219 protein-coding genes, 1 tRNA gene, 1 pseudogene and 1 riboswitch (1 of these 222 running past the window's edge) are annotated in these 225,809 nt (G+C 59.3%); of the genes and pseudogenes, 124 read left to right on the forward strand and 97 right to left on the reverse strand.

Annotation, left to right across the window (positions count from 1 at the left end; translation table 11 throughout):
* The 6 genes from LF252_RS06280 to LF252_RS06305 all read left to right on the forward strand — a co-directional run.
* On the forward strand, window positions 1-578 hold a 578-nt coding region (locus LF252_RS06280; protein ID WP_226268722.1), incomplete at its 5' end, for a MotA/TolQ/ExbB proton channel family protein.
* A gap of 86 nt (window positions 579-664) precedes the next feature.
* Window positions 665-1,075 (forward strand): ExbD/TolR family protein, encoded by a 411-nt coding sequence (locus tag LF252_RS06285; RefSeq protein ID WP_226268723.1) that lies wholly within the window; start codon window positions 665-667, stop codon window positions 1,073-1,075.
* 144 nt (window positions 1,076-1,219) lie between these two features.
* A complete protein-coding gene (locus LF252_RS06290; protein WP_226268724.1) occupies window positions 1,220-2,104 on the forward strand; it encodes a hypothetical protein in 885 nt (294 codons plus the stop codon).
* 120 nt (window positions 2,105-2,224) lie between these two features.
* Window positions 2,225-3,526 carry a bifunctional folylpolyglutamate synthase/dihydrofolate synthase gene (locus LF252_RS06295; RefSeq protein WP_226268725.1) on the forward strand — a complete coding sequence of 434 codons (1,302 nt, stop codon included), beginning with the start codon at window positions 2,225-2,227 and terminating at the stop codon, window positions 3,524-3,526.
* 116 nt (window positions 3,527-3,642) lie between these two features.
* Complete coding sequence (gene trmB, locus LF252_RS06300; protein WP_226268726.1) at window positions 3,643-4,305, forward strand: tRNA (guanosine(46)-N7)-methyltransferase TrmB; 663 nt, start codon at window positions 3,643-3,645, stop codon at window positions 4,303-4,305.
* A 92-nt stretch (window positions 4,306-4,397) separates the two neighbouring features.
* Window positions 4,398-5,231 (forward strand): maleylpyruvate isomerase N-terminal domain-containing protein, encoded by an 834-nt coding sequence (locus LF252_RS06305; protein WP_226268727.1) that lies wholly within the window; start codon window positions 4,398-4,400, stop codon window positions 5,229-5,231.
* Window positions 5,232-5,312: 81 nt separating this feature from the next.
* Here LF252_RS06305 and trpF read toward each other — a convergent pair whose 3' ends face one another.
* Entirely contained in the window at window positions 5,313-5,936 is a 624-nt protein-coding gene (trpF, locus tag LF252_RS06310; protein ID WP_226268728.1) for a phosphoribosylanthranilate isomerase, read from the reverse strand.
* Between the two features lie 264 nt (window positions 5,937-6,200).
* Between trpF and mnmA the strand changes: the two genes are divergently transcribed.
* From mnmA to LF252_RS06340, 6 genes are all read left to right on the forward strand, one after another.
* Complete coding sequence (gene mnmA, locus LF252_RS06315) at window positions 6,201-7,346, forward strand: tRNA 2-thiouridine(34) synthase MnmA (protein ID WP_226268729.1); 1,146 nt, start codon at window positions 6,201-6,203, stop codon at window positions 7,344-7,346.
* Between the two features lie 172 nt (window positions 7,347-7,518).
* Window positions 7,519-8,262, forward strand: coding sequence for a hypothetical protein (locus LF252_RS06320; RefSeq protein WP_226268730.1), 744 nt, complete (start codon window positions 7,519-7,521; stop codon window positions 8,260-8,262).
* Window positions 8,263-8,419: 157 nt separating this feature from the next.
* Window positions 8,420-10,144, forward strand: a complete 1,725-nt coding sequence (locus LF252_RS06325; protein WP_226268731.1) for a S8 family serine peptidase — start codon at window positions 8,420-8,422, stop codon at window positions 10,142-10,144.
* 173 nt (window positions 10,145-10,317) lie between these two features.
* The gene (locus tag LF252_RS06330; RefSeq protein WP_226268732.1) at window positions 10,318-10,647 is read left to right on the forward strand and encodes a hypothetical protein; all 330 of its coding nucleotides are present in this window, start codon (window positions 10,318-10,320) and stop codon (window positions 10,645-10,647) included.
* Between the two features lie 167 nt (window positions 10,648-10,814).
* Window positions 10,815-11,516, forward strand: a complete 702-nt coding sequence (gene rpe, locus LF252_RS06335) for a ribulose-phosphate 3-epimerase (RefSeq protein ID WP_394370398.1) — start codon at window positions 10,815-10,817, stop codon at window positions 11,514-11,516.
* 10 nt (window positions 11,517-11,526) lie between these two features.
* A complete protein-coding gene (locus LF252_RS06340; protein ID WP_226268733.1) occupies window positions 11,527-14,058 on the forward strand; it encodes a TonB-dependent receptor in 2,532 nt (843 codons plus the stop codon).
* 84 nt (window positions 14,059-14,142) lie between these two features.
* Here LF252_RS06340 and LF252_RS06345 read toward each other — a convergent pair whose 3' ends face one another.
* Complete coding sequence (locus tag LF252_RS06345; RefSeq protein ID WP_226268734.1) at window positions 14,143-14,709, reverse strand: Crp/Fnr family transcriptional regulator; 567 nt, start codon at window positions 14,707-14,709, stop codon at window positions 14,143-14,145.
* 85 nt (window positions 14,710-14,794) lie between these two features.
* Window positions 14,795-15,832: a DUF2911 domain-containing protein gene (locus LF252_RS06350; RefSeq protein ID WP_226268735.1), complete on the reverse strand. Its 1,038-nt coding sequence runs from the start codon at window positions 15,830-15,832 to the stop codon at window positions 14,795-14,797.
* A gap of 531 nt (window positions 15,833-16,363) precedes the next feature.
* Here LF252_RS06350 and hisG point away from each other — a divergent pair.
* The 14 genes from hisG (at window position 16,364) to LF252_RS22780 (ending at window position 28,022) form a co-directional block, all read left to right on the forward strand.
* The gene (gene hisG, locus LF252_RS06355) at window positions 16,364-17,215 is read left to right on the forward strand and encodes an ATP phosphoribosyltransferase (RefSeq protein ID WP_226268736.1); all 852 of its coding nucleotides are present in this window, start codon (window positions 16,364-16,366) and stop codon (window positions 17,213-17,215) included.
* A gap of 98 nt (window positions 17,216-17,313) precedes the next feature.
* A complete protein-coding gene (gene hisD / locus LF252_RS06360) occupies window positions 17,314-18,615 on the forward strand; it encodes a histidinol dehydrogenase (RefSeq protein WP_226268737.1) in 1,302 nt (433 codons plus the stop codon).
* 130 nt (window positions 18,616-18,745) lie between these two features.
* A complete protein-coding gene (hisC, locus tag LF252_RS06365) occupies window positions 18,746-19,798 on the forward strand; it encodes a histidinol-phosphate transaminase (RefSeq protein ID WP_226268738.1) in 1,053 nt (350 codons plus the stop codon).
* 29 nt (window positions 19,799-19,827) lie between these two features.
* Window positions 19,828-20,277 carry an AAA family ATPase gene (locus tag LF252_RS06370; RefSeq protein WP_226268739.1) on the forward strand — a complete coding sequence of 150 codons (450 nt, stop codon included), beginning with the start codon at window positions 19,828-19,830 and terminating at the stop codon, window positions 20,275-20,277.
* On the forward strand, window positions 20,267-21,031 hold the full coding sequence (locus tag LF252_RS06375) for a tRNA(His) guanylyltransferase Thg1 family protein (protein ID WP_226268740.1): 765 nt from the start codon (window positions 20,267-20,269) through the stop codon (window positions 21,029-21,031). The genes LF252_RS06370 and LF252_RS06375 overlap by 11 nt, the downstream gene beginning before the upstream one ends.
* 67 nt (window positions 21,032-21,098) lie before the next feature.
* Window positions 21,099-22,211: a bifunctional histidinol-phosphatase/imidazoleglycerol-phosphate dehydratase HisB gene (gene hisB / locus LF252_RS06380; RefSeq protein WP_226268741.1), complete on the forward strand. Its 1,113-nt coding sequence runs from the start codon at window positions 21,099-21,101 to the stop codon at window positions 22,209-22,211.
* A 223-nt stretch (window positions 22,212-22,434) separates the two neighbouring features.
* Complete coding sequence (gene hisH, locus LF252_RS06385; protein WP_226268742.1) at window positions 22,435-23,025, forward strand: imidazole glycerol phosphate synthase subunit HisH; 591 nt, start codon at window positions 22,435-22,437, stop codon at window positions 23,023-23,025.
* 107 nt (window positions 23,026-23,132) lie between these two features.
* Window positions 23,133-23,849 (forward strand): 1-(5-phosphoribosyl)-5-[(5-phosphoribosylamino)methylideneamino]imidazole-4-carboxamide isomerase, encoded by a 717-nt coding sequence (hisA, locus tag LF252_RS06390; RefSeq protein WP_226268743.1) that lies wholly within the window; start codon window positions 23,133-23,135, stop codon window positions 23,847-23,849.
* 119 nt (window positions 23,850-23,968) lie between these two features.
* Window positions 23,969-24,727 carry an imidazole glycerol phosphate synthase subunit HisF gene (gene hisF / locus LF252_RS06395; protein WP_226268744.1) on the forward strand — a complete coding sequence of 253 codons (759 nt, stop codon included), beginning with the start codon at window positions 23,969-23,971 and terminating at the stop codon, window positions 24,725-24,727.
* Between the two features lie 98 nt (window positions 24,728-24,825).
* Window positions 24,826-25,464 carry a bifunctional phosphoribosyl-AMP cyclohydrolase/phosphoribosyl-ATP diphosphatase HisIE gene (gene hisIE / locus LF252_RS06400; protein WP_226268745.1) on the forward strand — a complete coding sequence of 213 codons (639 nt, stop codon included), beginning with the start codon at window positions 24,826-24,828 and terminating at the stop codon, window positions 25,462-25,464.
* A gap of 99 nt (window positions 25,465-25,563) precedes the next feature.
* Window positions 25,564-26,091: a GNAT family N-acetyltransferase gene (locus LF252_RS06405; protein WP_226268746.1), complete on the forward strand. Its 528-nt coding sequence runs from the start codon at window positions 25,564-25,566 to the stop codon at window positions 26,089-26,091.
* A gap of 106 nt (window positions 26,092-26,197) precedes the next feature.
* Window positions 26,198-26,974, forward strand: a complete 777-nt coding sequence (locus LF252_RS06410) for a glycosyltransferase family 2 protein (protein WP_226268747.1) — start codon at window positions 26,198-26,200, stop codon at window positions 26,972-26,974.
* Window positions 26,975-26,986: 12 nt separating this feature from the next.
* Window positions 26,987-27,649 (forward strand): lipid-A-disaccharide synthase N-terminal domain-containing protein, encoded by a 663-nt coding sequence (locus LF252_RS06415; RefSeq protein ID WP_226268748.1) that lies wholly within the window; start codon window positions 26,987-26,989, stop codon window positions 27,647-27,649.
* 244 nt (window positions 27,650-27,893) lie between these two features.
* Window positions 27,894-28,022, forward strand: a complete 129-nt coding sequence (locus tag LF252_RS22780; protein WP_262904887.1) for a hypothetical protein — start codon at window positions 27,894-27,896, stop codon at window positions 28,020-28,022.
* A 132-nt stretch (window positions 28,023-28,154) separates the two neighbouring features.
* Here the strand turns inward: LF252_RS22780 and LF252_RS06420 are convergent, their stop codons facing one another.
* On the reverse strand, window positions 28,155-29,126 hold the full coding sequence (locus LF252_RS06420) for a GDP-mannose 4,6-dehydratase (protein WP_226268749.1): 972 nt from the start codon (window positions 29,124-29,126) through the stop codon (window positions 28,155-28,157).
* 169 nt (window positions 29,127-29,295) lie between these two features.
* On the opposite strand from LF252_RS06420, the gene LF252_RS06425 reads away from it, so the two are divergent.
* Both LF252_RS06425 and LF252_RS06430 read left to right on the forward strand, forming a co-directional pair.
* A complete protein-coding gene (locus tag LF252_RS06425) occupies window positions 29,296-30,195 on the forward strand; it encodes a glycerophosphodiester phosphodiesterase (RefSeq protein WP_226268750.1) in 900 nt (299 codons plus the stop codon).
* Window positions 30,196-30,278: 83 nt separating this feature from the next.
* Window positions 30,279-31,958, forward strand: coding sequence for an ArnT family glycosyltransferase (locus LF252_RS06430; RefSeq protein ID WP_226268751.1), 1,680 nt, complete (start codon window positions 30,279-30,281; stop codon window positions 31,956-31,958).
* Window positions 31,959-32,141: 183 nt separating this feature from the next.
* On the opposite strand, the gene LF252_RS06435 is transcribed toward LF252_RS06430, so the two are convergent.
* The 5 genes from LF252_RS06435 to LF252_RS06455 all read right to left on the reverse strand — a co-directional run bounded on the left by LF252_RS06435 (window position 32,142) and on the right by LF252_RS06455 (window position 39,124).
* Entirely contained in the window at window positions 32,142-33,167 is a 1,026-nt protein-coding gene (locus LF252_RS06435; RefSeq protein WP_226268752.1) for a hypothetical protein, read from the reverse strand.
* 1,073 nt (window positions 33,168-34,240) lie between these two features.
* The gene (locus tag LF252_RS06440; RefSeq protein ID WP_226268753.1) at window positions 34,241-35,380 is read right to left on the reverse strand and encodes a tetratricopeptide repeat protein; all 1,140 of its coding nucleotides are present in this window, start codon (window positions 35,378-35,380) and stop codon (window positions 34,241-34,243) included.
* An 86-nt stretch (window positions 35,381-35,466) separates the two neighbouring features.
* On the reverse strand, window positions 35,467-38,055 hold the full coding sequence (gene gyrA / locus LF252_RS06445) for a DNA gyrase subunit A (RefSeq protein ID WP_226268754.1): 2,589 nt from the start codon (window positions 38,053-38,055) through the stop codon (window positions 35,467-35,469).
* 128 nt (window positions 38,056-38,183) lie between these two features.
* Window positions 38,184-38,423, reverse strand: a complete 240-nt coding sequence (locus tag LF252_RS06450; RefSeq protein WP_226268755.1) for a hypothetical protein — start codon at window positions 38,421-38,423, stop codon at window positions 38,184-38,186.
* A gap of 17 nt (window positions 38,424-38,440) precedes the next feature.
* Window positions 38,441-39,124: an HD domain-containing protein gene (locus LF252_RS06455; protein ID WP_226268756.1), complete on the reverse strand. Its 684-nt coding sequence runs from the start codon at window positions 39,122-39,124 to the stop codon at window positions 38,441-38,443.
* Between the two features lie 341 nt (window positions 39,125-39,465).
* On the opposite strand from LF252_RS06455, the gene LF252_RS06460 reads away from it, so the two are divergent.
* The 3 genes from LF252_RS06460 to LF252_RS06470 all read left to right on the forward strand — a co-directional run bounded on the left by LF252_RS06460 (window position 39,466) and on the right by LF252_RS06470 (window position 42,440).
* Window positions 39,466-40,917, forward strand: a complete 1,452-nt coding sequence (locus LF252_RS06460) for a L,D-transpeptidase family protein (RefSeq protein WP_226268757.1) — start codon at window positions 39,466-39,468, stop codon at window positions 40,915-40,917.
* Window positions 40,918-41,084: 167 nt separating this feature from the next.
* Window positions 41,085-41,657 (forward strand): fasciclin domain-containing protein, encoded by a 573-nt coding sequence (locus LF252_RS06465; RefSeq protein ID WP_226268758.1) that lies wholly within the window; start codon window positions 41,085-41,087, stop codon window positions 41,655-41,657.
* Between the two features lie 138 nt (window positions 41,658-41,795).
* The gene (locus tag LF252_RS06470; protein ID WP_226268759.1) at window positions 41,796-42,440 is read left to right on the forward strand and encodes a flavin reductase family protein; all 645 of its coding nucleotides are present in this window, start codon (window positions 41,796-41,798) and stop codon (window positions 42,438-42,440) included.
* 424 nt (window positions 42,441-42,864) lie between these two features.
* Here LF252_RS06470 and LF252_RS06475 read toward each other — a convergent pair whose 3' ends face one another.
* The 3 genes from LF252_RS06475 to pdxH form a co-directional block, all read right to left on the reverse strand.
* Entirely contained in the window at window positions 42,865-43,470 is a 606-nt protein-coding gene (locus LF252_RS06475) for a Maf family nucleotide pyrophosphatase (protein WP_226268760.1), read from the reverse strand.
* Entirely contained in the window at window positions 43,463-44,785 is a 1,323-nt protein-coding gene (locus tag LF252_RS06480) for a DUF1015 domain-containing protein (protein ID WP_226268761.1), read from the reverse strand. The genes LF252_RS06475 and LF252_RS06480 overlap by 8 nt, the downstream gene beginning before the upstream one ends.
* Before the next feature lie 149 nt (window positions 44,786-44,934).
* A complete protein-coding gene (gene pdxH, locus LF252_RS06485) occupies window positions 44,935-45,585 on the reverse strand; it encodes a pyridoxamine 5'-phosphate oxidase (RefSeq protein ID WP_226268762.1) in 651 nt (216 codons plus the stop codon).
* A gap of 223 nt (window positions 45,586-45,808) precedes the next feature.
* Between pdxH and LF252_RS06490 the strand changes: the two genes are divergently transcribed.
* From LF252_RS06490 to LF252_RS06500, 3 genes are all read left to right on the forward strand, one after another.
* Window positions 45,809-46,375 carry a YqgE/AlgH family protein gene (locus LF252_RS06490; protein ID WP_226268763.1) on the forward strand — a complete coding sequence of 189 codons (567 nt, stop codon included), beginning with the start codon at window positions 45,809-45,811 and terminating at the stop codon, window positions 46,373-46,375.
* Window positions 46,376-46,423: 48 nt separating this feature from the next.
* Complete coding sequence (locus LF252_RS06495) at window positions 46,424-48,715, forward strand: DUF349 domain-containing protein (RefSeq protein WP_226268764.1); 2,292 nt, start codon at window positions 46,424-46,426, stop codon at window positions 48,713-48,715.
* Window positions 48,716-48,867: 152 nt separating this feature from the next.
* Window positions 48,868-48,940 (forward strand) — tRNA-Thr (locus tag LF252_RS06500).
* Window positions 48,941-49,043: 103 nt separating this feature from the next.
* Here LF252_RS06500 and LF252_RS06505 read toward each other — a convergent pair.
* Window positions 49,044-49,313 carry a hypothetical protein gene (locus tag LF252_RS06505; protein ID WP_226268765.1) on the reverse strand — a complete coding sequence of 90 codons (270 nt, stop codon included), beginning with the start codon at window positions 49,311-49,313 and terminating at the stop codon, window positions 49,044-49,046.
* A 127-nt stretch (window positions 49,314-49,440) separates the two neighbouring features.
* On the opposite strand from LF252_RS06505, the gene LF252_RS06510 reads away from it, so the two are divergent.
* Entirely contained in the window at window positions 49,441-50,328 is an 888-nt protein-coding gene (locus LF252_RS06510; RefSeq protein WP_226268766.1) for a hypothetical protein, read from the forward strand.
* A 95-nt stretch (window positions 50,329-50,423) separates the two neighbouring features.
* On the opposite strand, the gene LF252_RS06515 is transcribed toward LF252_RS06510, so the two are convergent.
* From LF252_RS06515 to LF252_RS06605, 19 genes are all read right to left on the reverse strand, one after another.
* The gene (locus LF252_RS06515; protein WP_226268767.1) at window positions 50,424-50,834 is read right to left on the reverse strand and encodes a hypothetical protein; all 411 of its coding nucleotides are present in this window, start codon (window positions 50,832-50,834) and stop codon (window positions 50,424-50,426) included.
* Entirely contained in the window at window positions 50,834-51,406 is a 573-nt protein-coding gene (locus LF252_RS06520) for a hypothetical protein (RefSeq protein WP_226268768.1), read from the reverse strand. Before LF252_RS06520 ends, LF252_RS06515 begins: the two co-directional genes overlap by 1 nt.
* Window positions 51,406-51,849, reverse strand: a complete 444-nt coding sequence (locus LF252_RS06525; protein ID WP_226268769.1) for a hypothetical protein — start codon at window positions 51,847-51,849, stop codon at window positions 51,406-51,408. The genes LF252_RS06520 and LF252_RS06525 overlap by 1 nt, the downstream gene beginning before the upstream one ends.
* Before the next feature lie 11 nt (window positions 51,850-51,860).
* Window positions 51,861-52,217 carry a hypothetical protein gene (locus LF252_RS06530; protein ID WP_226268770.1) on the reverse strand — a complete coding sequence of 119 codons (357 nt, stop codon included), beginning with the start codon at window positions 52,215-52,217 and terminating at the stop codon, window positions 51,861-51,863.
* Window positions 52,218-52,256: 39 nt separating this feature from the next.
* Window positions 52,257-52,778, reverse strand: a complete 522-nt coding sequence (locus LF252_RS06535; protein WP_226268771.1) for a DUF6712 family protein — start codon at window positions 52,776-52,778, stop codon at window positions 52,257-52,259.
* Window positions 52,753-54,045, reverse strand: coding sequence for a hypothetical protein (locus tag LF252_RS06540; protein ID WP_226268772.1), 1,293 nt, complete (start codon window positions 54,043-54,045; stop codon window positions 52,753-52,755). Before LF252_RS06540 ends, LF252_RS06535 begins: the two co-directional genes overlap by 26 nt.
* An 88-nt stretch (window positions 54,046-54,133) precedes the next feature.
* A complete protein-coding gene (locus tag LF252_RS06545) occupies window positions 54,134-54,754 on the reverse strand; it encodes a hypothetical protein (protein ID WP_226268773.1) in 621 nt (206 codons plus the stop codon).
* Between the two features lie 6 nt (window positions 54,755-54,760).
* Window positions 54,761-55,327 (reverse strand): hypothetical protein, encoded by a 567-nt coding sequence (locus tag LF252_RS06550; RefSeq protein ID WP_226268774.1) that lies wholly within the window; start codon window positions 55,325-55,327, stop codon window positions 54,761-54,763.
* A 78-nt stretch (window positions 55,328-55,405) separates the two neighbouring features.
* A complete protein-coding gene (locus LF252_RS06555; RefSeq protein ID WP_226268775.1) occupies window positions 55,406-56,512 on the reverse strand; it encodes a hypothetical protein in 1,107 nt (368 codons plus the stop codon).
* Window positions 56,513-56,557: 45 nt separating this feature from the next.
* Window positions 56,558-57,760: a Clp protease ClpP gene (locus LF252_RS06560; protein WP_226268776.1), complete on the reverse strand. Its 1,203-nt coding sequence runs from the start codon at window positions 57,758-57,760 to the stop codon at window positions 56,558-56,560.
* An 85-nt stretch (window positions 57,761-57,845) separates the two neighbouring features.
* Entirely contained in the window at window positions 57,846-58,094 is a 249-nt protein-coding gene (locus tag LF252_RS06565) for a 3'-5' exonuclease (RefSeq protein WP_226268777.1), read from the reverse strand.
* 10 nt (window positions 58,095-58,104) lie between these two features.
* Window positions 58,105-61,188: a coiled-coil domain-containing protein gene (locus LF252_RS06570; RefSeq protein ID WP_226268778.1), complete on the reverse strand. Its 3,084-nt coding sequence runs from the start codon at window positions 61,186-61,188 to the stop codon at window positions 58,105-58,107.
* 1 nt (window position 61,189) lies between these two features.
* Complete coding sequence (locus tag LF252_RS06575) at window positions 61,190-63,208, reverse strand: hypothetical protein (protein ID WP_226268779.1); 2,019 nt, start codon at window positions 63,206-63,208, stop codon at window positions 61,190-61,192.
* Window positions 63,208-63,630, reverse strand: coding sequence for a hypothetical protein (locus LF252_RS06580; protein ID WP_226268780.1), 423 nt, complete (start codon window positions 63,628-63,630; stop codon window positions 63,208-63,210). Before LF252_RS06580 ends, LF252_RS06575 begins: the two co-directional genes overlap by 1 nt.
* A gap of 156 nt (window positions 63,631-63,786) precedes the next feature.
* Window positions 63,787-64,221, reverse strand: coding sequence for a hypothetical protein (locus LF252_RS06585; RefSeq protein WP_226268781.1), 435 nt, complete (start codon window positions 64,219-64,221; stop codon window positions 63,787-63,789).
* Window positions 64,222-64,400: 179 nt separating this feature from the next.
* Window positions 64,401-66,824, reverse strand: a complete 2,424-nt coding sequence (locus LF252_RS06590) for a fibronectin type III domain-containing protein (RefSeq protein ID WP_226268782.1) — start codon at window positions 66,822-66,824, stop codon at window positions 64,401-64,403.
* A gap of 3 nt (window positions 66,825-66,827) precedes the next feature.
* Window positions 66,828-68,222, reverse strand: coding sequence for a hypothetical protein (locus LF252_RS06595; protein ID WP_226268783.1), 1,395 nt, complete (start codon window positions 68,220-68,222; stop codon window positions 66,828-66,830).
* Complete coding sequence (locus LF252_RS06600; RefSeq protein ID WP_226268784.1) at window positions 68,222-68,698, reverse strand: hypothetical protein; 477 nt, start codon at window positions 68,696-68,698, stop codon at window positions 68,222-68,224. The genes LF252_RS06595 and LF252_RS06600 overlap by 1 nt, the downstream gene beginning before the upstream one ends.
* Window positions 68,699-68,701: 3 nt before the next feature.
* Entirely contained in the window at window positions 68,702-69,142 is a 441-nt protein-coding gene (locus LF252_RS06605) for a hypothetical protein (RefSeq protein WP_226268785.1), read from the reverse strand.
* 20 nt (window positions 69,143-69,162) lie between these two features.
* Between LF252_RS06605 and LF252_RS06610 the strand changes: the two genes are divergently transcribed.
* Window positions 69,163-69,330 carry a hypothetical protein gene (locus LF252_RS06610; RefSeq protein ID WP_226268786.1) on the forward strand — a complete coding sequence of 56 codons (168 nt, stop codon included), beginning with the start codon at window positions 69,163-69,165 and terminating at the stop codon, window positions 69,328-69,330.
* Window positions 69,331-69,335: 5 nt separating this feature from the next.
* Here LF252_RS06610 and LF252_RS06615 read toward each other — a convergent pair whose 3' ends face one another.
* From LF252_RS06615 to LF252_RS06680, 14 genes are all read right to left on the reverse strand, one after another.
* On the reverse strand, window positions 69,336-69,485 hold the full coding sequence (locus LF252_RS06615; RefSeq protein WP_226268787.1) for a hypothetical protein: 150 nt from the start codon (window positions 69,483-69,485) through the stop codon (window positions 69,336-69,338).
* Entirely contained in the window at window positions 69,431-70,117 is a 687-nt protein-coding gene (locus tag LF252_RS06620) for a hypothetical protein (RefSeq protein WP_226268788.1), read from the reverse strand. The genes LF252_RS06615 and LF252_RS06620 overlap by 55 nt, the downstream gene beginning before the upstream one ends.
* A 3-nt stretch (window positions 70,118-70,120) precedes the next feature.
* Window positions 70,121-71,326, reverse strand: a complete 1,206-nt coding sequence (locus LF252_RS06625) for a PBSX family phage terminase large subunit (protein ID WP_226268789.1) — start codon at window positions 71,324-71,326, stop codon at window positions 70,121-70,123.
* Entirely contained in the window at window positions 71,323-71,619 is a 297-nt protein-coding gene (locus LF252_RS06630; RefSeq protein ID WP_226268790.1) for a hypothetical protein, read from the reverse strand. Before LF252_RS06630 ends, LF252_RS06625 begins: the two co-directional genes overlap by 4 nt.
* Before the next feature lie 117 nt (window positions 71,620-71,736).
* A complete protein-coding gene (locus tag LF252_RS06635) occupies window positions 71,737-72,072 on the reverse strand; it encodes a hypothetical protein (RefSeq protein WP_226268791.1) in 336 nt (111 codons plus the stop codon).
* Window positions 72,073-72,130: 58 nt separating this feature from the next.
* Entirely contained in the window at window positions 72,131-72,433 is a 303-nt protein-coding gene (locus LF252_RS06640; RefSeq protein WP_226268792.1) for a hypothetical protein, read from the reverse strand.
* A complete protein-coding gene (locus tag LF252_RS06645; protein ID WP_226268793.1) occupies window positions 72,434-73,069 on the reverse strand; it encodes a hypothetical protein in 636 nt (211 codons plus the stop codon).
* Window positions 73,070-73,081: 12 nt separating this feature from the next.
* Complete coding sequence (locus LF252_RS06650) at window positions 73,082-73,471, reverse strand: hypothetical protein (RefSeq protein ID WP_226268794.1); 390 nt, start codon at window positions 73,469-73,471, stop codon at window positions 73,082-73,084.
* Window positions 73,472-73,493: 22 nt separating this feature from the next.
* Window positions 73,494-75,515 (reverse strand): primase C-terminal domain-containing protein, encoded by a 2,022-nt coding sequence (locus LF252_RS06655; protein ID WP_226268795.1) that lies wholly within the window; start codon window positions 75,513-75,515, stop codon window positions 73,494-73,496.
* 32 nt (window positions 75,516-75,547) lie between these two features.
* Window positions 75,548-76,489, reverse strand: coding sequence for a DUF4373 domain-containing protein (locus LF252_RS06660; protein ID WP_226268796.1), 942 nt, complete (start codon window positions 76,487-76,489; stop codon window positions 75,548-75,550).
* A gap of 12 nt (window positions 76,490-76,501) precedes the next feature.
* Window positions 76,502-76,939, reverse strand: a complete 438-nt coding sequence (locus LF252_RS06665) for a hypothetical protein (protein ID WP_226268797.1) — start codon at window positions 76,937-76,939, stop codon at window positions 76,502-76,504.
* A 9-nt stretch (window positions 76,940-76,948) separates the two neighbouring features.
* On the reverse strand, window positions 76,949-77,815 hold the full coding sequence (locus tag LF252_RS06670; RefSeq protein ID WP_226268798.1) for a hypothetical protein: 867 nt from the start codon (window positions 77,813-77,815) through the stop codon (window positions 76,949-76,951).
* A gap of 87 nt (window positions 77,816-77,902) precedes the next feature.
* Window positions 77,903-78,235: a hypothetical protein gene (locus LF252_RS06675; protein WP_226268799.1), complete on the reverse strand. Its 333-nt coding sequence runs from the start codon at window positions 78,233-78,235 to the stop codon at window positions 77,903-77,905.
* Between the two features lie 2 nt (window positions 78,236-78,237).
* Window positions 78,238-78,615, reverse strand: coding sequence for a hypothetical protein (locus LF252_RS06680; RefSeq protein ID WP_226268800.1), 378 nt, complete (start codon window positions 78,613-78,615; stop codon window positions 78,238-78,240).
* A 375-nt stretch (window positions 78,616-78,990) separates the two neighbouring features.
* On the opposite strand from LF252_RS06680, the pseudogene LF252_RS23135 reads away from it, so the two are divergent.
* The 4 genes and pseudogenes from LF252_RS23135 to LF252_RS06700 all read left to right on the forward strand — a co-directional run.
* Window positions 78,991-79,170, forward strand: a pseudogene (locus LF252_RS23135) (helix-turn-helix domain-containing protein); the annotation flags it as partial.
* A 33-nt stretch (window positions 79,171-79,203) separates the two neighbouring features.
* Window positions 79,204-79,716 (forward strand): S24 family peptidase, encoded by a 513-nt coding sequence (locus LF252_RS06690; RefSeq protein ID WP_226269685.1) that lies wholly within the window; start codon window positions 79,204-79,206, stop codon window positions 79,714-79,716.
* Between the two features lie 37 nt (window positions 79,717-79,753).
* Complete coding sequence (locus LF252_RS06695; RefSeq protein WP_226268801.1) at window positions 79,754-80,890, forward strand: DUF262 domain-containing protein; 1,137 nt, start codon at window positions 79,754-79,756, stop codon at window positions 80,888-80,890.
* A 2-nt stretch (window positions 80,891-80,892) separates the two neighbouring features.
* Window positions 80,893-81,615 (forward strand): HEPN domain-containing protein, encoded by a 723-nt coding sequence (locus LF252_RS06700; protein ID WP_226268802.1) that lies wholly within the window; start codon window positions 80,893-80,895, stop codon window positions 81,613-81,615.
* Here LF252_RS06700 and LF252_RS06705 read toward each other — a convergent pair.
* Complete coding sequence (locus LF252_RS06705; RefSeq protein ID WP_226268803.1) at window positions 81,604-83,037, reverse strand: DNA methyltransferase family protein; 1,434 nt, start codon at window positions 83,035-83,037, stop codon at window positions 81,604-81,606. The two genes, LF252_RS06700 and LF252_RS06705, sit on opposite strands and share 12 nt — an antisense overlap.
* 378 nt (window positions 83,038-83,415) lie before the next feature.
* Here LF252_RS06705 and LF252_RS06710 point away from each other — a divergent pair, with 378 nt between their 5' ends.
* Window positions 83,416-84,357 (forward strand): hypothetical protein, encoded by a 942-nt coding sequence (locus LF252_RS06710; RefSeq protein ID WP_226268804.1) that lies wholly within the window; start codon window positions 83,416-83,418, stop codon window positions 84,355-84,357.
* Between the two features lie 49 nt (window positions 84,358-84,406).
* On the opposite strand, the gene LF252_RS06715 is transcribed toward LF252_RS06710, so the two are convergent.
* The 3 genes from LF252_RS06715 to LF252_RS06725 form a co-directional block, all read right to left on the reverse strand.
* Window positions 84,407-84,913 (reverse strand): hypothetical protein, encoded by a 507-nt coding sequence (locus LF252_RS06715; RefSeq protein ID WP_226268805.1) that lies wholly within the window; start codon window positions 84,911-84,913, stop codon window positions 84,407-84,409.
* Between the two features lie 34 nt (window positions 84,914-84,947).
* Window positions 84,948-85,490, reverse strand: coding sequence for an SH3 domain-containing protein (locus tag LF252_RS06720; RefSeq protein WP_226268806.1), 543 nt, complete (start codon window positions 85,488-85,490; stop codon window positions 84,948-84,950).
* A gap of 286 nt (window positions 85,491-85,776) precedes the next feature.
* Window positions 85,777-88,443: an eCIS core domain-containing protein gene (locus LF252_RS06725; RefSeq protein ID WP_226268807.1), complete on the reverse strand. Its 2,667-nt coding sequence runs from the start codon at window positions 88,441-88,443 to the stop codon at window positions 85,777-85,779.
* 273 nt (window positions 88,444-88,716) lie between these two features.
* Here LF252_RS06725 and LF252_RS06730 point away from each other — a divergent pair, with 273 nt between their 5' ends.
* Window positions 88,717-90,141, forward strand: a complete 1,425-nt coding sequence (locus LF252_RS06730) for a T9SS type A sorting domain-containing protein (RefSeq protein ID WP_226268808.1) — start codon at window positions 88,717-88,719, stop codon at window positions 90,139-90,141.
* 99 nt (window positions 90,142-90,240) lie between these two features.
* Here the strand turns inward: LF252_RS06730 and LF252_RS06735 are convergent, their stop codons facing one another.
* A complete protein-coding gene (locus LF252_RS06735; protein WP_226268809.1) occupies window positions 90,241-91,002 on the reverse strand; it encodes a hypothetical protein in 762 nt (253 codons plus the stop codon).
* A gap of 93 nt (window positions 91,003-91,095) precedes the next feature.
* Window positions 91,096-91,566 (reverse strand): hypothetical protein, encoded by a 471-nt coding sequence (locus LF252_RS06740; protein WP_226268810.1) that lies wholly within the window; start codon window positions 91,564-91,566, stop codon window positions 91,096-91,098.
* Between the two features lie 207 nt (window positions 91,567-91,773).
* On the opposite strand from LF252_RS06740, the gene LF252_RS06745 reads away from it, so the two are divergent.
* Together LF252_RS06745 and LF252_RS06750 are read left to right on the forward strand one after the other, a co-directional pair.
* On the forward strand, window positions 91,774-93,162 hold the full coding sequence (locus LF252_RS06745) for a tyrosine-type recombinase/integrase (RefSeq protein ID WP_226268811.1): 1,389 nt from the start codon (window positions 91,774-91,776) through the stop codon (window positions 93,160-93,162).
* Window positions 93,163-93,976: 814 nt separating this feature from the next.
* On the forward strand, window positions 93,977-94,297 hold the full coding sequence (locus tag LF252_RS06750; protein ID WP_226268812.1) for a hypothetical protein: 321 nt from the start codon (window positions 93,977-93,979) through the stop codon (window positions 94,295-94,297).
* 548 nt (window positions 94,298-94,845) lie between these two features.
* Here the strand turns inward: LF252_RS06750 and LF252_RS06755 are convergent.
* Window positions 94,846-95,460 carry a DUF6624 domain-containing protein gene (locus LF252_RS06755; RefSeq protein WP_226268813.1) on the reverse strand — a complete coding sequence of 205 codons (615 nt, stop codon included), beginning with the start codon at window positions 95,458-95,460 and terminating at the stop codon, window positions 94,846-94,848.
* 169 nt (window positions 95,461-95,629) lie between these two features.
* Window positions 95,630-95,962 (reverse strand): hypothetical protein, encoded by a 333-nt coding sequence (locus LF252_RS06760; RefSeq protein ID WP_226268814.1) that lies wholly within the window; start codon window positions 95,960-95,962, stop codon window positions 95,630-95,632.
* Window positions 95,963-96,223: 261 nt separating this feature from the next.
* Here LF252_RS06760 and LF252_RS06765 point away from each other — a divergent pair, with 261 nt between their 5' ends.
* From LF252_RS06765 to LF252_RS06785, 5 genes are all read left to right on the forward strand, one after another.
* Window positions 96,224-96,544, forward strand: coding sequence for a hypothetical protein (locus tag LF252_RS06765; RefSeq protein WP_226268815.1), 321 nt, complete (start codon window positions 96,224-96,226; stop codon window positions 96,542-96,544).
* Window positions 96,545-96,821: 277 nt separating this feature from the next.
* Window positions 96,822-97,208: a hypothetical protein gene (locus LF252_RS06770; protein WP_226268816.1), complete on the forward strand. Its 387-nt coding sequence runs from the start codon at window positions 96,822-96,824 to the stop codon at window positions 97,206-97,208.
* 116 nt (window positions 97,209-97,324) lie between these two features.
* Window positions 97,325-97,795: a BLUF domain-containing protein gene (locus LF252_RS06775; RefSeq protein WP_226268817.1), complete on the forward strand. Its 471-nt coding sequence runs from the start codon at window positions 97,325-97,327 to the stop codon at window positions 97,793-97,795.
* Between the two features lie 143 nt (window positions 97,796-97,938).
* On the forward strand, window positions 97,939-99,783 hold the full coding sequence (locus LF252_RS06780; protein WP_226268818.1) for a PAS domain-containing sensor histidine kinase: 1,845 nt from the start codon (window positions 97,939-97,941) through the stop codon (window positions 99,781-99,783).
* 129 nt (window positions 99,784-99,912) lie between these two features.
* Entirely contained in the window at window positions 99,913-100,332 is a 420-nt protein-coding gene (locus LF252_RS06785; protein WP_226268819.1) for a BLUF domain-containing protein, read from the forward strand.
* Window positions 100,333-100,435: 103 nt separating this feature from the next.
* Here LF252_RS06785 and LF252_RS06790 read toward each other — a convergent pair whose 3' ends face one another.
* Together LF252_RS06790 and LF252_RS06795 are read right to left on the reverse strand one after the other, a co-directional pair.
* The gene (locus tag LF252_RS06790; protein WP_226268820.1) at window positions 100,436-101,329 is read right to left on the reverse strand and encodes a DNA/RNA non-specific endonuclease; all 894 of its coding nucleotides are present in this window, start codon (window positions 101,327-101,329) and stop codon (window positions 100,436-100,438) included.
* 54 nt (window positions 101,330-101,383) lie between these two features.
* Window positions 101,384-101,794, reverse strand: a complete 411-nt coding sequence (locus LF252_RS06795) for a hypothetical protein (protein WP_226268821.1) — start codon at window positions 101,792-101,794, stop codon at window positions 101,384-101,386.
* Window positions 101,795-102,029: 235 nt separating this feature from the next.
* Here LF252_RS06795 and LF252_RS06800 point away from each other — a divergent pair, with 235 nt between their 5' ends.
* Complete coding sequence (locus LF252_RS06800; RefSeq protein WP_226268822.1) at window positions 102,030-104,096, forward strand: tetratricopeptide repeat protein; 2,067 nt, start codon at window positions 102,030-102,032, stop codon at window positions 104,094-104,096.
* Here LF252_RS06800 and LF252_RS06805 read toward each other — a convergent pair.
* Window positions 104,093-104,500: a hypothetical protein gene (locus LF252_RS06805; RefSeq protein WP_226268823.1), complete on the reverse strand. Its 408-nt coding sequence runs from the start codon at window positions 104,498-104,500 to the stop codon at window positions 104,093-104,095. The genes LF252_RS06800 and LF252_RS06805 overlap by 4 nt on opposite strands.
* Window positions 104,501-104,746: 246 nt before the next feature.
* Between LF252_RS06805 and LF252_RS06810 the strand changes: the two genes are divergently transcribed.
* From LF252_RS06810 to LF252_RS06830, 5 genes are all read left to right on the forward strand, one after another.
* Window positions 104,747-105,424: a hypothetical protein gene (locus tag LF252_RS06810; protein ID WP_226268824.1), complete on the forward strand. Its 678-nt coding sequence runs from the start codon at window positions 104,747-104,749 to the stop codon at window positions 105,422-105,424.
* Window positions 105,425-105,490: 66 nt separating this feature from the next.
* Window positions 105,491-106,480: a PspA/IM30 family protein gene (locus tag LF252_RS06815; protein ID WP_226268825.1), complete on the forward strand. Its 990-nt coding sequence runs from the start codon at window positions 105,491-105,493 to the stop codon at window positions 106,478-106,480.
* Between the two features lie 174 nt (window positions 106,481-106,654).
* The gene (locus LF252_RS06820; RefSeq protein WP_226268826.1) at window positions 106,655-108,433 is read left to right on the forward strand and encodes an OmpA family protein; all 1,779 of its coding nucleotides are present in this window, start codon (window positions 106,655-106,657) and stop codon (window positions 108,431-108,433) included.
* Between the two features lie 178 nt (window positions 108,434-108,611).
* On the forward strand, window positions 108,612-109,388 hold the full coding sequence (locus LF252_RS06825) for an ABC transporter permease (RefSeq protein ID WP_226268827.1): 777 nt from the start codon (window positions 108,612-108,614) through the stop codon (window positions 109,386-109,388).
* An 83-nt stretch (window positions 109,389-109,471) separates the two neighbouring features.
* A complete protein-coding gene (locus tag LF252_RS06830) occupies window positions 109,472-110,302 on the forward strand; it encodes an ATP-binding cassette domain-containing protein (RefSeq protein WP_226268828.1) in 831 nt (276 codons plus the stop codon).
* 13 nt (window positions 110,303-110,315) lie between these two features.
* On the opposite strand, the gene LF252_RS06835 is transcribed toward LF252_RS06830, so the two are convergent.
* Together LF252_RS06835 and LF252_RS23140 are read right to left on the reverse strand one after the other, a co-directional pair.
* The gene (locus tag LF252_RS06835; RefSeq protein WP_226268829.1) at window positions 110,316-110,732 is read right to left on the reverse strand and encodes a DUF3592 domain-containing protein; all 417 of its coding nucleotides are present in this window, start codon (window positions 110,730-110,732) and stop codon (window positions 110,316-110,318) included.
* Between the two features lie 9 nt (window positions 110,733-110,741).
* Entirely contained in the window at window positions 110,742-111,182 is a 441-nt protein-coding gene (locus LF252_RS23140; protein WP_394370400.1) for a YbbC/YhhH family protein, read from the reverse strand.
* A gap of 82 nt (window positions 111,183-111,264) precedes the next feature.
* Here LF252_RS23140 and LF252_RS06845 point away from each other — a divergent pair, with 82 nt between their 5' ends.
* Window positions 111,265-112,623 (forward strand): sigma-54-dependent transcriptional regulator, encoded by a 1,359-nt coding sequence (locus tag LF252_RS06845; RefSeq protein ID WP_226268830.1) that lies wholly within the window; start codon window positions 111,265-111,267, stop codon window positions 112,621-112,623.
* A gap of 254 nt (window positions 112,624-112,877) precedes the next feature.
* Entirely contained in the window at window positions 112,878-114,659 is a 1,782-nt protein-coding gene (locus LF252_RS06850; protein WP_226268831.1) for a sensor histidine kinase, read from the forward strand.
* 307 nt (window positions 114,660-114,966) lie between these two features.
* On the opposite strand, the gene LF252_RS06855 is transcribed toward LF252_RS06850, so the two are convergent.
* The gene (locus LF252_RS06855) at window positions 114,967-115,740 is read right to left on the reverse strand and encodes a molybdopterin-dependent oxidoreductase (RefSeq protein ID WP_226268832.1); all 774 of its coding nucleotides are present in this window, start codon (window positions 115,738-115,740) and stop codon (window positions 114,967-114,969) included.
* The gene (locus LF252_RS06860) at window positions 115,730-116,443 is read right to left on the reverse strand and encodes a cytochrome b/b6 domain-containing protein (protein WP_226268833.1); all 714 of its coding nucleotides are present in this window, start codon (window positions 116,441-116,443) and stop codon (window positions 115,730-115,732) included. Before LF252_RS06860 ends, LF252_RS06855 begins: the two co-directional genes overlap by 11 nt.
* Window positions 116,444-116,536: 93 nt before the next feature.
* Between LF252_RS06860 and LF252_RS06865 the strand changes: the two genes are divergently transcribed.
* Complete coding sequence (locus LF252_RS06865) at window positions 116,537-116,950, forward strand: EamA family transporter (RefSeq protein WP_226268834.1); 414 nt, start codon at window positions 116,537-116,539, stop codon at window positions 116,948-116,950.
* 71 nt (window positions 116,951-117,021) lie between these two features.
* Here the strand turns inward: LF252_RS06865 and LF252_RS06870 are convergent, their stop codons facing one another.
* The 7 genes from LF252_RS06870 to sdaAB form a co-directional block, all read right to left on the reverse strand.
* The gene (locus LF252_RS06870) at window positions 117,022-117,450 is read right to left on the reverse strand and encodes an EamA family transporter (protein ID WP_226268835.1); all 429 of its coding nucleotides are present in this window, start codon (window positions 117,448-117,450) and stop codon (window positions 117,022-117,024) included.
* A gap of 1 nt (window position 117,451) precedes the next feature.
* Window positions 117,452-117,877: a DUF4259 domain-containing protein gene (locus LF252_RS06875; RefSeq protein ID WP_226268836.1), complete on the reverse strand. Its 426-nt coding sequence runs from the start codon at window positions 117,875-117,877 to the stop codon at window positions 117,452-117,454.
* A complete protein-coding gene (locus LF252_RS06880; RefSeq protein ID WP_226268837.1) occupies window positions 117,870-118,316 on the reverse strand; it encodes a hypothetical protein in 447 nt (148 codons plus the stop codon). The genes LF252_RS06875 and LF252_RS06880 overlap by 8 nt, the downstream gene beginning before the upstream one ends.
* Before the next feature lie 13 nt (window positions 118,317-118,329).
* Window positions 118,330-119,319 carry an NAD(P)H-dependent glycerol-3-phosphate dehydrogenase gene (locus LF252_RS06885; protein ID WP_226268838.1) on the reverse strand — a complete coding sequence of 330 codons (990 nt, stop codon included), beginning with the start codon at window positions 119,317-119,319 and terminating at the stop codon, window positions 118,330-118,332.
* A gap of 145 nt (window positions 119,320-119,464) precedes the next feature.
* Complete coding sequence (locus LF252_RS06890; RefSeq protein WP_226268839.1) at window positions 119,465-120,877, reverse strand: efflux RND transporter periplasmic adaptor subunit; 1,413 nt, start codon at window positions 120,875-120,877, stop codon at window positions 119,465-119,467.
* A gap of 100 nt (window positions 120,878-120,977) precedes the next feature.
* A complete protein-coding gene (locus tag LF252_RS06895) occupies window positions 120,978-122,468 on the reverse strand; it encodes a TolC family protein (RefSeq protein ID WP_226268840.1) in 1,491 nt (496 codons plus the stop codon).
* 158 nt (window positions 122,469-122,626) lie between these two features.
* The gene (gene sdaAB, locus LF252_RS06900; protein WP_226268841.1) at window positions 122,627-123,307 is read right to left on the reverse strand and encodes an L-serine ammonia-lyase, iron-sulfur-dependent subunit beta; all 681 of its coding nucleotides are present in this window, start codon (window positions 123,305-123,307) and stop codon (window positions 122,627-122,629) included.
* A gap of 162 nt (window positions 123,308-123,469) precedes the next feature.
* Between sdaAB and LF252_RS06905 the strand changes: the two genes are divergently transcribed.
* Together LF252_RS06905 and LF252_RS22980 are read left to right on the forward strand one after the other, a co-directional pair.
* Window positions 123,470-124,447: a tryptophan 2,3-dioxygenase family protein gene (locus LF252_RS06905; protein ID WP_226268842.1), complete on the forward strand. Its 978-nt coding sequence runs from the start codon at window positions 123,470-123,472 to the stop codon at window positions 124,445-124,447.
* A 47-nt stretch (window positions 124,448-124,494) separates the two neighbouring features.
* Window positions 124,495-125,304, forward strand: a complete 810-nt coding sequence (locus tag LF252_RS22980) for a M23 family metallopeptidase (RefSeq protein ID WP_317197841.1) — start codon at window positions 124,495-124,497, stop codon at window positions 125,302-125,304.
* A 22-nt stretch (window positions 125,305-125,326) separates the two neighbouring features.
* Here the strand turns inward: LF252_RS22980 and LF252_RS06915 are convergent, their stop codons facing one another.
* The gene (locus LF252_RS06915; RefSeq protein ID WP_226268843.1) at window positions 125,327-125,875 is read right to left on the reverse strand and encodes a DUF2911 domain-containing protein; all 549 of its coding nucleotides are present in this window, start codon (window positions 125,873-125,875) and stop codon (window positions 125,327-125,329) included.
* A 178-nt stretch (window positions 125,876-126,053) separates the two neighbouring features.
* On the opposite strand from LF252_RS06915, the gene LF252_RS06920 reads away from it, so the two are divergent.
* The gene (locus LF252_RS06920; RefSeq protein WP_226268844.1) at window positions 126,054-126,464 is read left to right on the forward strand and encodes a hypothetical protein; all 411 of its coding nucleotides are present in this window, start codon (window positions 126,054-126,056) and stop codon (window positions 126,462-126,464) included.
* On the opposite strand, the gene LF252_RS06925 is transcribed toward LF252_RS06920, so the two are convergent.
* Window positions 126,451-127,773, reverse strand: coding sequence for an MFS transporter (locus tag LF252_RS06925; RefSeq protein WP_226268845.1), 1,323 nt, complete (start codon window positions 127,771-127,773; stop codon window positions 126,451-126,453). The two genes, LF252_RS06920 and LF252_RS06925, sit on opposite strands and share 14 nt — an antisense overlap.
* Before the next feature lie 30 nt (window positions 127,774-127,803).
* A complete protein-coding gene (locus tag LF252_RS06930) occupies window positions 127,804-129,078 on the reverse strand; it encodes an O-antigen ligase family protein (RefSeq protein ID WP_226268846.1) in 1,275 nt (424 codons plus the stop codon).
* A gap of 282 nt (window positions 129,079-129,360) precedes the next feature.
* Window positions 129,361-129,574: riboswitch (cobalamin riboswitch) on the forward strand.
* Between the two features lie 184 nt (window positions 129,575-129,758).
* Between LF252_RS06930 and LF252_RS06935 the strand changes: the two genes are divergently transcribed.
* The 4 genes from LF252_RS06935 (at window position 129,759) to LF252_RS06950 (ending at window position 132,804) form a co-directional block, all read left to right on the forward strand.
* Entirely contained in the window at window positions 129,759-130,172 is a 414-nt protein-coding gene (locus LF252_RS06935) for an acyl-CoA thioesterase (protein WP_226268847.1), read from the forward strand.
* A gap of 151 nt (window positions 130,173-130,323) precedes the next feature.
* Window positions 130,324-130,617: a hypothetical protein gene (locus LF252_RS06940; RefSeq protein ID WP_226268848.1), complete on the forward strand. Its 294-nt coding sequence runs from the start codon at window positions 130,324-130,326 to the stop codon at window positions 130,615-130,617.
* Between the two features lie 150 nt (window positions 130,618-130,767).
* A complete protein-coding gene (locus LF252_RS06945; protein WP_226268849.1) occupies window positions 130,768-132,348 on the forward strand; it encodes an NAD(P)/FAD-dependent oxidoreductase in 1,581 nt (526 codons plus the stop codon).
* A 96-nt stretch (window positions 132,349-132,444) separates the two neighbouring features.
* Complete coding sequence (locus tag LF252_RS06950; RefSeq protein ID WP_226268850.1) at window positions 132,445-132,804, forward strand: CoA-binding protein; 360 nt, start codon at window positions 132,445-132,447, stop codon at window positions 132,802-132,804.
* 74 nt (window positions 132,805-132,878) lie between these two features.
* Here the strand turns inward: LF252_RS06950 and LF252_RS06955 are convergent, their stop codons facing one another.
* Window positions 132,879-133,568: an SDR family oxidoreductase gene (locus LF252_RS06955; RefSeq protein ID WP_226268851.1), complete on the reverse strand. Its 690-nt coding sequence runs from the start codon at window positions 133,566-133,568 to the stop codon at window positions 132,879-132,881.
* 302 nt (window positions 133,569-133,870) lie between these two features.
* On the opposite strand from LF252_RS06955, the gene LF252_RS06960 reads away from it, so the two are divergent.
* The 3 genes from LF252_RS06960 to LF252_RS06970 are packed head-to-tail and all read left to right on the forward strand — an operon-like array spanning window position 133,871 to window position 136,419.
* A complete protein-coding gene (locus tag LF252_RS06960; protein WP_226268852.1) occupies window positions 133,871-134,434 on the forward strand; it encodes an RNA polymerase sigma factor in 564 nt (187 codons plus the stop codon).
* Between the two features lie 3 nt (window positions 134,435-134,437).
* Window positions 134,438-135,235: a flagellar biosynthesis protein FlhF gene (locus LF252_RS06965; protein WP_226268853.1), complete on the forward strand. Its 798-nt coding sequence runs from the start codon at window positions 134,438-134,440 to the stop codon at window positions 135,233-135,235.
* A gap of 26 nt (window positions 135,236-135,261) precedes the next feature.
* Window positions 135,262-136,419 (forward strand): outer membrane beta-barrel protein, encoded by a 1,158-nt coding sequence (locus LF252_RS06970; RefSeq protein WP_226268854.1) that lies wholly within the window; start codon window positions 135,262-135,264, stop codon window positions 136,417-136,419.
* 94 nt (window positions 136,420-136,513) lie between these two features.
* Here the strand turns inward: LF252_RS06970 and LF252_RS06975 are convergent, their stop codons facing one another.
* Window positions 136,514-137,263, reverse strand: a complete 750-nt coding sequence (locus LF252_RS06975) for an RNA methyltransferase (protein WP_226268855.1) — start codon at window positions 137,261-137,263, stop codon at window positions 136,514-136,516.
* A 38-nt stretch (window positions 137,264-137,301) separates the two neighbouring features.
* Between LF252_RS06975 and tamL the strand changes: the two genes are divergently transcribed.
* Window positions 137,302-139,878: a translocation and assembly module lipoprotein TamL gene (gene tamL, locus LF252_RS06980; RefSeq protein ID WP_226268856.1), complete on the forward strand. Its 2,577-nt coding sequence runs from the start codon at window positions 137,302-137,304 to the stop codon at window positions 139,876-139,878.
* 68 nt (window positions 139,879-139,946) lie between these two features.
* Here the strand turns inward: tamL and LF252_RS06985 are convergent, their stop codons facing one another.
* On the reverse strand, window positions 139,947-142,061 hold the full coding sequence (locus LF252_RS06985) for an alpha-ketoacid dehydrogenase subunit alpha/beta (RefSeq protein ID WP_226268857.1): 2,115 nt from the start codon (window positions 142,059-142,061) through the stop codon (window positions 139,947-139,949).
* Between the two features lie 114 nt (window positions 142,062-142,175).
* On the opposite strand from LF252_RS06985, the gene LF252_RS06990 reads away from it, so the two are divergent.
* Window positions 142,176-142,703: a GNAT family N-acetyltransferase gene (locus LF252_RS06990; protein ID WP_226268858.1), complete on the forward strand. Its 528-nt coding sequence runs from the start codon at window positions 142,176-142,178 to the stop codon at window positions 142,701-142,703.
* Between the two features lie 111 nt (window positions 142,704-142,814).
* Here the strand turns inward: LF252_RS06990 and LF252_RS06995 are convergent, their stop codons facing one another.
* Entirely contained in the window at window positions 142,815-143,846 is a 1,032-nt protein-coding gene (locus LF252_RS06995; protein WP_226268859.1) for an MBL fold metallo-hydrolase, read from the reverse strand.
* Between the two features lie 197 nt (window positions 143,847-144,043).
* Here LF252_RS06995 and hemF point away from each other — a divergent pair, with 197 nt between their 5' ends.
* Together hemF and LF252_RS07005 are read left to right on the forward strand one after the other, a co-directional pair.
* Window positions 144,044-145,006: an oxygen-dependent coproporphyrinogen oxidase gene (hemF, locus tag LF252_RS07000; RefSeq protein WP_226268860.1), complete on the forward strand. Its 963-nt coding sequence runs from the start codon at window positions 144,044-144,046 to the stop codon at window positions 145,004-145,006.
* Window positions 145,000-145,602 carry a phosphatase PAP2 family protein gene (locus LF252_RS07005; RefSeq protein WP_226268861.1) on the forward strand — a complete coding sequence of 201 codons (603 nt, stop codon included), beginning with the start codon at window positions 145,000-145,002 and terminating at the stop codon, window positions 145,600-145,602. The genes hemF and LF252_RS07005 overlap by 7 nt, the downstream gene beginning before the upstream one ends.
* Before the next feature lie 5 nt (window positions 145,603-145,607).
* Here LF252_RS07005 and LF252_RS07010 read toward each other — a convergent pair whose 3' ends face one another.
* The 4 genes from LF252_RS07010 to LF252_RS07025 form a co-directional block, all read right to left on the reverse strand.
* Complete coding sequence (locus LF252_RS07010; RefSeq protein ID WP_226268862.1) at window positions 145,608-145,856, reverse strand: hypothetical protein; 249 nt, start codon at window positions 145,854-145,856, stop codon at window positions 145,608-145,610.
* A gap of 52 nt (window positions 145,857-145,908) precedes the next feature.
* Window positions 145,909-146,112, reverse strand: a complete 204-nt coding sequence (locus tag LF252_RS07015; RefSeq protein ID WP_226268863.1) for a hypothetical protein — start codon at window positions 146,110-146,112, stop codon at window positions 145,909-145,911.
* A 774-nt stretch (window positions 146,113-146,886) separates the two neighbouring features.
* Entirely contained in the window at window positions 146,887-147,477 is a 591-nt protein-coding gene (locus LF252_RS07020; RefSeq protein ID WP_226268864.1) for a riboflavin synthase, read from the reverse strand.
* A gap of 105 nt (window positions 147,478-147,582) precedes the next feature.
* Window positions 147,583-148,998, reverse strand: a complete 1,416-nt coding sequence (locus LF252_RS07025) for a sugar transferase (protein WP_226268865.1) — start codon at window positions 148,996-148,998, stop codon at window positions 147,583-147,585.
* 198 nt (window positions 148,999-149,196) lie between these two features.
* Here LF252_RS07025 and LF252_RS07030 point away from each other — a divergent pair, with 198 nt between their 5' ends.
* The 4 genes from LF252_RS07030 to LF252_RS07045 all read left to right on the forward strand — a co-directional run bounded on the left by LF252_RS07030 (window position 149,197) and on the right by LF252_RS07045 (window position 152,521).
* Window positions 149,197-149,853 (forward strand): protein-L-isoaspartate(D-aspartate) O-methyltransferase, encoded by a 657-nt coding sequence (locus tag LF252_RS07030; protein ID WP_226268866.1) that lies wholly within the window; start codon window positions 149,197-149,199, stop codon window positions 149,851-149,853.
* Between the two features lie 142 nt (window positions 149,854-149,995).
* The gene (locus tag LF252_RS07035; RefSeq protein WP_226268867.1) at window positions 149,996-151,054 is read left to right on the forward strand and encodes a TlpA disulfide reductase family protein; all 1,059 of its coding nucleotides are present in this window, start codon (window positions 149,996-149,998) and stop codon (window positions 151,052-151,054) included.
* A 54-nt stretch (window positions 151,055-151,108) separates the two neighbouring features.
* Window positions 151,109-151,633: an acyl-CoA thioesterase gene (locus tag LF252_RS07040; protein WP_226268868.1), complete on the forward strand. Its 525-nt coding sequence runs from the start codon at window positions 151,109-151,111 to the stop codon at window positions 151,631-151,633.
* 51 nt (window positions 151,634-151,684) lie between these two features.
* Complete coding sequence (locus LF252_RS07045; protein WP_226268869.1) at window positions 151,685-152,521, forward strand: hypothetical protein; 837 nt, start codon at window positions 151,685-151,687, stop codon at window positions 152,519-152,521.
* A gap of 120 nt (window positions 152,522-152,641) precedes the next feature.
* Here LF252_RS07045 and LF252_RS07050 read toward each other — a convergent pair whose 3' ends face one another.
* From LF252_RS07050 to LF252_RS07075, 6 genes are all read right to left on the reverse strand, one after another.
* On the reverse strand, window positions 152,642-153,802 hold the full coding sequence (locus tag LF252_RS07050) for a TlpA disulfide reductase family protein (RefSeq protein ID WP_226268870.1): 1,161 nt from the start codon (window positions 153,800-153,802) through the stop codon (window positions 152,642-152,644).
* Between the two features lie 116 nt (window positions 153,803-153,918).
* Window positions 153,919-154,950 (reverse strand): AhpC/TSA family protein, encoded by a 1,032-nt coding sequence (locus LF252_RS07055; RefSeq protein ID WP_226268871.1) that lies wholly within the window; start codon window positions 154,948-154,950, stop codon window positions 153,919-153,921.
* 125 nt (window positions 154,951-155,075) lie between these two features.
* Complete coding sequence (locus tag LF252_RS07060) at window positions 155,076-155,585, reverse strand: peroxiredoxin family protein (protein ID WP_226268872.1); 510 nt, start codon at window positions 155,583-155,585, stop codon at window positions 155,076-155,078.
* Window positions 155,586-155,723: 138 nt separating this feature from the next.
* Window positions 155,724-157,181 (reverse strand): Asp-tRNA(Asn)/Glu-tRNA(Gln) amidotransferase subunit GatB, encoded by a 1,458-nt coding sequence (gene gatB / locus LF252_RS07065; RefSeq protein WP_226268873.1) that lies wholly within the window; start codon window positions 157,179-157,181, stop codon window positions 155,724-155,726.
* A 110-nt stretch (window positions 157,182-157,291) separates the two neighbouring features.
* A complete protein-coding gene (locus tag LF252_RS07070; RefSeq protein WP_226268874.1) occupies window positions 157,292-158,260 on the reverse strand; it encodes an LIC11966 family surface protein in 969 nt (322 codons plus the stop codon).
* Window positions 158,261-158,287: 27 nt separating this feature from the next.
* Entirely contained in the window at window positions 158,288-159,022 is a 735-nt protein-coding gene (locus tag LF252_RS07075; RefSeq protein ID WP_226268875.1) for an energy transducer TonB, read from the reverse strand.
* A 373-nt stretch (window positions 159,023-159,395) separates the two neighbouring features.
* Between LF252_RS07075 and LF252_RS07080 the strand changes: the two genes are divergently transcribed.
* On the forward strand, window positions 159,396-161,210 hold the full coding sequence (locus LF252_RS07080; RefSeq protein WP_226268876.1) for a DUF885 domain-containing protein: 1,815 nt from the start codon (window positions 159,396-159,398) through the stop codon (window positions 161,208-161,210).
* A gap of 240 nt (window positions 161,211-161,450) precedes the next feature.
* Here LF252_RS07080 and alaS read toward each other — a convergent pair whose 3' ends face one another.
* Entirely contained in the window at window positions 161,451-164,132 is a 2,682-nt protein-coding gene (gene alaS, locus LF252_RS07085; protein WP_226268877.1) for an alanine--tRNA ligase, read from the reverse strand.
* Window positions 164,133-164,344: 212 nt separating this feature from the next.
* Here alaS and LF252_RS07090 point away from each other — a divergent pair, with 212 nt between their 5' ends.
* The 4 genes from LF252_RS07090 (at window position 164,345) to LF252_RS07105 (ending at window position 167,398) form a co-directional block, all read left to right on the forward strand.
* Window positions 164,345-164,710, forward strand: coding sequence for a MerR family transcriptional regulator (locus LF252_RS07090; protein WP_226268878.1), 366 nt, complete (start codon window positions 164,345-164,347; stop codon window positions 164,708-164,710).
* Entirely contained in the window at window positions 164,710-165,132 is a 423-nt protein-coding gene (locus LF252_RS07095; protein WP_226268879.1) for a hypothetical protein, read from the forward strand. The genes LF252_RS07090 and LF252_RS07095 overlap by 1 nt, the downstream gene beginning before the upstream one ends.
* A 28-nt stretch (window positions 165,133-165,160) precedes the next feature.
* Entirely contained in the window at window positions 165,161-166,297 is a 1,137-nt protein-coding gene (dprA, locus tag LF252_RS07100; protein WP_226268880.1) for a DNA-processing protein DprA, read from the forward strand.
* A gap of 279 nt (window positions 166,298-166,576) precedes the next feature.
* The gene (locus tag LF252_RS07105) at window positions 166,577-167,398 is read left to right on the forward strand and encodes an aminotransferase class IV (RefSeq protein ID WP_226268881.1); all 822 of its coding nucleotides are present in this window, start codon (window positions 166,577-166,579) and stop codon (window positions 167,396-167,398) included.
* A gap of 350 nt (window positions 167,399-167,748) precedes the next feature.
* On the opposite strand, the gene LF252_RS07110 is transcribed toward LF252_RS07105, so the two are convergent.
* The 4 genes from LF252_RS07110 to LF252_RS07125 all read right to left on the reverse strand — a co-directional run bounded on the left by LF252_RS07110 (window position 167,749) and on the right by LF252_RS07125 (window position 169,894).
* On the reverse strand, window positions 167,749-167,943 hold the full coding sequence (locus LF252_RS07110; protein ID WP_226268882.1) for a hypothetical protein: 195 nt from the start codon (window positions 167,941-167,943) through the stop codon (window positions 167,749-167,751).
* 261 nt (window positions 167,944-168,204) lie between these two features.
* Window positions 168,205-168,999: a thymidylate synthase gene (locus tag LF252_RS07115; RefSeq protein ID WP_226268883.1), complete on the reverse strand. Its 795-nt coding sequence runs from the start codon at window positions 168,997-168,999 to the stop codon at window positions 168,205-168,207.
* A gap of 24 nt (window positions 169,000-169,023) precedes the next feature.
* Complete coding sequence (locus LF252_RS07120; protein WP_226268884.1) at window positions 169,024-169,548, reverse strand: SRPBCC family protein; 525 nt, start codon at window positions 169,546-169,548, stop codon at window positions 169,024-169,026.
* Window positions 169,549-169,669: 121 nt separating this feature from the next.
* Window positions 169,670-169,894 (reverse strand): hypothetical protein, encoded by a 225-nt coding sequence (locus tag LF252_RS07125; RefSeq protein ID WP_226268885.1) that lies wholly within the window; start codon window positions 169,892-169,894, stop codon window positions 169,670-169,672.
* A gap of 183 nt (window positions 169,895-170,077) precedes the next feature.
* Between LF252_RS07125 and LF252_RS07130 the strand changes: the two genes are divergently transcribed.
* From LF252_RS07130 to LF252_RS07260, 27 genes are all read left to right on the forward strand, one after another.
* Window positions 170,078-172,378, forward strand: a complete 2,301-nt coding sequence (locus LF252_RS07130; protein WP_226268886.1) for an efflux RND transporter permease subunit — start codon at window positions 170,078-170,080, stop codon at window positions 172,376-172,378.
* A 251-nt stretch (window positions 172,379-172,629) separates the two neighbouring features.
* Window positions 172,630-173,451, forward strand: coding sequence for a phosphatase PAP2 family protein (locus tag LF252_RS07135; protein ID WP_226268887.1), 822 nt, complete (start codon window positions 172,630-172,632; stop codon window positions 173,449-173,451).
* A 24-nt stretch (window positions 173,452-173,475) separates the two neighbouring features.
* Window positions 173,476-174,231: a COG4705 family protein gene (locus tag LF252_RS07140; protein ID WP_226268888.1), complete on the forward strand. Its 756-nt coding sequence runs from the start codon at window positions 173,476-173,478 to the stop codon at window positions 174,229-174,231.
* A gap of 79 nt (window positions 174,232-174,310) precedes the next feature.
* Window positions 174,311-175,024, forward strand: coding sequence for a phosphatase PAP2 family protein (locus LF252_RS07145; protein WP_226268889.1), 714 nt, complete (start codon window positions 174,311-174,313; stop codon window positions 175,022-175,024).
* 123 nt (window positions 175,025-175,147) lie between these two features.
* Window positions 175,148-175,831 carry a response regulator transcription factor gene (locus tag LF252_RS07150; RefSeq protein ID WP_226268890.1) on the forward strand — a complete coding sequence of 228 codons (684 nt, stop codon included), beginning with the start codon at window positions 175,148-175,150 and terminating at the stop codon, window positions 175,829-175,831.
* A 15-nt stretch (window positions 175,832-175,846) separates the two neighbouring features.
* On the forward strand, window positions 175,847-177,121 hold the full coding sequence (locus LF252_RS07155; RefSeq protein ID WP_226268891.1) for a sensor histidine kinase: 1,275 nt from the start codon (window positions 175,847-175,849) through the stop codon (window positions 177,119-177,121).
* 229 nt (window positions 177,122-177,350) lie between these two features.
* A complete protein-coding gene (locus tag LF252_RS07160; RefSeq protein WP_226268892.1) occupies window positions 177,351-177,953 on the forward strand; it encodes a hypothetical protein in 603 nt (200 codons plus the stop codon).
* Window positions 177,954-177,985: 32 nt separating this feature from the next.
* On the forward strand, window positions 177,986-178,336 hold the full coding sequence (locus LF252_RS07165) for a hypothetical protein (RefSeq protein ID WP_226268893.1): 351 nt from the start codon (window positions 177,986-177,988) through the stop codon (window positions 178,334-178,336).
* Window positions 178,337-178,393: 57 nt separating this feature from the next.
* On the forward strand, window positions 178,394-179,794 hold the full coding sequence (locus tag LF252_RS07170) for a hypothetical protein (protein WP_226268894.1): 1,401 nt from the start codon (window positions 178,394-178,396) through the stop codon (window positions 179,792-179,794).
* A gap of 3 nt (window positions 179,795-179,797) precedes the next feature.
* Window positions 179,798-181,387, forward strand: a complete 1,590-nt coding sequence (locus LF252_RS07175; protein ID WP_226268895.1) for a DUF5691 domain-containing protein — start codon at window positions 179,798-179,800, stop codon at window positions 181,385-181,387.
* A 278-nt stretch (window positions 181,388-181,665) separates the two neighbouring features.
* Window positions 181,666-182,766, forward strand: coding sequence for an ATP-binding protein (locus tag LF252_RS07180; protein WP_226268896.1), 1,101 nt, complete (start codon window positions 181,666-181,668; stop codon window positions 182,764-182,766).
* Window positions 182,767-182,838: 72 nt separating this feature from the next.
* Window positions 182,839-183,429, forward strand: a complete 591-nt coding sequence (locus LF252_RS07185) for a hypothetical protein (RefSeq protein ID WP_226268897.1) — start codon at window positions 182,839-182,841, stop codon at window positions 183,427-183,429.
* A gap of 6 nt (window positions 183,430-183,435) precedes the next feature.
* Window positions 183,436-183,918, forward strand: coding sequence for a hypothetical protein (locus LF252_RS07190; protein ID WP_226268898.1), 483 nt, complete (start codon window positions 183,436-183,438; stop codon window positions 183,916-183,918).
* A gap of 50 nt (window positions 183,919-183,968) precedes the next feature.
* Window positions 183,969-184,418 carry a hypothetical protein gene (locus LF252_RS07195; protein WP_226268899.1) on the forward strand — a complete coding sequence of 150 codons (450 nt, stop codon included), beginning with the start codon at window positions 183,969-183,971 and terminating at the stop codon, window positions 184,416-184,418.
* 4 nt (window positions 184,419-184,422) lie between these two features.
* Window positions 184,423-186,720: a DUF5682 family protein gene (locus tag LF252_RS07200; RefSeq protein ID WP_226268900.1), complete on the forward strand. Its 2,298-nt coding sequence runs from the start codon at window positions 184,423-184,425 to the stop codon at window positions 186,718-186,720.
* 193 nt (window positions 186,721-186,913) lie between these two features.
* Window positions 186,914-187,480 carry a hypothetical protein gene (locus LF252_RS07205; RefSeq protein ID WP_226268901.1) on the forward strand — a complete coding sequence of 189 codons (567 nt, stop codon included), beginning with the start codon at window positions 186,914-186,916 and terminating at the stop codon, window positions 187,478-187,480.
* A 102-nt stretch (window positions 187,481-187,582) separates the two neighbouring features.
* Entirely contained in the window at window positions 187,583-188,272 is a 690-nt protein-coding gene (locus LF252_RS07210; RefSeq protein ID WP_226268902.1) for a 2'-5' RNA ligase family protein, read from the forward strand.
* A 33-nt stretch (window positions 188,273-188,305) separates the two neighbouring features.
* Window positions 188,306-188,665, forward strand: a complete 360-nt coding sequence (locus tag LF252_RS07215; protein ID WP_226268903.1) for an Imm51 family immunity protein — start codon at window positions 188,306-188,308, stop codon at window positions 188,663-188,665.
* Between the two features lie 7 nt (window positions 188,666-188,672).
* Complete coding sequence (locus LF252_RS07220) at window positions 188,673-189,149, forward strand: hypothetical protein (RefSeq protein ID WP_226268904.1); 477 nt, start codon at window positions 188,673-188,675, stop codon at window positions 189,147-189,149.
* Window positions 189,150-189,159: 10 nt separating this feature from the next.
* Entirely contained in the window at window positions 189,160-190,272 is a 1,113-nt protein-coding gene (locus LF252_RS07225) for a VWA domain-containing protein (protein WP_226268905.1), read from the forward strand.
* 82 nt (window positions 190,273-190,354) lie between these two features.
* On the forward strand, window positions 190,355-191,032 hold the full coding sequence (locus tag LF252_RS07230; protein ID WP_226268906.1) for a response regulator: 678 nt from the start codon (window positions 190,355-190,357) through the stop codon (window positions 191,030-191,032).
* 151 nt (window positions 191,033-191,183) lie between these two features.
* Window positions 191,184-192,557: an ATP-binding protein gene (locus LF252_RS07235; RefSeq protein WP_226268907.1), complete on the forward strand. Its 1,374-nt coding sequence runs from the start codon at window positions 191,184-191,186 to the stop codon at window positions 192,555-192,557.
* A 183-nt stretch (window positions 192,558-192,740) separates the two neighbouring features.
* Window positions 192,741-193,016 carry a hypothetical protein gene (locus LF252_RS07240; protein WP_226268908.1) on the forward strand — a complete coding sequence of 92 codons (276 nt, stop codon included), beginning with the start codon at window positions 192,741-192,743 and terminating at the stop codon, window positions 193,014-193,016.
* A gap of 51 nt (window positions 193,017-193,067) precedes the next feature.
* The gene (locus LF252_RS07245) at window positions 193,068-193,397 is read left to right on the forward strand and encodes a four-helix bundle copper-binding protein (RefSeq protein WP_226268909.1); all 330 of its coding nucleotides are present in this window, start codon (window positions 193,068-193,070) and stop codon (window positions 193,395-193,397) included.
* A gap of 102 nt (window positions 193,398-193,499) precedes the next feature.
* On the forward strand, window positions 193,500-194,648 hold the full coding sequence (locus LF252_RS07250) for an efflux RND transporter periplasmic adaptor subunit (RefSeq protein WP_226268910.1): 1,149 nt from the start codon (window positions 193,500-193,502) through the stop codon (window positions 194,646-194,648).
* Between the two features lie 223 nt (window positions 194,649-194,871).
* Window positions 194,872-198,039, forward strand: a complete 3,168-nt coding sequence (locus LF252_RS07255; RefSeq protein WP_226268911.1) for an efflux RND transporter permease subunit — start codon at window positions 194,872-194,874, stop codon at window positions 198,037-198,039.
* Window positions 198,040-198,197: 158 nt separating this feature from the next.
* Window positions 198,198-199,685, forward strand: a complete 1,488-nt coding sequence (locus LF252_RS07260) for an efflux transporter outer membrane subunit (RefSeq protein WP_226268912.1) — start codon at window positions 198,198-198,200, stop codon at window positions 199,683-199,685.
* Window positions 199,686-199,812: 127 nt separating this feature from the next.
* Here the strand turns inward: LF252_RS07260 and LF252_RS07265 are convergent, their stop codons facing one another.
* Window positions 199,813-202,245, reverse strand: a complete 2,433-nt coding sequence (locus LF252_RS07265; protein ID WP_226268913.1) for a zinc-dependent metalloprotease — start codon at window positions 202,243-202,245, stop codon at window positions 199,813-199,815.
* Between the two features lie 403 nt (window positions 202,246-202,648).
* Between LF252_RS07265 and LF252_RS22985 the strand changes: the two genes are divergently transcribed.
* From LF252_RS22985 to LF252_RS07280, 3 genes are all read left to right on the forward strand, one after another.
* Window positions 202,649-204,436 (forward strand): S41 family peptidase, encoded by a 1,788-nt coding sequence (locus tag LF252_RS22985; protein ID WP_226268914.1) that lies wholly within the window; start codon window positions 202,649-202,651, stop codon window positions 204,434-204,436.
* Between the two features lie 126 nt (window positions 204,437-204,562).
* Entirely contained in the window at window positions 204,563-205,426 is an 864-nt protein-coding gene (locus tag LF252_RS07275; RefSeq protein WP_226268915.1) for an aldo/keto reductase, read from the forward strand.
* Window positions 205,427-205,585: 159 nt separating this feature from the next.
* A complete protein-coding gene (locus LF252_RS07280; protein ID WP_226268916.1) occupies window positions 205,586-206,017 on the forward strand; it encodes a DUF1810 domain-containing protein in 432 nt (143 codons plus the stop codon).
* Between the two features lie 104 nt (window positions 206,018-206,121).
* Here LF252_RS07280 and mgrA read toward each other — a convergent pair whose 3' ends face one another.
* Entirely contained in the window at window positions 206,122-207,114 is a 993-nt protein-coding gene (gene mgrA / locus LF252_RS07285) for an L-glyceraldehyde 3-phosphate reductase (protein ID WP_226268917.1), read from the reverse strand.
* A 152-nt stretch (window positions 207,115-207,266) separates the two neighbouring features.
* Here mgrA and LF252_RS07290 point away from each other — a divergent pair, with 152 nt between their 5' ends.
* The 7 genes from LF252_RS07290 to LF252_RS07320 all read left to right on the forward strand — a co-directional run bounded on the left by LF252_RS07290 (window position 207,267) and on the right by LF252_RS07320 (window position 211,648).
* On the forward strand, window positions 207,267-208,136 hold the full coding sequence (locus LF252_RS07290; RefSeq protein WP_226268918.1) for a helix-turn-helix domain-containing protein: 870 nt from the start codon (window positions 207,267-207,269) through the stop codon (window positions 208,134-208,136).
* Window positions 208,137-208,210: 74 nt separating this feature from the next.
* Window positions 208,211-208,573: a hypothetical protein gene (locus LF252_RS07295; protein WP_226268919.1), complete on the forward strand. Its 363-nt coding sequence runs from the start codon at window positions 208,211-208,213 to the stop codon at window positions 208,571-208,573.
* 234 nt (window positions 208,574-208,807) lie between these two features.
* Window positions 208,808-209,668, forward strand: a complete 861-nt coding sequence (locus tag LF252_RS07300) for an SDR family oxidoreductase (RefSeq protein ID WP_226268920.1) — start codon at window positions 208,808-208,810, stop codon at window positions 209,666-209,668.
* 141 nt (window positions 209,669-209,809) lie between these two features.
* A complete protein-coding gene (locus LF252_RS07305; RefSeq protein ID WP_226268921.1) occupies window positions 209,810-210,184 on the forward strand; it encodes a VOC family protein in 375 nt (124 codons plus the stop codon).
* Between the two features lie 152 nt (window positions 210,185-210,336).
* A complete protein-coding gene (locus LF252_RS07310) occupies window positions 210,337-210,825 on the forward strand; it encodes a cupin domain-containing protein (RefSeq protein ID WP_226268922.1) in 489 nt (162 codons plus the stop codon).
* Window positions 210,826-210,911: 86 nt separating this feature from the next.
* On the forward strand, window positions 210,912-211,184 hold the full coding sequence (locus tag LF252_RS07315; RefSeq protein ID WP_226268923.1) for a DUF7710 domain-containing protein: 273 nt from the start codon (window positions 210,912-210,914) through the stop codon (window positions 211,182-211,184).
* A gap of 185 nt (window positions 211,185-211,369) precedes the next feature.
* Entirely contained in the window at window positions 211,370-211,648 is a 279-nt protein-coding gene (locus LF252_RS07320; protein WP_226268924.1) for a hypothetical protein, read from the forward strand.
* A gap of 157 nt (window positions 211,649-211,805) precedes the next feature.
* Here the strand turns inward: LF252_RS07320 and LF252_RS07325 are convergent, their stop codons facing one another.
* The 3 genes from LF252_RS07325 to LF252_RS07335 are packed head-to-tail and all read right to left on the reverse strand — an operon-like array spanning window position 211,806 to window position 216,166.
* Window positions 211,806-214,163 (reverse strand): ABC transporter permease, encoded by a 2,358-nt coding sequence (locus LF252_RS07325; RefSeq protein ID WP_226268925.1) that lies wholly within the window; start codon window positions 214,161-214,163, stop codon window positions 211,806-211,808.
* Between the two features lie 20 nt (window positions 214,164-214,183).
* Window positions 214,184-214,867: an ABC transporter ATP-binding protein gene (locus LF252_RS07330; protein WP_226268926.1), complete on the reverse strand. Its 684-nt coding sequence runs from the start codon at window positions 214,865-214,867 to the stop codon at window positions 214,184-214,186.
* A 39-nt stretch (window positions 214,868-214,906) separates the two neighbouring features.
* A complete protein-coding gene (locus LF252_RS07335; RefSeq protein ID WP_226268927.1) occupies window positions 214,907-216,166 on the reverse strand; it encodes an efflux RND transporter periplasmic adaptor subunit in 1,260 nt (419 codons plus the stop codon).
* A gap of 303 nt (window positions 216,167-216,469) precedes the next feature.
* On the opposite strand from LF252_RS07335, the gene LF252_RS07340 reads away from it, so the two are divergent.
* From LF252_RS07340 to LF252_RS07365, 6 genes are all read left to right on the forward strand, one after another.
* The gene (locus LF252_RS07340; RefSeq protein ID WP_226268928.1) at window positions 216,470-217,843 is read left to right on the forward strand and encodes a sigma-54-dependent transcriptional regulator; all 1,374 of its coding nucleotides are present in this window, start codon (window positions 216,470-216,472) and stop codon (window positions 217,841-217,843) included.
* Window positions 217,833-219,188, forward strand: coding sequence for a sensor histidine kinase (locus tag LF252_RS07345; RefSeq protein WP_226268929.1), 1,356 nt, complete (start codon window positions 217,833-217,835; stop codon window positions 219,186-219,188). The genes LF252_RS07340 and LF252_RS07345 overlap by 11 nt, the downstream gene beginning before the upstream one ends.
* Before the next feature lie 110 nt (window positions 219,189-219,298).
* Window positions 219,299-219,961, forward strand: coding sequence for a hypothetical protein (locus LF252_RS07350; protein ID WP_226268930.1), 663 nt, complete (start codon window positions 219,299-219,301; stop codon window positions 219,959-219,961).
* Window positions 219,962-220,154: 193 nt separating this feature from the next.
* Entirely contained in the window at window positions 220,155-222,134 is a 1,980-nt protein-coding gene (locus tag LF252_RS07355) for an AAA domain-containing protein (RefSeq protein WP_226268931.1), read from the forward strand.
* 213 nt (window positions 222,135-222,347) lie between these two features.
* Window positions 222,348-223,268 carry an isoaspartyl peptidase/L-asparaginase family protein gene (locus LF252_RS07360; protein ID WP_226268932.1) on the forward strand — a complete coding sequence of 307 codons (921 nt, stop codon included), beginning with the start codon at window positions 222,348-222,350 and terminating at the stop codon, window positions 223,266-223,268.
* A gap of 179 nt (window positions 223,269-223,447) precedes the next feature.
* A complete protein-coding gene (locus LF252_RS07365) occupies window positions 223,448-223,963 on the forward strand; it encodes an FKBP-type peptidyl-prolyl cis-trans isomerase (RefSeq protein WP_226268933.1) in 516 nt (171 codons plus the stop codon).
* Between the two features lie 243 nt (window positions 223,964-224,206).
* Here the strand turns inward: LF252_RS07365 and LF252_RS07370 are convergent, their stop codons facing one another.
* Window positions 224,207-225,268 (reverse strand): aldo/keto reductase, encoded by a 1,062-nt coding sequence (locus LF252_RS07370; protein ID WP_226268934.1) that lies wholly within the window; start codon window positions 225,266-225,268, stop codon window positions 224,207-224,209.
* A 219-nt stretch (window positions 225,269-225,487) separates the two neighbouring features.
* Window positions 225,488-225,809, reverse strand: the final stretch of a protein-coding gene (locus LF252_RS07375) for a helix-turn-helix domain-containing protein (RefSeq protein ID WP_226268935.1). Its footprint extends 590 nt past the window's final position; 322 of the gene's 912 nt are visible here — the last part of the coding sequence; its start codon lies beyond the right edge, outside the window; the stop codon is at window positions 225,488-225,490.

Consider the following 225,809-nt stretch of genomic DNA (forward strand, 5'->3'; position numbering starts at 1 on the left):
GCTGGATTATGGTGCCGCTGTTCCTGCTCTCGTTTATCTCCATTTACATCATCATTGAGCGCTACATCACCATCCGCAAAGCCGGAGCGGTGCCGGAGTCGTTCATGCCCGGTATCCGGAACCTGATGGTGAAAGGCGACCTGCAGGGCGCTAAAATGCTGTGCGCGCAGAACTCTACGCCGCTGGCTCGCATGATTGAGAAAGGTATCCGCCGGATTGGCCTGCCGCTCAAGGAAATCGAAACCAGCGTGGAAAACGTGGGCAAAATTGAAATTGCCCGCCTCGAGAAGAACATCAACGTGCTGGGCATCGTGGCGGGTATTGCGCCCATGCTCGGTTTCGTGGGTACCATCATCGGGGTAATTAAAATTTTCTACGCCATCAGCTCCACCGGCGACTTTGGCATTGCCCAGATTTCGGGCGGTCTGTACACCAAAATGGTGACGTCGGCGGCTGGCCTGATTGTGGGTATTATTGCCCACATCGGCTACCACTGGCTCAGCATCATGGTGGAGCGCATGGTGTTCCGCATGGAAAACTCGGCCATCGAGTTCATGGACATTCTTCAGGATAATTAGCGAATGAGTATGTGAGTGAATGAGTGAGGTAACTTCTCGGACACTCTTTCAACATTCACTCATTCACTCATTTACTCATTCACGCAATGGATTTAAGCCGGCGTCGTAAGCTTTCTTCCCACGTCGAGACCAGCTCGATGAACGACATCATGTTCTTCCTGATGCTGTTCTTCCTGATTGTATCGACGATGGTGAACCCCAACGTTATCAAGCTCATGCTGCCCAACGCCCGCTCGGGCAAACAGGCCATGAAGCAGCCCATCACCGTTTCCGTGGATGCCTCCGGCAGCTACTTCATCGACCGGCAGCCCATTACCCCGGACCAGCTGGAGCCGGAGCTGCAGCGCCGGGTGCAGGGCCTGGAAAGCCCGACGGCTGTACTGCGGGTGGATGCCTCGCTGAACGTGCAGAAGCTGGTGGACATCCTCGAAATCGGCAATAGGCTAAAAATAAAGATGGTGATGGCCACGCAGGCGCAACAAGCGTCCGGCAAGTAGCCTGAAACTCACTGAACCAGGAGCGGCCATTTGGCCGTTTGAGAATAAGGACCGCGCCCCGTCTGCCGTTTTTCGGAGCGGGGCGCACTGTTTAACTGCATGGGCCTCGGCTATCCCAGCCGCCGCCTCCGAACTACTAGCATCATGGCAACTGACTATCGGGAAGAACATCGGCGGGAGGCGCTAATTGGTACCGTGGTAGTACACGCTGCCCTGGCCGCGCTGTTCATCTTCACCGTTTTCAAAGGCCCCGACCCGCCCTTGGAAACCCTTGGGGGCGACGGGGTAGAGCTGAACTACGGCGTGGATGAAGTCGGCTCCGGCGACATCCAGAGCCAGGCCCCGGCCAACGAGTCGCAGAACCGGGAAGACAGCCGTCCGCCGGCTTCCCAGCCCGACCCTACACCGCCCCAGCCCGCCGCCCAACCCGACCCCACGCCACCCAGCGAGGAGCGGGTAGTAACCAGTGAGGCCGAGGAAAGCCCCGTAACGGTGCCGCCGGTAGAGAAACCAGCCCCCGTAAAAGAGGTGGTGAAGGCCGAGCCGCCCAAGCCCAAGGTGGACCAGCGCGCCGTATTCACGCCCCGGGCTAACCGCGCCGATGGGGGCGGTAACGGGGTAAACGGCACCAGCAACGCACCCACCGGCAACAACAACGGCGACAACCCCGGCACCGTGGGCGACAAGGGCGACCCACGCGGCACCTACAACGGCACAGCCTACTCCGGTGAGCCGGGCAGCGGCGGCCGTGGCACCAGTCCCGGCAGCGGCGGCCTGGAAATGGCCGGTTGGGCATTTGCACGTAAGCCCAATGCGCCGCCGATTGACAACAACCCTGGCTTCGTCCGCTTTAAAATCAAAATCAATGCGGATGGAGAAATTGAGTCCATCAACAAAGTATCAGGCAATGTGTCGCCTGCTCAAGAAAAGCTGTTCCGGGACGCGTTAGAAAATGCGGAATTCCGTCGGACAAGCTCCGCAGAAGGGGGCGCTACAGGATTTATTACTTTCCGAGTAGCAGTACAGTAGTAGACACATAAAAAGCAAAAGCGCCACTTCAGCAATGGAGTGGCGCTTTTGCTTTTTACGTGGCGGTGGATGCAGTTTCGCAAGTCCGCTACCTTTGCGGTCCACCTGCCCAGCGCTTCTATGACTTACCAGCAAACCCTCGACTTTCTTTACCAGCAGCTGCCCATGTTTCAGCGGGTGGGGGAAGCGGGGTATAAGCCAGGACTGCAGCGCACGGAGGAACTGGCCGCGGCCATGGGCAACCCCGAGCGGCGGCTGCGCTGCGTGCACGTGGCCGGTACCAACGGGAAGGGCAGTTCTTCCAACCTGCTGGCTGCCGTGCTGCAGGCTGCTGGCTATAAAGTGGGCTTGTACACCTCGCCCCACCTCAAGGAGTTTACGGAGCGCATCAAAGTCAACGGCCAGGACCTGGACCCCGACTACCTGGTGCAGTGGGTAGAAAAGTGGCGCGGGTTGTTCGATGAGGTGCAGCCCTCGTTTTTTGAGATGTGCGTGGCCCTGGCCTTCGACTATTTTGCCGAGCTGCAGGTAGACGTGGCCGTGGTGGAAGTAGGCCTGGGGGGACGCTTGGACTCCACCAATATTATCCGGCCGATGGTGTCGCTCATCACCAACATCAGCCTCGACCACCAGAACCTGCTGGGGGATACACTGCCGCAGATTGCGGCCGAAAAAGCCGGCATTATCAAGCCCGGCGTACCGGCCATCATCAGCCAGACCCAGCCCGAAGTGGCCGAGGTATTCCGGCTGAAAGCCGAAGCCGAAGGTGCCCCGCTGCTCTTCGCCGATGCCCACTACCGCGCCGAGCTGCGGCGTGAGCCCGCCCCCGATGATGCCACCCAGCTACTATTGGCGTTACGCAATGAGGAGGCGTACCTCGATAACCTGGAGCTGGGCCTGGTAGGCGACTACCAGCGCCTGAACCTGCCCGGCGTGCTGGCTACCGTGGAAGAACTGCGCCGCCAGGGCTACCACATCAGCGAGGAGGCCCTGCGCCGCGGCTTGCGCGAGGTGAGCCAGCTCACCGGCTTCCGGGGCCGCTGGACGATACTGGGGCGCCGCCCGCTGGTAGTCTGCGACACGGGCCACAACGAGGCCGGTATCCGCTTCATTACCGGGCAGCTGGCGCGGCTGCCGTACCGCAGGCTGCATTTCGTGCTGGGCGTGGTGCAGGACAAGGACGTGAGCAAGATGCTCAGCCTGTTGCCCCAGGAGGCTACTTACTACTTCTGTCAGGCCAATATTCCAAGGGCCCTGCCGGCTGATGAACTGGCCGCCAAAGCTGCGGCGGCGGGCTTGTCCGGAGCAGTGCACGGCCCCGTGCCCCACGCCGTGGCCGCAGCCCGGGCCGCCGCCCAGCCCGATGATGTGGTCTTCATCGGGGGCAGTACCTTTGTGGTGGCGGAGATTGAAGAGCTGTAAAGCCGTTGTTCGTTTTTGGTGGTTCGTTTTTCGTTGGTGGCAGAACGCTGCCACAGCGGCTGGCTACTGAAATCGGGCAACGAACAACCAAAAACAACTAACGAAAAACCAACCCAGTGAGTCGCGTAAAACTGAAGCGCTTTGCCGAGAATGCCGAACGGCCCGATGTAGTAGAACCTGGCAAAGCCATGTATCAGCAGCTCGGCGGGCGCTGGCACGAGGAGTTCTTTCATAACCCCAATCCGATTACCCTGGAGGTAGGCTGCGGCAAAGGCGAGTACACCGTGGGCTTGGCCGAACGGTACCCGGAGCGCAACTTCCTGGGCTTGGATATCAAGGGCGAGAGAATCTGGCGGGGCAGCACTCGGGCCGAGGCGCTGGGTCTGAAAAACGTGGGGTTCATCCGCACCCGCGCCCACGACCTGCTCACCCATTTCGCCCCCGGCGAACTGCACGAAATCTGGATTACCTTCCCCGACCCGCGCCCCCGCGACCGGGACATCAAGCGCCGCCTCACGGCCCCGCGCTTCCTGGATCTGTACCAGCAGATTCTGCGGCCCGGCGGCCTTATCCACCTCAAAACGGATAACGAGGACCTGTTTGATTACTCGCTGGAAACCGTGCAGCAGCGCCCCGGTGCCACCGTAGTAGCCCACACCAAAGACCTGTACGCCACGCCCGAGCTACTGCCCCACGCCGAGGATATCCAGACCACCTTCGAGCGGAAATACCGCTCTGTAGGAGTGCCCATCAAGTACCTGCAGTTTCGGGTGAGCTAAGCCTCGGTCTAATAACTTTTACCAAACCAAAACGGCGCGGCCACTGCAGGTCGCGCCGTTTTGGCTATACTTGACGCCTAAGCCCGACTCTTATGCTACCAGTCCCTGTTCCGCAAACACTGCCGCTTTTCCCGGTGCTCGACGACCTGTTACTGAACGTACTGCGAGGCCTATCGGCGGCCGACTGGCAGCGGCCTACGCTGGTCCCAGGCTGGACGGTGCAGGACGTGGCGCTGCACCTCCTGGATGGCAGTTTGCGCAGTTTATCCATGTTGCGCGACGGTCATTTTGCCGATTCGGGCCCGGCCAGCGGTGGCTATGCTGATGTAGTGACGTACCTAAATCAGCTAAACAACAGCTGGGTGGCAGTAGGCCGCCGACTGAGCCCCGCGCTGTTGCTGGAGTTGTTGGCGCTGGCCGGGCGGGAGTATACTGCGTTTCTGCACACTCTGGACCCGGCTGCCCCGGCCACCTTTGCCGTGGCCTGGGCCGGGCAAGAGCACTCCACCAATCACTTCCACGTGGCCCGCGAGTACACCGAAAAGTGGCATCACCAGCAGCAGATCCGGCAGGCTGTGGGGCAGGAGCAACCGTTGTTGAACCCCGAGTTGTACCGGCCTTTCCTGGAAACCAGTTTGCAGGCCTGGCCTTTTCAGTATCGTGCCGTGGAGGCTCCGGCTGGGGCCGTAGTCCGCCTCACGGTACCCGGGCAGGGCCGCTGGGAATTGCTGCGCACTACGGCCGGTTGGCAGCTTGGGCACTCATCCGAAGTGCCGGCTACTGCCTCCGTTGCGTTGCCGCCCGCCGTGGCGTGGCGGTTGTTTACCAAGAGCCTTCCACCGGCGGAGGCCCGGCAAACGATAACGCTGGAAGGGCCCCAACATCTGACGGAGCCATTTTTGCAGCTGCTCACCGTAATGGCCTGAGTGAGCAGTGAAGTGTCATAAAGCGAAATGCCCGTTACTGCTGCAGTAACGGGCATTTCGCTTTGAACGATGAGAGTGAGCTTACTCGATTTCGAGCTGCTCAAATACGGCTTCCATTTCGTCGAAGTCGCGCAGGCCAGGCTTGATTTCGTCGCCGCCCTGCAGCACTAACCCGGCCGGGCGCACGGTTTCCGCCAATGCGCGCACCGAGTCAGCGGCAAAGCCAGCACCCAGCCAAATAGTGTACTGGCGGGTTTGCTCCGTGAGACGAAGCATGGCCGCCGCGTTGGGCAGGGGCGAAGGAGGCGTGGCCAGCACAAAACCCTGGTAGTGCGGGGCCTGCTCCCGGAAGCGCAATTCCACATCCTCGGGCATCATGTCCGGAATCCACGAGGTGAGCTTCAAGGCCGGCACCGTCAGTTGGGCCAGCTCATCGGCGGGGCGGCGGCGGTGCAGCAGCACGGCGTGCAACCCGCACTGCTGTACCAGCGCATTAATATCCTCGATGGGCAGCGTGTCGAATTCGCCAATCAGCTGCACGCCGGCCACCCAGCCGCTGAGTTCCTGTACGGCCTGGGGCGTCAGGTAATCGGCAAAGGCTGGGTCGAGGCGAAACGTGAGGGAGTCAGCGCCCATACCGGCGCAGTAGCGGGCATCCGAAAGGTTGTTGATGCCGCGCACCATCACGGGAAGAAGCAAAGCCATATACTAAACTGGGGGAGGAATAACGAAGTGAAAAGCAACCGGCCGGGTTGGGGCACGGTTGCGGCTGCAATATTCGGGACTTCTGCGGGAAATCGTTGAATGGGAGAATGGAGGAATGGCTGAATGGAGGAATGCGAGAATAAAAATCCCAGCCACCCTGAATATTCAGTCATTCTCCCATTCAACCATTGTCCCATTCACTCTTTCGTATCTTTGCCCATTCGGCCGGAACCTTTCACGCTTCGGGCGCAATTTGATTCACGTATGAATACAACGAAAGGACGGGTGCTCGTCGCTATGAGCGGCGGCATCGACAGCTCCGTGGCAGCCGTGCTGCTGCACGAGCAAGGGTATGAAGTGGTGGGCATGACTATGAAAACCTGGGATTACGCCTCGGCGGGCGGCAGCAAAAAGGAAACCGGCTGCTGCTCCCTCGACAGCATCAACGACGCCCGCCAGATTGCCGTGGAGCTGGGCTTCCCGCACTACATCATCGATATTCGGGACGAGTTTGGCGACTTTGTCATCAGCAACTTCACCGAGGAATATCTGGCGGGCCGCACGCCCAACCCCTGCGTGCTCTGCAATACCCACATTAAGTGGGATGCCCTGCTGCGCCGTGCTGACCAACTGGGCTGCGAGTTTATTGCCACTGGCCACTACGCCCAGGTGCGCCACGAAAATGGCCGCTATGTCATCAGCAAAGGCCTCGACGACAACAAAGACCAGAGCTATGCCCTGTGGGGCGTAACGCAGGAAAGCCTGGCCCGCACGCTGTTCCCGTTGGGGCAGCTGCGCAAAACGGCCATCTACGATTTTGCCCGGCAACGGGGCTTCACGGAATTGGTGAACAAGCCCGAGAGCTACGAAATCTGCTTTATCCCCGACAACGACTACCGCGGGTTCCTGCGCCGCCGGGTGCCGGGCCTGGAGGAGCGCGTGGCCGGGGGCGAGTTTGTGCTGCGCGACGGCACGGTGGTGGGCAAGCACGAGGGCTACCCGTTCTACACTATCGGCCAGCGCAAAGGGCTGGGCGTGGCGCTGGGCTTCCCCGCCTACGTCACGGCCATCGACCCTGACACCAACCGCGTGGTGCTGGGCAATTTTGAGGAGCTGGCCAGCACCCGCACGGTAGTAGGCAAGCTGAACATGGGCAAATATGCCTCCCTGGAAGGCCTCGGCCTGGTGCCCAGCATCACCAAAATCCGCTACAACCACGACGGCTCCCCGGCCTTTCTGGAACAGCGCGGCGACAAAGTGTACGTGTACTTCGAGGAGGCCGTGCACGCCGTAACGCCCGGGCAGGCGGCCGTATTCTACGAAGGGCAGGACGTGTTGGGCGGGGGCTGGATTGAGCGTCACACCATCGGCGAAATTCCCGAGCCCTCCGAAGCAGTGACGGTGGGCTAGCCAGTGGATAATAATGCAGGGAAGCCGGTTTTCTGACAGCAGAAAGCCGGCTTTTCTGCGTTCAGAAGAATGAAGAGTACCCTACGGAACTGAGCAGGGCCCGGCCCCGTTCAAACGGACGAAACCGGAAGTTGCCAAAGGAAGTGTACTTTCAGGCAGTGAATTCACCGATATGAAACAGATATATCCTTCCTTCTCACTACACCCGGTGCGGTGGGTACTGGCCGCCACACTACTCGGCGCTAGCGTAGCTGGCTGCCGCAACGAAACGGAAGTGCTGCCCAACCCCGGCCCAGAATATTATCCGCTGGAAGTGGGTGCCTACCGTATTTATGACGTGGCCGACACCACGTGGCGCAACAACGTGCCCACCGCTAGCCGCTTCCAGTTCCGGGAGCAGGTAGCCGCCGAACTTAGCCCCGACGCCACGGGCCAGCCGGTGTACCGCGTGGTGCGCTCCCGCCGCAGTACCCCCGCCGATGCCTGGGCCGTCGATTCGGTAGTGACGGTGACGGTGGGGCAGCAGTACCTGACGGAGCAACGCAACAACCGTCGCTCGGTGGAGCTGGTATTTCCGGTGCGGGAAGGCAAAGAGTGGAACATCAATGCCTATAATGCCCAGGACACGATTATCGCCCAAAACCGATTCTACCGCAACGTAGGGCAGCCGTTTAGCATCACCAGCAATGGTATAACCTATTCCTACGACAACACGGTAACTACCATCAACGACGTTGCGGCGGACGTTAATGCGGCGTATTACACCGTTCTGCGTACCACGTTTGCCCCGAACGTGGGTCCGGTTTACCGGGTGCGCCGGCGCCTGCTTAGCTATTGTGACGCGGTTGGGTGTAACCCAACCATTCGGCAACAAGGCCAGTCGCGGAGCGAGGTGCTCATCGAAAACGGTAAGTAGTGAGCCTTTTGAGGCTAGTGCCTTTACGCCCCGGTCCGGAATTGTTGTCCGGACTGGGGCGTTGCTTTTGGAGCAGGTTACCAATCCGGGTTTAAGGCCGGAAACTGTGAATTTTCCGGATAGCGTTGTATCTTCCGGCACGTCAATCCTGTTTCGAATGACCCTTACGCGCCCTTTGCTAACCGCCGGCTTCAGCGCCACCGCACTTCTCTTGGCCTTTACGGCCGGAGCTCAGCAGGTTACGCCTGCTTCTTCCGCCAAAACCACTGCCACCGTCCGCAAGCACCTGATATACTTCAAGGACAAGGCGGGTACTCCGTTCACTGTAGCTAACCCGCAGGCTTTCCTTTCGGCCCGGGCCATTCAGCGTCGGCAACGGCAGAATATTGCCGTACTGCCCCGGGATTTGCCGGTTTCGCCGGCGTACGTGCAGCAGGTAAAGGCTGTGCCTGGGGCGCAGTTGTGGTACACGTCCCGGTGGTTCAACGCCGCCATCATCGCCTGCGACTCGGCCACGTTGCAGAAGGTACAGGCGCTGCCCTGCGTGCGCTCCGCCCAAACCCTGAACCGGGGCCTGCCAGGCAAACGCAGAGCAAAAGGGGACGATGCTGAGGGCACGCAGGTGCTGGAGCGGGGCACCCGCAGCCAGTATGGCAAGGCCTACACCCAGGCCCAGATGGTGGGTGCGGTGCAAATGCACGACGCCGGCTATCGGGGAGAGGGAATGCAGATTGCCGTATTTGACGCCGGCTTTCCGGGCGTGAATACGGCCTCGCCCTTCGCTTCCATTTTTACGGAGCAGCGGCTGGCCAGCACGTTCAACGTGGTTGATAAGAACATGCAAGTGTTCACGCGTAACAACCACGGCACGCACTGCCTGTCTATCATCGGCGGCAATCAGGAAGGATCTTACATCGGTACGGCGCCTAAGGCAACCTTCCGGTTATACATTACCGAGGAAGCGGCGGATGCGCAGGGTTTTCCTACCGAACATCCTATTGAAGAGGCAAACTGGCTGATTGCCGCCGAAAAAGCCGATTCCGCCGGAGTAGATGTGATTAGCTCTTCGCTGGGGTACAGCACCTTTGATTACCCCTCGATTGACTACACCTACGCCAACATGAATGGCCGCACGGCCCTCTCCACGCGCGCGGCAACCGTGGCGGCCCGTGTGGGGATGGTGGTAGTAAGTGCGGCTGGCAACGAAGGCAGCGGCAGCTGGCGCTACATTACAGCCCCCGCCGACGCCGACTCCATTCTGACGGTGGGCGCTACCGATTCGCTGGCTGTGGTGGCGGGCTTCAGCTCCCGCGGGCCCACGGCCGATGGCCGCATCAAGCCCAACGTCAGCGCCATGGGGGTACAAACGGCCTATGTAACGTCATCCGGGGTGGTATCGCGTGGGAACGGCACTTCCTACGCCTGCCCCGTAACGGCGGGTATGGTAGCGGGCTTTTGGCAGGCCAACCCCACGCTCACGGCCCAGCAGGTCATCAGCTTCATGCAGCGCTCCGGCACTCGGGCGGCCGCCCCCAACGACGACATCGGCTACGGAATTCCCAACTTTGTGCGGGCTTACAACCTAGCCAATCCCAACGGACCACTGGCCGCGGCCCCGCCCGCGCCGCGGCAGGATTTGCTGATTTACCCAAACCCCACCAAAGACGACGAACTGTACCTGCACTTGGCCGTCAATTACCAATCGGTGCCGTTGCAGGTGCGGATTTATGACAGCCGCGGGGCGCTGGTTTCAGAACAACGCATTGCGCCCACCTCAGCCGCGGCCGTGCGCCTGCGCCCGGGAGTACTTACCAAGGGCGTGTATACCTGCCACATTGGTAACGGGCGCGAGCAGCGTGTCGTGCGGTTTGTGAAGCTCTAGACAACGTAACAACTCAGTAAAAAAAGCAGCCAGTCATGAGCTGCTTTTTTTATTGCTTTGCTAACAATGTTGGGTGTGTATTTGCGAAAAATATTAGTAAATTGTAGCAGATTTTAGCCGGGCAGAAACCGGCTTCTAATCCTGGTTTTGCATTCACTTAAATACGTTTGAATATGCTGCAAATGATGGTAACCAAGCGCCTGGGCAAGCGCCAGTTTCACTTCACCGTTCAGGGGAATAACTTTCACGAAGTAGTAGCCGAGTACGACCGGCTCAGCTTTCCGGACGTGGCCAAGTGTGGGATTTGCGGCTCCGACAATCTGGACCTGACCAGCCGCGTGGCGAAGGACAAGTTCAAATACACCAGCCTCAAATGCCTGGATTGCCGGGCTGACGTGACCTTCGGAAAGCGAGCGGATGATGATAACACCTATTTCCTGCGCAAAACCGAAGACGGCAAGCTGGACTGGCGGGCCTGGGAAAAAGAACCCGCGGTAAAGTAGCCCCGCAGATAGTTGTGCTTTACCAAACTGAAAACCCGGTGCCACGAAATGGTGCCGGGTTTTCGGTTTGCTGGCATACTACGTTAAACGGCCTTTTCGTTAGGTGCGGGCCGCTTTTCCCAGGCTTTCCGTGTTACTATCCTCGGCTATTCAGTTACTTTCGCGCTATGAATCCACAACGTCGAATGGCGCCGCTGCTGGCCCCCTCACTTCTCGCCGCTGATTTTGGCAATCTGCAATCTGAAATGGAGCGGCTGGCTGGCTCCGCCGCCGACTGGCTGCATTTTGACGTGATGGACGGGCGCTTCGTGCCCAATATTTCCTTCGGAATTCCCGTACTGCAGGCCGTGCACCGCCATTGCCAGCAGCCCATTGATGTGCACCTGATGATTGAGGAGCCCCAGCACTACCTCAGCGCCTTCCGCGACGCTGGGGCGGCCAACATCACAGTGCACTACGAAGCCTGCCCGCATTTGCACCGCGTGGTGCAGCAGATCAAGCAACTGGGCTGCCGGGCCGGCGTGGCCCTGAACCCGCACACGCCGGTGAGCGTGCTGGAGGATGTAGCCGCCGACCTGGACCTGGTACTGATTATGTCCGTAAACCCAGGGTTTGGGGGCCAGGCCTTCATCCCGAATACCCTGCGCAAAGTGGCTGCGCTAAAGGAACTGCTGATAGACTGCGGCTCGCAGGCCCTGATTGAAATTGATGGCGGCGTGACCCTGGACAACGCGGGAGCTTTGGTGGAAGCCGGCGCTGACGCTCTGGTAGCGGGCTCCTTCGTATTCAACTCGCCCGACCCCGTAGCCACGCTGGCCGAAATGCGCCGGCAGCTGGCCGTGGTAGTCGGCAATGAGGAGCTTTCTTAATCCGGCACGAATGGCAGGATGTTTCCGCGCCCACTCGGTGCTGTACCTGCGGCTGCTGTTGGTGGCTGCCGCGCCGGCTGTTGTGCCGGCCAGCGTGCAGGCGCAGCAGGCTGCCCGGGTGCTCATCACGGGCACCGTGCGCGATGCGGCCGGCCAGCCGCTGGAGCAGGTGGCGGTAGGGGTGGAAGGCATGCCTGGCGGCACCAGTACCGACGACAAAGGCCGGTTTGCCCTAAACGTAGTACGCCCATTAGGCAGCAAATTGCCCGTGCTGGTAATCCGGCGGCTGGGCTACCGCACCGAGCGCATCTCCCTGGACCTGGGCAGCCAGCGGGAGCTTACCCTAACGATGCAGGAAGATAGCCGGGCACTGGGCAACGTAACGGTGCGCGGCCGCTCCGACGCGGCCGATACCCGGGAGCAGGTGAGCATGCTGCAATTGGAACCCCGCACGGCCAAGGAAATTCCCTCGCCCTTCGGTGATTTTTCGGCCATCGTCAAAACCCTGCCTGGGGTGAGCACCACTAACGAGCTAACTAGTACGTACTCGGTGCGGGGCGGCAACTATGAGGAAAACCTCGTGTACGTGAACGGCTTTGAGGTGTACCGGCCGTTTCTGGTGACGGCTGCACAGCAGGAGGGCCTGAGCTTTGTGAACCCCGACCTAGTGAGCCGGATAGAGTTTTCGACCGGGGGCTGGCAGCCCAAATACGGGGATAAGCTCTCCTCCGTGCTGGATATCCAATACAAACAGCCGGGCAAATTCGGGGCTTCGGCCACGGCCAGCCTGGTAGGCGGCACAGCGCACGTGGAGGCGGCCTCTCCCAACCGGCGCGTGAGCTACCTGGCCGGGGTGCGTTACAAAAACGCTACCTACGTGTTCAACTCCCTGCAGCAGCAGCAGGGCCGCTACAACCCCACGTTCTACGACGGGCAGAGCCTGGTTACCCTGAATCTGGGCCCGAAAGAGAACATGGAGCGCACGGGGTTGAGCATTTTCAACACCTTTGCCCACAACGATTTTCGCTTCAATCCGGAAAGTGGGCAGAGCACGTTCAGCACCGGTACCAACCAACTCTCGCGCCTGTACATCGGCTACGACGGGCACGAGCGGATGCAGTACGATATGTACCAGGGCGGGCTGCGCCTGCACCACGATGTGGGCCGCAACCTGCGTCTGGAGCTGCTGGGCGGGCTGCTCTACTCCCGGGAGTTTGAGTACCGGGATGTGGAAGCCGCCTACAGCATTGCCGAAATTAACCGGGACCCAAGCTCGCCCGACTACGGAAACGACATTAACCGGCGCGGAATCGGTAGTAGGTTTCAGAACTCCCGCAATAACCTCACGGCCCGCATTGCCACCCTGGAAACCCGCGGCACCTGGACGCCCGGCGACCGGAATACGGTGCGCTGGGGGCTGAAAACGGGTCGGGAGCGAATTGAGGATGTGCTCAATGAGTACAGTTTCGTAGATTCCGCCGACTTTGTGCCGGAGGCCCGCCGTACCCGGTTGCTATCCAACCTGAACCTGGAAAGCTCCCGCACCCAAGGGTACGTGCAGCACACCATCCGCTTCGATTCGCTACGTACTCTCACGTACGGGGCGCGGGCCAGCTACTGGACGGTAAACCGGCAAACCACGTTCAGCCCCCGGGTGCAGTATGCTTTTACCAGCGCCCGTAATCCGCGTTTGTCGTGGAAAGCGGCGGTGGGCGTGTACCATCAGCCGCCATTTTACCGGGAATTGCGCTACCAGACCGGTGCCCCGCAAAGCCAGCAGGGGAACTTAAATCTTGAATTACGGGCGCAACGCTCCCTGCATTTTATTGTGGGCAATGAGCTGCGCTTCACCCAATGGGGCCGTCCGTTCCGCTTTACCGGCGAGGCGTATTACAAGTATCTCACCGATGTGGTGCCCTACGACATCGATAACGTGCGGCTGCGCTACTTCGCCAAAAACGAAGCCCGCGCGTACGCCGCTGGTGTGGATGCCCGCGTGAGCGGGGAGTTTATTCCCGGTACTGAGTCGTGGTTTAGCCTGGGTGTGCTGACCACCCGCGAAAACCTGGCCGGCGACTCCATCAACACGTTTGACAACGCTGGCAACCTCACCGGCCGAGTACCCAAGGGCTACATCCGCCGGCCAACCGACCAACGGCTGAACCTGGGCGTGTTCCTGCAGGATAACCTGCCCGGTAACCCCTCGGTGAAAGGCTACGTGAACCTGGTATTCGGCACGGGCCTGCCCTTTAGCCCACCCGATTTGCCCGACTTGCGCGGGACCAGCAAGCTTACCCGCAGCTACAAGCGCGCTGACCTGGGCTTCACCAAAGTGCTAAGCCTGCGCACGGCAACCGAGGAGCAGCAGGGGCGCACCGTGCAGCTGCGCAGCCTCTGGATGAGCCTGGAAGTGCTGAACGTGCTGGGGGCCGACAACCTGGCCGGCTACAATTACATTCAGGACCTGAACGGCGTAACCTACTCAGTACCCAACTTCCTCTCCCGCCGGCTGGTAAATCTGCGCGTCATTGCCCGGTTTTAATCACTACAGTATCTGAAATGTAGAACACCCGGTCATACATTTGGCCGGGTGTTTTGATTTGGTAACTGATCGGGAAGCTACTATTCAAGAACGACGGGCGCGCAGGCGGCTGAGCGTTTCCGGCGTCAAGCCCAGGTGGGAGGCTAAGAGTTTCAAAGGTACCCGTTGCGCTACCGTCGGAAACGCCTGTAGCAGCAACTCGTACCGCTCTGCCGCCGACAGCATGCGTAAGTGCAGGGCGCGCTGCTCGCTGAGCACATAATACTGCTCCGTAAGCACCCGGCCCACGTAATTAAATTCCGGAAACTGCTGGTAAAGCTCCTGAAGCTGCGCGTGCGTGATGGACCACAGCACGCAGTCCTCGAGTGCCTGCACGTATTCGTGGGAAGGCTGGCGGGCGAAGAAGCTCAGGATGGCCGCTACAAAATTGCCCTCAGGCATAAACCACGCCGTAATTTCCTTTCCGTCTTTCAGGTAGAAAGCCCGTATTAGGCCGCTTTCCAGAAAGTACAGCTTCTGAGCCGTTTGACCGGGCTGCAGCAAAAATGCGCGGGCGGGGGCGGTTTCACGGCTCACCCGCTGGCGCAGGGCCGCCTCCAAGGCAGCAGGCAGAGGAAAAATGGCGTGGCAGCGGGCTATGAATGCATCCATAGTCACAAAGAAAGCCAACGCGCTGCCGACATCTAAGTGAGTCGACAGCGCGTTGGCTATTTCTGGGTGCCTGGCTGGCGTATGCTCAATAGGCTTTGGCCTGCCACTCGGTGAGGGCAATACGCATGTTAGGGAGCTGCGACTTAAACGCGGCATCTTCCTTGTCGCCGAGCTTGATGGCCTTGCGGGCGTACACAATGGCCGTCCCGAAATCCTGCTGCTGGGCCAGTAACCGGGCCTTTATCCAGTTATTGCTGGCGGCATCCTGCAGTTTCAACGACTCATTAATATAAGCCAGGGCCCGCTCCGGCTGAATGTTGTTCTGCACCAGGTAGTCGGCGGCCTGGGCCAGCAGCTGCCAGTCGCTGGGCTGCTGCTGCAGCACTTGGTCGATTCCGGCCATTACTTGCTTATGTACCTCGGTTTCTACGGGAAGCATGAGGGTGCGCTTTTCCCAAGTAAGGTTCAGGTGCGCCCCCGTGGGCTTGATGTCGGAAAACCAGTAGGTGAGGTTTTCGTGGAAGGGCGCGGTTTCGGGCATCACGGGCACCCGGATAATATCGTCGCGCTGGTCGTAGCCCTCGTTGCCCCAGTGTGTCGTCACTTTGTTCAACACCAGTTCCCAGTCCCGGTCCTGGTGCGGCACCACATAGTAGGAGTAGCGCCCGGCGGGCAGCAGCTGCTGTTTCAGGAGCACCGGCGTGGAGAAGGTGATAATAGTATTCTCGTTAGCTCCGGCCCGCCATACTTGGTCGTACGGAACCAGCCCGCCCCACACGTTGCGGCCCCGCACCGCCGGCGAATGGTAGTCAACGGAAATTTCAGTAAGTCCCACGGTTTGCATTACCTGGGCATGGGGGCTGGCTTGGGGCACGGGCAACTGCACCGAGTTGGTAGGAGCCATGCTGGCGCCCGCTGCAGGAGTAGCGGTAGACGGAGCTGCCGCAGCGGGGGCGGTAGGAGCGGGCGTAGCCGCCGGAATAGGCGTGGCGGGTTCTGGTGTGCTGGTTGGAGCGGTAGTAGGAGCAGGCGTGGTAGCAGGAGTGGTTTGTGCCTGCGCCAACGAAGCCGCGCTGCACAGGCCAAGCCACACACAAATACCAACGCGTTTTATCGAATTCATAAGCAGTTGCACTAGGAAGAGGAAAGCGGAAAGTAGGGCACTAGGAACCTGACTACCGAAACAATGGTGCCAGAATGCTGGTTATGAGGGCAGCTAAACCACAAAGTTCTAGCTTTCGGCTAACTTTTTCCGCGGAAAATTTTCATCCTACGGATTGCCTCCTACCTTTGCCCTATCTTTTGAAGTCTCCGATGGTGTTCTCCGCGCTATTTCTGTGCCCCACAAGCCACCCGGCTGCCGCTCCGGCAGGTCGCCTGGCCGGGCTGCGCGCGTTTGAGACGAAGCACTACCATCACCACGGGCATCATTCCTCTTTCTAGAGGAATGCACGCATCATATTGACCCCGTTGGGCGAACCGCACTTGGTTCCCCGGCCCCCAAAACCAGGTGGCCCGGCCAACTTTTGGCCTTTTTCCAACGCAAGGGTCTGCTTCCCCGTTCTCCCCGAAACTCATCCGGAACTCCAGTAACGCCTCGGCTGCTCCAGCCAGCTCGCCACTGCTAGTCCCTCCTTATTAATCAAAACGACATATGCTCCGTCTGGCCATCCAGAAATCGGGCCGCCTCAGCGAAGACTCCCTGAACCTGATTCGGGAGTGCGGCATCAGCTTCCTCAGCTCTTCCTACAAGCTCAAAACCGAAGCCACCAATTTCCCTCTCGAAATTCTGTACCTGCGCGACGACGATATTCCCGGCTACGTGCAGGATGGTGTGGCCGACCTGGGTATTGTGGGCCAGAACGTGCTGGTGGAAGCCGGCCTGCCCCAGCTGGAAATTGAGGGCCTGGGCTTCAGCAAGTGCCGCCTGAGCCTGGCCGTGCCCCGCGCCGCCGCCTACGATTCGGTGCAGGATCTGCAGGGCAAGAACATTGCTACTTCGTACCCCGAAATTCTGGGCCAGTACCTGCGGGAGCGGGGCGTGAAAGCCAACTTGCATACCATCAGCGGCTCGGTGGAAATTGCCCCCAGTATTGGGCTGGCCGAGGCCATTTGTGACATCGTGAGCAGCGGCTCCACGCTGCTGGGCAACGGTCTGCGTGAAGTAGAAACCGTGTTTCGCTCGGAAGCCGTGCTGATTGCCAACCAGAGCCTGAGCGAAGAAAAACGCGAACTGCTGGAGCAGCTACAGTTCCGGATGCAGGCCGTACGCCGGGCCCGTCGCAACAAGTATATCGTGCTCAACGCCCCCGTAGCGGCCTTGGATGCGGTGAAGGCCCTGCTGCCCGGCATCAAGTCGCCGACGGTAACCAGGCTGGCTGAGGAGGGGTGGGTGTCGGTGCAGTCGGTGGTGAACGAGGACGACTTCTGGCACATCACCAGCCAACTCAAAGCCGTCGGCGCCGAAGGCATCTTGGTACTGCCAATTGAGAAAATGATCAGCTAATTCATGGCTGTTAGCTACTAGCTGTTGGCTGTTAGCGTCCGTTCAGGATGCGGCGCTGATAAGCTAACAGCTAACAGCCATCAGCTAACAGCTAAATAATGAACATCTTTCAATATCCGGTACAGGCTGAGTGGGCGGCACTACAGCAGCGGGCCTTGCAACAGGAGGCTCAGGACGTGGAGCAGCGCGTGCAGCAGATTTTCGACGACGTGCGCCAGCGCGGCGACGCGGCCCTGCTCGACTACGCCCGGCAGTTCGACGGGGCCGACCTCGCGGGCGGCCTGCGCGTGGGGCCCGAGGAGCTGGCTGCCGCCGCGGCCCAGGTGCCGGCCGAGCTGCAAACGGCCATCCGGCAGGCGCACGCCAATATTCTGCGGTTTCACCAGGCGCAAATTCCGCAGGAGGAGCGGGTGGAAACCATGCCGGGCGTGATGTGCTGGCGGCGGGCGGTGCCCGTGCAGCGCGTGGGCCTCTACATTCCGGGCGGCACCGCGCCGCTGTTTAGCACCCTGCTGATGCTGGGCGTACCCGCCCGCCTGGCCGGCTGCCCTGAAATCGTGCTGTGCACTCCGCCTCAGAAAGACGGCTCGGTGAACCCCATCATCCTGTTCACGGCTGAGCTGCTGGGCATTACCACCATCGTGAAAGCCGGTGGGGCCCAGGCCGTGGCCGCGCTGAGCGGCGGTACCGACTCGGTGCCGGCCGTGGACAAGATTTTCGGGCCCGGTAACCGCTACGTGACGGCCGCCAAGCAGCTGGCAACCCGCTACGGCGTGGCCATTGACATGCCGGCCGGCCCCTCCGAGGTGCTGGTTATTGCCGACGAATCGGCCACGCCGGCCTTCGTGGCCGCCGACCTGCTCAGCCAGGCCGAGCACGGCCCCGACTCCCAGGTGATTCTGCTGTCCGACTCCCTGTCGATGCTGGAGCAGACCAAAGCCGAGGTGGAACGCCAGCTGCGCGAGCTGCCCCGGGCCGAGGTGGCCGCCCAGGCCCTCACCGAAAGCCGCGCCATTCTGCTGCGCACGCCGGAGGAAATGCTGTACTTCTCGAACCAGTACGCGCCCGAGCACCTGATTCTGGCCGTACGCAACCCCGAGCAGCTAGCCGAAGGCGTCACCAACGCCGGCTCCGTGTTTCTGGGCCATCTCACCCCGGAAGCCGTGGGCGACTACGCCTCGGGTACTAACCACACGCTGCCCACCAACGGCTACGCCCGCAACTACAGCGGCGTGTCGCTGGATTCGTTCCTGAAGAAAATCACCTTCCAGCGCCTCACCCCCGAAGGGCTGCTTAACGTGGGCCCCGTAGTAGAAACCATGGCCGAAGCCGAAGGCCTCCGTGCCCACGCTCGCGCCGTGACCCTCCGCCTGGAAGCCCTGGCCGGTGGGGAGGAGTAGAAACAGATATAAATAACCTGTCATCCTGAGCGAAGCGAAGGACCTTATCACGTCAGAACCAGACGTTCGGTAGTAACCCAGACGTGATAAGGTCCTTCGCTTCGCTCAGGATGACAATAAGAACCAACCGATGTTCAACCTTGATAGCCTCGTACGCCCCAACATCCGGGGCATGAAGCCCTACTCGTCGGCCCGCGACGAATTCCAGGGCGAGGCCCAGGTCATGCTCGACGCCAACGAGAACAGCCTCGGCAGCGCCGGCCCCGACCATTTCAACCGCTACCCCGACCCGCTGCAGCGCGCTGTGAAGCAGGAGCTGGCCCAGCTCAAAGCCGTGCGCCCCGAGCAGATTTTCCTCGGTAACGGCTCCGATGAAGCCATCGACCTGCTGGTGCGCCTCACCTGCGTGCCCGGCCACGACAGCCTGCTCATCCTGCCGCCCACCTACGGCATGTACGAGGTGGCCGCCAACCTGAATGATGTGCGCGTGGAGCGCCAGCAGCTAACGCCCGACTTCCAGCTCTCGCCCGAAATCGTGGCCGGCGTGCTGGCGTCGGATGCCAAAATCGTGTGGCTCTGCTCGCCCAATAACCCCACCGGCAACCTGCTTCACGCCGAAGCCATCGAGGAAATTCTGCGCGGTTTCCGCGGGCTGGTGATAGTAGATGAGGCCTACGCCGATTTCGCCGCTGCCCCCAGCTGGACCACCCGCCTGGCCGAATTCCCCAACCTGGTGGTGCTGCAAACCTTCTCTAAAGCCTGGGGCCTGGCTGGCCTGCGCCTGGGTATGGCCTTCGCCTCGCCGGAAATCATCGGCTACCTCAACAAAATCAAGCCGCCCTACAACGTGTCGGAGGCCACGCAGCGCTTTGCATTACAGGCCCTGCGCGACGCCGACCGGTTTGAGGCGCTGCGCCAGCAGTTGCTGGTAGGCCGCGACTGGCTGGCCGAGCGCCTGCCCGCGCTGCCCATCGTGGCGGAGGTGTTCCCCTCAGATGCCAACTTCCTGCTGGTCCGTTTCCACCCCGACGCCACGGCCGTGTACGATTTCCTGGTAGCCCGGGGCATCATCGTGCGCAACCGCACTACCCAGCCCGGCTGCGCCGGTACGCTCCGCCTCACCGTGGGCACCCCCGCCGAGAACGAACTGCTGCTCCAGGCTCTGCAGGAGTTCGACGCATAATTTCTCAACGCCAAGTTAGTGGTGCTATCATGCAACTCGTGCTGTTCTGCGGAATTCAGGCCACCGGAAAATCGACGTTTTACCAACAGCGGTTTTTCCATACGCACGTGCGCATCAGCATGGACCTGCTGCGCACGCGCCACCGGGAACGGCGGTTGCTGGAGTTGTGCCTGGAAACCCAGCAACGCTGCGTGATAGATAACACCAACCCTACACAGGCTGAGCGGGCCGTATATCTGGCGGCGGCTCGGGCGGCGGGGTTTGAGGTAGTTGGCTATTTCTTTCAGTCGGTGGCGGCGGAGGCCCTGGTGCGCAACCAGCAGCGTCCGCCGGAGCGACAGATACCCGATAAGGGTATTCGGGCTACCCGTAACCGGTTGGAGTTGCCCACTCGCGCCGAAGGATTTGACCAGTTGTACTTTGTGCGGGCCCTCGGTAATCAGGAATTTGACGTGACCACTTGGCAAGATGAAATTTGACGACCTCGACGCGCGGATGCGCGTGTTTGAAACCGCCCACGACCACTGCGCGCTGCCCGGCCTCTACCTGGTGGCACGTTTGGATGGGCGGGGCTTCACCCGGCTAACCAAGGAAGTACATACGTTTGAAGCTCCCTTCGATGTGCGCATGCGCGACTACATGGCCGAAACCACCCGGCATTTGCTGGAATGCGGCTTCCGAATGGTGTACGGTTATACGCAGAGCGACGAAATTTCTCTCTTGCTGCATCCTACTGAAGATTCATTCGGGCGCAAGCTGCGCAAGTATACCTCGGTGCTGGCTGGCGAAGCTTCCGCAAAGTTTTCCTTGCTGCTAGGTGATGTTGGCGTTTTTGACTGCCGGATCTCCCAACTACCCCGGCGTGATGATGTAGTTGACTATTTCCGGTGGCGACAGGAAGACGCGGCCCGCAACTCGCTGAATGCCCATTGTTACTGGCTGCTGCGCAAACAGGGCCGCACCGTAGCGGAGGCCACGGCCCAAGTGAAAGGCCAACGCACCGCTACCAAGCACGACTTGCTGTTTGCAAACGGTATTAACTATAATGACTTGCCAGCCTGGCAAAAACGGGGGCTAGGTGTGTATTGGGAGGATTACCGGAAAGACGGATATAATCCATACACGCAAGAGCCAGTACAGACAATACGTCGCCGGCTCTCGCTAAATACAGAACTACCATTGGGCGACGCTTACGCGAGTTTCATTCGCAGCCTATTACCTGCGGCCGACTAAGGGCTGCACCTTTCTTTTTGTTTGTCAAGCCGCAGAGCACAGTGTACTCACGGCATGTTTTCTCTCCATGAAAAAAGTACTCTTCATTGACCGCGACGGGACCATTCTCATCGAGCCGCCGACGGATTTCCAGGTGGACGCGCTGACGCGGGAAAAATTTCAGTTTGTGCCCGGCGCCATCACCGGTCTGGCGCGCATTGCCCGCGAGCTGGACTACGAGCTGGTGCTGGTGAGCAACCAGGACGGTCTCGGCACCGAGAGCTTCCCGGAGGATACCTTCTGGCCGGCGCACAATATGATGCTCGACGTGCTGCGCTCGGAAGGAGTGGAGTTCGTGCGCGAGCACATCGACCGGAGCTTCCCCCACGAGAACCTGCCCACCCGCAAGCCTGGCACCGGCATGCTTACCCAGTACCTGAGCGAGGGAAGCGGCTATGACTTGGAAAATTCCTTCGTCATCGGTGACCGGCTGACCGACGTGGAGCTGGCCCAGAATCTGGGCTGCCAGTCCATCCTGCTAAAGCCGGAAGGGGAGGGCGACGAGCGCGCCGCGCTGACCACCATGAGCTGGGAAAAAATATACCAGTTTCTGCGGCTGCCCGCCCGCACCGCCGTGGTACAACGCGACACGAACGAAACTAAAATCCGCATCGAGCTGAACCTCGACGGCAACGGCCGCCCCGAGATGCACACCGGCCTGGGCTTTTTCGACCACATGCTCGACCAGCTTAGCAAGCACTCGGGCGTGGATATGAAAATCACCGTACAGGGCGACCTGCACATCGACGAGCACCACACTATTGAGGACACGGCCATTGCCCTGGGCGAAGCCTTCACTCAGGCCCTCGGCGACAAGCGCGGCCTGGCCCGTTACGGCTTTCTGCTGCCCATGGACGACGTGCTGGCTCAGGCCGCCATCGACTTCTCGGGCCGCCCCTGGATTGTGTGGGACGCCGAGTTCAAGCGCGAGAAAGTAGGGGATATGCCCTGCGAAATGTTTTACCATTTCTTCAAGAGCTTCTCCGACGCCGCCCGCTGCAACCTCAACATTAAAGCCGAGGGGCAGAACGAGCATCACAAGATCGAAGCCATTTTCAAGGCCGTAGCCAAGTCTATCAAAATGGCTCTGGTGCGCGACGCCGGCCGCATGGAAATCCCCAGCACGAAAGGCGTTTTGTAGTTTATTCATTTGTTTAAACATATGGATAAACGGTTGTTCGTGTGTACGTTGCGAGTATAATTGTCATTCTGGGTGGAGCGAAGTACCTTATGACATCGGAACTAACCGCACATACGTGGTAAGGTCTTTTGCTCCGCTCAGAATGAAATATTACCAGCCTAAACGACTTTATACATTTGTTTAAGCATAAGAATAAACACTTGCTGACTTCTGATATTTTCAAATGGAAATAGCCATCATTGATTACAAAGGCGGCAACGTGCAGTCGGTGCTGTTTGCGCTGGAACGGCTGGGCGTGCAGGCCACGCTCACGGCCGACCACGACGTGATTCGCCGCGCCGATAAGGTGCTGTTCCCGGGCGAGGGCGAGGCCGCCTCCGCCATGCGGGAGCTGCGCGCCCAGGGCCTGCACGAGCTGCTGCCCACGCTCACGCAGCCGTTCCTGGGCATCTGCCTGGGCATGCAGCTGCTGGGCCGCCACACCCAGGAAGGGGGCGGTACCGACCTGCTCGGTATTCTGCCTTTCGACGTGGTGCGGTTCCCGGCTACGCCGGAGTACAAAGTGCCGCACATGGGCTGGAACAACCTGCAGGCCTTGCGCGGTCCGCTATTCGAAGGCCTCAGCGCTGAGGACTACGTGTACTTCGTGCACAGCTACTACGCTCCGGTAGGTGAGTATACCATTGCCGAGGCCGCGTACCCCGCGCCGTTCAGCGCCGCCGTGCAGCACGAGAACTTCTACGCCGTGCAGTTCCACACCGAAAAGAGCGGCCCCGTCGGCACCCGCATCCTGGAAAACTTCTTGAAAATGTAGTGCGCAGTGCTTGGTGCCTAGTGCTTAGGCTGGCGAACAGTTTAGGCACCGATTGGCTGTTAGAACGGTATAAGCACCAAGCACTCGGCACTAAGCACTAAATCCACATGGAAATCATTCCCGCTATTGACCTCATAGGCGGCCAGTGCGTGCGCCTGACGGAGGGCGACTTTGCCCAGCAGACCACCTACGATGCCGACCCGCTGGCCGTGGCCCAACGCTTCGAGGCCGCCGGCGTGAAGCGCCTGCACCTGGTGGACCTCGACGGGGCCCGCGCCAAGCGCCCCGTGAACCTGCCCGTGCTGGAGCGCATTGCCCGCCACACTAGCCTGCACATCGACTTCGGGGGCGGGCTGCAAAGTGAAGAAGCCGTACGCCAGGCCTTCGACGCCGGGGCCCGGCAGATTACCGCTGGCAGCATTGCCGTGCGCGAGCCCGAAACCGTGAACGGCTGGCTCCGCGCCTTCGGGGCCGACCGCATCATCATCGGGGCCGACTACCGCGACAACCACATTTCCATCAACGCCTGGGCCGAGCAGAGCGAACGGACGCTACGGGAGTTTGTGGAGGGCTACCTGGCCAGCGGGGCCACCACCTTCATCTGCACCGACGTGAGCAAGGACGGTAAGCTCCAGGGCCCGTCGCTCGCTACGTACACCGAGCTCCGCGAGCAGCTGCCCGCCGCCCGCCTCATCGCCAGCGGCGGCGTCACCACCATTGCCGACGTGGAGGCCCTGGCCGCCGTGGGCATGCACGGGGCCATCATTGGCAAAGCCATCTACGAAGGCACCATCACGCTGGAGCAGCTGCAGCCCTGGCTGTAGATTCGTTTTTCGTTGTTAGTTGTTCGTTTTTCGCCCGGTTCATTTAAGAGGAAACGAGGTCTGCCGACGAACAATCAACAGCCGAAAAACGAACAACCACTAACGAAAAACGAGCAAGTATGCTAACCAAACGAATCATACCCTGCCTCGACGTGAAGGACGGGCGCACCGTAAAAGGTGTGCGCTTCGAGGGTCTGCGCGACGCCGGCGACCCGGTGGCGCTGGCCGCCCGCTACGCCCGCGAGGGGGCCGACGAACTGGTGTTCCTCGATATCACCGCCACCAACCAGAAGCGCGCCACGCTGGTGGCCCTGGTGCGCGACGTGGCCCGGGAGCTGGACATTCCGTTCACCGTGGGCGGCGGCATCGGCACCGTATCCGACGTGGAAGCCCTGCTGATGAACGGGGCCGACAAAGTGAGCATCAACTCGGCCGCGTTGGCGCGCCCCGAGCTGATTGACGAGCTGGCCGCCCGCTTCGGCTCCCAGTGCATCGTGGTGGCCGCCGATGCCCGCTACCATGACGCCGACGGCTGGCAGATCTACACCCGGGCCGGTACCCACAACACCGGCCGTGACGCGGTGCAGTGGTGCCGGGAAGCTGCCGAGCGGGGTGCGGGCGAAATCCTGTTAACCTCCATGAGCAACGACGGCACCAAGGACGGCTTTGCGCTGGACATTACCGGGGCCGTGAGCCGGGCCATCACCATTCCGGTGGTAGCCTCGGGTGGTGCTGGTTCCAAGCAGGACTTCACCAACGTGTTCCAGCAGGCCCACGCAGACGCTGGCCTCGCCGCCAGTATCTTCCACTTTGGCGAAATCGGTATCCGCGAGCTGAAAGAACACCTGCGTCAGGACGGCATTGCCGTGCGTCTGTAATGTAGTATTGAGTAGTTGGTATTGAGTAGTGAGAAACTACTTACTGTGCATCAAACCGATTACTCACTACTCAATACCAACTACTCAATACTAACCCAATGGATTTTGCCAAAATGCCCGATGGGCTGATTCCGGTGATTGTGCAGGATGCCCACACGGGGCAGGTGCTGATGCTGGGCTACCAGAACGAGGAGGCGCAGCGCGTGACCCGCCAGACCGGGCGTGTGACGTTCTTCTCCCGTTCCAAGCAGCGCCTCTGGACCAAGGGCGAAACCTCCGGCAACTACCTCACCGTGGTGAGTGAGCACGCGGATTGTGACCAGGACGCCCTGCTCATCCTGGCCCGCCCCGACGGCCCCACCTGCCACCGGGGTACCACCAGTTGCTTCGAGCAGCCCCAACAGACGCGCTACCCGGCCCCGGCCGTGAGCTTCGTGGCGGAGCTGGAGCGCCTGGTGCAGCGCCGCCACCAGCACCCCGACGAAGACCCCAAGTCGTACACCGCCTCCCTGTTCCGCAAGGGAATGCCCAAAATCGCCCAGAAAGTGGGAGAGGAGGCCGTGGAAACCGTCATCGACGCGGTGGGTGGCAACCTGGAGGGCCTGAAAGGCGAAGCCGCCGACCTGTTGTACCATTTGTTGGTCCTGCTGACGGCCTCCGGCCTTTCAATGGAAGACGTGGTGGACGTGCTCAAGCAGCGCCATACCACCATTTCCGGCGGGGTGAGGCGAGAGTAACGCCCTTTGCTTCCAAACAAACCTGAAAACGCTGCCGGTGCCTTCCGTAGGTTCGGGCAGCGTTTTTCCATTTCTTCAACTCTGCCAGTTCCGTTTCCAATGCCTTCTGCCGCTATCCAGTTATTACCCCTGCGAATTGACCAGGCTGCAACTTTCCACCGCTGGCTGCAGGACCCGGAGGTTATTCTTTACTCCTTGAATGCCTTCCAGCAAATGGATTCGCCGGTGAAAGTTGCGGATTGGCTGGAAGCCACGCTGGTGGATGCGCGCTGCCTGAACCTGGGTGTGTACCTATCGGAAACCCAGGAGCTGATTGGCCACGCGGGTATATCCGGCATTTCGACTGTTAATCAGGCCGGCGAATATTTCATTCTGCTAGGCGAAAAGCGGTACTGGGGCCAAGGTATTGCCACGGAAGTAACCCGGCAAGTGGTGGCGCGCGGTTTCGATGAACTGGGCTTGAACCGGATTATGCTCACGGTTTCGGAGCCGAACCAGGGTGGGGTGAAAGCCTACCAGCGGGCAGGATTTCAGCTGGAAGGCCGGTTGCGGCAAGCGTGCTACCGAAACGGTACCTTCCATGATAAGCTGGTGATGTCGGTGTTACGTGAAGAGCAGAGCGTGTAGTGTACGTAGGGTGCCAGAACCCACCTGTTCGGCCGCTTTTGCGTATGGGCAGGTACCGTGCTCAAAACCTTGCGTACCTTGCGCCCCGTTTTACCCCTTTGCTTCTATGTCTGCTGCTCCCGACCGCGCTGCTTATCTCGCCTCCCAAAGTCTCACGGTGCTGGTACCCGTGTATAATGAAGAAGAAAGCCTGGGGCAGTTTGTGGTGGAGATGGACAAGTTTCTGGCCGAAACGCCCGTGCCTACTACTGTGCTGTTCGTAAACGACGGCTCCACCGACGGTTCCCTGGCCATCCTGCGCGACGTATGCCGGCAGAAGACCCAATATGAGTTCATCAGCCTGAGCCAGAACCGGGGCCTGAGCACGGCCGTGAAAGCCGGCATCGACCACGCCCGCACTACGCTCATCGGCTACATTGACTCCGACATTCAGACGACCCCGCTCGACTTCCTGACGTTCTTTGAGTTCCTCCCGGAGTTCGATATGGTGAACGGCATCCGGGCTAAACGCCAGGACACGTTCGTCAAAAAGATGTCGTCCGTAATTGCCAACACGGTGCGCCGCACGCTCATCAACGACGGTATTCAGGATACGGGCTGCCCGCTGAAAATCATCAAAATAGAATATGCCCGCCGGATTCCGTTGTTCCACGGTATGCACCGCTTCCTGGGGGCGCTGGTGCAGCTGCAGGGCGGCCGGGTAAAGCAGCTGCCGGTGCGCCACTTCCCGCGGTTTGCGGGCACGGCCAAGTACAACCTCTGGAACCGGGCCTGGAAGCCTTTGGTGGACACCTTCGGGTTTCGCTGGATCCGAAGCCGCTGGAAGAACTACGAAATCGGGGAGGCCCACCGCCAGGAAGCTGGCGTGGCCGCCGCCAAGTAACCCCGAGGCGCTATGACGACGCAAACCGTTGCCCTGGGTATTGGGCTGGTGTCGCAGCTGCTGTTCTCGAGCCGCATTGTGCTGCAGTGGATTCAGAGCGAACGGGCCAAGCGGGTGCTGGTGCCCACCCTGTTCTGGCAGATCAGCCTGATTTCCTCTTTTCTGATGATTGTGTACGGCATCCTGCGTCATGACCCCGTGATTCTCGGGGCGCAGGTAATCAGCTACGCCATCTACATCCGGAACCTGCAACTCCTAAAGGAATGGGACAAGCTGAACCCCTGGTTTCGGGCCGGGGCCTACGTTTTTCCGGTGGTTATGTTAGGTTGGTTTGTGGCCGGTACTCAGCACTTCAGCCTGCGGGCCATGCTGGGCAGCCGTATTCCGGCTGGGTTACTGGCCCTGGGCGCCGTGGGGCAAACTATTTTCCTGCTCCGCTTCGTGTATCAGTGGATCTATTCCGAGCGGAAAGGGGAGTCCTCGTTGCCGCTGAGCTTCTGGGTTATCAGCTTCGTGGGCTCCGTACTGATTCTGGTGTATGCCTTCCTGCGCTGGGACGCTGTGCTCATTATCGGCAACGTATTCGGTACGGTAGTGTACGCCCGCAATATTGTGCTGCTCCGCCGCGAATTACGCCGCACGGGTCCCAATGAACTCAGAGCCCCGGTGCGGTAGATGAGCTTAGCGAAGCAAAAAAGCGGGAGTGGTGACTAGTCACCACTCCCGCTTTTTTGGTATTATATGCGTCCTTAATTCCTCCCATACTGTCCGTTGTTAGCACGAAATGCGTGCGTATCTTTGAACCAAGCGTACGGTAAACACCCCGCCAACACGGTAGCCTATAAACGGCGAAACCCCGACTGTTGGCGCAATCGGGGTTTCAAGAAGCGGGTGAATACACACCCTATCTTCTTACTCCATGAGAAAGGTGCGTACGAACCCGAAACAAACCGTACGGCGGTTTCTTCGGGAGAACAAGTCCCTGCTGCTGCAGGTGACGCTGTTTGTACTGAAAGAGTGGCTATTGCCGCTGTTCCACCACAAATAGCCGGTTCGGACAGGGGGCGGGGCCTGGCCCGGCTCCCTGTTTTAGCGGGGCCGTCTGCCACGCTTTGCAAACATACGCAGTTCCCCAGATTTTGGTGCGCGAAACTTCTAATTTTTCGGTCGGATAAGTAGACTAGTGCGGCTGCTGGTCAAGCCATTGCACAAATTGGGATAACCCATCCGATAGTGTAGTTTTAGGAGCGTAGCCAAGCAACTGCTGCGCTTTGCGGATATCGGCGTAGGTAATATCAACGTCGCCGGCCTGCATAGGCTGAAACTCCAATTGAGGCTCAACCCCCACGGCCTCGCCCACGGCGGCAATGAGTTCCAGTAGCGGCACAGGGCGGCTGTTGCCTAGGTTCACGGTTTCGTACACGTGCTCACGGCTGAGTAGGTACTGTACGCCGGCCACAATGCCCGCCACGGTATCCAACACAAATGTGTAGTCGCGGGCCGTGCTTCCATCTCCGAAAACAGAAATAGGGTGGTTTTCGCGTAGCAGCCGCACAAACTTATGGATGGCCAGGTCGGGGCGCTGCCGGGGGCCATACACGGTAAAAAACCGGGCATTCAGCACGTCCATCCCGTAGAGGTGGTGGTAGGTATAGGTGAGCTGCTCACCACTGAGCTTGGAGGCGGCGTAGGGCGAGATGCAGGCGGCCAGCAAGGGCATATCCTCCCGAAAAGGCTGCTCCGGGGTGTTGCCGTATACCGAGGAGGAGGACGCGAAGAACAGCTTCTGAATGTCGCGGTGGCGCATCCATTCCAGTAGGTGCGTGGTGCCCAGTACGTTTGCTTCCAGGTAGCCAACTGGATCTTTTACCGAGGGACCCACTCCGGCCTTGGCAGCCAGGTGAACCACTACATCCACGGGGTCGGCGGGCAGGGCATCTACCAAGGCATCCAGTCCGTGGCGCAAATCGGCCTCATGAAAGCTGAAACGGGGGTGGGTGAGGCAGGTAGCCAGATTCTGCTGCTTCAGGGCGCGGTCATAAAACGGGTCAAAATTATCGAGGCCGATGACACGATGTCCGTCGTGCAGCAGCCGTTCAGCGAGATGCGAGCCAATAAAGCCCGCGCAGCCCGTTACCAGAATGGATGCCATGCGTGGGGTGCAGGGAGAAAAGGAGGGAGAAAGATGCTTGCCCGGAGGCGGGGCGCAAAGGTAACCGGAATTACCCGCGGCCGGTTATGCTGCGTATACAGGGGGGTGCCGTTGCCGGTTGTCTGTTGCGGGCCGGGGCACGCTTCTGCTTCTTTCCACTGCTCCTGTCATGAACACATTGGTATCCGCGTTGCTTCGGCCTTTGGCCGTGAGCTGTACTCTGCTGGTGGCCGCTGCCCCGGGCCGGGCAACCGACGAACCAACTGCCCCAGCCCCGGCCGCGCGTTCGACGCTCGTTATTGGCCACGCAGGGTCCGGCTTTTTTCATTTTTTCAATCCATTACCTCCCAGCAGCCTCCGCAGTGTGGAGCGGGCGTTGCATCGGGGCGCCGATGGGGTAGAAGTGGATGTTCGCCTGAGTCAGGATAGCATCCCGGTGTTGTACCACGACAATACGCTGGCGTCGATGACCAATGGGATGGGCTGCGTGAGCCAAACTCCCGCGGCTGTTCTTACCCAACTACGCTACCGGGGTGGCTGGCCCTATGACTGGCTGCAGCACGAAAAGCTGCTCACTTTCGAAACCTTGCTCCAGCGGCTGAGTCAGGAGCCCGAATTTCCCTATCTGCACCTGGACCTGCACGAGGATGATGACTGCAACGGCAGCGACGTGGCCCGCAGCCAGGCCTTAGCCCGTCGGTTGCGGGATTTGATAACCAAGTATCAGGTTCCAGCCAGCCGGCTGCTTATCCTTACCAACCGGGCCAGTACCCTGGAGTATCTGCGGGTGCTGCTGCCTCAGGTGCCGTTGGGTTACGAAATGAACAACGAGTTTGCGCAGGATGTAGCCACGCTCCGGCAGCTTCCGCAGGTGCAGGTAGCCGTGTTGCACAAGGATGCCATCAACCCCACCCGCGCGGCTGAGCTCCATGCGTTAGGGCGGGAGGTAGTCGTTTTCGGTGGGCGCTCAGCCCGGGCCGTTAGCCGCGTGGTAGCCACCGGCCCCGATGCCTACGAGGTAGATAACGTTCGGCAGCTGCGTACGACGCTACGCCGCCAGCAGCCCTGATACTTGGTTAGCCGGATCAACCTATGCGCTAGCCCCGTAGTGTGTGCTACGGTGGCTATTCTTTGTCTGTATGTTTTGTCTGTATGCCCTCATTTCTACACCAAGTATCCTCTAGTCGATGGGGGCGAGTTGCCACGGTATTAGGAGTATGTGCCTGTAGCTTCTTCTGGCATGGGTCGGCTCCCGCCGTCAGCCTGATGGAAGCGCGCAACTTTGTAGCCGCCCGTGAGATGGTAGCTGGGGGTTCTTGGCTGATACCTACCATGAACGGGGAACTGCGCCTGGCCAAGCCGCCCCTACCTACCTGGGCTACCGCGGCCGTACAACTGGTTACGGGCCCCACCCACGATTTGGGTATCCTGCGGCTGCCCGCTGCCATTATGGCTACCTTGCTGGTGGTATTCTTCTGGGGATTGGCCCGGGAACTGACGCGAAATCAGCCGGCCGAAACCGCCGCACCCGGTCGCACGGCCTGGCTAGGGGGATTGATATTGGCCAGCAGTCTGTTGGTCATCACCACCGGCCGGGAGGGGCAGTGGGACATCTTTGCCAATAGCTGGATGGTGGGCTGCCTGTGGCTTCTGGTGCGGGGGTGGCAGCGCCCGGATGGTGGCTGGGCTAGTATAGTAGGTGGTGGGGTGTTAGCTGGTCTGGCTATTCTGAGCAAAGGTCCGGTTCCGCTCTATGGGTTGTTGTTACCATTTCTGGTGGCATACAGTGTGGGGCAACCTGATAACCGGGCTAGGGTACGGGAACACTGGAAATCCACGTTGGCCGCAGTGGTGGTGGCACTTGGTATCGGTTTGAGCTGGCCAGCGTATATCTGGTGGCACGTAGCCCCGGCGGCGCGAGCTGTGGCCCACACCGAAATATCATCGTGGGCCGAGCGGCACGTACAACCCATCTGGTACTACTGGTCGTTTTTCGCTTTCACCGGGTTGTGGGCCCTCACGGCGTTAGCCGGGCTAATTCCTTCTTATGCCCGACGGCGCGTTTCCCCCTACATCCCCTACATGTTGGCACTAGGGTGGGCAGTAATCGGGCTGATATTACTGAGTCTGGTGCCGGAGAAAAAGGAGCGGTATATGCTGCCGTTAATGCCTCCGTTAGCCCTGCTGGTGGCGGGGGTGCTGCGACACTGGGAGTCAGGTCTCCTGGCCCGTACCGATAAACTTCTGGTGCGAAGCTGGGGCGTGCTCCTGGCCAGTATAGCCCTGGCTTTACCCATTCTGATGGCCGTTACCAGCCTGCCGGGTTTCGGGCTATGGTCCACGCGCTGGATAATGGGCGTAGTGTTGTTTCTAGGAGTGGCCGGCTGGATAGGAGGGTGGGGACTGTGCCGGCCACGGGTCAAATTACTTACAGGAGCTACGTTTTTGCTGGCTGGCGGCATTCTAGGCCTATTGATGCCAGCGTATCCAGCCTGGGAAGCCCGCCGGGACACGCCGGGTCTGGTGCGTATCACCGATGTGCGTCGGTTACCAATGGCTCAGGGTATATCCCAGTGGCGGAGCCTCGATACCGTGCACGTTAAGCAGGTGTGGAACGTTGGACGTACCGTGCCGGTGTGGCATCCAACTATCGATTCATTGAAGCGTCTGTATCGACCAGTCATGTTACTGGCAGGCTCACCCATCCATCGTAAGCTGCCGGTAGGGTGGGATAAACATGTCCGACTACACGGTGTAGATAGCTTTTATCTGGGCCGTAATGCTTCTGCCGGATATTGGTTCGTCGCGAGGATAGATCCAATTTTAAAGTAGGAGTGCTTGGTTAATGTAGGCTGGTTATGAGTTACTTGTAAAAAAATCTATTTAACATAATTCATTAACATAAAGAATCTTTGGTACAGGTTTAGAAAAATCCCCCACCTGACTGCTACTGGTCTGTCAGTAGTCGAGTGGGGGATCCTGATAGGATAATGGCAGGACGAGGCCGCTTACGCTTTACGAAGCAGACAGGCGTCGGCGTATCTGCTTCAATAGTACCTCTACAATATCAAGGTCATCCGTTTCCTGCAGGGATAGTTGGGTATCAATGCCTGGTCCTTGAATGTGTATGGAGTAAATGCCCGGTTGTGTTTGGGTGGCTGGTTGATGGTTTCGCTGAGCCGTTGCAGCGGTGGATTCAACGGGTGGCTTTGGCGGAGCTGCTTCGGGCAATACACTGGTAGCTATAGCCTGGGTAGGTGCACTGTTGAACGAAACAGGTGGTTGTTCCTGGTGTAGCTCGGGATGTTCCAGGAAAGGAGTTTCATCCAAGTCATCCGTATCCAGCCCAAACAAGCTCGACACCGCATCAGCCGTACGGGAAGGAGCTGTAACGGGAGGCACAAAGCCCGCAAGCTGGCTAGGACTTGAATGTGTGTTAGTACTTACGTGAGTAGGAGGTGTACCAGCGGCTGCAGATGCTGACGTAGCAGAAGAAACCCCCCGAAAGAGATTCGTGGGCATTTCAGTACTCGCCAGCTCTTTACGCGGTGCTTGTTGAGCAGCTAACTGGTCGATGTCAGCTATGACATTGTGCTCATCGAGGATACCGGCCATCCGGGCACCATCGATAAATGCTTTGGCTACCCCCTGCGCATTAATTTCCTCAACCCCGAACTCCCGTACCAGCATTACATCAAACATGTGCACCGGTAGCTCGCGGTTGCGGAATTTCCGACAGATCTGATTGAACAGAGGAGGGTGCAAGAACGCCTCACGGTGGTAAATACGCTCCTCATTTTTATCGTAGGCATGTTTGATGCGACGAAAGAGGTTAGTAGTAGTCAGGAATTCACGCTTACTGGTAAGTAGCCCAAACTTTACAGCCGAGCCAATGATGGCTTTAAAGGAGCCGCTTACTTTACGATTGAGTTTCCGCGCTGCTGTATCAATGGCACACTTTCCACCAGTGTCATCGACAACCTCAGCTACTTCCCAAGCACTGATATAAGTGGTGCGTGGATAGTCTATGGTCTTAGGCATAAAAAAGAGTGAAAGTCAGAGTGAGTAATACAGGAGCAATAATACAGATATACGAGATATAAAAGTATATGTTAGCAGTATAAAGTATATAAAAGTTGAACTTTCTTATACTTTTTATACCAATTTATACTATTGTATATTTGCTGTGGATAATAACGGATGAAAACTTAAGTACATTAATATTTAATACCCTCTATTATAGGGGCGGGGAGGACGGGAGAGCACTAAAGGACCCTAAACATCACAATACTGCCTTACAGCACGCTTTGAGCCTGATTTGCAGGAGTTAACCCATATAATATTTGAGTCGCACAAATGCCATGATAAACGACTATAATGAGTGGCTGCTCAACTGCAGCAATGTTCTCGCCAGTGTGCTTCCTATGTAAGAGTTTGCCCGTAGGATATCCGGTGAAAACCGATATGAGTAATAGGAGAGAAGCTTCAAAGCGAGTTCTTATCCTAAGGACAAGCGCCTGGCCCCACACCCAGGATTATCACTCCGCATGCATCCCTGTCTACCTGTTCAATCCTGGATAAGCGCGTACATACCTGAAACGCTAGAAACGACCGTGGCTTCCGCAGCTGCAGTAATAACTGTCCAATAGGCAAAGTCGTAAATATTCTTAATGCATCCGTCACTGCAGTTTCGTTAAGCCGCTGCAGCATCAGTCTTCCTATGCATGACGTAAGTACTGATGCTGCAACAGCTGGCAGTTACTCAGCCAACCACTAGGATATTTTACAGATACCTGTCGGTGGAATTTTGCTAACCAGCCACAGCATAATACCGCTCCGCAGTACAACAGTAGAATCCGGACGCTACTTTCTCATTGGGCTATTCGAGCAGTATAAGTCCTGAACATTCTTTGCAAGCACACATGCTTAATAGAGAGCAGGACAAACTCTCGTCGACAGGCCGGTTAACGGCAGATAATACAGGGTAAATAGAAATATTCAACTGTCTTATAATTTATATTATGTTAAGTGTAAATTAAGAATAAAGGCCGAACCTCCCGATCCGGCCTTTTTATAACTCCCCCACTTATAATACAGTGAGGTTGTTCTGCACTTTATTTCTTGGCGTCCAGCTTAGCTGACATACGCTCTGAGTCCGCCGTGCGGCCCACTCGCAGGTAAGCTTTCTGCAACGACGAGATGGTAGAACGGTCATCGGGTTGGATTTGCAATGCCTTCTCGAAGTAAGGAATTGACTCCTGGAACCACTTCTTGCCATCGGCTTCGTATTTCTTACCGCTCTTCTGGTATTCGGCCAAGCTCATCTTGCTAGCCTTAGTGAACAACTCCGCGCCTTTGTTATAGTTGTATACACCAAGGTTAAAGTTGGCATCAAAGTTATTCGGCTCGACTTCCACTGCTTTCTTGTAAGCATCCATCGCTTGGGCTGGCTGCTTAGCAGCATCAAGCAGTCCGCCTTTTACAGCATACAGATTCGCATTTTTAGGATCGGCAGCAATAGCCGCGTCAATTTTTGCCAGGGCATCTTTACTACGGCCCGCGCTGATATCCATATTCAGCTCTTCCAGCATAAAGCCTTTGTTTGAAGGGTATGCGGCCCGGGCATCTTGAATGGCTTTCATTGCACCAGCCTCATCCTTATCTTGACGGGCTATTTGCAGCAGGCGGCCGTACATCTGCGGAGACTTATACCCAATGCCTTGCAGCTTGCCATACATTTCCTTAGCTCCGGCGAAGTCCTGATTGGCTTCAGCAGCATACGCAGCATATAGATACGCTGTGGAATCCTGCGGGCGAATCTGCTGAGCCATTTTATAGGATTCGATAGCCTTGGCGAAATCCTTGCCGTTGTAGCTCTCTACACCGGAGTTCAGGGCCAGACCATACAGACCGTCGAGTTTGGCGGTAGCCATCTTGCCGTACTCACTGTCTTTACCCTCCAAGCTTACTGCCTTGGAGTACGACTCGAAAGCCGTTTTGGTAGCTTCCGCGGCAGGCACTGATTTACCGTAAATGGGGCTGGCTACAATGCCTTCGTAGATTTCACCCCGCGTATACCAGGTTTTGGCTTTGCCCTGGGTTTTCTCGTTGGTGATGGCCTTATCGATTTCCGTGCGGGCTTTATCCAGCGTGCCTTGCTTCTGATAGAGAATGGCGTTGGTAACGGCAGAATTTTGAGCGGAGGCCGTGTGCAAAGCAGCGGCCGCCACGAGCGTCAAAACAAGCTTCTTCATGGGAGTTTTGCTGAAGAATTACAGGTAAAGTGAAAGGAATTGCAAGACAAACGGCAGAACCCGTTTCCGAGTTCTGCCGCTGCAAGTTAATTAGCGCTGATTAAATCAGGGTCCGTCAGGTCGCTGAGCCCGGCTCCCGGATTCCCGGTAAGCCCCTCCCCGTCCGGATTTGAGCCGTTCGACTCCCCTGACTGCGTGAGGTCTAGCTCAGCATCCGGCTCTTTCTCCTCAGTAGCTACTTTAGCAACCGAAGAAATTTCGTCGCCCTGGCTGATTTTGAGCAACCGCACACCCTGGGTAGCGCGGCCAATGCTTCGCAGCTCACTCATCCGCAGACGAATGGTGATACCCGATTTGTTGATGATCATCAGGTCATCGGCGTCGCTTACCGACTTGATAGTTACCAGCAAGCCCGTTTTATCGGTGAGCTTCATGGCCCGCACGCCTTTACCGCCACGGTTGGTGATGCGGTATTCCTCCAGCGGGCTGCGCTTCCCATAGCCGTTTTCGGAAACTACCAGCAGTTCATCCTGGCTGTCTTTGTCGATGCACACCATGCCTACTACCCGGTCGTCAGACATTTCCTCCGACAAGGTAATGCCACGCACACCGGCGGCCGTCCGGCCCATGGAGCGTACTTTTTCCTCGGGGAAGCGCACGGCCCGGCCGGAACGCAAGGCCAGTACTACCTCGGAATTACCGTTGAGCAGCTGCACGTCGAGCAGCCGGTCGCCTTCGTTGATGGTAATGGCGTTGATACCGGCGGTGCGGGGGCGCGAGTAAGCCTCCAGCGGGGTCTTCTTCACAGTGCCCTGCTCGGTGCAGAACATCAGGAAGGTATTATCGAGGTAGTCCGGGTCGCGCAGGCCGCGCACGTTCAGCACGGAACGCACATTGTCTTCGCGCGGAATTTCGATAAGGTTCTGGATAGGCCGGCCTTTGGTGTTCTTGCCACCTTCGGGCACTTCGTACACCTTCAACCAGAACACGCGGCCGGCTTCGGTGAAGAATAGCAAGTACTCGTGAGTGGTGGCCACAAACAGATGCTCCGTGAAGTCGTCCTGCTTGGAAGCCGCCCCGCGGGCCCCTACTCCTCCCCGGCCCTGCGCCCGGTACTCGTCCAGCGCCGTGCGCTTGATGTAGCCCTCGCGGGAGATGGTAATTACCATGCTCTCGTCGGCAATCATATCCTCCATCGAGAAGTCGCCGCCGGCGTACTCGATGCTGGTGCGACGGGCGTCGCCGTAGCGGTCCTTGATATCCACCAGCTCCTGACGGATAATGTCGCGCTGCATATCCTCGGAGGCCAGCACGGCCTTCAGGTGGTCGATGAGCTGCATCAGCTCATTGTACTCCTGCACCAGCTTGTCGCGCTCCAGACCCGTGAGGCGCTGCAGACGCATATCCAGGATGGCGCGGGCCTGCACCTCACTCAGCGAGAACCGCTCAATGAGCTGGGCCCGGGCCACGTCCCCGTCGCGGGAAGCCCGGATGAGGGCAATTACCTCGTCGAGGTGGTCGAGGGCAATCAGCAGACCTTCCAAAATGTGGGCCCGCTTCTGAGCTTCGGCCAGCTCATAGCGGGTCCGGCGCACCACCACGTCGGCCCGGTGCTCCACAAAGTGGTGAATCAGGTCCTTGAGGTTGAGCGTCATGGGGCGGCCTTTTACCAGCGCCACGTTGTTGACACCGAAAGACGACTGCAGCTGGGTGTACTTGAACAGGTTGTTCAAGACCACCGTGGGCATGGCGTCCCGCTTCAGGTCGTACACGATGCGCATACCGTCCCGGTCCGATTCGTCGCGCAGGTCGGCAATGCCCTCAATCTTCTTCTCGTTGATAAGAGCCGCCGTCTTCTCAATCATCGAGGCCTTGTTCACCATGTAGGGAATTTCGGTCACGATAATCTGTTCCTTGCCGGCGGGCGTGGTTTCGAAGTGGGCTTTAGCCCGCATCACCACCCGGCCGCGGCCGGTTTCGAAAGCCTGCTTTACCCCTTCGTAGCCGTAGATGATACCACCGGTGGGAAAGTCAGGAGCCGTTACGTGCTCCATCAGCTCGGCAATGGTAATGTCGGGGTTGGCCAGGTAGGCAATGATGCCGTCGACTACCTCCGTGAGGTTGTGGGGGGCCATGTTCGTGGCCATACCCACGGCAATACCGGTGGTACCGTTGACCAGCAGGTTCGGAAACTTGGCCGGCATCACCGACGGCTCCTCCAGGGAATCGTCGAAGTTGGGCTGAAAATCCACGGTTTCCTTGTCCAGGTCGCCCAGCATTTCATCGGCCAGGCGCTTGAGGCGGGCTTCGGTGTAACGCATAGCGGCCGGCGAGTCGCCGTCGATGCTGCCAAAGTTCCCCTGTCCATCCACCAGCGGGTAGCGCAGGCTCCAGTCCTGGGCCATGCGCACCATGGTGTCGTACACCGAGGAGTCGCCGTGGGGGTGGTACTTACCGAGCACCTCCCCCACGATACGGGCACTCTTTTTATAGGATTTGTTGTAGGATACGCCCAGTTCCGACATACCGTAGAGCACGCGCCGGTGCACGGGTTTGAGGCCGTCGCGCACATCGGGCAGGGCCCGGGAGATGATAACCGACATCGAGTAGTCGATGTAGGCCCCACGCATCTCATCTTCAATGTTTATCGGAATGATCTTTTCGCCTTCCGCCATAGGGAGAATGTAGTCGGCTGCGCGCCGCCAGCAAGTGGCGGCGCGCAGCCCGTGAGAAGTTACTTGGTTAAGTCTGCAAGATAGGTAAAAAACCCCGTTTTACCTAGCCAGAAGCCCGATTTACCCCGTTATTTAAGGGTGTTTTTTCGGTCGTTTTTGTGCTTGCCGTCCTGCTGCTTGTGCACCTTGATTTTTTCGCCGATGGCAGGATTTTGCTTCTTCCAGAGAGGCTGCCCACGAAACTTATTTCCGCCGTGCAAATGCACCTTGCGGGTATGGCAGGATTCAATGGGGCAAGTACGGCAGGAAGCCACCAGCAAGACCACTGCGGGCAGCAGCCAACGGGAAACAGAGGAAATAACACGCATGGGGTAAAGATATAGGATTAGGCGCGGGCCACATCCTGGCCCTCCCACTCGCGCAGAAACTGCGTGAGGAAATGCTCCATGAAGGCATGGCGCTGCTCCGCCACGCGGCGGGCGGCCTCTGTGTTAAGCCGCTCCCGCAGGTGCAGCAGCTTCTCATAAAAGTGGTTGACGGTGGGCGCCGTGTTCTGCTTGTAGCTCTCGAAGGTGGCGTGCGTGACGGGCGGCACGGCGGGGTCGTGCAGGGGACGGCCCTTGTGGCCCCCGTAGGCAAAGGCCCGAGCTACCCCAATGGCCCCAATGGCATCGAGCCGGTCGGCATCCTGCACCAGCGCCCCTTCCACCGAGCTCATGGGCGTGGCCACGCCGAGGCCCTTGAAGCTGATTTCACGGATAATGGTTTCGACGGCCTGAATAACCGGTTCGGGCGCCAGCTGGCTTTCCAGCCACTCCCGGGCCGCTTGGGGACCAGCTTCTTCGTCACCGCCGTGGAATTTCCAGTCTGCCACGTCGTGCAGTAGCGCACCTAGCTCTGTCACCAGCAAATCAGCGCCCGGTGTATCCTGGGCCAGGGCCCGCGCCACCTGCCACACCCGCCGGATATGCTCCCAGTCGTGGCCGGTGCCTTCGTGCAGAAATTTCTCGCGGATAAAGTCCGCCGTACGGGTTATTAAATCAGCCGAAGCAGCAGGTACCTGCGTCATATTGTGCGTTGTTAGTGTCAGCAAAGAGGAAGCAAAGGTACCTTCTTCCCTTCGTACGCAGGCCCACAAGTCAGCGCAATCATCACGAGTTGGGCAACCTGTCTATCCCAAGGGTTGAGCAATTCTCGGAGCAGCGGTTACAGTGGTGGTTATGGTTGAGGCGGTTGGTGGACCACATCCGTGCTCAAAGTAGAACAGTACCGCTCTAGGATTTACCCATTTTTATCTCGAAATTATCTGAACAAAGCACCGATTCCGCTCCTTCCCATTTCCTGCTCCCGGAGTCTATGCTCTGAGCTTTACCTACCTCGCTTTTCCGACACCTTCTTACCCCTGGCATCATGGATTGGCTAAGAAGTACCCTGCGGCTTGTTTTGGCGCTATGTACATTGCTTAGCTGCGGCAGCGCACTCCCCCTGCTGGCGGCTCCTCGGGTTGCGCTAGCGCCGGAAGCCGAATCAACGGCGGCCCAGCAGTCGGTGCGGGTGCTGTTGGCCAACCCGGCAACCGATGCGAAGCTGGGTCTGCAGGCGGGACAGGTGGTGCGGCTGTTTTACGCCCGGCACGAATACCGCACACATTGGGTTCAGCCAGCGGGCTGGAACGAACCGGCCCAATCGGCACTGGCCGTGCTGGAGCGAGCCGCCGATGTGGGGCTGGACCGTCGGCGGTACGCGTGGGCTGTACTGCGGGCGTTGCCCGATTCTTTGCTCCAGGTTCGGGGCGCGGCCCGTAGTGAGTTACTAGCCGTTTCGGAAGTGCGCCTCACCGACGCCCTGCTGCATTACCTGCAACATGTGCGCTATGGGCAATTGGAGCCGAACACGCTGCTACCAGCCGCAGCCCCCGATAGTAGCCGGGCCGAACTGCTGACCCGGCAGCTGCAAGAGATACTTACAACCTCCAATCTTCCCGCGGCCCTGCACGCTTACCAGCCCGGCAGCCGCACATACCTGCGGCTGCAAGCCGCCTGGCAACGGGCACTGCACGCCTCACCGGCCGATTCTAGCCGGCTGATGCAGGACACAACGGGTGGGTTTCGGCGGGTGGCGCTTAACCTGGAGCGCCTGCGCTGGCAGGTACCCGCCGATACGGAATACGCCGTCGTCAATATCCCCGCTTTCCATCTGCAGCTTGTGCGCAATGGGCAGGTGGTGCAAACGCATCGGGCTATTGTGGGTAAGCCCGAAACCCCAACCCCCGTGCTGAGCGGCCGGATAGTGGTGTTTGTCACGGCTCCCGAGTGGCGGGTGCCGTACAGTATTGCGGTACGGGAGTTCCTGCCGGAACTTCAGCGCGACCCAAGCTACCTCTACGATAACCATTACCGCCTGTACGACTGGCAGGGCAAGCTTAAAAACCCGTGGCGGGTGGACTGGCAGCGGGTAACGCCGCAGAAGTTCCCCTACACCATCCGCCAAAAAGCCGGCTCCTATAATGCGCTAGGAAACGTGGTGTTCTACTTTCCTAACCAGCAAACCGTATTCCTGCACGACACCCCTGCCCAATCCGCCTTCACCCGCACTGATCGGGCCCTCAGCCACGGGTGCATCCGCATTGAGAAACCACTGAAACTAGCCGATTATCTTCTGCGCCGTGAGGGGCGCGCTAAAGAGTTACCGACGTTTTACCAGAGTATCCGGACCCACGAGAAACACCGCTTCGACCTGCGCAGCGGCTTGCCCATCTATTTAGGCTATTATACCTGTGAGGTTGAGAATGGGAAAATCGTTTTCTTCCCCGATATCTATCAACAGGATTATCCATTGGCTCAGGCTCTGTTTGAAAAATAGATTATAGGGATTGGTGCGCTATTTTTTCATCCCATAATTCACTGACTTATTTATTTATACATGATTCTGTAAAATATTTTCACCAGGCAGTAAATCCAGCGAAAGGAGTGGTGGCGTACATGCCGGCAAATAGATTCACCTTACAATCATTTGCCACCTCTCTCCTCATGAAAAAGCACCTGCTTTCTTTCGCTCTGGTTGCCCTGATGGGCTCGGCCGCCGCTACAACAGCCACTGCACAAGCTAAACTCACCCCCGGCACTGTTTCGGTTGGCGGCGAGGCTATGTACCCCAACAAGAACATTGTCGAAAACGCCGTTAATTCCAAAGACCACACCACGCTGGTAGCCGCTGTAAAGGCCGCAGGCCTGGTGGAGACGCTGCAGGGCAAAGGCCCCTTCACCGTGTTTGCGCCCACCAACGCCGCCTTTAATGCGTTGCCCGCCGGCACGGTAGAAACTCTGGTGAAGCCCGAGAACAAAGCTACCCTGACTAAAATCCTGACCTACCACGTGGTAGCCGGCAACATGACGGCCGATAAGATTATGGCAGCCATTAAAGCAGGCAAAGGCACTGCTACCCTGAAAACGGTAAGCGGCGGCACACTGAAAGCCATGATGAATGGCCCCAAGAATATTGTTCTGCAAGATGAGAAGGGAAATATTTCCACCATCTCTACGTACGACGTTGTTCAAAGCAATGGCGTAATTCACGTAATTGACAAAGTGCTGATGCCCTAATTGCATAATTAATTAAAAAAATAATATCGGGGCAGCCGGGTAAATTATTTACCCGGCTGCCCCGATATTATTTTTTCTATAGTCTTGAGACAAATAGTCAACAAGTTGGTTACTAGCTGCACTCTTACACGCGCCAATATGCCCCACCTGACCGCCGCCGACATTGCCCACCTGGAAAAAGTATACCGCCTGAACTTGGTGAATGCCATAACAGGCTTTAAACCGGCGAACCTACTGGGCACGGTGAGCGAGCAGGGACAGGAAAACCTGGCCATCATCAGCTCAGTGGTGCACTTGGGGTCAAATCCGGCCTTGCTGGGGCTGGTGATGCGGCCGCCTTCTGCTGAAAGCCACTCCTACCACAATATCCGCGCAACCCGCTGTTACACGCTCAACCACGTGCACGAAGGCATTGCCCGGGCAGCCCACCATACTTCCGCCAAATTCCCACGGGAAGAATCAGAGTTTGCCGCCTGCGGGTTAACTCCTGCCTATCAGGATGACTTTCCGGCCCCTTACGTGCAGGAGAGCCGCCTGCGCATTGGCCTCAAACTAGTACAAGAGCTACCCATTGAAGCCAATGGCACAGTACTGCTGGTGGGCACCGTTGAGCACCTGTATTTACCTGAAAACGGCACGCTCCGCCCGGATGGCTCCCTGGATCTTACCGCCGCCGGCACCGTGGCCCTGAGCGGATTGGATACTTATTACCAAGCAACGCCCGTGGCCCGCTTCGGCTATGCTCACCCGCATCAGCCCCTACCAGAGCTGCCGCTGAAATAGGCTATCTTAATTGAGCCATTTTCCAACCTACAAAAAGCAACAACAGACCAATCCAAACCACAGCATAACGCTCATAACTGCTTGCCAGTGAGTAGGAATCAGTGGCTTTTCCGCAATAATACAAGTAGCAGGTTTAGCTGGGTGGTACAAAACCCGCAACTTATTGCCCGGGCCAAATCCCATAATGGCAGACGTGTTCTGATCGGTGAGTGTACACACTTCCTCGCCGCTGGTATCGGTAAATGCTACACGCGCTGAGCGTCGCCGGCTCCGACCATATCCTTCCGTATGCCATTCTAGAAAAATTGCAGGGGCAGGTAGCCAGGTTTGCCAAATAATGAGACTTCGCCGATAGGCGAGGATACTGGAACATATTTGCCACCCAGTAAACACAAGCACCAGTAAGGACCAAACGAACATTATACTACACTCTCGCAACGTCCAGCTTCACCAGTTCCTCCCACACCCGGTGTACGGGCAGGCCCATTACGTTGAAATAGGAACCTTCTAAACGGGTCACGGCTACCATGCCAATCCAATCCTGGGCACCGTAGGCCCCAGCCTTGTCCAGGGGGTGATACTGCTGCACGTAATGCTCAATTTCCGGGAGGCTAAGTGGGCGGAAATGCACGCGCGTCTGGTCAGAAAAAACTACCCGGCGACCGTCGCCGTGCAGCAGGCACACGCCGGTATATACATCGTGGGCGCGGCCCTGCAGGCGCTGCAGCATCTGCACCGCCTCGGCTTCATCGGCGGGCTTGTTGAGGACATCGTTATTCAGGCACACGATGGTATCGGCGGTAATTACCAACTCATCGGGGGCCAGATCTGCAGCGTAAGCTGCCGCCTTGTGAGCAGCTAAATACTCGGCTACTTCCGAGCGCACCAGATGCGACGGAAAAGACTCGTCCACCTCCCGCAGGCGGATTTCATAGGTCAGGCCTAGCTCGGTGAGTAACTGGCGGCGCCGGGGCGAGTTGGACGCCAGCACCAGCCGCACGGAGGATGGTGCGTGGGAAGAATCAGCCATGAAATGCGGCAAAAAAAGGCGACTGGGCTTCAACAGCACTGATGCTGCTGAACAGGAAGCCACCGATGGTTTTGGGGTAAAAGAACGTTGATTTGGGAGGCATCACCGCGCCCGAATGGCACACCCGCTCCACCTCCGCCATGGTTACCTCATTGGTGATGAAAGCCGCCCGCGCCTCTCCCCGGTCAACGCGGGTCAGGCATTCCGGGAAGTTGCGCACGTAGGCCACACCGGGCCACTGCCGCTGCGCCTCCGGGCCCACAATACCCAGCGCTTTTTCCAGCACAAAGTAATGCAGCACCGTCAGGTCCAGGGCCTTCACCTCCGGAGTTGTATCCCAATCAAGCAAACCGTGCACCTCGGGCCGCAGGCGAATCTTGTACACGTGTCCTTCACCCAGATACAGGCCAAAAGCCCACGGCTTGCCGGCAATTCGCTCGGGCAGGTCGTACGGGTCATCGAGGGGTAGCACCGTAAAATACGGGGCCAGCCGGGCCAGCAGCTCGGCCTCAGTGAGCCCGCCGGGCAACTCCAGTACCAGCCGGTGCGTGGGCAGAATACGCAGGTCGTCGGCCGCGGCGTTAGTTAGGTACATCAAGTGGTAGTTCCACGGCTCCCGGCCCGTGTAGGCTGCCCCGGCCGCCTGCTGCCGGGCCTGCCGGTACGCCAGGGAACCTTCGTAGCGGTGGTGGCCGTCGGCCAGGATTACCTGCCGCTCCGCCAGCACCTGCTGAAACAGCCGGATGGTCCGGGCATCCTGAATAACGGCCAGCACGTCGCGTGCGCCCTGGTAATCTTCCTCCGTCTGGTAGAGCGGGTTGCGCATAGCCTCATCCATGTAGTGCTCCAGAGAAAAGGCATCGTCGCGGTACAGGCCATGCGTGGCACTGGTCTGGAATTCGGTGCGGGCCAATAGCTCGGCCCGGTCGTTAACGGCGGCGGGCAGAGTGTTTTCGTGACGAAGCACCACCTTTTCCGCCCACTCATAGGCCCGAATGTGGCACATGAAACCCTTGCGGCAGTACTCCCGGGTGCTGCCCGGCAGGCGGAAATACTGGTAATACACGTAAATACCCGGCAACTCGTCCTGACGCAGAACCTCCTGCTGTATCCACTCCTGCAGACGGATGCGCGCCTCCCCAGCCGGATCAGTTCCCCGGGGCACCGACAGATGAATGCTGTTGAGCGGGTTGCGGTACAGCGCCTCCCGCTGCTTCACCGATACCACATCAAACAGCGGGGAAACGTATTCGTCAATCTGCTGGCTTAGCTCCGGGTTGTACCGCCAGCCGCGCACGGGTTGAATTTCAGCCAAGGAATCTGGTGTTGTTTACGGAGAAAACTAGGTTCATTAGAAGCGTACGTGCACATCGGCCTGTATGGCTCCATCTAATCTTCCCTCCTATTGCCCGATCCTTTTCGGGCACCTATGTACGTTTAAAGTATTCCGGTAACCGCCCCTGTTCAGGGAGCCAGGCGGCTGATGCGCCAGCCATCCGGGTGCCGCTCATACACCAGCCGGTCGTGCAGGCGCGAGGGGCGGCCCTGCCAGAACTCAATCCGGTGCGGGCGCAGCACATAGCCGCCCCAGTGCTCGGGCCGGGGCAAGGGCTCCTGGCCGGCAAAACGGGCCGCTACCTCTTGCTCCCGCTGTTCCAGTTCCTCGCGCGTGTGAATAGGCTGGCTTTGGGGTGAGGCCCAGGCCCCGATCTGACTGCCCCGGGGGCGGCTCTGAAAATAGGCCGTGGACGCATCGGGCGCGGCTTTCTCTACCCGGCCTTCTACCCGCACCTGCCGCTCTAGCGCCGGCCAGAAAAACGTGAGGGCCGCCAGTGGGCTGGTAGCCAGCTCCTGCCCCTTGCGCGACTCATAGTTAGTAAAAAACAGGAATCCGTCGTTGTTGGGCAGGCCTTTCAGCAGTACTATCCGGGCGGCGGGCTGGCCTGCTTCGTTCACCGTGGACAGCGTCATGGCTGAGGGCTCCTCCACGCGGGCGGCCAGGGCTTCATCAAGCCAGCGCTGAAACTGCACCACGGCATCGGCCTGTACATCAGTTTCGGTAAGGGTTTGGCGGGAATAGGTCTGGCGCAAGCCCGCCAGTTGCTGGTCGGTCATGGAATTGGGGTGGTAAGTAGCAGGTTATCACCAAGGGGCGCAGCCGGCAACCGGACGCACCCACTAAATACAACCGCAAGGTAGCACAAATGATGGGCCGCCGTGGAACCTCAGCCCCCTCGCTCCTCGTACCTGTAGAGAAGTTGCGGCCGGCACAGGGTATACTGCCCGCCTTGCAGGGTTCGTTGTTTCTCTACCGGTCCTCACCTGTTACCTACTTGTTATGGCTCGTCTGCATCCTGGTAGTCTGCTGATTTCACAACCTTTTCTGGGCGACCCAAACTTTGAGCGCACGGTCGTACTGCTGTGCAGCCACTCCGAGGAGGAAGGCTCTTTCGGGCTAGTGCTCAACCGCCCATCTACCCTGCAGTTGGGCGACGTGCTGGAGCTGCCCGGCGGGCAAGCGTTGCCCGCCGCCCAAATTCCGTTGGGAGTTGGTGGCCCCGTTCAGCCCGATACTCTCCATTTTCTGCACCGCGCAAGCCAGCTTCCCCAGGCTCAGCCCCTAGGTGATGGGGTCTTTTGGGGTGGAGAGTTTGGCGAGTTGTTGCAGAACCTCATAACGGCCGCCATTCCTCCCAACGACGTACGCTTGTACGTGGGCTATTCGGGCTGGACTGCGGGGCAACTGGCTGAGGAAATTCGGGAAAATGTCTGGATTGTGCACCCCGATGCTGCCGCGAAAGTATTTACTTTGACCACCGATGCCTTCTGGCAATCCATTTTGCGGGAAAAAGGCGGCCGCTACCGGATGCTGTCCAACTACCCCACCGACCCCCGCCTTAACTAACGCTCCTCCACTTACCCGGCCCCGAGCCGGGTGTTCTTGTCGTTGAATATGCTACCTGACCAAGATACCCCCACGCCCGCCGAAAATGGTGGCAACGCCGAGTCGCCACAGAGCATTTTAGAGCGCCGCCTCGCCGAAATTCGCTCCCGGCAGTCGGGCCCCGATGATATCACCGAGCGGCCGCCCCAGGGCACGCCCCCGTTGCCAGCGGAGCCCGCCGGGGCCGGAACGGCCGAGCCTGAGGCCGCTGAAAACGAACCGGCTCCCGGCACCCCTGAAGCTGCAGCCGCTACCGAATCGGCAGCGCACGTACCCGCCGAGGCACCCGTTGAAGCTCATTCTGCCGGTGAGGCCCGCGCCGTTGCGCATTACGGTACCACTACCCCCGCCGATGCCTCAGCCGATAACGCAGCGCAACCCACTGCTGCTACTGAGCCTTCCTCGGTTGAGAGTTCAGCCACTACTGCTCCCGAGCCAGAAGCTCCGCACGTAACGCCGGTAGTGGAGCTGCCAAACAATGCGTCGGTTGAAGCCGCATTGGAAACCAGCCCCGAAGTAGGCTCACTACCCACTTCTTCGGACGCGGCGGCAGTGGAGGACGACGAAGAATACATTTCTGAAACTCCGGCCGCGGATTTTGACTCCCTGGACCGCCCGGCGCAAACTCAGCATCTGCTCACGCTGCTGCAGCGCCCGGACGCCCGCCAGAACCGCCGTCAGATTATGGACCTGCACCGCCAGTACGAAACCGGCGTACAGGCTGACCGCACCGCCGCCCGCGAGCGGTACCAGGCCGAAGGCGGCGCCGCTGACGACTTCAACTACCCCGGCCCCGCTGGTTATCCTGAGCTTACCAAGGCCGTGCAGGGTTTCCGGGAAAGCCGGGCCCGCGACGCCAAGGCCGAGGACGAGCAGCGCGCTAAAAATCTGGCGCATAAACAGTACCTGCTATCACAGCTCCGTACGTTGGTAGAGTCGGCGGAAACGAAAGACAGCTCCGCCCGCATCAAGGCTTTGCAGAATGACTGGAAGGCCACCGGCCCGGTACCCCAAAAAGATGCCCAGGAACTGTGGAACAGCTACCACGCCCTGCTCGACATCTACTACAACAACCGGGGGCTTTTCTTCGAGATGAAGGAGCTGGACCGCCGCCGCAACCAAGAGGCGAAAGAGGGCCTTATCACCCGGGCGGAAGCTCTGCAGCAGCAGCCCAGCATTAATAAAGCACTGCAGGAGCTGCGGCAGTTGCACGAGGACTGGAAGCACATTGGCCCTGTGCCTAACGAGCAGCGCGAAACCCTGTGGCAGCGCTTTTTGCAGGCTTCGGAGCAAGTACACAACCGCAAGCAGGAGTTCTTGTCAGCTCGTCAAACCCAGGAAAATGCGAACCTGGAGCGTAAAACGGCGCTTCTGGAACAGCTTCGACCCTATGGCGAATTCCAGACCGAGCGGGTAAATGAGTGGCGCACCAAAACAGACGAGCTGCAGAAGCTGAAAGAAGCCTGGGACGCAGCCGGCCTGGTTCCCCGTGAGAAGGCGGAGCAGCTGAACAAGCAGTTTTGGGGAGCTTATAAAGGATTCTTCCAGAAGAAAAATCAATTCTTCAAGGCCCTCGACGAAGAGAAAAACGCCAATTTGAAGCGCAAACTGGCCCTGTGTGAGCAAGCTGAAGCCGCATTGCAAAATCCGAACTGGGAAGAAGCCCGGGAAACGGTTATCCGCCTGCAGAAAGACTGGAAGCTGATTGGCCGGGTGCCCGAAAAACAGTCGGACAAAGTGTGGAACCGCTTCCGCACGGCCTGCGACGCCTTCTTCGACCGGAAGAAAGAAGAGACCCGGCAGCGGGAGCACCACGCCCAGCAACTCAGCCAGGAGCAGCAGCAACACCTGGCCCGCGTGGCCGATACCGTCGCCGCTTTATCAGCCGACCAGCCCGGCACGCTGGAAGGCTTCCGCCAGCACGTGCACGAGTGGCGGGCATTTGATGGGGCCCGTGTTAGCCACCAAGCCGATGAGAAGTTCCAGTCCCTGATGGCCTCCTATCTGGATAAAGTGCCCGGCCTTACCTACCCTGAGCGGACAGACTTGCTCTTCAGCCTGCAAATTGAGCGTTTGAAAGCCGCACCTGATGCCCAGCAACTGCTGTATAAAAAAGAGCAGGCACTTCGCCGGGAAATCAACGAGCTGGAAAACGACATTTCTACCCTGAAAACTAACCTGGAGTTCTTTGCCCGCTCGAAAAACGCCGGCCAGTTGCGGCAGGAATACCAGGGCCGCATTGATGAAGCCCAGTCCCGAATTGATGGACTGAAACGCCAGCTTAAAGCCGTGCGCAGCTAACGCCGCTTCTGCTTCGTAAAAGAGGCCTACGGAACACCTGTAGGCCTTTTTTTATTTTCCGACTACTCAGACACTTATCGGGTGCCGCAATAAATTATGGACAGAATATTTGCCCTGCTCGTTTTCCGCATCTACTTTTGTGCCACCTGAATGCCTCCATAGCTCAGCTGGTAGAGCAACTGACTTGTAATCAGTAGGTCGTTGGTTCGATTCCGACTGGGGGCTCACAGTACTTAGAAGCCGTTGTAACTCAATGAGTTGCAACGGCTTTTTTCTGTCTGTGCCTTTTTCTGTGCCCTTTTGACGCAGTTTGAGTGCACTGAGTCTGCTATTCTCTCTCCTGCAACAGCTTTTGAATGTCAATGCGGTCAGCATACACCTGCAGCTGCGTTACGCTGCGAAAAGTACGGCAGTCGTGCAGCACGTTCATCTCGGCATCGTAGTAGAGCTCGGCAAAGAAGTCGCCCATGTGGTAGAGGTTGATGTAGTCGCCCTCTTCCCCCAGGGGGTTGCAAAGGAAAGTGCCCTCGAATACCACAATGCCGATTTGGGTCTGGACTGGTAGCTGGTTAAAGCTGTAGAAGCTGGGAATGGGCATAAGTCCAAGAAACGAAAAAGTCCCGACTGCTGCCGGGGCTTTTTGTTTTGAAATAGTTGCTATTTCTTTAAAATACATAATTCATGTAATTAGCGGGCTCATCCCAAACTCATTTTTTGAAGTATCTATGAAGCGTACAGTTTACCAGTTAGCTACCTTATTACTGCTGGTTGCAGTAACCAGTTGCGAACAAGCAGTGTTGGATAGCCCATCACCTGTAGCACAACGCCAGACGGCAGATTTTACTTCTGAAACGAATATCCCAGTAGTTGAGCCGATGCGAGAAATTGCTGTTGGATACACCAGCAGTGTTAACTCTGAGGGAGGAGGCATTGTGACTGGATTAGGTCAAACGATGGTGCCGGGAGGATATAAAATCTGGCGTCGCATTCCACCAGCAAATTTGGTTCAAGGCACTTGGGTTGCTATTGATGGTCCGAACGGTGGTGGAGCTGTCAAGATTGCAGGGACAACAGGAGATGGCCTATATGCTGTAACCAATACAAATGAGTTATGGCGTTATGCTGGCGGCAATTGGTCTAAGCTGCCATTTAATGCTGTTGATGTAGCAACGTCTGTTACAAGTAGCGCAGTGTACTTCCTAAGCACTGAGTCCCTGCATGGTGGGTACCGTGTTTATCGACTGATTTCAAATACTAGCGCCGAAGAAGTAGTCTATGGTGGCGCAGCAACAAGCATTGGCGTAGACCAATTTGGGCGTCCCTGGATAACTACCAGCATAAACGAAGTGTATTTGGGCCCATTGCCACAAACTCCTCGGGCTGACCGGAGCTGGGCGCTACAGTCCGGGTTAGGCAAAGACATTACCTGCACAGGAACTTATGCCGCCTTGATAGGGCTGGACAATCAGATTTACTATCGACCCACTAACGGCACGTCGAGCGACTGGGAGTTCCAAGGCGGGCTCAATGTGTCACAGGTGACGGCCAGTGTTAGTGACAATGCGGTGTGGTATGTAACAGCTTCTGGACAGGTATATTTAGCTTCCAAATAGTTTCACAAACTAATAGCGACGACACTATGTAATAACTATTGGAAAAGCCCCGGCACTGGTCGGGGCTTTTTTTAATGATAGAAAAACATGATAGCCTAACCCGGCCGCGCCCAGCTGGGCCACCAGCTCCACGCGCTGGCTTTGCCTCGCAGCAGCCAGCCCCCTACCACCCCTCCGCAGATGAGGAGGGCATACGCCCACCAAGGAGTACCACCCTTTTCGCTTTCATTGCTGGCTGAGCTACCAGCACCCGAAGCTGCCGAGCCGTTGCGCTGGCCGGCCTTGGTGTTGTCTGTGGCCTGCTGCTGGTTGCCAGCACCAGCCTGCACCGGCGCCTCGGGCTTCTTTGCCTCGACGGCTGTAGCCCCGGCACCCGTCGCCACCGGCCCCGGCTCCTGCGCGGCCGTAGTCGTGGCCATGTGGCCGGTACCGGTCTGGTTGATGGTGGTTTCAATAGTTTTACAGGCGGCAAGGCTCAGCACACCGAGCAATAGGATGTAGCGCATCAGTAGCTCCAGTTAGCCCCCGCGTAAATCTGGTATGCGGGGTAGTTCACGTTATACACGCCGGCACCATCCCGACCACCGCCCCGGCCGGTGTTACCGGCATTTACCAGGTAAGTGCGCGGGGCCCGGCCAGCGCGCACTGGTCGGCCTAGCGCTATCACCTTGCCGACGTGGCCCACTCTGCCGAGGTTGGCGTAGTAAAACGTCACGATGTGGCCCGGCCGGATGCTGTCGAGGGAGCCACGCAAGCCGCGGATATAAAACGTGCGCGGACTAGCAGCCTGGCTCCAGTTGCGCGCCGCCGCCGGCCACTGGGGCGAGGGCAGCCCGCAGCGCTGTTGCTGCACGAACATTTCACACCCACACCACGGGTCGCGGGGCTTTGCACCGGCGGCTTTCTGCGCGGCCAGCACCTCGGGGCCATCATTGTTGCCGGTAGCCTCCCGAACGTGCAGCCGGTCGGTGGCTGCCTGCAGCTGGCACGTCACCGCCCCGGACTTGGCGCGGTGGGCTACCTGGGCAGCGGCCGCGTGGCTGAGCAGTAGAGCTAGCCCAAGAACAGCGGCCCGCATTACGATACCAGGCAAGCGGCCAGCACGCACACGGCGAAGTAGCCGAGCAGCGAGAGCCAGACCGTGTTGAACGTGCGTACTTGTACGTCTCCATCCAGCGCCCCAAAGGCGGGGCGGTAGCCCACGCGGGCCCAGTCTGGCAGCACCGGGGCCACGAAGCGCAGCATTAGCCACACTACGGCCAGGCCGGTGAAGAAAATAGCCAAGGCGAAAACGAGTTTGCCCGTCACCAAGCCAAACGGCGGCACGGCCGCGTTGGCGGCGGCGGCCACCTGCGCGCCGTCGGCATTGAGCCGACCGGCCTCCACGGCGGCGGCCAGCGCGGCACGCTCGGCCTGCTGATGGGTGGTGTACTGGTAATAGGCGGCGCAGAGCACCAGGGCCACGAGGGCGGGGAACCAGCGGCGGAAGATGCCGCGCAGGGTGATGAGAGCTTTCAGCATATGAAAAGAAATTATTTGTGAGAAGCCATGAATTGGTCGTGGATAGCTACCCGCTGCTCGACCGAGCGCAGGCGCACATCCAGGTTGTTGTGGGTAGCCGCTGCGTTAGCCTTCTCCTTTTCCAGTTCCGTCACCCGCTGGGCCAGCGCCTCGTTACGGGCGTTCATCACCTGCACGGCCGTGAGCACCTCACTCAGGCTTTTGGAGTAGGTGTCCATTTTCGTGGCGGCGTTGCTCATGATGAAGGTCATGAGCGCCTGCACGAACAGCAGCAGCACCCCAATCACCCCCACCAGAATCCAGTTGCGGGTGATCAAACTTTCCCGGGCAGCCACTTTTTCGGCCACTGCTTCCGTGCGAGTCGTCATTCTATACCGGAGATGAAATGCGTGAGAATTGGAACTGGCTTAGCGGGGCAGCGGGCGAATGCGCTGCACCACCGTGGTAGGCGTGCGGCTGGCTGTAGCCCCGCCGGCGCAGTGATCGGCCGTGGGGTAGAAAGGCTGGTAGTCGGCGGCATTGGCAATCAGCCAGCTGCGCAGCTCTATCTCGTGGCTCAAAGCCTCACCGTCGAATACGGCCGCCTGGGTAGCTAGCGTGCGCGCGTCAATGGGCTCCGAGTACTGGCTGGTTTTGCGCACCACCGAAGCCCCCGTAACCGAAGTCTGTGAGAACGGCCAGTAGGCGGCCAGCGTAGCGTTGGCCAGCGCCGGCACCAGCCGGGCCCGCAGTTCGGCCCATACCTGCGGAAGCGGCCCGGCCTGCGTGAGCCGTAGCAGCTCGGCATACAGCTCAGGCCCCAGGATGGGCTTCAGCCGGCGCTGGGCCCGGCGAATGTGGGCGTCGATGCGCGCCTCGCGGAAAGTTGCGGGAAGATCGGCGTAGGGCAGACAGTCGGCAGCGCTAAGCAGCAGCGGTTCCAGTTCCATTATCGGGCGTAGTAGGTACCGACACCCCAGCCAAGGCGGCAGCCTGCTGGAGAGTCAGATTTTGAATGGAGAAATCCTGCAATGCCTTAAAAGGCTGGCTGCCGTCGCGGTTCTGGAAGTCGCGAAACACGGCCTCAAAGCCGCGCTCCAGGCTGCGCTGGGCAGAATTCACTACCAAAGCCTGCACGTAGGCCACCGCGTCCTGCAGTTCCTGCCAGCTGCCCAGCTTGCCGGCAATCTCCCGGCCCAGCAGCACGCCCGGCATCTGCATGGCTTCGCGGATGTTCTGTTTGATCGCATCCTCGTCGGTCTGGTAGCGCTTGCTGGCGTCGGGAGCCGTGATGGTGTCAATACCCGGCTTATTCTCGGATCGGTCGGCATACTGCACCAGTACCTTCCCTCCTTCCGGCCCCACAAAACCACCATACTTGATGGCGTTGGCATCCAGGACTTCCTGGGTAGGCTGGTTCGTGCCGTACTCCGTAATCATCACCTTGGCTGAATACCCTTCCATGATGTCGGAGGCTCGGCTGCGCTTCAGAGCGGGCTCAGAATACACGTCGTCAAGCACGGCATCAATCAGCGGGCGCGGGTGCAGGTAAGCCCCGGTACGTTGCTGAAACCAGTAGTAGATTTCCCCCGGGTAGCCGGCCAGCCCCACGGTTTCACCCTTCTCATTCTTCCATTCTAGAGCCCGCTTCAGCCGTTCTTCGGGCTTTTCACTGCCCCGAAACACCGGCACTTTCTGCAGGCCCGAGCGGCTGGCATAGGTCGCCCCACGGCGGGCTACGGCGGCCGGGTTGCGCACCAGCCCGCACCAGCGGGTAATGCCGTCGCCTTCCGGATGGAACGGCCGCACCTGCTCCACGGGCTGGTGCAGCACCTCGCAGGGCAGACCGTTGGCGTTGATGTTCACCCGCACGGCCCAGCCTTCCAGATAGCCGAGGTTATTGGTCACCGGCTGCAGCAGCGCGTCAAGGGTGCCGCCGTTGCGGTTGATGACGGCCCGGTAAAAGGTGGTATCGGTGAACCCGTTGCCCTCAATAAACTGGGCCTTGCGCTCAGCACACACCGAGGCGGTACCGCTGGCGGCTATGGCCTGCAGCAGGCGCTGGGGGTACTGGTTGTCGTCGCCCCACTTCGGATAGTCGGTGGGCGTGCTCAGCGTGATAATGTCGGGCCGCAGGGCCTGGGCGCGAATCACCTGGCGCTGGGCCTGGGCCATCGGGGGCAGAGCAGGTGCAGAGGAAACGGCGGCAGTGGACACGGGTAGCAGAAAGCAGGGAGAGAAGAAGAAAAGGCCCGCCCCGAAGCGCGGTGCGGGCCTTTTACAGGTAGGCAGTGAGCGAACTGGCTTAGGCTTTCGCTCGGAAGTCCAGCAGCGAATTGATCAAGTCCTCTTTTTTGGCGAAGTTTTTCGGGTCGCTCTCGGGTACCTCCTGCACATACAGCTTGTCCAGTTCAACCCGAGTAATGGCGTCGAGCTGCTTGAACTGCTCCGCGCGCAACTCTTCGGCCGTGGGCTCGGGCTGCGTACCAGCATCCACAAACGCTTGGCCTTCCTCTTCGGAAATACCGAAGTGGGCAGCAGCGGCTGGGTCGGCTTTGAGGATGGTGCGCACCCGCTCATCCGTCAGGTTGGCGTTGTTGTACACCGTGGGCGAGTTGTGCGGGCGGTAGGTCTGCTTATCATCCGCAAAGCGGTAGGTCAGGGCCTGTTTCATGGCGGTCTGGGGTAAAATGGAAGTAGTTGGGGAGGTGTCGGACTGGGTGCGTAGGTAGCGCAGGATGGCCTGAAAAGCATCAGAGACGCACTTACGGCAGGTGATGCGTACCGCTTCGGCGGAGGGGTACAGTCCCGCGTGCACGGCTCCGATTTCGGCGGCTGAGGCGCGGTTGAGGCCCAGCAGTTTCACCTGCTGAGCCCGCTGCCCCCACGCATCCATTTCACCCTTCCCGAGCGTTTGGGTAGTCATGGCGGCTTACTGGTACAGCGCCTCGAACGCAGCTTTGGTGGCCGCGGCATCATAAAGCCCGCCGGTATCCAGCACCATGAAGTAGTCAGCCAAGCCGATTTCCTTCTCTGAGGCCAGCGTAGCGGGAATACCACCTCCCAGGTCCGCATCTTCGCTGTCTGTTTTCATGGTGGAAGGCCGCAAACCGGCATTTAGGCCCAGCACCTTGTAGTAGCCGTTGTTGTCGGGCGTGATGGATACCACGCCTTCCGGTTCGGCGGCCAAATCTTCCATCGTTTCCGCCTGCTCAGGCCCCGGGTCGAAGGCTACCAGGTCAAACTCGTGCTTGTAGCTGGGCTTGTATTTGCCCGGAACCAGTTCCGCGCGGGCGGCATTGCTGCTACCCAGGCCCTGAAACAGGAATCCTTTCTTACCAGAGGCCAGCGTGATGGTCACGGCCTTTTTGATGGTGGCGTGGCGTGCTACCCCCACAATATCTTCTTTGCGAATCAGCACGGCCTTGGGCTTCATGCCCGAAGTACCGGTTTCGCAGGGAGGGGTAGCTCCCCCTTTTAGTTGACGGCAAGCTGCCATAGTAGTCTACGAGGTTGCAGGTGAGAGAATGGCCCCGGCCGGTTGCAGCCAGCCGGGGCGCTTTCACAGCGGATAAGCTTAGTAGGCAGCCAGCATCAAGTCCGAGGTCATCACCTTCACGTCCATCTTGAACATGGCACGCAGGTGCGTTTCTCGGGTCGGACGGTCATAGAAGGCATCTACTTCCGTGGCGGCGTCATAGCTGTCGAAGCCTGCGCGCAGGTTGCCGCGCGTGGTCAGGATGGCCCGGTGGGGCAAATCAATTTTGCCGTTCAGCTTGAAATCCGATTTCAGCAGCTTGTCTAGGTCCTTGATCTTGATGATCGGAATGTCGCGGAAGGTGGGCGCTACGAGGCGGCCTTCCTGCAAATCCCAGCTCACCTGCACCTTGTCGTTCGACTCGCGGTAATCCTGCCAGTTTTTGGCAATAGAGCTGGTTACCAGGAACACCTTGTCGTCGGCATCTTCCAAGTCACCTTCCGCGGCGTTGTCCAACGCTTTGAAGATTTTGTAGGACTCGCCGGCGGGCAGTTCCTGGTCGGCCGTCTGGTTGGCCGCAATTTCATACGCCCGGTTGTCGGCACCGGCGGCAAACACCTGCGTGAAGGCACCATCAACGGCGTTGTAGTTCTTCACGTCATCGGCCCCCTTCGTGAGCTGAGCAGCCGTAATGGCTTTGTTGCCGAGCAGGGCGAAACGGTAGATGTCGCGCTTGATGGCGCTGATGAACATGTCCTGCACGAACTCGTTCCAGTAGTCGACCGTCTGCTCCGTGCCGGCATCACCGGGTACCAGGTTACCGGTTTTGATGCGAATAATAGCGTTCTGCAGGTCGTCGCGCTTGTAGCCCACGTCCAAACCCCAGGCCATGAAGGTGCGGTCCAGGTCGGTAGCGCATTCCTTGATCCAGGCCAGCATGGGCTGCGGGTCCCAGGTCAGCTTGTCGAACGGGATACGGGGCGTGCTGGGCTGGGCGCCGCAACCCGGGTCGAGGTGAGTTACCTTCTCGAAACGACCCACGAAGGGCACGTCCATTTTGGCTTTGATACCGTCCTCAATCACCATGATGGCGTTGAGTTCAGGATCTTCCTGAATGAACTTGAGAATGAAGGCGCGGAACTCTTCCGGGCCGTAGAAGGGGGCGTTACCCGTCACCCAGGCGTAATCCAGAATCTTGTCAGCCATGGCTGTAGTCAGAGAAAATAGTGATGGAGAAAGAAGAGAGCTGGATTACAGCTTGCGGTTTTGCTTTTGCTTTTCAGCCCGGCGGTCAGCCGCGGATTGGCCCGTTTTGATGGTGGTCTTGCCTTGCTGGCTTTGCGTGGGCACATCATCCGCTTCCACCACGGCAGCACTGCCCGTGGCAGCGGCAATGGTATTCATGCGCTGATTGGTAGCTGCCTGCTTTTTGCTGATGGCCGTTACCTGGGCTTGCAGCCCCGTTACCACGGAGGTAAGGCCCTGAATGGCAACCAGAATCTGGCCGTTTACACCATCAGCATCCGAAGCCGTAGCGGGCGCACCCTCTTCCGAGGCGGTAGCGGCGAAGGCAGAAATGGCCCCGTCCGTTACCGTGATGGTGTTGCCGTCCGTCACGTCGTAAGCTCCATCGGCAGCGGCCTCCGTCATGGCCTCATCGGTGTACACGTTGTCACCCACTTCGTAGGTATCCCGGTCGCCGGTGTCGATGGTTAGCGTGGTGGGCGAGTCGCCGGTAGTGGTCACGGCTAGGGACGTCACGGGGGCTTTGCCTAGGTTGCTGATGCTGGCTACCAAGTTCTTGGCCTGAGCGAGAAGAGTGGACATAATAGAGGGGGCCGGCGCGGCCGGCTGCGGTTCAGAAGTAGCGGGAGTAGCGCCCACCGTGACGGCGGCGGTTTTGGGCAGGGTGGCCAGCGCGGTGATGGGCTGCACAACGGCCGTGGCAAAGCCCAACGACAGGCATTCTTCGGCCGTCAGCTCGGTTTCGCGGCGCATCACCTCCATGATGGCCGTGGCGTCCACGCCGGCGCGCTCCACATACAGGTCAATCAGGCTCTGCTGGCAGCGGGCCATAGCCGTGGCGTACTCCTGAATGGTTTCTGCCGTACCGAGCACCCCGCCACTGGGCAGGTGAATCATGAACTCGGTATGCGGGTGAATCAGGCGCTCGGAGCCGGCCAGGAAAATGGCGGTGGCAATGCTGCTGCACTGGCCGATGGCTTCGGTTTTGATGGTCACGCCCGGGCCCAGGCTACGCAGGAAGTCGTAAATACCCATACCCTTATCCACCCGGCCGCCGGGGGAGTTGATGGTCACGTGCACCGTGTCGAAGGGCTTTTGCCAATCGAGCTGGGCAATGACATCTTCCAGCAGCGTAAACGGCCAAGCGTCGCCGGCTTCTTTCGAATCACCGACAATGGGGCCCGTAATTAAAACCTTCGCTTCAGCCATGCTACGAAGGTGCTAGGACGCTGCCCGGAAGACTGGATTTTTACCGCACCGTTCTGCGTCAAGCGGTTATGTGCGCGGCGGTTTTCTACGCCGCCCGCTTCTCCATGCTGGCCACGGCCCGGTATACCGTGTCGGTGCTCACGCACATTTCCCCGGCCACCTGCCGCACGGCCCCGGCGTTATCCTGGGCATAGCGTACCGAGGCCCGCAGGGTTTGCCAGCGCAAGTACAGGTCGCGCTGGCTGTAGGCGCGGATAGTCAGTACCCCAGCCTGGTAGAGGGCGGTCAGTTGGCCGCCCTCTTCTAGTTTATTCAGAATGTCGATAACGCGCATTATCTGGCAATTAGAGGTTGCCCCGCGCTTCGTTGCGGGCTTGTTTGTCCTGTTTTTCGCGCAGCTCACTGAGCACCACAGTTTGGCGAGGCAGAGCTTTGTTGGCCGCGTAGAATACTGGCCCAACCTCCTGCGCCACTGCGCGGGCCAGCTGTTGGTAGTCAATCTCGCTACCGCCTGAGCGGCCGGCCATAGCGGCCATGTAGCTGGCATCATAGCGCACCACCCCGCCCTCGGCGTAGCGGGCCATGGTAGCCGTCGGCATCGGGTCCCGGTAGCCAAAAGACTTGCCGCCCCCGGCTTGGTTCATCCAACTGAGCATGGGGCCGAATAACTGCACGGCCTGGGCTGTCATCACGGCTTCGCCGTTGCTCAGGTAAGCAGGAATTAAATCGTCCTTCGGACCTCCCGGTCCCAGCACCAGTCCCCCGTCAGCAAAGGCCAGCACCTGCGCGGTGGCAAACGCCGCCTTGGCAATGGCAATACCAGAGAGAATAGCAGACTGTGAAACGCCCGCAACGCCGGCTGTTACCGCGTTTGCAGGGTTGGCCGCTGCGGCGGCGGCAATGGCTGACAGTTCCTTCTGCAGGTTCAGGGCAATTTCTGTCACAGCCAGCACCTTTTTCACTGCTAAAGCGGCTTGCCCAGCCGCGGATTCCTCCCCAAACAGGTTGATGATAGTGTCCGTGCCCTGCTGTGTAGCAGCCACCACGGCAAACCGAATCTGTATTTCCTGCTCAGCAATCTGCTGCTTCCGGTTCTTTTCGTTATCGGCTGTCTGTACCCGTTGCTGGCTTTGGTTCTCTTCCTCCGCTATGGTACTACGACCGTAGTCCTGCAGTGTAACAATGCGTGCAGCTTGGCCCGACCGCTCAATCGCCGCCAACGCTGCTTCGTGCTGCGCCTTAGTAATTTCATTGTTCGCGTACTGTTGATTGGTCAGAGTGCGCTGCTGGGCTAAATAGGCTTCCAGCCCAGCCAGCGCGTTTTGATACTCCAGTTCCGCCTGCTTTTGGGCAGCCTCGGCCCGTAGTTTATCAGCCTGCGCGGCCTGCTGCTCCTTGCTCTGACGCGTATCAATAGCGGCCAGCCCGGCCTGCAGGTCAGCCTGAATAGCTTGGGCTTTCAGCAAAAACTCCTCCTGGCTACCCTCTCGGGCGCGGGCCAGCTGGGCGGCAATGGCTATTTGTTGCGACTCAGCAGCCTGCTGACGTAGCCGCTGCAGGTGCTCCCGGTTCAGGGTTTCCAGGTCGCTACGGTATTTCACCTCGATAGCCTGCTTGGCTTTGGCCGTCAGATCGGCTTCGTTCAGCGAGAGGGCCCGCTGTTTTTCCAGCTTGGCTTTTTCCAGCGCCAACTGCCGGTCGGAGTTTTCCGTGACGCGGGCCAACTCGGCATCGATGCGGGCCAAGTCGTAGTTCAGACTGTCGGCCACGAGCTTGCGGCGTTGCTCCTCGGCTTCCTTCTGCAAGCTCACGCGGTTGGTAATGAGTTCGTTCTGTTTGCCATTGCTGTCCTCAATGACATCGTAGTACTCGTTTTCGGCTTCACCCAATGCCCGTCGCTGTTCAAGCGTGGCCTTTGCCTCACCACCACGCATCTCTATTTCCTGCCTGATGATATCCAAGTTGCGTTTAGCCAAGTCAGCTAAAATATTTTGCCGCTGCATTTCCAGTTTATAAGCCTCCTCATTGGCCTGGGTGCGGCGGGCAATGGAGTTGGTTTCATCATCCCGAATATTTTTAGCGGCCTCCACCTGAGCCAACAGTCGCTTATTGGTGCTGATGTTGCGGGCTTGGTCGATTTCCAACTGCTGGCGGGCTTTGCTCAACTCCAATGACAACCGGGTTTCCCGCTGGATTTCGTCACCCACGCCCCGGAAGCTGGCCTTCGCCGTTTCAGCGGCCCCGGCAAAGTCGCCCTTGAACACCTGTACAATGGCTTTGCCGAAGGTGCCAATGCGGTCCGTAAGCACATCCACCACGGCCCCGAGCTGGGCAAACACCTGCTCGACGATACGCCCACCCTCGGCCGTCTGGGTGAAGTAGGTAACCAGGCTACCCAGCACCACCAGAAACACGCCGATGCCAGTAGCGGCCAGCGCCACCTTCAGAATCTTGGCGGCCCCGGTGCTGGCACCCATGGCCAGGCGTGCGAGGTTCTGGAGCTGGATGTACTTCTCCTGAAAGCCGTTAAGTTTTTGCACGGTGCCACCCAACACCTCACTTTCCCCAGCCGCCTCTACCAGCGCCCCGGCAAATGATTTCGTTTTCGGGGCGGCCTCCTCGATGCTCTTATTAGCGGCCCCAATCTGAAAACCGATTTTGCGCAGCGCCTCGGCCGAGCCCTCACCGGATTCTATCAGCCGGGCCTGCTCGGCTTCCAAGTCCACGAGCTGCTCCACGGCCGGCTGAATGGCCTTCGTGTAGTTCTCAATGGTTTTGGTGGCCTCCTCGTAGGTCTGCCCGGCCTGGGCCGCGGCTTTCTGCGCGGCTATCTGAAAGCCGATCTGCCGTTTTTGGTTCTGAGCCAGCTCCTCGGAGCCCGCGGCCAAGTTTTTTTCCTCGGCCCGGAGCTTAACCATCTCCTTGACCAACTGCTGCAGGCTGCCCGAGTAGTTGCCCACGTTGCGGCGGTTGTCGCCCACGGCCGATTCCAACCCTTTCAGCTCATCACTGATGGCGCGGGTGCGGGCCTGCAGGGCTTTGCCGGCCTCGGTGTTGTCGCGCTCCTCCCTGCTCAGGGCGTTGTAGCTGGCCGTGGTGAGGGCCAGATCCGCCCGGAGCTGGTTGATAGAGCCCTCGGCATCCCCCGAAGCGCGACCCAGATTTTCCAGTTGCTTACTGGCCTGCTGTTGCTCCCGGGTCTGGGTGCGCAGCTGCTCACTGAGCTGCTGGGCCTGGGTGGCGTAGTCGGCCTGGGTAACGGTACCGGCCTTGTACTCGGCGGCCAGTTTCTTCTGGGCGGCCCGGGTGGCGTCAATGTCGGTAGTGAGGCCGCGCTGCTGGGCACGCACTTTGTCGGCCTCCGCCTTAAGTTGCTCCGCGTTGAGGCGTACCTCAAACAGTACCTTTTCGGTTTGATCGTTGGCCATGCTAGTAGGTCAGGCGAAGTAGGTCCACGCGGGTTGAAGGCTGGCCCTCTTCCCACTGGTCGATTTTGTTGCAGTAGAAGTAGCTGCCCTCAGTTTCCAGCCACACCGGCTGCAACTGGTCGAAGTCCGTTACCTCCGCCACCGAGAGCCGCACCGAGGGCCGTAGCAGCAGCGGGCGGGCGTACACGGCGCGCAGATGCCCGTACCAAGCGGGCAGCAGGTCGGTGGTGAAGTTCAGCCCCAGGAAGGTGCTGATGCGCGGGCTGATGGCCGTGCCAGCGGCGGTGCTGTCGGTGAGTAGCACGCGGCGGGTTAGGGCGGATTGCACCACCAGGCGCGGGCCCGGGCTGGCTTTGTCATATTCGGGCTCTACCGACACGCTGCCCGTGCGCAGGGAAAACACGGGCAGCAGCGGCAGCCCATTGGTGCCGGTGGTAGTGGCTGCCCAGGGCAGCGTGAGCAGGTCCCGCTCCGACTCCAACGTGGTATTGGGGCACGGCAGAAAGCCATCCCCCAGACCCCGCGCAGCTTCAGGATTGGTATCATCCTCTTTCCAGCGAAACCAGTTGCGCTGGGCCGTATCCGGCAGATGAAAGTAGCGTGGGGCCTCCGCTTGGGCATCTGCTTTCCCCTGCCAGTTGGGGGCGCTGGGCAGAGCATCCTCCAGCGCAGGACCAGTGGGCGTGAAACGCACGAAGCGGGTGTACGGGTCGGTCTGCTGGGTAAGGCCAAACAAGCCGACAATGCCTTTTACAAAATCCTTTTGGGCTATATCGGGCAGCAGGTCCTGCACCCGCACCCGGCCGCCGGGCGGAAAGTCGGGCAGCACCTCTACAGTGAAGCTGTCCAGCGGCAGTGTGTTGCCATCTACGACATGAATCTGCCCATCAAACATGGAATAGCCCCACTTATGAGTGCCGTAAATGCCCTGCTTAGCTTTATTGAGCTTAATGCGTAGGGTTAGCTCGTCTCCCTTTTCCAAGAGCAGGCGCTGGCCCGAGCACGTCGCTGTTACCCAGGTGCTATCGGCGCCCTTCTTGCTTTCGACGACAGGGCCGCCGCCCACCTCGCCGCCATTCTTGTAGAGGAATAGCTGGGCCTGGGCAGAGCCGAAGGGGCTACTCAGTTCCACGGTGGTAGAGCCGCCCACATTCACATAGCAGGGCTCCAGCGCCTTCCAGCTATACGTTGCCGGATTCCACACCAGCGCGGCCGTGGGTGCTTGGTAGCCGTAGCGGGCATCGGTATAATCGAAGGGCACGGTGCGTACCACCTCGGGCCGGCCTTCGTAGGCGCGGCCATAGTCCGGGCGCTGGCCACTGATGCCAGCTACCAGCTTGCGGGCTTTTCGGAACTCCTCCCCGTAGCCGGGCGCTACGGCCGTGGGCAGTAGTAGCCGGTCCAATAACTCGGGCATCAGCCCGGACCACCGAAAGCCCGCCTCGGCAAATACCTGCTCCCACACGGCACGGGCGTACACGCTGGGCAGCATACCACTTTCGAACAGGTGTACGGTGCTGCCCTCAGCAGGCCCACCCTTGCCCCGGTCGTAGAGGTCGTAGCAGTACGATTGCCGCCACTGCGTATGCGCCGCACCAGCAACGGCGGAGGCCAGTACCCAGTCATGCTCCGTTACCGCTGGGAACGTCAGGTCGCGTAGCTTTTTGCCTTCCAGAGCGGCGTAGAAGGATTTATTACCGCCTATTACCTGGGCTTCGAAGCCGGTGCCGGTGGTGTGTTGTTCCACGATGGCCACGGCCCCGGGCAGTAGCTCCCGGCCGCCGACTTCCAGCGTGCAGGGCAGCTGCTGGTACGGCAGCTCAGTCAGGGCAGTACCGCGCTGGGCCTGCTCCAGGGCGGCCCGCACCTCGGGGCTGTCCGGCAGCATTACCGTGCTGCTGAAATCAGCCTGCACCGAAGCGGCTTGTAGGATATTATTGGCCTGCAGCGTCAGGGCTACGCGGCTATCTTCCGAGAGCGGCAGGCGCTGACCATCTGCTAAAACGAGGGAGCCAGCCATTAGATTCGCGTAAGAGCATTGGAAGCTGGCAGCTCAATTTCCACGTCCAGCTCGGTGCGGGTGGCCGAACTGGTACGGCCGGCTGCGGCTGGCACTACCAGCACGGGCGTCAGCTGGCCGGCGGCATTCTGCACATACACCTGAGGGGAATCCAGCAAGGAAGTCAGGGCTTCGTGCTGGGCGGGCGTCAGGTTGCCGGCCCTGAGCAGCCGGCGGCGGGTGCGGGTGCGCTGCAAGACCTGCACGGAACCAGACGCGGTGCGCAGAACGCTGTCCGCTTCAGGCTGGGTGGTATCGTCCGTGTCGCCGGTGAAGCCCCAGCCTTCCCAGTTGCCGAGGGGCGAGAGCCAGCGCAGGTACACGGTGCGGGCCGGGCAAGCGGGCGTGAGCTGGATTTCGTAGGGCTGCGTGAAAACTTGCATGTTGGCAAGGTGCCACCATGGGCTGGGGGCTGCAACGAGTCGCCCGCCAAAACGCCGCCGAGCTGGGGCAAAACGCCGGGCAGTTAGGGAACAGGCATAAAAATGCCCCGCCTGGTAGAGCGGGGCATTTTTGCATAACGAAGAGAGGTTGCCAGGTTATTTCACCTTTGCCGGTTTGCCCTTGCCGTTTTCCTTGTTCGTCAAGGTGAGCTTGACAGTGCCCGACGGCTCCGTTACAGCCACAGTATTGAATGAACGGGCTACTCCATCGGTAGTCGTCTCCTGCCAGGTCGAGTTATACACAACCCGTTTGCTCGGCCGGGAAGCGGCTGGCACGGTCCCTACCCATACGGACATAATATTACCGGAAGGCGTACCCAGCAGCTTCTCCTGCGTCATATTCAGGCAGGAAATACCCGGTATTCCTAGCAGCGCATTGGTGATACATTCAGTCCGTTCGTTTTTCTGTATATAGGCGCCATTGCCTTGTTGTACAGCACCGGAAATCGTGTTCTGTGCGTGTAGCGAAGTAGCGGTTGAGAGGCCAGCAAAAAATGCAACTGCCGTTATTTTCTGAACGAAGCTTTTCATGAGGGTGGAGTTAAGTATTAGATATGCCCAATCTTTTCCAATTACTGTGCCATCGTTGTCACGCCATATCGTTCGCGGCAGCCGTACGATAGAAATAAATAATAGTTGAGCTCCTATCATGCTACAACACCACGCTACACAAAAGCCCCGACGTACGTCGGGGCTTTTGTTTCTATTACCTACACCAGCCCGTGGCTCATGGGCTTGTGCATCCCGGACACGGGCTCGCCCGCTAGTTTTAAATGGAAGTAGGCTTTGCCGGTGACGTTGCCGAGCTGTCGCACGTAGGACCAACTGCCGCCGGCCAGCCGCTTTTTCAGGATAACCGCGCCCTGATCATCTACATCCAGTGTGAAATCGGAGCCGAACGGTACGTTATCAATGATAGGCGCATTGTTCGGTCCCTCGCCAACATTGATGCCCAGGATGCGCCGCAACATGTAGCCGCTATCGGTACCGGGGCGCGCTTCTACTCCCATCGGCACCTGGTACTCAGGTAGCTCATCCTGACTTTCGCTTACGCCCAGCACAAAGTAAATCGACTTCACGGAGTCCGGCACCGGGGCGGGCACGGTGGCTTTCACCCCGCCTACTGAGCCGAAGGGCACGCCGCGGGTCGTTTTGGCCGCTGGAGCATAGTTGCTGCCATTGGGACGGTTGGTCACCAGCGAGTCGTTGACAAACGACACATCATTGCGCAGAGAGTCGAACAGTTCCGCCGTGTAAGTCGGCCCGTCGCCAACAGGTGGCGGCGGGGGCGGTGGCGGGGTGTAGGAACCCGAAAAGACGGAATATTCCAACGCTCCCAGCCGAATCATGGAATCAGCAGTGTAGTGTAATCCGTCACTCAAAAAGGCGGGATTGGGCAAATCCACCAGCGTAGCCTCTGAGTGTGCTTCCACATACTGAGCTTGGGCAGCGGCTTGGTTCGGGGCCGCGTGCTGTTTTTTAGCAATTAGCTTGCGTACGCCAATGCCCGATATTTCACTCTGAAACCGATTGATCAGGGCCGTGTACTCCGTGAGGAAGTCGGGATTGTTCGCATCCCCTTCCCCCAGGCCGGAAATGAGTACAGCCACCCGCACGATGTAGCCCTGAGCTTCCAGCGCAGCTTTATAGGCATCCCATTCCTGCTTGAAGACGGGAAAGAGGTCCGACTGCCAGAAAGCGCACGTTGCAGAGTTGGTACTTTGCGGTGGGGTAACGTCCTTTTTGAAGATAAATAGCTGCTTGCCAATGTTGGCCGCATCATCTCGCCATGCTTTCACAAAAGCGGCATCCGGCCCAAAGCCCCGTTCGTAGCCGGGTACCAGTGCTGGCGTTAGCGGATTATCATTCACGCCCACCTGGTAGGTCTGTACTGCGTTGGCCGTTTTGTTCCAAATTTTTACCCGCGAATCGGCCGTTTTGTATTCCGCTGGCAAGCCGGAAGAGGGGCTGAGTCCGGAGCCGTTGGATTGATCGAGCCCGAAAACAACTATATCTGCATAGCCCGCTGAGCCAGCCCCGGCCGTAGGCGTAGCCGTTACCACCGCTCCCGCCGTGCTGGTACCCGCCGAGTTGGTAGCGAAGGCGCGGAACTGGTAGCTCACCCCATTAGTCAGGCCGGTGATTGGGTGGCTCAGGTTGGCGGTGGTGCCCGCCACCAGCCAGTTGCCGGACGTGCCCGGTCGGTACTCATAGCGGTAGCTCTGAATAGCGGCACCATTGCTGGCCGGCGCTTCCAGGTTTACCACCACCTGGCCGTTGCCGGCCGTAGTATCCAGTTGCGAAACGGGGGCCGGCGCGGTGGGCGTAACAGTGGCGGCCGTAACAGATACTTGGCGCACGGGGGAAATCTTCACCGCCCCGGCCGAGTCCGTTACGGTGGCAGTCAGTTCGTAATTGCCGGCTGTCTGGGGCGTCCAGGAGCCCGATGCAGCGCTGCCGATGCTCACGGGGGCCCCGGTAGCCGTGTTGGTGGCCTGGGTGGCGTACGTGTAGGGGCCAGTGCCACCATTAGCCCCAGCGGTATAAGTTACCGCTGTGCCTACGGTTACAGAAGCGGTTGAGGTGGTGAGGGTCGCCACCAATGGGTTGGGCGTGGGCGTAACCGTTGCCGTGCCCGAGCTGAACACCAGCCGCCACTGCCCTGAAATATGGGCGTACCGGTCGTAGCTGCTCGTGGACTTGGTATGAAACCACTGGTCACCCTCCTGATAGCCTATATTGTCGGTGCTGGTAGGCGCGTAGCCCTTGTCCACAATCACGTTGCCGTCGAGGCCATCCTGCCCGTCTACGTAGTCGCGGCCCTTAACTGGTGTGGTACCAGGCTGGCCCTTCTTGCTGAACTGGAATATCCAGTTACCGCCGGCCTTCACGTACTCGTAGCCGGTGGCTTTGTCGGTATACGTGTCGTTATCAGCACCCATCGCAGCTGAGGGCACACCTACGCCGTAGCGCACTGTACCGCCCCGCTGCACCTCTTCACTCATAATGTTCATCAACCGCACGAGCAGGGCCGATAAGCCCGGGCCGGAGAGGTTGGCCCCGCTTACCAGTGTGGCCTGCGTTTCATCGCGCAGCAGCTGCAGCGCTTGTAAATTCTGGGCTTGTGTTGCCATCGTTTATAGGAAATCGGGGTCTGAGAAATCGGGAATCTTGAAATCGTGGCCACCGGTGCCGGGGTCGGGCGGCACCACCACGCCGCCCTGGCACGTGCCAGCATAGCTGCGGTCCGTGTCGCAGAGGGTCAGCACCGCCCGGGCCGCGCAGGCCAGCAGGTCGCGCGGCAGGCTCAAGCGCGTGACGCCGGCGGGCAGGTAGTCCGGCAGCGGCACGGCACGGATTTCTACCTCCTGACCCAGCCCATCCAGGTAGCGCCACTCGGCAAACCAAGTGCTACCTGGGGCCCGCTCGGGCAGCCACACGGCTACATCCAGGGGCAGGCCCACCGCCTGCACCAACTGGCCACTGGGAAAAGCCGAGAGCGGGGCCGCTGTGGGCTGTCCGGCCAAATAGCGGCCCGTGGGAGTGTTCGGTGCTGGGGCCGAAAGCAGCGCATAGTGGCGGCCGGGGCCCTCCTGCCAGTTGCCCGCCGAATTGGCATCCACTTCCCGCCAGCGGTAAGCGAAAGGCAGCGTAGCGGCGCTATCGTACACGGCGGGCAGGCCTGGTGGATAGGTAATTTGGGGCAGCAGTTCAACGGCGAGGTCAGCCGCCACGTCTACCTGTTCCGCTTCGCGCCGCACGGTTTTGCGCAGGCGGGCAAAGGGAGCCAGCGCGCCCACCCGCAGCAATTCTACCTGCACGTGCAGGCCGGGCCGTGGCTGGCCCTCGGGTGTGAGCAGCGCCGTAACAGGCGTATCGAGCAGCGCCGGGCGCGGTAACCGTCCACCCACGGCGTAAAATGCCGGCGCGGGCTCTGGTGCGGGTGTAGGAGGCTGCACGGGTACCAGCTCCACCACAACCTGCTCGGTTACCTTGCAGCCGCGGCTATCCTCCACCGTGAGAGTGTGCGTCCCCTCAGGTACCAGGATAAACAGCAGTTGGCCGGCGGGCGTACCGGCCGGATAGTCACTGAGCGGGGTGCCATCGGCGGCTACTAACGTCGCTTTTACCCAAGCGGCCGTGGTGCTGGCCGTTACCTCTACCGAGGCGCGCGTAGTGCTGGGCATCACCTGCAGGCCGGATAGGGCCAGGTCGCAGGTACCGGGGGCTGGCTCAGCCGGGCCGGCTGCGCCGCAACTGATGGTATAGGTGCGGCTGGCCCGTTTGCCCGCGTAATCCGAAGCCTCAATCGTGTACTCACCATCCGCTACCGGGGAAAACCGGAACGTATTGCTGAAACCGGCACCCGTATCGGCCAGCACCACCCCATCTGGCCCGCTCACGGTGCAGGAAACCGAAGGGTCGCCATCCAGCGAGGAAGTGCTGCGTACGGTTACGCGCAGCTCAGCACCGTGCCCAAGACTCAGGCAGGTATGTTGTACGCCCAGCGTAATGGAGTCGAGTGCAGGCATTAGTAGGCAGTGGTTTGCGTTAGGTCAGGGAATAGATCGGAACCCAGGGAGCGGCGCACTTCAGCCGAAAGGGAGCCCTGGAGGCGCGCCCGGCTCTGCTGCAGCACCAGCCGTAGCGTGCCGGTGGGCTTACCGAAGCGCGGGTCCTCGCCCCGAAACAGGCGCGTACCCCGGCGCAGGATGCTGGTGGCCACAGCCCAGGGGCTGGCACTAGAGCCGCGGGCGGCCAGCCAGGCGGTGATGTCAGCTATCATCGCGCGGCCCGGCTTGGCTTGCGGGTCAGCGGCGGGGCCGCTACCGGTTTCCAGCGCCCCGATGTGGGCGGGGCCATAGAGGCGGGCCAGCTCAGGGGCGGATTCGGAGCGCAGGGCGGCAATGGTGCGGCCCGTGGCCCGCTGGCCTGAGCGCGTGATGCTCTCGCCCAGCTCGGCCTGGGTACGGTTGATTTCGGTGCTCAGTAGCTGGGCCAGGTTCATCACTTAGCAGAGGCTGGCCCGCTCCCGGGGCGTGAGGGTTACCTGTAGCACCACCCCGTCGAGGTTGCCGTCGAACTGGTTGTAGGCGCTGACGATGTTGCCGGCCGTTACCTTCTCCAGGTCGGGGTGCTGCTCCAGGGCAGTGAGCAAGGCGAAGGCGGCTGTCAGCAACTCATTCATGCGCGGCAGTCGCTGCTCAGCCGACTCAGCTAGGGCAGAGTAAGCCAGCACGCTGATAGTGGCCTGAAAGCTGGTAGAAGTGCGCGTCCCGTATTTGTTGCGGTTGGGGGTAACGAGCATCTTATCTTCTACCAGCACAATGGTTTCGGTGAGCGTGAGCCGGTCCAACTCAATGTTGGCCTCTTCCTTTTCACCGTGGGCAAAGTGGCAGCCGGGAATGGCAGCTTCAGCGCAGGCGCGTAGGGTTGGGATGGGGTACTGCATTGGGTTGCTATCTTGGAGGCATGCGCCGATTCTTCCTGTATGTATTCGCCGTGCTGGTGCTGTTCGCTGTGCTGGCGCAAGTCGGTTATTGGCTGCCGTTGAATCTGTTATTCACCTTCCTGCTCTGGACTTCTCCGATCTGGGCACTTGTCCTTGTGCTACTCCTCTTCAGGAAGCTGCTGCGGTAGGCGTATCATTTCTGCAGCCGCTCCTGCTGCTTGTGCACCTGGTAGCGGTAGTAGGCTTTGTGGTTTTCTAGCTCAATCATGGTGTTGACTTCGGGCCATTTCAGGCGGTAGAAGTAGTCCCACTTGCTTTTGTCGCCCCCGGCCAGCGCATCCACGACGGCCAGCGTGTCCCATTCCTGCGAGAACTGGCCGATGTTGGCGCTTCGCTCGGCGGCACTGAGAGGGATGCGCTTGAGTCGGGCGGCGTGGGCGCGGCGGATCCGGTCGAACTCGGCAAAAAAAAATCGGTGAGCGGCAGCGCGTCGCGCAGCTTGACGTCCCCGCAGAGCGCTTCCAGCACGGCTACCCGGTCCGAGTCGTAGGCGGTGCCGTCGTAGGCGGGTTGGAGGATGGTAGCCAGCACCCGCAGACGCAGGGCAGCCACATCCTGGCTCAGTTCCTGAATGGCCGCGCCGATATCGGCGGCCTGCCCGAAGGTCAGTTCCGAGAGGTCAGCCAACACAGGGACTTCTATGCTGCCGATGTGCAGCGCCGTAGGGCGCAGCCACGCTTCCCGGTCTGGCATCGGCTCGGAGAGGAACAGCACGGCCTGCAGAGCGCGGCCCAGATGCTTCGGGTTCAGCTGCAACAGCTCGGCCGGGGAGCAGTCGAGCAGCACAGCCAGGCAGTCCTGCACGCTGGCCTCGCCCAGGAGGGCCAGTTGGGCGGCCTGGGCCAGGGTGACGCTACCCCAGTCGGTGGGCAGGGCAGCCAGGTGCGTGGAGAGGGAAACGGCGAGTACGGGCATGGCTTAGCGGCGGCGGTAGGCGCCGAAGGATTGGTGAGTGGTGATGGGGGTACTGGTCTTGTGCTGTAGGGCGTAGGAATAAGTGCCGTAGCGGCCCGCGTCGATTGCGTCGTCGTTGACTTTCACCGGCTCATCCAGAATGACGCCGGTGCGCAGGGTTTTCCACTTATAGGCCCGCAGCTCCTTGATCAAGTCCACGCTGTCGGCCGTAACGAAGAGCGGCTTGCTCTTCACCTCGTCAATACCGGCCTTCACGGCTTTGTCGGCCTCGGTGATGGTAAATCCGGCCCGGCGGATGTCCTCAATAGTTTCGGGGCGGGCTGGGTCGGCGTAGATGACGTCGCGCTTATTGGGGATCTGTACTTTCAGAAGCTCAATCAGCTCGGGCGTCGTCAGATGCGACTGATACACCCGCTGCTGCCAATAGCGGGCCTCGGGCGTTTCCGTGACTTCGATCAGGGAGTTGGGGTGGTTATACCCGAAGTCCAGCCCATAGCGGCGCTGGCCGGCGTGGGCGGGCACCACGGCGCACTGCTGCCAGTGGGTGAAGATGGTGGTGCCGGCTACGCCTCGCTCGCCCAGGCCGTACACGCGCCAGTAATTGGGGTCGGCCTGCTCCAGCAGCTTGATTTCGTGCAGGATGGTAGCGGGCAGAAACGGGTTATCCCGGTAGGTGCTCTGAATGAACACGCAGTCCGGGCGGGGCAGTACCTCGTCGTATATCCAGTGGAATTCCTCGCTGGGGTTGTAGTCGATGAACAGCACCCGGCTGGTGCGGAAGATGAGCTGGCGCCAGTCGTCGAGGCGCAGCTCATTGGCTTCGTTGGCCAGCAGGTAGTCGCGCTTGCGCCCCCGGATTTTCTGCGCGTCGTCGATGCTGAAGTATTCGACCTGGCTGCCGTTGGGGAAGGTGTAGAGGTGGTCCTTCTTGTTGTGCGAGTCCAGCACCTGGTGCAGGCCCAGCGCATCCAGCTGCTCCTCGAAGTCACGCAGCACGGTGGCCGTCAGCGCTGGCAGGGTTTCGCGTACGATGCTGAAGAGAATGCCGGCTTCGGTTAGGCAGAGGTAGATGGCTAGTTGCACCAGGCTCACCGTTTTGCTGCTGCGGGTGCCGCCCTGGTTCACGACGATGCGCGTGCCCGGGGTCTGGACCGCGTCGAGGTTGCGCGTAAAGACGCTGGTGTGGCGAATGTCGAGGGTACTGCTCATGGCTGGCTCTCTCGTTTCACCTCCGTTAGCCGGATAGTCTGCACCTGAATCGGGCCGCCGTTCTCGCCCGTGTGCTCCTTCCGGCTGAGCTTGGGCCGTACGTACTCCTGCAGCTGCAGAAAGGCTTCTACCCGCTTGGCAGGGGTGAGCTTCTCGATATCCTCTAGCAGCGTTTCGTCCAGCTTGTGGAGCACGTCCTCGATCCGCTCCACGATTGCCGTGGTGAAGCGGTTTTTGGAGCCCTTTTTACGGCCCCCTTGACCGGGTTTGAAGGATGTGGCGTTTTTCGGCATTGCCTCAGAAGGCCCTAGTTTGGGGCACTCCTGCAAGCTGCTACCCTACTCCGGGGCCTGCAACTGGCTCAACCCCAAAACGCCGCGAAGGTGGGCCAAAACGCCGCGCAGCTTCGCCTACTGCTCGACGTGGCTGAGCATGCGCCGCAGCTGCACCGTGCTAACGCCTAGCTCCCGGGCGGTTTCGCGCCGGGCCTTGGCCTGGGTCCAGCTCGGGTGCGTGGCCAGTAGCTCCGCCACCCGGCGGCCGGCCCGCATGCAATCGCCAATCGGGTAGGCCTTGGGCTTGGGCGGCTCCGGGGGCATGGTGATGTAGTCCAGGATGCGGCGGCGCTCAGTGGGTGCCAAGGAAGCCAGGGCCTGCCGTAGCTGCTCAGCGTGCTGCTGCCAGGCGGGGCTGGTGGCTTGGGCCGTGATAGGGAGGAACGTAGCGGTGGTGTGGGCTAAGGACATCGGGGTAGCGGGTAACGGTGGATTAGCAAGGGCAGAGCACGGCGGGTGCTACTGACTTTTATCGTGCGGGCGAAGCTGATGAAGCCGTAACGATGCGTAGGGCTTCCTCTACCGTCTCCACGACGTGGTAGGGGGAGCCCCGCCACTGGGCTCGGAACTGCTCCTCTCCTGCCGTGAGCTGGCGCTTGCTCGGCGGCTGGCTGGGATCTTTCACTTCCAGGATGAACGTGCGCCCCCGGTAGCCGACGAGCAGGTCGAAGCAGTTCTTGAGCTGGTGCACGTGCAACACCGAAGCGCCGATGCCCCGGAGGGCACCGACGATGGCGGGCTGATTGGCATCAATGCGGGAGGCGGTGCGCATTTATTCCAACAGGAGCTTGATGTGCTGAAAGTCCGCGCGCTGTTCGACCAGCTCTTTCACCCGCATTAGGTCGGCAGCGTAGGACTGCATGAAGAACAGCTCCTCTACCGTTGAGAGTAAGGCCGTGTCTCCTACCCGCTCCACTTCGGCCGGCGTCATGGGCCGCACCTCGCCCGACTCGGTAACGGTCATCAGGATTTCCCCGTCCTGCACCTGCACCGTTGATTTTCGACGCTGCTCGGGCATGCGCTCTACGTAACGCAGCAGTTCCTCACTCAACGCCAGCGTACCGAACGGGCTGGCCGTGGTGAGCAGCAGGCGCATGTCCTCGTAGGCATCGTAAGGGGTGGAAGGCTTGGTCGGTTCGGGCCAGCCCTCATACCCCTCCTCGGCGTAGTAATCAGGGGCCGTGCCTAGCAGACCGTGCTGGCAGGCCTCCTGCAGTTGGGGTAGATAGAACAAGTGGTCTTCCACCTCTCCTACCCACACGGCGGCTTGGCCCACGTGCAGCAGGTGCTCGTTGTAGGTGAACCGGTCCAGCCCGACTCCCAGCGGGGCCAGCACACGGCGGACCAGGGAGTGGCTGAGGAACTGTAAATGCGACTTGATGGCCCGCAGGCCGGCTAATTTGCTCATGGGGTGGGTAGATTAAAAGGGAAGCGTGTCAGTGGCATCGGGCTGGGCGAAGGGCGCGTCGGGATACGGGTTGTCGAGCTCATAACTGGGGCACTGCAGGGGCATGCGCTCGGCCTCGCCGACGTACTGGAGCATGTTCTTGCGCTCGGCTACGTAGCTGTAGAGGTCTTTGCGCAGGGCGGCGCAGGTGAAGACCGTACGCTTGGCCGTGACGAGTTTGCCCTGCTCGTCGACGGCGGCTTCCTCGGTGGTGCGCACCAGGTGGGCGCAGCTGAAGCAGGCGTGGCGGTTGTCGGGGTTGTGCTTGCAAAATTGCTCGTGGCGCAGGGCAGCCTGCTTGGTGAAGCGCTTGGTCGTGCAATGGTCGCACTGGTAGACGGTGCGGTTCGATAGGACTTTCATGGCGTAGGGCGTATCGGGTTGATTAGAAGGGGTCGTCGTCTTTGGCGGCTTGGCGGGCTTTCTTGGCGTATTCCCGCACGAAAGCGTCATGGTCTGGGTAGTTGAGCAGCGGGGCCGGCGAGGGGGAAAAGAGCTTGCGCAGGCCGTCGAACTCCAGCAATTGGTTGAGCATCTTGCCCGATCCCCGCTTGTTGTAGTACTTCACGTGGGCCAGGTGGGAGCAGTAGTGGATGTTGTCCGGGGTACTGCGGGCCACGTCGATGATGTTGGCAAAGCAGATCGAGAAGTCGGAGTTGTCCAGGATCTTCTCCGAGCCCCGCACGAACGGTCTAGCGTCGCGGGTATGGGCGGCGCAGGCTTTAGTGGTGTGGCAGATAAGCAGGATGAAGAGGTTGTAGCGCTTGGCCAGCTCCTTCAATTCCAGCGTGGCCCGGCTGTAGCGTTCCGTCTCCTCTCCCTTCCCTCCCATGGCACTTAGCCCGTCGATGGCCAGCCCGTCCAGCGAGCCGTAGAGGGCGATGGTGCGCTGAATGTCCCGCTCGTAGTCCTGCACGGTTTTCCCGCCGTTGCTAGTCAAAATGAGCTGGTCGGCGACGGTTTGGGAACCCTGGCGCAGCAGCTCCCGGGTTTGGTCCTTGTTATCCCGGGCGTAGCGCTGCAACACCTTACTGGCGGGCACACCATCTTCGGCGTCGAAGTACATGTCCAGAAAGCGGTTGACGGTTTCGGGCTTGCCCATCTCCATGGAGGAGTACAGGAACCGGTTGCCGTAGCCGAGCACGTTCTGGGCAATGACGTTCTGCAGGAAGTAGCTCTTACGGGTACCGCCCGAGCCGATGAGCACGCAGAGCTTGCCCTTCAGGCTCATTTCCTGGTCGGCGTCGATGTCCGGTAGCAGGCAGGTCATCGGTGAAGGAGCCTGGGTGTAATAGTCCAGCCACTCCTCCGTCCAGTCCGACCAGATTTCTACCTTGTCGCCGCTGGCGGCTTCGGGAGTCAGCACGGTCGCCCCGGACTGGCCCTTGGTGCGCTGGGTGCGGGTAAAGGCCGATTTGACGATTTGCCGTACTTCCGCGTCGGGTAGCGGGGCGTGGCTGGAGTGGTTGATGCCGGCAATGAGCTGCAGCACGTGGCTTTCGTAGAGCTCGGAGTGGTCGAACAGGTGGCAGGCCTGGCGGAACAGGTCGTTGTTGCGGTTGCCAGGCTGGGGCGGGGCGAAAAAGTCCCGGTCGATGGCCGTACCCTTCCCGCTCTGCGTGCCGTGGGCCTTGGTGAAGGCGGCCGCGTCGAAGGTGCGGGCATACTCCCACAGCTGGGCCAGCTCCGGTACGGGCGTTTGTCCCGTCAGACGGCACTCGGGCCGGTAGTCGGGCCGGGGCTGCTCGGCCAGGGTGAGCAATTCCTCCAGCGGCAGGGAAAGCAGTTCCTGGCTGGTCAGGCCGATTTTGTAGCGCCCGCTCTTGGCGTTGCGGGAGTTGATGACCCGGAACAGCCGGTTGGGGGTGTAGATGCCGAAGTCGACGTCGGCGAAGTTGCCCTCCCGGTTTTTCTTGCGGGTGGCGTGCTGGGTCTGCATGTCCGAGAGGCTCAGGCCGTGGCACTCGGCCACGAGGCGGGCTACCAGGATCTGCACGAACTCGGGCAGGCGGGGCGAGGGCTCGAAGCCCCCGAACAGGCTTTGGTGCAGGCCGATGTGAAAGCCCTTGCTGCCAGAAAAGCTCAGGTAGAGCTGCTTGGGCGAGAGCTGAAACCGGGAATACAGGCGCTTCACCAGGTCCCGGGCCGACTCCAGGCTACCGGCCAAATCGCCGTCCCGGTCCAGGTCGAAGTACAGGAACTCGGCGAAGTAGCTGCCGGCAAAGCCCGCGACGGTGCTCTTGCCGGTCTGCGGGTCCCGGTGGACCTCCAGATGCTCGAAAATGGTGTTGTCGAAGCCGAACAGGCTCAGGTAAAATTCCTCGTCGGTGGGCAGTAGCTCGATCTGGTGCTTGGGCTGGACGAGGCCGCGGTTGGTCAGGGAGCCGCGGACGATTTCGTAGTTCACGGGTTGGGGCGGTTAGGCGGTGGAGAGATGGGCTAGGCCGCGACGGTGTGGCGCTGCTGGCGGCGGCGCAGCCAGCTCTGGGCCGTCAGGTTGGCCGAATCGTACTCGGTGAGCAGCTTGGGCCGGTTTTGCATGTCCAGCAGCACGCTGGTGACCGGCCCGGCCCCGTGCTTGCCGATCAGGGCCACGAGCTGGCCGGGGGTCAAGGGCTCCTTCATCCGGAATAGCTTGCTCAGGGGGTTGTCCTGCTCCCAGGCCAGAAACTTCTCCCAGATCGTGCGCTCGGCATCGGTGAGCACGGCCACCTGGTCCGGCCAGCGCTCGGCGAGGGGCAGTTCGGCGGGGTGTTTGTCCCGTTTACCCGGGGTGGCCGGGGTGGAGGTCGGTTCAGCGGCCGGCGGTGGGGTGGTTTCTCCCTCCAGGGGCAACTCAACTTCAGCCCCCTCACCCACTCGCTCGGCGGCGAGAGCCGGCGTAGAGGGAGAGAGTGTAACTCTCTTCCCTTTACTTTCCTTTTTGAATACGGTAGTATTCTTTCCTTTTCCTTTTCCCCCGTTTTCCAGAGGTTTTCCAGCGGAAAACTCCGGGCTATCCTCCACATCGTCCTCTGCTTTGCGGGAACGGTCTTTTTCACGCAGGCCGGCTACCCGTTTGCGGCGCTTTTGCACCCCGTTGGAGGTCAATACCTGCCGCTCCGTGAAGGCTGTTTTATCGAAAAGTCCGATGGCAAACATGGTTTCGAGGAGTTGTTGCAGCGTTTCCACCGACATATCCAGTTGTTTTCCGAGAGTTTTCCAGCGGAAAACCACGGACATATCCAGCTCCCCGGCTTCGGTCTGGTAGATGTGCTGCAGCAGCTTGATGTAGGCGGCGAAACCGATCAGGCCGTGCTCGGCCTCCAGCATCTCTACTTTGTCGTCGAGCTGGCAATCCAGGGGGAAGTATTCCAATCCGACTTTCTTCGGGCGGGCCATGGCAGGGAGAGGTTAAGCGCGTTGGATGAATGGCTGGGGCTGGCCCACGTCGTAGCCTTCCGACAGTAAGCCGCTTAGACGTCGGCCCGGCTGCAGGAAGGTGACGGGCGGCGTGAGCAGGGAGCCCTGCGGGTAGGTGTGCGAGAGGCCCACCCACCCCTGCCGCCAGAGCTGGGTAAACGCCTCCCGCACGGCCCATTCGGGTTCGCCCGTGTTGTAGGCCGTCAGCGCGTCGTCGCGCAGCACGGGCGTGGCCAGCGGAAACGGGGGGCTGGTGCGGGCGTGCAGTTCCAGCAGCACCAGCTTCAGGCGGGCGGGTAGCACCTCGGCGGGCAAGCCCAAAATCAGGGCCTGCCCCCGGTTGTATTCGGCCCAGGCGGCGGGCAGCACCGCCACGCGGGGGCGCAGGGCCAGGCGGCAGCGGTTGTAGAGGTAGCGAAGCGAGTGCATGGCAGAGACTTAAGCGGCCAGGGCCAGCTCCTGGGGTTGAGTAATAGCCTGCTGGCGCAGAGCCAGGGCGGCTTGCCGCTTGGCTTTGCGGGCCGCTTTCTTTTCCTGGTACTGCCGGTCACTTTCCAGAATCTGGGCCCAGGGCCGCGCGGGAAATGCCTTGGTCGGCAGCTGCAGGCCGGTGAAGGAGTGGTAGTGCAGGAAGCGGTACAGACGCCAATCAGGGGCGCCCAGGCGCAGGGCCCACTGGTCCCGATGCCCGGCCGGGCAGGGGTCGGCGTCGTGCTCGACAATCAGGATGTCCCCCTGCTTGGTTTGCTCTACCCGAATCAAGCGGAAGAGGGTACCGCCACCACTAGCGAGGGGCACGCCGAACTCCAGGCGGTAGACGCTGCCGGGCACCAGTTCCTCCCCGGGCAGTACTTCCTCCATCACGAAGGACACGCCGTTCAGGAAGCGGGGGGCCATGCTGTTGGCAACCCAGTGGTTCACGTCCGACAGCGTCCCGTGGCAGATCCACTTGTCGGAGTCGGGGCGCACGGCCTGCACTTCCGGCTCCAGCCAGTAGCCCGGCTCCTGCTGGGTAAAGCCGTGTAGGGTGGCGGGCAGCGAGTCCAGGAAGGCCGTGGGCAGCAGGGCCCGCACGCACTGCGCGATTTCAGCCTGCAGCGTGGTCATCTTGGCGGCGCGGGCGGCCTGTTCGGTTAAGAGCTCGACGACTTCCCCCAGGTGCTGGGGCTTGGCGCGCAGCCCGGCCAGCAGATCGGGGCGTTGCTGCAAGAGGGCCAGGGCCTCGGGCCGGCCAGCAAAGGCAGCGAAGAGTTCGGCGTCGGATAAAACCGAGGGTAAGTCGATGGTAGTGTGCGCGTTTTTCATGATCTTTGGCGTGAAGAATTTAAGGTTTGTTGTGAAGGCGGGCGGCTGTAGGAAGCCGTCCGCTTTTTTTTGTGGGGTTGGTACTCCTTAGGCGGCTTCGGGCAGCTCGCCCAGAAAGGCCCGGACCTGCCGCTCCGTGACGCGGTAGCCCTTTTTCTCCCCGACCAGGGAGTAGCCGATTTTGCCTTCCGTGATGAGCGTGCGGGCCGTTTTCTCGCTGATGTCCAGCCGGTCGGTCAGCAGGCCGTTCCAGGGCCGCGACGGATCGGGCTCCCCTCCCACCCGGTACACCACGCTCATGGCCTTCTCGAAGCCTTCCGTGCGGGCCAGTTGCTGGGCGTGGGCCACCAGCACGGCCTGTTCCAGATCAGGGTTGGACACTTGCAGCGTACCGCCCCCGGCGAGTGGGATGCTGAGCATGGCTAGGCGGCGAGTTTCAAGAGCAGCGGTGTAGTTTCGGTAGCCGCTACCGTCGGCGTGTCGCCGAACAAATCCCGCACGGCCTGCTCCGAGACGATGTACTTGTTGCCGACGCGCAGGTGGCGCAGCCCGCCCTGGCTCGGGCAGACCTGCAGCAGCTCGTAGGCTTTGGTTTTGCCGCAGCCCAGCCGGGCGGTGAGCCGGTCGTCGTAGCCCAGGCCGGCCGTGCGTTTCGGGCTCAGCAGGTAGCGGCGGTTGAGGACTTCCGCCTCGGCCTGGGCGGTGGCTTGCAGGCGTGCCAGCGTTTCCCACGGCGAGGCTGCCGGGGTGCCGCCGGCGGAGGCGGTCATGAAGGGTTGGGGTTGTGTGGGGAAAGACATAGTGCGGGAAGGTTGAAACGTGAATTTTTATGAATTATGGAACAAAACGTGAAATTCAAGGCAAAAAAATTTAGGCGGCTACTGGGTGCTTAGCACGCTCTGTAAGCCACATTGCAACAACCTCGTTGAGAGAAGGTCGGCGTCCTAAAAGCTTCCTCAGACGCTCCTGCTCATCTTTCATGGCTTCTTTCGTCGCAGCGTCTACTTCTCCCCGAACGGGGTGTAGCTTTAGTTCTTCTGTGTCTTTCATGGCGGTAAAGCGTGAATTGATATGGCAAACATACGTGATAAAACGGAACAAAAAAGGATATGTTGTGAAATATTTTCACAACCTGTTCCAAACCGTGTTGATTTGTTCCATAAATCACGAATTCGATGGCAAATTCACGCGCTTTGAGGCTCGCACGGCTGAGAGAGTCGGTAGATATGACTCTTGAAGAAGTAGGCAAGTCTATTGACAAAAGCAGACAGACCGTTCACCGATACGAAACAGATGATACTGCTCGAATCAGGCGCACCGTCTTGGAGAAACTTGCCGAGGTGTATAAGACTACACCAGATTATATAGAAACTGGTAAACAGCCAGCTATGGCGGTAGTGCCCGACGAGCACCCATTGGGCCCCCTCATGTCGGATAAGAGCAACGCACGATTCGCCTCTCACTTCTCCAAGAAGGAACTGAAGTACTACCGCCGCCTGGAGTTCAGTGCCCGCGCCACGTTCGCCGAGTCCTTTGCCGGAGACTACGACTATTCGGACCTGCCCCTATTCCCGGTGGTACACAACGAGGGCGACCCGGAGGAAGGACTGGTAGTAGATATTGCGGGCGACTCGATGGAGCCCCAGCTGCGGGCCGGAATGAAGGTGCTGGTCGAGGAGTTATCCGACGTTGATAAATGGAAGGAAGCCCGGCCGGGTGTTTACATCGTCATCTTCAAGCACCACTTCGTCATCAAGCGCATCAAGCATAATACCCTGGCCTCAACCGGTAAGGTGTTGCTTGAGTCAGATAACCCAGAAGGTGGTGTGGAGGAAGTCATTATTGATGACATCCATGGCATGTGGCGGGTGATTCGTGGTGTAGACGTACCAATCCGTTAGTTATAAAAAAATAACAAGTAAAATCCAGCACTACATCATGGCAAAGACCAAAAAAGATCAGGTAGCAGTCAAGAAAAACACAACTACTTCTCATCTAGCCGACATATTATTTCCAATTCGTAAAGAGGATGTAGATGTCAATGACATACCTCTTGAAGAAAGAAAAGTCCATACAGAAACATATGATTTTTCTATTCATACTATTCACAGGTATCTGTTAGATGAAAGTATGGTTGTTCCCAATTTTCAAAGGGAATACGTATGGTCAAGAAACCAAGCATCCAGGCTTATAGAGTCTCTCATTATTCAATGCCCTATACCTGTTATTTATTTATCACAAACATCGGATGAGCAACTATTGGTTATAGATGGCAACCAAAGGCTCAGTAGTATTAAACTTTTCTTAGAGGACGAATTTGCATTATCGGGCCTAACAACTTACCCAGATTTAGAAGGGTTCAAATTCTCCGAACTAGATCCAAGGTTCCAGAGACACATTACTAACAGAACATTAAGGTGTATTACTTTACTAAAAGAAACACATCCACAAATCAAATTTGATGTATTTGAGCGTTTGAATACTGGAGCTATTCAGCTATTACCTCAAGAACTAAGGCACGGCATTTATTATGGCCCTCTCATTCAGCTAACGTCAAGATTGGCTGAAAATGAACTATTTCAACATTTAACTAAAACAAAGGACAACAAAAGAATGAAAGGCGATGAATTAGTATTGAGATTTATCGCCTTTTATAAAGAATATGAAATTTACAAGCTCCCGTTAATAGGATTTATAAACAGATTTACAGAAGAAAACAGGAACATAGACAATATTCAACAAAAAACACTGTCTAATATTTTTGAAAAATCACTAAAGATTTTAAACACGTTCTTTGGCGATAAGACATTTAAAATTTTAGGTGACAAGACAAAGTCACCTTCATTTAACACAGCCTTGTTTGATGCAGAAATGATATCAATAGCAAGGATCAATCCAAATATGTCACTTGTAAATCAAGTAGACAAGGCAGAGTTAACCAGAGATGTAATAGAGTTGATGAACGATGAAAATTTTTACAGATTTATAAAAGCTTCAACTAGCAACGAGGCTGCAATAAAATATAGAATAACAGCAATGGAAAATATTTTTCGTAAGCATTTGAAAATGCAGTAAACATGAATTATTCTTCCAGCAAATCAAAATATTTTGCATTAAAGAAAATCAAAGAGTCGTACAAACAAGTAATAATCATCAATGAACTGCACAAATCAAGCTCTATTAATTATGATATTCAACAAATGACTTTTCAGTCAGCAATTATCATAGCATGTGCATCACTAGAACAATATATGGTATCATTTATAGACGACTGGTTTATTCAGCTAGAGCAAAACAAAGCTAAATTCAAGCATATACCATTATCACTAAAAACTTACTTCCTAATGCAACAGCAGATAAAAAGCATCAGAACGCTGATTGCGTATGGAGACGAAATGAAATACGTTTCTGAAACTATATTATCAAACGATTACTATATAGTTCATAATCCAAACAAATCGATAAAGAGCGTATCCGTATTCCGCAATTTCAAGCTATATGAAAACAAAAGCTTTCCAAGTGACAGAAATATTAAAAAAATATTTACAATACTTGGACAACCCAAAATATTTGAAGAACTAAGATCAATAAGCAATATTTCTTTCTTGTACCTACTTACATCATTCCTAGATGTAAGAAATGCAATTGCTCATAGACAAGCTCCAGATTTAACAATCAGCGACATGGAAAAGCATTTTAGGAATATAAGAAGATTAATCAGATACATAGACATGTATTTATTTACACACATATGCCAAATATCAGAATCTCGATTTTGGCCGAGTGCTTTAAGCAACTAAGTTTAAATTTTCATGTAGTGCATTTACATTATCTAACTCCTTCAACTTCCCCAACTGCTCAGCAAGTTTTCTTATATCTAACCGTTGTAGCAACCCACTGGTAATAGGCCTTTTAGCATCCCAATAAATAAAGGAACTGAAGAAGCTAATTGATATCTCAGAATTCAACATATCTGCAATTAGATTGGCTTCTGCTTCACTGTTACAACTTAGAAAGTACGTTGTATCATCAAGAACAACACCTTTTCCCTCAAATGGACCAATAACTTTGAATTTAAAACGCTTATAAAGACCTGATATTGCTACTTTCCAGGAAGAGAAAGAATATAGGCCTACACCGAATACAGAAAATCTAGGACGCTTTTTATATATCATACTTTTTCTACTATCTAATCTTTCGCCATGGGCTACTAAGTACGCCCACGTTTTTGGCGCAATGTCTTTAATCACGTCTGTACCCTCTCCGGTGGTCTGTTGAGGTACTAACATTCTTCTGGTGGGAATGAGTATGTTCTCATTGTTCACCTCTGAAGATTTGAACATAGGCCATAAGTAGGTATTCTCAAGATTAACTTCTTCGTTTAGACCATTGATATATGATATTGCTCCGGAATTATCCTGTACCTTCAACTCCATAACAGAGGTACAGTCATGCTTAATACCTGAACGCCATTTATAACTACATTTTCCTTCACTCTGAAGATGGCTCCAATGATCATAATTCTCAGTATTAGTAACCAGTTTCCCATCTTTATACGCTAAAGAGGTAGCTGGTTCAACACTATAGAGAGAATCGAAAACTTGGCATTCTGCGGTAGGAGAAATGTCAGATGCAAAGGTTCTACAAACCATCAAACATGCATTCACATTTGCCTTAAAATGTTCAGAGGCATTAATATGGTAGATAGAAGCATTGTGAATGTTGAGCCCATTTTTCCAACCATATACTAAGCCTTTGTGGGCAACTGCCGTCTTAACTAATATAGCCAACGTTGCGTCACGAGAACTCATCCATCTAAGCATATCCAACAGCATCCACTCCGATATATCAAAGTTGCTCCGACCAGTAAGCGCATCTAACCCTGAGAAATTCTGAAAATTTACCCTAACAGGTTTGTTGCCGCTGCCTAAAACAGATAATTCGGAATTAGTTACCCAAGGTGGATTACCCAATACCAACAAGGGGCTACTTAATGAATCTGCAACTCCTTCCCAATCACAAGTGAAGTAGTTCTGTTGCTTTACTTGAAACTTGTCCTTGTCTGTTCTTTCTTCAATTATGGCTTGTAGCGTTGCTATATGTATAGGAGACAGCTCTGCACCAATGAGAGTTTGTGCTTCAGGAAATTCATCTGCTGCAGCAACCAATAGGTTTCCAACACCACAAGTCGGTTCGAGTATAGAAACTGGAGGAACAGGCATATACCTACGCACCAGCTTGCACACTTGACTAGCTAGTGATACAGGGGTTTGAAAGTCACCGAACTGGGATTTGTCCTTAGTTTTCGCCATTAGAGCATGCTCAACCCGACCTTGCTGTACATTCATTGCACCTTTTCAAGGCTCGCTGCCTATTGGTGCACTGTGGTTATCTAGCTTAGGTCTAATAGGTGTATTATCTTGCAAGGTACGGCTCATATGCTGTTTTATTCTGCTTCTGCATTTGCGAAGAGCTAGTTATGTTTCTAGGTGCGTAAGGATCAGTCAGTAAAAAAACGTAGCTGCTTCGAAGCAATTTTTATAGTACTCTTCCTTACTTCATAAGTCTCCTCATCTTCCCCTAACTCAGTAAAATGATTAATGAATCATAAGAGCGAGACGCCCGTTTCTAAGCCGGAACGGTTCGTCGCTCCCGTCGTACTAAAGCTCAACCTCGGCCAACTGGGCGCGGCGGCCGTTCCCTACTTGATATTGGCGTCGCTCTGCTACGTTTCAGGTTACTGGTCGAACGTAGGCATTGACGTTTTCAATTACTATCAGGTCCAAGACGTGCTTAAGAGCTTGGCCAACCCGCTGCTCAGCTTCATCGGCCTGACGTTCTATCCGCTACTGACCATCGCCTCCGTACTCGGCACTTGGCAGAAGAAGGCTACGCCTCCTACCAAGCTCAGCTGGATCACGTTCGAAGACGGCGAAAAATGGTACGAACGGGCCATCATGCACGTACTGACCGCCTTGATGGTGGTAGCAATAGTCGGACTAGTGCTAGGCCTTGTCGTGGGCTTCGTCGCATTGGTTTCCCTTCTGCTATTCCCAGTGGAAAACCTGGCCCCTTTTACGGTAACGTATTTGCGGACTCTCGACTGGCTCGACTTGCTGCGCCTACCCGTGTTGATTTTCTTTGGGCCGTGGCTTGCAGCCCTACTTTTGAGAGACTACGTACGCAAATCCACGACCGAATTCGGCTCCCTGATCGGCTCCGTCGTGATACCGCTTATCCTAGCCTACCACTTCGGCCGTATGGAATCCTACAAGGCCCTGTCCGGCTTGGAGTTTCGTTACGTGGAGACGCCGAAGGGAGCCCTCAAATACATGGGCAAGGTGGGCGACTTCTATTTCTTCTCCGAGGACGGCGGCTACGTACCGTACCGCAAGCGGGAATACGACGGATTGGTGAACGACCAGTACGTGCGTACCATCCGCATCGTATCGTCGGATAGTCTGAAACAGCTAAGGCTGTTGCATTACACCAGTGCCAGGAAAGCCAGTCTGCCGCCAGATAGCTTCAGAAAGCGTTTATAAACAAAAAGCCCCTCCACACCGGAGGGGCTTTTCCGTGTGTAACTATATGTTATGCTTCGTATATGGTGTCGAAGCCTTTTTCTGTTAAAGTCATAACATTCATATGAGAGGTCCCTTCCTCAATTAACCCATCTTCTATGAGGCTCTGAACTGCTTCTTCGAATACATCTACCTCTCGAGGGGAAAGCATAGGCCCAAGAACGAAGTTCAACCACCGTTGGTCTAGTCCATGGCCTGCCTTAGAACGTTGTTTGGCAAATCCTTCTAAAATCAACTGCTTCACCCTTTTAATTGAGACTTCATTGTCAAGGGGAAAAATTTTCTCGTAACCAGCCTCGGTAAGCACTATACATTTTCCTCCCATACGGTTATCTTCAGTAACCAGTCCCTGCTCAATTAAACTAGCTATTGCAGGTTCTACCAACTCTTGTTGCTTAGGATTTAATGTAGGCATATAGTTGTATTGGATCCAACGATATGTAACTGGGTGATTTGGCTTGGACTTTAAGCGCTTGAACTCATCAAGCAGCGATTTTTCAATATCCTCTTGTGTCATGATTTAGATTAGTAAAAGGGTGAGAATTTAGTTTCTATTCAGCTAGATATGCCCGTACCACATATCCTTCCCGGTCACCGAGTAGCGCACTAGCAGCCGACACCCGCGCCCACTTCTCATCCACCAGTTCCAGCACGGTTACGATGTCGCCCTGCTCGAGCACCCGCAATACCTGCGCATCTGCCGACGGGGCTTCCCGCAGGTTGAGCGTCGTAGCGGCCACATAGTAGGAGACGCTTTCAACCAGTACCGTTTTCGGCCGGGACGGCGCAGTGCTGCGAGACGAACCGCCCCCGGAATAGCTGCGCGAGGAACTACTGCGCGTGCGGGCTGGGGCCCGATACGTGCGCACCGGAGCCGAGTAGCTGGCACATACCCCGCAGGTACCACCGCCCCCGGCACAGTGCCCGCAGGCGCTACAGTTGCGGCAGGCTGAGCAGTACGCGTTGCCGGAGCAGCGGCCTAGAACAGATGCTAAGGTCTTGACGGGACGAGTAGCGGGTTTGCGCGAAGTGGGGCCGTCGTGACTCCCGGAAAACAGGCCGGCCCCCAGGGCCAGCAAGAGGATAGATTTCATGAATAGGTACACTACAAGCGAGGAAATAGCACCTCGCCTGGGGTAAATTTCTACTAGTTTTTGCCGAGATGCTATCCGTACTGGCACGGATATTTACAGGCCCAACAAGCAAAAAGCCCCTCCACACCGGAGGGGCTTTTCTGTTACCATAGTGTGAATGCGAATAGCCCCACACACTTTGTCATTCCTAGCGAGAGTGGAAAGTATGCACTAAGAGTCGATATGGATGCGCAAGCCGCGTTTCATAGGCAAGGGCGCTTCACTTCTATTTGCTCTTTGGTAGACGTTAGCCTGTCACGGCTTCATACACTTCCGCGTACAAGTCGTCGTCGTTCAGCAGCTCCTTGATAATCGCCAGACCGTCCGTATTGAGTTGCCCTCTTAACAGATCGAGTTGGCCGTCTTCCTGCAGGCCACGCAACGCTAGATGCAGATCTTCCTCATCTCTTTCTTCAATGGCTGTGAAAACAGGGAAGGCAGACCGCAGGGCGAGGAGTGTTTCGTCTGCTTGAACCGCGGATTTGCGCCTTACCCGTCGTGGCAGGTCGACGGCCTTTTTGGTGGTCGCCTTCTTTTTGGTGGTTGCCTGCTTCTTTGGGGGAACTTTGTTTTTCAGATACCCGGTAAACAGCCGGAAAGCATGATCCGGCGCCGGCTTGCGCCAGGCGGAAACTTCTGCTTCCGTCAGATATAGTTTCTCTGTCTGGATGTCTAGCTCTTCTCCATCTTCCGATGCCAGCACGGTGCGCTCATACTGCTCTTCACGCAACTTGGCTTTTGACTTAATGAATCTATTATCCGTACTGTCTGTATCAAACCGGGCTTCTCGAATGCCTCGTACCTCCTCTTCATCGGCCCCAGGCGGATACATGGGGGGGAAGGTATTGGGAGCATTCTCCTCTGGTAAGAACAGGTCGGTATAGTAGATGAGCATGTCCGCCTTCTGGCCCTTATGGGCTTTCTTCCTTGCTTCGTTGAGAATAGGCGTTTCTTGTTCCTCCCGCTTGTATGGCTTGCTGTCATCAGACTCGTCCATCCGGTGGTGATGGAACTGATACCCTTCAGGATGAGCGTTGGGGTTGTTCGTGGCGAAGGTAGTTCGTGGCGTTGCCAAGGTTTTTTCGTCATCATCCTCGTACTCGCCACGAATCAACTGATTGAAGGTTTTGGTATCGGCATTTTCCATGTAGAAATCGCCAATGGCAAAAACAGCGTCGTATTTATTGGTTTTTCTGGCCGCCTCAAGCGCTTTCAGGATAGTTTGGTTTTGCTGCTTCATCGGCGCGCCCTTTGAGCTACCCGTTGGGTTTGTATGCACGTTGATCACAGCAAGCTTTCGCTCTTTCGGGGTGCCCGCGAGATACGTCAAGTTGGTAATGATTGGGTCCCGCGCCTGGTAGTTCTTGGAGCCTTTCTTCTTCACTTCCCCAAACGGTAATATGTCAGTCGGGTCAACTTCTTCCAGCGATGCGTCTTCTAGGCCTTCTCTCGTATCATACCTATACATTTCATCACTCGGGCTGATTACCGCAGAATTGATGATAATTGCATTTTTTTCACTGAATGTACCCGCCTTCCATGTTGGTTGCTCAATTACTTGGTACTGAGAGGCCACTTTCAGCTTTATACTCTTATCCCTCTCCTTTTGTAGCTGGTCGAGACCAGTCACAAAAATACCCTCGTCGTTTTCATGGGCGACAGAAAAAAGCTGGCGATTGAATTCCGCCTTGAACTCGGCAAACCCCTGTATTTCCTGTATGACCAGTATGTCGGGATTATTGGTGCTCAGTAGGTACACAATCTCCCGCATCCGTAAGTCGTTTTTCTTCACGGACATAACCTTACCCATTCCTCCTTTCGTCAACCTATCCGGCTCCGACTTTGCAGAACTTTTCCCCCCCGAGTAATGATCAAGATTTAGCGTTGCTAACCTGAGAGGGTCTCTGTCACTCCATTTATCGTTAACTCCCATCCTAGGCGTGACTCCCTCCGCCTCGTCCAGCATACGACTAAACTCGTCTTCTTCTTTCTCGGCTGCTTCGTGTTCCATCCGGACATCCTCATCCGACTCCGAATATTCTTCATCTTCCTCGTCTTCCTGCTCGATTTTCCTTTTTTTGGCTTTTGGCTTCCCCAATTCTTCATCAGAGGATGATTGTGATTCTTCCTCACTTTCCAGGTCTTGAGCATCTACTTCATTGAGAGGCAGCTCGTACTCATCGTCCATTTTCAGCACGGTAAAGTCATCCAGATACCGCTTGACGGCAGTGCGCTTTTTTGCCGTCTTCGGTTCGGTCTGTTGTCTACCCTTTTTGCGTTTTCGTTTATTCGGGCCACTTCCCTTCTTGATGTCAATGTACAGGTTACCCACCGGGGAGTAGCCCTTATTCCATTTCTTCAATAAGCTGTCCCGATGGCGCTTAGGGTTGGAAGTATTTTGGATATAGCCCAAGACGTCTTGTTTAGTGGCGCTGATTCCAAGTTTTTTCTCCTCAATATATTGCCTGGCGTCCGCCGCTTTCATCTGTATCGTAGGCTGCACCCGGCCCTGTTTCTGCTGCACCACGTGCCAAGCTTCATGCGGCAGGTGCTGTTCCTGCCCCGGGGCGAGGTGAATATCCGTTCCCTGAGCGTAGGCGTGGGCCTGCAGCTGGGCGGGTTTGCTGGAGTTATAGTGCACCCGCACATCGTCCAGGGAATGGCCAGACAAGTTCTCCACACCCGCTTTCAGTGCATCCGGCAGCCCCGTCCGATTAGCGGCCGGCAGGCGGCTTACTAGCGCCCCCTGCTCCTGCTGGCGAGGGCTTGCGTCGATGGCCTGCTGCTGCCGCTGCTGGTCGGCCAGCCGGGGGCTGGCATCCAAGGCCATCTGCACAGGTGAGGTGGAGCCAGCACTACTCTTAGGCTCGGCTGCATTTATTTCCTCGGTGGCACGCGCGGGAGAGTAGCTCATACAGTAAATAGAGGCACGCTGGATAACGACGGAATGAGCGGTAGCGGCTACTTCGCCCAACCGTAAATCTGTACCGGTTTGCACTGCTATCCTATCCGTACTGGTACGGATATTTACAGATACGGCAGCCAGGCCCTTTCAGCGCGGAAGGGCCTTGTTGTTTCCACCAAAAACGTGGCAAATATGGATTACTCAACGGCGTGCACCGTGGAGAAGCAACCCATCCGGCACCGGTGTATCTTTATCCCCCTTTACTTCCCTCCCCCTTTGCCTATGGCCTTTTCTACTTCTTTCAAGCTGGCTGCTTTCGTTGGCCTGTTCTCCTCCACCGCGGCGCTGGCCCAGACCCCAGCGCCTACCCGCCATTTCTATTTCGGCAACCTGCACGCCCACTCCGCCTACTCCGACGGCAACCAGGATGCCGGCTCCTCCGGCGCTTCCACCCCCCTGCAGGACTTTATCTATGCCGATGCGAGCCTGCACTCGGACTTTTTGGGCATTGCCGAGCACAACCACGCCACGGCCGGCATGAGCCTACCCAACTACGCCAAGGGCCTGCAGCAGGCCGAGCAGGCCACCAACGCCCAGTTCGTGGCCCTCTATGGCATGGAGTGGGGCGTCATCTCCGGCGGAGGGCACTTGCTCGTGTACGGGGTCAACCAGCTGCTGGGCTGGGAGTCGGGCAACTACGACGTGTACGTGCCCAAGAATGACTACCAGTCACTCTTTAAGCAGATCAACAAACGCCCCGGCGCGTTTGCTACCCTGGCCCACCCCTCCAGCGGGGACTACAACAACCTGGTGGGCGGCGCCTTCAACCCCCGGGCCGACTCGGCCGTGGTCGGCACGATCATGCGCTCAGGTCCGGCCAGCTCGACTAACACGACCTACTCCAACGTGTCGACCAGCAGCTACGAGAGCACCTACACGGCCCTGCTCAGTAAGGGCTACCACGTGGGCATCAGCTACGACCACGACAACCACAACACGACCTTCAACCGCACTACCCCGGGCCGCCTGGTAATCGTCGCGCCGGCCCTTACGCGCCCGGACCTGCTCACGGCCCTGCGCCAGCGCAGCTTTTACGCCTCCGACGACTGGAACGCGGAGGTGACCTTCTCCTTGAACCAGCAGCCGATGGGCAGCATCTTCTCCGGCGCTACGTCTCCGGCCGTGACGCTCTCCATCAACGACCTGGACGGGGAGGCCATCCGCTCCATCACCTTGATGAAGGGCACGCCCGGCAGCGGGCAGCTGGCCCAGAGCGTGGCCACCGTGTCGGGCCCGACGGCTCTGAGCTTTTCCGACGCTTCGCTGGCAGTAGGCAGCACGGCTTACTACTACGCCGTCATTATCGAGCAGGACGGGGACCGGATCGTGACCTCCCCCATTTGGTATACCCGCACCACGGCTACGCCGACGCTGCAGGCTCGGCCGGAACTGGCACTGGAGCTGTTCCCCAACCCGGCCTCGCAGTCGGCTACGCTCTCGTACTTCCTGCCGACAACCTCCCAGGTAACGGCCGACGTGCTGGACATGACGGGGCGCACCGTGGCCGTACTGGCCGCTGAGCAGCAACAACCGGCCGGCCCGCATACGCTGCCGGTACCGACGCATGACCTGCCTGCCGGCGTGTACCTGGTACGGCTGCACTACGATGGCAGCACCAGCGTGCAACGCCTGCTCGTACAGCCTTAACCAAGTAGTAGTGTAATCGCAAAAAAGCCCCGTCTTTCATCAGACGGGGCTTTTTTTGTGGATATGTTTACGTCAGGCCGTTACCGTACCACGTGCGGCCTAGCCTTGGATTCCATCGTTGTTGATGAAAAAGTTGTTCGTCTGCGGATCGTAGCGCACGGAAAACAGTACGCCGCGGTCGGTGGTCGTCATCAGAAACGGCATGGGCGCGGACTTGATAGCCCCCGAGCCCAGCTCAGAGTCGAACAGCACCCCGACCGTGGCCTGATAGGTCGCCGAGTTACCGGCTGCCGGCTCCGGCACGGTAAAGCTGGCCGTAAACTGCCCCAGCTTATTGGTGCCCGGCATTTCGCCGGCGGGCGCTCCGGGTCCTTCCAGCTTGAACAGGGCTTCCTTGATGGCAATGCCCGATTGCGCTGTTACGATCATGTTTACCAGGTTGGTACCCTGGCTCCCGCCGGGCTGCCCGCCTCCACCGGAAGGAGTCGCCGGGGCGACGCTGACCTTGGCGACGGCGGGCTCCTTCCGGTAGCCCGTGTTCGTAATGGCGCCGAGCTCCGTTTCGACGGTATAGTCGCCGGGTTCGTTGAGCGTGAACGTGAACCAGCTCTTATCAATTTTGGCCACCTCCTGGCCGTTGCGGCGGAAGTAGACCGGCCCGCCCAGGTTTATCCCGGCCCCCCCATGGTTTTTCTGGACGCTGATCACCAGCGGCGCTTTGCCGGCCTGGGGAGTAACGGTAAAGCTCCAACTCCACGGGGGCAGTGCTTCCAGCCGCTGAATGACTTGCCGCATGGAAATGGGATAGCCTTTATTTACGACCATGCCGCCGATGTTTCGCAGGCTGGTCGTAGGTCCCATCGGCTGCAAGGTCGTAGAATCCAACTGGACAAATTGCCGAAGTTGTCGTAGCGTATTCATTGTCGTATCCGGATAAGGATGATGGGCCAGATACTACTGCAGCACGCCGATTTTCTTCTCCAATTCCGCTACCTGGTTTTGCAAGGCCTGGATGGTATCCAGCAGATTCACCTTGACCACCTTGAGCACGGGTGCCGAGAAGCCCCCATTGGGCATGGGCTTCCCGGGCTTCACCACGACGGTGTATTCTACGGTAAACGATTCGGCCGTCGCTGCGCCTGCTTGAAGCGTTTTCGTTTTCAACTCGTCAACGGTGAGGGTTTTTGCTTTCACCCCGTCGATTGCCAGCGTTTTGTCCGCAACGGTCAGGACGTCGCCGAGCCCTTCCTTCCACAAACGTACTTTGTTCGTGTTGGCGTAGAGCACGAAGCGTTTGCTGGCATCGCTCCGGTCGCGGAACGAGAAACCGGCCACGGGGCCCGTGCTGGAAATTTCGTTGTCCATGGCGACGACGTTGCCGCGGAGCTCAAGGGATTCCCCGTTCAAAATGATGTCTGCTTCCATAACTGTGTAGAGTTGGTTGTGTGAATGAGTTCGACTGCGGCGAATGTATACAGCAATTATCACGACCCACACCCAATCACATGATTATGTGATAGTTGGAAAATTTATACTTAACCTGGATACTTGGAATGTTTCGGTAGTATCCAGATCGTATAACTACTCCGATTAGCAATTTACTACCTTCATTGTCCAACCTGATGTAAGACAATGCCCATCCGCTTCTACATACACACGTATACCCGCGCCGACGGCCGTTCCCCCATTTACGCCGATATTCGCTGGGGCCGGGGCGACGCGGCCACCGAGGACCTTTCCCGTCTGCGCACCAGCACCGGGCAGAACTGCCTGCCCCAGCACTGGAAAGGCGAGCGGGTGAAATCCGCCCAGACCGGCTACCTGAAAATCAACAACAAGCTGGCCGAGTTCGAGCAGGCCGCCGGCAAACTCATCGATGATGCCGAGCGGGCAGGCATCGTTTTGTCCCCCGAGCAGCTACTCGCCCAACTCAAGCCCAAGCAAGCCGCCAAAGTCCGCGGGGCTACCACCGTCGACGCCGAGGCAGCCCCACCCGTTCGGACGCTGGCTGACGTGTACGCCGAATGGAAGCAGGCCTACCGCGTGCGCTTGGCCGCCAAAACGCTCAGTAACCCCCAAGGGCTCATCAACCGCCTCGCGGAGTGGCGCCCCGACCAGCCCGCCACGCCGCTGGAGTTCCAGCCCGACACGCACGGCCGCTGCAAAGTATTGGAAGACTTCTGCACCTGGCTGGTGGAGGAGGCGCGCCTGCCGGGCAAGAACGGCACCAAGCGCGACCGGGGCTTTTACAATAACACCATTTCCTCCTACCTCAAGCAGCTGCGCAAGCTGCTCAAGTTCGAGCGCCTGCCCTTTGACTGGATCGAGGACGAGTTCGGCGAGCAGATCGAGCGCGACCCGCTCACCTTTGAGGAGGTCATGCAGCTCTACCGCCACCAACCGCTGGAAGTCAAGGAAGGCAGCACCAATTTTCAGCCCCGCCGCCACGTGCTGGACGTATTCGTCTTCAACTGTCTGACTGGCCCACGCTACTCCGACCTGGCCCGGCTGAAACCCTCGGACGTGGTGCTGGAAACCTTTCACCGAGAGGACGGCAGCACGCACCAACTGCCCATCCTAGTGTACGACCAGCAGAAGATCAAGCGCGACAAGAAGAAAGTCCGGGTAGCGCTGGACCCGATTGCCTACGACATCTGGCAGCGCTACCAGGGCAAGCTGCCGGTACCGACCAACAAGCACATGGTGGCCACCATCAAAACCCTGTGCCGGGCGGCCGGCCTGAAGCGCAAGGTCACCCATGTGCGCGGCCGCGGCACCGAGCGCATCAGCCGGGAGGTAGAGCTCTGGCAGGTCGTGAGCTGCCACACGGCCCGCTACACCTTCGTCACCCTGCAGTTCGAAGGCGGGGCCGACATCGTCTTCATCCAGGACTCGGTCGGCCACGCCAACCTCAACACGACCCGCGGCTACCTGAAGACCAGAGCCAAAGAACGCCACACCTCTACCCTGGCGGCCTTTGACCGGTTGCGGGGAATACAGGGCACAGAAAAGGCACAGTGAATCTGTGCCCTTTTTCTGTGCCTCTTTTCAAGGAAATCGGCGCTAGTTTCCTCTTAAATGCCGGTTTTATGCTCCGCTAATTTACAGCGTTCACTGGCAGTACAAGTACGAGCCAGAATAGAGAAGTAAACTACGTATTTCGACTGGGGGCTCACAGCAGTCTAAATGCCTTGTAACTCAATGAGTTGCAAGGCATTTTCGCTTAGTATGCCCGCCAGTGTGTCCGTTTGATGAAAATAGAGCTCACTTCGCTCCTATTTGGTAATGGAAGCGCCCCCATTACCAGCATCTTCGGCTGGATTAAAAACAGGGTGTAGCTCATCAGACATTACTGTCCTTCTATCGTTTTCGAGGTGCAGATTGCAGGACTCAGTCAAATTTGCCTGTAACTCTGTCAGACTCCGGGCTGACTGTACATACTTCGTACTGAATGGCGTAAGCAGAATAGTTGGTGGCGGTCCGTTCCACGATGATTTCAATCTATTCCAACAGGCTATACCTTTTTAAAACTTGAGGCGCTCTATTCACGCTACAGACGGCTCCGGCAGGGTTCAGCTACGAGCCGGCTATTCTGCTATCTGGTAGACGATACACCCTAGGTCGCCGAACGGCAGTGCTACATGCAAGACCTGAACCACACCGTACTCAGCCTTTTCGTCGCGAAATTGGAATCGTCGAATATGGGTAGAAAACAACGGAATTAAGCGCTTTACGGACACAAACCAGATGTCACAGATAGCCTAAATTCGTCCTTGTTAACTGGTAGCTATGTGCATAATGTTGGGCATCCATTCACTATCCTACTGTAACCATCATGAGAACAGGTATTCGCGTCGCTTTACTAGCCCTGTTACTGGCTCCAGCCGTTGGCGCACAACAAGAAGTTGCTGCCTCCTCGACCACGCACAGTACAAAGCGTGCCCATCCGGAGTTCATTCGTGGCCGGGCTGATGCCACAGGTGCTGTGCAGGAATTGTATCAGGAGTGCGGAGGCTACACCGCCGAGTTTTACGCCCGGGTTGACGAGATTCGCCAGTTTTGCTACGAGTGTCGGCAGGAGGCAGTAAATCTGGGCATGTATGACGATGTCTTCTACTGGGACGGGCAGCTTAATGTCTGGAACCGGTACCAATAAACCGCTCAGCTTAGAAGCCCAAAAGGCCCCAGCATCGGCTGGGGCCTTTTGGGCATGATGATATGACTAGCCTGTTTCATTTTCCGGACTCCGGCCGCGTCTGAGCAACAGCCGCAGCATCCACCCTGCACCAAGCATTGTAAGAGCTTCCAATGAAGCTTCAACGGGCAGCGGGCAAGTAAGCTCCTCGATGCTTCCCGGACGCAGCTTAATTCTGAAAACGCCCCTCCGAAATAGAGGGGCGTTTTCAGAATTAAACGAAATAGATAAAAAGAACTTAACGCCGGAGAAAGCCTTTGGCTTCCCAGACCGCCACGTTCTGCGTGCGCACGAAGCGCGTTTCTATGTGCCCCCAGGCATCAACCTTGTACATGACCGTTTTGCCGGCCTCCCGCTCGTGCAATGCCTTTGTTTGCTCGGCATGCGAAAGAGTAGGCTTGACAATTTCCTCGGTGGCTCTGCGGGGGCGTTTACTAGCTGCTGACATATCCTGCCCAACGCGCCGCGTAACCAAAAGGGTTCATCCAGCGCCTGACTACCGGAATCGTCTACTTCGGCTTATTCATCTGCTCGTGCATCGACGTCATCATGTCCAAATACTGCTGCAGCGGCTCCATCCCCAGCGCAGCCCGGCGCTTATCCACGTTCTTGGGGTCCCGTAATAAGCGGGATACGGCCTTGCCTATCCCCGGGCCTTTGTATTCCAGCTGCGTACCGTACTCCTGCGGCTGGCCCGCGCCCACGGCCACCCGGTCGATCAGGTAGGCGTAGTTGACCCCGCTGGCGTTCTTGCGCTTCACCTCTGGCAGCATCAGCTTCAGCACCTGCCGCTGAAATTCCGGATGCGCGTCGGCGTGCTGCACCAGCAGCCAGAAGTTAGACGAGCTTTTCTCTCCTACCTGTCGGAACCCCGGATACCCCACCTGCCGCACGATCTTCTCCAGCACGGGCTGGTGACGGGCGTAGTTCTCCTTCTCCACCTGCACCAGATTTCGGCCCGCACTGTCGGGCTGCTGCTTAAACAGCTGCTGCATCGGCCACTGATCTACGTACGCCAGGCTATCGAGCGTCTTGCTCAACTTCGGATACAACACGGGTTTGATCTGGGCATTGGCCCCTAGGCTCAGGCCCCACAGGGCCGCTACTACGAAAGGTCGTTTCATCCCCGGTAAGCTAGCAAATCCAGGAGAATCTCAATTTACACTGCTTATCTCAGCACACAACCTCCCCGAAAGACACCGCTTCTAGGCTAGCTTGCTTCTTGGTTGTACAATATGCAGCCCCGTCCTTTACCGGGACGAGGCTGCATGCTGTGTAGGGGATGTAGTTTGATTAGTAAGCCTCCTCAGCTGGGCGGTCCAGCCCGTCGATGAAGCCAGTCCAGAAATCCACGTTGTGTTGATCGTTATCAGAAGCAGCCTGCGAGCGAGCCTGACAGGCCCGCTGGTATTCGCTCTCAATAGCAGCCGCGTAGGCGGGCGTGCCAGCACCGTATTGGCGGGCGTAGTAGTCGCGGTAGCCTTGGCCTGTCGCCAGACCACTGTAGTAATCGGGCGGAGATGCTGCTAATTGCCGGAACGGGGCAGCCGCAGCCTGCACGGGAGCCCCTGTCAGGCCGCCGAATACCAGCCCGCACAGGGCCAGTGAATACACAATGCGCTTCATACTAAAAGGAGATGGAGTGAATGAATAGGCCGGCAAGATGGTTGCCCGCCGCAACGCTGCCAAGGCCAATCTTCGCGGAAATGTGACGTCGGACTTGAATATGACCAGCAAATACCGGCCAGCCGCCTCAGAACCCCTTTTGCCGCCCCACCTGGTGGCACCTGATGTCACAATCGGCAGCAAACCGGGGTTGATTGAAGCCTGAGCTGCCACTAGCTTGTCACACCGTTTACCCATCCGTCACATTTTACTATCTTTCGTATGAAGCGTCTTTTAGGTATTCTTCCCTTGGCCGCAATGCTGGCCTTTGTTCCTGCCATAACCCAGGCAACTCCCCAGCTGGCAGAGCGCACCTTAATGACAGCCGCCTTTCCAACTGAATCCTACCAGGCCGGCTACCATATTGGTATAAGCGACGCGCAATACTTTGCCGATGCGTATGCCAACGGTAGCATATCCTATCAGAGTTACCTCTACAACGTGGAAGCGACACGAGCCCGCGTCGAACAACTACGCGACGAAGCAGCAGTAGGCAGCGACGAGTGGGCCTATTTCAATGGCTACCTCGATGGTTTCCGCTAAGCCACGCTCATCCTAAGCACGAACAGCGCAGCCTTTCATACGGAGAGCTGCGCTGTTCGTGCTTAGGATGAGCATTGTATCAGCAAACAAATGGCGTCAACAAAAGCACCGCTGCTACTGAACACCTGGCAACGCCCCCCGCTTCTGACAATCCAGAGGTCTATTCATTGCCTCCTGTGGTGAACTGTGACGACCCAAACGCTTGCAGAGCCTAATTTGCAGCAAGTCTTGCTAAAAAAGTTAGCCGTTTGTACTTTTACTAAAAAGTCTGCTTCTTATGGCTAGCTCCAAATCCCGTACCGTGGTGCTGGACCCGACCAGTGACCTTCCGCTTTTGGCGCCTGCTTCCGGGGAGGAAACAATTGAAACCAACGACGCCATTTGCCCGGCATGTGGAGAGCTGCTGGCGTGGCATGAACAAGCGTGTCTGGCCTCGTCGGCAGCCACCTCAGTTCAGTCCGCTACCTCAACGGCCAGCACTTTCGAGTATGAATTGGGCCAGCCCGTGCGCCCGGCCGGGCAGCCAGTGGCCCGGCGAATTGTGTGGCGGGGGCAGGTGAAAGAACGGCGACCCGATACGGGTTGGCTGCATCGGGTAAATGTGTACCGCCTGGATGATGGTTACTGGGACTGCTACCACGAAACCGAACTGCAGGCGGCGTAAGTGTACCGGGTAGTGAGGCGGAAATTCGAAAACCAAGCCTATCTTCCGTGCGTTAGTACCGGCTACTGAACAATAGGCTCCTCATGATTTCACACAGCAGCCCCTCGCTTGAGGGCATGAAACATATTGTGTATATAAGCCGCGCAGTTCGTCCACTGTCGGATACAGACCTGCAGCAGCTGCTTGACCAATGTCGGCGGGATAATGCCCAGAACGGCATCACCGGCATCCTGTTTTATAGCCACGGCAACATCGCCCAGCTGTTTGAGGGGGAGCCGCGCACCGCCGACGCCTTGTTTGACCGTATTGCCGTAGACGGGCGTCATTCGCACGTGCGCAAGCTTATTGACCGTCCGATTGTAGAGCGGAGCTTTTCCGACTGGTCCATGGCATTTCACCCGTTGGAGCCGGCTGGTTTCGAGGCTTTGCAGGGCTTTCTGCTGCCGCACCATGTGCCCGCCGTGCCCCAGTCGCTCTCCATTGCCGATGCCATGCTGGTAGAGCTGGTACGGCTGGCCGTATTTGGCCCCGATCCTTCTCAGCCTTTCCACCACACCTTGCCCGTTTTTCCGCTACCTGAGGAATAAAATACGTGTCGATATTCCCACCCATTCAGTACCGCGTAGTATCTTGCTAAGCTGAACAGTACCTGCCGATACTGTATGAGCCGCCCGATAGCAGCGGGCCGTGTATCTTGACCCAGTTAATGACGTCCCCCCCCTTTGAGCAAATGCTTCGCCAGCTGCAGGCAGGTGTAGCAACACTGGCTGGTACCGACCTGCGCTACAGCTTCGTGAATACCCTCATGCACGAGTTGGTGGGCACTAACGCGGAGGGCAAGCGGGTAGCTGAGCATCCAGGACATTTTCCGGAGGCATTCGTGGAGGTGCTTCCGCGCATTCTGGCCAGCGGGGAGCGATACGTGGCTAAATCCTGCGCCTGCGGCCCCCGGCATGCCAACGGGCATTCCCGCTGCTTCGATCTATCGGTGGAGCCTTACCATATGGCCGATGGCGTGGTGGCGGGCCTGTTGATTCTGGCCGTGGATGTAAGTGAGCAGGAACAGGCCCGGCAGCGCGCCCACGAGTTGGCCCTCACCACCCGCCACCTCGACGCCCGCCTGCGAGTACTCACGGAAACGGCCCCGCTCATTACCTTTTCTACGGATGAGAATGGCCTAGTAACGTACGCTAGCCCCCAATGGTACCGCTTCACGGGGCAGCCGCCTACTGCTGATTTAACGGCCATCTGGCCCCTGCTTATCCATCCCGATGACCGGCTGCGGGTGCTCTACGAGGCCGAAGCGGCACGGCGCACAGGTACGGGCTGGAGCTTTGAATACCGGCTGCGGCGCTACGACGGGCAATATCGGTGGATACTGAGCCGGGCCCTGCCCGAAGTGCACCCGCCCGACCCACCCGTATTCTGGCACGGGGCCCTCACGGAAATTCACTCCCAGCGGGAGCTTAGCGAAGCTCGTCGCCGGGGTGAGGCTGCCTTGCAGTTCCTGGCCGATAGTATTCCGGAGCTGGTTTGGACGGCTTCGGCTGAAGGCTTAGTTGATTACTACAATCAGTACACGCTTGACTACACTGGCCTGACCAAAAAAGAGTTGGGACCCACCGGCTGGGTGGGTTTGCTGTACCCGGAGGAGCAGGCCGCTGCGGCCCGCCGCTGGGTGCAAAGCGTGGCCAGCGGCGAGGATTTTGAGGGCGAATACCGCCTGCGCCGCCACGATGGCTCTTACCGCTGGCACACCATCCGGGCCCGGCAGCTTAGCGACGAAACCGGCCCCCGCTGGTTTGGCACCTGCTCCGACGTGGAGGAACAGTACCGGCTGCGTCAGGTACTCCAAACCCAGTACGACGAGCTGGCCCGCGCCCACCACGACCTAGACACGTTTGTGTACGCCGCCTCGCACGACCTGCGCCAGCCTACGCTCAATCTGCGGGGGCTATTTGATGAGCTCCGCCGCTCCGCCACCTTCGCCGACCCCGAACAGGGCGTGATGCTTCGTATGGTGGACGCGGCCCTGGGACATCTGGATACGGTTCTGACGGACCTGGCAGCCACCGTACGTACGCAACGGCAGCAACAGGAACCTATCGAGTTTCTGGATATGGCGCTGGTGCTGGAAGAGATTCTGCTGGGCCTGCGCCCTCAGATTATGCAGCGGGGGGCCCGCATGGACGTGCAGGTGCTGGAAGCGCCCGGGCTGTACTACAGTCGGGCCAATCTACGCTCTGTAGTGCATAACCTCGTCAGCAACGCACTTAAATTCAGTCATCCGGCCCGGCCACCGCATGTGCTCCTGCATGCCTACCTCACCCCGGACGATCAGCCCGTGCTGGAAGTGCGCGACAATGGCTTGGGCATGCACATCGAAAACCCCTTGCAGCCGGTTTTTCAGCTGTTTGCCCGCCAGCACACCCACGTTGACGGCACCGGCGTGGGCCTGTACCTTGTGCAGCGGATTGTGAGCAGCCAGGGAGGGCACGTAGAGGTAGCCAGCACGCTGGGCGAAGGCACCACGTTTACCATTTACTGGACCAAACCAGCGGCCGGCAATTCTTAACCAAGATTTTGGCATGGCAGCAACCTTTCCGGGCGCGCAAAAGTTGTAGTAGCAGCCAGCGCTTACTGACGAGCTACCTGGTTGTTGAAAGGGGCTTGCGCAGCGCAAGCCTGCCCCTTACTCGCCCGCATGCACCATATCATTTATTTGAGTCGCCCCACTGCTGCCTTGAGCAACGAGGAGCTGATGCACCTGCTCGACGCGGCCCGTCGCACCAACCAGGCGCTGGGCATTACAGGCATTCTGTTTTACGGAGAAGGCCAGATTGCCCAATTGCTGGAAGGCGAACAACAGGCTGTGGAGCAGGTATACGCCAAAATCTGCGCCGACCCCCGCCACGCCGACGTCATCAAGCTGGCCGATAAGGATATTCCCGCCCGCGCCTTCGATTCGTGGGCAATGGCGTATGAGCCCGTTACGGGCCAGGCATTCAAGGCCGTGAGCGGTTATCTGAACCCGCATCAGGCGCAGGTGCCGCCCGCTCAGCTCACCGCCGCCGATGCCTTGCTCTACGACCTGATCCGGAACACGATAACTCCGCAAACATAGCGTCGGCGTCAGCCACACGTTTTTATTGGCAAAAAGTCAGGCCGCGCCTAACTCCCGAAATCGGGGTGAGACGCGGCCTGCTGCTTAACGAGGCGGCAGAAGCCTATATACTTCCCGTATCCACGCGGCTTTCCACTATTTGTTGCACGGCCGGGTCCACTGCCGACAGCAGGTCGAGGCCGGTGGCGGCTTCAATGGCATCCACAGAGGTGCGGTATTGCCCCCAGTTAGTGTTGATGGAATTGTCGTTGGGCGTATCCACGGCAATAACCCGCGTTTCAGCCGTTACGCGGGTTGCGTCCTTGTCGCCGGTGGGCAGAATCACCACCACTTTCCAGATGCGGGCGGGCACGGTTACGCGGCCTTGGTCGAGGGCAGTTTTGTAGCCGCTGGAGCCGGTACCGCCTTTGCCGTAGCTGCCGCAGATGATGTACAGTTCGTTGCTGCCATTGGATAGCTGGGCCCGGCTGAAGTTTTCCAGGTTGGCCCAGGTCTGCTGATTGTTACGCGGCGCCTGGGGCATCATATTCGTCATCAGAAACGTAGCCGAGTTGTCGGCAGCCGTCGATGTCCAGTCGGCGGACGGGCAGTTGTGCCCCCGGTCGAAGCCCGAGCCGCTGTAGCTGTTGGCCTGCACCTGATACCAGCCAGCCGGTAGCGTTGCATCGGGCCGGAAATCATCCTGCCGGTCAACGCTGCCCCGGTGCGAGATGGTCAGGTGCCAGCTCACCCAACTGGGAATACCCCGGTCCCGGTGGTAGCTGAGGGCGTACTGCGGCTTCAGCAATAGGTAGTTGGTAGGCTGAGCCTCATCCGCAACGGCCCCACTGGGGTTGCCCAGGGTAAGGTGCTCGGGTAGCTCCACGGGCGGAGTAACCGGCGGCGGGGTTGCGGGGGCGGGGTCAGAGGTAGTGGCGCAGGCACTCAGCCAGAGCGCGGCGGGTACAGCCAGAGCAATAGGTAAACTCCGACGGAAGGCAACAGGTGTGTAGAGCATACCCCAAAGGTACAACCTCATTCTCAGCCAGTGGCCCGTGCTCGGCCAGCCCACCTACTGCGCCAGCAGCCACTCAATAGCCTGGGCTTCGCGGGAAAAGTACTGCCGGTGGACCCGGCTACGCGTATAGGCCGCCTCCAGCGTAGCATCAGGCACCATGCCAGGCTCGGCTGCAGTGGTCAGTACGGCGCTCCACCGGTAGGCTCCCTGCCCGGTAGCGCGCGGCAGCCAGCTGCTACTCAGCCACTGAATCATTTCCGGTGAAAAAGCCTGGGTATGAGTCAGCACCCGGCCCCAACCCGTTTGTTTCAACAGGTGCAACACCTGCTCAAACAGGTGTTGCACCGACGCTTGGTCAGGAGGCTCCGGGGCCCAGACAATGCGCAAAAATCCCTGAGAGTCGGCGTAGAGCTGGCCCGCTGCATTACCGTATAGCAAGCGGGGTGGTGTTGCGGAAAAAGGCATTGAACGGGGACAGAGGGCCCCGCCTCCTTAACGGGAAAAGCGAGGAAAGCAGGGCCAGAGCAGAAACGAAGGTGTGTAGGAGACAAATATATCGTGCGGGTGAGTTAAAGCCTGTTCTGTTCCTGAAAAATACCATTATAATCGTGTTATTTGTGGGTTGTTCGTCCAGCGTATTTTTCCGCCGGCCCGTTGCGGCAGTTGCCTCGTAAGCCACTGTATTTTGCCGTTGATTTTCATGATACACCGTTTCCCGGCTCTGGCATGCGCCTTTCTGTACCTGTTGCTCGGCTTCAGCGCTAAGGCCCAAAGTCCCCAGACCCGGCCGCTGCAACACCGCCTAGCCGCTGCTACCTCCGATACTGCGCGGGTGCTGCTCCTAGCCGACTTAGCCGCTACGTACCGCTATTCCCGCTTCGACTCGCTCCAGGAATATGCACAGCGCGGCCTGGCCCTGGCCCGGCAGATTGGCTACCCGAAAGGAGAAAGCCGCAACCTGGCCCGTTTGGCCATCTTGCCCGGTGAGCGGGGCAACCTGCCCCAGGCCCTGCGCCTCGATTTGCAGGCTCTGCACTTAGCCCAGGCCAGCCACGACGCGGAGGGCACCGCCCGCCTGCTTAACCAAACCGGCCTGCTGTATTTCGCCCTCGATGATTACCGGTTGTCGCTGCGGTATTACTACCAGGCCCTGCGCCTCTACCAGGCCACTGCCGCCCCCGATACCTCCCAGCTGGTAAGCGTACTCACGAACCTGGGCGCCAGCTACGAAGGCCTTCACAAATACGATTCGGCGGCCTTTTTCCTCAACAAAGCCTGGAGCCTGACCGTCCACTCCCGCTCCGTGCACCGCAGTTGTTGGGGTAACCCGGCTCCGTACGTGCTGCGCGAGCTTGGGCTGCTGCAGCAGGCCCAGGGCCACCCGGAAGCAGCGTTGTCATTCTACCGCCGCAGCGCCCGGGCAGCGCTGCCCGAAAACGACCGGCGCAGCGCCAGCCGCACATTTCAGTACATGGCCGAGCTGTTTCAGGACCGCCACCAAACGGACTCCAGCATCTACTACGCTCAAAAATCGTTGGCCCTGGCCCAGACCCTCCCGTTTATGCTGGGAGTGGCCCGCAACAACAAGCTTTTGACCGAGGCGTTTGAAACCCTGCACCGCCCCGACAGCACGCTCCGCTACCTGCGGGCTATGCTGGTAGCCCAGGACAGCCTGTACAACCCCCGCCGGATTAAACAGCTGGACGCGCTGGAATTTGCCGAGCAGCAACGCCTGCAGGAGCTGGAAGCAGAACGGGAGCAGCTCTACGAGCGAGTGTGGCTGGCCGCGCTGCTCACCGGCCTAGCTGGACTGCTGGTAGTTTTGGTGGTGCTATGGCGCAACAACCGCCAGCAGCGCCAGGCCCACCAGCAGCTGCACCAGCTACACGACCAGGTCAGCATTCAGACCCAGGCCCTGACTTCCCAGCGCGACGACCTGGCCCGGACGCTGCAGGAGCTTAAAATTGCGCAGAGCCAGCTGATACTGCGGGAAAAGATGGCCACGCTCGGCGAACTGATGTCGGGAGTAGCCCACGAAATTCAGACTCCGGTGAACTGCGTGCGAAAGTTTGCCGCCATCAGCGTGGAGCTGTGCGAGGATGTGCGCCAGGAGCTGCATAAACTGACCCTTCCGGTTATGGAGCAGGAAATTGTGGACGAGATGCTGCAGAATCTTGGGCAGAATCAAGCCAAGATTGCCCAGTACGGGCAGCGGGCTGAATCCATTGTGCGCGGCATGCTGGAATACTCTCAGGATGGCACCGCCCCCCGCCAACCCACCGACCTCAACCGCCTGGCCGAAGAGTACCTACGCCTAACGTACCAGGATTTACGCACCAAAAACCGGCATTTCAACGTGGCACTGCTGGTGCGGCTGGATCCCAATGTCCCAGAGGTGCCGGTAACCCGCCTGGATATTGGCCGGGCGCTGGTGGGCATATTCAGCGCGGCCCTGCTGGCCACGCAGCAACGCCTGATCCACGCCGACGATGAGTACGTACCCCAGATTGAACTCAGCACGAGCTACACGCAGGAGCACCTGCGCATTCAAGTGCGCGACAACGGCGACGGTTACGCTCCGGAAACGCTGAGCACGTTGTTTCAGCGGTTTCAGGGAGGCACCGATGCCCATCTGGGGCTGGCCCTGAGCTACGACATCATCACCAAAGGCCACGGCGGCACACTGAGCGCCCAGAGCAAGCCGGGCAGCGGCACCACTTATATTATCTCGTTGCCGATAGGCGACGCAGCTTTGGCGGTGGCTTAAGGTTGCTGCTGCAGCCAGGCGGCGGCTTCGCTCGCTTCGGTAAACGTGCGATACACCAGCGGCATATTCTGCACGGAGGTGGTGATGTACGCCGTGGCCAGCCGGGCAAACACGTTTTCGGCCACTACTACGGCGCCGTACCGGTACCCGCCCTCCTGCACTGCCCGGGGCAGCCACTGCTGCACAATCCACTGCTGCTCGGCGGTGGTGAAGGCTTGCATCTGCCGCTGGTCCACCAGGATTTTATGCCAGCTCCGGCGCTGCAGCGCCAGCACCATGTGATTGAACAGAGCCCGAAACACCAGGTCGTCGCGTTCCGCTGAGGACCACTCCACCCGTAGAAATCCTGCGGGATCTTCCAGGAGCCGGCCGGCTTTGTTTTCAAAGTACAGGGAAGGGTGCATGGAGCGCATAATGAGCGCAAAGTACGCGTGAATTCCCCCGTTTTCAGCATGCTAGCCCCTACCATTCCGATAACCAACCCTTCCAAAACGGAAGGGTTTTGTGTTTTAAAGCCCTAGTCATTAACGCTATAAAAAATCACAATAATCTAACAAACAGTCTATTAACCGCAAAAACATTCCCTATTACCAGGCTTCGGCACTGCGCTTGGCATGAGGGCTATATCCCTGAAAAACTCCTCCGTAGCAATGCCACTCTTCGACAACATCGCCAAAGCCGCTAAAGACTTCTTCATTGAGGAAACCTCGCCCGAGGGCCCGTCGGTAGCGGCCCCGCGGCCGTTGCCTGGGCTGGCAGGGGCCGGTAGCCCGGCTCCGGGTGGGCAGGCCACACCATCGACTGTTGCCCAACCCGAGCAGCGCCACCTCGACCACATCCGGCAATTGCTGGCTGGCGACGGGAAGGACTTCATGGCTTTCACCAAGATGGTAAGCAGCCTGCAGGCCAGCGGCCTCAGCGGCCCCATCCTGTACCAGACGGCCTTCAACGCCTTTACAGCCGTGACGGGGCTGGACTTGCCGGCGCTACTGCAGTCAAGCGAGCAGTTTGAGCTGAAGCTGACCTCGGACCGCAACGGCATTCTGGAGCGGCACCGGGAGAAGGTGGGCGAAATCCGGATTCCAAACGTGCCGCCCAGCCCCTTGGTGCAGCTGCAGTTGCAGGAGCAGCAGCTGCAAACCGGCTTGGCCGACCTGGCCCGGCAGCTGGAAGAAGCCCAGCAGCGCCTGCAGGCCGTGCGCCAGGAGCTGCAGCAGCAACAACAGAAAGCCACGGCCGCCCTGGCCTCCTACGAATTAGCCCACGCCACCGCCTCGGCCGAGCTAAAGGCCCATCAGCAGGCCGTGCAGGCCTTTTTGCTGAAGTGAAGCGGAGCCAGCCGCGGCAAAATCCTGGTCCTTCCCTCCGACTTCTAACCTTTCACTATTACACCCATGAACTCTCTTTCCACTTCCGATTTTAAAACCGGCGAGCTACCCAAGTGGCAGCAGCCGGAAAAAGTAGCCGGCTGGATTTTTCTGGCCGGACTAGCCGGAGCCGGCGTGTACTGCTGGGGTACCATTGTGCCTTTCCTGGTCGAAATGGTATTCGATACCGTGAAGCTGGGCATCGGACTGGGCGTGCTGCTAGCCTCCTTCCTGATTCTGACCAGCCCCCGGGTGAAAGCCGGGCTCTGGTACGCGGGGCAGCGCATTTTCCGCACGGCCGCCGGCATCTTCGTCAACACCGACCCCATCGGCATCATGGAGGACTACATCAAAAGCACCTCACAGGAGGCGCGTAAGATGGAGGAAGAAGTGGGCCACGTGGAGGGCGCCCACGAGTTGGTGAAGCGCAAGCTGGAAACCAACACCCAGCAGATGCGCGAGTACCTGCAGCTGGCCGACGCCGCCACCCGCCAGCGGGAGCCCGACGCCGCCGAGCAGTACGCCAGCCGCGCCGCCCAGCTGCAGGAGTACAACCAGCGCCTGCAGCCCATGCTCACCACCACCCAGAACGTGAGCCTGGTGATGCGCCAGATTCTGAAAGCCGCCCTGCGCCAGATTGACGGCAGCAAGTTCAAGGTGAACCTGCTCAAGGACGAGTACCAGCTGGTAAAACGCACCAGCTCCGGCATGCGGGCCGCTATGAACATCCTGCGCGGCGACCCGGACAAGAAGTACTTCTTCGACCTGGCTACCGACCGGGTGGCCCAGGATATGGCCCAGCAGCTCGGCCAGATCAAGCAAGCCATGCGCTACAGCCAGGAGTTCGTGAAGGAAATAGACATCCAGAACGGGGTAATGAGCGAGAAGGGCCAGCGCCTGCTGGAGAAGTACCAGAAAGGCGACTTCAACGCCCTGCTCGACGAAAAGGCGGCTCCCATGACCACCGCTCAAACCCGCGTAGCCACCAACGACGCCTACAAGAGCCTGCTGGACTAACCAGCCTCTGCACCCCGGGCCTCCCAGGGCTGAAGCCCTGGGCTACGCAACGCTTCAAATGCCCGCTCACGCCTCAACATTCCCTCTAACTAGCCCAGGGCTTCAGCCCTGGGAACCGGGAACCGCGTGCTGAAATAGCAACGAAAAACAATCAACCAAAAACGAATAACGACAATGACAACCCGTGGTAAACTGGTACTGGGCGTCCTTTTTGCGGCGCTGCTGTACTTCGGCATCAACAAGCTCGTGCAGAGCGGAGTACTGTTCAAGAAAGCGGCCACCGAATCGGTGCTGCTGAGCTCCATTAACTTGCCGGCCAGCGCCGGCGGCTCGCGCACCAACGTGGCCGTGCCCCTGGCCCCGCTGCCTTCTGAAACGCCGGCCGGTAAGGGCACCCCGCTGGTGTGGGAAGTAATGGCCTGGAACTCGCAGATGGCCGGCATGCTGGCCAACGGCGGCCCCCGCACCACCCAGGGCTCCAGCATGGCCGCTAATGGCCTGGATATGCAGATTGTGCGCCAGGACGACGTGGCCAAAATGCAGGCCGACCTGGTGAAAAACGCCCTCGACCTGCAGCAAAACCCCGACACGCCGGGCCTGCTGGTGAGTATTATGGGCGACGGGTTGCCGGCCTTCTCGGCGGTGCAGCCCCAGCTGGAAAAAGCCGGCACCGGCCTGCAAGTCATTCCCTACTCGGTGGGCAAGAGCTTCGGCGAGGACAAGCTGATGGGCCCCAAGGAGTGGCTCGATAACCCCAAAGCCGCCCTGGGCAAAACCATTGCCTGCTACCTGCGCGACGGGGACCAGAACATTGCCCTGAAATGGTGCGCCGACAACGGCCTGAAAGTGAACCCCGACGAAACCACCTACGACCCCGAGGCCGTGAACTTCCTGGCTGCCTCCGACTTCCTGGTGGCCGCCGAGAAATACATCATTGGCAAGCCCGAGCAGCGGGTGAAAGTGGTAAAAGGCAAGAACACCGGCGTGAAGGTGGACGTAGTAGCCGATGCCGTGGCTACCTGGACGCCCGGCGACGTGAACATTGCCCGGCAAAAAGGCGGCCTAGTGAATATTGTGAGCACCAAGGACTACAGCAACCAGATGCCCAACATCATGGTGACTACCAAGCGGTGGTATGACGCCCACCCTAAAGAAGTAGAAGCCCTGATTACGGCCCTGGCCGTGGCCGGCGACCAGGTGAAAAGTCACCCCGAAGCCCTGAGCCGCGCCGCCGATATTTCCAGTGTGGTGTATGGCGACAAGGACAAGCCCGGCAGCTACTGGCTGCGCTACTACAAGGGCGTGAGCGAGGCCGACCGTAACGGCGAAGTGGTAGAGCTGGGTGGCTCCAAGGCCTTCAACTTCGCCGATAACCTGGCCCTGTTCGGCCTCAATGAGGGCGGCACCAACATCTACGCCGCTGTGTACAAAACCTTTGGCGACGTGCAGCACCAGTTGTATCCGAAGGAGCTGCCCTCCTACGTGCCTCTGGAGCAGATGCTGGACCTCGCGCCCCTGCGCAAGCTGCAGGAGAAATACCGCGGCAAAACCCTGGCTCCGGCCGAGCAGCAGCAGTTTGCCGCTGATGATGAAATTCGCCAGAGCGTGAGCAAGCGGGCCTGGAACATCGAGTTTAATACCGGCCAGAGCTCCTTCACCCCCGCCGCCGAGCAGCAGCTCAACAAGCTGTTCAACGACCTGGTAGTAGCCGGTCGCCTGAAAGTAGCCGTGCACGGCCACACCGACAACGCCGGCGACCCGCAGCGCAACCAGCAGCTCTCCGAAGACCGGGCCCTGGCCGTGGAGCACTGGCTGGAGCAGCGCAGCGCCAGCGCCTTCCCCGCCGGCCGCGTGCAGGTGTACGCCCACGGTGCCCAGGAGCCGGTAGCCTCCAATACCACCCCTGAGGGTAAAGCCCGTAACCGCCGCGTGGAAATTGTGCTGGGCAACTAACTCCCCGTCATTGCGAGGCGAAGCCGAAGCAATCCTTCCTTTTCAAAGCGCGGAACAAGGGAGTTCCCACTAGCCTCTAGAAGGCACCAACAGTAACGCTTTTGAGTAAGCCGAAGCTTCGCACACTGAAAAGGAAGGATTGCTTCGCTCCGCTCGCAATGACAAAAAACACTCCCTCATGAAATCTCTCTTCCTCCCCAACGCCCGGCCGCCGCGCACCACGTTTCTGCTAATGACCGGCGGCCAGGCGCTGGTACTGCTGCTGCTGTGGCTGTGGATGCCCCTGCGCATCTTCCCTTCACTCGGGGAAGTGCTCCGGGCGCTGGCCGACCTGATTACCACGCAAGGCCTCATTCCGGAGCTGTGGGCCAGCATGACCACGGCGCTGCAAGCGTTGGGGGTAGCCACCATACTGGCGTTGCTCATTTCCTACCTCACGGCCCTGCCGTTCTTCCGGCCCCTAGCCTACGCGGCCTCCAAGATGCGCTACCTCACCCTCACCGGCCTCACGTTTTTCATGGCCCTGCTGGTGAGCTCCGGCCACGAGGTAAAGCTGTCGGTGCTGATTTTTTCCACCACCGTGTACCTAGTAACGGGCATGACTTCGGTAATTCTGACCACTACCCAGCAGGAAATGGACCACGCCCGCACGCTGGGCCTAGGCGAGTGGCGCAGCTTCTGGGAAGTGGTGGTGCTGGGCAAGCTGGATGATATGCTGGAGGTGGTGCGCCAGAACTTTGCCATCATCTGGACGATGATAACGCTGGTAGAAACCCTTTATCAATCGGAAGGCGGCATTGGCCTTTTGCTCTACAAGCAAAACCGCTACCTCCACCTCGATGGGGTGCTGGCCATCCAGCTCGTCATCCTCGCCGCCGGTGCCGCCCAGGATTACGTTTTTGGCCTCCTGCGCCGCGTGTTTTTCCCATACTCTGAGTTGGCTGCCGCGCGGTAGATGCCTCGCCAGAACTGTAACTCACCATTTCACTATCTCACCATTTCACTATCTCACCATTTCACTATCTCACCATTTCACCGATGACTTCCTATTTCTACAAAACTCCGGTGCTGACGCTCGACAACGTGTCGATGGAGTTTGCGGGCGAAACCATCCTGCGCGACATTTCAGCCCAGGTGCTGGACGTGAGCCGGCCGGGCATGGAGCAGGGCCAAGTGGTAGGCTTTTACGGCCGCTCGGGGCTGGGCAAATCGGTCCTATGTCGCATTACGGCGGGACTGATGACGCCCAGCCACGGCACCGTGCTAGTGGGCCAGGAGCAGGAAGCTGTGTCGCCCGGTGCAGTGGGCTTCGTGCAGCAGCAGTACCCGCTGTTCAACCACCGCACCCTCCACGACAACCTGCTGCTGGCCGCCGCCCGCAAATACCCCGACGCCACCGAAGCCCGCCGCCAGACCGATGCCTACTTGGAGCGGTTTCAGCTCACGGCGCACCGCCGCAAGTACCCGGCTCACCTCTCCGGCGGGCAGCGCCAGCGTGCCGCCATTGCCCAGCAGCTGCTCTGCTCCGACCACCTCATCCTGCTCGATGAGCCGTTTTCGGGCCTTGATATTGCCATGATTGACGAGGTCAAGAAAATCATCCTCGAAGTAACCACCATGGACGAGCTGAACACCGTCGTCATTGTTTCCCACGACATCCAAACTACCACCGCCCTCTGCGACCGGCTCTGGCTACTAGGCTACGAGCGAGACGCCAGCGGCCAGCTCCTGCCCGGCGCCACCATCAGTCCCGAGCACCAGTACAACCTCGCCGAAATGGGCCTCGCTTGGCACGAAAACGTGGAAGCCGAACCGGAGTTTGTGCGGTTTGTGGAGCACTTAAAGGAGGAGATTCGACAGAGCGCGTAAGAATAGAAACTGGTTACAGGCGTATGGCCCATATGACACCGGTCAATAGCAAAATCAATCCCACCACGCCAAATAGCCATTCAAACCAGATTTTTTCATCGTCTGCTACAATAAAATCATGAGGATTTAGAGCGTTATATCGGACCGATACAATTTGCCCCTCGGTCAAACGGCTAAATGGATTTCCACCGTCATGTCGTAATTCCAGCCATTGTTGATCAACCCAAATCCCAATTACAGGAACATAAATTGTAGCATCATCTATACCTATGCCCTCTTCCATTCTGAGAACTACACCGTCCGCTTGTGCTCCATGGTTCTGAAAGTATAACCGCTTTTGGCGCTGTCGGAAGCCTGTAACAATAAAGAAGGGGCTTGCAAGAATTAGGGCTAGTGGGGCTAAAAATTCCTGTGTAAACCAGTTAGTCATTGCTTATAATCATTTCCCGTGTGTCAGTTCTATCATCCGACTATCCCTGGAATCCAGAATTATTATGAACACACCACCCATCCAGTCCTCTGGTAGCGTGCCCATTACTACCCAATATTTATCAATCAGATATACCTCGTAAGGCCGTTCATGTACAATGTTCTTCTTGCCATACGTCCGAAACAAGATGGGCTCCGCAACTCGCACCGCGGCAGCACTATCTGGTAAAGGTTGTGGTACGGTGGAACACACAACGTTTGCCTCATGCATCAAGGCCTCTTGTAATTGCTCTTTAGCCACTTCTCGTCCCAACCGGCTATGCTTCTGAGCACAGCTGCTGAAGCTATGCGTCAGCAGTAATAGGAAACCATAAAAGCCTAAGCGTAATGACATGAGAGAAATAGCTGGATGAATTGTATGGACGTAAGATACCGGGCCTTTATAATTCATTCTATCATTTCCCAGCAAGCCGGTACTTTCGCACCCGAAGGTTCAATTCTTCAGTTTTAATTCTTAATTTTTAATTGAGTTCATGCCCACCGGTACCCTGCTCCTGATTGACGACGAAGCCCGCCTGCGCCAACTGTTGGCGCGGGTGCTGGAGCTGGAAGGCTACACCGTGCTGCAGGCCCCCGATGCCAGCCGCGGCCTGGAGCTGCTCCAACACCACGCCGATGAGGTGCTGGTAGTGGTGTCGGATGTGAAGCTGCCCGACGGCCACGGCGTGGACCTGATGCCCCGCTACCGCGCCAAGGCCCCCGACTGCGAGATTGTGCTGCTCACGGCCTTCGGCACCATTCCCGACGGGGTGCGGGCCATGAAGCAGGGCGCGTTCGACTACCTCACCAAGGGCGACTTCGAGCAACAGCTGGTGGTAGTAGTAGAACGGGCCGCCGAAAAAGCCCGCCTGCGCCGCCGCGTGGCCGAGCTGGAGCGGCGCATGAGTCAGCGCTACAGCTTTGCCAGCATGATTGGCACAGCCCCGGCCCTGCGTCGCGCCCAGGACCTGGCCCGGCAAGTAGCCCCCACCGACAGCACGGTGCTGCTGGAAGGCCCTACCGGCGCGGGCAAGGAGCTGTTTGCTCAGGCCATTCACGAGGCCAGTGAGCGGAAGCTCAAACCGTTCGTGGCCGTGAACTGCTCGGCTTTCCCCAAGGACTTGCTGGAATCGGAGCTGTTTGGCTACAAAAAGGGCGCGTTTACGGGCGCGCTGGCTGACAAGAAAGGCCTGCTGGAAGAAGCCAACGGCGGCACGCTGTTTCTGGATGAAATCGGGGAGCTGGAGCTGAACGTGCAGGCCAAGTTCCTGCGGGTGCTGGAAACGCGGCAGTTCACCAAGCTCGGCGACACCAAGCCCACCAGTGTGAACGTGCGCATTGTGGCCGCTACCAACCGTAACCTCAAACAGGAAGCCGCCGCTGGCCACTTCCGCCCCGATTTGTACTACCGCCTCTCGGTGTTCACCATCAATGTGCCCAGCCTGCAGGAGCGCGCCACCGATGTACCCGCTCTGGCCGCACACTTTCTGCAGCATTTCGCCGCCCAGCTGCGCAAACGTCTGCCGGGCCTGGAGCCTGAGTGCGTGGAGCTGCTGCAGCGCTACGAGTGGCCCGGCAACGTGCGGGAGCTGAAAAACGTGCTGGAGCGCGCCGCCATCCTCGCCCCCGCCGACCAGCCCCTCGCCGCCGGTTACCTTCCCGACGAATTCCACACCCTGCCCGCCTCCGGCAGCCCCGACGCCGACCCCGCCGACCAGAGCCTGCGCGCCGTGGAAGCCCGCCACATCCGCCAGGTGCTGCACCAGTGCCAGGGCAACAAAACCGAAGCCGCCCGCCGCCTCGCCATCGGCCTGACGACGCTCTACCGCAAGGTGCAGGAGTACGGGCTGTAGTATGTGAAGGTGTGTGGGTAAGCGGGTGTGTGTTGAGGAGTTATTGTCATCCTGAGCTTGCGAAGGACCTTACCACGCCAGAATAGAACAGCTCTGCATCCTCTGCGCCAAACCTCTGCGTCCTCTGCGGGAACCTCGCTACAACGACCCATTGCCGTGTGATAAGGTCCTTCGCAAGCTCAGGATGACAACCTGTTCCTAACCTGCCCCCAACTCCTACCCTCATACCCGCCGACCCTCACACCCTAAAAACAATGTCCCTGAAACTCAAAATCCGCCTCAGCATCCTTACCATGCTGACTTTGCTACTCGGGTTGGGCGGGTATACTTTTTTCACGATTCAGCGGCTGGAAAAGGGGGCGCGAGGGATTCAGCAGGCTAATTTCCGCTCCGTGGAATATGGGGAACAGATGCTGCGGGCCCTGGAGCAGTTGCAGGAGCAGCCTACCGCCCAGCCCCCACTGCAACAGCTGCGCCGCGCCCTCACCCGCGAGGCGGCCAACATTACCGAAACCGGGGAGCTGGAGCTGGTGGACACCCTTACCCAACACCTGGCCGACTACCAGCGCCTGGTGGACGACCAGGCGCCCACGGCCCAGCAACTGATCCGCCTGCACCAGCTCCGCGCCGAAACGCACCGTATGATGCAGCTGAACGCCGCGTCGTTCAACCAGCAAACTGAGCATGTCACCCGACAGGCTGCCCAGGAACGCCGCACGGTACTGCTGCTGCTGCTGCTGAGCACCGCCGTGGGCCTGGGGCTGATTGTACGCTTGCCCCGGGTGGTGCTGCGCCCCCTACGCCGCCTGCGGGCCGATGTAGAGGATGTAGCCAGCCCCGGCCCAACCACCCAGGTATCCATTGCTAAAAACGATGAGGTAGGCGCCGTAGCCCTGGCCCTGAACCGGGCGTTTGGCTACATGCAGGACCAGCGCAGCGTAACGCGGGCAGCCCTGGCCACGGAGCGCAGCCGCCTGGAAAGCCTGATTGAGCACCTCGACGAAGGCCTGCTCCTGCTCGACCCTGACCGCACGGTGCTGCTGGCCAATCCCGCCGCCCGGGAGCTGCTCGGCCGGGAAGCCGCCGATTTGGTGGGCCGCCGCGCCGAGGAGCTGAGCCAGCAAACCGAGCTGCTACATCAGCTGTTCCGGCCCTTGCTGGAGCAGGAAGCCGTGCGCGCCGGCGACACGCCCGCCCCGGTTACCCTCACCATCACTCGACCCAGCGGCGAAACGGCCTATTACCAGCTCACGCTCAACCACATCGTCAGCCGCAACCGGGAAACCAGCCGTACCGAGTTTGTGGGCCACATCCTAAGCCTGCGCAACGTGTCCGACTTCAAGAAGCTGGACGAGGTGAAATCAAACTACCTGGCTACAATTTCGCACGAGCTGAAAACCCCGCTGGCCAGCATCAAGCTGAGTTTGATGCTGCTGCAGGATGAGCGCACGGAGCCAGAGGAACGCCAGCGCCTGGCCGATGGTATTCGGGATGAAACCCAGCGCCTGCTGGGCATGGTGGGCCAGCTGCTGGCCGTGTCAAGGCTGGATGCGGGGGCAGAAATTCAATTTGACGTACAACCCATTCCGCTGGCCGAAGTGGTGAATTATGCCATTGACACCGTGCGGCCGCAGGTAGACGACAAAGAGCTTCGCCTGCGCCTGGAACTGCCCGCCGACCTGCCGGCTGCCCACGCCGACCTGGAAAAAACAACCTGGGTGCTCATCAACCTGCTGGCCAACGCTATCCGCTACAGCCCCCGCGGCGCGGAGCTTTGCGTACGGGCCACCCGCCGCGGTGAGCAGCTGGAGATTGGGGTACAGGACTGCGGCCCTGGTATTGCACCGGAGTACCACGAGCGGATTTTTCAGCGGTTCTCGGAGGTGCCCGGCAACAGCAGCGGCCACAAGGGCGGTTCGGGGCTGGGGCTGAGCATTTCGCGCGAGTTCATTGAGGCGCAGGGCGGGCGCCTGTGGGTGGAAAGCATTCCAAATCAAGGCAGCCGGTTCCTGTTCACACTGCCCAGCGCATTCTGATATCTTCGTTACTGCGAAAAGGCCCATGTCACAATTAAGCGGTACCTGGTCCTGTTCTCATCTCTTTAAAGCCTGTCTGACGCCGCTTGACAGCAACACCAAGGATAATCCCTGAGTGCCAGCACGACGGTGGGCATGTCACAAACTCGCTGAAACTGGGCTTGGCACGAGGCCAGACATGTACCACCTTTGTGCATCCCTCTGGCCTACTCTGCAATAGTAGGCCAACGCCGTCCCCTTTTCCGCAACCAAACAGCACAACCCGAGGCCCCGGCCCCGGGTTGCGCTGTTTACGAACCTTCCGGCCCTACAACCCCGAGTACCAGTCGTAGCCCCGGTCGGCCCAATAATCGGCGGGGCGCTCCGTGGGGAAATCGATGCTACCCAGCCGTTTGATGTGCTTGATACCGTACTTTACGGGCGTTACCAACCGCAACGGTGCCCCATGCTCGGGCGTCAGGAGTTGGCCGTTCATCTCGTAGCAGAGCAAGGTTTGCGGGTGCAGGGCGCTGGCCATATCCAGGCCCACGTAATACTTGCCGTCGGGCGTGGTCATGTACACATAGGGGGCCGAAGCATCGGCCAGGGCGTGCCGCGCCACGAAATCGGCGAAACGGGCACCAGCCCAGGTAACTACCACGCTCCAGCCTTCAATGCATTTGAGTTCGGTGGTCATTTCCACCCGGGGCAGCGCCTGCACGTCGGCCAGCGTAAATTCGCGGGCCGCGCCGCCGTTGGCCGGCGTTATGCGCAAGCGCCAGGCTGCCGGGTCCAGGGCTGATTTGAGCCCAACTTTTCCGTTGACGCGCGGCTCCAGGGCACGGCTTTTGGGAAATACCGGCGCCAGATGAGCGGAGCTGAAATACTCCTCGGCTAGTTGGCCGTTGGCATCCAGCACGCGGCGCAAGGGCCGGGAAATGCCATCGGCTTCGTCGCCGGTACTTACCCAGCGCCAGCCCAACAGCCCCAGCAGCGCGGCGGTGCCGCCCACCACAAAGGCCCGGCGGGAGCGGCGGCGGGCTTCCTGCAGCACCGCTTCGTCGGAGGAATTTTGCGGCGAATTGGGTGAATTAGTGGCCATGCGAGGACGGAATAGATGAATCAGGAGTTGGGGAAGCAGCAGGCTGGGCCGGGTTGTCGACCACCTCAAAGCCCGCCACCATGGAGCGGAAATTGTTCCAGCCAGCGCGCACTACCTGGGCTACGTGTACCACAAAAAACAGCACGTAGCCAATTGTGAGAATGAAATGCTCCATCCGGGCGGCCGCGTAGCCGCCCAGTGCGGTAGTCAGCCAGGCCAGTTGCGTGGGCTTGTAAATGGCCGCACCCGTGAGCAGGGACCCTACTCCCATCAGCACCACGGCCGAGTAGGCAATTTGCTGGGCGGCATTGTACTTGCGCACGGGCGGCGGGGTCTTGCGCAGGCCTAGGTCGTGCAGAATCACCTGGCCCGCCTCGCGCAGGGCGTGGCGGCCGGGCACCAAGGCCCGCCACTCGCCCGAAACCAGCGTGTAGAGCACGTACAGCAGCCCATTGAGGGTAAATACCCACATCAGCACAAAGTGCCAGCTCATGCCCTTAGCGAGTTTATAAGGCATATCGAAGGCCTCGTAAAAGGACTGCGGGAAGAACTTCAGCAGCGTGGTAGAACCCCAGCCGATGCGGTACACATCATTGGCCCAGTAAATCCAGAGGCCGCTCCAAATCATGAGGGCCAGCACCGGAAAGTTTATCCAGTGAAACCACCGAATGGCCAACGGGTGCTTTTCATACAAACGCTTCATGGGGTTACCTACGAGATAAACGGGGCAAACAGGTTCAACGGTAGTACTGGTTTTCGGAAAGCAACGTACAACTCACTTTTACACTGGCTGCTTATGTGGTGGATGTACGCGTTGCTCTCGGCGGTATTTGCGGCTCTCACGGCCGTACTGGCTAAAGTAGGTATCCGGGGCGTCGATTCGACGCTGGCCACGGCCGTACGCACGGTAGTGGTGCTGGTACTGGCCTGGGGGCTAGTATATGCGCAGGGCGGGCTACCGGGCCTAGCCCAGCTTACGCGCCAAAACTGGCTGTTTCTAGCGCTGTCGGGGCTGGCCACGGGCTTATCCTGGGTGTGCTATTTCCGGGCGTTGCAGTTGGGCCCCGTATCCAAAGTGGCCCCGGTAGACAAGCTAAGCGTGGCGCTGGCCATTGGGCTATCGGTGCTGTTCCTGGGAGAGAAGCTCACGTGGCAGACTGGGCTGGGTGCCGGGCTGATTCTGGCCGGAACGCTGGTCCTGATTCGGTAGCAGGCCGACACGGAGCCAGCTTGCCCGATGGCCGGAGCTTGGATTACCTCAACTGTTGATGCGCAAAGCCGCTAGTGCCCCCGGGCCAGCAGGGCAATGCCCACCACAATGCACAGCAGGCCCGCCGCCTGTGGCCACGATAGGGCTTCGCGCAGAACCACCAGCCCCAGCACGGCCGTGAGCAGCACCGAGCCCCCCACAATTACCGGCGTACCCACCGACGAGGGTACGCCCCGGCTGAACACGATAAACGTCAGGATTTCGGCCAGACCCACCCCGGCCCCGGCCAGCACGGCCAGTCCCACGCCTTTGCCGCTCAACTCCAATGGCTGCCCTTTCAGGCGAAGGATAAGCAGCCAAACGCCACCTAATGCTGCTGCCACCAGCTGCAGAATAACAGCCCCGGCCGCCGCCGAAATGTGCCCGGCCGCCAGCTTGATGAAGAAGTTATAGCCCGCCAAGCAAAACGCCGTGAGCAGGGCCAATATCAGCCACGGCACCTTATTCAGCCGCTAAGCGGGCCAGCAAATCCTGCTGCTGCTGCTGCCACTGCGGGTAATCGGGCGAGTTGGCCCACTCCTCCTGCAGCTCCGATTTGCGCACTACGGCTTCCACGGCCTCTACGGCCAAATCAGCTAGGTCGTCATCTACCTCCATGCCATTCACGGCCAGCAGCAAACCGGGCAAAAAATCTTCGGCCGGGTGGCCCAGAATGGCGGCCACAATTTCAGCAGCGGCCAGGGCTTCGGAGGCTTCCGGTATTTCGAGGTAGTCTTCAGTTTCGGCGGCCGTGGCTAGGGCCTCGTACAAAACGGCCTCGTTGGGGTTCTGGCGGAAATTCTCGGCGAAGTCCGCCGCGTCGTCGTTATCGAAGTTGTGGTAATCCCAGGTGCCCATGTGGTGTGTAGTAATGATGAAGTTAGTCAAGAGCAAACAATGCAGTGTCCGGCCCCATAGCATCCTCTACGATTCTCCAACGGCCTCGTTTGGCTGCTATCCATCGATAATCATTCTTATCTGGGGTATGCAGGTTCCATTCCGAATCTTCGGCCCAGTAGAGCGTTTCATTCTGCCACAAACAAACAGCTTGAAAAATGACACTTAGACCGGTATCGGTATTTCGTTCATCCTGTACCCAGTTAAATGTTATTACGTCCTCGAATATCAAATCCAACACTGTATTATCGTTGAATTGACTCTGGAAACGCATCCTTACTATCGTTTGATTATCGAAGTGCATAGCTCGCTTTGTGTCTACGTATTCCCGCAACTGCACTCCTAATTCTTTAACGCAGCTATCATGGAAGCCGCGGTATGTGACCATCATATGGTCAACGTCGGATTGATTTTGCAGCGCCTGCCACATAGAAATAATCTTTCTACTTAAACTTCTCCTTCAGCAGCTCAATCTCAATGGCTGGGGAAATCTTCTCGTAGAGGATGTGGTAGGCGGCGGAGGTAATGGGCATGGTCACCTGCAGCTTGCGGTTGAGTTCGTAAATGCTCTTGACGGCGTAGTAGCCCTCGGCCACCATGTTCATCTCCAGCTGGGCTGATTTTACGGAGTATCCCCGCCCCACCATGCTACCGAAGGTGCGGTTGCGCGAAAACTGGGAGTAGGCCGTCACTAGCAAGTCGCCCAGATAAGCGGAGGCCGACAGGTCGCGGGGCTGGGGATTGAGGGCGTGCACAAAACGGCGCATTTCCTGCACGGCGTTGCTTACCAGTACCGCCTGGAAGTTGTCACCGTAGCCCAGGCCGTGGGCAATGCCGCCGGTGAGGGCAATGATATTCTTCATCACGGCGCAGTACTCAATGCCATCAAGGTCCTCGGCGGGGTTGGCCTTCACGTAGCGGTTGCGCAGCAGCTGGCAGAACTCCTCGGCCAGGTCGGCATCAGGCGAGCCGATGGTGAGGTAGCTCTGTTTTTCCAGGGCCACTTCCTCGGCATGGCAGGGGCCGGCTACCACGCCCAGGCGGGTATGGGGCAGCCGGAACCGCTCGGCCACGTAATCCGTCACCAGCACGTTTTTGCCCGGAATCATGCCCTTGATGGCCGAAATAACCCGCTTGTTCTTCAGCTCGTCGCGGCCCAGCTTGTCGAGGGTACTCTGCACGAAGGCGGCGGGCACGGCCAGCACCAGCCAGTCGGCCTCGCGCACGGCCTCGTCGAGGTCGGTGGTGGGCAGCACCCGGCTCAGGTCGTGGGCCACCGACGACAGGTAGCGCGGGTTATGGCGGGTGCGCAACAGGTGCTGCACGTCGTCCTTGCTGCGCATCCACCAGTGTACGCGGCTACCGTTTTCAGACAGGATTTTCGTGAGAGCAGTGGCCCAGGAGCCGCCGCCGAGCATAGCTATTTTTTCCAAGGGGTGGGATGTGGTGAGATAGTGAGCGGGTGAAGTTCTCCGTCAATCTTAGCCAAAAAAAACGGAAGGCGGGCCCTCCGGTCAGGAGAGCCCGCCTTCCGGCCGGGGTTAGCAACTACTACTCAGGCAGTAGCCGCCGGGCCGATTATTTGCCTTCTTCCTCGGCGGGGTCTTCTTTCATGGCGGCCTTATCAAGGCTCTTGGCGTCCTTCACTACCACCGTGGTGCCATCCTTCAGGGTTTTGGATACGGCCCGGAACGGCCCGCTCACTACCTGGTCGCCGGACTGCACCCCGCTCAGCACCTCAATGTTCTGGAAGTCGCTGATACCGGTTTTCACGGGTGTCATCATGGCCTTACCGTTGCGAATCAGGAATACCACTTCCTGCGCAGCGGGCTTGATGCCGGTAGCCTCCGGCTTTTCAGCGGGAGCCGAGGAGCCACGGCTTACCTTAATGCCCGAGCCACCTTTTTTGTCCTCCGTCTTGGTGCTGTCGGAGCGGGTGGTTACGGCGGCCAGCGGTACGCTCAGCACGTTGGCTTTGCGGTTGGTGATAATGTCCACGGAGGCCGTCATGCCGGGGCGGAACGGGACGATGGTGCGGCCCTGCACCGTGCGCGTGAGCGTGCGGTACGACTCGGGCAGCAGGCGGATGCGCACTTCAAACTCGGTTACGGCTTCGGCCGTGAGGGCATCCTTGGCCGTGTTGGCAATGGCCGTTACAATGCCCCGGAACTTCTGGTCCTTGCTGGCGTAGCTGTCCACTTCCACGTCGGCCGAGTCGCCAAGGTCCACGTTGATGATGTCGTTTTCGTTCACGCTTACCCGCACCTCCATGTTGTTGAGGTTGGCAATGCGCATGATTTCGGTGCCGGCCATCTGCGAAGTACCCACTACCCGCTCGCCCTTCTTCACGTTGAGCTTGCTCACGGTGCCACTTACCGGCGCGTAAATGGTGGTTTTGTTGAGGTTTTTGCGGGCTTCCTCCAAGCCGGCCTGGGCACTCCGCACGCTGCTCTGGGCCGCCCGGATGTTCTGGCGGGCCGAGTTGATTTCCTCCTGTGAGGCATCGTAGGCGGCCTTGCTGGCCTCGTAATCGGCCTGCGAAATCACCTTTTGCTTGTAGAGGGAAGCGTTGCGGCGGTAGGTCAGCTCGGTTTGGCGGGCGTTGGCAATCAGCTGCTGCAGGCGGGCTTGGCTCTGGCCTACGTTGGCCTGCTGGGTGCCCACCACGGCGCTTTGCTGGCTTACCATCGCTTGGTAATTATCGGGGCGGATGCGCAGCAGCAGCTGGCCTTTCTTCACAGAATCACCTTCCTGCACGTACAGCTCGGTGATTTCGCCGGATACGTCGGGCGAGATTTTCACTTCGGTTTCGGGCTGCACTTTACCCGAGGCGCTGACCTTCTCCACAATGGTAGCCGGGGCCGCTTTGGCCGCCAGCACTTCGGTGCCGGCCGGCTTCCCGATCAAACCCATCTTTTTCGCCACCACAAAGCCCCCAATCAGCAGCACCAGCACGCCGAGCAGGATAAACAGGGTACGGTTATTCTTCATGTTCTAGGAGAGAATTTAGAAATCAGGTGCTTGGCAACTTGCGACCATTCTGCAGAACTTCTGCTTGAACAGCCGCCTGGCTCCAGCGCATCGGTTATGCTTACAACGCCACGGGGCGGCCCTGGTAGAAATCCAGCACTTTGCGGCGGAAGATGAATTCGTATTTAGCCTGAATCATCGTGGATTCGGCGGCTGTGAGGTTGTTCTTGGCAATGTTGAACTCGGTGCCATTGAGCAGGCCGTTGTTGAAGCGGATTTCGGCGTTGCGGTAGGCCGTGGTGAGGGCCTCCACCTGCCGCCGCGACGAGAGGTAGCGGCGCTGGGCGGCAATGGCATCGGCGTAGGCCTGCTGAATGTTCTGGCGCAGTGTGAGGCGGGTTTGCTCAGCCCGCAAGGCCTGCTGCTGAATGTTAATCTGGGCCCGCTGCACCGAGGTGCGTACCTGCAGACCATTCAGTATGGGAATTTGCAGCGAGAACTGAATGTTTTTACCCAGGTTGTCTTTCAGCTGCTGCGAGAAAGCCGTGGAGCTAAACTCGCGGCGGGGCTGTACGGTGAGCAAACCCAGCGTGGGGTCGGGTAGGCCAGTCTGGCGGTTGATAACGGGGATAAACGTGGAGTCGAGCCCGGTTTGAATAAACGAGGAGCGCGCCGACGAGTAACCGGTGAAAATACCGGCTCCCAACCCCAGGCGGGGGTAGTAGCCGCCCCGGGCCACGTCGAGGCTGCGCTGGGCGGAGCGCACGCGCAGGTCGGCGGCCTTGATTTCGGGCAGCAGGCTCTGGGCCGTTTGGTAGGTACCATCGGGGTCGGCTTCCAGCAGGGGCTCGTCGTCAGGGTCGGCCAGCTGGGGAACGTCAATGGTAAAGCCCGCGGGCGAAGGGAGGTTGAGCAGCTGCGTGAGCGAGAGGCGGGCCAGGTCGCGCTGGTTCTGGGCCGTAATCACGTTCAGCTCATCGGAGGCCTGCTGGGCCTGAATATCCAGTAGGTTGCTTTCCGGAATGGCGCCGGCCTTCAGCAGCTTCTGGGTACGCTCTACCTGGCTGCGGGTGCTGCTCACCCGAATTTCGTTGGCGCGCACCAGCTCCTCGGCCAGCACCAACTGCAGAAACGCCGAGGCCACGTTCAGAGCCAGGTCGTTGCGGGATTTCTCAATATCCAGGACCGAGGCTTCGGCGTCCAGCAGGTTGCGCTTCACCGTGTTGCGCAACTGGAACCCCGAAAACAGCGTTACCTGCGAGTTAGCCGAGAAGTTGTTGGACCGGATGGTCTGGCTCTTGAACTCGTTGGTGAGTGGGTCAATGCTGGTACCAAAGTTCCAGGCTTGGGTGCCGCTCAGATTGGCCGAGGGCAGCAGCGCGGCGCGGCTTTGGCGCAGGGTAGCATTCTGCAGCTCGGCCGTGAGCTGCTGCTGCCGCACCGAGAGATTGTTCTGCAGGGCATAGTCGATGGCCCGCTGCAGCGTCCAGGGGCCGGTGGGCGCGGTGGCCGATACGGCTCCGGCCGGCGGTTGCGTGGGCAGCTGCTGCGCCTGCGCCGCGTGGGCGCCCGTGAGTCCGGCTGTCAGCAGAACCCAGTAAAAACGCTTCATAGAGAAAGGAAGTGAAGGCGTGAACAAGCTCATCCGTGGGCCGCCGGGGCAATTACGCGGGTGGCCTAGGCCACCAAAGGTACACGCCACCGGTAGCCAGCCAAGCCGAAAATCAACCAACCGCGCAAATTCGGGCGTTAACCCAGCGGATTCCGCCTTTAGTCGATGGTGGGAATGTACGTGACGCGGTGCACCCACCGTAGCTGGCGCAGATAGTCCAAGGTGATGTCGCGCAGGCCCGAGTCGATTTCGATAAACTGGCGGGCCGCGTCATTTTTCCCTTTCCGGCTCACAAACATAGTGGCAATGTTGCAGTCATCGTGGGCAATTACGCTGGCAATGAAGGCAATGGAGCCGGGCACGTCGTCGGCATCAATGATGAGCGTGTGGAGCGAGGCTGAGAAGTCCGACGGGAAGCCATCTACCTCCACAATCCGGATAACGCCCCCGCCCCGGCTCTGCCCGATTACCTCTACGGCGTGGCCCGTACGCTCGTCGCGCAGCTGCAGCCGAATGGTGTTGGGGTGCATGGTGGACGCATTGCCCACGCCCTGAAACGTGTACTGCAAACCAGCCTCCTTAGCATGGTCGAAGGCCTCGCGGATGCGCACATCGTCGGTAGGCATGCCCAGCAGGCCGGCCACAATGGCGCGGTCGGAGCCGTGGCCCTCGTAGGTGCGGGCGAAGGAGTTGTAGAAGGTGATGGTAGCGTGGGTGGGCACGCTGCCCAGAATACGGATGGCGGCCCGCGCAATGCGTACCACCCCGGCCGTGTGCGAGGAGCTGGGTCCTATCATCACCGGCCCTATCATGTCGAAAATGCTGGATTTTTCTGCCATAAGCAGGGTAAAGGTAAGGAAAGTGGTGAGCTGCAAAACAGATGCCCGCCGCGCTCAAACCGTTGCCTGCAGCCGGGCTACAAACGAATCGGCCACACTTGCAGCCCTTTTCCCATCTTTGTGCCTTGTAGCACCCACTACTCTCCTTTCCGCCCCCGCCGCATGACAACTTCCGAATTTCAACCCTCGCCGGCTGTGCTGGAGCAGCTGCAGCGCCTGCAGCAACGCTACGCCGCCGACGACCAGGACTTGGCCGCCTACCTGGAGGGCCTGTACCATACCCGTTACCTGGGCTACTGGGATTATATTCAGCTGGAAACCCTGCTGAGTCTGCAGCGCCCCCTCACCACTATCCCCGACGAGCGGATTTTCATCATCTACCACCAGATTACGGAGCTCTATTTCAAGCTCTGCCTCTGCGAGTACGAGCAGCTGGGCGACCTGGCCGCGCCCACCGTGGAGGCAGTGACGCGCCGGGTGGGCCGCATTAACCGCTACTTCGAAAACCTCATCGACTCGTTCGACGTGATGGTAGACGGCATGGATAAGCAGCAGTTTCTGGAGTTTCGGATGGCGCTGATGCCGGCCTCGGGGTTTCAGAGCGTGCAGTACCGCATGATTGAGCTGGCCAGCACCGCCCTGAGCAACCTGGTGCCCGAGGAGCAGCGCCGCCTGCTGGGCGAAGCCGCCGCGCACGATGAGCTGATGGGTTGCATCTACTGGAAATCGGGGGCTACGGTAGTTGAAACCGGGGCCAAGGCCCTTACTCTCACGGAATTCGAGAAGAAGTACGCCGACCGGCTGCTGGCCCACGCCCGTGAGTACGAACACCGCAACCTCTGGGCCGTGGTGCAGCGCCTGCCCCCCGGCCCAGAGGGCCGGGAGAACCCGCGCCTGCTCCGCCAGCTCAAGCAGCTGGATGTAAACGTAAACGTAAACTGGCCCTTAATGCACTACAAATCGGCGGTGCGCTACCTGGAGCGCCGGCCCGATGCCATTGCGGCCACCGGCGGCACCAACTGGAAGCAATACCTGCCTCCCAAGTTTCAGCGCCGCATCTTCTACCCCCAGCTCTGGACCGAGCAGGAACTGGCCGACTGGGGCAAAGGCTGGGTAGAGAGCGTGCTGGGCGAAGGCTAATGTTAAGCTCAGGAAGCATATTCAAGACTAACTTACTATCTCACGCTATGCGTACTTTTTTACTGGCCAGCGGAGCCGGCTTACTCAGTGTAGTTGCCCACGCCCAGCAGCCCAACCCTATTCTAGTAACGGCCACCGACTATAAGGGCTCCGGCGTGATTGTGGAGGCCCAAAACACCAGTGTAGTTCCCTACACCGTGGTGCTTACCGTGGATGGCATCAATCTGCAATCCAGCGCCACGCTGCCGCTGCGCAAAGTGGTGCAGCCCTCGAAGAAAAAACAGGTACTCACCCGGCTCACCCCTACCGGCGGCCCTTACAAATACTCCTACAACTTCCGCTACTACCTGGGCAATACCATGAACACGGTACCCAACGCGGCCTACGTGTATGAGTTGCCCTTCGAGGCGGGCAAGGAGTACCTGCTGATGCAGGGCAACAACGGCACTTTTTCCCATTCCAACAAGATGGCCGTTGATTTCAGCATGCCGGAAGGAACCGTGGTGTGCGCCGCCCGCGCCGGAGTGGTGGCCGAAATCCGGCAGGACTCCAACGGGGGCTGCCCCACCGAAACGTGCAAAGAGCAGGGCAACTACATCACTATTTTTCATGAAGACGGCACGCTGGCCTCCTACTACCATTTCCGGCAGAACGGCAGTCTGGTGCAGGTAGGTCAGCAGGTAGCCGTGGGCACGCCCATCGGGTACAGCGGCAACACGGGCTGGTCGTCGGGCCCGCACCTGCACTTTGAAGTGGATACACCCACCGAAACCCAGCGGCTCAGCCTGCCGGTGAAGTTCCGGGTGCAGGAGCAGGTGCTGGAGCAACTGCAGGCGGGCTCCCGATACAAGCGGTAAGCATATTCGCTTTGGACTTCGCCTACTTCACCACAAACTGCACCTGGGTTTTCTCCCAGGCCAGCGTTACCTGGCCGGCTTTATGGGTGGTGATGGTGAAGCGTTCCAGCGGTGCGGCTACCGTAGTTGGCTTAGCTTTTACGCGCAGGATATCGTCGGCTTCCTGATACTCGTAGGCGCCCCACTGGTTGGGAGTTTTGTTGAAGATGATTGTCCATTCCTTTTGCGTGGGAATGGTAAACAGGGCATACTTGCCGGCGGGCAGCGGCTGGCCCTGCACCGTAACCGGCTGGTTTACCTCAAACGTAGTGGCCTCATTGGCCCCGGTACGCCAGACCTGCCCATAGGGTACCAGCCCGCCAAATACGGTGCGGTCTTTAGCAGAAGGACGACTGTAGCTGATTTGCAGGCGAGTGCCCGAGGGCAACGTAGCAGCCACCTGCGCCGGTGGGCTGGGGCGGTCAATCTTGCGGGCCGGTTTATCTGGCTCGGAACAGGCTAACAAGGGCAACAGCACCATTGCCAGCGCACGAACGGGAGAAAGAACAGAAAAGGTAGAGGTAAACGGCATACTGAATGGTAAGGAGCACAACCCCGGCTCCCTGAGAGGCGCACAGAGCATCGAGTACTTTCCGCAATAATTATACCTTAAGTGGAAAGTTAGGTTACTTTTACCTGACATCTTTTCCTGGGCAAACCGGCTCTGCGCTGGCAGAGCGCCCACAATCGACTCGTTACTCTCGCACCGGATGATATCCTTCACCCCACTTTTCCCGCGCATTCTTGGTGGAGCTGCCTTGCTCGCTTGCCTGGCAGCCTGCTCCCCCACGGCCGATGAAGCCAAATGCTCGGCCGACGTACTGGCCTCCGTGGCCTCCGTAAGCAGCGCCCGTACCGGTAAGGTAGGCACGCCAGTACCAGTGGCCTACACCGTTAGCATTCCGAACAGCTGCGGGCAGTTTATGGAACTCCGCGAGCAGAAAGAAGGCAACAAAACCTACCTAGTTCCTACTGTCCGGTATGAGGGATGCACCTGCCCGGCGGTAAAATCCGACTACCAGGGCACCTATCAGTTTACGGCTGCGCAACCGGGCAAATACATTCTGCTGTTTCCAAACGCTACCACTCAGGTAGTAACCGATACCATTACAATTCAGTAGCGGCACGGGCTTCTTCCTGGCTGATACGCGAGGTGGTGCGTGTATCAGCCATGCGCCAGTACACCAGCAGCGAAGCCGCCGCACACGCCGTTACGTACCAGTAAAACCAGTGCTCCACGCCGTGGTCTTTGGCCAGCAGGGCCAGGTACTCGGCGGAACCACCGAAAATAGCTACCGTGAGGGCGTAGGGTAGCCCCACGCCCAGCGCCCGGACTTCGGTTGGAAACAATTCTGCTTTCACCACGGCGTTGATGGAGGTGTAGCCACTCATGATGAGCATAGCAACCAGCAAGTAGCCGAAGGCGGCGCCCACGCTGGCCGGGTGCGCCAGCAGGGTGAGCAGTGGCACCGTGGCCAGGGTGGCTCCCACGCCAAAAAATAGCAGCACCGGCCGCCGCCCCACCCGGTCCGACAATGCGCCCATGAGCGGCTGCAGCAGCATGGCCACGCCCAGCGCCCCGAAAGACACCAGCGTAGCCTGGTCCTTGCTGAAACCGGCGGTATTCACCAGAAACTTCTGCACGTAGGTGGTAAAAGTGTAGAAAACCACTGTACCACCTAGCGTAAGGCCCACCACGGTAAGCACCTCCCGCGGGTGCTGCAGCAGTAGCCGCATCTGGCTGGGCTTTTCGGCTGGAGCGGCGGTAGTCTGCCGTTGAAAGGCATCGGTTTCCTCCATGGTGCGGCGCAGATACAGGGCTACCAGAGCGGCCAGGGCACCAATTACAAACGGCACCCGCCACCCCCAGGCCGCCAGCTCCTGGGGGGTGAGTAGCTGCTGCAGGGCCAGTTGCACCAGCAGGGCCAGCAGCTGCCCGGCAATAAGCGTGACGTACTGAAAGCTGGAGAAAAAGCCCCGGTTACGAGTATCAGCCATTTCGCTGAGGTAGGTGGCCGAGGTACCGTACTCCCCGCCCACACTCAGGCCCTGCAGCAGCCGGGCCAGCACCAGCAGCGCCGGAGCGGCCACGCCAATCTGGCTATAGGGTGGCGTGAGGGCAATAAGCAGGGAGCCGCCGCACATCAGCAGCACGGAGGCCAGCAGCGCCGCTTTGCGCCCGGCTCGGTCGGCGTACACGCCCATCAGCCACCCGCCCAGGGGGCGCATCAGAAAGCCCACTGCAAAAATGGCCGCCGAGTTCAGCAGCTGAGCTGTAAGGTTACCTTTCGGGAAGAAAGCCGGCGCGAAGTACAAAGCAAACGCCGAGTACACGTACCAATCGTACCACTCTACCAGGTTGCCCACCGAGCCGCTGAAGATGGACCGGATGCGGGAAGCCATGGTACGGGGCGCAGTGGAAGGCAGCATAAAAGTGGCAGATAACGGTGGTTGGCCGGCTCAGATGAGGCTGGCAGAAGCGGTAGTGGCCGATTCCGGCAACGGTAGCGCCGGTGGCTGCTGGGTCAGCCGGTAATGCGTTTCGGCGGCCACTACCACAAAGCCGTACCCGAAGATGAACAGATTCAGGCTGATTTGCAGGCTCAGGATATCCACTACCAGCATTGCCACCGCCTGAGTCCCGACGAAAACCCACGCCGCCGGGTTGCGGCGGGTGGCCCGGCGGGCCAATGGCCCCAGCAGCAGCCCCAGCCAAAGCACCAGCCCCACCACGCCACTACCCACCAGCGTACTCAGGTACTGATTGTGCACGTTCACGCGGTTCTCGGGCCGCAGCCCAAAATTCTGCCAGCGGTACTGGTCCTGCATGGCCGCGTAGGCATCGGCGGGGCCTACCCCAATCAGCCAGTGCTGCCGGATAATGGCACCGGCCGTTTCAACGGCGGCCAGCCGCTGCGCCAGTGAGTACTCGTTGATATCGTGGCCCTGCGTGTACTGCTCAATGTCGTAGAGGGTGGCGCTAACGCGCTCCTGCACCGAACTAAGGGTACGGTAAGCGGCCCAGGGCACCAACGCCAGGGCTGCCAGCAGCACAATGCCGGCTGCCACGTGGCGCTTCAGCAGCAGCCGGAATACCCACCCCAACAAGCCGGCGTAGAGCACCAGTAGACCTGTGCGGTAGGCCAGCACGTGCAGCGCGAGCACACTGCCTACCGCCGCAACCAGCAGCCCGGCCCGCAGCACACGCCCGGCCAGTGGGCTGCGCCGCAGCAGCAGCCCCCAGAAAAACGCCTGAGCCAGCATAATTCCGAAGGCAATGTGAAACGTACCGGTTATAGCCTGCATATTCTGGCCCATCCGAATGGCCGCTTCGGCTTCGGAGGGGCTTAGCAGATATTGGCCCAGTGTGGCAAGACCCACCGCCGCTGTCGTCAGTACGTACCCCGCTCCCACTACCAGCCGTTGCCGGACGCTTAGGGGCACAGCCAGCGTGAAGGCCAGTGGTACGGCCAGCCACGGCAGACTCCGCAGCAGCTCGTGCCGCCACACGGCCCACTCACTGGTGTACAAACCACTTAGCAGCAGAAACCCTACCAGTGCGGCGGCCCACCGGGCCGCTCCGTTGCGCCAGTACCGGGCAGCCACCTGCCGCAGCGCCGGATTGGCCAGCACGGCCAGCACACCCACCACCGGGCTCAGCGCAATCAACATCCGGAAGGCCAGCAACCCTGCAATTCCGGCCCCACAGGCCAGCCACAGTAAATGCTGCGACATTCGCCCCGAATGATAATAATGGCCCCAGGAAAAGGGAGTGCCTTGTTGCTGCATGCTGCGCGGTGTGCTGAGTTGAGGTGGGCACCGCTTGCTAGCGGGCCACCTTCCGGCGTGAAATTCGGGAAGAAATCCGTCCGCTGACTCCCCAATGTTGAGAAATGGCGAATTTTCGGGCCAGAACTAGCTGCTTTCAGGTGCACGAGGCAGGTGCTGCTTGTCAGATAGCTGCAGAAATCAACTATTCCGTGCGTACTTTGCGGCCACGTTCTTTGCCTGTATTGTTCAGTCAGACGAGCGGCGAGGTGGCTTTTTCTATCAAGAAGAAAGCCCAAAAGGGAACCGGGTGCAACTCCCGGACAGACGCGCTACTGTAAGTGCCCGCGGCCACCGTAACCGGCCGCCACGGCATCCCCACGCAGCCCATTGCCCCTTGCCGGGTGAGAAGGGCGGGATGCCGGGCACAAGTCAGGATACCTGCCCGCCGCTTTTGATGATGAGGCCTCTTCGCGACCTGAGAGCCTTATTGGGTGCTGCCATTGCGGGCCGGCGGTTGCCGGCTCGTCCGGCCTGGGTATGGCCGGCGCGGCGGAGCCGTGGGCGGGGTATTCAGCAAGGATTTAGGTAAAGAGGCCTCGAACAGTGGGCTTGGAGCGGCATGTTCCACCTCTTTTTCATCCCGTATGCTTACCCTCGACGAGAAAATTACCCAAGCCGAAACCCGCATTTTCAAGGCCGTATTTCCCAACACCACCAACCACTACGATACCCTGTTCGGGGGCACCACCCTGCACCTGATGGATGAGGTGGCCTTCATTACGGCTACCCGTTTCTCGCGCCTTAAGATGGTGACCGTATCATCCGATAAGGTGGACTTCACCCACCCTATTCCGGGCGGTACGCTGGTGGAGCTGATTGGGCGCGTTGAGCACGTGGGCACCACCAGCCTGAAGGTACGGGTGGAGTTGTTTGTGGAGCAGATGTATTCCGAAGAGCGTATCAAAGCGGTATCGGGCCTGTTCACCTTCGTGGCTATTAATGACCAGAAGAAGCCCATTCCTATTCTGAGCCCGACGCCGGCCGGTGCTGAGGCATAGAGGCCAGATAAACAGTGAATGGCATTTAAAATGGGATGCAGACAAGAATTATTCGGGTTATCCCGAACTATTTGGCCTAGCTGAGCGGTTTGGTTGCCACTCCCCGTTTCTACTATGCACTATGGCTTCTGACAACACTTCAACCCCGCAAATGAACGAACGTCTGGAACAGTCTTTCCGGGACGCCGACCAGGCCCGGGAGGAACTCACCGAGTCCTTGGCCAACTCCGTGGCCGCCAACTGCGACCTGCTGCACCACGGCCTGGTAAGCGCCAGGGGCTTGGAAGTAACCACCGAAATGTACCGGCACCTGCTGGGCCAGTTGCTGCGCCACCCTTCCGGCGAAGTGCGCAACCAAACGCTGGCGCAGTTCAATGAATCCATTGAGATGTTCTGGCCCCGCACCAAGGGCGGCAAAGCCAGCGCTTCTCTTTCCGACGACTAGCTGCCTTCCCAGCCATTACCGCAAGCCTCCCCTCCCGCTGCCCGGATTTCGTTTCGGGCGTAGCGGCGGCGGGAGGCTTGCCTGTGTATCTTTGCGGCCCCTTGCGTACCCGTTTTGGTTCAAAGGCTAACTCCCTTTCACCTCTCAGCTATGGCTTCCCCCCAAGAAATTGAGTTGCTTCTGACTCCGGAAGTAGCCTACGATGAATTGGCCCGTTACCGGGCCCTGTTGCATGCCGCCGGCCTCGTGCCCGGCCAAGCCGATTTCGTGCATTTGCGTAAGCGCTCCATTGATGCCCGTGGCCGCCAGCCTCTGGTGCGTCTCCGCGCCGATATTTACCGCGCGGCCCCGCCCGCCGAGCTGTTCGGCCCCTGGTTCCAGTATCCCAACGTCAGCCAGGCCACCCGCTCGGTGCTGATTGTGGGAGCGGGTCCGGCCGGGCTGTTTGCTGCGTTGCGGGCTATTGAATTGGGCATTAAGCCTATTGTACTGGAGCGCGGCAAAGACGTGCGCACCCGCCGCCGCGACCTGGCCGCCCTCAACAAAGAGCATGTGGTGAACCCCGACAGCAACTACTGCTTCGGGGAAGGCGGGGCTGGTACCTACTCCGATGGCAAGCTCTACACCCGCTCCACCAAGCGCGGCGACATCCAGCGGATTCTGCGGATTCTGGTGCAGCACGGCGCTACCCCCGATATTCTGGTGGACGCCCACCCCCACATCGGCACCAACAAGCTGCCCTACGTGGTGGCCGCCCTGCGCGACAGTGTGCTGGCCGCCGGCGGCGAGGTGCGGTTTGATACCCGGGTAGATGATTTGATTTTGACGGGCAAGCACCTGCGCGGCGTGGTAACGCAGACCGGCGAGGAACTGACCGGCGACGCCGTGATTCTGGCCACTGGCCACTCGGCCCGCGACATCTACGAACTGCTGCACCGGCGCGGCGTGCTTATCGAGGCCAAGCCTTTTGCCCTGGGCGTGCGCGTGGAGCACCCCCAGCAGCTCATCGACCAAGCCCAATACCGCCGGGCCGACCGGGGCGAGCTGCCGGCTGCTTCCTACTCCCTGGTGCACCAGACGCAGTGGCAACAGCGGCAGCGGGGCGTGTTTTCGTTCTGCATGTGCCCCGGCGGCTTTATCGTGCCCGCCGCCACGGCTCCCGGCGAGGTGGTGGTGAACGGCATGAGCCCCTCCCGCCGCGACTCCCGCTTTGCCAACTCCGGCATTGTGGCCGCCGTGGAGCTGGAGGACATGAACGTGCGCCAGTACGGCGCCCTGGCCGGCTTGCGCTTTCAGCAGGAAATTGAGCAGCGCGCCTGCCAGTTGGCCGGTGGTACTCAGGTAGCCCCGGCCCAGCTGTTGGGCGACTTCCTGAAGAAAAAAGTATCCGCCGCGCTGCTGGAAACCAGCTACCAGCCGGGCCTTGTGTCCGTACCGATGGATAAGGTGTTGGGCGTGGGCCTGGCGGAACGGCTACGCCAGGGCTTCCAGAACTTCGGCCGCAAGATACCGGGCTATGCCACCAATATGGCCCAGATTGTGGGTGTGGAAAGCCGCACCTCCTCGCCCGTGCGCATCCCCCGCGACCGGGACACGCTGCAGCACCCCGAGGTGCGTGGACTGTTCCCCTGCGGTGAAGGCGCGGGCTACGCCGGCGGCATTGTATCTGCGGCTATGGATGGAGAGCGGTGCGCCGAGGCGGTACTGGCGCAAGTGGCGGCTGGGTTATAGTCACCTGGCGGGCAGTTTGCCGTATACTACCCACATATAATGTTCGATTTCCACCTTTTGCAGCTGATTCCTCCGGCTGTCAGCTCACTTTCTGACATGAAAAAGACCCTTGTGCTGGGCGCTACCGATAATCCCGCCCGCTACGCATACCGCGCCGTACACCAACTCAAAAACCACGGCCACGAGGTAGTGCCCGTGGGCATCCGCAAAGGCTCCGTGGCCGGCCTGGAAATCCGCAACGACCGGCCCGCTGCCAACGATGTGGACACCGTGACCCTGTACGTAGGCCCCCAAAACCAGCCCGCCTGGTACGACTACATCCTGGACCTGAACCCGAAGCGCATCATCTTCAACCCCGGCACCGAAAACCCGGAGCTGGAGGAACTGGCCCACCAGCGCGGCATCAAAACCGAAGAAGCCTGCACGCTGGTAATGCTAAGTGTAGGACAGTACTAGCCTAATCGTAAGTACACAAAAAGCCGCCATGCCTTGGGCACGGCGGCTTTTTGCGTTATAGAGTTTGCAGAAAGCTACTCGGCGTTGCCGTACATATTGGACTCGCCGCCGTCGATGGCAATGGTCTGGCCACTTAGGTAGGAGGCGTCTTCGCTCAGCAGGAACGCCACTACTTTGGCTACTTCCTCGGGTTGGCCCAGGCGGCGCGTGGGGTTGTTGCTGGCGTACTGGGCCTCAGCCTGCTTGGGGTCGGCAGGATTTACCTGTTTAAACGCCTCGGCCACCATGGGCGTAAGGATGGCACCGGGCGCAATGGCATTGGTGCTGATTCCGTAGCGTCCGTACTCCAGGGCGGCGTTTTTCGTCATGCCCGATACGGCGTGCTTACTGGCCACGTAGGGCATCTGGTTCAGCACGCCCCGGATGCCGCCCACCGAGGCCACGTTGACAATCCGGCCGAAGCCCTGGCGCTGCATCACCGGCAGCACGTAGCGCAGCCCGTAGTACACCCCCATCAGGTTGATGTCGATAACCTTTTTGAAAACAGCCACATCGTACTCCGTAATGGAGGCCTGCTTGCCTTCAATGCCCGCGTTGTTGTAAAATCCGTCGATGCGGCCGAACCGGCTTACGGCCTGCTCCACGTAGCTTTTCACGGCGGCCTCGTCGGATACGTCCGCTTTTACCATCAGCACCTCTACCTCCGGATATTCCTGCTTGATGCTTTGCTGCGCGTCCTGCAGGCTTTGCTCATTATAGTCCACTAATACCAGTTAGGCGCCCCGGCTGGCCAGTTCTTTGGCCGCTGCCAGACCCAGACCCATAGCCGCCCCCGTAATCACCATTACCTTTCCTTGCATCGTTTTCATACTCAAGAAACTTATGTTGGTACATAGTACATACCAGCAACTACCCTGATTGTTGGCTGTCACCGATAGGTTATCGTTGTGCTATACCCGGGCAAACAGCAGCGCATTTTTTTACGATGTCAGGCAACCCTCAGTATCTTCCGCCCATCTAGCCCCTCAAACGCCCTGCTTCTGACTGCACTTTACCCTTTCTTTCCGTGACTGAAGTAGAACTTATTGCCGCCTGCCGTGAGGGCAGTAGCCGGGCCCAAAAGCTGCTCTATGAGCGGTTTGCGGGCCTGATGCTGGGCGTATGCCTGCGCTACCTGCGGCGGCGCGAGGATGCGGAAGAAGCCCTGATTGTGGGCTTTACCAAAGTATTCCGGGCCCTGGGCCAGTACCGGCACGAAGGCTCGTTTGAAGGCTGGATCCGGCGCATTGTGGTGAATGAAGCCTTGGGCATGCTCCGCCGCAAGGAGCCCCTGCACATGGCCATTGACGATCTAACCTACGACGTGCCGGCCACGGCCGCCGAGGCCGAAAGCCAGCTTAACGCCCAGGACATGATGGCCCTGCTGCAGGAACTGCCCGCCGGTTACCGCACCGTGTTCAACCTCTACGCGCTGGAAGGCTACACCCACCCCGAAATCGGCGAGCTGCTCGGTATTTCGGAAGGCACCAGCAAGTCGCAGCTCAGCAAGGCCCGGGCCATGCTCCAGCGCCGCCTGGCGGTAGCCGGGGCGCAGGCCCGGCCCACTCCTACCACCCTCTACAGCTACTAAACCATGCACCCCGAAGATATTGACAAGCTGTTCCGCGAAAAGCTGGCGGACCACGCGCCTACCCCACCCGCTTTTCTGTGGACCGAAATTGAAGCTGAAATCCAGCCCCGCAAGCGGCGGCCGGTAATGTGGCTGGCGGCGGCCTCGGTGGCCCTGCTGGCTTTGCTGGGCGGCCTGTGGTGGACGCTGCAAAACGGCGCGGGCCTCCGCCATGGCGGCGCTGAGCTGGCCGTTTCCGCGCCCCGCCACTCCGCCACTCCAAGCCTCGAAAATATTTCGCAACCCCAGGCAACCCCCTCTACGGCTTCTCCATCTAGCCCATCAGAAGCCCCGGCCACCGAGCCGACTGCCGCAGTGGCCACTGCGGTGCCCGCCGCCAAAACCCCGTCCGTGGGTGCACAACCGGACCCGGTTTTGGTAGCCCGCCGGCCCAGCCGGCCTCGTGCTTCGGCCCAGCGCCAAGACGTGGCGCAGGCCACCCCGGAGCCCGCTGCCACCCGGCAGCTACCCTCCACGCCTGAGCCGCTCGCTCCGGAGCAAGCGCTGGCCCAGGCCCCCACGGAGCTACCCGCCCGCACGGTGGCAGCTACCGGCCCCATTGAGGTGGAAGTACGGCCCGCCGCCGCTCCGGCTGCCCCCGTAGTTCCCGCTCGCCGGCCCCGGTTGGTGTCGTTGCTCCGGCAGGCCCGCAACGTGGTGCAGGGTGAGAAGGTGAGCCTCACGGCCGCCGGCTTACCCGAAACGGTGACGGTGCAGGCCCGCGTGGCGGGCCACACGCTCACCAAAGTCATTCAACTCTAACTCTCCCGCTTTCAGCGCCTTTTGTCATGAAACGCTTCCCCGTTCTTCTCACCGCCCTCCTGCTGGGGGCCGCCTCTGCAGCCCAGGCCTCCGATTTCGCCCGCCTCTCGCCCCGTCCGGCCAACGACGACACCATTGTGGTGAAGCTGCCCAACCAGGCCAGCATGACCTTGTTCGTGAAAAACAAAGCCCAGCTGCGAGAGCTGCGCCAATACAAGCTGGACTCCCTCCTGGTACTGCTCGATGGCTACATCACCCAAGCCGAGGCCGCCGGCAAAAACTCCAAGTCGGAGCAGGTAACTATGGAGTTCTACCCCGCTAAGGAGCAACCCGGCAAGCAGGTACCCGAGCAAATCCGCATCACGGTGCGCAACCAGGGTACTGGCTCCAAAACCAAATCGGCCGACCACGTGGACGTGACGCTGGGCCGGGTGTTTGGGGTGACGGTGGACGAAAACACCGACGGCGGCTCCGACCACGTATCGGTACGGGTAGGTACCTCGGCCGCGTCCGACTCGGTGCGGGAAGCCCAGCGCAAAGCCAAGCGCGAGGAGTATGCCAACCGCCCCGTGCACAGCAATTTCGACATCGACCTGGGCGTCAATGCGCTGGTGAACAAATCCGTACCCCAGAACCAGTTCGCCCCCGACCTCCGTCCTGTGGCCTCCCGCTACATCAGCCTCAACTGGCACTACGATATCCGCCTGGGCCGCAAAGGCTCGGCCCTGTTCCTGCGCACTGGCCCTGAGCTGGCTTTCAATAACTACATGCTGGAGGGCAATTATCAGTTTGCCAACAACAACGGCGTAACCACCATCGTCAAGCCTGAGCCCGGCCGTGACCTCGAGAAAAGCAAGCTTTCCGTCACCAGCATCAACCTGCCCCTGATGCCCATGCTCAACTTCCAGGATAAGAATGGCAAAGATGCTTTCCGGCTTGGTGCCGGTGGGTTTGTAGGCTACCGCCTGGGCTCCCACACCAAAGTCAAATACGAAGAAAACGGCACCAAAAAGGACAAAGACCGGGGCAGCTACAACCTGGAGGATTTCCAATACGGCGTGCAGGGCATCATCGGCATCCGCGGCATCGATTTGTTCGTGAAATATAACCTCAACGACACGTTCAAAAACAACCGTGGCCCCCAAGCCCAAACCCTCAGCTTTGGCCTAGCCCTGCTGAATTAAGGCAACCGGGAAAAGCAAAAGACCAAGCGCTGGCGACACTTGTAAAAGTTGCCAGCGCTTGGTCTTTTTATCTTATTTACTTCTCGCTTCGCAACTAACGCTCGTTGCGGTAGAAGTTATCCAGTAGAATAGCGGCCGACACGGCCACGTTCAGGCTTTCGGCCTGGCCCCGGCCGGGAATGTGCAGGCGCTGGGTCAGGCAAGCCTCCACCGGAGGCGTAAGGCCGTGGCTTTCACTGCCCATGATAAGCACACCCGTGGGCCGCAGGGTAAGCCGGTGCACATTGTCGCCGTGCAGGTCGGCCCCGTATACTGGCACCTCGCGGGGGAGGCTGTCCAGCCACTCGGGCAGGTTGCGCTGCCACACGGGCACCCGGGTGAAAGAGCCCATGGTGGCGGCCACCGTTTTGGGCGCCCAAGGGTCGGCGCAGGTATCGGAGCAGACTACTCCCGCCAACCCGTACCAGTCGGCCAGCCGGATGAGCGTGCCCACGTTGCCCGGGTCGCGCACTTCGTCCAGGGCCAATACCAGGTTTTGCCGGGGCTCCAGCAGGGGCTTTTCGGCGGGCAGCTGGGCTATGGCCAAGGCCGTATTGTTGGTGCTGAGCGTGCCTAAACGGGTCAGTTCCTCGGCCGAAACAACGTCAACCGGTACGCTCACCGGTAGCTCCGCGCGGATTTTCTCTTCGAATTCAGCCGTTAAGATGAGTCGTTCCGTTAGAATCCCGGAACTTAGCAGCTCCCGTACGCTTTTGCCGCCCTCTACTAGGAAGGCACCGTGCCGGGTTCGGTACTTTTTCAGGTGCAGCGCGTGCACGTATTTCGCTACTGCTTTTGAAACCATTGGCGCAAATAAACAGAGGCCCCTTCGGGGAGCATTTTTTGAATAGAAACGTAACCGGGCTGCGGCTGGGCACTTTGCTGCTGGCCGGCGGTTTGAGTGCCTGCTCGCCCACCAAGCTGCTTAAACCCGGTCAGCGCCTGCTGAGCCGCGTAAAGATAGAAGGGGCCAAGCAGGCCGATACGGAGCGGATGCAGGCGCTGGTGCAGCAGAAGCCGAACAGCACCTTCCCGCTGCCAAAGGTAGCCATCTACCAGCTAGGGCGCTCATTTTATAACCAGGAGCGCATTCAGCGGAAGCTGGACGAGGACCGTACCAAGTACGATCAGCTGATTAAAGCGGCCGGCACCGACTCAGCCGAGGTAGGCAAGCTGCTTACCAAGCGGGACCGGCACACCCGCCGCCACCAGCTGGCCCTCGACAAGGGCAACGCCATCATGCGCCTGGGCGAGCCACCCGTCATTTACGACTCCTCGCTCACGGCCACCTCGGTACAGCAGTTGGGTATCTATCTGAAATCGAAAGGCTTTTTCCGCAGCTCGGTTTCGGCTACCGATACCGTGCCCACCGAGCGGTTTGCACCCTTCCGCATTTTTGCCCTCAAGTCACCGTTTCACGCCGACTCGCAACGCGTCACGGTTACCTACCGGGTGAAGGAGGGCCCGGCTTTCCACTACTCCCAGCTGGATTACGACATTGCCGACTCGGCCGTGGCCCGGCGGGTGCTGGCCACCCAACCGCAAAGCCAGTTGCGCGTGGGCCAGCAGTACGATGAGGAGGTAATTGGCACGGAGCGCAACCGCATTGAAACCCTGCTCAAAAACCAGGGCTACTTTGATTTTAGGGAGCAGTACATCACCCTGGAGGCCGATACCAGCTTTGCGCCCACTACCGTGCGCCTGCGCACCATCATCAGTAAGCCCGCCCGCGGCGAGCAGCACCGGCTTTACACCATCCGGGGTGTCAACTTCATTACCGATGCCGGCATTGTGCGCTTTGGTCAGCAGCGCGACACCATTGTGCGCGACTCGGTGAACTATCTGGCCTATAAGCACCGCTTCAGCACCCGCGCCCTCGACCGGAAGTTGCTGGTGCGGCCGGGCCAGCCCTACAGTCTGGCCAAAACCCAGCAAACCCAGCGCCAGCTCAGCAGCTTGGATATGTTCCGGTTCAGCACGGTTACCTACCGCCGCGTGCGCGGCAGTGAGGCCCCCGCTGACTCAGCCAAGGGCCTGCTGGATGCCACCGTGAATGCCTCGCCCGCCAAAAAATTTCAGGAAACCACTGAGTTTGGTGGTACCTACGTGGCTGAAAGACCAGGTCCGTTTGGCAACGTCCGTCTCAAGGTCCGCAACGTATTTGGCGGGGCTGAGGTGCTGGAATTTGGGGTGCGGGCTGGCTTTGAAGGACAGTATAACCTGACCAATTATACTAAGCCCGAATCAGGCAAGGATACTGGTCCCCCTAGTCAACTCACCACGCAATTAGGGGCCAATGTAAACCTCGTGCTGCCACGTTTTTTAGTACCCTGGAAGAGTGGACGCTACTTTGCACGCTACAACCCACGCACCCGTTTCAATACTGCCTACACGTACGTAAGAAGGCCAGAATACACACGTACAAACCTCGAAGGCACACTGGACTATCTATGGCAGCCTTCAGCTTATGCTCAGGTGGTGCTTACGCCCATCGATGTAAGCGTTATTCGGACGGCTAGAATTGACCAAGCTTTTCGGGATACGCTGGAGCAACTGCGCATCAACCAAGGCTCCCCCTTGTACCGCAGCTTTGACAACCTGTTTATTCCCAGTTTCAACGCTACGTACCTATACAACTCCAACAACTTCACTCAAACGCTCAATGCCCAGTACCTGCGGCTATTTGTAGAATTTGGCGGCCTCACCCGCGGGCTATACCAGAAAGAGCCGCTCACCAGCTACCGCGACGATGTACATAGCAACCGACTGAAAGTATATGACTTCGGCAAGCTAACGGCCGATTATCGGCGCTACTTCAAGCTTACTCCCAGCACGTACTTTGTATATCGACTATCCGGTGGAATAGCAACTGCCCTGACCAGCACTCAGCTCATTACCAAAAACAAGGATGGCTCGGATGCTGTAACCGAAACGCTGTATTTGCTTCCGTACGATAAGTCCCTGTTTGCGGGTGGTAGTACCAGTGTGCGTGCCTGGAAACCCCGGCGCTTGGGCCCAGGCTCCTACGCTACTACCCGTATCCCCCGCAACTCTACCACGCCGGTGCGCGACTATAACACGGAGCAACCGGGAGAAGTATTACTGGAGGGTAACGTAGAGTACCGTTTTCCCATCTATAGCTTCATCAAAGGCGCTTTGTTCACCGATTTTGGCAACGTCTGGACGCTGCGTAAGGACCCACGTCCAGGGGCCGAGTTCAAGCTAAATCAGTTTTATCGGCAGTTTGCCGTGGGCTCCGGCATCGGCTTCCGCTTTGACTTTGATTTCCTAATTCTGCGCCTAGATGTAGCCACCAAGGTGTACGACCCCTCGGCCAGCGGCAGCAAGTGGGCAATACGCAAGTTTAGCCTGCGCGAAGACCAATCGGCCTTCAACCTGGGTATCGGCTACCCTTTCTAATCTAGTTAGAAAGCAAAAAGAGCGGCCTATCCGGTGGATAGGCCGCTCTCTTTTTATGGGCCGATCAATTAGTAGTTCAGCAGCTCCTGCAGCGCGGCGGCTACTTTATCGGGATTGGGCAGCATCTGCTTTTCCAGCTCCACGTTGAGTGCAATAGCCGGCAGGTTGGCCGCGCCCAGCGTGAACACCGGCGCATCAAGCTGCTGGAAGCAATGGCGCTGGATGCGCCCGGCCAGGCTTTCCGCAAAGGAGTTCAGCAGCGGTTCCTCGGTGAGTACCAGGGCCTTCCCGTGGCGGCGCACGGCGGTTTGCACCGTTTCCCAATCCAGCGGATTGAGCGTGCGCAAATCCACCACTTCTACCTGCCCCGGAAACTGACGGCTGGCCGTTCTGGCCCAGTGCACACCCATACCGTAGGTGATTACCACGCAGGTTTCGCCGTTACGCAGCTTGGTGGCGTCGGCCTCTTGCGCTATGGCTGCCTGGCCCAACGGAATTACGTAGCCGGCAGCGGGCTCCACGGTTTTGGCATCCTCGGTACCGGGCACCTTGCTCCAGTACAGGCCCTTGTGTTCCAGCAGCACCACGGGGTTAGGGTCGAGGAAGGCGGCGCGCAGCAGGCCCTTCATATCGGCGGCGTTGCTGGGGTACACCACTTTGATGCCCCGGATGGTAAGCAGCGTGCTTTCCACGGAGCCCGAGTGGTAGGGCCCGCCCCCACCGTAGGCCCCAATGGGCACCCGAATCAGGCTTTGCACCGGGAACTTGCCGTTGGTGAGGTAGCAGGATTTGCTCAACTCCTCCACCAATTGGTTGAGGCCGGGCCAGATGTAATCGGCAAACTGGATTTCCACGATGGGCTTGGCGCCCACGGCACTCATACCGGCAGTACTACCCACAATGTAGGCTTCCTGAATGGGCGTATTGAACACCCGAGCGTCGCCGTACTTTTTGGCCAGCAGGGCAGCCTCTCGGAATACGCCACCCAGCTCTCCGCCCACATCCTGGCCGTAGAACAGCGCCTCCGGAAACTCCCGCAAAATGTCATCTACGGCGTGCAGAGCCGCATCCACCATCAGGACTTTATCGGCCCCGGCGGGAGCCCGCTCTCCAGCTTCCTCGTTAACGGCCGGAGGGGCAAACTCATGGTCCTGAAAGGTGGCTGGGTCGGGGTTGGGGGCGGTTAGGGCCCGCTCGTAATCCTGTTGCACGGTAGCCCGGGCCTGACTGGCCAGCTCGGCCAGCTCATCCTCGGCAAAGCCCATTTCCAGCAACTGCTGATGGAAGCGGGGAAGCGGGTCCTGCAAGGTGTGCTGAGCCAGATTGTCGCCGCGGTACCACTCCCGGCGTACCCCGCTGGTGTGGTGGCCTAGCAACGGGCATTTGGCGTGCACCAGCACCGGCCCGCGCCGTTGGCGCACGTACTCAGCGGCTTGCTGCATACCAGCGTAGCTGGCTACAAAATCGGCCCCATCAACCTGCAGGCGGTGCAGACCTTTGAAGCCCGCCGCAAACTCGTAGGCATCCATGCTGCGCATCTCGCGGCCGGTGGCTGAAATGCCCCAGTCGTTGTCCTGCACGAGGTAGATAATGGGTAATTGGTGCAGAGCGGCCATTTGCAGGGCCTCGGCCACTTCTCCCTCGGTCATGGCGCCGTCGCCGATGGAGCACAGAACCAACGGCAGGCCGGTAGCGTTTTCTGAGCCTTTGGGCGTCAGCTGCTGGCCTTCCAGGTACTTCATACCATGTGCCACGCCGGTAGCCGGAATGGCCTGCATTCCCGTGGCCGAACTCTGGTGCGGAATTATCGGTACTCCTGTCCGCCGCAGCGAGGGGTGGCTGTAGTACGTGCGCCCACCCGAAAACGGGTCGTCGCGCTTGGCCATGAGCTGGAGCATCAGCTCGTAGGGTGCCAGTCCGAAGCCCAGCAGCATGGCATCGTCGCGGTAGTAGGGGGCGGCGTAGTCTTGGCCGGTAAGGTGAAACGCGGCGGCCAGCTGGATGGCCTCGTGCCCGCGGGCCGTGGCGTGCACGTAGCGGGCCGTTACGGCTTTGTTTTCCTCGTAGAGGCGAGCCATTTCGGCAGCCGTTTGCATGAGCAGGTACGCCCGGCGCAAGGTGGCCGCATCGGGGCGGGTAAGAGTAGCTTCGGTTTGAAAAGCAGCAGCAGTTTCAGCAGTCATGGGTGGGTGGTGAGTGCGGGGCGAAGGTACACAAAGGCAATGATGAGGGAAACCGGCTACGGCAGTGGGTAGTTCAGGCATGTAACCTGCTTTTCCGACCAGTACATTTGCCCCATGCTCACCAACCTGACCTTCTCTCCCGCCACCAGCGCCGATATTCCGGCCCTCAACCGCCTTGTAAACCGCGCCTACCGGGGCGAAGCCGCCGAGCAGGGCTGGACCACCGAATCATATCTGCTGGCTGGCCAGCGCACCGACGAGGCCGATTTGCTGGCGCAGTTGCACACACCCGGCGCAACCTTTTTGCTGGCCCGCACCGCCGCCCCGGAGCTGGTAGGCAGCGTGTTTCTGCAGCAGCAGGGTTCCGGTTTGTATCTGGGTATGCTGTCGGTAGAGCCCACCAAACAAGCGCAGGGCCTGGGCCGCCAGCTGGTAACCGCCGCCGAGGAGTACGCCCGGCAGCTGGGCTGCACCGGTATCCGCATTACCGTTATTTCAGTGCGCCACGAGCTACTGGCCTGGTACGAGCGACTGGGTTTTCGCCGCACCGGCGAAACCGTTGATTTTCCCACAGATACCCGCTTTGGTATCCCACGCCAGCCTGAGCCACTGGTATTGCTGGTGCTGCGGAAAGTGCTGTAGCAGTTCTGTTAGCGTGTTCCACTATCATTCCGAACGAAGGGAGGAATTTGGGTTCAACACCTAAGTGGATCAACCCAGATTCCTCCCTTCGTTCGGAATGACAGTTCTACATCAATCAAACCCCCACCATTCTTCCCGCAGTGGCGGGGTACCCAGGGTATAGGGCTGGCCGATGCGCGGCACCGTAACCGGTAGGCCGGCGGCATCAGCGGCTTTCAGCACCAGTTGAATTGGCTCATTCCAGGGGTGGTAGGCCAGCGTGAACTTGGCCCAATGCACCGGCAGCAGCAGCCGGGCACCGAGGTCTTGGGCCGCCAGGGCCGTTTCTTCGGGCAGGCAATGAATAGATTGCCAGCTCAGGTTATACTGCCCGTTTTCGAGCAGCGCCACATCAAACGGGCCATATTGTTGCCCAATGGCCCGGAAATGCGGCCCGTAGCCACTGTCGCCACCCAGAAACAGCCGATACGCATCCAGCTGCAGCACGTAGGACGCCCACAACGTGCGCTGTGGCGCCAGGCTCCGTCCCGACATGTGCTGGGCCGGCGTGGCCGTCAGCCGCACGCCTGGAGCGGGCTCGGCGGTTTCGTGCCAGTTTAGCTCCGTAATCTGTTCCGGTTGGTAGCCCCAGACCTGCAAATGCCCACCCACGCCCAGCGGCGTTACCACTTGGGCCACGTTGGAACGTAGCTGGGCTACGGTAGCGTAGTCGAGGTGGTCGTAATGGTCGTGGGTGAGTACCAGCACGTCGATGGGTGGTAGGTCGGCCACGGTGTAGGCATCGGCGCCGGGGTAGGCTTTCACGGCAAACGGCACCGGCGAGGCGGCTCCGCTGAAAACCGGGTCGACCAGAATGTTCAGGCCGCGGGCTTGAATTAGATAGGATGAATGCCCAAACCAGATAATGGTCGGCAAGCTGGTGGCTGGCTGGTGCAAATTGGTGCGCACCGTGGGCAGCAGTCGGGAGGGCGTCACGGTACGGGGCTTGCGCAAAAAATCCAGGAGCATCTTGCCCATTGGGGCCTCGCCAAGATTAAAACGAACTCCGCCCAGGTTTTGAAAACGACCTTCCTGAAAATTGGCCAGCGCGGCAAATTGGCGCTGTAAAGCGCGGGTGGGATTTTTCCCGAATACGTGGAGCATAGCAAAAGATGAACAGCCAATCAGCGTTGGTTAGTAAGTCAGACGTTTTCCGCTCCGTTTTACTTTACGTGCCGGGCTGCCGCTCTCAACCTACGCAGCAGGACAAAAGCCGGCTGCGGGCCCGGCTACGGTCAGATATTAGCTACCTTTGCAAGTTGTACCACCGCCTTACTTTTTGCCGCCCCGGCGTTTTTGGCATGCAGATTCCCGCCCTCACTCCTTTTCCCCAACCGCTTCCTCATGCCCGCTTCCGCGACACCGTGGAGCACTGGATGCGCCAGTTCCAGGACTGGCTGTGCCAGCAGCTCGAAGCGGCCGATGGCACTGGCCGCTTCCAGGAAGACGCCTGGCAGCACCACAGCGGCGGCGGGGGCCGCAGCCGGGTGCTCACGGCGGGCACCATCATTGAGAAAGGCGGGGTGAATTTCTCGGCCGTGGAAGGTGTGATGAGCGAGCAGGCGGCCCGGCAGCTGCTCATGCCCGATCCGCATTTTTTCGCCACGGGGGTGTCGGTAGTACAGCACCCGGGCAGCCCTATGGTACCCATTTCGCACATGAACGTGCGCTACTTTGAGGCCGGCAACGGCCAGGCCTGGTTTGGCGGCGGCCTCGACCTTACGCCGATTTACGTGGATGAAGAGCAGGCCCGCTGGTTTCACGAGCAAATTAAGCTGGCCTGCGACCAGCACCGGGCCGACTACTACCCGCGCTTCAAGCAGTGGGCCGACGACTACTTTTACCTGCCTCACCGCCAAGAAACCCGCGGTATTGGCGGTATTTTCTTCGACCGGCTTATTGTGGATAAGGAAGCTGACGCCGAGAGCCTATTTGCCTTCGTGCGCGACGTAGCCCAGGTATATGGCCGCACTTACACCGCCCTGCTGCGCCAGAATGCCGACCTGCCTTACACCGAGCAGCAAAAACAGTGGCAGTTGGTGCGCCGCGGCCGCTACGCCGAGTTCAACCTGGCCTTCGACCGGGGCACGCGCTTCGGTCTGGAAACCGGGGGCCGCACCGAGAGCATTCTGATGAGCCTGCCCCCGCAGTGTGAGTGGCACTACAACCTGCAACCCCAGCCCGGCTCCCCGGAAGCCAACACCCAACACTGGTTGCGGAAAGGTGTAAATTGGGTAGAGGCCCAACCCACGGCCGCGTGCTAGAGCAGTTGCAGACCCTTGACCGTTGGCTGCTGGTGGCAGCCAACGGTCACCGCACGCCCAAGCTGGACGCGTGGATGATTTTCTTCACCGAGCGGTTTGTCTGGTTTCCGGCATACTTCGTCATGCTAGTGGTGTTAAGCTACCTGTACGGCCGCCGGGCCCGGTTGTTGCTGCCCCTGCTAGGTCTGAGCGTGGCCCTGGCCGACCTGATTTCGAGCCGTTTTTTTAAGCCTTATTTCGCCCGGCTCCGCCCCTGCCACGACCCCGACCTCTCGGCCACGCTCAACCTGATTCACGGATGCGGCGGGCAGTTCGGGTTTATTTCCTCGCACGCGGCCAATGCTTTTGCGTTGGCAGTTTTTGTGGCCCTGGTATTGCCTCGCCGCTACCGCGTGGCCAAAGTGCTATTGTTTGTATGGGCCGCGCTGGTCAGCTACAGCCGTATGTACCTCGCCGCTCACTTCCCCTCCGATGTGCTGGCGGGTGCTCTGCTAGGCTCCGGCCTGGCCTGGCTCTGCGCTTGGGCGTATCAGCGGCTGGCGGTGCGGTGGTTCGGCTCGGCGGAACCTGAAGGAAGCACCATTATCCGGGGTTGAAGCCTTTAGCTTCGGCTACTCGTCGGGGCAGCTGCTATTTTATCCAGCACCTGCTGCAAGGCGGTTTTCGTAACCACGTCGCCTTGCAACAACACGCGGTGCGCCTGCCACAGCAGCAGCTGGCGAGGATACTCAGATTCACCAACTAAACAATACAACGGGCCACCATTAGCGGTGAGGCCGGATTTGGTATAGAAGCCGCGCCGTACTTCCCGGAAATGGTTGAGTAGCAGTATATCGTGAAAGTAGCCCATATCATAGAAAGCCCCTGTAACGCTGGTTGCAGGGGCTTTTTGGTAAGCTGAATTAGTTAGCGGGCTTGCGGTTACCGGTGTGGCCGTCGCCCCGGTCGCCCTGCCCGGGCTTGCTGGTGGCTTTGGAGTTCGTACGGTCGTCGCCGGACAGGGAGCGGTTTACATCCACTTCACTGGTGAATTGCCCTTGCTTGTTGCGGCGCACGTAGCGCTTGTCGCCGGGCGTCGGCTCTAGTAATTCGCGTTTGCTGGACATAGCGGCAGATAGTTGGTGGTATATCTGCGTACGTGTCTTACTGTCTGCGGTTTACTGTTCAGTTAGTGAAGCAGTGCTGTAATCAGCTATTCAATCCTTCGTTGATCAGCCCGCGACCATATTATCGGAAGCAGGCGTTAAATCTCGAATCATTCGGACGCAGCCGATCAGACAGTACAAATACACGCTTGACAGGAATACAATAGCAACTGGATTGTTTCCGAAGCATAATTCTGCGACTATTCCCAAATGGGCATTTCTAAACATCGACATGAGTTCAGGATTATAATCGTAAGACAGTATCCACCATTCACCAGAAAATAACAAGTGAACTAACTTGCTCAACTTATAATCTATCAATACAGCTGCCAATAGCCAAAACAGCCGTTTCTCTGTGTAACTAATGGCGAGGAGTAACACATAAGGAGCTATACTTCTACATAGACCATATAAATGTCTTCCAGGTAAGTGCTGAAGCTCAGAATTAGTTACATCAAGTTTAGGATACCATTTGACAAACCATACAAGCTTTCCCAACAGCACAATCATACCCAGCACCATCCACCAGCGACGCAGGTACGTGAGTTGCTGCGGTAACGGTGCTATTTTCAGGTATCGACGTAACGGCATTCTGCACACGCTTTAGGGTGATTACTATAGCTCAAGCGCCCTGCCCCAGCTAACCACACCTGTTGGTAGCCGGGGCAGGGCGCTTGAGTTCATTGCTTAGGTAAGCTCTTGGCTGGGTTTGTACTGGGGCTGAATAGCCGATATTTACTTTCCCAAGAGCTTGGCCACGTACTTGCCCACAATGTCGAACTCCAGGTTCACTTTGTGGCCGGGGCGCAGGTCCTGGAAGGTGGTGTGCTCGTAGGTGTACGGGATGATGGCTACAGAGAAGCCGTCGTCGGTGCTGTTGAAGCAGGTGAGGCTGGTGCCGTTCACGCAGATGGAGCCTTTCTCCACGGTAACGCGGCCGGGACCGGACTCGTGTCGGAAGCGGAACAGCCAGCTGCCGTTCTGGTCCTCCACTGATTCACACTCGGCCGTGAGGTCCACGTGGCCCTGCACAATGTGGCCGTCGAAGCGGCCGTTGGCGGCCAGGCACCGCTCCAGGTTCACGCGGCGGCCGGGCTGCCACTGGCTCAGGTTGGTTTTTTGCAGCGTTTCGTCAATGGCCGTCACCACGTGGGTGCCCGCCATGCCGTCCACGGCCACCACCGTCAGGCACACGCCGTCGTGGGCCACGCTCTGGTCAATCTTCAGCTCTTGGGCAAAGCCCGATTGCACGGTGAAATGAATATTGGTGCCCTCACGGCGCACGTCAGTGATGGTGCCAAGGGTTTCGATGATGCCGGTGAACACAGCGTTTGACTTAAGAATTAACACTAGACACTTGAAAAGCGAGCATGCCGCTATTTGTTTTCGACTGGCTAGCAGTCAACGGTAGCTTTTCTCTGTTCCCCTGTCCTATTTTCCGCGCCCTTCAATGATGATTTTGAGCGTGTAGAGCAGCACCCGGAAGTCCATGGCCAGGCTCATGTTTTCGATGTAGAGAATATCGAATTTGAGGCGCTCCACCATCTGGGTAACGGTTTCGGCGTAGCCATACTTTACCTGGCCCAGGCTGGTAAGGCCCGGCCGCACCCGGTGCAGGTGGCGGTAATGCGGAGCAATCTGCACAATCTGGTCGATGAAGTACTGGCGCTCCGGGCGGGGGCCCACAATGCTCATGTCGCCCTTGATGACGTTCCAGAACTGGGGCAGCTCATCGAGGCGCACTTTGCGCATGAAGCGGCCCCAGGGCGTAATGCGGGGGTCGTGGTCGGAGCTCAGGGCCGGACCCATTTTCTCGGCGTCCGTGTACATGGAGCGGAACTTATAGATGCGGAACGGGTGTCCCCCGCGCCCAATGCGCTCCTGCGAATAAAATACTGGCCCCGTTGACGACAGCTTGACCATAATGGCTGTGAAAGCATACACCGGCCAGGCCAGCAGCAGAAACAGGCAGGAGGCTACTACATCAATGATGCGCTTGAGCACCCGCTGCCACAGCGGCAGCAAATCCTGCTTGATTTCGATGAGCGGGGTACCAAATACGTGGCTCACCTTTACCGAGCCCAGCAGCATCTGGTAGAGGTCGGGCAGAATGCTCACGCGGGCGGGCGTACCGGCCAGCAGCGTCAGAATTTCCTCAATGGTGCGGTGCTCGCTGGGCTCGATGGCAATAATTACCTGCTCAATGTGCAGAGCCCGGATAAGGGCGGGCAGCCGCCGGAACGTACCCCGCGGCGGCAGCTCGGCGGCCAGCTCGTCGTCCACTACGTCGCCCAAGGGGGTGAAGCCCACCAGCTGCAGGCCCAGGTGGCGGCCGGTGCGCCGCAGCTCCCGGGCCGTATCCCGGGCCAGTGCCCCGGAGCCAACCAGCAGGGTATTGAAGGTGATAACGCCCCCGCGCACCAGCTTCTGCACGCTGCTCACGGCCCACAGCCGCAGCACGGCCGTAAGTGAGAAATGCAGCAGGAAGTAGGCCGAAATGGTTTTGTAGTAGCTATGGTAGTTCTGCACCCCCTGGTCATCCAGAAGCAGCACGAAGAAAATCAGAATGGCCCCGAGTATCGACACCCGGCCTAGCCGGATCAGTTCGGCCAGGCGCGACTTACGGAAGATGTCGTTGTACTCGCCCAGCAGGGCGTACAGACCGGTCCAGAAGGCGGCAATCATCAGGGCCGAGCCGGACAGGAACGCTGCGTCAGCCGCGAAGTGATAATCGGCGCTGATTTCGCGCAGCAGATACTTGCGCAGCAGAAAAAAACATACCCACGCCAACAGGGCCGCGCCGAAATCGGCGGCTATCAGCTTCAGTTTTTGGAGAGTACGAATCAAGAATACACGAACTACCCGGCCGGGCCGGTACCTGGGGTGATTTTATGGCCCCGCCGCCGTAATTTTGCGCTTCGGGAAGGGCTTCGACAGCCTACATGGGCTGTTTTCGAAGCTGCGCAAAGGTAGGAAAACCCCGCAATCCGGCACTTGGCTTCGGCTTCCATTTCTTACTTCCGGTGTTTTCTACTTCGCCTGCCTATGTCTGCTGATACCTACCGCCACCGAGGAATGCGCCGCACGCTGGTGGAGGAATTGCGCCGCAAAGGTATCCGCAGCGAGCCGGTGCTGGCGGCAATCGGCACGGTGCCGCGCCACTTGTTTTTCGAGTCAGCGTTCCAGCCCCACGCCTACCAGGACAAGGCCTTTCCCATCGGCGAGGGCCAAACGATTTCGCAGCCCTACACCGTAGCGTACCAGACCGAACTACTGCAGGTGCAGCCCACCGACCGGGTGCTGGAGATTGGTACGGGCTCGGGCTACCAGTGCAGCGTGCTGCTGGAACTTACGCCCCACGTATTCAGCATTGAGTACAACCAGGTGCTGTTTGAGCGCACGGCCCGCCGCCTGACCAGCTTGGGCCGGCACCCCCACCTATTCTGCGGCGACGGCTCTTTGGGTCTGCCCCAGCACGCGCCCTTCGATAAGATTCTGGTAACGGCCGGCTCGCCCACCCTGCCCCGGCCCCTGCTGCGTCAGCTGCGCGTGGGCGGGGCCCTGGTTATTCCGGTGGGCGACGAAACTACCCAGCGCATGATGCGCGTGGTGCGCGAGAGTGAGGATGAGTTTTCGCGGCTGGAACTGGAGGAGTTCCGCTTTGTGCCGCTGCTAGGCCAGGCTGGCTGGGGCGGTTTGTAAACCGCCCTATTGGAGCGGTCAAATCAGGAGTAACCCTGTGGGCGAGGTGTTATATTTCTAAGTCTAGTAAAGGACTTGGAGGCGTTATTTCAACTGAACAAGTACTTAACTTGCCCTATCCTACAGCTATTATTTCGTGTACATGCAAAAGCACTCATTCCTGGCCCTTATCCTTGGGCTTTCAATATCCGGCGCTTACGCGCAAAAAGCGGCCCAGTGCCAGGTGAAGGGCAATATTGAGGGTTTGGGCAACCGGAAGGTGGTATTCTTCTACAATTGCCAGGGCCGGCAGCAACGCGACACCGTGCAGGCCCACAACAACCAGTTTACCTACACAGCTCGCCCCACTGATGATGGCCAGTTCAACCTTAAGCTGGTGCCTGGCAAGTTTAGCTCTGTTTGGCTTGAGCCGGGCACCGTAACCATTACCGGAAGTTTTTCGGCGCCAACGGCTATATCCATCACCGGCACCCCAGAAAACGCGCTTACCACGCGCTATGAGCAGCAAGTAAACCGCCCGCTTGAGCAGCGCGCTGCCGCCCACCCCGACTCCGTTGCGGCCCTTCGGGTGCTGCATGGGCAGGCTACCCGGGCTTTTATTGCCGCGCATCCGGCGGCCCGCACCAGTGCCGACTTGCTGTACCAAGAGGCCAAGTATAACAATGACCGGCCGGTAGCCGACTATCAGAGTTTGTTCAATAAGCTCACCCCGGCGGTGCAGGCCAGCGCCCAAGGCCAGAACGTGGCGCGCCGCCTGACTATACTGCGCAAACAACCCCAGGTAGGCCAGGTGCTACCCTCATTTACCATACCGGATACGGCCGGCGTGGCGGTGTCCCTGAGCAGCTTCCGGGGCCGCTACGTGCTGTTGGATTTCTGGGGGCACTGGTGCGCCCCATGCATCAAATCGATGCCGCACCTAAAGCAGCTGCAAGCCCAGTATGCTACCCAGCTGGCGGTAGTAGGTATTGGCATGGAAGCGGCGGACGACAAGCCCCTGTGGTTGAAGGCCATCCGCAAGCACCAGCTTACCTGGACTCAACTCTCGGAGCTTAAAAGCGACAAGGGCGTGATTGAGGCGCTGAACGTGGAGGGATTTCCAACCTACATGCTCCTTGACCCGCAGGGCCGGTTGCTGGCGAAATCCTTTGAGCTTGACGCCATCGACGCAGAACTTAAGCGCCGACTCAAAACGCCGTAATCAGGGTTTTGCCGGTATCTTTGCCGCATCAAGTAGTACTCTCAACTCTGCCGCATGCTGCGCAAACAAAAGCCCGTACAGGATTCCTTTGTCCGCATGACCGAACTGGTCCTGCCCAACGATACCAACACGCTCAACAACCTGATGGGGGGCCGCATGATGCACCTGATGGACGTGTGCGCTGCCATTTCGGCCCAGCGCCACTCCAACCGCATTGTGGTAACGGCTTCCGTGGATAACGTGTCGTTTCGGGAAGGCATCAAGCTGGGCAGCGTGGTCACGCTGGAGTCGCAGGTTACCCGCTCGTTCAGCTCCAGCATGGAGGTACACATCAACGTGTGGGCCGAGGATATTCCGAGCGGCACCAAAATCAAGAGCAACGAAGCCTTTCTGACCTTTGTAGCCGTGGACCAGTCGGGCCGCCCGATTGATGTGCCGGATGCCGTGCCCACCACCCCCGAGGAAATTGCCCTCTACGACGGGGCCCTACGGCGGCGGCAGCTGCGCCTGGTGCTGGGCGGCCGCATGGCCCCCCACGAAGCTACCGAGTTGAAAGCCCTGTTCGAAGGACTGGAATAATCTCCCCGCTGACGGAAACTTCCGCAACCCGTATTCACCTAAGGTTCTGTTATGGACACTGCTGCCACTCTTTCTTTCTTCCAGAGCTTCTACACCGGAGCGGCTCTGTACGTGGTGCCGGAGGTGAATGCTCCACGGGCCACAGAACCGGCTCCGGCGCCGGCTGCCGCCACGGTGCCAGCAGTAGTTGCCACAGCTCCGGTGGCCCCGGTAGCGGCACCGCCTTCCCCGCCCAAAGTGGTGCCCGTTGCGCCACCCGCACCGCCGGTAGCGGCAGCCGCTCCGGTTCAGCCACCCGCGCCATTGTCCGCGCCCGTAGCCCCGGTAGTACCAACTCCGGCCGCACAGGCTCCGGCCCCGCCGGTGGCCCCGGCCGCAGCACCGGTAGCCGCGCAGCCGCTGGGCACGCTGCCACTCGCTCAGCTACCGGCCGCTGCTGCGGCTCCGGCCGGGCGGGTGCAGCCCACGCCTACCGAGTCGCCGGTAGCACACATACCGTTTGGTACGCTGGGCAGCAATCCGCACGGGCTGGTGCTGCTGGTACGCTTGCCCCCGGAACAATTCCGCAAGCTGCCCCGCAACGTGTTCCTTAACAACCTACTCAAGGCCCTGCGCCTGGTGATGGAGGATGTGGTGCTGGTGAACGTGGAGCACGATAAATACCCGGTGGCCCTGTGCAGCCTGCGCCGCGAAATTGCCGCCCGCCAAATTCTGGCCTTCGGCAAGAATCTGCTTGATGTGGCCGTATACACCACTCAGCCCTACGAGCCGGTACTGCTCTACGGCGACACCGCTTTCCTCGGAGCCAGCGAAATAGATATGCTGGAGTACGATGCCGGCCGCAAAAAGCAGCTTTGGCAAGCCGTACAGCGGATGTTCCTGAGCTAGTTGCCAGTTTGCCAATTGCGCACTGACTGGAAAGTGAATTGCTACAAAAAAAGCCCGCTATTTGCGGGCTTTTTTAATTAGGTCTGGTAACAGACAACTTGCAACTGGTAACTCAAACTGCTACTTCAGCACCGAGGCCAGCTTGGCTTCTAGGGCCTCGCCGCGTAGGTTTTTGCCGATGATGCGGCCCTGGGGGTCGAGCAGAATGGAGGCAGGAATAGACTTGATACCGTAGGCCTGACCAGCGGCCGACTCCCACCCTTTCAAATCCGATACGTGCTTCCAGGTGAGGCCGTCGGCTTCAATGGCTTTCAACCACTTGCCCCGGTCCTGGTCGAAACTCACGCCGTAGATTTCGAAGCCCTTGCCTTTGTACTTGTTGTAGGCTTTCACCACGTTGGGGTTTTCGCGGCGGCAGGGGCCGCACCACGAAGCCCAGAAGTCAATGAGCACGTATTTGCCCCGCAGGCTGGTCAGCGGCAGGGCCTTGCCATCGGGGGCAGCCAGGCTGATTTCGGGGGCGGTGGTGCCCAGGGCCGTAGCGCGCAGGGGCTCCAGGCGGGCCACCAGGGCTTTGGTGTAGCGGGAGTTCGGCTGACTGGCCTTCAGTTGGTTAGCCACCGAATCGGCCAGGGTGAAGTTATCATCAGGGTTCAGCACGCTGCTCAGCACAAACGCCGATACTACCGAGTTGGGCTGCTGGCGAACCAACCGGGCCACCTGCCGCTGCCCGAGACCCTGCAGCGCCTCGGCCTGGCGCTGAATGGCCTGCATAGAATCCTGTCGGCCAGACTGAGCAGCGCGGGTGTAGCGCTGCTCCAGTAGCGGCATGGCCCGCTGCATTTGCTGCTGGCTGGCCTGCAGCGTCTGGTTGATGTTTTTGAGCAATTCCGAATCGGGGGAGCCTTTTACCGTGTAGGTATTGGCGAGCTGCTGCGCGTCGCCGGTCAGCTCCACGCGGCTGCCGTTGCCCAGCACCACCAGCGCCTGGCTTTGGTCGGAAGTTTTTACCTGATACAGGCCGGTTTCGGGCACAGAACCCGTGAACTTGAACTGGCCCTTATCGTCCACGGTGGCCGTGTCGCGGGATACAAACTGGGTTTCGCCCAACTCCGCCAGATACACCTTGGTACCCGCCGGAGCGTTCTGAAGCTGGCCGCTCAGCTGGTAGCTGGCTGCGCCATCCGTGCTGCCCGTGGTGGGCGTGGTGTTCTTATTGCAGGCATTGGCCATGCCCAGCAGGGCACCCATATAGAGCAGGCTCTTCATTTTATGCATCATTCAGGAGGCAAAACCGGTCGGGGCCGGGAGTAGTTCAGCTAGTGACGGAGAAATGGGCCGCAAGTTGCCACTTTTGCCCGGAATTATGCCCCGGCTGCCTTACTTGGTCGGCTTGCCTAGGGCAGTAGCTTCGCCAGCCGTTTTTCCAGGGACTCGCCCCGCAGGTTGCGCGCCAGCACCCGGCCATCGGGGCCAATGAGCACGGTGTAGGGCACGGCCAGCACCCCGTACAGCTGGGCAGCCGGCGAATCCCACCCTTTCAGGTCCGATACCTGCGTCCAGGGCAACTGGTCCTGCGTTACGGCCTTGCGCCATTTGTCCCCGTTAGCATCCACCGATACGCTCACAATTTCCAGCCCCCGGCTCTGGTATTGCTGATAGAGGCTGCGCAGCCGCGGGTTCTCGGCGCGGCAGGGGCCGCACCAGCTAGCCCAGAAATCAACCAGCACGTATTTGCCCCGCAGGCTGCTAAGGGTAAAGGCCGGGCCCGCCACGGTTGGCAGGGTAAAATCCGGAGCTGATTCGTTGCCTTTTTCCGTCAGCGCGGCCGTACGGGTGCGAGCCGTAAGGGCCTGCGTTTCGGCCAGAGAAGGCTGACGCTGCGCCAGCACGGTGGTCATAGAGTCCACGAATGCCTGTTGGCTGGCCTGGCGGCTGAGGTAGCTTTTGGTGAGGTAGGCCGCCAGAAAATCGTCGGGAGTACGGCGCACCAGGGCCCGCAGCTCCCGCAGGCCCCGGTGTTTGGCCGGAAACTGGGTTGATCCAACCAGCTGCAGCATGATGGTGCGCTGAAACTGCTGCCATTGCTCCACTCCCACCGAGCCCTGGGCCGTGAACCGCATAAATTCCTTGCCGGGCTCAGGGGCCAGGGCAAAGGTTAATTCATCACCGGGGTGCACGGGCAGTTGATACAGGATTTTCTGCCCCTTAACCTTGACGGCGGCCAGCACCGGGGTGGCCAGTTGCCCGCGCAACGCACAGCGCCCCGCAGCATCCACCGTAGCCGAATCGAGCGTGTGCCAGCCATCTTGGTAATGCGTCAGGTAGATGGTGGTACCGGCGGGCACGCCCGTTAGCTGGCCCTGCAGGGCATAGTTAGGCGGGGTAATTGCCGCGCTCAGTAGCCAGGGCAGTATACTTTGAAACATATATCGGGATAGAAAAGAGAGTGAATGGAAGCGCGAAGCTGCTGGTTTGCTTCCACATTTCCCAATAAGACACCTCCGGCCGATTGCACACCCGGCACAAAAACTTCGGGGCTTGATGCCAAGGCTTAATCGAGCGGAATATACCCGGCTATTTTCTGGCCCAGCGCCCGGCCGCGGAGGCCAGTAGCCAGCACGCGACCCTCGGGGTCCAGCAGCACCGAGTACGGGATGGAATGCACCCCGTAGGCCCGGGCGGCGGCGCTCTGCCAGCCCCGCAAGTCCGATACGTGGTACCACGTCAGCTCATCAGCGGCAATGGCCTGGTGCCACCGCGCCCGGCTGTCGTCTAGTGATACGCTCACCATTTCCAGCCCCCGGGAATGAAACTGCCCGTAAATCTTGCGCAGGTTAGGGCTTTCGGCCCGGCAGGGGCCGCACCACGAAGCCCAGAAGTCGATGAGCACATACTTACCGCGCAGGCTGCTGAGCCGAAACCGGGAGCCGTCGGCTGCGGGCAGGTCGATTTCCGGGGCGCGGGGCAGCTTCGAAGCCGAAACCTCCGCTGCGGCAGACTGGTCAGAGCCATTTGCCCGACTGGCGGGGCGCTGGCACCCGGCCCACGGCGCGGCCGACAAGAGCAACAGTAAAGCAGCTGGACGTAACTTTGTATATCGAAAAACAGACCTGGTCATAGCGCTAACCAATAAGTGCATGGCAGAAAAAAACCCTTCAACTGCAAAGCTGAAGGGTCCTTTACTTAGGAAGTCACAGCATTAGGCATCCAGTTTCTGGCGCAGCAGCTGGTTGGCCAGCTTGGGGTCAGCCTTGCCGCCGGTGAGCTTCATCAGCTCGCCCATGAACATGCCGGTCAGGCTCTTTTTGCCGGCGCGGTACTCGGCTACCTTGGCGGGGTTGGCATCCAGTACCTGCTGCACCATAGCCTCCAGGGCGCCGGCGTCCGACTGCTGCATCAGGCCCTGGGCTTCGGCGGCCGCGGCGGCAGTTTGGCCGGGGTTGTCGAGCAGGTACGGGAACAGCTGCTTGCTGGCTACCGAGTGGCCCACCTTGTTGTCGTCGATGAGCTGAATGATGTCGGCCAGGTGCTGGGCCGTGAGCGGGAACTGCTCCATGGTGAGGGCCCGCTCATTAAGGAAAGCCTTCACGGGGCCGGTTACCCAGTTGGCCGCGGCCTTGGCGTTGGTGGTCAGGCGCGTCAGCTCATCGAAGAACAGGGCCACGTCCTTATCGGCGGTGAGCACGTTGGCGTCGTAATCCGACAAGCCCAGCTCGCCGGTGAAGCGGGCGTAGAGCTGCTGGGGCAGCGCCGGCAACTCGGCCTGCACGCGGTGCAGCCACTCATCATCAATAACCACCGGGGGCAGGTCGGGCTCCGGGAAGTACCGGTAGTCGTTCATGGTTTCCTTGCTGCGCTGGCCGCTGGTGGTGCCGGTAGCCGCATCAAACCCCCGGGTTTCCGAGTCTATTTCGCCCCCGGCCTCCAGAATGGCAATCTGCCGCTCAATTTCGTGCTCAATGGCCCGCTGCACGTTACGGAAGGAGTTCATGTTTTTCACCTCCACCTTGGTGCCGAACTTCTCGGCCCCATGCAGCATCACCGAAATGTTGGCGTCGCAGCGCAGAGAGCCTTCCTCCATGTTGCCGTCGCAGATGCCCAGGTATTGCACCAGCTTTTTGATTTCAGAAAGGTAGGCGTAGGCTTCCTCCGACGTGCGGATATCCGGCTCCGACACAATTTCGATGAGCGGTACACCGGCCCGGTTCAGGTCCACCAGGGTTTCGGTTTCGCCGGCCAGGTGCATGCTCTTGCCCGCGTCTTCCTCCATGTGGATGCGGGTAATGCCAATCTGCTTGGTTGAGCCGTCGCCGAGGCGCACCTCCACATGGCCGCCCGTGCAGATGGGCGTTTTGTCCTGGGTAATCTGGTAGCCTTTGGGAAGGTCAGGATAGAAGTAGTTTTTGCGCGCAAACAGGTTGTCGCGCCGAATCTGGCAGTTGGTGGCCAGGCCCATCTTCATGGCATACTCCACGGCCGAGTAGTTCACGCGCGGCAGCGTGCCGGGGTGGCCCAGCGTGATTACGCTCAGGTTATTATTAGGTAGGGCACCGTACTCATTCTCATCGGAGGAGTACATTTTGCTGCGGGTCAGCAACTGAGCGTGTACCTCCAGGCCGATAACGGGCTGATATTTTGATTTGATGCTGTCGTCCATTGAATCACAGATTCGCGCCACGTATGCTGCTGGCGCTGATTTCTGATGCAAAGTAAGCACTATTCCGCCGGAGCCATACACATGCAGCTTTCTGGCTGAGTATGCCTAGCTTAATCGTTGAAAACCGGGATGTAGGAGGATTGCATGGTGTTGCCGGCCTGGTTGTAAGCCTGCGCCAGCTTCTGGTTCTGGGTGTTGTAGTAGCTGATGAAGCCGTTGAACTTGTCGGCATCGGCCTTGGTGAGGGCGTCTTTACGGTCGAGCAGGGCCTTCATTTGGGCAGCTTGGTTGGCGGCAAAAGCGGCGTAGAACTTCACCAGGTTACGGGCCGCGTCGCGGTACTGGGCGTCTTTGCCACGGAAAGGTGCAATGGCTGTGAGGGCCGCAGTAGCTGCTTTGGTATCCTCTAGCAGCTGCAGGCGGGCGGCTTCAAAGGCGGCGGCATCCTGGGCGCTGAGGGCGTCGGTGAGGCGGGCCGAGGCTTTTTCGATGCGGAACTGGGCCAGGTACACCCGGTGCTGGTAGCTGTTCACCTCCGATACCTGCCGCATGTACTGGGCCAGGCGCTTGCCCTCAGGGTCTTCGGAGAGCTTCATGCCGTGGCGTTTGGCAAAGCGCAGCTGGGCCGCATCCACCGAATCGTTGATGACCTGCAGCTTGGCTTCGGCAATTTCCTGGAGCTTGAAATACTGCTCCATGTTTTCCACGGTGGCCGTGCGGGTGGCCGCCAGCAGATCCACGGCCTTGTAGTCCTCCGAGTACACCTTCAGCAGCTGGTAAAACGCCTCAGTGGTTTGCTCCTTGAAGCCTTTATCATCCTGGAATGCTGGCAGCTTGGCAATCTTGTTCAGCGACGCCTCGGTCTGCTTAATCAGGTCCTGACGGCGGGCGTCAATCTTCTTCTCGTTTTCGGAGTGGGCCGCCTTGCTGATGTAGCGCAGGTTTTTCTTGAGCATGGCCCGCTGCTCGCTCACGATAAAGTTATTGTATGCCCCAGGGTCGGTAAACGTCTGGGCTTGGGCGGTGGTAGCAAGGCCCAGCAGTAAGCCAGCGGAAATGAGGAGGGTAGAAATGCGCATAGATTGTGGGTTAAGAGGGTGAGAATATTACTTGAGGGCAAAAGTGACAGGTACAGTGTAGTAAACTGCTACCGTTTCGCCGTTCTGAAGCCCAGGCTCAAACCGAGGCAGGCTCCTCAGCACACGCAACGCCTCCGCATCCAACTCCGGCGATACGCCTTGTTGTACCTGCAGGCACCGCACTTCACCCGTTTCAGCCACCACAAACGTCACAAATACCCGGCCTTGGTGCCGCTGTTCCAGGGCCTTGCTAGGGTAGCGCATGGTGCGGGCAATATAGGCTAGCATGGCTTGAGAGCCGCCTGGATATTCTGGCATCTTCTCGGTGTATACATAGTTGCTGCAAGGGCCTGGGGCACCGGTTTTGGTATAGCACTCCGAGGCAGATTTTTTACCGTCCAGGTAATTGGTTTTTTCGCGCAAACGACCCTGCGTATCGTAGTTCAGATATTCGCCGTGTGTTTTCTTTCCCCGCTGGTGCCGCACATAATTGCGCTTCCCATTTTCACGCCAGCCTTCCACTACAAGCAGTGTGTCGCCGTTCAGAGCCCATGTTATAGTGGCCACCGAGGCTAGCCTACCAGAAGCCACGAAGTAGATGCTGTCGAGGCGCATCTGCCCTGGCACCTCAATGAGCTTGACGCGGTATACTGCTTCCTCAGCCGAGGTTACGGCCCGGTCAGCAAAGCCCTGAAAAATAGTTGACCGGATGGGCTGGGGTTGGTTTGTAGCCCTTAGTGGTAGTTGTTGAGCCTGTGCCATGAGGGCACCATTACCCAATACCCCACACACGATACTGCGCAACAACCAGGCTTGTGGTACTCTTAACATAAATAAATAAAGTCAGATACCACGTCGTATAGCTATATAAGGGCTTGGTTATAGCAGCCGGTAAGGCAAAGCTACCATTTGCTCATTCCAGGCGCCATACGAGTAACTATATTTTTTTCGCTAACCGTCGCCACCTCTGCTCTACTCCCACTAGCTACCTACTCTCACCAATGGTCACCTTTCAGAGAAAATGCAGCCAGCATATGGCAATTAGCAGAAGGCAGATTTATATAATTTACTACATATAGAATATTACGATTATCTAGCAGCCAGTACCCTTTACACTTCAGCTTCTTCCTGTCCGATGAAGAAATTTATCCTCCGCGCGCTGGCCGTCATCCTGTTGGTCGTGGCTGTGCTAGTAGTCAATACCATCTGGTTTAGGCCGTTTTTTATTCGGGCGTTCTACGAGCGGGTGTTTGCCGAATTTGCCTTTGACTCACCGGAGCTGCTTTCCCGGCTGCGGCTGGTGGAAGGCTTGGGCATCCAGGGCCACAACAGCAAGCTCAATGATGCCTCCGAGGCCGAAACTACCCGCCAGATAGCCAAGCTGCACGAAACGCAGAAGATGCTGCACAGCTACGACACCACCGGCATGCGCGGGCAGGACCGCCTCAACTACCAGGTGCTGAACTGGTACCTCGCCAACGAGGTGGCCGCAGCGGCCTTTCGCTACAATAATTACCCCGTCAACCAGATGTTCGGGGTGCAGAACGAGTTTCCCGGCTTTATGGCTAACGTGCACCAGGTGCATAACCGCCGCGACGCCGACTACTACAACGAGCGGCTGGCGGCCGTGCGCGTGAAGTTTGCGCAGGTACTGGAAGGGCTTCAGCTCCGGGAGCAGCGCGGTGTAGTGCCCCCTACCTTCGTGATTGATAAGGTGCTGGCCGAAATGACGGGGCTAGTGGCCCAGCAGCCCGAGCAAAGCATCCTCTACACCTCGCTGGTTGAGAAGTTGCAGAAAGTGAAAGATCTGAATGCCAATGAAAAAACGGAGATACTAGCTGAAACCAAGCGCCAGATAACCACCAGCGTGTACCCGGCCTACCGGGAGCTGATAAACTACCTTACGTCCCTACGCGCCCGCTCCACCAACGACGCGGGTGTGTGGAAATTTCCCAACGGCAAGGCCTACTACGCCCACTGCCTGCGCAGCAACACCACCACCAACCTCACCGCCGCCCAAATTCACGCCCTGGGCCTGAGCGAAGTCGCCCGCATCACGGCGGAGATGCGGGCCGTTCTGCAAGCGGAAAAGGTGACCGGCGCCGACAGCGTAGGGCCCACCCTGGTGCGCCTCGGGGAGGAACCTCGGTTCTCCTACCCCGATACCGACAGTGGCCGCAGCCAGATTTTAACCGACTACCGGCGCATCCTCAGCGAAGTAGACAAGGGGTTGAGCGGCGCATTCCGCATCCGGCCCAAGGCCGCGCTGGAAGTACGCCGGGTGCCCGAATTCAAGCAGAAAACCTCGCCGGGGGCCTATTACGAGGCCGCCGCCCTAGACGGCTCGCGGCCGGGCGTGTTCTATGCCAACCTCTACGACGTGAAAGCCACCCCTAGGTTTGGCATGCACACCCTGGCCTACCATGAAGGCATTCCGGGCCACCATTTTCAGATTGGCATTGCGCAGGAGCTGACGGGCCTACCCACGTTCCGCACCGTGGTGCCCTTTGTGGCCTACGGCGAAGGTTGGGCGCTGTACGCCGAGCGCCTGGCCTGGGAACTGGGCTTTGAGAAAGACCCGTACGACAACCTGGGCCGCCTCCGGGCCGAGCTGTTCCGGGCCGTCCGCCTCGTGGTGGATACCGGTATTCACGACCAGCGCTGGACCCGCGAACAGGCCATCGACTACATGCGCCGCACCACCGGCATGGCCCTCTCCGACGTGACAGCCGAAGTAGAGCGTTACATTGTTATGCCCGGCCAGGCCTGCTCCTATAAAATTGGCATGCTGAAAATCCTGGAACTGCGCGAGCGAGCCAAGCAGCAGCTCGGCCCCAAGTTTGACCTGCGAGACTTCCACGACGCGGTGCTGAAGAACGGCGGTATGCCCCTGGAAATCCTTGACCAAGTAGTAAACGACTATATTAAAGCAAAGAAAACGGCTGCTTGATAGTTGGCCCGCACATACCTGCCAAGCCAAGTACCCAGAATGTCCTGCTTGCTGAGCGCAGCCGAAGCATCTCTACCGCCTTCGCCGGCACTGGTATACAACAAACCAGTAGAGATGCTTCGCAGGACTCAGCAGGACAACAAAGAACCCGGCCGCATCTGATGCAGCCGGGTTCTTTGTTTATTGTTTACTAACTGGTTACCTGGCAACAGAAGCACCTACGTATCCACCTACTTTTCTCTACAGCGACTTGGCTACCAGTTCCTCCGCCTTGCCAATGGCGGCGGGCAGCCCAGCGGCGTTTTTACCGCCGGCGGTGGCGAAGAACGGCTGGCCGCCGCCGCCGCCCTGGATTTCCTTGGCCAGCTCGCGCACCAGCGTACTGGCATTCAGCTTACCCGCCTTGGCCAGCTCGTCGTCGAGCATCACGGCCAGTTGCGGCTTACCGTCAATTTCGGCACCGAGTACAGCTACCAGGTTGGGTACCTGCTGGCGGAGCTGGAAGGCCAGGGTTTTGAGGCCGTCGGCCGAGGTAGCCTGCACCTGCGCGGCCAGGAAGTTGACCGTACCGAGTGGCTTTACCTGGCTTACCAGTTGCTCACGCTGCTGGATGATGCTTTGCTGGGCAAACTGCTCAATCTGCTTGCGCAGGCCGCCAATTTCCTCAGTTTGCTTCTCGATGCTGGGGATGAGATGCTGGGGGTTGCCCAGGGCTTCGCGCACCTGCGTGAGCAACTCCAGCTGCTGGTCCACGTAGGCTTCGGCAGCCTCGGCGGTGACGGCCTCAATGCGGCGCACGCCGGCCCCCACGGCACTTTCGGAGGTAATTTTGAAGTAGCCGATGCTGCCCGTGTTCTGCACGTGCAGGCCACCGCAGAGCTCCACCGAATAGTCCTTATCGAAGGTGATAACGCGCACGAAGTCGCCGTACTTCTCGCCGAACAAGGCCATGGCGCCCAGGGTTTTAGCCTCGTCGATGGGCACGTTGCGGCGCTCATCCAGCGGAATCTGCTGACGGATGCGCCGGTTCACGAGCTGCTCAATCTCGCGCAGCTGCTCGTCGGTTACTTTGGTAAAGTGCGAGAAGTCGAAGCGCAGGAGCTTGTCGTTCACCAACGAGCCTTTCTGCTGCACGTGCCCGCCCAGCACCTGGCGCAGGGCGGCTTGCAACAAGTGCGTAGCCGTGTGGTTGTTGCGGATGAGGGCGCGCCGGGCCGCGTCGGGCCGGGCTAGGAACTCCTCGGTCAGCTCCTGGGGCAACTCCAGGGTAGTGTGGATGATGAGGTCGTTTTCCTTCTTCGTGTCAATCACGCGCACCTTGCTCATGGCCGACTCCAGGTAGCCCGTGTCACCAATCTGCCCGCCCGACTCGGCGTAGAACGGGGTTTGGTCAAGCACTAGCTGGTACTCGGTTTTGCCCTTCTTGTCGATTTTGCGGTAGCGCAGCAGGCGGGCCGTAGCCTCATCCTGGTCGTAGCCCACAAACACGTTGGGCGCGTCGTGCTCGGTTACCGTTACCCAGTCGCTCTGCTCGGTTTCCTGGGCGTTGCGGCTGCGGTTCTTCTGCTGCTCCAGCTCCTTTTTGAAGCCTTCCTCGTCCACCGTCAGGCCCTTTTCGCGGGCAATGAGGGCGGTGAGGTCCAGTGGAAAGCCGAAGGTGTCCGACAGCTCGAAAGCGGTTTTGCCGTCGATGCGGTTGCCGTTCTGGCGGGCGGTTTCTTCCAGGGCGTCGAGGCGACGCAGGCCGGTTTCCAGGGTTTTTAGGAAGGCTATTTCCTCCTCCTCAATCACGCGCTGCACGAAGGCCGTCTGGGCTTTCAGCTCGGGGAAGATGCCAGCCATCTGGTCGGCCAGCACGGGCACCAGCTTATACAGAAACGGCTGCTTCTGGCCCAGCGACGAGAAGGCGTAGCGCACGGCCCGGCGCAGGATGCGGCGAATCACGTAGCCGGCCTTCACGTTGGAGGGCAGTTGCCCGTCGGCAATGGTGAAGGCGATGGTGCGGATGTGGTCGGCAATTACCCGGATGGCAATGTCCGTTTTCTCGTTTTCGGTGGCCGGCTGGTCGTTCACGGTGGCCGGGGCCGTGCCGTGGTACTCCTTGCCTACCTCCTTGGCAATGAACTGGATAAGCGGCTGAAACACGTCGGTGTCGTAGTTCGACTTCACCCCCGACACGGCCATCATCAGGCGCTCGAAGCCCATGCCGGTGTCCACGCTCTGCTCGGGCAGCTTAATCAGGCTCTTATCGGCCAGGCGCTGGAACTCCATGAACACGTTGTTCCAGATTTCTACTACCTGCGGGTGGTCGGCGTTTACCAGCTCGCGGCCGGGCTTCTGGGCCCGCTCCTCCGCGGAGCGCAAATCGATGTGGATTTCGGTGCACGGGCCACACGGACCCGTGTCGCCCATCTCCCAGAAGTTGTCCTTCTTGTTGCCGGGCAGAATCCGGTCGTCGGTGGTATACTGCCGCCACAGGCCCTGGGTCTCGGTGTCGGCGGCGGTGCCGTCGTTCTGATCACCCTCGAAGTAGGTCACATACAGGCGGTCCTTATCCAGCTTGTACACCTCGGTGAGCAGTTCCCAGGCCCAGGCAATGGCGTCCTTCTTGAAGTAATCACCAAACGACCAGTTGCCCAGCATTTCGAACATGGTGTGGTGGTAGGTGTCGTAGCCTACCTCTTCCAGGTCGTTGTGCTTGCCCGATACGCGCAGGCACTTCTGCGTGTCGGCAATGCGCTTGTAGGGCGCGGGCTTGTTGCCCAGGAAATAGTCCTTGAACGGGGCCATACCCGAGTTGATGAACAGCAGCGTGGGGTCGTCCTTCACCACAATGGGGGCCGAGGGCACGATGTGGTGGCCTTTGGAAGCGAAGAAGTCCAGGAATTGCTGGCGGACGTGCGAGGCGGTGGGCAGTGACATGACGGGATATGTGGCAGCGGACACCAGAAGTTGGCGGCCGCCGGGATTTTGGCTATTTTTCGCAACTAAATTTAATTGCGCCAACGGCAAAGGTAGCCGACTTTACAGAAGTGAGAAATTAGAACGAGGAGCTTAGATTGGTTTTTCAGCGCTTCTTTTTCACTGGGTATTCTCCCTCTCTGTTCTAAACTCTCAGTTCTGAGTTCTATAACATGCCCTACAAAGAGCGCGACATCGAGAAGCAGTATTACACCATTGGCGAAGTGGCTGCGCAGTTCAACGTGGCCCCCTCGCTGATCCGCTTCTGGGAAACGGAGTTCGAGGAGTTGCGCCCCCGCAAAAGCAAGAAGGGCAACCGCCTCTACACGCCGCAGGACATCGACACATTCCGCAGCATCTACCACCTGGTAAAGGAGCGCGGCTACACCATCCCCGGGGCGCGCGACATGCTCAAGCAGAAAGGCCCCCAGCTCAAGGAAAAAATCGACGTCATCCAGAGCTTGGAGCGCATCCGCAAATTCATGATGACGATGAAGAAGGAGCTGGATGCCATTGGGAAGGCCCAGCAGCAGGGGTAATGCAGGCAGTAATACTTTATGCCAGTCGCAATGATGTGCTCGTCAGTTTCCAGCAGCTAATGCGCAGAAACTTTCAGGATATTGTTTATTATAAGATGATTACGCCAGGGGATTTTGCAGTTGAGAGAAACAAGGATGAACGACTCTATTTTGAGTACTATGGTCTAGACGAATTTTATGGTATCAAAGAATATGAAGTAGAGGATGACGAGCAGGTTTTGATTAACCAGCACTTCTCCGCTCCACCGCATGTGTACAGTCTAGCGTATCGAGGTATAGAAATCATTAAACAAGTTCTAACCGTCGTCGCCAACTCCCCAGATTATATTGTGAACAACGACTGTGGTACCCAGCTACCAGGCAATGAGTTTGTGCTTACAATGCAGCAAAACCCTGGCTGGTACTGGTTTGATGACTTATAGACTAGAAGTACACTGCATTATCATAGTTATGAATACTGTTACTTCCGACGACCTCCTCCACGAAGTCGCGTTGACGCTGTTTCCCGGCGTGGGGCCGCAGCTGACGCGGCAGCTGATGAGCTATGGGGGCTCAGCGCGGAACGTGCTGCACCTGCCGCCGGGCAAGCTGCTGAAGATTCCGGGCGTGGGGCCGGCCACGGTGAAGGTGCTGACAGGCCCGGAGCGCACCGCCGCGCTGAAGCAGGCTGAAGAATCGGTGCGCAAGGCGGAGAAGGAAGGCGTGCAGCTGCTGTTCTACACCAGCAAGCAGTTTCCGGCCCGGCTCAAGCAGATTCCCGACGCCCCCGCCCTGCTCTACTACCAGGGCACCGCCGACCTCAACCAGCCCAAAACCCTGGCCCTGGTAGGCACCCGCCAGGCTACCGACTACGGCCGGGAGCAAACCGAGCGGCTCATCAAAGGCATTGCCAGCCACCGCCCGCTCATCGTCAGCGGCCTGGCCTACGGTATCGACATTGCCGCCCACCGCGCCGCCTTGCAGGAAGGGCTGGAAACCGTGGGCGTCATGGCCACCGGCCTCGACGTTATCTACCCCCACGCCCACCGCAAAACCGCCGAGAAGATGCTCAGCCAGGGCGGCCTGCTCACCGAGTTTCCCTTCGGCGCCCCGCCCGATAAATACAACTTCCCGGCGCGTAACCGCATAATTGCCGGCCTCTCCGATGGTACCGTGGTAGTGGAAGCCGCCCGAAAAGGCGGGGCCCTTATTACAGCTGATTTGGCCTTGGATTATAACCGGGAGGTGTTGGCCGTGCCCGGCCCGCTGGGCTCTCCTGCCTCCGAAGGCTGCCACGATTTCATCAAAACCAGCCGGGCCGCGCTGTACGCCGAGCCCGCCGACATCGAGCAGGCCCTGAACTGGGACCTGGCCCTGCGCCTGCAAGGCAAGCCTATGGTTCCCAGCACCTACGATGCCGCTGAGTTTACCGGAGAAGAATTCGCGCTGATTACGGTATTACTTGCCGCGCAAAACCGGGAGGAACACCTCGACAACCTGGCTTGGAAAGCGCAACTAGCCGTGCACGCGGTGGCGTCGCTCCTGCTGGGGCTGGAGTTTCGGGGAGTGGTGAAGGCACTGCCTGGTAAGCGTTTCGGGCTGATTTAAAAACTTATTCTTACCTGCCCAACGCGCGCACTTCCTGTCCTCACTGCTCCGGTATACTATGCCGCTAATGCCTGATATACTACGATAAAAATCGTGGAACACCAAAATGTTCCACGAGGAACATTAGCTAAAAAAGCGCGTTTTCACGTCAATTACGAAAAGTATCAGCCACTTACTACTGTACCATCCACGCTCAACAAGCTGTAAGAAAGTACGAATAGACCGCTAACAGGTCGAGCCTTACTTTCCAGCCCAAGCTGCTCCTGTCCCCTACTGCCTGTGTTGCTGTACAACGACCACCTCCTGCCCGAAGCTGATTTTTCATTGCCGCTTCCCAACCGTGGGCTGTTCTTCAATGATGGCTTCTTTGAAACGATGGTATGGTCGGCGGGACAGTTGCGCTACGCCCCGCACCACTTGGCGCGCATGCAGCGGGCCGCCGCCGCCCTGGCACTGGAACTACCGGCGGCAGTAGCAACCACGGAAACACTCACTACTACTGTGCAGCGCCTGATTAGCACCTGCCCCCCAAGCCCTACGGGCCACCGCCTGCGGCTGCAACTGTGGCGGAGCGGCGGCGGGCTCTACACTCCGGGCACCACTCGGGCTGATTGGCTGCTAACCCGGCAGGCTTTTGTGGAAGCATCGGCCTCGCTGCTGCACGTTGGCTTCGCCCACACCATCCAAACCCAGGTTTCGCCGGTTTCCTTCTGCAAGGGCCCTAATGCGCTGACGTACGTACTGGCCGCGCAGGAACGACAGCAGCGGGGGCTCGATGAATTGGTGCTGATATCCTCAGCCGGGCACGTGGCCGAGACGGTGGCGGCAGCCGTTGCCTGGGTGCGGGGCACTACCGTGTACACCCCAGCTGAAGGCACCGGCTGCGTGGCAGGCACCCGCTTGGCACACCTGCGAGACACAGCCACGCAAGCCGGTTTCGGCTGGGAAGCCGGCCTTTTCGAGCCTTCGGCGTTGCTGGAAGCAGAGGCTGTTTTCACGGCTAATATTGCCGGTATCCACCCCATTCTGCGTCTTGACGACACCATCTTTGCTTCGGATGACCATTCGGTGGTGCAACGACTGAGAGAGCTGGAGCGCTAGCCACCTGTACTGCTAGTGGGCCCGTAACAGTTGCCTGCCTGGAGCAATATGTCATCTAAGCAGCAAGTGCCGTAACGCGGCAGCGAAGCCGAAACCAACTCTCAAAAAACTCCGCTAGGTCGGCCTCGGTTACGTTGTTCTGCTGAAGCACTGTAGCCCGGTCCTGACGCCCGGCATCAAGGGAGTATAATGCAATCCAGGCGCGGTGGCGCCGGCTCAATGCAGTAGATATGACGGAAACCATGTGTGTGACGTAGCAGTAGCACCATACCCCAACTACGAAACCGCATGATTTATTGGATTTTAAGAAGTCTGAAGGACTTTACAATTTCCCAAACTGGAAAATTTACTTACTCCTCCAGCAGATTGCGCCTTACCTGCATTTTAAACCAACTCTCCTGATACTCCTGCAGGTCGGCCTCCGTCACATTGTTCTGCGCTAATACCTGATTGCGTTGACCAGGCACAAGTTGCAGCGAATATAGGGCAATCCAGGCACGGTGCTGGCGCGGCAGGGTAGAACTGGCAGAGACGGCAGAAGACATAGTTGAATCAATTAACTGCAGTAATCTACGGGCTATGTCCTATTATCGGATTGCTACTTTCTCAAAATGGTTCAGAAAAAAATGCCTCATTGGAACTTTTTAGCAAGTTGAACTATCCCAACCTACTCATTTAAAACAATGTATCAACACGCATTATCAATTAGTTAACTCTCGCAAAACATCGTTCGGAACGAGCAACAATAATTGAGTACGGTACACTAACCGCCGCATGTGAGCATCCCAAAACGAGGGGAATAACAGCTATACCGCCACTGGAGCTTTGATGGCCGGCCAGGGGTTGTAATTCTCCAGCGTGAAGTCCTCGAACTGGAAACTAAAGATATCCTGCACGGCGGGGTTCAGGCGCATGTGTGGCAGCGGGCGTGGCTCCCGGGTAAGCTGCAGGCGAGCCTGCTCCAGGTGGTTGCTGTAGAGGTGAGTGTCGCCGCCGGTCCAAATAAACTCGCCGGGTTGCAGGCCTACCACCTGGGCCAGCATGAGCGTGAGCAGAGCGTAGGAGGCAATATTGAAGGGCACACCCAGAAACACGTCGGCGGAGCGCTGGTAGAGCTGGCAGCTCAGCTTGCCATCGGCCACGTAGAACTGCACCAGGGCGTGGCAGGGCATTAGGTGCATTTTGGGTAAATCGGCCACGTTCCAGGCTGAGAGGACAATGCGCCGGGAATCGGGCGTGTCACGCAGCTGCCGCACGATGTCGGCAATCTGGTCAATGGTCTGGCCGTCGGGGCCAGTCCAGGCACGCCACTGCTTGCCGTACACGGGGCCCAGCTCCCCAGCGGCGTCGGCCCACTCGTCCCAGATGCTCACGCCGTGTTCCTTGAGGTACGCAATGTTGGTGTCGCCGCGCAGAAACCACAGGAGCTCGTAGATAATGCTCTTCAGATGCACCTTCTTGGTAGTTACCAGCGGAAAGCCCTCCTGCAGGTCAAAGCGCATCTGGTACCCGAATACCGAGAGCGTGCCGGTGCCGGTGCGGTCGGTTTTTTGGGTGCCGTGGTCGAGGATGTGCTTGAGCAGGGTGTGGTACTGGTACATGAGAAGGAAAAGTCAGGACGAAGGTCAAAAGTAAAAAAACTCCGGTTGCCCCCTCCCACGCACAAACAGTTTCCTATCATCAAGCACCGTGCGCCACTTATCAGTTTCGGCGTAGTGCTTTACTGTGCGTCCCCGCTCCGTCAAGAATTTCCGGAGGTAGCGCTTCAGCACCACCGCATCTACCGCTCGGCCCAACCAGCCCAGTGGGGATGAGAATTCAAACACGTCCTGCATCAGGGTACCAGCACCGTGCTCCTGAAAATGGTGCTCATGGCGCATGTATTTAAAAGCGCCCCACTGCATTTCGTCGCAGAAATACCTTGGGGGCTCAAACGCTGTTACTTTGCTCGTCAGCGTCTGCCACACGCCGAAATGCCGCGCCCGGAACGTCACAGAGTCACCGAGCTGCAGCACGCCACGGCGGACCCCACCAATGATTTCTTCCTGCGTTTGGCTGGCCGAAATAGTATGCAAATCCATGCTTAGCGCCAGTTGAAAACAGCGGGCCGGCGGGGCGTTGATGAATGTCAGGACTTCGATAGTGGGCATACCGTGCTTACAGTTGGCCGCTTGCTCATTTTATACTGTATGCCAGGTATGCTTCACCTAAAACGAATGCCTCACGCATGTAAAAATGCGTGAGGCATTCGCTCACTTGAAATAACTTGCACTACAGCGACTTAACCGGGGCGGGCGTGGTGGCAGTAGTTTTGGCATCCTTCTTCATGCAGCAAGAGGGCGTGCCGGCAGTGGCGCCGGTTTTGGCGCACTTGGCGGCCATATCAGCGGTGCAGGCTTCTTTTTTCTTGCCTTTCTTGCTGGCATTGTGGCCCTCGTGGGCGGTGGCGGTGCCAGCAAAGGCGAATAGGCAGAGGGCGAGCAGGACGTTTTTCATGGGCAAAGACGGAGGAAATGAGGAAACAAAACCCCGAAAGCCGGGGTTGGCTTCTGGTTGCCCTAAAGTAACGCGGATTTGGTAGAAACCCGCGCCGGGGCGGCCCTAACTTTGCACGGGCTGTCCCGCGGCCTTTTTCCGTTCAACGATGCGCGCGGCCTCGGCGGCGCGGTACTGGTTTCTATGCCCCTTCGCAAACTTGCGCACCTCACGCTGCTGGCCCTCGGGCTGCTCACGGCTCTGGCCGTGTTCTTCGTGGTCCAGCTGCGGTTCAACTACAATTTCAACGACTTCTACCCCGCCGGCGACCCGGACCTGGATTATTACCAAGGGTACTCAGAGCGGTTTGGCAACGACAACGACTACGTGCTGCTCGGCCTGGAAGCGCCGGCCGGCCAGACGATATTTGCGCCCCGGTTTCTGCAGCGGGTTGATTCGCTGACGCGCTTCGTGCAGGGGCGGCGGCACGTCACGCAGGTATCGTCGCTTACCAACGCGGCCAACCCGGTAGTGGAGGGGCTGGGCGTGTTCAACGTGCCCTACGTGCATCCTCAGCAGCCCGCGCGCCGCACCCAGGATTCGGCGCTGGTGTTCCGGACGCCGGGGCTGGTGGGCAACCTGGTTTCCCGAGATGCGCGGGCCGTTGCCATCCTGTTCCAGACCTCGCCCAACCTCAGCAAGCCCCCCGGCGACTCGCTGCTGGCCGCTGTGCGCGGTGAATTACAGCGCCAGGGCTTTGCGGAGGAGCAGTACCATGTGGCCGGTAAGATGGTGGCCCAGTCGGTGTTTGTGGACCGGCTGCAGGTGGAGCTGGCCGTATTCATGAGCCTGTCGGTGGTGCTGGTGACGGGGCTCTTGTGGCTCACGTTCCAGACGTGGTGGGGTGTGGTGCTGCCGCTGGTGGTGGTGCTGGGGGCCATTGTGTGGGGTTTGGGTGTGATGTCGGCGTTTGGGGTGAGCATTGACCTGATGACGGCGCTGCTGCCGGTGATGCTGTTCGTGGTGGGCATGTCCGATACCATTCACATCATCACGCGCTACGTTACGGAGCTGGGTTACGGGGCCAGCAAGCGGGATTCCCTGCTCATTGCCCTCAAGGAATCGGGCTTCGGCTCGGGGTTGTCGGCGCTGACGACCAGCATCGGGTTCTTTACCCTCATGACCAGCACCATCCGGCCGATTTACAACTTTGGGCTGTTTACGGGCATTGCGGTGCTGCTCACGTTTGCCCTCAGCTTCACGCTGCTGCCGGCCATGCTGGTGCTGCTGCGCAAGCCCCAACTGCGCGTTCCGCGCCAGGAAGGCCACAGCTGGGACGGGGTGCTGGGCCGAATGTTCCGCACGGTGCTGGCCCGGCGGCACTGGGTGGTGGCCATCAGCGCCGTGGTGCTGGGGCTGTCGGTGGCTTCGGCCTCGCGCATCCGCATCAACTCGGCGCTGCTGGATGACTTGTCTAAAAACGACCCGGTAAAGCTGGATTTCCGGTTTTTCGAGCGGCAGTTTGCCGGTGTGCGGCCGCTTGAGCTGGACTTGAAGCCCGCCGCTGGCCGTACCATTTATGACCTGCAGGTGCTGCGCCAGACGGAGAAGATTGAGGGCTACTTGCAGCAGCAGTACGGCCTGAACTTCGTTGCCTCGCCGGTTACCATCATTAAATCGGTGCGCAAGGCCCTGAACGGCGGCCTGCTGACCGAGTACCGCCTGCCCGACTCGGAGGCCGAATTGCAGCGGCTGACGCGCAAGGTGAAGCTGTTCCGGAAGAAGCCGGAGTTCCGGGCCCTGGCCCTACCCGATGGCTCGGAAGGCCGCCTCACGGGTCGCATGCCCGACGTGGGTAGCATCCGGGCCGATGCTCTCAACGCCGGGTTGCGCCGCTTTCTGCGCACCTCCGTGGATAGCACCGTGCTGCGCACCCGGCTTACGGGCTCGGCCAACCTCATCGACAAGAACAATGAGAACCTCACGCTCAACATGATTACGGGCATGAGCATCGACATTGTGATGGTGACGCTGATTGTGCTGCTGCTGTTCCGCTCGGTGCGCATGACGCTGGTGGTCCTCATCCCCAACCTGGTGCCCATTCTGATTGTGGCGGGCGTGATGGGCGCGGCCGGCGTGAGCATGAAGGTGAGCACCAGCATCATCTTCACCATTGCCTTCGGCATTGCCGTGGACGATACCATCCACTTCATTTCGAAGCTGAAACTGGTGCTGCTCAAGGAGCCCAGCCTGTTCAAAGCCGTGCGCAAAACCTACCTGATGGCCGGCAAAGCCGTTATTGTCACCTCGCTGATTCTGGTGGGCGGATTCTCCACGCTTATCTTCTCTTCCTTCGACGGCACGTTCTACGTGGGGCTTTTAATTGGTCTGACCTTGCTATTTGGGGTGGTAGCCGAGCTGACCTTGCTGCCGATTCTGATTCTGTGGTTCTACCGGCACAAGCCCCGGGAAATCCGGCAGCCGGTGCCGCTGCTAGAGGCCTAACGTCAATTATGCGCGCACCGGCCGGTGCTGTTTACAGGGCAACCCAGCGCCTGAAAGGCGAATTTTGAGCAGGCTCACAAAACGGATTTGCTGCATAGTCCATTTGCTGAAATTGCCGTTTAAAGTGTCCGCCAAGCAAAAGTGCATTTTCTAGAAACCAGATTCGCTTCAGATTCTGCTGCTACTTTTGGCGCTTTCCTGCTCCGGCTATTGGACTAGGCAACTCCTTTTTACTACTTAGTTAGTACTGCATGTCACTTCTTTCCTATTTCCGAGCCGTGGCTGCGGCACTGCTGCTGGGGCTTACGCTGCCAGCGCAGGCCCAAATTCCCCAACCTACCGTACCCGCCATTTCCGCCGACTCGCTCCACAAGTTTGAGACTCCGGCGGTGCCCGCGCCGGTGGCCGCCAAACCCTGGTACAAGGGCAAGCTGGTGAAGGCCACCATAGTGCCGGCCGTGCTCATTGGCTACGGCGTGTATACCTTCAACGGGGGCGGATTCTACACCAACCAGCAGGCCAACCGTGACATTCATAAGCTCTTCCCAACCTACCGCACTTCCCTCGACAACATCCTCATCTTCGCGCCCTACGCCGAGCTGGGGCTGGTGGCGCTATCGGGCGTAGAGTCTCGGGACGACCGAATTAATACCCTGCTGGTGATTGGCAAGTCAGAGCTCTTTATGCTGGCCTCGGTGTTTGCCGTCAAGAACCTGACCCGTGAAACCCGCCCGGACGGCTCCGATAATCTGTCGTTTCCCTCGGGCCACACGGCGCAGGCCTTTCTGGCCGCCAGCATTGTGCACACGGAGTTTCGCCACAAAAGCCAGTGGTACGGCATTGGGGCCTACACTATTGCTACCAGCGTAGCGGCCCTGCGCATGATCAACAGCAAACACTGGCAGAGCGACGTGGTGGCCGGGGCCGGCTTCGGTATCCTCTCGGCCCACTTGGGCTACCTCACGCACCGCAACCGCTGGGGCCGCAAGCCCAACCTGGTGGGCCTGAATGTGGCCCCAGCCTATTTTGCCGGCGGCACTCCGGGCGTAACCATTAGCTGGCGCGCGCACTAATTACCCCGAGTTTTCCCGAGCCCGATGAACCCTGCCCTAAAAAAAATTCCGGAGGTTACGCTGCTGTTTTGGGTGATGAAGATTTGTGCCACCACGCTGGGCGAAACGGCCGGGGACCAGCTGGCCCAAACCATGAACATCGGCTATGCCGTTAGCTCTTTACTGCTGCTGGGCTTTTTTCTGATAACGCTGCTGGGGCAGTTGGCTGCCAGCCGCTACGTCCCCGTTCTGTACTGGGCCGTGATTCTGGCGACCAGTACGGCCGGCACTACGCTCTCCGATTACATGGACCGCACGCTCGGCCTGGGCTATGCCACCGGCTCGGCCATCTTGGCAACCCTGCTGCTCGTAGTGTTAGGGCTCTGGTGGGTGAGTGAAAAGTCATTATCAGTTACCCAGATCCGCAGCCGCAAAGCCGAGCTGTTCTACTGGACCGCCATCCTGGTTTCCAACACCTTGGGTACGGCCCTGGGCGATTATCTGGCCGACGACTCCGGGCTGGGCTTTGGCGGCGGCGCGTTGCTGCTGGGAAGCCTGCTGGCCCTGGTAACGCTGGCGTATTACTTTACCCGGCTGCCGCGGGTACTGCTGTTTTGGGTGGCCTTTGTCCTGACGCGCCCATTCGGGGCCACGTTCGGGGATTTGCTCACCAAATCCCCCGAAAAACACGGTCTGGGCTTCGGTACCAGCGGTTCTTCCCTGCTGCTGCTTGGTATTCTGGTGGTGCTGATTCTGGTTGACTCCCGCCAGCTGCGCCGCAGCCGGGAACTAGCCGGGTAGCAGGCCAAACGGCCGCTGCGCTGCCCCCAGATTCTATATAGCAGGCTGTTAGGCTACCCGGCATTCCCTGATTTTCACCATGACGTACTCCGCTCTGCTGGGCTATACCCGGTTGCTCTGGCGCAGGCATTACCGGCTGCTGCTAACGCTGGCCCTGGGCTTCGTTGTGCCTTGGTTTGTCTTTCTGAAGGTTGGGCAGGAGGTGTGGGAGGACAAGGGGTTTATGCTGGACCGGTTGATTCTGCAAGGGCTGCATCAGTTCGAAAGCCCCCGCGGCGACGCCTTGGCGGTGTGGCTGGCCCAGGCCGGTGGCACCCGCTGGACGCCCGCACTGGAAGCAGCCTTACTAGTGGGTTTGTTGCTGGCCCGCCAGCGCCGGGCCGCGCTGTTTTTTCTGGTAGCGGTGGGGGGAGCCGGCTTGCTGAACTTATTTGCCAAACTGCTGCTGGCGCGGGCCCGCCCTGCTTTCTGGGTATCTATTGCGCCGGAAACCTCCTACAGTTTTCCCAGCGGGCACGCAATGGCTGCCACCGCCCTGGCCCTGACGCTGGGCATCCTGCTCTGGCCTACCCGGGGCCGCTGGGTGGCCGTGGTAGTGGGGGCCGGCTGGGCCCTGCTCATGGGCTGGTCGCGCATGTACCTGGGGGTGCATTTTCCGTCCGATGTGCTGGCCGGCTGGGTGGGCTCCGTTGGCTGGGTATGGGGCGTGCATCTGCTGTTTTCCCGCATCGGGCTGGCCCTGCGTGGGCTGTGGGACGACACGCAATCCTACTGGTCTGTGCATCCCGGCTGAGCGTTCGGACGGAATATTTGGCCTGCTACGCTTCCGCAACTTGAGCACGGGAAGCCCATTCTTCAGAATGCGCTCAGAATTGACCACCTACTTTGCAGCCTGTTTTTCCCGTACACTGCCCCCATGAAGCTCCTACTGGTTGAAGATGAAGAAGCACTGCGGCTGACGCTGGTGGAAGCCCTGCGCCAGAGCGGGTACGTGGTGGAAGTAGCCGCTACCTTCGCCCAGGCCTACGAGAAAGTCCGGCTGTACCAGTATGACTGCGTACTGGTGGATTTGACCCTGCCCGATGGCGACGGCCTGGACATTGTGCGGACGCTGAAGGCGGAAGGCTCCACGGCCGGAGTATTGATTCTCACGGCCCGCGACGGACTGGACGACCGGGTGCGGGGTCTTGATCTTGGGGCCGATGATTATCTGACTAAACCCTTCCACCTCTCCGAGCTGAACGCCCGGGTACGGGCGCTGCTGCGCCGCCGCCAGTTTCAGGGCCAGCACCACATTGTGTTCCGCGACCTGCTGGCCTGGCCCGAACTGGCCGAAGTGTACGTGCGCGGGGAGCCGCTCGCCCTCACCCGCAAAGAATACGACCTGCTGCTCTACTTCCTGGCCAACCCGGGGCGGCTGCTGACCAAGGAGGCGGTAGCAGAACATCTGTGCGGCGACCAGATTGACGCGGCTGATTCCTTCGACTTCATTTATACCCACATGAAAAACCTGCGCAAAAAGCTGCAGGAGAAGGGCGCCGACGGCTACATCCGCACAATCTATGGCATTGGCTACAAGCTGGCCACCGAGCCGGCCTAATCTATTTCCCGCCGCATGAAGCTGCTCACGGCTACTACCCGCCACTACCTGGGCCTGACGGTGGGCCTGCTTGCCCTGGCCAGCATCCTGCTGTACGCTGGGTTTGGTTGGACGCTGCGGCATGAGGTGGATGAGCTACTTTATAACCGCCAGCTCCATATTCAGCAGCAGATTGCCCGCGGCCTGGCCCTGCCCGCCGCTCCCTTCGCCGACAACCTAGACCGTAGCCGACACCCTCGCACGCTGGGCTATTCTGATACCTTACTGCTCGACCCGGTAGAGCAACAACTGGTACCGCACCGCCAACTTACCTTCCGGCTGCAACCGGCAAGGGCGGCCAGTGCTCCGGAGTGGATAACCGTGCGCAAGTCGCTGGTAGAAACCGAGGAAGTACTGGCCGTGGTGGTGGGGGTACTGGGTAGTGTGCTGGTTCTGCTGTTGGGCGGCGTGGTGCTCCTGAACCGCTGGCTCTCCCAGCGTTTATGGTCGCCCTTCCGGCAAACGCTGGCCACATTGCGGGCGTATGATCTGCAGCAGCACCAAGCGCTAGCCTTGCCGGCTTCAGCCATCGACGAGTTTCGGGAGCTGAATCTGGCCCTGAACACGCTCAGCGAGCGGCTGGTGCGCGACTACGAAAGTCTGCGGCAATTTACTGAAAACGCGGCCCATGAAACCCAAACGCCGCTGGCCATCATTCAGGCGAAGCTGGAGCAGCTGCTGCAGGCCCCGGCCCTGCAGGAAGATGAGCACCTAATAACGGTGGTAGGCGATGCGCTGGGAGGAGTGCAGCGTCTCTCGCGCCTGCACCAAGCCCTAACGCTGCTCATACGCCTGGAAAACCAACAGTTTGCGCCTGCCCAAGCCGTTTCCGTTCAGTTGGAACAGTTGTTACGTGACCGGATTGCGCTGCTGGAACCCTTGCTTGAAGCCCGGCAAGTACAGCTAACCTGGCGCGTACACCCGCCTGTAGTACCGCTCACGATGCATATTGGCCTGGCGGATTCGCTGGTGCAGAACCTGCTGCACAACGCCATCAAGCACAACTACTCCGGCGGCCGGGTAGATGTACAGCTGGCTGGGCAAGTGCTCGAAATCAGCAATACCGGCCCGGCTGTTACAGGAGACCCGACGCAGTTTTTTGAGCGGTTTCGTAAGCAAAATGCCGCTTCCCCCTCTCCTGGCCTAGGGCTGAGCATCGTGCAACACATTTGTGCATACTACGGGTTCAGTATTTCCTACGTCTTCGATGCAACTAGAACACGTCATATTCTGCGTGTTCAATTTGTTTAAAGCCCATCTATTCCACTGCTGGCCAGTGTCGTATTAAAATTTTAGTGCGTTGCATGGAGTTCCGCCTTCCGATGCTGTCATGAATCTGAGAAGCCGTTTTGGCAGGTATACACGCCGTCGGCATCTGTAACGGCTGATAGACTTAACGAGTAGAATATTCGTTTCATAGGTTCAACACAGGCATAATTGCCCTTTTTACCACCTCAGCCCCTGTTTCGCTTTGATTTGCTTGCCCTTTTCGCGTCGCTTTAGCTTTCTGGTTCTATCTACAGGTTTAACGCTTGGCTCAGCCCTTGCCCAAACTCCGGCCGCTGCTCCTGCCACAACCCCCGACCCGCTGCCCCGCCTAATTCAGGAGCGCCAGCAGTTGGTGCAGGGATACGAGTCGGCCAATGCCCAGCGCAACGCTTTCCTGGCAAACAAGCCCAGCAAGAAGGATTTGCAGGAGGTGATTGACGCATTGAAAGGCATCATTCGCAAGGACACCGAAATAGTGCGGGCTGTGCAGGAAGGCACCCTGCGCAAAACGGCCGCTGTGGTGGCCGAAAACCAGCAAGCCCGCCAGCAGATAACGGTAGCCCAAACCGACCAGACCAGCACCCGGGAGCGGTTTCACGACCTGGAAAGCCAGATTGCCAACCTGCAGGAGCGGGACCGGCAGCGCGAGAAGAAGCTGCTGGACCTGCAAGGCACCGCCGACGAAGCCACCCAGGCCCGAACAAGCCGCGAGCTGCTGGCCGCCGCCTTGGCCGTACTGAGCGCGGGCCTGCTGTTCTACGTGCTGAAACTGCGTGGGCAGCGCAGCGTGGTGCCGGCAAAACGGCGGAAGTAATCACCCGCACTTCCTGTCATCCACCCTTACCCATGCTAATCCCCGTTGCCCAGTTCCTGACCTACGCTGAGGCGGTGGCGCTGTACAATCAGCTGAAGGATGTGGAGGTCGATGCCCTCGTAAAAACCTGCGGCCCGCCTTCGTTTCCCTTCGGTGAAGGCCGGTATTATCAACTGTTGATTGAGGAAGCCGACGTGCCACTGGCGCAGGCCACCGTGGAAGTGTTTGAGCAGCAGCGCACCACCCCGGAACCCCTCCGCTGCCCACGCTGCCGGGCCGAAGGAGCCGAGCCGGTAGCCCGGCTGGCGTGGTGGAAACGGCTGGTGTATGCGGGTACCAGCCTGCACAAATGCCCGCAGTGCGGCGCGGAATTTCCGGTCTGAACCCCTACTTTGCCCCGGTAACCGTCCCGCCCCGGCGGGCTCAACCGAGACACCGTTTTGACCTGGACCGAAGAACAGGCCCGCGCCCTCATCACCGACTCTGGCACGCTGAAACGGGGCCAGGAGCTGGCCGCTCCTGCCAAGTGGCAGAACCTGGGCCGCACCGAAACCGCCGCCTGGGGCGAGTGCAAAGGCAGCGGCAGCAAGCCCTACCAAACCGGCCTCGACCTCACCGAACCCGCCTTTAAGTGCAGCTGCCCCAGCCGCGTATTTCCGTGCAAACACGGGGCCGGTCTGCTCCTACTGCTGGCCCGCCAGCCCCAGCTGCTGAGTGGTACCATGCCCCCGCCCTGGTTGCAGGAGTGGCTCGATAAGCGCCAACAAACTCAGGAAAAGAAGGTCATCAAACCAACTAAAGCCGCCGGCACAAGTTCAGGGGAGCAACCATCCGAGGCTGCTTTACCGGAGAACGGGCCGGGGGCTGATGCTGCGGAGGCGGCCCGCCAGAAACGGGAAGCCCAACGCCTGGCTCGGATGCAGCGCGGGGCGCAGGAGCTGGAAACCTGGCTGGTAGATTGTATACGGGCCGGACTGGCTGCCACCGACCAGCAGCCCCGCTCCCACTGGGAAAACCAGGCCGCCCGCCTCGTGGACAACCAACTGCCCGGCCTGGCTACGGTGGTGCGCGAACTGCCCACCCTGCGCCACCAGGGCCCCGACTGGCCCGCCCGCCTACTGGCCCGGCTGGGCGAGCTGTACCTGCTAGTGCGCACGTTTCAACGCCTGCCCGAGCTACCGGAAGATGCCCGGCAGGAAGTGCTGCAGCTGGCGGGCGTGAATCTGAAAAAAGAAGATATCCAGGCCACCCAACCCGCCGTAGCCGACCAGTGGCGCGTGCTGAGCCAGACAACCACGGAAGAAGAACGGCTCACGGTGCGCCGCTCCTGGCTGTGGGGCCAGCAAACTGGGCGCTTTGCGCTGGTAGTGGAGTTTTCCTTCGGGGGGCAGCCGTTTGCCACGCCCCTGCTGCCCGATGGCCGCTTTGAGGGTGAATTGACATTTTACCCGGGGCTGCTGCCGCTACGGGCTATTCCCGGCCAGCTCACGTTTCGGGGTACTGTTCCGGCCACACAGGCCCCTACCGGTGGCAGTGGCCCTACTGAATTGCTCACCGGTTACGCCGCCGCCCTGAGCCGGCAGCCCTGGCTGCGCGAGTGGCCGGTACTGCTCGCGGGCGGAATCCCCTTGCCCGGCCCGGATGGTTGGACGCTGCTTTTTGCGGATGCGGCTCCGGCGGGCAACGGCCACACCCTCCGCCTGCTCTGCGACGACCTGTTTGGCTGGGAGCTGCGGGCTATCAGTGGTGGCCAGCCCGTGACCTTGTTCGGGGAGTGGACCGGGCAGGGCCTGCGCCCCCTGGTGGGCTGGAATGCCGTGGTTGAACTGCAAACTGTCTAGCCGATGTCAGAAAGCCCTTCTACCCTTGAAACCACACTGCGCCCGGCAGCCGACTGGCAACGGCTGCAGCGCGTAGCCCTGCTAGGCACCCGCCAAAGTCCCGACGAGCTACCCGCCGTGCCCGGCTTCACGCTGCCCCCGGAAACCACCGACCACCGCGAAAAGCAAGCCCTGCTCACGGCCGGTGTGCTGAGCGCCATCCGCAAAGCCGGCTACCAGCCACCAGCCACAGCAGCCCCCGAAACCACCGTAGCGCCCTCTGAAACGCAGGACTCACTGGGTCCCAACGGCACCCAACTGTTGCAACAGCTGCTGGAAGGCCAGTACCCCGAGCTGCTGCCGGAATTTCTGACGGCGCTGGCCGACAACCAGCGCCGGGCACCGCACCAGCTGCTGGTAAAGCTCCTGGAATACGCCCGTACCCGCCCTCAGCTGCACCGGCCCGCTGCCCTGGTGCTGGGCCAGCGCGGGGCGTGGCTAGCCGCTCAAAACCCGGCCTGGCAGGCTATGCTGGCGGCGTCGGAACAGGCTACTGAGGAAACGGCCTGGGAAACCGGCACCATCGGGCAACGGGCGCTGTACCTGGAAGCCCTGCGCCGCCGGGACCCCACCCATGCCCGCGAACTGCTAGCCGCCGTGCTACCCCAGGAACCGGCCAAGCACCAGGCTCAGCTGTTGGACACGCTGCAGGAACGGCTTTCCGGCGAAGATGAAGCCCTGCTCACCCAATACTTGGCGGCTAAGAGCAAGGAAGTGCGCCAAACCGTGCTGCCGCTGCTGGTGCGCCTGCCCGGCAGTCCGCTACTGGAACGACTGTGGCAACGTGCCGAGCCCCTGGTGCGGCTGAAGCGCAACCTGCTCAGTAAAAAGCTGCTGGTAGAGCTGCCCGCCACCGACTGGGACAAAACCTGGCTGCTGGATGGCATTGAGCAGAAGGACAGCCGGTTTCAGGGCGAAAAAGCGGGTGTATTGGGTCAGCTCCTGGCCCTGCTGCCGCCCGCCCGCTGGGCCGAGACCTGGCAACTTTCACCGGCCAAGAGCATAGAACTGGCCGCCGAGACGGAGTGGTCGGACTTGCTGCTGGTGGCCTGGACTGAGGCGGCAGTATTGCACCAGGACGCGGCGTGGGCCGGGGCGTTGCTGGAGTGGCTGCACGCTCAGCCGCGCAAAAAAGCCCCCGCCTTGCCCGTTACCCGGCTGGCGGCCGTGCTGCCCCCGGCCCGGCTTACTGAGTTGGTATTACCGCTACTCAACGCCACCCCGCACTTCTCCACCGATGCTCCTTGGCAGCAGCTACTGCAGCTGGTGCCCCCGCCCTGGCCCGAGGCCCTCACGCGCCGGGTAGTGGAGCTGCTGCGCCGGGCCCTGCGCCAGCCTACTGATCTCTACCGCATTCAGTACGCGGCCTCCCAGTTGCTGGAGCACATGGCCCGCGTGGTGCCAGCCACGCAGTACAGCCTTTGCGCCGAGCCGCTGCAGCCCCTGCTGCAGGACGTACCCTACCTGCACAACAGCCTCGCCCGCCTGCTCAATACCCTGCATTTCCGCCAGCAACTGCAAGAAGCCCTGCACGAGCCGCCTGGTTTTGGCTAAGACAGAACATAGCTCCCCTCTTTGGATAAGCAGGAGTTGGGGGTGGTTGATCAATCGTTGAACAACCCTACGCAAACACCCATCACGTCATGCTGAGCTTGCCGAAGCATCTCTACCTCTGACTACCTCAATCGTGCAAATGAAGCAGTAGAGATGCTTCGGCTGCGCTCAGCATGACGAACTACTAATCGTTCTGCCAGCATCAACCACCCCTAACCCCTCCTCAGCTGAGGAGGGGAACTAGCTCTAGCCTCTAACTTCTAACTCTCCTTTCCTCTATGTCCACTACTCCCGCCACCACCGTTCTGCGTCCGCACGCCGAGGATGTATACGCCGAAGAACTGGCCGCCCTGCGTGCCGCCGACCACGACCGGCCCAAGCCCCCGAACTGGCACCTCTCACCCTGGGCAACCGTCACGTATCTGCTGGGTGGCAAGCTGGATAACGGCTTCGAAATCGAGCCCAAGTACATCGGGCAGCGGCGGCTGATGGAAATTGCCGTGGCTACCCTAGCTACCGACCGGGCTTTGCTGCTGCTGGGCGTGCCGGGCACGGCCAAAAGCTGGGTTTCCGAGCACCTGACGGCGGCCATCAGCGGCCGCTCAGACTTGCTGGTGCAGGGCACGGCGGGCACCTCCGAGGATGCCATTCGGTACTCCTGGAACTACGCCCGCCTCATTGCCGAAGGCCCTTCCCGAAGTGCGCTGGTGCCCTCGCCCCTGTTCAAAGGCATGCAGGAAGGCCGCCTCGTGCGCCTCGAAGAGCTCACCCGCATCCCCTCCGACGTGCAGGACACGCTCATCACCATGCTCTCGGAGAAAGTGTTGCCCATCCCCGAGCTGTCCACGGAGGTACAGGCCACCAGTGGCTTCAACGTCATTGCCACCGCCAATGACCGGGACAAGGGCGTGAACGAGCTGAGCAGCGCCCTGCGCCGCCGCTTCAACACGGTGGTACTGCCGTTGCCTAACTCGGCCGAGGAGGAAGTGCGCATTGTGCAGACGCGGGTGGAAAAGCAGGGTAAGGCGCTGCAGCTGCCCGCCGAAGCCCCGGCCCTGGAGCAAATCAGCCGCCTCGTCACCATCTTCCGGGAGTTGCGCTCGGGCGTGACGGAAAACGGCAAAACCAAGCTCAAAAGCCCCAGCGGTACCCTCAGCACCGGCGAGGCTATTTCGGTGATGAACAGCGGCCTGGCCCTGGCCGCCTACTTCGGCGACGGCAGCCTGCGCGCCCACGACCTGGCCGCCGGCCTCACCGGCGCCGTGGTGAAAGACCCCGTGCAGGACCGCACCGTCTGGCTGGAATACCTCGAAACCGTAGTGAAAGAGCGTGACGGCTGGAAAGACCTGTACCGCGCCTGCCGGGAAGTGGTGGAGTAATGTATAGCCATACCCCGAACATCATCCGGAGCGGAGCATCTTATTCAACCTTTTATTTTCTGTTTTCACTAAATGCAATTTCTGCGCACGAATAAGAATCTTATCCCAGTGCTGCTTATGGCTGCGCTTAGTATCTGCACTATTCTCACTGTTCTATTTGTGCCAGTGTACCAGGATGGGGAAGCGTACCAGCGGGCTTTCACGCTTGCCCATTATGGTGCCTTTGTGGCTGTAGTGCTGAATCTTCTAGCCTATTTTCTTCGCCGCCCATTTTTCAAACCGTTGCTTTTGCTGACGTTGGGACTCACCCTGCTCAGCATTATCAACTTTTTACCGGATGATTTTCGGTTCAATTTCGGTTTTGGCGACGTCGGAGTGGGATTCTCAATTCTGGGGCTGGTCTTAGTGGTGCTGTATTATTTCATGAATAAGCCGACCGCTCATGCCTTTGTCAACCAGCACATTATTCCTACGCCAACACCCGAACAAGCGGCCCGCCGCCGCAGGCAACGCATCGACCAGTTCAAAAACACTTTCGCCAAGAAGTCGGATGAAAGCCTACGACTAATGCTTCAGGAGAAGAAAGTGCTGCCGGATGCTTTAACGGCCGCGCGGGAGTTGCTGCAGGAGCGGCAGGCTTCCACTACAAGCACAAGTAATTAGGTTCCTATGTCAGATAAACAGCCTGAATCCTATTGGACAGCGGTTGGCAATATTATTCGGGAACGGCCTTACGGGCCGGACGGCGCTGAAACTCGCTACGGGACAAAGCATTTTGCACCGGGTGCTAAAGTATACATCATTGACTGGTATCCGGGCATGTGTGAAAGCATCGTGGTAGTAGGCCAACACCGCAAATCTAAACGCTTGATAACGCTGTCACTTGACGTTCGGCTGGTGGAAAACCTCCGTGCTAAAGTCTGTTATAACCCTACGGTAATTGCCAAGTTCAAGGAACATTACTCTCCAAAGGCGCACTATAACGCGGGCCCCATTAACGCCCTAACCAAGGAGTTGGCGGAAACGATGTGCCGAGCAATTCCACAATGGCAACGGAACTACAAAACGAAGTCTAGAGCAAGTGTGGCTCTTACTGATGAAACTACTCCAACTATCTCATTCTTGGTTTGGCTTCAGAAGTTGTTCCGCTGATTTTTGGGATATAAGTTCTAGTCAAGCTGCTCCATTAACTTCCTTTCGTAATGTCACAATCCCATCCCAATTATACGGACCTAGGGTTCTCAAGCCGCATGAGCCCCGCCTTGCGCAGCTTAGTGGAGCAGCAGTTGCTTACTGACTTAGCTTACTACGGAGTTGATCAGACAGGGCTAAAATTTGATTGGTCAGAAAGCTGCATTGAAGGCCATTTAGAGAATTATTTGGACAGCAGTCTGGAAAACTACTCTGGTATTGCTGTGTACAGTTCAGATAACAAGTGTGTAGCTGATGGGTGGATGGAGTTCATTGTGGCGGGTGAGTTCTTTCTGGTTTTTTGGGACTATTTGACTGTTCGGGAAAACGGCCGGCAGATCTTTGACAAAAGCCAGCCTGGCATTCCTGACCATGTATGGCAACAGATTCCAGAGGATATCCGCGGCAGCTACCAAACAGACCGAATGAAACGGCCGCCCTTCAATCAGCCTGCTCTTTAACCCCATGCCCACCGACCTCCGCCTTTTCGGTATTCGCCACCACGGGCCCGGCAGCGCCGCCAGCCTCGTGCACGCCCTCGACGCCTACCAGCCCGATATGGTACTGCTGGAGTGCCCCGCCGATGCCGAAGCGGCGCTAGCGGCGGCCACGCACCCCGAGATGGTGCCGCCGGTGGCTTTACTCGTGTACAACCCCAAGCAGCACCAGCAGGCCTCGTTTCTGCCCTTCGCCGAGTTTTCGCCGGAGTGGCAGGCCATCCAGTGGTGCCACCGCCACGGCGCGCACCTGCGCTGCTTTGATTTGCCGGCGAGCATGCGTTTTGCCCAGGAGCTAGTGGCGGAAATACCGGCGGTAGTAGCCCCCAGTGAGTCCCTTGCAGCGGAAGTTCCCTTTGAAGCTCAGCTGCCGGAGCCAGAAGCCGAACCGCTCGATACCCCGGAACCAGCTGAACCGCCTCTACCCTCGCCCAAAGCCGACCCGATTTCCTACCTGGCCGAGCTGGACGGGTACACCGACGGGGAGCGGTGGTGGGAGCTGCGCCTGGAACACGCCCCCGGCCACATCGACACCTTCACGGTGGTGCTGGACATGATGACGGCCCTGCGCGAGGAGCTGAACCAACCCGAGACTGAGGAAACCCTATTGCGCGAGGCCTTTATGCGCGAAACCCTGCGTGCTACGTTGCAGCAGGGCTACCAGCGCGTGGCCGTGGTGTGCGGGGCCTGGCACGCGCCGGTACTGCGGCCCGAGCTGCTCAAGAAAGAAGACAAAGCCCGCCTCAAGGGCCTGAAGAAAGTCGCTACTGCCGCCACCTGGATTCCGTGGACGTTTGAGCGGCTGTCCTACGCCTCGGGCTACGGGGCGGGCATCTTGTCGCCGGCCTGGTACGAGCTGCTATTTACCACGCCCCGGGCCGAAGTGGTGACGCACTGGATGGTACGCGCCGCCCGCCTGCTGCGCACCCGCGACCTGGACGCCTCCGCCGCCCACGCCATTGAGGGCGTGCGCCTGGCCGAAACCCTGGCCGTGGTGCGCGGCCGGGAGCTGCCCGGCATCGAAGAGCTGCAGGAAGCCGCCGTGGCTATTCTGGGCGGGGGCTACGCCGAAGCCCTGGACCTGGTGCAGCGGGAGCTGGTGATTGGGGAGCGGCTGGGCGCAGTGCCGCCCGAACAGCCCGCCACGCCCCTGCAGCAGGATTTGCAGCTCCAGCAGAAAACTACCCGCCTCAAGCCCGAAGCCACCGCCAAAACCCTCGACCTGGATTTGCGCAAGGAACTGGACCTGAGCCGCAGCCACCTGCTGCACCGCCTGCGCCTGCTGGATATCCGCTGGGGCGAACCGCGCCGAGCTCAGGGCAAGGCTGGCACCTTCCACGAGCTGTGGGAATTGCAATGGCAGCCCGAATATGCCCTCAACGTGCTGGATGCCGGCCGCCTGGGTAATACCGTGCTGGCCGCCGCTGCCGCCAAAGCCGCCGCCCGCGCCGCCGAGGCCCCCGACCTGGAAGCCGTGAGCAAGCTCTTGGAAGAAGCCCTGCAGGCTGACCTGGGCCCGGCCATTGGGGCGCTGGTGGCGCGGCTCGAAACCCTCTCGGCCGGCACCCGCGACGTAACCCACCTGCTGGCCGCCCTGCCCCCGCTGGTGAACGTGCTGCGCTATGGCAACGTGCGCCGCACCGAAACCGCTCAGGTGTCCACCGTGGTGCACCATTTGGTGCCGCGCCTATGCATCGGGCTGCCCCAGGCCTGCACCGGCCTCGACTACGACGGCGCCCGCCAGCTACTGCCCCGACTCGAAGGCACCCACCAGGCTATCCGGCTGCTGCAGGACGACGCCCAGGAAGCCGACTGGTACGCGGCTCTGGCCGTGGTGCTGCGCAATCCGGCGTCCTCAGGGCTACTGGCCGGAGCCGCCGGGCGGTTGCTGTTCGATGCCCACCAGCTGGCCCCGGACGAAGCCGCCACGGCCCTCGGCCTGGCCCTGGCCCCCGCTCAGCCCACCGACTACGCCACCGCCTGGATTGAGGGTTTCCTCAGCGGCAGCGGGTTGCTCCTGCTTCACCACCGCCCCTTATTCGATTTGCTCAACAACTGGCTCGGGGAACTGCCCGAAGACACGTTCCGCGAAATTGTACCCTTACTGCGCCGCGCCTTCACCGATTTCAGCCTCCCAGAACGTCGCCAACTGCTAGATCTGTCCAAGCAAGGCCACCAACCGGCAGTGGCAGCCGTGGAGGAAGATTTCGACCTGGAACGCGGCCTACTGGTGCTGCCGGGGCTGCGGGAGCTGCTGGGCTATTGACCCATCATAGCACGATGTAGAGACTCAATACTTTGCGTCTCGTCGTTGAACGACCGGCTTCGCGCAGATCAAACAACCTCAGCAACGACGAGACGCAAGATGTTGCGTCTCTATACGGGTCATAATCCGATAACACTATTTCCACCGGACCAGCAACCCATCCACAAAACCGCTCTGTTCTAATCAAACCAACGTGCTGCATTTCTTACGAAACTTCTTTGCTTCAAAGCGCCCAGAGGCCATTCAGCAACTAGAGGCGCAACTCAAAAGAGTGTCTATAAAGGGCCGAATGGCTTACTGCATCACCTGTCTGGAAAACGTGTTGGCATGCAAGCAACTGCAGGAGCCTGCGCTTGATAAGCTCCTGCAGTGTCTCTGGGACTTTACCAGCAACCCCGACCTGAGCGACTGGGAGAAAAAAATCATGGATTTCTCGCCGGAAAGTATCTTAGAGGAGCCATTGGAAGAGTGTTCCTATTTGACGCTTTCCGAAGCTCAACACCTACGGACAGTTTACATGAGCCTCTCAAAGAGCCTGCTCATCTGCATAGATGATACTATCGAGGTCGGGAGGGGCAATTTGTACGGAGGTACGAGCGGGTATAGTCCCCACAGCTTGATACCAGCCATGCAGGTGGTCAGGTACATGGTTGCGCACACTTATCCGCTGCCGCCAATGGAGAATTTTCTCCGTTCTCCCTTCACAGAGGAGGATCAGCATGGCTGGGGAAAACGTGTTGACAGAAGCTACTTTCAGTAGGCCAATATCAAGACCATTACAGGAGCCAGATGCCACGACTATTTGCTCAGAGGGACGGAGTTGTTTGAGCCATTAAATTTTCCCAGCTCCAAAACTCGCCCTATGGACCTGCAAGAACACTACACGGCCATGCGGGATGCGACGGTGCACCGGCTGCTGCACGACGGCGCCGACCCGGATCCGCTGCTTCACTCCCCGCAGGATACCCGCCGGGGCATCACGCTGCTGGCCCGGCCGCCAGCGGCTGTTACCGCGGCTATTGAAGCTATTCTGGCTGATTTCCGGAGCATCGAGCCGGCGCAGTATTATTATCCGGCCTCTGATATTCACCTTACTATTCTCTCCATCATTTCCTGCTACGCCGGTTTCACGCTCGGCCAGATTGACCCCGTCGCCTACCGCCAGGCAGTGCAGCAGATTGCGCGGCTGGTGCGGCCGTTTCGCATCCGCTACGAAGGTTTCACGGCTTCGCCCGGCGGTATTATGGTGCAGGGCTTTCCGGAAGATGACGGACTGGAGAATCTGCGTGATGTCACCCGGGAGTTTTTCCGTAATTCCAGCCTGCAGCAGTCCATTGATACCCGCTACAGTATTCACACGGCTCATTCTACGGTTATCCGTTTCACGGAGCCCCTCGCCGATGCGCCGGCGCTGGTTGCCAGGCTGGCCCAGTACCAAGGGCTGTACATCGGCACATTTGAGGTGCAGGAGGTAGAGCTGGTGTACAACGACTGGTACCAGCGCGCCCGTAACACGGTGCTGCTGGAAAAGTACCCGCTTGGCCGCAGCTAACTACCTTGCTGGCTCATTCTGCCCGTTTTGCCTATGTCTACCACTTACCCTTTCCACGTCGCCGATTTAGCGGAGAAGGCCGAGCCCGGCCGCCAGGAGCGCATTGTGGTCAACCTCACTAACCTGGAGGAGTATTACAACGTGTTTGAGAAGTACGGCTTCAGCGGCAGCGGAGCCAGTTGGGCCGAGCACATTGAAACCATTCTGGAAGAGCACGCTCCGGCCCTACTGGACCACGTGGAGCTGGCCGGCCAGGGCGACATCTTTCTGGCCTTCACCGATGGGCCCGCCGCTACCGAGCAGTTCCTGGCCCTCATCCAACCCATTTTCGGCGACTTAGGTAGCCTCAACAAGTACCTCAGCCAAGCCGACCCCGGCGACTTTTTCGAGTAGTGTTGGTATGAATCAGCAGGATGCCACTGCTGTTGCGCAGGATTATATAACCCTTCAAAATCAGGATACCCCATTTCATCCGGAGTATGAATATGAAGTAGCTGCTCCGGACGAATATTTTGATTGTTGGTACTTCGACTACCGTATTGTCAGCCGGCTAGGAGTACCAGAAAATGAGCAAGAATTATTTGCTGGAGCCCCAGGTTTTACCGTTTCAAAGGCCAATGGAAGCATTACCGTAATCAGCTGGGACGTTCAACGGAAGCTGCCCCAACGGGAGGCACTGTTTCAGAAATTCTCCATTCTAGCCGATACACTGACCAGCAGCAAGCTAGATGTACGCATGCTAAGAAAGCATTTTACGACGCCGTTGGCCGAGCTTGCGCAGTTTAAACACTCTCTGGATGCTCCCAGCTTGACTCAGCTACAAAAGAAAGAATTACTCATTTCCCAGCTAATGCAGGAAGCAGAGTTACCATTGTAAATACCGCCCCATGAAAACCGCCACCGACAACGCCACCCGCTGGAAGCTGGTACTTGGCTCCGAGACCGATGCTCAGAACCAGATTTCCTTCGATGCCGACTACAAGGGCATGGACGACGTGTTGACCTCGCTCTATGATCAGTCGGAGCGCAAGGCGGGGCTGGGCGGCTCCGCACCCCGCGTGAGCCGCTGGCTAGGCGACATCCGCACGTACTTCCCCTCGGAAGTAGTAGCCGTGATGCAGCGCGACGCCATGGACCGCCTGGGCCTACAGCAGCTGCTGATGGAGCCCGAAATCCTGCGTACGGTGCAGGCCGACGTGCACTTGGTAGGCACGCTAATGTCGCTGAGCCGGGTGATGCCCCAGAAGGTGAAACACACGGCTCGTGAAGTGGTGGGTAAGGTGGTGAAGGAGCTGGAAAAGAAACTCTCGAACCCGCTGCGACAGGCGGTGCAGGGTGCCCTGAGCCGGGCCGTGCGCAACCCCCGCCCCCGCTACCGGGAAATCGACTGGGCCGCCACCATTCGGGCCAACCTCAAGCACTACCAGCCCGAGCAGCGCACCATTATTCCGGAGCGGCTGGTGGGCTTTGGGCGGCGCGGGCAGGCCCTCAAGGAAATTGTGCTGTGCGTGGACCAGAGCGGCTCCATGGCCTCCTCGGTGGTGTACGCGGGCGTATTCGGGGCGGTGCTAGCCTCCATAAAAGCCGTGAAAACGCACATGGTGGTGTTTGATACCAGCGTGGTAAACCTCTCGGAGGATTTGCAGGACCCGGTGGACTTGCTGTTCGGGGTGCAGCTGGGCGGCGGCACCGATATCAACCTGGCCCTGGGCTACTGCCAGCAGCTCATCACCCGCCCTACCGATACGATTCTGGTGCTCATCAGCGACCTGTACGAGGGCGGTAACGAGCGGGAAATGCTCAAAAAAGCCGCCGCCCTACGCGCCGCCGGCGTTACGGTGGTGGCCCTGCTGGCCCTGGCCGACGATGGTGCCCCCAGCTTCGATAGGCGCGTGGCCGAACAGTTTGCGGCCCTGGATATTGCCAGCTTTGCCTGCACGCCAGGCCAGTTTCCGGGGCTGATGGCGGCGGCAATTCAGGGGCAGAAGCTACAGGTGTGAAGTCAGAACCCACCGGGCCGGGCTGAAATAGCCGGACGCGGTGGCGGTGCGTATAGGCAGGCTGCGTTACTTTACTGCCCGCATGAAAATACTCCTGGTGGAAGACGAGCCTAAGCTGGCGTCTTTCGTGAAAAAAGGCTTCGAAAACGAAGGATATGACATCGAAGTGGCCTACGACGGCCGCGTGGGCCAGTCCCTGATTCAGCAGAACCGCTACGATTTGGTGATTCTGGACGTGAACCTGCCCTACGTGAACGGCTTCGAGCTGTGCCGGCTGGTGCGCCAGCAGGATGCCCACGTACCCGTGCTGCTACTCACTGCCCTCGACAGCCTCGACGACAAGGTAACCGGCTTCGAGGCCGGCACCGACGACTACCTGGTGAAGCCCTTTGAATTCAAGGAGCTGCTGCTGCGGGCCCGGGTACTCACGCGCCGCCATACCGAGGCGGCCACCGTCAAGCAAGCCCTGCGCATTGCCGACCTGGAACTAAACCTCGACGCCAAAACCGTCACCCGCGCCGGGCAGCGCATCGACCTGACGACCAAGGAATATGCCTTGCTGGAGTATCTGCTGCTGAACCGGGGCAAAATCATTTCCCGGGTAGATATTGCCGAGAAGGTCTGGGAACTGAATTTCGACACCAACACCAACGTCATCGACGTGTACGTGAGCTACCTGCGCAAAAAGCTGGACAAGGGCTACGCCGTGAAGCTCATTCACACGGTGGTAGGTATGGGGTATGTGCTGCGGGAAGGGTGAAGAACAGCCGTATTTTGTCGGTCATTTCTGAGTAGCGCGAAGGACCTTTTCACGCTTGAACGAGACGTATCAAGCAAGAGGCTCTGACGACGCTTGATGCGCGGAAACCTTCAACCGATAGCACCCAAAGACTCACCCATTCACCTCCCCCATGCTCATCCGCAACAAGCTGGTTTTGCGCTTTACCCTGCTGGTGGTGGGCATTCAGCTGTGCTTTTCCGTCTTCATCTACTACTTCCAGGCCACTACCCGGGAGCAGCGCTTCATCAACCGCCTGGCTGGCAAGGCCACCATGACGGCCCGGGTGCTGGTGCGCCACGACAGCCTCAACCACGAACTGCTGCGCACCATGCACCGCCGCGACCTGTTCACGGTGCCGGGCGAGCAAATCAGCATCTACGGCCCCGGCCAGCACCTCATCTACACCAGCGCCGACGACCTTAGCCAGAAGCTGAATTCCCACTATTTGGGGCAGATTCGGCCCAACCGGCCGGTGCAGTTTACTGATGGACTGCTGGAATCTATTGGCCTGTATTATGAGCGCAACGGCCAGCCCTACTGGATTTTTGCGGCCGGCCACGACGACTTCGGGCACCGGCAAATGGAAAAGCTGGGCCTGATTCTGCTGGCCGCCAACCTGGGGGCGCTGGTGCTCATCATTCTGGCCGGCTGGTACTTCGCGGAGGAATCGTTGAAGCCAATTTCGCGGGTTATCAGCCAGGTGGAGCGCATCACCGCCTCCCGCCTGAATGCCCGGGTGGATGAGGGCAACGGCACCGACGAAATTGCCCAGCTGGCCCGCACCTTCAACCACATGCTGGGCGGGGTGGAGCAGGCATTCGAGTCGCAGAAAAGCTTTTTGAGCAATGCCAGCCACGAGTTGCGCACGCCTCTGGCCTCGGTGCTGGGTACGCTGGAAACCGCCTACGCCTACGATACCGACCTGACGGAAGCCAAGCGCAGCATCAGCTCGGCCACCGAGGAAATCAAGAAGCTCATTGAGCTGACCAACGGCCTGCTGAGTCTGGCCAAAGTAACCGATGCCTCCCCCCGCCGCGACCTGGTGCGGCTGGATGAGTGCCTCACCCAGGCCATCGACTCCTGCCAGGCCCGCTACCCCGGCCGCTTGGTGCAGCTGCAGTTTGGCCTGCTGCCGCCCGAGGTGGAGGATATGTTTATGGTGCGCGGCAACGCCCAGCTGCTCACCACGGCCCTGCTCAATCTGTTGGATAACGCCTGCAAATACTCCCGGCAAACCGTGCGGGCCGAGTTGGGCTACCTCTCCCCGGAAACCGTACAGGTGCGCGTAACCGACCAGGGCATTGGCATGGAGCCCCACGAGCTGGCCCGCATCTACGAGCCCCTGTACCGGGCCGGCACCGATACCACCGCCCCCGGCTACGGCATCGGCCTGCCCATGACGCGCAAAATCGTGCTCCTGCACGGCGGCCGCATCGAGCTGACTTCCGCCCTGGGCCGCGGCACCACCGCCACTGTGCAGCTCCCGGCGGCGGAGTCGTGGTGATTGAGAAGCTGTTGAGAAAGTCTAAAATCAATAGAGCGTCATGCAGAGCATGTGACGCATCAAGCCAGTGACGAAGCACTGTTTTTTAACGGCTTTGAGGTAAATGCTGACTCATCACGCCCATTTAACATCTTCTAATTTCCTTCTCATACAGTTTTAATGTCGGCGGGCGTGTTTTGCGCCATGGCTGGACAACCAACCGCATCTGCTACTGCCTCGCGCAACCGGCTTCTGCTTGGGTTGCTGCTGGCTACGCTGCTGCTGTCCACGGCCCTGAACCTGTACCTGCTATTCCGGGGGCCGGAGTACGCCACCGACTACGACCTGGACACGCAACTGCCTGAGCTGGTCACGGAAGTGGAGTTGCAGCAGGTGCGCCGTGCCCTGGCCGAATGCCAGGCTGGCCACCCCGTTACCCCCGACACCCTTACTACTGCCACCGTTTCTCGCCACCCCTGACCGGGGCGGCCTTGCCGCTGCCAAGCGGCTTTTTTGTTTTCTCCCTTCCTCATGCTCCCTCGCCAACAACACGTTCTGAATGCCCTGGCCATCTGCGCGGCCGCCTGTGACAACTGCGCCGCGCTGGGCCTGCCCGCCCTTGCCGCTACTCCCACCCAACTCCGCAGCCTGCAGCTCAGCCGCGACTGTGCCGACCTGTGCCGGCTGGCGGCGGCCTTCGTGGCCCGCGAGGCTGAGCACGCCGTGCACATTCTGCGCGAGTGCGCCGAGCTCTGCCGGGCCTGTGCCAACGAGTGCACGCAGTTTGCCACCGACCACCACCGAGTATGCACTGAAGCCTGCCGCCGGGGCGAAGATGCCTGCCGCACGGCCTTCGTGTAGGCCGGTTTTAATGTTTTTTAATGTGAGCCTCACGCGGCTCTAATCCCGACGCAGGACTTTTACCACACTAGCTCTTACTCCGCGCTTTCCCCTTCGCATCGTATGTCTGCTCCTATTCTGAAACCTATCTGCTGGCTCTTGCTCCCCTTGGCCTCGGCTACCCTGGCCGGCTGCGGAGCCAACTCCCAGGCCGAAACCACCAAAACCGAAGCCCCGCCCACGCTACCCACCACTCAGCTCACGGCCCGCGACACCATCCTGACTCACGACTACGTGGCCGATATTCAGGCGGTGCAGAACGTGGAAATCCGGGCCCGGCTGGAAGGCTTTTTGGAGCAGATTTACGTGGATGAGGGCCAAGCCGTGCGCAAAGGGCAGCCGCTGTTCCGCATCAATGACACCGAGTACAAAAGCCGGCTGAGCCGGGCGCAGGCTGAGCTGAGCAGTGCCCAGGCCGCCGCCCGGGTGGCCCGCCTGGAGCTAGAGCGGGTGCAACTGCTAACCAGCAAGGACATTATTTCCAAAACCGAGTTGGAGGTAGCCCAGGCCAAATACCACGCCGCCCAGGCCGATATTCAGCAGGCCCGCTCCACATCCGCCAACGCCGCCCTCATGCTTTCTTATACTCTGGTGAAGGCCCCGTTTGATGGGGTCATCAACCGGATTCCGCTCAAAAAGGGCAGCGTAATTGAGGATGGCACCCTACTCACTACGGTGTCGGATATCAACGACGTATTTGCCTACTTCAACGTGTCGGAGGCTGAATACCTGGCCTACGTGAAGAAAGCCGGCCGCGACTCGGCCCGCAGTACCAACGTGGCCCACCTGCTCCTTGCTGATGGTTCCACGTACTCCGTGAAAGGCAAGGTAGAAACCGTGGAAAGCCAGTTTCAGGCCAACACCGGCTCCATTGCCTTCCGGGCCCGCTTCGATAACCCCCAGGGCCTGCTGCGTCACGGGGCCAGCGGCAAGGTGCGCTTGAGCAACACGGTGGAAGATGCCGTGCTGGTACCCCAAAAATCGGTGTTTGAGATTCAGGACAAGAATTACGTGTTCATGGTGGACAAGCAGGGCCGGGTGAAGCAACACGCGTTCCAGCCCCAAACCCGCCTTTCCGACTTCTACGTGGTAAAAACCGGCCTCAAAAGCGGCGACAATATTGTGTACGAAGGCGTGCAGGACCTGCGCGACGGCGCCACCATCCGGCCCCAGCCCGTGGCCATGGACGAGCTGATTGAGGACGCGCGGTAGAAACTGCGCCCCCCTCCGCTTCAGCAAGGCGGGAGTAGGGATGATTAACGGCACCAGCAGCTAGCTGGCCCTGGTTTTTGCACGCCAAGCTGAGGGGACTGGCAGGCAACAAACCAGCGGAGAGTCCACCGTTCAACACGCCGGTTAACCACCCTATTCCCCCTTGTTCGGGCACTATGCTTCTCCAGCCCACTTCTTAGCCCTCCCCAATACCCCGCACCCTATGCTCGCACTCTTTATTCGCCGGCCGGTTCTCTCGCTGGTGATTTCCCTGTTTATCACGTTTCTGGGTGGGCTGGCGCTATTTTCGCTGCCCATTACCCAGTTCCCGGACATCGTACCGCCCTCCGTGACGGTAACGGCCCGCTACACCGGCGCCAACGCCGAGGTGTGCGCCAAGGCCGTAGCCACGCCTTTAGAGCGGGCCATCAACGGGGTGCCGGGCATGACCTATATGTCGTCGGTGAGCAGCAACAGCGGGCTGACGGTGATAACCGTGTTTTTCCAGGTGGGCACCGACCCCGACCTAGCCGCCGTGAACGTGCAGAACCGGGTGCAAACCATCATTGATGAGCTGCCCGAGGAAGTAATCCGGGCTGGGGTGAGTACCGAGAAGGAGGTGAACAGCATGCTGCTCTACCTCAACGTGATGAGCGAAGACCCCAAGGTGAGCGAGAAGTTCATCTACAACTTCGCCGATATCAACGTGTTGCAGGAATTGAAGCGCATTGACGGGGTAGGCTTCGCCGAAATCATGGGCCAGCGCGAGTACTCTATGCGCGTATGGCTGCAGCCTGACCGCATGGTGGCCTACAACGTGTCGGCAGAGGAAGTGGTGGAGGCCATCCGGGCCCAGAACGTGGAAGCGGCCCCCGGAAAATCGGGGGAAAGCTCGGGCCAGGATGCCCAGATGCTGCAATACGTGCTGCGCTACACCGGCAAGCTCTTCGAGCCCAAGCAGTACGAGGACATTGTGCTGCGCGCCAACCCCGACGGCTCGGTGCTGCGGCTCAAGGACGTGGCCCAGGTGAAGTTCGACGTGCTCAGCTACGGCATGGTGTCCAAGATTGACGGCAAGCCCTCGGCGGCTATTATGCTCAAGCAGCGCCCCGGCTCCAACGCTTCGGATGTAATCAAGCAGGTGAAGGAGCGCATGGCCGAGCTGAAGCAGACGTCCTTCCCCCCCGGCATGACCTACAACGTGGCCTATGACGTGTCGCGCTTCCTCGATGCCTCCATTCACGAGGTGTTGCGGACCCTGGTAGAAGCGTTTTTGCTGGTATTTGTGGTGGTGTACCTGTTTTTGCAGGACTGGCGCTCCACGCTGATTCCGGCCCTGGCGGTGCCGGTGGCGCTGGTGGGCACGCTGTTTTTCATGCAGCTGCTGGGCTTCAGCATCAACCTGCTCACGCTGTTTGCCCTGGTGCTGGCCATTGGTATCGTGGTGGATAACGCCATTGTGGTGGTGGAGGCCGTGCACGCCAAAATGCACGAAAAGCACCTCTCGGCTATGGATGCCACCCTGGAAGCCATGTCGGAAATCGGGGGGGCTATTGTGGCCATTACTTTGGTGATGTCGGCGGTGTTCGTGCCGGTGTCGTTCATGGAAGGCCCGGTGGGCGTGTTCTACCGCCAGTTCTCGCTTACGCTGGCTATTTCCATCGTCATTTCGGGGGTGAATGCTCTGACGCTCACGCCGGCGTTGTGCGCGCTGATGCTTAAGCCCGTAGCGCACCAGGAAGGCAAGAAGCTGGGCGTAATGGACCGGTTTTTTGCCGGCTTCAACCGCCGCTACGAGGCCTTGGCTACCCGCTACCAGTGGCTGGTGCGCACGGTGGCTAGCCGCCGCCTCATCACCATTGGCCTGCTCATCGGCTTCTGCCTGGCTACCTGGGGCGTGAACTCCATTCTGCCCAGCGGCTTTATCCCAACCGAGGATCAGGGCATGGTGTACGTAAACGTAACTACGCCACCCGGCGCCACGGTGGAGCGCACCGAAAAGGTGCTCGACGAAATTCAGAAAGTAGCCGCCAAGCTGGGCCCGGTGGAATCGGTGTCGACGCTGGCGGGCTACAGCCTCATGAACGAGGTGGCCGGGGCCTCCTACGGCATGGGCATGATCAACTTGAAAACCTGGGACGACCGCAAGGAGTCGGTAACCGACCTGATTGCCCAGCTCAACGAGCAAACCAAGCACATCCACGACGCCGACATCCAGTTCTTCCCCCCGCCCACGGTACCGGGTTTCGGTAACTCCAGCGGCTTCGAGCTGCGCCTGCTCGACAAAACCGGTCGCGGCGACCTGCCGGCCACGGCTCAGGTAGCCGACAAGTTCATCACCGCCCTCACCAACACCCCGGCCGTAGGCGGGGCCTTCACCGGCTTCGATGCCAGCTTCCCCCAGTACCTCATCCACGTCGATCAGGACCAGGCGGCCAAGAAGGGCGTGACCGTGGACAAGGCCATGAGCACCCTACAAACCCTGATGGGCTCGTTCTACGCCTCCAACTTCATCCGTTTCGGGCAGATGTACAAGGTGATGGTGCAAGCCGCCCCCGGCTACCGCACCAGCCCCGAGGATGTGCTGAAAATGTACGTGAAAAACGACCGGAACGAGATGGTGCCCTACTCCAGCTTCGTGCGCCTGGAGCGGGTGTACGGCCCCGAGCAGCTCACCCGCTACAACATGTACACCTCGGCCATGCTCAGCGGCGACGCGGCCCCCGGCTTCTCCTCCGGCGACGTAATTAAGACCATTGAGGAGGTAGCGGCCAAGGAGCTGCCCCGCGGCTACAGCTACGAGTGGAGCGGCATGACCCGGGAGCAAATCCAGAGCGGCAACCAGGCCATCTACGTGTTTGCGGTGGTATTGCTGTTCGTGTACCTGCTGCTGGCGGCCCAGTACGAGAGTTTCCTGCTGCCGCTGCCGGTACTCCTGAGCCTGCCTACCGGCATCTTCGGGGCCTTCCTGTTTCTGAAGCTGCTGGGCCTGGAAAACAACATCTACGCCCAGGTGTCGCTAGTAATGCTCATTGGCCTGCTGGGCAAGAACGCCATCCTCATCATTGAGTTTGCGGTGCTCAAGCGCAAAGAAGGCCTTTCGGCCCTGGAAGCAGCCGTGCAAGGCAGCTACTCCCGCCTGCGCCCCATCCTGATGACCTCCTTCGCTTTCATTGCCGGCCTTATTCCGCTGACCATTGCTACCGGCGCGGGCGCTCTGGGTAACCGCTCCATCGGCACGGCCGCGGCGGGTGGCATGTTCATCGGTACCCTGTTCGGCGTGATTCTGATTCCGGGCCTCTACGTGCTGTTTTCGCGCCGGAGCAAGCAGGAAAAGAAGCGTAAGCAGCTCACCGAGCCCACCGAAACCCTGGAACCCGCCCACGCCTGATGAATCAGGCCTCGAGGGTTTAAACTCTCAATTTTTCTGTCATCCTGAGCAGAGCGAAGGAACTTACCACCTCAAAACGAGCTGTTCGGTGATAATCCAAGATAGGATAAGGTCCTTCGCTCCGCTCAGGATGACATAGTAGAAGTTTTGCCAGATTTATGACCTTACCAACCTCGATACGTCCTCTCACCCACCGCGTAGTGCCGGCACTGGCTGCGCTGACCCTGGCGGCCAGCTGCCGGATAGCTCGGCCTACCGTGCAGCCCGCCGCGGCTACCATGCCAGCTGCTTTCCCGACTGCGGCGGCCACTACTGATTCTGCCTCATTGGCCGACCAGCCCTGGCGGCAGTTTTTTGGGGACCGAAACCTGGTGGGCCTGATTGATACGGCCCTGCAAGCAAACCCCGATTTGCACACGGCCATTCAGCGCATCGAAATTGCCCGGGCCACATTGCAGGTGCAGCGCGGGGCCCTGCTGCCCACCGTGAACGGGGTGGCCAGCGCCGGCGTAGAGAAGTTCGGTGACTACACCCTCAACGGCATCGGGAACTACGACACCAACCTCTCGCCCAACATTGAAGGGCGGCAGCGCATCCCCAACCCCACGCCCGACTTCTTTCTGGGGTTGCGCAGCTCCTGGGAAATTGACCTCTGGGGCAAGCTGCGCCAGCGTCGGCAGGCCGCCTACCTGCGGGTATTGGCCTCGGAGAAGGGCCGGCATTTGGTCGAAACATCGTTGGTAGCCGAGGTGGCGCGGCTGTATTTCAACCTGCTGGGGTTGGATAACGAACTGGCCGTGCTCACCAAAAACCAGCGACTGCAGGAGCGGGCCCTGGATATTGTGCGGGTGCAGAAGCAGGCCGGTCGCGCCAACGAGCTGGCCGTGCAGCAGTTCACGGCCCAGCTGCTGCGCACCCGCAGCCTGGAAGCCGAAACTCAGCAGCGCATTGCCGCCTCCGAAAACGCGCTGAACCGCCTCCTGGGCCGCTACCCCCAGCACATTGCCCGGGGCCTGCCCATTCTGCAGCAGCCCCTGCCCACCCAAATACAAGCGGGCCTGCCCGCCTCCATGCTCCTGCGCCGCCCCGATGTGCAGCAGGCCGAACTGGAGCTGGTGGCTGCCCGCGCCGATGTAGCGGCCGCCCGGTCGGCGTTTTTGCCCTCCCTCACGCTCACACCGTTTGTGGGCGTGAATGCCTACCGGGCCTCGGTGCTGTTCAACACGCCCGGCTCGCTGGCCTACGGGCTGCTTTCGGGCCTGAGTGCGCCTTTGCTCAACCGCAACGGTCTCAAAGCCGACCTGCGCCGCTCGGCCGCCGAGCAGCAGATTGCTTACAACGACTACCAGAAAGCCGTGCAAACCGGCTTTGAGGAAGTAAGTACCAGCCTGCGCGGCATCGGCAACTACCAGCGTATGTTTGAGTTGCAGCATCAGGAAGTAGCCGCCCTCAACAAAGCCGTGAGCGTATCCGACGACCTGTACAAGGCTAACTACGCCTCTTATTTGGAAGTAGTAACCGCCCAGCGCAGCGTGCTGGAAGCCGAGCTGAACCTAACCGACACCCGTCGCCAGCAGTTCCTACTCCTCATCGACCTCTACCGCGGCCTGGGCGGCGGCTGGACGCCGACTGCAGCGGCGGAATAAGTAACAAGCCATGTTTAAAACAGAAAAGCGGCGCCACTGATGCAGTAGCTCCGCTTCTCTGTTTAAGCCGTTTCATGGAACGTCACTCTTCGGCTTTGCTCGAAAAGAAATTTGTACTGCATCTTCCTTATAGCGTTCCACAATCATCCGAGCCGATGGGGGCGCCGTCGGGCATGGGAAGGGCGGGCGCGGGCTGGAACTTCTCGGGGATATCCTCGAACTGCCGGATGGTGCGAAGGGCGGCCAGGGCGGTGGCACGGCGGCTTTCTTCTTTGACTTTCTGATCCTTTTGGAGCTGCTTTTTCAGGTCTTCGACTTTCAGGGCTGCCAGAGCTTTCACACCAACGGGAGCTTGTGGGGCGGCGGCCAGGGCCAGCAGCTTTTGCAGGGTGAGCATCTGCACGAGGCGCTGCAGCTCGCCGGGGTAGCCGGTTTCAGGTTTGGCCTGCCAGGTAGCGGCCAGCAACTTATCCAGCACCGCCCCCAGGCCGGGCTGCTCGGCCTGGCGGGCGTGGTACTCTTCCAAACGCGCCGCCCGCTGGGGGTTCAGCAGAAATTCCAGCGTAGTAGCCGCCACCGATTCGGCCGCGCCCAGGGGGTCGAAGGTGAGGCCGGTGCGAGCGGGAAAGGTTTCTCGGCTGCGGCCATAGTTCACGGGCCGGGGCGGAATCTTCGTCAAGAGTTCCTCCGACAGAGCCAGCTCCCGGGGAGAAATCGTGCGAAGCAACGCGTCCAGGGCCTTCCACTGCTCGGCGGGCTCCAATAGCTTGGTGGTGGTTTGGCCGTCGCCTTTCACGGCGTAGGTGTAGTAAAGGCCGCCCAGTTCCTTGGAAGCCGCCTCCACCTGGTAGCGCTGCAGCAGGTACATGGGCACCAGCACTTCCTCCAGCATGGCCATGGGCTGGCCGGGGGCTAGGGCTTTTTCGGAGAAGCGGGCCAGTAGCTGCCGGCGCACATCCAAGAGGCGGTTGAGCTCGTCGGCGGCGTTGGGGCCGTCGTCCCAGAGGTGAGCCGTGGGGTGGGCCCCGCCGGCGGCCCGGGCATCGGCATCGGCCATGAACACGTAGCCATCGTCCAGGGTCTGCTTCATAACAGCGTCCAAAGCCGCTTTTTCATCGGCCTGCGGGCCGAAGTCCTGGTAGCCGTAGAGGATGGCGCGCTTGTCCCAGCTGCCGATGCCGGTGGCGTACGCCTCGCTCAAATCAATGCTGCCATCGGCGCGGGTGTTGATGCGGGGCATGGGGTAATCCATCACCGACGACCGATCTTTCGTGCTGGCCGAGTAGTTGTGGTAGAGGCCCAGGGTGTGGCCCACCTCGTGGGCGGCCAGTTGGCGCAGGCGGGCCACGCCCATCCGCAGCATGTCGGGCGGGGTAGGCTTACCGTCTTCGTAGGGCTGCAACAGCCCCTCGGCAATCAGGAAATCCTGACGCACCCTGAGCGAGCCCAACGACACCTGTCCCTTGATGATTTCGCCAGTACGCGGGTCTACGATGCTGGCCCCATACGACCAGCCCCGGGTGGAGCGGTGCACCCACTGAATGAGGTTGTAGCGAATGTCCATGGGGTCGGCGTCCTCGGGCAGCAACTTTACCTGAAACGCGTTGCGGTAGCCGGCCGCCTCAAATGCCTGGTTCCACCACGCGGCCCCTTCCATGAGGGCGGAGCGTACGGGCTCGGGCGCGCCTCTGTCCAGGTAATACACAATGGGCTCCACGGCCTCGCTCTGGGCCGCCGTAGGGTCCTTCTTGGCGAGGCGGTGCCGCACCAGCTGCCGCTTGAGAATGGGCTGGTCAATGGGCGTGGCGTAGTCCATATACTCGTTGGCGAAAAAGCCGGCGCGGGGGTCGAAGGCCCGGGGCTTGTAATTCGCGTCGGGCAATTGCACGAAGGAGTGGTGCATGTGCACCGTCACGGCGTTCGGGTCGGGGGTAACCGACTGAATTTCGCGGCCTTTGGCTCTACCGGTAAGGGTGATGATGGCCTCGAACTCGGAGTTCTGGGGGAAGCCCTTGGTATTGGGCAGAAACACCGCCGAGCGGCTTTCTTCAGCCTTGAAGCTGCCCTGTTTGAGGTCTTCCAGCTTGTCACTGATCTGGTGGGAGTCGCGCAGCAGAAAGGGCGTGAGGTCGATGAGCACTTTGCCGCCCTCCTGGGCCTCGGCCTTGAAACCCCAGATGACGGACTGGGCAAACGCCTGCTCCACCGATTTGCGCTCCTCCGGGTTCTGGCTCACAGCTCGGAAATCATAATTGGGCTGGAGCAGTAGAATCTTGGGGCCGCTTTTCACGAACTTTACAATGCGCGTCTGCCCGATCTGGCCCCGGTCGAGGCCCAGGTCGTTGGAGCCTACGCCCTGAGGCAGGCTGCTCACGTACAGGATTTCCTGGTCGAGCTTGTCGATTTCCAGCAGGATGCGCCCGCCCTTCTCATCCCAATAAAACGGGAAGAAACCGGGGAATTTCTGGAGGCCTTTCGTCTTCTCGGTCAGGGTTTGGGCCGAAGCCAGTGGTGCACTCAGCAGAAAGCTACCGAGCAATAATGCGTAGAGTTTTTTCACGCGGAAAGGGAGAATAGTCGGGGCCGTAAGGTAGAAATGGAAGTTGGGAGTTGAGCGCATGCCAGGCGGGTTTTATCGGACTTGGCCTCGGTTTGCGGATGCTATTCACCAGACCGTCATTCCGAGCTTGCCGAGGAATCTCGCGTGCTGAGGTTGCCATACTAAATCGTCATGCTGAGCGAAGTCGAAGCATCTCTACTGCTTCGTTGAATCATCACGCCAACGTCAGCACGCGAGATTCCTCGGACCCTGGCTTGATGCGCCACATGCTCGGAATGACGGTCAAATTGGCGGAAACACGCCGGTTTCAGCATGAAATGTAGCCGGGTTGAAAAGCCTAGATGGAATGCAACGCGCAGCAGAGGGCATGTATCTTACAGCTTGATTCCTCTCCTCTATTTCCGTGCCTTTTCTACATTCCGCTCTGCTGCTGGCCGCCTTATCCCCAAATGTCCCAGCAGCGCCTGAGCCTCTCACAGCCCGCGAAACCCGCAACCTCTCGGCCCTCACCAGACTGGTAGGCGACGTGAAATACTTCTACCCCAACCGCCACACGGGCCGCCTGAGCTGGGAAACGGTGCTGGTGCGCAGTATCCCGGCCGTGCGCCGGGCCCGCACCGATGCTGCCCTAGCCCGCACCCTCGACAGCCTACTGCGGCCTCTAGCACCAGAAATTCGGCTTAGTATAGTCAAGCCACCCGCATCCCCGACGCCCTTTTTACCGACAAGCGCGGGGCCCTACTACTTCTGGGAACACCACAGCCTGGGCCAGGATAAAACCGGGTTACCGGTAGTCCGGCTGATGCTGAAGCTAGCGGGCATTCCCTACGCCAGCACCATTCAGGCCACTTCTGGGCCGGTGGCCGACAGCCTGTTTTCCGGTACACACCAGTACTTCGAAGCGCTTACTGATTCCGTTCAGCTGACGTTACCACTGGTACTAACCAAAGCCCAGCACCAGCAGCGTCTTTCGGGCCGGCTAAAGCGGCGGGTCCGGCGGTTGTCGGCGGCTACGCCGGAGCAACGGCTAGCCACGGTGATGCTTACCTGGAACATCATTCGGCATTTTTACCCCTACCGAGCGGTGCTGGAGCGGGCCCGGTGGGAAACCGCCCTGCCCGCTGCCCTGCAGCAAGCCGCCCAGGCTTCTACGGAGGCCGAACTGCTGGCGGCCTGCCGCACCCTGCTGGCCCATCTGCCCGACCGGCACGTGGCCATCGGTCCTAAAACCCGCACCGGCCTGCGCATCGTGGACCCGCCCTGGGCATTGCAGCTGGCTTGGATAGAGGAGCAGGTAGTGGTGCGGCAGGTTCCGGCGGCGCTGCAGGCGGCGGTGGCCCAGGGCAGCGTCCTCACGCACGTACACAACCGGCCGGTGGACCTGCTGCTCGACTCGCTGCAAACCCATATGCCGGCTACCTCTGCGGCTGTGGCCCGCCAGCTAGCCACCGAGCAGCTGCTTACGACTATTGCGGCAACAGCTCCCGTCGCCACTTTCACTTTCCGCGACTCCCTGGGCCGCAGTGCCAGTACCCAATGGATATTCCGGCAATTGCGGGGCAACTTCTACAACCAGGCCCCGCCCGTGCAGGAGCTGGCACCCGGGCTGGTGTACCTGGATGCGGCCCGGCTGCGCTACACCGATTTTCAACGTGCCCTGCCCCAGTTGCAGGCGGCCCGGGGCGTGGTAGTGGACCTGCGCCAGCGCCCCCACTACGACCTGCTGCGTATCCTGCCCCACTTCACTCAAACACCGTTACTGATGGACAGCCTGGCTATGCCGGTGCTGCGCCAACCGGCTTTTCAGCACGCTGATTTCGCGGGGGAGAAATCAGCCTGGAAAAGCCCGCAGTTGCCGTTGGTTGCTGCGCCCAAAGTGTTTCTGATTGGTCAGCATACCTACAGCTACGGCGAAACCATTACCGAGCTGGTGCGGCGCTACCAACTTGGCCAGCTGCTGGGCCAAACTACCGGCGGTGCCAACGGGGAAATGAATTTTGCGGCCATCGGGCGGGCTTATCTGTTGAGCTGGACCGGGCGGCGGGTGGTGAGCCGTAGTGGCTCCTACCAGGGCCAGGGCATTGCGCCCGACGAAGTGGTCATGCCCACGCTCCGTCAGGTAGCCGCCGGGCGTGATGCGGAAATAGAGCGGGCCGTGGAGCTGCTGCAGAAGAACCGACGGGCCAATTGAGATTTTGCGGGTAGTCGTTGTAAAGCCACAACGGAGGAGTTTGAGACTTTTGGCAGGTTCAGCGGTTATCTACCATGGGCATCTTCGGAAAGCCCGGGCGTACCTCTCACCTCCTACCTCCCTTCCATGACGACTACCAACAGCACCTCTCCCGCCAAAACCTTCACCCTGGGCAACGACCTAACCGTGAACCGCATGGGCTACGGCGCCATGCGCATCACCGGCGAGGGTATCTGGGGCCCACCCCAGGACCACGCCGAATCTATCCGGGTGTTGCGGCGCGCCGTGGAGCTGGGCATCAACTTCATTGACACCGCCGACAGCTACGGCCCGAACGTATCGGAGGAGCTCATTGCCGAGGCCCTGCACCCTTACCCGGCTGGCCTGGTCATTGGCACCAAGGGCGGACTACTGCGCACCGGCCCCAATCAGTGGCCCATTGATGCCAGCCCCAAACACCTGCGCGAAGCCCTGGAAGGCAGCCTAAAGCGCCTGAAACTGGAACAAATCGACCTGTACCAACTCCACCGCGTTGACCCGAACGTGCCGTTCGAGCAGACCCTGGAGTTTCTGCAGCAAGCCCAACAGCAAGGCAAAATCAAGCACATCGGCCTCTCTGAAGTAACTGTGGAACAGATTCAGCAGGCCCAGCAAGTGGTGCCGGTGGTATCGGTGCAGAACATGTACAGCGTGGACAACCGCAAGTGGGAAGATGAACTAACCTACTGCGAACAAAACGGTCTGGCCTTCATTCCATGGTATCCGCTGGCTGGCGGCAACCAGGAGGCCCTCAGCAAACTCACCGAAATCGGGCAGCGCCACAACGCCAGCACTCAGCAGGTGGCCCTGGCCTGGCTACTGCACCGCTCCCCCAACATCCTGCTGATTCCGGGTACATCCAACGTAAAGCACTTGGAAGAAAACGTGCAAGCCACATCCATTCAGCTTACTGCGGAAGATATGGAAGCCTTGAACAAACTAGGCAAGTAACTTTCGCTTATTGATTTTGATAGAACGGTCATTCCGAGCGAAGCCGAGGACTCTCGCGTGCTGACGTGAGGATTACAACCACAACGTCAGCACGCGAGAGTCCTCGGCTTCGCTCGGAATGACGTTCTAGGTTTGTTCCGACGCTAAACCTTCTCCACTATGCCCCAGCCACCTAACCTGCAACGTTTCCTCGACGCCCAGCAGCGCGACTACGCTACCGCCCTGGGCGAAATCAAGGGCGGGCGTAAGCGCAGCCATTGGATGTGGTACATTTTCCCGCAGGTGCAGGGGCTGGGTTACAGCGAAACGGCCCGGTTTTACGCCATTCAAAGCCAACAAGAGGCCCAGGCCTACCTGCAACACCCGGTACTGGGGCCACGCCTGCAGGAAATCAGCGCGGCGCTGCTGACTTTGGAAAGCAACGACGCCACCCGCATCATGGGCAGCCCGGATGATGTAAAATTGAAGTCGTCGATGACGCTTTTTGCCGCGCTGGAAAACACCAACCCGGTTTTTCAGCGGGTGCTGGATAAGTTTTTCGACAGTGAGCAGGACACAAAAACACTACAAATTCTGAGGCAGAATCCGTAGCAACCAACGCCATAATACCACCTGTCATTCCGAACGAAGGGAGGAATCTGGATTAACTGTTTGCAGGCTAACTCAGATTCCTCCCTTCGTTCGGAATGACAGGTTTAGGGCTTCAACACCGCTTCAATCTGCGCCAATTCTTCGGCGCTGAATTGCAGGTTGTCCAGGCAGCGCAGCGAATCGGTGAGTTGCTCAGGCTTGCTAGCCCCGATGAGCACGGAAGTAATCCGCTCGTCGCGCAGAATCCAGTTTAGGGCCATTTGAGCCAGACTTTGGCCGCGCTGCTGGGCTAGCTCATTCAGCTGCTGCACTTGCCGCAGGCGCTCAGGCGTAAGCTGGGTTTCGGTGAGGAAGCCTACCCCTTTGGCCACGCGTGAATCCTCGGGAATACCGTGCAGGTACTTGTTGGTGAGCAGGCCCTGGGCCAGGGGTGAAAACGGGATGCAGCCCACGCCTTCCTCGCCCAGTAAGTCCAGCAAGCCATCTTCCACCCAGCGCTCAAACATGGAGTATTTGGGCTGGTGAATCAGGCAGGGCGTACCCAGCTCCCGCAGAATCCGGATGGCCTCGGCGGCTTCCCGGGGCTGGTAGTTGCTAATGCCCACGTACAGCGCCTTGCCCTGGCGCACCACGTGGTCGAGGGCCAACATGGTTTCCTCCAGGGGCGTATCCGGGTCGGGGCGGTGGGAGTAGAAGATATCCACGTAGTCCAGCCGCATGCGCCGGAGGCTCTGGTCGAGGCTGGAGATGAGGTATTTGCGGGAACCCCACTCGCCGTAGGGACCTTCCCACATGTGGTAGCCGGCCTTGGTGGAGATGATCAGTTCGTCGCGGTAGCCCCGGAAATCTTCTTTCAGGATGCGGCCAAAGTTGGTTTCGGCCGAGCCGGGCGGGGGGCCGTAGTTGTTGGCCAAATCGAAGTGGGTGACGCCACTGTCGAAGGCGCGGTGCAGGATGGCCCGGAAGTTCTGGAGCACGTCCACGTCGCCGAAGTTGTGCCAGAGGCCTAAGGACACGGCCGGCAGTTTCAGGCCGCTGCGCCCGCAGCGGCGGTAAGGCATATCGGCGTAGCGACCGGGGTTGGGTTGGTAGGGCATGTTGGGAAGGAAGTTGAATTGGAGCCGTAAGTACGCAGGAAGCCCCGGAAAGCAAGCTCAGCCGCAGCCATTTTTCGCCTGGCCTCCCTTACTTTTCCGGTGTTTTACCTCATACGTGGCCCTATTTCTACCTCTGTCTTCCTTCACTAACCATGAGTACTCTGATTCCTACCTACCGGCTGCAGGAGTTTTCTCATTCCGGCGCCGCCTCGGCAGAGGTGTTTTTTCTGGATGAACACTCCCACACCACCGGGCCGCCCCTGGGCGTGCCGTACCGGGGCAATTACTACAAAATCGGGATGTGCCTGCGCGGCACGGCGGAGCTAAAAGCCAACCTGGAAACCTACCGCATCGAGCCGGGCAGCCTGATGCTCATCACTCCCCACATTATCAAGGAGTGGACCTCCTTCTCCGCTGACCACGACAGCCTATCGGTCTTTTTCACGCCCGAGTTCATCACCACCCGCAACCATATTCCGGTCGACAATTTCCAGTTCCTGGAGACAATTGCCCACCACGTACTGCCCCTCCCGGCGGCCGAGGCAGCCAGCATTACTGCTTCCATGCGCCTGTTGCAGCAGAAATTTCAGGCCCCGCACCCCTACCGCAACCAGGTTATCAAGAGCCTCATCAACAGCCTGCTCTACGAAGTGGTGGGCCTCTACGATCAGCAACACGCGGCATTGCAAGCCACCCAGACGCGCAGTCAGCAGCTCACCGCTGAGTTCAAGTGGCTGGTAAACACACACTGTACCACTGAGCGGAGCGTGCAGTTCTACGCCGGCCGCCTCTGCATCACGCCCAAGCACCTCACCGAAACCGTGAAGCAGACCACCGGCAAAACCGCCGGCGAGTGGATTGAGGAGGCCGTAATGCTGGAAGCCAAAGCTCTGCTGCAACACGGGCAGCTCACCGTTGCCCAGGTAGCCGACCTATTGCACTTCGCCGACCAATCCGCCTTCAGCCGGTTTTTCCGCAACAGCCTCGGCCTTTCGCCCACTGCCTTCAAGCAGACCGGATAGGATTTTGAGGAAAAACCTTCGTGTTAGGCTTTTTGTAGCGCCTTCGTACTTATAGTTTCACTAAATCAGTAGTCATGTCGACTTACCTCTCTATGCCGGAATTAGTAGCCCGAATTCATCTTGGCAATGAGGTTGAACAATGGCTTTCACATGAGAAGAATGTAGAATATACCTTGATAAGGTGGTTGGTAATTGGCAGAGAAAAAGGCCGAATTGCCGTTACCTATCATGAGTCGCTCGATGAAGGTGATGAAGATTCTAGTGATGTCTACGAATTTTCAGCGCTTGACCCAGAAAACACTCCGTATGGCGTCACACATGGGTTTGACTCAGTAGAGAAAGCGCTTGATTTCGCTACTACAACTTATGGAGCCTCAAATAATAAATTCGTGGCGGGTGGGATGATTCAGGAAGAGTACGTTAAGAATCTGCTGTAAGTAGATTAGCCCTGATACCTCAACGAAGCGGGAGAGATACTTGGGCTTAGTTGTTGCTACTTGTACTCACCAGCAATACTCTTTCCGCCTTATTGCCCAATCTTCCCGCCTTTTGGCTATAGGTACGAGGCCGCCGGCCGGCCACCTTTGCAGCACCTGCTTCCCGCCATTCTTAGAGGAAGCCGGAATCGGTGTCGGCGCTGGCCGCTTTTGTATCCTAACCCATCTAGCAGTATGATTCTAATAACCGGCGCTACCGGCCACATTGGCGCGGCCGTACTCAACCAACTCCTGCGAATTGCCGCTCCCGGCCAAGTGGCTGGTTTGGTGCGCGACGAAGCCAAAGCTGCCCGCCTCAAGGCGCAGGGCGTGCAACTCCGGGTGGGCGACTACCGCGACCCGGCCTCTCTGGAGCGCGCCATGCAAGGCATTAGCAAGGTGCTCCTGGTTTCCGGCGGGGCCGACGAGGATGGCCTACAACAGCATTACAACGTAGTAGATGCCGCCAAAAAAGCCGGCGTAAGCTGCCTGGCTTATACCGGCCGGGCCCTGCATAATCCTGCCACCCTGGCCAATGAACTGATGATGCGCCACTTCCAGACGGAGGACTACATTCGGGCCAGCGGCGTGCCCTACATCCTGTTTCGTAATATTCTGTACATGGATACGCTGCCGCAGTTTGTGGGGCCGCAGGTATTGGAGCAGGGCATTCAGCTGCCGGCCGGGCCGGGCCGCGTGGCGTTTGCCCTCCGCCAGGAAATGGGCGAGGCCATTGCCAACGTGCTGGCCGACAGCCGCTGCGACAACCGCATCTTCACCTTCACTGGTACCACCACCTATTCATTCGCCGATGTTGCCGCGGCTCTCAGCGAGTTATCGGGCCGGAAAGTGGAGTACACGCCCATCGAGGAAGCGGCGTTTGCCGCGCGGCTGCAGGCCCAAGGACTACCCCCTGCAGTAATTCAGCGCATCAGTGGCTTCCTCATCGACATTAAAAACGGGCAGGAAGCAACTGTCAGTGCTGACCTGGCCGACTGGCTGGGGCGCCCGCCTACTCCGCTGAAAGCAGGTGTACAAGGTATTTTCAACTTGTAGACCCCATTTTCGAAGCAAGCCTGACGTGTTGGTTGGGCTTGTTTGCGTTTGGGGAATGGGCTGGAATGGCTGATAAGCTCCATATTGCCGCGCAATAATCTACGCCTACACTGCCGCAACTCCTTCCACTCCCGACGAAAGATGATGTCCCCACAAATCCGCTCCCTCCGCCCCTTTATTGGGTCCAAAGATTTTGCGGTTTCGCGCCGCTTCTATAGCGCCTTTGGCTTCACCGAAACGGTAATAACCCCAGCCATGTCCCTGTTTACGATGGAAGGTGTGAGTTTCTACCTGCAGAATTACTACGCGGCTGAGTGGGTAGATAATACCATGCTGTTTCTGGAAGTGGAAGATGTGGAGCAATACTGGCAGCAGCTGACGGCCCTGGACCTGCCCGGCCAATTTCCCGGCGTGAAACTGCTGCCTATCCGGCACGAGGATTGGGGCAAAGAATGCTTCGTGCACGACCCCTCCGGCGTACTCTGGCACATCGGCGAGTTTAATAAAGGGCAATAAGCCTGTAAACGCCTAAACCGTCATGCTGAGCTTGTCGAAGCATCACTACCGCTTTGCCTGAAGATTGCTCAACGAAGCGGTAGTGATGCTTCGACAAGCTCAGCATGACCGATCGTAGAGTTAATACTGACTTTCCGAATAGAAATCCACCCATGCCTGCCCAAGACATTATTCGTGACCTGCAACTGCTGCCCCACCCCGAGGGCGGCTACTACCGGGAAACCTACCGCTCCGCTCAAACCCTAACTACCGCCGAGGGCCAGTCCCGCAGCGTCAGTACGGCCATCTACTACCTGCTCGAAAACGAGGACAAATCCCACTTCCACCGCATCAAGTCCGATGAGTTGTGGTTTTTTCACCAGGGCCAGGCGCTGGAAATCGTCCTGCTTACTCCTGGCCAGCCCACCCGCCTCACTCTCGGCCCCGACTTTGCCGCGGGTGAGCTGCCCCAGGCCGTTATTCCGGCGGGCGTGTGGTTTGCGGCCCAAGTAAAGCACCGCCCTGGCTACGGCCTCGTCAGCTGCACCGTGGCCCCCGGCTTCGATTTCGCCGATTTTGAACTGGCTGAACGGGCCGCGCTGCTGCAGGAGTTTCCGCAGGCCGCGGAGGTGGTGGAGCAGTTTACGAAGGCGGCACAGTAGTGCCGTTATGCTGAGCTTGCTGAAGCATCTCTGCCGCTTCGTTGAATACTCGGCAAACCATTGACAAGCACTACATCTTCTCCTGTATGAACGAGGTTTGGGTATTCCACGGAGCCGGCAGCCGTTTCACCAGCGGCGTATTCACATACCGACAACAAGCTGAAGAGTTCATTCAGCAGTATCAGCTGAGTGGTATACTGACCAAACATCCTTTAGGAATCAGCGCCTACGATTGGGCTCAACAACAAGAACTCTTTCAGCCAACCAAGCCAGAACAATACTCTACGGGCTTCATCCAGCGTTTCACATCGACCAGCCAGGAGCATTATCATTATGGGGATGGGAAGCATGATACATAACAAAGCTCTGCTGAAGCGCTATTGGATTGAATTCGCAAACACCGCCGGAGGCTGCGGGAATGCTTACGGCATAACTGCCTATACACTTGAGGATGCATTGTCCATTCTCCAGAAGAAGGTATTTCGAGGTGCTTCTATGCCTAGTGTGGTGCGCTTCATTGAGAATGTTGACGTTAGCACCCTTGATGCCAGCCATGTTCTTCCGAACATGGCTTCTGCATTTTGGCGAGGCATCTGGTACCCGCAAGGTTTTCAGGAAAGTCTATGAGGACTGCCTGCTCATTTGCGAAGCGGCCACGGCCATTGTACTGATGCAGGACTGCATGACCCGCTTCCAGAATCATGGCGGCACAACTGCGTTACCTTATGTCGAACTTGAATTCAAAGATGAAGCAGCAGCCCGACAGCGGGTCGCAGGCATCCTGCATTATGTATCCAAAAGTAGAGGTAACCATTTACGATGAGCAGATGCACTACAGAACAATGTTACCAACCGCTGACTGATCAACGGCTCATTCCCAAATTTCTTCCGACCTCGGCCACCTTTTTCTGGCTTTAAACTAAGCGAGCGGGCGCATGGCTTTTAGCAGTTCAGAGCGCCCAGCCATCTTGTTTTGCCCGTTACTCCGTTCGCAAACTTAGCACGGGGTTGCGGCGGGCGGCTCGCCAGGCCTGCACGCTCACCGTAAGCCAGGCCACGAGCAGGGCACCCATACCAGCTGCGGCGAAGTACCACCACTGCCATGCCACGCGGTAGGCAAAGCCTTCCAGCCACCGCTGCATCAGCAGGTAGCTCAGGGGCAGTGCCAGGATGATGGCTACGACAACTAGCCAGGTTAGGCTGCTGGTCAACAGCCACACGATGCCCAGTTCGCTCGCCCCCAAGGCCTTGCGGATACCGATTTCCTTGCGCCGCCGCTCGGCCGTGAAGGCCGCCAGCCCCAGCAGGCCCAGGGCGGAAATGAGAATGGCCAGCCCGGCAAAGTAGCGGGCAAGCATCGCCACCCGCCGCTCGGCCACGTACTGGGCCTGGTAGTCATCATCCAGAAACGTGTAATCAAGCGCGAAGCCGGGGTTGTAGGCGGCGTATAGTTGCTGAAGCCGCGCAATGGTGGCCTGCTCCTCCTGAGGCTGAATCTTTACCAGGACCGTGTTAATTTGGGGGTCGAGCTTGAGCAGCAGGGGTTTGATTTTTTCGTGCAGGGACTCGTAGTGGAAGTCGCGGACCACGCCCACAATGCGGGCACCGCCGAGTTGCTGGCCCACGGGGTCCGGCATCCCCAGGCCGGCCACCAGGGTTTGGTTGACGAGGATGGCGGCGCTGTCGGCACGAAACTGCGGCGCAAAGCTGCGGCCGGCTACCAGGTGCAGGCCCATCGTTTCCACCAGGTCGTAGTTGACTAGCATCGTTGCTACGGGCAGGCTCTTATCCCGCCAGCTCATCTCCGTGACGTAGCGCCCCCCAAAGAAGCCGCCCAATACGCTGGACGCCTGCACGACGCCGGGCAACTCCTTCACTTCGGCTAGAAAGGCCTTCTGCTGGCGCGCCGCCTTACCGCCCGTATCAAAACGAAGCACGTGCGCTTTGTCGTAGCCCAGCGACTGGTGCTGCACAAACGCGAGCTGGGCATTAACCACCACCACGGCCACAATGAACAGCACCGAAAGCGTGAATTGCAGCACCACCAAGCCCTGCCGCGTCCAGACGTCGCCGGCCTTGGTCGGCAGCTTGCCTTTCAGCACGGCCGCCGGCTGGAACCCCGACAGGTAAAACGCGGGGTAGCTGCCCGCTAGCAGCCCCGTACCCAAGGCCAAGGCCAAGCCGGCCCCCACCAGCTGCGGCTCCCACCGCAAGGCCAGCGGCTTGCCCGTCAGCTCGCTGAACTGCGGCAGCACGAGCTGGACCAGCCCCACGGCCACGACCAGGGCTAGCAAGGCCATCACCACGGACTCGGTCAGGTATTGCCCCACCAGCGCGGCGCGGCTTGCCCCCAGCGCCTTGCGAATACCTACCTCCTTGACCCGCCGCGAGGCCTTGGCGGTGAACAGGTTCATGAAATTGATACTGGCAATGACCAGAATCAGCCCGGCAATCAGAGCAAATAGCCGCAAGTAGGTAATGCGCCCGCCGGTGGCGACGCCATTTTCGTAGGTGCCGTGCAGGTACCCGTCTGCGAACGGCCGCACGAATAGGGTGCGCCCTTGGGCCTGGGCCTGCGCGCTTTTGGTTTTCAGCAAGCCCGCCAGCTTCGCTTGAAACTGCGCGGGGTCGGCCCCCTCCTTCAGGGCCAGGTAGGTGTTGAAAGGGCCGTCGTCATCCCATTTGATGGTCTCGCTCATCTGCATCAGGTCCTTGAACGCGGCAAACGGCAGCACACAGTCAAACTGCTCCGACGAGTTGCGGGGCACTCCGGCAAACACTCCGGCCACCAGGCAGGTCTGTTTCCGGTCGGCCATCTGCCATTCCACGGCTTTGCCCAGGCTGTTCTGCGGCGACCCGAAAAGCTTAGTTGCCAGGGCTTCGGAGAGGACCACGGCGTTTTTATCCCGCAGCACCGTAGCGGGAGTGCCTACCAGCAGGGGATAGGAAAACAGCTGGAAGAAGGCTGGGTCTGCGTACTTGGGGACGGCATTTAGGTGCTGGCCGCCCGCCGCCAGCGTGAACCCGGGGAAGAACGGGACCGGCGTGGTGGTGGCCACCAGTTCAATCTCCGGCATTTCCCGCCGCAGGGCCTCGGCCAGCAGCGGCATGGTGCCAGTCTGCGTCTCGATGCCATCGGCCGTACGGCGGTTTTCCATCACCTGATACAGCCGGCCGTCCAGAGCGTGGTAACGGTCGAAGCTGTACTCGTCGCTACTCCACAGGTAAATAAGCAGCGCGCTGGCCAAGCCGGTTGAGAGGCCAATCAGGTTGATAAAAAACGTGCTTTTGAACCGCTTGAAGTTGCGGTAGATAAGTAGCAAGGGATAAGGCAGCATGGCCGAAGAGGAGGAAACGGTTAGAATTGGCTGCGGCTGTTTTCCAGCACTACCTGCCCATCGAGCAGGCGAATGACGCGCCGGGCGTACCGGGCATCGTGCTCGGAGTGCGTGACCATGAGCACGGTGGTACCCGCCTCATTCAGCTCGGTGAGCAGCCCCAGCACGTCGTGGCCGCTGGCCGAGTCGAGGTTGCCGGTGGGCTCGTCGGCCAGAAGCAGCGGCGGGGCATTCACCACTGCGCGGGCCACGGCCACGCGCTGCTGCTGCCCACCCGAGAGTTGCAGCGGAAAGTGGTTGCGCCGGTGCAGCAGCTGCATTTTCTCCAGCACCTGCTCCACCCGCTGCCGCCGCTCGACGGCCCCCACGCCCAGGTAGCGCAGGGGCAGCTCCACGTTCTCAAACACCGTCAGCTCGTCAATCAGGTTGAAGCTCTGAAACACGAAGCCCAGGCTGCGCTTGCGCAGCTCGGCCCGCTGGCGCTCCGAGTAGCGGCTGGTTTCGGTGCCCAGCAGTTGCAGGCTGCCGCCGTCGGGTTCGTCGAGCAGGCCCAACAGGTTGAGCAGCGTCGATTTACCGCAGCCCGAGGGGCCCATGATGGCCACAAACTCCCCCTGCTCCACCGTCAGCGAGACGTGGTTGAGCGCCTTGGTCTGCACCTCCTCGGTGCGGTACACCTTGTCCAGGTTTTCGGTCTTAATCATGCGCAGTAGCCTTTTATGGGCAAATAGTTAGTAAAAATCCTAGGGCTGGCTATTGTCCAGCACCAGTTCCTGTTGGTCGGCGTAGCCTTCGTAGCTGGAGGTTACGACCCGGTCGCCGGGCTGCAGGCCAGCCAGCACCTCGTAATAGTCGGGGTTCTGCCGCCCTAGCCGGATGGCCACCCGCTGGGCCCGGGTGCCGTCGGCACTCAGCTTGAACGCCCAGTTGCCCACGGTTTGCTGGTAGAAGCCACCTTTGGGCAGCAGCACCGCCGGGGCCTTCGCACTCAGCGCCAGCCGGATGGAAAGGGTCTGGCCCCGCCGCAGGCCCGGTGGGGCCGCACCGGTAAAGGCCACGTCGATTTGCAGACCTTTGGCTACCTGGGCGAATATTTTGGTCACGCGCAAAGCATACGCCTGGCCGTCCACCATTACTTCGCCCACCTGACCGGCCGCAATGCGGGCAATATAAAACTCGTCCACGGCGGCGTGGAGCTTCACGCCCGCCAGCCCGTCAATCTGCCCCAGGCGCTGGCCCCGGGTTTTGGCCTCGCCCACTTCCGCGGCCAGCGAGCTGAGCCGTCCGCCGACCGGAGCCCGTAGCAGCAGGTCGTCCATCTTGCGCCGCATCAGAGCCAGATTGCTGGTCATGCGCTGCACTGATTCCTGCATGGTGCCCAATTGCTGTTGCATGGCCACCGAATCCTGGCGCAGGGTCTGCTGCGTGAGTTGCCGCCGGCGCAGCTGGTAGCGGTAGGCGTTCTGGCTTTGCAGGTAGTCCTGCCGCGCAATTACCTTCTGGTCGTAGAGCACCTGGTTGGTGTCGAACACCCTTCGGGCCTCGGCCAGTTGGAAGTCGATGTCGGCCAGCTGGTTTTGGCGCAGGATGCGGTTTTGCAGCAGTTGGTTACGGGTGTTGCGCAGGTTGTTCATCAGGTCGTACACGGCCGTTTCGCGGTTCACCATTTCCAGTTGCAGGTCGGGGTTGGCCAGCCGGAGCAACGGCTGGCCGGCCGCTAGAGTCGCGCCTTCTTCTACCAGCACCTCCTGCACGGTGCCGGCCTCCGCCGCGTCCAGGTACACGGTGTGTAAGGGCTGCACCACCCCGTCGATGGCCGTAAACTCCTGAAAGTTGCCCCGGGTGACGGGACTGATAGTCAGCCGGCTGGCCGCCACGTGCAGCCGCTGGCCCGGCCTCGGCCAGTAGAAAGTGGCCGCGCCCATACCTGCCAGCAGCACGGCCCCCAGCCACCACCAGCGGGTAATAAACGACCATTTTCGCTTTGGTATCAGGACATCCATTCAATTGGGCGCAGGCACTAATCACATAAAACTATGGACCAGCGGTGCCAAGAACGATGCCCTGCTTGCAAGCAATTGCAAATCAGCACAATGACAGGAAAGCCTACCGAATGACCGTTGTCAAACGTCCGGTTTTGATACAGTTGACCGTTCGGTTTCGATACACTCCATGCAAGCCGCTGCGCTAAGAGCAATGTGGCAGGTTGAAAACCAGTATTTTCCAAGGCCTGCACGGTTTGTGTAGCCTGAGTTGGTACGGCACCTGTTATCCCCGACTTTTACGTTTTACCAAGCCGCTTTTTCATGAATCTGAAGCACGCCCGCATCCTGGTGGTAGACGATGAGCCTGACGTGCTGTTCGCCCTCAAACTGCTACTCAAGTCGGAGGTGCAGGAAGTGGTGACGGAGCGCAACCCAGAACGGCTACTTTCTCTGCTCCGCCAGCAACACTTCGACGCCGTGCTGCTCGACATGAACTACCGTAGCGGACAGGCGACCGGCAACGAGGGTTTCTACTGGTTAAGCCGCATCCGGGAACAGAGCCCCTCCACGGCCGTACTCCTGCTCACGGCCTACGGCGACGTGCGCACGGCGGTGCGCGCCCTCAAAGCCGGCGCTACCGACTTTTTACTGAAGCCCTGGCACAACGACCAACTGCTGCAGACGCTGGCCGCCGCCCTCCAACCTACCCCCCTCAGCAAAAGCGGGGGCAGTCCGAAAAAACAAGCCGCGCCAGCCGCAGCTACTGCTCTATTGGGGGAATCAGCCCCCATGCAGGAAGTGCGCGCCATCATTGAAAGGGTCGCCCCAACGGAGGCGAACGTGCTCCTATTGGGCGAGAACGGGACCGGCAAGGAGCTGGCTGCCCGGTCCCTGCACGAGCAGTCCCGCCGCGCGGCCCGGCCTTTCGTGACCGCCGACGTGGCTGCCCTTAGCGAGGGAGTGTTTGAAAGCGAGTTGTTCGGGCATACCAAAGGCGCGTTTACAGATGCTCAGGCAAGCCGCGTGGGCCGGTTTGAGGCGGCCAGCGGGGGCACGTTGTTTCTGGATGAGATTGGCAACATCGGCCTGGCGCAGCAAGCCAAGCTGCTCACGGCCCTGCAAAACCGCCAAGTGGTGCCCGTGGGAAGCAATACCCCCGTGCCGGTGGACATCCGGCTGGTGTCGGCCACTAATGCGCCGCTGCACGCCCTGGTAGCCCGCGGGGCTTTCCGCCAGGATTTGATGTACCGCCTTAATACGGTCGAAATCATGCTGCCGCCCCTACGCGAGCGGGCCGACGATGTGGAGCTGTTGGCCCGGCACTTCGCCCAGGTATACGCCGTCCGCAACCGGCAACCCGTGCCGGAATTCAGTGGGGCCGCGCTGCGCAAGCTCCGGGAGCACGCCTGGCCCGGCAACGTGCGGGAACTGCAGCACGCCGTGGAGCGGGCCGTTATCCTGGGGAATGGCGCCACGCTGCTGCCGGCTGATTTCTCGTTTCGGAACCCCGAACCGCTGGCTGCTTCTGCGCCTACTTCGCCCGTAACTGAGAATCCGCTGCCGTTGCTGGAAGTGGAGAAAAACGCCATCCAGCAGGCTATTGAGCGCCATCAGGGCAACCTCACCAAAGCAGCTAAGGAACTAGGCCTTACCCGCACGGCCCTATACCGCCGGCTCGACAAGCATGATATGTAACCGTTTGGATATTCGCCTGCTCGGGCGGCTGGTACTATTGGTAGCCGTGCTGGCCGGAGGCGGATACGCGGCGCTGCAGCATGCCTACGGGCTGGCTTTGGGGGCCCTGGGGCTGCTGGCAGGACTGCTCCTGGAGCTGACCCGCTACTTGATGCGCGGCCAGCAGGCCCTGACCGATTTTACGCTGGCCCTGAAATACCGGGATTTTTCGCGGCAGTACCCGGCGCAGTCTGGGTCGGCGGCACTGCGGGCCCTGCACGAGGCCTTCAACCAAGCTAACGCCACGTTTCGGGAATTGCGGGCCGCGCAGGAAGGGCAGTTTCACTACCTGCAAACCATCTTGGCGCTGCTTGATACCGGTATTGTGTCCTACGACGCGACGGGCACCGTGGCCTGGGTGAATGAGGCGTTTAAGCAGACCTTGCACCTACCCTACCTGAAAAATATCCGGGCGCTGCAGTCCCGGCAGCCGGTTCTTTATGAGGCCATCTGCCGGGCCGTGCCCGGTCAGCCCGAGGTGGTGAAACTTACGGTGGACCGCCAGATGGTGCAGCTGCTCGTGTCAGCCACGCAGTTTACGCTCCGGGGTGAAGCATGTACCCTGCTGGCTTTCAAGAATGTGAGCCAGGCCCTGGCCGATACCGAAACGGCCGCCTGGCAACAACTATTACGGGTCATGACGCACGAAATCATGAATTCGGTGGCTCCCATTGCCTCGCTGGCGGATTCACTGAGCCGCCACGTGCAAAGTGACCGGCAGCACGCGGCTTCTGATGAGCTACTCGACGATGTGGGCACTGGCATTCGCATTATCCAGCAGCGCAGCGAAGGGCTGCTGCGCTTCGCCCAGGTATACCGGGACTTTAGCACCCTGGCCCCGCCCCAGCGCACCACCCTCAGCGTGCAGGAATTGCTCCAAACCACCCGGCAGCTGCTGGCGCAGCAGCTGGAAGCACAAGGCATTGACGTTACCCTCAGCGTCCGGCCCACCCACCTCGCCCTGCACGCCGACGGCCACTTACTGGAGCAGGTGCTCATCAATCTGGTGCTCAATGCGGCGCAGGCACTCGGACAAACGCCCGCCCCGCGCATCAGCCTGTGGGCCTGGCCCGATGAACAGGAACGGGTGATTATTGAGGTGCAAGACAACGGGAGCGGTATTGCGGCCGACGTGCTCGACAGCATCTTCGTTCCTTTTTTCACCACTCGCCCTCACGGCTCCGGCATTGGCCTGAGCCTGGCCAAGCAGATCATGCAACTGCACCAGGGCAACATTCAGGTTCATTCGGTACCAGAGGCGGGCAGTACGTTTCAGCTACGGTTCCCCCCTTCAGGTACATTCTAGGGCTGGCCGAGCGCGCCGCGCTGCTACGGGAGTTCCCGCAGGCGGCGGAGGTGGTAGAGCGGTTTATGTAATTTACATCCCGCTACACAAGTCACTAATTCCTGCAACCTATGCCAAACAAACTGATCCAAGAGCTAGAAGCTGTACTGCCCGAAGGAATGCACATTCCGCACCCTATTATTCAACTGTATGAATGGATTGAGAGCAAACAGCTTTATAAGGAAACAGAGAATGGCACCTACGGCTTTCTATTTCCAGAACAAGAACAACGGGAAAGCTGGACTGACATCGGCCGAAAGGGAGGAACTAATATTGAATTTGTGGCCTCAGGCAATGTCAATTTGAAATATTGGTTTGGGAAGGAGAGTGAAGAAGTAGATAGCCGGTTATGCGTTTTTGGGCAGACTGGCGCTGATGGTTCTGAATGTGCCTTGTGGCTGACGGATAGTGGTCAGACCAAAATCGTCCATTTAGGGTCTGGATCAGGCTCTATTCTAGCGTGCGTTTTGGCCGACAATGCTGTCGATTTTCTACGTCTATTAGCTATTGGTTACGACGAAATTTGCTGGCCTGAGGAATTTGCCTTTCCCCCTAATACACTAGACAAAGATTTTATAGTCGAGCCCAATACGGAGTTTCAGGAATGGGTAAAAGACACTTTTGATGTGGCTATTCCTTGGAACGCATTAGAAATTATAAAACATCCTGCAGAAACTTGGGATGCTGCGTCAGAGGATGAATTCTTCAATTGGTATAGAAAATTTACTGATTAAAGTTAGTAATAGATAGAAGCATGTGGTACACGCCAGGCAAAAACCATTAGACAAACAATAGCAACTGAAAGATTAGGCAGCTTCATACTCGACAGGCTCATATAGGCCTGCCAAAGTAAAGTTTCCTCCCGACCTTCGGCCACCTTTTCCCCGATTTCGTTGTTACCAACGATTCGAACAAGAACCCCCAAAGTTGGCTGAACAACCTACCTATACCGACCCGTACGCGCTGGAAAAAGAGCTGCGTAAGGTGCAGGCCCTCATGAAGCTCGAGCAGCAAGAGGACCTCGAACAATTCAAAATCAAAAGCGCCCAGGCCACCATTGCCGAGCGCCAGAAGCGGGGCCTCACCTGGTACCCCGTCAAAATAACCTCGGAGGATATTGGCTTCGGCGGCAAGCTGGTTGTAGAGCTGGAGCGCCAGGGCGGCGGCGGGCTGCACCTGTTTCAGGTGGGCAAAAACGCGGCCCTGTTTGGCAACATCCCCGGCCGCTCGGGCTCCGACCGGCCTACTCTCTCGGGCGTGATTACCAGCGTGAAGCGCAACAAAATCACGCTGGCCACCACCAAGGAAGACCTGCCCGATTGGGTGGATGAGGGCAAGCTGGGCGTAGACCTGACCTTCGACGAGGTGAGCTACCGCGAGATGGAGTACGCTCTGGGCAAGGTAATGGGTGCCTACGAAGGCCGCCTAGCCGAGCTGCGCGATGTGCTGCTGGGTGTCAAACCTGCCCGTTACAAACCGGAGGCTGAGGTGCAGCTTTACTACCCCTCGCCCCTCAACGACTCCCAGCTGGCCGCCGTGCGCCACGTGCTGGCGGCTCAGGATGTGGCCATCATTCACGGCCCGCCCGGCACCGGCAAAACCACCACGCTGGTGCAGGCCATTTTGGAAACCATCCGGCGGGAGCGGCGGGTGCTGGTGTGCGCCCCGAGCAATACAGCCGTGGATTTGCTCACCGAAAAGCTGGCTGAGCGGGGCGTGAACGTCATCCGCATGGGCAACCCCTCCCGGGTTTCCGACCTGCTCCTGCAGCATACGCTGGACGCGCAGATCATGGCGCACAAAAGCTACGCCGAGCTGCGCAGCATGCGCCAGACGGCCGAGCAATACCGCGAGGAGGCCGGCAAGTTCAAGCGCCACTTTGGTTGGGAGGAACGGGAACAGCGCCGCCAGCTCAAGCAGCAGGCCCACGACTTGCTGCAGGAGTCGGACCAGCTGGAGCGCTACATCACTGAGGACCTGTTGGAGCAGGTGCAGGTGATTACCTGCACGCTGGTGGGCGCCAGCAACCGGGCCATCCGCCACCTCACCTACGAAACCGTGTTCATTGACGAGGCCGCCCAGGCCCTGGAGCCGGGCTGCTGGATTCCGATAACCAAGGCCAACCGCGTGGTGCTGGCCGGCGACCATCAGCAGCTGCCGCCCACCGTGAAAAGCGAGAAGGCCGCCGCCCAGGGTCTGCGCGAAACGCTGTTCGAGAAGTGCATCAAGCGCCAGCCCGACACGGCCCGCATGCTGGAGGTGCAGTACCGCATGCACGAGCAGATTATGGAGTTCAGTTCGGAGCAGTTCTACGAGGGCCGCCTGCAAGCCGCGCCCACCGTGGCCCACGCCGATTTGCCCGCCTACGACCTGCGTTTCGCCCCGGACATGGCGGTGGAGTTCCTGGATACAGCCGGCTTCGGTTTTCAGGAATTGACTATTGAGGAAAGCCGTTCCACCGCCAACCCCGAGGAGGCCGACCTACTACTCAAACGCCTGGCCCAACTGCTGGAGCCCTACGACCCCGCCGACCACACCGACGACCTGCTCACCATCGGCGTCATTGCCCCCTACCGCGCCCAAATCAACTACCTCAAGGATGCCATTGAGGAGAATGACGAGCTGGTGGGTCTGCTGGAACACCGCATGCTCAGCGTCGGCACCGTGGATGCCTTTCAGGGTCAGGAGCGTGACATCATTGCTATCAGCCTTACCCGTAGCAACCCCCAGGGCGAAATCGGCTTCCTCTCCGACATCCGCCGCATGAACGTGGGCATGACCCGGGCCCGCCGCAAGCTTCTGCTCGTCGGCGACTCCAGCACCCTGGGCGCCCACCCCTTCTACAAAGCCTTCCTTGACTACGTGGAAAGCATTGGCGCCTACCGCACCGCCTGGGAGTTGCAATGAGGTGAGGTGGTGAAATGGTGAGTTTGATGTTCAGATGGCGCAAGTCTGCACAAGCGGCGCAAATAGAACGTCAAACTCACCATTTCACCACCTCACCATCTCACCCCCTCCGTATTTCTACCCACGGCCCGTACTAACACGGAAAAGCCCGGTTCCTTGGAACGGGGCTTTTTTTTGTGCGTACCACGCCCACCAACCTTTCCCACTTTTGCTATGAAAACCTACGCTATTGTCATCCACGGCGGGGCCGTAACCATGGACCCCAGCGAGCTAACTCCAGAAGACGAGCAAGCCCAGCGCGAAGGCCTCGCCGCGGCGCTGCAGGCTGGCTGGGAGGTATTGCACCGCGGGGGCGCAGCCCTGGATGCCGTGGAAGCCGCCGTGCGCAGCCTCGAAGACAACGAGCATTTCAACGCCGGCCGGGGCTGCAGCCTCAACAAGCAGGGCGAAGTGCAGATGGACGCCGCCATCATGGATGGCCGCACCCTGCGGGCCGGGGCCGTGGATACCGTGCGCTACGTAAAAAACCCCATCAGCCTGGCTCGACGGGTACTGGAGAAGTGCCCGCATGTGTATATGTCATCAGATGGGGCGCTGGAGTTTGCCTTACAGCACGGGGAGCAGATAGAAGCCGTGCACTACTTCGAAACCGATAAGGCCCGGAAGGAGTGGCTGGAAATCATGCAGGATGAAGAAAAAACGCCGCAAAAGGATACCGTGGGCGCCGTAGCCCTCGACCAGGACGGCAACTTAGCCGTGGCCACCAGCACGGGCGGCATTGAGGGCCAGCTGAAGGGCCGGGTGGGCGACAGTCCGGTGCTGGGCGGGGGCACCTACGCCGCCAACGAAGCCTGCGCCGTCTCCTGCACCGGCGACGGGGAGGTAATTCTGCGGGGCGCGTTGGCCCACGAAGTGTACGCCCTGGTGAAGTACAAAGGCCTCACCGCCCCCGAAGCCTGCCGCGAAGCCCTCCACCTGCGCGAAGCCGATTTGAAGGGCGATAAAGGGTTTATTGCCATTGATAAGGACGGTAACGTGGCCCTGGAAACCAACTGCAACATCATGCGGCGGGCGTACCGGGTGGGCGAAGCCGAACCTTTTGTGGCCATCTGGCGGGACGAAACGCCCGGGTAACGGTTAGTACCAGATACGGAGCACTACCCGCACTGCCTCAGGCAAGGAACTCCGCTAACCAGCGTCACTAAAACGGAGTATCTACTTGGCATGCGGCCGGAATTACGGGCCATTTCCGTAACTAGCCATTCAAATCATTTCCCAACCCCAGCCTGGACTAGCAGCGTCCATCCTACCCCATGACTCAAATCAGCGAAAACAAAGTCGTTACCATCACCTACGATCTGAGCGTAACGGACGAGAATCAGGAGAAAGTACTGGTTGAATCGGCCGAGGAAGATGCGCCGATGGTGTTTCTGTTCGGCATGAGTGGCCTGCCCGACGAGTTTGAGCGCCAGCTCAGCGGCAAACAGCCCGGCGACTCGTTCACTTTCTCCCTCACCCCCGAGCAAGCCTACGGCGACTACGACCAGCAGGCCGTGGTGGAAATCCCCAAAAACGTATTTGAAATTGACGGGCAGATTGACGAGGAAATGCTGCAAGTCGGCAACTTCCTGCCCATGGCCGACAACCAGGGCCACCACATGCAAGGCAAAGTGGTGGAAATCGGCGACTCGGGGGTGAAAATGGACTTCAACCACCCCCTGGCCGGCATGGTGATGCACTTCGACGGTAAAGTAGAAGCCGTGCGCGACGCCACCCGCGAGGAGCTGGACCACGGCCACGTACATGGCGAAGGCGGCCACCACCACTAAGCCGATGGTACGCTCCAATAAAAACCCGCCGCCTGCACAGGCGGCGGGTTTTTTGTTTTAGAAAGTCATTGAAAGTCTTGAAAAACCCAAAAGCATGTCATTCCGAGCGTAGCCGAGGAATCTCGCGTGCTGAGGTTGCAACGGTAATCCTGACATCAGCACGCGAGATTCCTCGGCTGCGCTCGGAATGACAGTTGATAGTACACCATCGACAGAACTAGTGGCCTAGGTTTTGCCTCAGCCTTACTGCCACCCTTGCACCGACGTTCCGCCGAAAATACCCTTCTGGATAGCCGGGGTGAAGATACCGTAGGGAAAAACCGGCGTCAGGGCGCTGGCTTCGTTGAGTTGCTGCAGATGCGCGGGGTTCAGGTGTAGGTCGAGGGCGGCGAGGTTATCCTGCAGCTGCGTGAGCTTGCTGGCCCCCAGAATAACGGAGCTGATGCCGGGCTGGGCCAGCACCCAGGCCAGGGCAACCTGCGCGGCGGGGCGGTTCAGTTCCCGGGCTACCTCCTGCACCACCGCCAGCACCAGCCAGTTGTGCTCTGTGAACTTGCTGTCCTGGAACGGGTTGGGTCCGCTCAGCCGGCCTTCGCCGCTGGCTTTGGCCCCGGAGCCACTCGCCCGCTGGTATTTGCCGGCCAGAAACCCGGCTGCCAACGGGCTCCAGGGCGTAATGCCCAGCCCACACTCCCGGGCGGCAGGTACGTGCTCCTGCTCAATGTGGCGCTCCACCAAGGAGTATTCCAGCTGCATGGCAATGGGCCCCGGCACGTGGTGGGCAGCGGCCAGCGTAGCGGCTTTGGTGGCGTACCAGGCCGGCACATCCGAGAAGGCGAAGTAGCGGATTTTGCCCGCCCGCACCAGGTCGCCGAGGGTTTGGAGCACTTCCTCCACTGGTGTTACCATATCCCACACGTGCAGCCAGTACAGGTCCACGTAGTCGGTTTGAAGGCGGCGCAGGGAGGCGTCCAGGGCCTGATGGATGTTTTTGCGGCCGTTGCCACCAGCGTGAGGATTACCCGCCTCACCACTGTGAAAGGCGAATTTGGTGGCCAGCACCAGCCGGTCGCGCAGGCCACCGGCGGCCACGTACTGGCCCACCAGCTCCTCGCTGCGGCCCTTGGCGTACACGTTGGCCGTGTCGATGAAATTTCCCCCGGCTTCCACATACGCCCGGAAGATGGCCGCCGATTCTTCATCCGAAGAACCCCAACGTGGGGTGCCAAACGTCATGGTGCCCAGGGCCATGGGGCTAACTACCAGACCGGAGCGGCCCAGGGTACGATACTCGGTCAGATGCATAGTAAAATGGAATAATGAATGGTTCAGGAAAAGAACGCCCCGCTGAACGCAGCCGGAGGTGTAGTCGAAGTAGCCGACGTGCTGAGGTTAAACAAGAACGTCATGTTGAGCGCAGCCGAAGCATCTCTACCTCTGGGCTAACCCAATAAATACAACGAAGCGGTAGAGATGCTTCGGCTGCGCTCAGCATGACGTTCATTATCAGCCCCTACCCTATTCCTACTGCGCCGACAGCCGGAAAGCGGCCGGGGTGAGGCCGGTTTTGTTTTTGAACAACCGGGTGAAATACTGCGGGTACTCGAAGCCCAGTTGGTAAGCGGTTTCGTTGATAGATTGAGAAGTGCCGAGCAGCAGCACTTTGGCCTTCTCGATAAGGGCTTGGTGGATGTGCTGCTGGGTGTTCTGGCCGGTGAGAGTGCGCAGCATGTCGCTGAGGTAGGCCGGCGACACGTGCAGGGCATCGGCGAAGTGCTGCACGGTGGGTAGCGGCTGCTCCTTATCCTCCGCAAAATACCCGCGCAGCAGTTCCTCGAAGCGGGTG

It is taken from the genome of Hymenobacter pini, assembly GCF_020421205.1.
GTDB lineage: Bacteria > Bacteroidota > Bacteroidia > Cytophagales > Hymenobacteraceae > Hymenobacter > Hymenobacter pini.

Bases quoted from the DNA above. Each gene is read 5' to 3' on its own strand.
- LF252_RS07235 (WP_226268907.1), top strand. From the start codon at position 191,184: ATGCTCATCCGCAACAAGCTGGTTTTGCGCTTTACCCTGCTGGTGGTG.
- hisF (WP_226268744.1), top strand. From the start codon at position 23,969: ATGCTAACCAAACGAATCATACCCTGCCTCGACGTGAAGGACGGGCGC.
- LF252_RS06645 (WP_226268793.1), bottom strand. From the start codon at position 73,069: ATGAGCAAATTAGCCGGCCTGCGGGCCATCAAGTCGCATTTACAGTTC.
- LF252_RS06755 (WP_226268813.1), bottom strand. From the start codon at position 95,460: ATGAAACGACCTTTCGTAGTAGCGGCCCTGTGGGGCCTGAGCCTAGGG.
- LF252_RS06420 (WP_226268749.1), bottom strand. From the start codon at position 29,126: ATGGCATCCATTCTGGTAACGGGCTGCGCGGGCTTTATTGGCTCGCAT.
- hisIE (WP_226268745.1), top strand. From the start codon at position 24,826: ATGGATTTTGCCAAAATGCCCGATGGGCTGATTCCGGTGATTGTGCAG.
- LF252_RS07340 (WP_226268928.1), top strand. From the start codon at position 216,470: ATGAATCTGAAGCACGCCCGCATCCTGGTGGTAGACGATGAGCCTGAC.
- LF252_RS06745 (WP_226268811.1), top strand. From the start codon at position 91,774: ATGCCCATCCGCTTCTACATACACACGTATACCCGCGCCGACGGCCGT.
- LF252_RS06770 (WP_226268816.1), top strand. From the start codon at position 96,822: ATGGCTAGCTCCAAATCCCGTACCGTGGTGCTGGACCCGACCAGTGAC.
- LF252_RS06730 (WP_226268808.1), top strand. From the start codon at position 88,717: ATGGCCTTTTCTACTTCTTTCAAGCTGGCTGCTTTCGTTGGCCTGTTC.
- pdxH (WP_226268762.1), bottom strand. From the start codon at position 45,585: ATGACCGACCAGCAACTGGCGGGCTTGCGCCAGACCTATTCCCGCCAA.
- LF252_RS06890 (WP_226268839.1), bottom strand. From the start codon at position 120,877: ATGAAGAATAACCGTACCCTGTTTATCCTGCTCGGCGTGCTGGTGCTG.
- LF252_RS06590 (WP_226268782.1), bottom strand. From the start codon at position 66,824: ATGGCAACACAAGCCCAGAATTTACAAGCGCTGCAGCTGCTGCGCGAT.
- LF252_RS06940 (WP_226268848.1), top strand. From the start codon at position 130,324: ATGAACGAACGTCTGGAACAGTCTTTCCGGGACGCCGACCAGGCCCGG.
- LF252_RS06970 (WP_226268854.1), top strand. From the start codon at position 135,262: ATGAAACGCTTCCCCGTTCTTCTCACCGCCCTCCTGCTGGGGGCCGCC.
- LF252_RS06920 (WP_226268844.1), top strand. From the start codon at position 126,054: ATGATATCCTTCACCCCACTTTTCCCGCGCATTCTTGGTGGAGCTGCC.
- LF252_RS06320 (WP_226268730.1), top strand. From the start codon at position 7,519: ATGAAACAGATATATCCTTCCTTCTCACTACACCCGGTGCGGTGGGTA.
- LF252_RS06750 (WP_226268812.1), top strand. From the start codon at position 93,977: ATGAGAACAGGTATTCGCGTCGCTTTACTAGCCCTGTTACTGGCTCCA.
- LF252_RS07070 (WP_226268874.1), bottom strand. From the start codon at position 158,260: ATGCGCATTTCTACCCTCCTCATTTCCGCTGGCTTACTGCTGGGCCTT.
- LF252_RS07050 (WP_226268870.1), bottom strand. From the start codon at position 153,802: ATGATGCATAAAATGAAGAGCCTGCTCTATATGGGTGCCCTGCTGGGC.
- LF252_RS06575 (WP_226268779.1), bottom strand. From the start codon at position 63,208: ATGGCTGGCTCCCTCGTTTTAGCAGATGGTCAGCGCCTGCCGCTCTCG.
- LF252_RS07350 (WP_226268930.1), top strand. From the start codon at position 219,299: ATGCCAAACAAACTGATCCAAGAGCTAGAAGCTGTACTGCCCGAAGGA.
- LF252_RS07260 (WP_226268912.1), top strand. From the start codon at position 198,198: ATGACCTTACCAACCTCGATACGTCCTCTCACCCACCGCGTAGTGCCG.
- hisB (WP_226268741.1), top strand. From the start codon at position 21,099: ATGAAAAAAGTACTCTTCATTGACCGCGACGGGACCATTCTCATCGAG.
- LF252_RS06515 (WP_226268767.1), bottom strand. From the start codon at position 50,834: ATGCGCTACATCCTATTGCTCGGTGTGCTGAGCCTTGCCGCCTGTAAA.
- LF252_RS07370 (WP_226268934.1), bottom strand. From the start codon at position 225,268: ATGCATCTGACCGAGTATCGTACCCTGGGCCGCTCCGGTCTGGTAGTT.
- LF252_RS06855 (WP_226268832.1), bottom strand. From the start codon at position 115,740: ATGGCCACTAATTCACCCAATTCGCCGCAAAATTCCTCCGACGAAGCG.
- LF252_RS07145 (WP_226268889.1), top strand. From the start codon at position 174,311: ATGACGTACTCCGCTCTGCTGGGCTATACCCGGTTGCTCTGGCGCAGG.
- LF252_RS06465 (WP_226268758.1), top strand. From the start codon at position 41,085: ATGAAAAAGCACCTGCTTTCTTTCGCTCTGGTTGCCCTGATGGGCTCG.
- LF252_RS06640 (WP_226268792.1), bottom strand. From the start codon at position 72,433: ATGCGCACCGCCTCCCGCATTGATGCCAATCAGCCCGCCATCGTCGGT.
- LF252_RS06720 (WP_226268806.1), bottom strand. From the start codon at position 85,490: ATGAAATCTATCCTCTTGCTGGCCCTGGGGGCCGGCCTGTTTTCCGGG.
- hisD (WP_226268737.1), top strand. From the start codon at position 17,314: ATGAACATCTTTCAATATCCGGTACAGGCTGAGTGGGCGGCACTACAG.
- LF252_RS06660 (WP_226268796.1), bottom strand. From the start codon at position 76,489: ATGGCCCGCCCGAAGAAAGTCGGATTGGAATACTTCCCCCTGGATTGC.
- LF252_RS06290 (WP_226268724.1), top strand. From the start codon at position 1,220: ATGGCAACTGACTATCGGGAAGAACATCGGCGGGAGGCGCTAATTGGT.
- LF252_RS06825 (WP_226268827.1), top strand. From the start codon at position 108,612: ATGAAATCTCTCTTCCTCCCCAACGCCCGGCCGCCGCGCACCACGTTT.
- LF252_RS07185 (WP_226268897.1), top strand. From the start codon at position 182,839: ATGCAATTTCTGCGCACGAATAAGAATCTTATCCCAGTGCTGCTTATG.
- LF252_RS06810 (WP_226268824.1), top strand. From the start codon at position 104,747: ATGCCACTCTTCGACAACATCGCCAAAGCCGCTAAAGACTTCTTCATT.
- LF252_RS06600 (WP_226268784.1), bottom strand. From the start codon at position 68,698: ATGAACCTGGCCCAGCTACTGAGCACCGAAATCAACCGTACCCAGGCC.
- LF252_RS06895 (WP_226268840.1), bottom strand. From the start codon at position 122,468: ATGAAGCGTTTTTACTGGGTTCTGCTGACAGCCGGACTCACGGGCGCC.
- LF252_RS06765 (WP_226268815.1), top strand. From the start codon at position 96,224: ATGAAGCGTCTTTTAGGTATTCTTCCCTTGGCCGCAATGCTGGCCTTT.
- LF252_RS06880 (WP_226268837.1), bottom strand. From the start codon at position 118,316: ATGTGGCAGGCGCTGCAAAATCAATCCGACGTTGACCATATGATGGTC.
- LF252_RS06535 (WP_226268771.1), bottom strand. From the start codon at position 52,778: ATGGAACTGGAACCGCTGCTGCTTAGCGCTGCCGACTGTCTGCCCTAC.
- LF252_RS07250 (WP_226268910.1), top strand. From the start codon at position 193,500: ATGTCTGCTCCTATTCTGAAACCTATCTGCTGGCTCTTGCTCCCCTTG.
- LF252_RS07040 (WP_226268868.1), top strand. From the start codon at position 151,109: ATGCTGCGCAAACAAAAGCCCGTACAGGATTCCTTTGTCCGCATGACC.
- LF252_RS07325 (WP_226268925.1), bottom strand. From the start codon at position 214,163: ATGCTGCCTTATCCCTTGCTACTTATCTACCGCAACTTCAAGCGGTTC.
- hisH (WP_226268742.1), top strand. From the start codon at position 22,435: ATGGAAATAGCCATCATTGATTACAAAGGCGGCAACGTGCAGTCGGTG.
- LF252_RS06565 (WP_226268777.1), bottom strand. From the start codon at position 58,094: ATGCGCGTTATCGACATTCTGAATAAACTAGAAGAGGGCGGCCAACTG.
- sdaAB (WP_226268841.1), bottom strand. From the start codon at position 123,307: ATGGCAGAAAAATCCAGCATTTTCGACATGATAGGGCCGGTGATGATA.
- LF252_RS07210 (WP_226268902.1), top strand. From the start codon at position 187,583: ATGGACCTGCAAGAACACTACACGGCCATGCGGGATGCGACGGTGCAC.
- LF252_RS06650 (WP_226268794.1), bottom strand. From the start codon at position 73,471: ATGAAAGTCCTATCGAACCGCACCGTCTACCAGTGCGACCATTGCACG.
- LF252_RS06425 (WP_226268750.1), top strand. From the start codon at position 29,296: ATGAACACATTGGTATCCGCGTTGCTTCGGCCTTTGGCCGTGAGCTGT.
- LF252_RS06305 (WP_226268727.1), top strand. From the start codon at position 4,398: ATGCTACCAGTCCCTGTTCCGCAAACACTGCCGCTTTTCCCGGTGCTC.
- LF252_RS07290 (WP_226268918.1), top strand. From the start codon at position 207,267: ATGAGTACTCTGATTCCTACCTACCGGCTGCAGGAGTTTTCTCATTCC.
- LF252_RS06285 (WP_226268723.1), top strand. From the start codon at position 665: ATGGATTTAAGCCGGCGTCGTAAGCTTTCTTCCCACGTCGAGACCAGC.
- trpF (WP_226268728.1), bottom strand. From the start codon at position 5,936: ATGGCTTTGCTTCTTCCCGTGATGGTGCGCGGCATCAACAACCTTTCG.
- LF252_RS06620 (WP_226268788.1), bottom strand. From the start codon at position 70,117: ATGCCCGTACTCGCCGTTTCCCTCTCCACGCACCTGGCTGCCCTGCCC.
- LF252_RS07155 (WP_226268891.1), top strand. From the start codon at position 175,847: ATGAAGCTGCTCACGGCTACTACCCGCCACTACCTGGGCCTGACGGTG.
- LF252_RS06780 (WP_226268818.1), top strand. From the start codon at position 97,939: ATGCTTCGCCAGCTGCAGGCAGGTGTAGCAACACTGGCTGGTACCGAC.
- LF252_RS06925 (WP_226268845.1), bottom strand. From the start codon at position 127,773: ATGCTGCCTTCCACTGCGCCCCGTACCATGGCTTCCCGCATCCGGTCC.
- LF252_RS06835 (WP_226268829.1), bottom strand. From the start codon at position 110,732: ATGACTAACTGGTTTACACAGGAATTTTTAGCCCCACTAGCCCTAATT.
- LF252_RS06435 (WP_226268752.1), bottom strand. From the start codon at position 33,167: ATGCCTAAGACCATAGACTATCCACGCACCACTTATATCAGTGCTTGG.
- LF252_RS06950 (WP_226268850.1), top strand. From the start codon at position 132,445: ATGAAAAAGACCCTTGTGCTGGGCGCTACCGATAATCCCGCCCGCTAC.
- LF252_RS07045 (WP_226268869.1), top strand. From the start codon at position 151,685: ATGGACACTGCTGCCACTCTTTCTTTCTTCCAGAGCTTCTACACCGGA.
- rpe (WP_394370398.1), top strand. From the start codon at position 10,815: ATGAATCCACAACGTCGAATGGCGCCGCTGCTGGCCCCCTCACTTCTC.
- LF252_RS07180 (WP_226268896.1), top strand. From the start codon at position 181,666: ATGTCCACTACTCCCGCCACCACCGTTCTGCGTCCGCACGCCGAGGAT.
- LF252_RS06330 (WP_226268732.1), top strand. From the start codon at position 10,318: ATGCTGCAAATGATGGTAACCAAGCGCCTGGGCAAGCGCCAGTTTCAC.
- LF252_RS06785 (WP_226268819.1), top strand. From the start codon at position 99,913: ATGCACCATATCATTTATTTGAGTCGCCCCACTGCTGCCTTGAGCAAC.
- LF252_RS07305 (WP_226268921.1), top strand. From the start codon at position 209,810: ATGATGTCCCCACAAATCCGCTCCCTCCGCCCCTTTATTGGGTCCAAA.
- hisC (WP_226268738.1), top strand. From the start codon at position 18,746: ATGTTCAACCTTGATAGCCTCGTACGCCCCAACATCCGGGGCATGAAG.
- LF252_RS06700 (WP_226268802.1), top strand. From the start codon at position 80,893: ATGAATTATTCTTCCAGCAAATCAAAATATTTTGCATTAAAGAAAATC.
- LF252_RS07130 (WP_226268886.1), top strand. From the start codon at position 170,078: ATGCCCCTTCGCAAACTTGCGCACCTCACGCTGCTGGCCCTCGGGCTG.
- LF252_RS07315 (WP_226268923.1), top strand. From the start codon at position 210,912: ATGAACGAGGTTTGGGTATTCCACGGAGCCGGCAGCCGTTTCACCAGC.
- LF252_RS07190 (WP_226268898.1), top strand. From the start codon at position 183,436: ATGTCAGATAAACAGCCTGAATCCTATTGGACAGCGGTTGGCAATATT.
- LF252_RS06475 (WP_226268760.1), bottom strand. From the start codon at position 43,470: ATGGCTGATTCTTCCCACGCACCATCCTCCGTGCGGCTGGTGCTGGCG.
- LF252_RS06995 (WP_226268859.1), bottom strand. From the start codon at position 143,846: ATGCTCCACGTATTCGGGAAAAATCCCACCCGCGCTTTACAGCGCCAA.
- LF252_RS06985 (WP_226268857.1), bottom strand. From the start codon at position 142,061: ATGACTGCTGAAACTGCTGCTGCTTTTCAAACCGAAGCTACTCTTACC.
- LF252_RS07330 (WP_226268926.1), bottom strand. From the start codon at position 214,867: ATGATTAAGACCGAAAACCTGGACAAGGTGTACCGCACCGAGGAGGTG.
- LF252_RS06430 (WP_226268751.1), top strand. From the start codon at position 30,279: ATGCCCTCATTTCTACACCAAGTATCCTCTAGTCGATGGGGGCGAGTT.
- LF252_RS06830 (WP_226268828.1), top strand. From the start codon at position 109,472: ATGACTTCCTATTTCTACAAAACTCCGGTGCTGACGCTCGACAACGTG.
- LF252_RS07335 (WP_226268927.1), bottom strand. From the start codon at position 216,166: ATGGATGTCCTGATACCAAAGCGAAAATGGTCGTTTATTACCCGCTGG.
- LF252_RS06450 (WP_226268755.1), bottom strand. From the start codon at position 38,423: ATGCGTGTTATTTCCTCTGTTTCCCGTTGGCTGCTGCCCGCAGTGGTC.
- LF252_RS07095 (WP_226268879.1), top strand. From the start codon at position 164,710: ATGCAGGCAGTAATACTTTATGCCAGTCGCAATGATGTGCTCGTCAGT.
- LF252_RS06610 (WP_226268786.1), top strand. From the start codon at position 69,163: ATGCGCCGATTCTTCCTGTATGTATTCGCCGTGCTGGTGCTGTTCGCT.
- LF252_RS06350 (WP_226268735.1), bottom strand. From the start codon at position 15,832: ATGAATTCGATAAAACGCGTTGGTATTTGTGTGTGGCTTGGCCTGTGC.
- LF252_RS06905 (WP_226268842.1), top strand. From the start codon at position 123,470: ATGACAACTTCCGAATTTCAACCCTCGCCGGCTGTGCTGGAGCAGCTG.
- LF252_RS06690 (WP_226269685.1), top strand. From the start codon at position 79,204: ATGGCGGTAGTGCCCGACGAGCACCCATTGGGCCCCCTCATGTCGGAT.
- LF252_RS06665 (WP_226268797.1), bottom strand. From the start codon at position 76,939: ATGCACTCGCTTCGCTACCTCTACAACCGCTGCCGCCTGGCCCTGCGC.
- LF252_RS06930 (WP_226268846.1), bottom strand. From the start codon at position 129,078: ATGTCGCAGCATTTACTGTGGCTGGCCTGTGGGGCCGGAATTGCAGGG.
- LF252_RS07295 (WP_226268919.1), top strand. From the start codon at position 208,211: ATGTCGACTTACCTCTCTATGCCGGAATTAGTAGCCCGAATTCATCTT.
- LF252_RS06990 (WP_226268858.1), top strand. From the start codon at position 142,176: ATGCTCACCAACCTGACCTTCTCTCCCGCCACCAGCGCCGATATTCCG.
- LF252_RS06415 (WP_226268748.1), top strand. From the start codon at position 26,987: ATGACGACGCAAACCGTTGCCCTGGGTATTGGGCTGGTGTCGCAGCTG.
- LF252_RS06470 (WP_226268759.1), top strand. From the start codon at position 41,796: ATGCCCCACCTGACCGCCGCCGACATTGCCCACCTGGAAAAAGTATAC.
- LF252_RS07195 (WP_226268899.1), top strand. From the start codon at position 183,969: ATGTCACAATCCCATCCCAATTATACGGACCTAGGGTTCTCAAGCCGC.
- LF252_RS07030 (WP_226268866.1), top strand. From the start codon at position 149,197: ATGTCTGCTGATACCTACCGCCACCGAGGAATGCGCCGCACGCTGGTG.
- LF252_RS06505 (WP_226268765.1), bottom strand. From the start codon at position 49,313: ATGCCCATTCCCAGCTTCTACAGCTTTAACCAGCTACCAGTCCAGACC.
- gatB (WP_226268873.1), bottom strand. From the start codon at position 157,181: ATGGACGACAGCATCAAATCAAAATATCAGCCCGTTATCGGCCTGGAG.
- LF252_RS06530 (WP_226268770.1), bottom strand. From the start codon at position 52,217: ATGACGACTCGCACGGAAGCAGTGGCCGAAAAAGTGGCTGCCCGGGAA.
- LF252_RS06555 (WP_226268775.1), bottom strand. From the start codon at position 56,512: ATGGCTGACAAGATTCTGGATTACGCCTGGGTGACGGGTAACGCCCCC.
- LF252_RS06850 (WP_226268831.1), top strand. From the start codon at position 112,878: ATGTCCCTGAAACTCAAAATCCGCCTCAGCATCCTTACCATGCTGACT.
- LF252_RS07320 (WP_226268924.1), top strand. From the start codon at position 211,370: ATGCCAGCCATGTTCTTCCGAACATGGCTTCTGCATTTTGGCGAGGCA.
- LF252_RS07215 (WP_226268903.1), top strand. From the start codon at position 188,306: ATGTCTACCACTTACCCTTTCCACGTCGCCGATTTAGCGGAGAAGGCC.
- LF252_RS06845 (WP_226268830.1), top strand. From the start codon at position 111,265: ATGCCCACCGGTACCCTGCTCCTGATTGACGACGAAGCCCGCCTGCGC.
- alaS (WP_226268877.1), bottom strand. From the start codon at position 164,132: ATGTCACTGCCCACCGCCTCGCACGTCCGCCAGCAATTCCTGGACTTC.
- LF252_RS07200 (WP_226268900.1), top strand. From the start codon at position 184,423: ATGCCCACCGACCTCCGCCTTTTCGGTATTCGCCACCACGGGCCCGGC.
- LF252_RS06375 (WP_226268740.1), top strand. From the start codon at position 20,267: ATGAAATTTGACGACCTCGACGCGCGGATGCGCGTGTTTGAAACCGCC.
- LF252_RS06490 (WP_226268763.1), top strand. From the start codon at position 45,809: ATGGCTCGTCTGCATCCTGGTAGTCTGCTGATTTCACAACCTTTTCTG.
- LF252_RS07300 (WP_226268920.1), top strand. From the start codon at position 208,808: ATGATTCTAATAACCGGCGCTACCGGCCACATTGGCGCGGCCGTACTC.
- LF252_RS07135 (WP_226268887.1), top strand. From the start codon at position 172,630: ATGTCACTTCTTTCCTATTTCCGAGCCGTGGCTGCGGCACTGCTGCTG.
- LF252_RS06295 (WP_226268725.1), top strand. From the start codon at position 2,225: ATGACTTACCAGCAAACCCTCGACTTTCTTTACCAGCAGCTGCCCATG.
- LF252_RS07115 (WP_226268883.1), bottom strand. From the start codon at position 168,999: ATGTACCAGTACCACACCCTGCTCAAGCACATCCTCGACCACGGCACC.
- LF252_RS06630 (WP_226268790.1), bottom strand. From the start codon at position 71,619: ATGCCGAAAAACGCCACATCCTTCAAACCCGGTCAAGGGGGCCGTAAA.
- LF252_RS06815 (WP_226268825.1), top strand. From the start codon at position 105,491: ATGAACTCTCTTTCCACTTCCGATTTTAAAACCGGCGAGCTACCCAAG.
- LF252_RS06760 (WP_226268814.1), bottom strand. From the start codon at position 95,962: ATGAAGCGCATTGTGTATTCACTGGCCCTGTGCGGGCTGGTATTCGGC.
- LF252_RS06675 (WP_226268799.1), bottom strand. From the start codon at position 78,235: ATGCTCAGCATCCCACTCGCCGGGGGCGGTACGCTGCAAGTGTCCAAC.
- LF252_RS22780 (WP_262904887.1), top strand. From the start codon at position 27,894: ATGAGAAAGGTGCGTACGAACCCGAAACAAACCGTACGGCGGTTTCTT.
- LF252_RS07175 (WP_226268895.1), top strand. From the start codon at position 179,798: ATGTCAGAAAGCCCTTCTACCCTTGAAACCACACTGCGCCCGGCAGCC.
- LF252_RS06725 (WP_226268807.1), bottom strand. From the start codon at position 88,443: ATGAGCTACTCTCCCGCGCGTGCCACCGAGGAAATAAATGCAGCCGAG.
- LF252_RS07345 (WP_226268929.1), top strand. From the start codon at position 217,833: ATGATATGTAACCGTTTGGATATTCGCCTGCTCGGGCGGCTGGTACTA.
- LF252_RS06410 (WP_226268747.1), top strand. From the start codon at position 26,198: ATGTCTGCTGCTCCCGACCGCGCTGCTTATCTCGCCTCCCAAAGTCTC.
- LF252_RS06965 (WP_226268853.1), top strand. From the start codon at position 134,438: ATGCACCCCGAAGATATTGACAAGCTGTTCCGCGAAAAGCTGGCGGAC.
- LF252_RS06460 (WP_226268757.1), top strand. From the start codon at position 39,466: ATGGATTGGCTAAGAAGTACCCTGCGGCTTGTTTTGGCGCTATGTACA.
- LF252_RS06635 (WP_226268791.1), bottom strand. From the start codon at position 72,072: ATGTCCTTAGCCCACACCACCGCTACGTTCCTCCCTATCACGGCCCAA.
- LF252_RS06605 (WP_226268785.1), bottom strand. From the start codon at position 69,142: ATGCAGTACCCCATCCCAACCCTACGCGCCTGCGCTGAAGCTGCCATT.
- LF252_RS06710 (WP_226268804.1), top strand. From the start codon at position 83,416: ATGAATCATAAGAGCGAGACGCCCGTTTCTAAGCCGGAACGGTTCGTC.
- mgrA (WP_226268917.1), bottom strand. From the start codon at position 207,114: ATGCCCTACCAACCCAACCCCGGTCGCTACGCCGATATGCCTTACCGC.
- LF252_RS07080 (WP_226268876.1), top strand. From the start codon at position 159,396: ATGAAGAAATTTATCCTCCGCGCGCTGGCCGTCATCCTGTTGGTCGTG.
- LF252_RS07240 (WP_226268908.1), top strand. From the start codon at position 192,741: ATGGCTGGACAACCAACCGCATCTGCTACTGCCTCGCGCAACCGGCTT.
- LF252_RS06805 (WP_226268823.1), bottom strand. From the start codon at position 104,500: ATGCACCCTTCCCTGTACTTTGAAAACAAAGCCGGCCGGCTCCTGGAA.
- LF252_RS06440 (WP_226268753.1), bottom strand. From the start codon at position 35,380: ATGAAGAAGCTTGTTTTGACGCTCGTGGCGGCCGCTGCTTTGCACACG.
- LF252_RS06525 (WP_226268769.1), bottom strand. From the start codon at position 51,849: ATGCTGAAAGCTCTCATCACCCTGCGCGGCATCTTCCGCCGCTGGTTC.
- LF252_RS06775 (WP_226268817.1), top strand. From the start codon at position 97,325: ATGAAACATATTGTGTATATAAGCCGCGCAGTTCGTCCACTGTCGGAT.
- LF252_RS22980 (WP_317197841.1), top strand. From the start codon at position 124,495: ATGCGTACTTTTTTACTGGCCAGCGGAGCCGGCTTACTCAGTGTAGTT.
- LF252_RS06580 (WP_226268780.1), bottom strand. From the start codon at position 63,630: ATGCAAGTTTTCACGCAGCCCTACGAAATCCAGCTCACGCCCGCTTGC.
- LF252_RS06550 (WP_226268774.1), bottom strand. From the start codon at position 55,327: ATGGCAGCTTGCCGTCAACTAAAAGGGGGAGCTACCCCTCCCTGCGAA.
- LF252_RS07010 (WP_226268862.1), bottom strand. From the start codon at position 145,856: ATGGGCTACTTTCACGATATACTGCTACTCAACCATTTCCGGGAAGTA.
- LF252_RS06370 (WP_226268739.1), top strand. From the start codon at position 19,828: ATGCAACTCGTGCTGTTCTGCGGAATTCAGGCCACCGGAAAATCGACG.
- LF252_RS06570 (WP_226268778.1), bottom strand. From the start codon at position 61,188: ATGGCCAACGATCAAACCGAAAAGGTACTGTTTGAGGTACGCCTCAAC.
- LF252_RS23140 (WP_394370400.1), bottom strand. From the start codon at position 111,182: ATGAATTATAAAGGCCCGGTATCTTACGTCCATACAATTCATCCAGCT.
- LF252_RS07150 (WP_226268890.1), top strand. From the start codon at position 175,148: ATGAAGCTCCTACTGGTTGAAGATGAAGAAGCACTGCGGCTGACGCTG.
- hisG (WP_226268736.1), top strand. From the start codon at position 16,364: ATGCTCCGTCTGGCCATCCAGAAATCGGGCCGCCTCAGCGAAGACTCC.
- LF252_RS07230 (WP_226268906.1), top strand. From the start codon at position 190,355: ATGAAAATACTCCTGGTGGAAGACGAGCCTAAGCTGGCGTCTTTCGTG.
- LF252_RS06345 (WP_226268734.1), bottom strand. From the start codon at position 14,709: ATGGATGCATTCATAGCCCGCTGCCACGCCATTTTTCCTCTGCCTGCT.
- LF252_RS06740 (WP_226268810.1), bottom strand. From the start codon at position 91,566: ATGGAAGCAGACATCATTTTGAACGGGGAATCCCTTGAGCTCCGCGGC.
- LF252_RS06595 (WP_226268783.1), bottom strand. From the start codon at position 68,222: ATGCCTGCACTCGACTCCATTACGCTGGGCGTACAACATACCTGCCTG.
- hemF (WP_226268860.1), top strand. From the start codon at position 144,044: ATGCAGATTCCCGCCCTCACTCCTTTTCCCCAACCGCTTCCTCATGCC.
- LF252_RS06340 (WP_226268733.1), top strand. From the start codon at position 11,527: ATGGCAGGATGTTTCCGCGCCCACTCGGTGCTGTACCTGCGGCTGCTG.
- LF252_RS07090 (WP_226268878.1), top strand. From the start codon at position 164,345: ATGCCCTACAAAGAGCGCGACATCGAGAAGCAGTATTACACCATTGGC.
- LF252_RS07165 (WP_226268893.1), top strand. From the start codon at position 177,986: ATGCTAATCCCCGTTGCCCAGTTCCTGACCTACGCTGAGGCGGTGGCG.
- LF252_RS06915 (WP_226268843.1), bottom strand. From the start codon at position 125,875: ATGCCGTTTACCTCTACCTTTTCTGTTCTTTCTCCCGTTCGTGCGCTG.
- LF252_RS07015 (WP_226268863.1), bottom strand. From the start codon at position 146,112: ATGTCCAGCAAACGCGAATTACTAGAGCCGACGCCCGGCGACAAGCGC.
- LF252_RS06705 (WP_226268803.1), bottom strand. From the start codon at position 83,037: ATGCCTGTTCCTCCAGTTTCTATACTCGAACCGACTTGTGGTGTTGGA.
- LF252_RS07275 (WP_226268915.1), top strand. From the start codon at position 204,563: ATGACGACTACCAACAGCACCTCTCCCGCCAAAACCTTCACCCTGGGC.
- LF252_RS06405 (WP_226268746.1), top strand. From the start codon at position 25,564: ATGCCTTCTGCCGCTATCCAGTTATTACCCCTGCGAATTGACCAGGCT.
- LF252_RS06865 (WP_226268834.1), top strand. From the start codon at position 116,537: ATGTGGTGGATGTACGCGTTGCTCTCGGCGGTATTTGCGGCTCTCACG.
- LF252_RS07365 (WP_226268933.1), top strand. From the start codon at position 223,448: ATGACTCAAATCAGCGAAAACAAAGTCGTTACCATCACCTACGATCTG.
- LF252_RS07035 (WP_226268867.1), top strand. From the start codon at position 149,996: ATGCAAAAGCACTCATTCCTGGCCCTTATCCTTGGGCTTTCAATATCC.
- LF252_RS06510 (WP_226268766.1), top strand. From the start codon at position 49,441: ATGAAGCGTACAGTTTACCAGTTAGCTACCTTATTACTGCTGGTTGCA.
- LF252_RS06695 (WP_226268801.1), top strand. From the start codon at position 79,754: ATGGCAAAGACCAAAAAAGATCAGGTAGCAGTCAAGAAAAACACAACT.
- LF252_RS06625 (WP_226268789.1), bottom strand. From the start codon at position 71,326: ATGAGCAGTACCCTCGACATTCGCCACACCAGCGTCTTTACGCGCAAC.
- LF252_RS07120 (WP_226268884.1), bottom strand. From the start codon at position 169,548: ATGCCCACTATCGAAGTCCTGACATTCATCAACGCCCCGCCGGCCCGC.
- LF252_RS07255 (WP_226268911.1), top strand. From the start codon at position 194,872: ATGCTCGCACTCTTTATTCGCCGGCCGGTTCTCTCGCTGGTGATTTCC.
- LF252_RS06820 (WP_226268826.1), top strand. From the start codon at position 106,655: ATGACAACCCGTGGTAAACTGGTACTGGGCGTCCTTTTTGCGGCGCTG.
- LF252_RS06935 (WP_226268847.1), top strand. From the start codon at position 129,759: ATGCTTACCCTCGACGAGAAAATTACCCAAGCCGAAACCCGCATTTTC.
- LF252_RS06455 (WP_226268756.1), bottom strand. From the start codon at position 39,124: ATGACGCAGGTACCTGCTGCTTCGGCTGATTTAATAACCCGTACGGCG.
- LF252_RS07110 (WP_226268882.1), bottom strand. From the start codon at position 167,943: ATGTCTTCTGCCGTCTCTGCCAGTTCTACCCTGCCGCGCCAGCACCGT.
- LF252_RS07280 (WP_226268916.1), top strand. From the start codon at position 205,586: ATGCCCCAGCCACCTAACCTGCAACGTTTCCTCGACGCCCAGCAGCGC.
- LF252_RS06585 (WP_226268781.1), bottom strand. From the start codon at position 64,221: ATGAAAAGCTTCGTTCAGAAAATAACGGCAGTTGCATTTTTTGCTGGC.
- LF252_RS06545 (WP_226268773.1), bottom strand. From the start codon at position 54,754: ATGACTACCCAAACGCTCGGGAAGGGTGAAATGGATGCGTGGGGGCAG.
- LF252_RS07075 (WP_226268875.1), bottom strand. From the start codon at position 159,022: ATGGCACAGGCTCAACAACTACCACTAAGGGCTACAAACCAACCCCAG.
- LF252_RS06945 (WP_226268849.1), top strand. From the start codon at position 130,768: ATGGCTTCCCCCCAAGAAATTGAGTTGCTTCTGACTCCGGAAGTAGCC.
- LF252_RS07360 (WP_226268932.1), top strand. From the start codon at position 222,348: ATGAAAACCTACGCTATTGTCATCCACGGCGGGGCCGTAACCATGGAC.
- LF252_RS06735 (WP_226268809.1), bottom strand. From the start codon at position 91,002: ATGGGACCTACGACCAGCCTGCGAAACATCGGCGGCATGGTCGTAAAT.
- LF252_RS06670 (WP_226268798.1), bottom strand. From the start codon at position 77,815: ATGAAAAACGCGCACACTACCATCGACTTACCCTCGGTTTTATCCGAC.
- mnmA (WP_226268729.1), top strand. From the start codon at position 6,201: ATGAATACAACGAAAGGACGGGTGCTCGTCGCTATGAGCGGCGGCATC.
- LF252_RS07140 (WP_226268888.1), top strand. From the start codon at position 173,476: ATGAACCCTGCCCTAAAAAAAATTCCGGAGGTTACGCTGCTGTTTTGG.
- LF252_RS07310 (WP_226268922.1), top strand. From the start codon at position 210,337: ATGCCTGCCCAAGACATTATTCGTGACCTGCAACTGCTGCCCCACCCC.
- hisA (WP_226268743.1), top strand. From the start codon at position 23,133: ATGGAAATCATTCCCGCTATTGACCTCATAGGCGGCCAGTGCGTGCGC.
- LF252_RS07220 (WP_226268904.1), top strand. From the start codon at position 188,673: ATGAATCAGCAGGATGCCACTGCTGTTGCGCAGGATTATATAACCCTT.
- gyrA (WP_226268754.1), bottom strand. From the start codon at position 38,055: ATGGCGGAAGGCGAAAAGATCATTCCGATAAACATTGAAGATGAGATG.
- LF252_RS06975 (WP_226268855.1), bottom strand. From the start codon at position 137,263: ATGGTTTCAAAAGCAGTAGCGAAATACGTGCACGCGCTGCACCTGAAA.
- LF252_RS06790 (WP_226268820.1), bottom strand. From the start codon at position 101,329: ATGCTCTACACACCTGTTGCCTTCCGTCGGAGTTTACCTATTGCTCTG.
- dprA (WP_226268880.1), top strand. From the start codon at position 165,161: ATGAATACTGTTACTTCCGACGACCTCCTCCACGAAGTCGCGTTGACG.
- LF252_RS06520 (WP_226268768.1), bottom strand. From the start codon at position 51,406: ATGCGGGCCGCTGTTCTTGGGCTAGCTCTACTGCTCAGCCACGCGGCC.
- LF252_RS07055 (WP_226268871.1), bottom strand. From the start codon at position 154,950: ATGTTTCAAAGTATACTGCCCTGGCTACTGAGCGCGGCAATTACCCCG.
- LF252_RS06680 (WP_226268800.1), bottom strand. From the start codon at position 78,615: ATGTCTTTCCCCACACAACCCCAACCCTTCATGACCGCCTCCGCCGGC.
- LF252_RS06495 (WP_226268764.1), top strand. From the start codon at position 46,424: ATGCTACCTGACCAAGATACCCCCACGCCCGCCGAAAATGGTGGCAAC.
- LF252_RS06715 (WP_226268805.1), bottom strand. From the start codon at position 84,913: ATGACACAAGAGGATATTGAAAAATCGCTGCTTGATGAGTTCAAGCGC.
- LF252_RS06800 (WP_226268822.1), top strand. From the start codon at position 102,030: ATGATACACCGTTTCCCGGCTCTGGCATGCGCCTTTCTGTACCTGTTG.
- LF252_RS07125 (WP_226268885.1), bottom strand. From the start codon at position 169,894: ATGAAAAACGTCCTGCTCGCCCTCTGCCTATTCGCCTTTGCTGGCACC.
- LF252_RS06795 (WP_226268821.1), bottom strand. From the start codon at position 101,794: ATGCCTTTTTCCGCAACACCACCCCGCTTGCTATACGGTAATGCAGCG.
- LF252_RS06325 (WP_226268731.1), top strand. From the start codon at position 8,420: ATGACCCTTACGCGCCCTTTGCTAACCGCCGGCTTCAGCGCCACCGCA.
- LF252_RS07225 (WP_226268905.1), top strand. From the start codon at position 189,160: ATGAAAACCGCCACCGACAACGCCACCCGCTGGAAGCTGGTACTTGGC.
- LF252_RS06560 (WP_226268776.1), bottom strand. From the start codon at position 57,760: ATGGCTGAAGCGAAGGTTTTAATTACGGGCCCCATTGTCGGTGATTCG.
- LF252_RS06860 (WP_226268833.1), bottom strand. From the start codon at position 116,443: ATGAAGCGTTTGTATGAAAAGCACCCGTTGGCCATTCGGTGGTTTCAC.
- LF252_RS07245 (WP_226268909.1), top strand. From the start codon at position 193,068: ATGCTCCCTCGCCAACAACACGTTCTGAATGCCCTGGCCATCTGCGCG.